Source organism: Kitasatospora sp. SolWspMP-SS2h (genome assembly GCF_003259315.1).
Classification (GTDB): Bacteria; Actinomycetota; Actinomycetes; order Streptomycetales; family Streptomycetaceae; genus Kitasatospora; species Kitasatospora fiedleri.
Window position 1 is genome coordinate 1 of sequence record NZ_QLLT01000008.1, and the last position, 230,686, is coordinate 230,686.

188 protein-coding genes, 4 tRNA genes, 1 other RNA gene and 2 pseudogenes (1 of these 195 cut by a window edge) are annotated in these 230,686 nt (G+C 74.5%); 100 read left to right on the plus strand and 95 right to left on the minus strand.

All coding sequences use genetic code 11. The features are described from left to right. Positions 1 to 277: 277 nt before the first annotated feature. Together rpsT and K353_RS11360 are read right to left on the minus strand one after the other, a co-directional pair. Positions 278 to 541 (minus strand): 30S ribosomal protein S20, encoded by a 264-nt coding sequence (gene rpsT / locus K353_RS11355; protein ID WP_099899135.1) that lies wholly within the window; start codon positions 539 to 541, stop codon positions 278 to 280. 210 nt (positions 542 to 751) lie between these two features. Further along, the gene (locus K353_RS11360; protein ID WP_111553466.1) at positions 752 to 1,057 is read right to left on the minus strand and encodes an antibiotic biosynthesis monooxygenase; all 306 of its coding nucleotides are present in this window, start codon (positions 1,055 to 1,057) and stop codon (positions 752 to 754) included. A 104-nt stretch (positions 1,058 to 1,161) separates the two neighbouring features. On the opposite strand from K353_RS11360, the gene lepA reads away from it, so the two are divergent. After that, complete coding sequence (gene lepA, locus K353_RS11365) at positions 1,162 to 3,030, plus strand: translation elongation factor 4 (RefSeq protein ID WP_111553467.1); 1,869 nt, start codon at positions 1,162 to 1,164, stop codon at positions 3,028 to 3,030. A 162-nt stretch (positions 3,031 to 3,192) separates the two neighbouring features. Here the strand turns inward: lepA and K353_RS11370 are convergent, their stop codons facing one another. From K353_RS11370 to K353_RS11385, 4 genes are all read right to left on the minus strand, one after another. Next, complete coding sequence (locus K353_RS11370; protein ID WP_111553468.1) at positions 3,193 to 4,272, minus strand: NAD(P)/FAD-dependent oxidoreductase; 1,080 nt, start codon at positions 4,270 to 4,272, stop codon at positions 3,193 to 3,195. A gap of 217 nt (positions 4,273 to 4,489) precedes the next feature. Next, positions 4,490 to 5,428: an RNA polymerase sigma factor SigJ gene (sigJ, locus tag K353_RS11375; protein ID WP_233533512.1), complete on the minus strand. Its 939-nt coding sequence runs from the start codon at positions 5,426 to 5,428 to the stop codon at positions 4,490 to 4,492. Positions 5,429 to 5,558: 130 nt separating this feature from the next. Then, positions 5,559 to 7,712: an ABC transporter ATP-binding protein gene (locus K353_RS11380; protein WP_370447588.1), complete on the minus strand. Its 2,154-nt coding sequence runs from the start codon at positions 7,710 to 7,712 to the stop codon at positions 5,559 to 5,561. Continuing rightward, on the minus strand, positions 7,709 to 9,442 hold the full coding sequence (locus K353_RS11385; protein WP_158585390.1) for an ABC transporter ATP-binding protein: 1,734 nt from the start codon (positions 9,440 to 9,442) through the stop codon (positions 7,709 to 7,711). Before K353_RS11385 ends, K353_RS11380 begins: the two co-directional genes overlap by 4 nt. Positions 9,443 to 9,691: 249 nt before the next feature. Here K353_RS11385 and K353_RS11390 point away from each other — a divergent pair, with 249 nt between their 5' ends. Both K353_RS11390 and hemW read left to right on the plus strand, forming a co-directional pair. Continuing rightward, positions 9,692 to 11,593, plus strand: a complete 1,902-nt coding sequence (locus K353_RS11390; RefSeq protein WP_111553469.1) for a long-chain fatty acid--CoA ligase — start codon at positions 9,692 to 9,694, stop codon at positions 11,591 to 11,593. A gap of 70 nt (positions 11,594 to 11,663) precedes the next feature. Further along, positions 11,664 to 12,893 carry a radical SAM family heme chaperone HemW gene (gene hemW / locus K353_RS11395; protein WP_111553470.1) on the plus strand — a complete coding sequence of 410 codons (1,230 nt, stop codon included), beginning with the start codon at positions 11,664 to 11,666 and terminating at the stop codon, positions 12,891 to 12,893. Positions 12,894 to 12,960: 67 nt separating this feature from the next. Here hemW and K353_RS11400 read toward each other — a convergent pair whose 3' ends face one another. Then, entirely contained in the window at positions 12,961 to 13,809 is an 849-nt protein-coding gene (locus K353_RS11400; protein ID WP_111553471.1) for a DUF3097 domain-containing protein, read from the minus strand. 201 nt (positions 13,810 to 14,010) lie between these two features. Here K353_RS11400 and K353_RS11405 point away from each other — a divergent pair, with 201 nt between their 5' ends. Further along, positions 14,011 to 14,712 carry a hypothetical protein gene (locus tag K353_RS11405; RefSeq protein WP_111553472.1) on the plus strand — a complete coding sequence of 234 codons (702 nt, stop codon included), beginning with the start codon at positions 14,011 to 14,013 and terminating at the stop codon, positions 14,710 to 14,712. 6 nt (positions 14,713 to 14,718) lie between these two features. On the opposite strand, the gene K353_RS11410 is transcribed toward K353_RS11405, so the two are convergent. After that, the gene (locus K353_RS11410) at positions 14,719 to 15,306 is read right to left on the minus strand and encodes a hypothetical protein (protein WP_111553473.1); all 588 of its coding nucleotides are present in this window, start codon (positions 15,304 to 15,306) and stop codon (positions 14,719 to 14,721) included. Positions 15,307 to 15,411: 105 nt separating this feature from the next. Further along, positions 15,412 to 16,332, minus strand: coding sequence for a zinc metalloprotease HtpX (gene htpX / locus K353_RS11415; RefSeq protein ID WP_111553474.1), 921 nt, complete (start codon positions 16,330 to 16,332; stop codon positions 15,412 to 15,414). A 302-nt stretch (positions 16,333 to 16,634) separates the two neighbouring features. Here htpX and hrcA point away from each other — a divergent pair, with 302 nt between their 5' ends. The 16 genes from hrcA to K353_RS11490 all read left to right on the plus strand — a co-directional run bounded on the left by hrcA (position 16,635) and on the right by K353_RS11490 (position 31,999). Continuing rightward, positions 16,635 to 17,708 carry a heat-inducible transcriptional repressor HrcA gene (gene hrcA, locus K353_RS11420; protein WP_199528069.1) on the plus strand — a complete coding sequence of 358 codons (1,074 nt, stop codon included), beginning with the start codon at positions 16,635 to 16,637 and terminating at the stop codon, positions 17,706 to 17,708. An 81-nt stretch (positions 17,709 to 17,789) separates the two neighbouring features. Further along, positions 17,790 to 18,929 carry a molecular chaperone DnaJ gene (gene dnaJ / locus K353_RS11425; RefSeq protein ID WP_111553475.1) on the plus strand — a complete coding sequence of 380 codons (1,140 nt, stop codon included), beginning with the start codon at positions 17,790 to 17,792 and terminating at the stop codon, positions 18,927 to 18,929. 116 nt (positions 18,930 to 19,045) lie between these two features. Further along, complete coding sequence (locus tag K353_RS11430) at positions 19,046 to 19,789, plus strand: 16S rRNA (uracil(1498)-N(3))-methyltransferase (RefSeq protein WP_111553476.1); 744 nt, start codon at positions 19,046 to 19,048, stop codon at positions 19,787 to 19,789. A gap of 111 nt (positions 19,790 to 19,900) precedes the next feature. Then, a complete protein-coding gene (locus tag K353_RS11435; protein ID WP_111553477.1) occupies positions 19,901 to 23,098 on the plus strand; it encodes a S41 family peptidase in 3,198 nt (1,065 codons plus the stop codon). 220 nt (positions 23,099 to 23,318) lie between these two features. After that, positions 23,319 to 23,672, plus strand: coding sequence for an HIT domain-containing protein (locus K353_RS11440; protein WP_111553478.1), 354 nt, complete (start codon positions 23,319 to 23,321; stop codon positions 23,670 to 23,672). Positions 23,673 to 23,675: 3 nt separating this feature from the next. Next, positions 23,676 to 24,593, plus strand: a complete 918-nt coding sequence (locus K353_RS11445) for a ribonuclease Z (protein WP_111553479.1) — start codon at positions 23,676 to 23,678, stop codon at positions 24,591 to 24,593. Positions 24,594 to 24,857: 264 nt separating this feature from the next. Next, positions 24,858 to 25,961 (plus strand): PhoH family protein, encoded by a 1,104-nt coding sequence (locus K353_RS11450; RefSeq protein ID WP_111553480.1) that lies wholly within the window; start codon positions 24,858 to 24,860, stop codon positions 25,959 to 25,961. 14 nt (positions 25,962 to 25,975) lie between these two features. Continuing rightward, complete coding sequence (ybeY, locus tag K353_RS11455) at positions 25,976 to 26,470, plus strand: rRNA maturation RNase YbeY (RefSeq protein WP_100836093.1); 495 nt, start codon at positions 25,976 to 25,978, stop codon at positions 26,468 to 26,470. Positions 26,471 to 26,483: 13 nt separating this feature from the next. Further along, on the plus strand, positions 26,484 to 27,812 hold the full coding sequence (locus K353_RS11460; protein ID WP_199528070.1) for a hemolysin family protein: 1,329 nt from the start codon (positions 26,484 to 26,486) through the stop codon (positions 27,810 to 27,812). 141 nt (positions 27,813 to 27,953) lie between these two features. Beyond that, on the plus strand, positions 27,954 to 28,205 hold the full coding sequence (locus K353_RS11465) for a hypothetical protein (RefSeq protein ID WP_111553481.1): 252 nt from the start codon (positions 27,954 to 27,956) through the stop codon (positions 28,203 to 28,205). Further along, positions 28,202 to 28,741, plus strand: a complete 540-nt coding sequence (locus K353_RS11470; protein ID WP_111553482.1) for a DUF4383 domain-containing protein — start codon at positions 28,202 to 28,204, stop codon at positions 28,739 to 28,741. Before K353_RS11465 ends, K353_RS11470 begins: the two co-directional genes overlap by 4 nt. Positions 28,742 to 28,867: 126 nt before the next feature. Beyond that, complete coding sequence (locus K353_RS35505; protein WP_233533513.1) at positions 28,868 to 29,221, plus strand: aldo/keto reductase; 354 nt, start codon at positions 28,868 to 28,870, stop codon at positions 29,219 to 29,221. A 423-nt stretch (positions 29,222 to 29,644) separates the two neighbouring features. Continuing rightward, complete coding sequence (locus K353_RS11480; RefSeq protein ID WP_100836089.1) at positions 29,645 to 29,998, plus strand: cytidine deaminase; 354 nt, start codon at positions 29,645 to 29,647, stop codon at positions 29,996 to 29,998. A gap of 120 nt (positions 29,999 to 30,118) precedes the next feature. Then, the gene (locus K353_RS34300; RefSeq protein WP_158585391.1) at positions 30,119 to 30,277 is read left to right on the plus strand and encodes a hypothetical protein; all 159 of its coding nucleotides are present in this window, start codon (positions 30,119 to 30,121) and stop codon (positions 30,275 to 30,277) included. A 47-nt stretch (positions 30,278 to 30,324) separates the two neighbouring features. Further along, entirely contained in the window at positions 30,325 to 31,254 is a 930-nt protein-coding gene (gene era / locus K353_RS11485; RefSeq protein ID WP_111553483.1) for a GTPase Era, read from the plus strand. A 31-nt stretch (positions 31,255 to 31,285) separates the two neighbouring features. Then, the gene (locus K353_RS11490) at positions 31,286 to 31,999 is read left to right on the plus strand and encodes an alpha/beta fold hydrolase (RefSeq protein WP_111553484.1); all 714 of its coding nucleotides are present in this window, start codon (positions 31,286 to 31,288) and stop codon (positions 31,997 to 31,999) included. A gap of 33 nt (positions 32,000 to 32,032) precedes the next feature. On the opposite strand, the gene K353_RS11495 is transcribed toward K353_RS11490, so the two are convergent. After that, on the minus strand, positions 32,033 to 32,299 hold the full coding sequence (locus K353_RS11495; protein WP_030458622.1) for a protealysin inhibitor emfourin: 267 nt from the start codon (positions 32,297 to 32,299) through the stop codon (positions 32,033 to 32,035). A gap of 441 nt (positions 32,300 to 32,740) precedes the next feature. Between K353_RS11495 and leuA the strand changes: the two genes are divergently transcribed. The 4 genes from leuA (at position 32,741) to K353_RS11515 (ending at position 37,422) form a co-directional block, all read left to right on the plus strand. Further along, positions 32,741 to 34,525, plus strand: a complete 1,785-nt coding sequence (gene leuA / locus K353_RS11500; RefSeq protein ID WP_111553485.1) for a 2-isopropylmalate synthase — start codon at positions 32,741 to 32,743, stop codon at positions 34,523 to 34,525. A gap of 487 nt (positions 34,526 to 35,012) precedes the next feature. Further along, positions 35,013 to 35,558 carry a TerB family tellurite resistance protein gene (locus K353_RS11505; RefSeq protein ID WP_370447589.1) on the plus strand — a complete coding sequence of 182 codons (546 nt, stop codon included), beginning with the start codon at positions 35,013 to 35,015 and terminating at the stop codon, positions 35,556 to 35,558. Positions 35,559 to 35,845: 287 nt separating this feature from the next. Then, positions 35,846 to 36,592, plus strand: coding sequence for a DNA repair protein RecO (gene recO / locus K353_RS11510; RefSeq protein ID WP_033250275.1), 747 nt, complete (start codon positions 35,846 to 35,848; stop codon positions 36,590 to 36,592). Positions 36,593 to 36,594: 2 nt separating this feature from the next. Continuing rightward, positions 36,595 to 37,422: an isoprenyl transferase gene (locus K353_RS11515; protein ID WP_100836085.1), complete on the plus strand. Its 828-nt coding sequence runs from the start codon at positions 36,595 to 36,597 to the stop codon at positions 37,420 to 37,422. Between the two features lie 152 nt (positions 37,423 to 37,574). On the opposite strand, the gene K353_RS11520 is transcribed toward K353_RS11515, so the two are convergent. The 4 genes and pseudogenes from K353_RS11520 to K353_RS11535 form a co-directional block, all read right to left on the minus strand. Continuing rightward, positions 37,575 to 37,997, minus strand: coding sequence for a Fur family transcriptional regulator (locus K353_RS11520; protein WP_111553487.1), 423 nt, complete (start codon positions 37,995 to 37,997; stop codon positions 37,575 to 37,577). A gap of 188 nt (positions 37,998 to 38,185) precedes the next feature. Then, positions 38,186 to 39,079: pseudogene (locus K353_RS11525) on the minus strand (metal ABC transporter permease); the annotation flags it as partial. Next, on the minus strand, positions 39,079 to 39,969 hold the full coding sequence (locus K353_RS11530) for a metal ABC transporter ATP-binding protein (RefSeq protein ID WP_233533514.1): 891 nt from the start codon (positions 39,967 to 39,969) through the stop codon (positions 39,079 to 39,081). The gene K353_RS11530 and the pseudogene K353_RS11525, both read right to left, overlap by 1 nt. A gap of 41 nt (positions 39,970 to 40,010) precedes the next feature. Beyond that, a complete protein-coding gene (locus K353_RS11535) occupies positions 40,011 to 40,979 on the minus strand; it encodes a metal ABC transporter substrate-binding protein (RefSeq protein WP_111553489.1) in 969 nt (322 codons plus the stop codon). Between the two features lie 297 nt (positions 40,980 to 41,276). Here K353_RS11535 and K353_RS11540 point away from each other — a divergent pair, with 297 nt between their 5' ends. Next, positions 41,277 to 42,659 (plus strand): glycine--tRNA ligase, encoded by a 1,383-nt coding sequence (locus K353_RS11540; RefSeq protein ID WP_111553490.1) that lies wholly within the window; start codon positions 41,277 to 41,279, stop codon positions 42,657 to 42,659. Positions 42,660 to 42,859: 200 nt separating this feature from the next. On the opposite strand, the gene K353_RS11545 is transcribed toward K353_RS11540, so the two are convergent. From K353_RS11545 to K353_RS11560, 3 genes are all read right to left on the minus strand, one after another. After that, positions 42,860 to 44,470, minus strand: a complete 1,611-nt coding sequence (locus K353_RS11545) for a hypothetical protein (RefSeq protein ID WP_111553491.1) — start codon at positions 44,468 to 44,470, stop codon at positions 42,860 to 42,862. A 313-nt stretch (positions 44,471 to 44,783) separates the two neighbouring features. Continuing rightward, entirely contained in the window at positions 44,784 to 45,362 is a 579-nt protein-coding gene (locus K353_RS11550) for an NADAR family protein (protein WP_111553492.1), read from the minus strand. A gap of 1,452 nt (positions 45,363 to 46,814) precedes the next feature. After that, positions 46,815 to 47,210, minus strand: coding sequence for a hypothetical protein (locus K353_RS11560; RefSeq protein WP_146616446.1), 396 nt, complete (start codon positions 47,208 to 47,210; stop codon positions 46,815 to 46,817). A 246-nt stretch (positions 47,211 to 47,456) separates the two neighbouring features. Between K353_RS11560 and K353_RS36840 the strand changes: the two genes are divergently transcribed. The 8 genes from K353_RS36840 (at position 47,457) to K353_RS11600 (ending at position 56,734) form a co-directional block, all read left to right on the plus strand. Continuing rightward, positions 47,457 to 48,761, plus strand: a complete 1,305-nt coding sequence (locus K353_RS36840) for a sensor histidine kinase (RefSeq protein WP_111553495.1) — start codon at positions 47,457 to 47,459, stop codon at positions 48,759 to 48,761. Next, positions 48,749 to 49,396, plus strand: coding sequence for a response regulator transcription factor (locus K353_RS11570; protein ID WP_111553496.1), 648 nt, complete (start codon positions 48,749 to 48,751; stop codon positions 49,394 to 49,396). Before K353_RS36840 ends, K353_RS11570 begins: the two co-directional genes overlap by 13 nt. Before the next feature lie 77 nt (positions 49,397 to 49,473). Further along, positions 49,474 to 50,313 carry a DUF4097 family beta strand repeat-containing protein gene (locus tag K353_RS11575; protein WP_146616447.1) on the plus strand — a complete coding sequence of 280 codons (840 nt, stop codon included), beginning with the start codon at positions 49,474 to 49,476 and terminating at the stop codon, positions 50,311 to 50,313. Between the two features lie 305 nt (positions 50,314 to 50,618). Then, positions 50,619 to 51,725 carry a tRNA dihydrouridine synthase DusB gene (gene dusB, locus K353_RS11580; protein WP_111553661.1) on the plus strand — a complete coding sequence of 369 codons (1,107 nt, stop codon included), beginning with the start codon at positions 50,619 to 50,621 and terminating at the stop codon, positions 51,723 to 51,725. 566 nt (positions 51,726 to 52,291) lie between these two features. Then, positions 52,292 to 55,000 carry a pyruvate, phosphate dikinase gene (gene ppdK / locus K353_RS11585; RefSeq protein ID WP_111553498.1) on the plus strand — a complete coding sequence of 903 codons (2,709 nt, stop codon included), beginning with the start codon at positions 52,292 to 52,294 and terminating at the stop codon, positions 54,998 to 55,000. A 231-nt stretch (positions 55,001 to 55,231) separates the two neighbouring features. Further along, positions 55,232 to 55,771: a ribonuclease gene (locus K353_RS11590; RefSeq protein WP_111553499.1), complete on the plus strand. Its 540-nt coding sequence runs from the start codon at positions 55,232 to 55,234 to the stop codon at positions 55,769 to 55,771. A gap of 118 nt (positions 55,772 to 55,889) precedes the next feature. Continuing rightward, a complete protein-coding gene (locus K353_RS11595) occupies positions 55,890 to 56,387 on the plus strand; it encodes a hypothetical protein (protein WP_111553500.1) in 498 nt (165 codons plus the stop codon). Then, on the plus strand, positions 56,384 to 56,734 hold the full coding sequence (locus K353_RS11600) for a transcriptional regulator (protein ID WP_111553501.1): 351 nt from the start codon (positions 56,384 to 56,386) through the stop codon (positions 56,732 to 56,734). The genes K353_RS11595 and K353_RS11600 overlap by 4 nt, the downstream gene beginning before the upstream one ends. A 315-nt stretch (positions 56,735 to 57,049) precedes the next feature. Here K353_RS11600 and K353_RS11605 read toward each other — a convergent pair whose 3' ends face one another. Next, positions 57,050 to 57,775, minus strand: coding sequence for a GNAT family N-acetyltransferase (locus K353_RS11605; protein ID WP_111553502.1), 726 nt, complete (start codon positions 57,773 to 57,775; stop codon positions 57,050 to 57,052). 652 nt (positions 57,776 to 58,427) lie between these two features. On the opposite strand from K353_RS11605, the gene K353_RS11610 reads away from it, so the two are divergent. Further along, entirely contained in the window at positions 58,428 to 59,369 is a 942-nt protein-coding gene (locus K353_RS11610; RefSeq protein ID WP_111553503.1) for a PAC2 family protein, read from the plus strand. Next, positions 59,370 to 60,356, plus strand: a complete 987-nt coding sequence (locus K353_RS11615; protein ID WP_111553504.1) for an SGNH/GDSL hydrolase family protein — start codon at positions 59,370 to 59,372, stop codon at positions 60,354 to 60,356. 138 nt (positions 60,357 to 60,494) lie between these two features. Here K353_RS11615 and nirD read toward each other — a convergent pair whose 3' ends face one another. Together nirD and nirB are read right to left on the minus strand one after the other, a co-directional pair. Further along, positions 60,495 to 60,842, minus strand: coding sequence for a nitrite reductase small subunit NirD (gene nirD, locus K353_RS11620; RefSeq protein ID WP_111553505.1), 348 nt, complete (start codon positions 60,840 to 60,842; stop codon positions 60,495 to 60,497). Beyond that, positions 60,839 to 63,466: a nitrite reductase large subunit NirB gene (gene nirB / locus K353_RS11625; protein ID WP_111553506.1), complete on the minus strand. Its 2,628-nt coding sequence runs from the start codon at positions 63,464 to 63,466 to the stop codon at positions 60,839 to 60,841. Before nirB ends, nirD begins: the two co-directional genes overlap by 4 nt. A gap of 455 nt (positions 63,467 to 63,921) precedes the next feature. On the opposite strand from nirB, the gene K353_RS11630 reads away from it, so the two are divergent. Both K353_RS11630 and K353_RS11635 read left to right on the plus strand, forming a co-directional pair. After that, the gene (locus K353_RS11630; RefSeq protein WP_146616448.1) at positions 63,922 to 66,600 is read left to right on the plus strand and encodes an SEL1-like repeat protein; all 2,679 of its coding nucleotides are present in this window, start codon (positions 63,922 to 63,924) and stop codon (positions 66,598 to 66,600) included. A gap of 254 nt (positions 66,601 to 66,854) precedes the next feature. Then, positions 66,855 to 67,607, plus strand: coding sequence for a sirohydrochlorin chelatase (locus K353_RS11635; RefSeq protein ID WP_111553508.1), 753 nt, complete (start codon positions 66,855 to 66,857; stop codon positions 67,605 to 67,607). Between the two features lie 95 nt (positions 67,608 to 67,702). On the opposite strand, the gene K353_RS11640 is transcribed toward K353_RS11635, so the two are convergent. Both K353_RS11640 and K353_RS11645 read right to left on the minus strand, forming a co-directional pair. Then, positions 67,703 to 69,208, minus strand: coding sequence for an MFS transporter (locus K353_RS11640; protein ID WP_233533515.1), 1,506 nt, complete (start codon positions 69,206 to 69,208; stop codon positions 67,703 to 67,705). Further along, entirely contained in the window at positions 69,205 to 69,831 is a 627-nt protein-coding gene (locus K353_RS11645; RefSeq protein WP_111553509.1) for a helix-turn-helix domain-containing protein, read from the minus strand. The genes K353_RS11640 and K353_RS11645 overlap by 4 nt, the downstream gene beginning before the upstream one ends. Before the next feature lie 169 nt (positions 69,832 to 70,000). Between K353_RS11645 and K353_RS11650 the strand changes: the two genes are divergently transcribed. From K353_RS11650 to K353_RS11660, 3 genes are all read left to right on the plus strand, one after another. Beyond that, on the plus strand, positions 70,001 to 71,284 hold the full coding sequence (locus K353_RS11650) for a deoxyguanosinetriphosphate triphosphohydrolase (protein ID WP_111553510.1): 1,284 nt from the start codon (positions 70,001 to 70,003) through the stop codon (positions 71,282 to 71,284). A gap of 106 nt (positions 71,285 to 71,390) precedes the next feature. Then, positions 71,391 to 73,307 carry a DNA primase gene (dnaG, locus tag K353_RS11655; protein ID WP_111553511.1) on the plus strand — a complete coding sequence of 639 codons (1,917 nt, stop codon included), beginning with the start codon at positions 71,391 to 71,393 and terminating at the stop codon, positions 73,305 to 73,307. A 155-nt stretch (positions 73,308 to 73,462) separates the two neighbouring features. Beyond that, complete coding sequence (locus tag K353_RS11660; RefSeq protein ID WP_111553512.1) at positions 73,463 to 74,680, plus strand: RNA polymerase sigma factor; 1,218 nt, start codon at positions 73,463 to 73,465, stop codon at positions 74,678 to 74,680. A gap of 96 nt (positions 74,681 to 74,776) precedes the next feature. Here the strand turns inward: K353_RS11660 and K353_RS11665 are convergent, their stop codons facing one another. From K353_RS11665 to K353_RS11675, 3 genes are all read right to left on the minus strand, one after another. Then, the gene (locus K353_RS11665; RefSeq protein WP_111553662.1) at positions 74,777 to 76,183 is read right to left on the minus strand and encodes a glutamate decarboxylase; all 1,407 of its coding nucleotides are present in this window, start codon (positions 76,181 to 76,183) and stop codon (positions 74,777 to 74,779) included. A 112-nt stretch (positions 76,184 to 76,295) separates the two neighbouring features. Further along, the gene (locus K353_RS11670) at positions 76,296 to 77,735 is read right to left on the minus strand and encodes an FGGY family carbohydrate kinase (RefSeq protein ID WP_111553513.1); all 1,440 of its coding nucleotides are present in this window, start codon (positions 77,733 to 77,735) and stop codon (positions 76,296 to 76,298) included. A 120-nt stretch (positions 77,736 to 77,855) separates the two neighbouring features. Then, a complete protein-coding gene (locus tag K353_RS11675) occupies positions 77,856 to 78,128 on the minus strand; it encodes a hypothetical protein (RefSeq protein WP_111553514.1) in 273 nt (90 codons plus the stop codon). Positions 78,129 to 78,494: 366 nt separating this feature from the next. On the opposite strand from K353_RS11675, the gene K353_RS11680 reads away from it, so the two are divergent. Both K353_RS11680 and K353_RS11685 read left to right on the plus strand, forming a co-directional pair. Next, positions 78,495 to 78,567, plus strand: a tRNA-Asn gene (locus K353_RS11680). A 5-nt stretch (positions 78,568 to 78,572) separates the two neighbouring features. Continuing rightward, positions 78,573 to 78,645 (plus strand) — tRNA-Asn (locus tag K353_RS11685). A gap of 130 nt (positions 78,646 to 78,775) precedes the next feature. Here K353_RS11685 and K353_RS11690 read toward each other — a convergent pair. Further along, entirely contained in the window at positions 78,776 to 79,546 is a 771-nt protein-coding gene (locus tag K353_RS11690) for a serine protease (protein WP_111553515.1), read from the minus strand. Between the two features lie 374 nt (positions 79,547 to 79,920). Between K353_RS11690 and K353_RS11695 the strand changes: the two genes are divergently transcribed. The 6 genes from K353_RS11695 to K353_RS11720 all read left to right on the plus strand — a co-directional run bounded on the left by K353_RS11695 (position 79,921) and on the right by K353_RS11720 (position 89,368). Next, positions 79,921 to 79,994: transfer RNA gene (locus K353_RS11695), tRNA-Ile, on the plus strand. A gap of 450 nt (positions 79,995 to 80,444) precedes the next feature. Continuing rightward, positions 80,445 to 83,183, plus strand: coding sequence for a PKD domain-containing protein (locus K353_RS11700; RefSeq protein WP_158585392.1), 2,739 nt, complete (start codon positions 80,445 to 80,447; stop codon positions 83,181 to 83,183). Positions 83,184 to 83,418: 235 nt separating this feature from the next. Beyond that, entirely contained in the window at positions 83,419 to 86,139 is a 2,721-nt protein-coding gene (locus K353_RS11705; protein ID WP_111553517.1) for a PKD domain-containing protein, read from the plus strand. 280 nt (positions 86,140 to 86,419) lie between these two features. Next, positions 86,420 to 87,085: an ankyrin repeat domain-containing protein gene (locus tag K353_RS11710; protein ID WP_111553663.1), complete on the plus strand. Its 666-nt coding sequence runs from the start codon at positions 86,420 to 86,422 to the stop codon at positions 87,083 to 87,085. Then, positions 87,082 to 88,239 (plus strand): YncE family protein, encoded by a 1,158-nt coding sequence (locus K353_RS11715; RefSeq protein WP_111553518.1) that lies wholly within the window; start codon positions 87,082 to 87,084, stop codon positions 88,237 to 88,239. The genes K353_RS11710 and K353_RS11715 overlap by 4 nt, the downstream gene beginning before the upstream one ends. A gap of 235 nt (positions 88,240 to 88,474) precedes the next feature. After that, positions 88,475 to 89,368, plus strand: coding sequence for a 1-aminocyclopropane-1-carboxylate deaminase/D-cysteine desulfhydrase (locus K353_RS11720; protein ID WP_111553519.1), 894 nt, complete (start codon positions 88,475 to 88,477; stop codon positions 89,366 to 89,368). A gap of 133 nt (positions 89,369 to 89,501) precedes the next feature. Here the strand turns inward: K353_RS11720 and K353_RS11725 are convergent, their stop codons facing one another. Then, positions 89,502 to 91,178 (minus strand): LCP family protein, encoded by a 1,677-nt coding sequence (locus tag K353_RS11725; RefSeq protein ID WP_111553520.1) that lies wholly within the window; start codon positions 91,176 to 91,178, stop codon positions 89,502 to 89,504. 288 nt (positions 91,179 to 91,466) lie between these two features. Next, positions 91,467 to 91,994: a MarR family winged helix-turn-helix transcriptional regulator gene (locus K353_RS11730; RefSeq protein WP_111553521.1), complete on the minus strand. Its 528-nt coding sequence runs from the start codon at positions 91,992 to 91,994 to the stop codon at positions 91,467 to 91,469. Positions 91,995 to 92,085: 91 nt separating this feature from the next. Between K353_RS11730 and K353_RS11735 the strand changes: the two genes are divergently transcribed. Continuing rightward, positions 92,086 to 93,114 (plus strand): NADP-dependent oxidoreductase, encoded by a 1,029-nt coding sequence (locus K353_RS11735; protein WP_111553522.1) that lies wholly within the window; start codon positions 92,086 to 92,088, stop codon positions 93,112 to 93,114. Between the two features lie 276 nt (positions 93,115 to 93,390). Continuing rightward, positions 93,391 to 93,885: a DUF3145 domain-containing protein gene (locus K353_RS11740; protein ID WP_111553523.1), complete on the plus strand. Its 495-nt coding sequence runs from the start codon at positions 93,391 to 93,393 to the stop codon at positions 93,883 to 93,885. Positions 93,886 to 93,952: 67 nt separating this feature from the next. Here K353_RS11740 and fabF read toward each other — a convergent pair whose 3' ends face one another. From fabF to K353_RS11765, 5 genes are all read right to left on the minus strand, one after another. Next, positions 93,953 to 95,221 (minus strand): beta-ketoacyl-ACP synthase II, encoded by a 1,269-nt coding sequence (gene fabF / locus K353_RS11745; RefSeq protein ID WP_111553524.1) that lies wholly within the window; start codon positions 95,219 to 95,221, stop codon positions 93,953 to 93,955. A 102-nt stretch (positions 95,222 to 95,323) separates the two neighbouring features. Next, positions 95,324 to 95,566 (minus strand): acyl carrier protein, encoded by a 243-nt coding sequence (locus K353_RS11750; protein WP_033222346.1) that lies wholly within the window; start codon positions 95,564 to 95,566, stop codon positions 95,324 to 95,326. 81 nt (positions 95,567 to 95,647) lie between these two features. Then, entirely contained in the window at positions 95,648 to 96,676 is a 1,029-nt protein-coding gene (locus tag K353_RS11755) for a beta-ketoacyl-ACP synthase III (RefSeq protein ID WP_111553525.1), read from the minus strand. Continuing rightward, entirely contained in the window at positions 96,673 to 97,611 is a 939-nt protein-coding gene (locus K353_RS11760; RefSeq protein ID WP_111553526.1) for an ACP S-malonyltransferase, read from the minus strand. The genes K353_RS11755 and K353_RS11760 overlap by 4 nt, the downstream gene beginning before the upstream one ends. Before the next feature lie 90 nt (positions 97,612 to 97,701). Then, positions 97,702 to 98,898 carry a CdaR family transcriptional regulator gene (locus K353_RS11765; RefSeq protein WP_051055798.1) on the minus strand — a complete coding sequence of 399 codons (1,197 nt, stop codon included), beginning with the start codon at positions 98,896 to 98,898 and terminating at the stop codon, positions 97,702 to 97,704. A 247-nt stretch (positions 98,899 to 99,145) separates the two neighbouring features. Here K353_RS11765 and K353_RS11770 point away from each other — a divergent pair, with 247 nt between their 5' ends. Further along, complete coding sequence (locus K353_RS11770) at positions 99,146 to 99,970, plus strand: pirin family protein (protein ID WP_233533516.1); 825 nt, start codon at positions 99,146 to 99,148, stop codon at positions 99,968 to 99,970. A gap of 277 nt (positions 99,971 to 100,247) precedes the next feature. Here the strand turns inward: K353_RS11770 and K353_RS11775 are convergent, their stop codons facing one another. Continuing rightward, a complete protein-coding gene (locus K353_RS11775) occupies positions 100,248 to 101,078 on the minus strand; it encodes a serine hydrolase (protein WP_111553527.1) in 831 nt (276 codons plus the stop codon). Positions 101,079 to 101,193: 115 nt separating this feature from the next. On the opposite strand from K353_RS11775, the gene K353_RS11780 reads away from it, so the two are divergent. Further along, on the plus strand, positions 101,194 to 101,694 hold the full coding sequence (locus K353_RS11780; RefSeq protein WP_111553528.1) for a MerR family transcriptional regulator: 501 nt from the start codon (positions 101,194 to 101,196) through the stop codon (positions 101,692 to 101,694). After that, positions 101,691 to 102,704 carry an aldo/keto reductase gene (locus tag K353_RS11785; protein WP_111553529.1) on the plus strand — a complete coding sequence of 338 codons (1,014 nt, stop codon included), beginning with the start codon at positions 101,691 to 101,693 and terminating at the stop codon, positions 102,702 to 102,704. Before K353_RS11780 ends, K353_RS11785 begins: the two co-directional genes overlap by 4 nt. Before the next feature lie 49 nt (positions 102,705 to 102,753). Here K353_RS11785 and K353_RS11790 read toward each other — a convergent pair whose 3' ends face one another. The 5 genes from K353_RS11790 to K353_RS11810 all read right to left on the minus strand — a co-directional run bounded on the left by K353_RS11790 (position 102,754) and on the right by K353_RS11810 (position 107,263). Next, positions 102,754 to 103,944 (minus strand): alpha/beta hydrolase, encoded by a 1,191-nt coding sequence (locus K353_RS11790; protein WP_111553530.1) that lies wholly within the window; start codon positions 103,942 to 103,944, stop codon positions 102,754 to 102,756. Positions 103,945 to 104,087: 143 nt separating this feature from the next. After that, positions 104,088 to 104,432, minus strand: coding sequence for an MmcQ/YjbR family DNA-binding protein (locus K353_RS11795; RefSeq protein ID WP_111553531.1), 345 nt, complete (start codon positions 104,430 to 104,432; stop codon positions 104,088 to 104,090). A gap of 143 nt (positions 104,433 to 104,575) precedes the next feature. Then, entirely contained in the window at positions 104,576 to 105,253 is a 678-nt protein-coding gene (locus tag K353_RS11800) for a response regulator transcription factor (RefSeq protein WP_111553532.1), read from the minus strand. After that, entirely contained in the window at positions 105,250 to 106,521 is a 1,272-nt protein-coding gene (locus K353_RS11805; RefSeq protein ID WP_233533517.1) for a sensor histidine kinase, read from the minus strand. Before K353_RS11805 ends, K353_RS11800 begins: the two co-directional genes overlap by 4 nt. Before the next feature lie 88 nt (positions 106,522 to 106,609). Next, the gene (locus tag K353_RS11810) at positions 106,610 to 107,263 is read right to left on the minus strand and encodes a TetR/AcrR family transcriptional regulator (RefSeq protein ID WP_100836043.1); all 654 of its coding nucleotides are present in this window, start codon (positions 107,261 to 107,263) and stop codon (positions 106,610 to 106,612) included. Between the two features lie 205 nt (positions 107,264 to 107,468). Here K353_RS11810 and K353_RS11815 point away from each other — a divergent pair, with 205 nt between their 5' ends. Further along, positions 107,469 to 109,037, plus strand: coding sequence for an MFS transporter (locus tag K353_RS11815; RefSeq protein WP_111553534.1), 1,569 nt, complete (start codon positions 107,469 to 107,471; stop codon positions 109,035 to 109,037). A 210-nt stretch (positions 109,038 to 109,247) separates the two neighbouring features. Here the strand turns inward: K353_RS11815 and aceE (K353_RS11820) are convergent, their stop codons facing one another. Further along, complete coding sequence (gene aceE, locus K353_RS11820) at positions 109,248 to 111,998, minus strand: pyruvate dehydrogenase (acetyl-transferring), homodimeric type (protein ID WP_111553535.1); 2,751 nt, start codon at positions 111,996 to 111,998, stop codon at positions 109,248 to 109,250. A 469-nt stretch (positions 111,999 to 112,467) separates the two neighbouring features. On the opposite strand from aceE (K353_RS11820), the gene K353_RS11825 reads away from it, so the two are divergent. The 3 genes from K353_RS11825 (at position 112,468) to K353_RS11835 (ending at position 114,302) form a co-directional block, all read left to right on the plus strand. Continuing rightward, positions 112,468 to 112,905, plus strand: coding sequence for a DUF3052 domain-containing protein (locus K353_RS11825; RefSeq protein ID WP_100836040.1), 438 nt, complete (start codon positions 112,468 to 112,470; stop codon positions 112,903 to 112,905). A 213-nt stretch (positions 112,906 to 113,118) separates the two neighbouring features. Continuing rightward, entirely contained in the window at positions 113,119 to 113,577 is a 459-nt protein-coding gene (locus tag K353_RS11830; RefSeq protein ID WP_111553536.1) for a peroxiredoxin, read from the plus strand. 149 nt (positions 113,578 to 113,726) lie between these two features. Then, positions 113,727 to 114,302, plus strand: coding sequence for a TerD family protein (locus K353_RS11835; RefSeq protein ID WP_111553665.1), 576 nt, complete (start codon positions 113,727 to 113,729; stop codon positions 114,300 to 114,302). 57 nt (positions 114,303 to 114,359) lie between these two features. Here the strand turns inward: K353_RS11835 and K353_RS11840 are convergent, their stop codons facing one another. Then, positions 114,360 to 116,729 (minus strand): serine/threonine-protein kinase, encoded by a 2,370-nt coding sequence (locus K353_RS11840; protein ID WP_111553537.1) that lies wholly within the window; start codon positions 116,727 to 116,729, stop codon positions 114,360 to 114,362. Between the two features lie 514 nt (positions 116,730 to 117,243). On the opposite strand from K353_RS11840, the gene K353_RS11845 reads away from it, so the two are divergent. Beyond that, positions 117,244 to 117,819 carry a TerD family protein gene (locus tag K353_RS11845; RefSeq protein WP_111553538.1) on the plus strand — a complete coding sequence of 192 codons (576 nt, stop codon included), beginning with the start codon at positions 117,244 to 117,246 and terminating at the stop codon, positions 117,817 to 117,819. Between the two features lie 67 nt (positions 117,820 to 117,886). Next, a complete protein-coding gene (locus K353_RS11850) occupies positions 117,887 to 119,002 on the plus strand; it encodes a DUF475 domain-containing protein (RefSeq protein ID WP_111553539.1) in 1,116 nt (371 codons plus the stop codon). Positions 119,003 to 119,148: 146 nt separating this feature from the next. Here K353_RS11850 and K353_RS11855 read toward each other — a convergent pair whose 3' ends face one another. Beyond that, positions 119,149 to 120,276 (minus strand): DUF2637 domain-containing protein, encoded by a 1,128-nt coding sequence (locus K353_RS11855; protein ID WP_111553540.1) that lies wholly within the window; start codon positions 120,274 to 120,276, stop codon positions 119,149 to 119,151. A gap of 216 nt (positions 120,277 to 120,492) precedes the next feature. On the opposite strand from K353_RS11855, the gene K353_RS11865 reads away from it, so the two are divergent. Beyond that, complete coding sequence (locus tag K353_RS11865) at positions 120,493 to 121,236, plus strand: Tellurium resistance (RefSeq protein WP_199528076.1); 744 nt, start codon at positions 120,493 to 120,495, stop codon at positions 121,234 to 121,236. 126 nt (positions 121,237 to 121,362) lie between these two features. Here the strand turns inward: K353_RS11865 and K353_RS36845 are convergent, their stop codons facing one another. Continuing rightward, the gene (locus K353_RS36845; protein WP_305000292.1) at positions 121,363 to 122,454 is read right to left on the minus strand and encodes a TerD family protein; all 1,092 of its coding nucleotides are present in this window, start codon (positions 122,452 to 122,454) and stop codon (positions 121,363 to 121,365) included. Positions 122,455 to 122,824: 370 nt separating this feature from the next. On the opposite strand from K353_RS36845, the gene K353_RS11875 reads away from it, so the two are divergent. From K353_RS11875 to K353_RS11885, 3 genes and pseudogenes are all read left to right on the plus strand, one after another. Then, positions 122,825 to 123,997, plus strand: coding sequence for an HpcH/HpaI aldolase/citrate lyase family protein (locus K353_RS11875; protein ID WP_111553542.1), 1,173 nt, complete (start codon positions 122,825 to 122,827; stop codon positions 123,995 to 123,997). A gap of 306 nt (positions 123,998 to 124,303) precedes the next feature. Beyond that, positions 124,304 to 126,831, plus strand: a pseudogene (locus K353_RS11880) (phosphoribosyltransferase). Positions 126,832 to 126,860: 29 nt separating this feature from the next. Beyond that, positions 126,861 to 127,679 carry an HAD family hydrolase gene (locus K353_RS11885; protein WP_111553543.1) on the plus strand — a complete coding sequence of 273 codons (819 nt, stop codon included), beginning with the start codon at positions 126,861 to 126,863 and terminating at the stop codon, positions 127,677 to 127,679. A gap of 38 nt (positions 127,680 to 127,717) precedes the next feature. Here the strand turns inward: K353_RS11885 and K353_RS11890 are convergent, their stop codons facing one another. Both K353_RS11890 and K353_RS11895 read right to left on the minus strand, forming a co-directional pair. Next, on the minus strand, positions 127,718 to 127,927 hold the full coding sequence (locus K353_RS11890) for a zinc ribbon domain-containing protein (protein ID WP_111553544.1): 210 nt from the start codon (positions 127,925 to 127,927) through the stop codon (positions 127,718 to 127,720). Positions 127,928 to 127,988: 61 nt separating this feature from the next. Beyond that, positions 127,989 to 129,242 (minus strand): hypothetical protein, encoded by a 1,254-nt coding sequence (locus K353_RS11895; RefSeq protein WP_111553545.1) that lies wholly within the window; start codon positions 129,240 to 129,242, stop codon positions 127,989 to 127,991. A 183-nt stretch (positions 129,243 to 129,425) separates the two neighbouring features. Between K353_RS11895 and K353_RS11900 the strand changes: the two genes are divergently transcribed. From K353_RS11900 to K353_RS11920, 4 genes are all read left to right on the plus strand, one after another. After that, positions 129,426 to 129,497 (plus strand) — tRNA-Val (locus K353_RS11900). Positions 129,498 to 130,497: 1,000 nt separating this feature from the next. Continuing rightward, complete coding sequence (locus tag K353_RS11910; RefSeq protein ID WP_111553547.1) at positions 130,498 to 131,760, plus strand: transcriptional regulator; 1,263 nt, start codon at positions 130,498 to 130,500, stop codon at positions 131,758 to 131,760. Between the two features lie 287 nt (positions 131,761 to 132,047). Continuing rightward, entirely contained in the window at positions 132,048 to 135,563 is a 3,516-nt protein-coding gene (locus K353_RS11915; protein ID WP_111553548.1) for a ricin-type beta-trefoil lectin domain protein, read from the plus strand. 171 nt (positions 135,564 to 135,734) lie between these two features. Next, complete coding sequence (locus K353_RS11920) at positions 135,735 to 138,569, plus strand: GH92 family glycosyl hydrolase (RefSeq protein WP_111553549.1); 2,835 nt, start codon at positions 135,735 to 135,737, stop codon at positions 138,567 to 138,569. A gap of 63 nt (positions 138,570 to 138,632) precedes the next feature. Here K353_RS11920 and K353_RS11925 read toward each other — a convergent pair whose 3' ends face one another. The 5 genes from K353_RS11925 to K353_RS11945 all read right to left on the minus strand — a co-directional run bounded on the left by K353_RS11925 (position 138,633) and on the right by K353_RS11945 (position 147,936). Then, positions 138,633 to 141,854 (minus strand): glycoside hydrolase family 3 C-terminal domain-containing protein, encoded by a 3,222-nt coding sequence (locus K353_RS11925; protein WP_111553550.1) that lies wholly within the window; start codon positions 141,852 to 141,854, stop codon positions 138,633 to 138,635. Positions 141,855 to 142,252: 398 nt separating this feature from the next. Continuing rightward, positions 142,253 to 144,934: a pyruvate dehydrogenase (acetyl-transferring), homodimeric type gene (gene aceE, locus K353_RS11930; protein WP_111553551.1), complete on the minus strand. Its 2,682-nt coding sequence runs from the start codon at positions 144,932 to 144,934 to the stop codon at positions 142,253 to 142,255. A 220-nt stretch (positions 144,935 to 145,154) separates the two neighbouring features. Continuing rightward, positions 145,155 to 145,799, minus strand: coding sequence for a GntR family transcriptional regulator (locus K353_RS11935; protein WP_111553552.1), 645 nt, complete (start codon positions 145,797 to 145,799; stop codon positions 145,155 to 145,157). Positions 145,800 to 146,093: 294 nt separating this feature from the next. Continuing rightward, positions 146,094 to 146,447, minus strand: coding sequence for a hypothetical protein (locus K353_RS11940; protein ID WP_111553553.1), 354 nt, complete (start codon positions 146,445 to 146,447; stop codon positions 146,094 to 146,096). Between the two features lie 142 nt (positions 146,448 to 146,589). Beyond that, entirely contained in the window at positions 146,590 to 147,936 is a 1,347-nt protein-coding gene (locus K353_RS11945; protein WP_158585393.1) for an acyltransferase, read from the minus strand. Positions 147,937 to 148,252: 316 nt separating this feature from the next. Between K353_RS11945 and K353_RS11950 the strand changes: the two genes are divergently transcribed. Next, positions 148,253 to 149,812 carry an APC family permease gene (locus K353_RS11950; RefSeq protein ID WP_111553555.1) on the plus strand — a complete coding sequence of 520 codons (1,560 nt, stop codon included), beginning with the start codon at positions 148,253 to 148,255 and terminating at the stop codon, positions 149,810 to 149,812. Between the two features lie 133 nt (positions 149,813 to 149,945). On the opposite strand, the gene K353_RS11955 is transcribed toward K353_RS11950, so the two are convergent. Further along, complete coding sequence (locus K353_RS11955) at positions 149,946 to 150,596, minus strand: NAD(P)-dependent oxidoreductase (RefSeq protein ID WP_111553556.1); 651 nt, start codon at positions 150,594 to 150,596, stop codon at positions 149,946 to 149,948. A 339-nt stretch (positions 150,597 to 150,935) separates the two neighbouring features. On the opposite strand from K353_RS11955, the gene gcl reads away from it, so the two are divergent. After that, complete coding sequence (gene gcl, locus K353_RS11960) at positions 150,936 to 152,717, plus strand: glyoxylate carboligase (protein WP_111553557.1); 1,782 nt, start codon at positions 150,936 to 150,938, stop codon at positions 152,715 to 152,717. Positions 152,718 to 152,774: 57 nt separating this feature from the next. Here the strand turns inward: gcl and K353_RS34305 are convergent, their stop codons facing one another. Next, a complete protein-coding gene (locus K353_RS34305) occupies positions 152,775 to 152,927 on the minus strand; it encodes a hypothetical protein (protein ID WP_158585394.1) in 153 nt (50 codons plus the stop codon). A gap of 99 nt (positions 152,928 to 153,026) precedes the next feature. Between K353_RS34305 and K353_RS11965 the strand changes: the two genes are divergently transcribed. From K353_RS11965 to K353_RS11980, 4 genes are all read left to right on the plus strand, one after another. Beyond that, complete coding sequence (locus K353_RS11965; RefSeq protein WP_111553558.1) at positions 153,027 to 153,653, plus strand: TetR family transcriptional regulator; 627 nt, start codon at positions 153,027 to 153,029, stop codon at positions 153,651 to 153,653. Between the two features lie 99 nt (positions 153,654 to 153,752). Continuing rightward, the gene (locus K353_RS11970; RefSeq protein ID WP_111553559.1) at positions 153,753 to 154,571 is read left to right on the plus strand and encodes a serine protease; all 819 of its coding nucleotides are present in this window, start codon (positions 153,753 to 153,755) and stop codon (positions 154,569 to 154,571) included. A gap of 135 nt (positions 154,572 to 154,706) precedes the next feature. Continuing rightward, positions 154,707 to 155,303 (plus strand): TetR/AcrR family transcriptional regulator, encoded by a 597-nt coding sequence (locus K353_RS11975; RefSeq protein ID WP_111553560.1) that lies wholly within the window; start codon positions 154,707 to 154,709, stop codon positions 155,301 to 155,303. Beyond that, positions 155,303 to 156,934, plus strand: a complete 1,632-nt coding sequence (locus K353_RS11980; RefSeq protein WP_111553561.1) for an acyl-CoA dehydrogenase family protein — start codon at positions 155,303 to 155,305, stop codon at positions 156,932 to 156,934. Before K353_RS11975 ends, K353_RS11980 begins: the two co-directional genes overlap by 1 nt. A gap of 28 nt (positions 156,935 to 156,962) precedes the next feature. Here the strand turns inward: K353_RS11980 and K353_RS11985 are convergent, their stop codons facing one another. The 5 genes from K353_RS11985 to K353_RS12005 all read right to left on the minus strand — a co-directional run bounded on the left by K353_RS11985 (position 156,963) and on the right by K353_RS12005 (position 160,927). Continuing rightward, positions 156,963 to 158,177 carry a HAMP domain-containing sensor histidine kinase gene (locus tag K353_RS11985; RefSeq protein ID WP_233533519.1) on the minus strand — a complete coding sequence of 405 codons (1,215 nt, stop codon included), beginning with the start codon at positions 158,175 to 158,177 and terminating at the stop codon, positions 156,963 to 156,965. Further along, positions 158,174 to 158,902 (minus strand): two-component system response regulator CseB, encoded by a 729-nt coding sequence (cseB, locus tag K353_RS11990; protein ID WP_111553562.1) that lies wholly within the window; start codon positions 158,900 to 158,902, stop codon positions 158,174 to 158,176. Before cseB ends, K353_RS11985 begins: the two co-directional genes overlap by 4 nt. Beyond that, positions 158,899 to 159,756 (minus strand): hypothetical protein, encoded by an 858-nt coding sequence (locus K353_RS11995; protein ID WP_111553563.1) that lies wholly within the window; start codon positions 159,754 to 159,756, stop codon positions 158,899 to 158,901. Before K353_RS11995 ends, cseB begins: the two co-directional genes overlap by 4 nt. Positions 159,757 to 159,879: 123 nt before the next feature. Beyond that, entirely contained in the window at positions 159,880 to 160,557 is a 678-nt protein-coding gene (locus tag K353_RS12000) for a class F sortase (RefSeq protein WP_146616449.1), read from the minus strand. Further along, positions 160,538 to 160,927, minus strand: a complete 390-nt coding sequence (locus K353_RS12005) for a hypothetical protein (protein WP_146616450.1) — start codon at positions 160,925 to 160,927, stop codon at positions 160,538 to 160,540. The genes K353_RS12000 and K353_RS12005 overlap by 20 nt, the downstream gene beginning before the upstream one ends. A 261-nt stretch (positions 160,928 to 161,188) precedes the next feature. Here K353_RS12005 and K353_RS12010 point away from each other — a divergent pair, with 261 nt between their 5' ends. Beyond that, complete coding sequence (locus tag K353_RS12010; RefSeq protein ID WP_111553566.1) at positions 161,189 to 161,674, plus strand: hypothetical protein; 486 nt, start codon at positions 161,189 to 161,191, stop codon at positions 161,672 to 161,674. Here the strand turns inward: K353_RS12010 and K353_RS12015 are convergent. Together K353_RS12015 and K353_RS12020 are read right to left on the minus strand one after the other, a co-directional pair. Further along, positions 161,643 to 161,879: a DUF2277 domain-containing protein gene (locus K353_RS12015; protein WP_100836016.1), complete on the minus strand. Its 237-nt coding sequence runs from the start codon at positions 161,877 to 161,879 to the stop codon at positions 161,643 to 161,645. The genes K353_RS12010 and K353_RS12015 overlap by 32 nt on opposite strands. Before the next feature lie 126 nt (positions 161,880 to 162,005). Continuing rightward, on the minus strand, positions 162,006 to 162,686 hold the full coding sequence (locus K353_RS12020; protein WP_199528072.1) for a 4'-phosphopantetheinyl transferase superfamily protein: 681 nt from the start codon (positions 162,684 to 162,686) through the stop codon (positions 162,006 to 162,008). 168 nt (positions 162,687 to 162,854) lie between these two features. On the opposite strand from K353_RS12020, the gene K353_RS12025 reads away from it, so the two are divergent. Further along, positions 162,855 to 164,279, plus strand: coding sequence for a choice-of-anchor A family protein (locus K353_RS12025; RefSeq protein ID WP_146616451.1), 1,425 nt, complete (start codon positions 162,855 to 162,857; stop codon positions 164,277 to 164,279). Positions 164,280 to 164,346: 67 nt separating this feature from the next. Here K353_RS12025 and kynU read toward each other — a convergent pair whose 3' ends face one another. Then, a complete protein-coding gene (kynU, locus tag K353_RS12030; RefSeq protein ID WP_111553568.1) occupies positions 164,347 to 165,576 on the minus strand; it encodes a kynureninase in 1,230 nt (409 codons plus the stop codon). A gap of 69 nt (positions 165,577 to 165,645) precedes the next feature. Beyond that, positions 165,646 to 166,473, minus strand: coding sequence for a tryptophan 2,3-dioxygenase (locus K353_RS12035; protein WP_111553569.1), 828 nt, complete (start codon positions 166,471 to 166,473; stop codon positions 165,646 to 165,648). Between the two features lie 165 nt (positions 166,474 to 166,638). Between K353_RS12035 and K353_RS12040 the strand changes: the two genes are divergently transcribed. Beyond that, the gene (locus tag K353_RS12040) at positions 166,639 to 167,076 is read left to right on the plus strand and encodes an Lrp/AsnC family transcriptional regulator (RefSeq protein ID WP_199528073.1); all 438 of its coding nucleotides are present in this window, start codon (positions 166,639 to 166,641) and stop codon (positions 167,074 to 167,076) included. Here the strand turns inward: K353_RS12040 and K353_RS12045 are convergent. After that, entirely contained in the window at positions 167,060 to 167,629 is a 570-nt protein-coding gene (locus tag K353_RS12045) for a TetR/AcrR family transcriptional regulator (protein WP_111553571.1), read from the minus strand. The two genes, K353_RS12040 and K353_RS12045, sit on opposite strands and share 17 nt — an antisense overlap. Before the next feature lie 136 nt (positions 167,630 to 167,765). On the opposite strand from K353_RS12045, the gene K353_RS12050 reads away from it, so the two are divergent. Continuing rightward, a complete protein-coding gene (locus tag K353_RS12050) occupies positions 167,766 to 169,166 on the plus strand; it encodes a DHA2 family efflux MFS transporter permease subunit (protein ID WP_370447590.1) in 1,401 nt (466 codons plus the stop codon). A gap of 163 nt (positions 169,167 to 169,329) precedes the next feature. Here K353_RS12050 and K353_RS12055 read toward each other — a convergent pair whose 3' ends face one another. Beyond that, positions 169,330 to 169,968: a MarC family protein gene (locus tag K353_RS12055; protein ID WP_111553572.1), complete on the minus strand. Its 639-nt coding sequence runs from the start codon at positions 169,966 to 169,968 to the stop codon at positions 169,330 to 169,332. 17 nt (positions 169,969 to 169,985) lie between these two features. Next, a complete protein-coding gene (locus tag K353_RS12060) occupies positions 169,986 to 170,303 on the minus strand; it encodes a barstar family protein (RefSeq protein ID WP_111553573.1) in 318 nt (105 codons plus the stop codon). Positions 170,304 to 170,416: 113 nt separating this feature from the next. On the opposite strand from K353_RS12060, the gene K353_RS12065 reads away from it, so the two are divergent. The 3 genes from K353_RS12065 (at position 170,417) to K353_RS12075 (ending at position 173,624) form a co-directional block, all read left to right on the plus strand. Beyond that, complete coding sequence (locus tag K353_RS12065) at positions 170,417 to 170,980, plus strand: DoxX family protein (protein ID WP_111553574.1); 564 nt, start codon at positions 170,417 to 170,419, stop codon at positions 170,978 to 170,980. A 38-nt stretch (positions 170,981 to 171,018) separates the two neighbouring features. After that, complete coding sequence (locus K353_RS12070; RefSeq protein ID WP_111553575.1) at positions 171,019 to 171,537, plus strand: hypothetical protein; 519 nt, start codon at positions 171,019 to 171,021, stop codon at positions 171,535 to 171,537. Positions 171,538 to 171,803: 266 nt separating this feature from the next. Then, entirely contained in the window at positions 171,804 to 173,624 is a 1,821-nt protein-coding gene (locus K353_RS12075; RefSeq protein ID WP_111553576.1) for a glycosyl hydrolase family 18 protein, read from the plus strand. A 153-nt stretch (positions 173,625 to 173,777) separates the two neighbouring features. Here K353_RS12075 and K353_RS12080 read toward each other — a convergent pair whose 3' ends face one another. After that, positions 173,778 to 174,341, minus strand: coding sequence for a MarR family winged helix-turn-helix transcriptional regulator (locus K353_RS12080; RefSeq protein ID WP_100836005.1), 564 nt, complete (start codon positions 174,339 to 174,341; stop codon positions 173,778 to 173,780). 139 nt (positions 174,342 to 174,480) lie between these two features. Here K353_RS12080 and K353_RS12085 point away from each other — a divergent pair, with 139 nt between their 5' ends. Next, positions 174,481 to 175,767, plus strand: coding sequence for an MFS transporter (locus tag K353_RS12085; protein WP_111553577.1), 1,287 nt, complete (start codon positions 174,481 to 174,483; stop codon positions 175,765 to 175,767). A gap of 115 nt (positions 175,768 to 175,882) precedes the next feature. On the opposite strand, the gene K353_RS12090 is transcribed toward K353_RS12085, so the two are convergent. Further along, the gene (locus K353_RS12090) at positions 175,883 to 176,902 is read right to left on the minus strand and encodes a MerR family transcriptional regulator (protein ID WP_233533520.1); all 1,020 of its coding nucleotides are present in this window, start codon (positions 176,900 to 176,902) and stop codon (positions 175,883 to 175,885) included. 121 nt (positions 176,903 to 177,023) lie between these two features. Here K353_RS12090 and K353_RS12095 point away from each other — a divergent pair, with 121 nt between their 5' ends. Continuing rightward, the gene (locus K353_RS12095; RefSeq protein WP_370447591.1) at positions 177,024 to 178,616 is read left to right on the plus strand and encodes a dolichyl-phosphate-mannose--protein mannosyltransferase; all 1,593 of its coding nucleotides are present in this window, start codon (positions 177,024 to 177,026) and stop codon (positions 178,614 to 178,616) included. An 86-nt stretch (positions 178,617 to 178,702) separates the two neighbouring features. Here K353_RS12095 and K353_RS12100 read toward each other — a convergent pair whose 3' ends face one another. Further along, positions 178,703 to 180,142 carry a peptidoglycan-binding protein gene (locus K353_RS12100; protein ID WP_111553580.1) on the minus strand — a complete coding sequence of 480 codons (1,440 nt, stop codon included), beginning with the start codon at positions 180,140 to 180,142 and terminating at the stop codon, positions 178,703 to 178,705. A 260-nt stretch (positions 180,143 to 180,402) separates the two neighbouring features. On the opposite strand from K353_RS12100, the gene K353_RS12105 reads away from it, so the two are divergent. After that, positions 180,403 to 180,720: an antibiotic biosynthesis monooxygenase gene (locus tag K353_RS12105; RefSeq protein WP_111553581.1), complete on the plus strand. Its 318-nt coding sequence runs from the start codon at positions 180,403 to 180,405 to the stop codon at positions 180,718 to 180,720. A 51-nt stretch (positions 180,721 to 180,771) separates the two neighbouring features. Here K353_RS12105 and K353_RS12110 read toward each other — a convergent pair whose 3' ends face one another. From K353_RS12110 to K353_RS12135, 6 genes are all read right to left on the minus strand, one after another. Continuing rightward, entirely contained in the window at positions 180,772 to 181,635 is an 864-nt protein-coding gene (locus K353_RS12110) for an ECF transporter S component (protein WP_111553582.1), read from the minus strand. Beyond that, complete coding sequence (locus tag K353_RS12115) at positions 181,632 to 183,248, minus strand: ABC transporter ATP-binding protein (RefSeq protein WP_111553583.1); 1,617 nt, start codon at positions 183,246 to 183,248, stop codon at positions 181,632 to 181,634. Before K353_RS12115 ends, K353_RS12110 begins: the two co-directional genes overlap by 4 nt. A 154-nt stretch (positions 183,249 to 183,402) precedes the next feature. Further along, positions 183,403 to 184,554 (minus strand): energy-coupling factor transporter transmembrane component T, encoded by a 1,152-nt coding sequence (locus K353_RS12120; RefSeq protein ID WP_233533521.1) that lies wholly within the window; start codon positions 184,552 to 184,554, stop codon positions 183,403 to 183,405. 2 nt (positions 184,555 to 184,556) lie between these two features. Further along, complete coding sequence (locus tag K353_RS12125) at positions 184,557 to 185,234, minus strand: SCO2322 family protein (protein ID WP_111553584.1); 678 nt, start codon at positions 185,232 to 185,234, stop codon at positions 184,557 to 184,559. Further along, positions 185,231 to 186,742, minus strand: coding sequence for a prenyltransferase/squalene oxidase repeat-containing protein (locus tag K353_RS12130; protein ID WP_111553585.1), 1,512 nt, complete (start codon positions 186,740 to 186,742; stop codon positions 185,231 to 185,233). Before K353_RS12130 ends, K353_RS12125 begins: the two co-directional genes overlap by 4 nt. A 243-nt stretch (positions 186,743 to 186,985) precedes the next feature. Continuing rightward, the gene (locus K353_RS12135; RefSeq protein WP_111553586.1) at positions 186,986 to 187,660 is read right to left on the minus strand and encodes a TetR family transcriptional regulator; all 675 of its coding nucleotides are present in this window, start codon (positions 187,658 to 187,660) and stop codon (positions 186,986 to 186,988) included. Positions 187,661 to 187,881: 221 nt separating this feature from the next. Between K353_RS12135 and K353_RS12140 the strand changes: the two genes are divergently transcribed. The 3 genes from K353_RS12140 to K353_RS12150 all read left to right on the plus strand — a co-directional run bounded on the left by K353_RS12140 (position 187,882) and on the right by K353_RS12150 (position 191,092). After that, entirely contained in the window at positions 187,882 to 189,201 is a 1,320-nt protein-coding gene (locus K353_RS12140) for a glycosyltransferase family 4 protein (RefSeq protein WP_111553587.1), read from the plus strand. 74 nt (positions 189,202 to 189,275) lie between these two features. After that, a complete protein-coding gene (locus tag K353_RS12145) occupies positions 189,276 to 190,016 on the plus strand; it encodes a class I SAM-dependent methyltransferase (RefSeq protein WP_233533522.1) in 741 nt (246 codons plus the stop codon). Further along, positions 190,013 to 191,092, plus strand: a complete 1,080-nt coding sequence (locus tag K353_RS12150) for a prenyltransferase/squalene oxidase repeat-containing protein (RefSeq protein ID WP_233533523.1) — start codon at positions 190,013 to 190,015, stop codon at positions 191,090 to 191,092. Before K353_RS12145 ends, K353_RS12150 begins: the two co-directional genes overlap by 4 nt. Before the next feature lie 279 nt (positions 191,093 to 191,371). On the opposite strand, the gene K353_RS12155 is transcribed toward K353_RS12150, so the two are convergent. From K353_RS12155 to K353_RS12175, 5 genes are all read right to left on the minus strand, one after another. Then, positions 191,372 to 192,346, minus strand: a complete 975-nt coding sequence (locus tag K353_RS12155) for a hypothetical protein (protein ID WP_111553589.1) — start codon at positions 192,344 to 192,346, stop codon at positions 191,372 to 191,374. Between the two features lie 204 nt (positions 192,347 to 192,550). Then, on the minus strand, positions 192,551 to 193,606 hold the full coding sequence (locus tag K353_RS12160) for an N-acetylmuramoyl-L-alanine amidase (RefSeq protein ID WP_111553590.1): 1,056 nt from the start codon (positions 193,604 to 193,606) through the stop codon (positions 192,551 to 192,553). Positions 193,607 to 193,613: 7 nt separating this feature from the next. Continuing rightward, positions 193,614 to 194,993 carry a hypothetical protein gene (locus K353_RS12165; protein ID WP_111553591.1) on the minus strand — a complete coding sequence of 460 codons (1,380 nt, stop codon included), beginning with the start codon at positions 194,991 to 194,993 and terminating at the stop codon, positions 193,614 to 193,616. Positions 194,994 to 195,273: 280 nt separating this feature from the next. Further along, entirely contained in the window at positions 195,274 to 195,933 is a 660-nt protein-coding gene (locus tag K353_RS12170; RefSeq protein WP_100835991.1) for a class I SAM-dependent methyltransferase, read from the minus strand. 84 nt (positions 195,934 to 196,017) lie between these two features. Continuing rightward, on the minus strand, positions 196,018 to 197,289 hold the full coding sequence (locus K353_RS12175; RefSeq protein WP_146616452.1) for a M48 family metallopeptidase: 1,272 nt from the start codon (positions 197,287 to 197,289) through the stop codon (positions 196,018 to 196,020). A 266-nt stretch (positions 197,290 to 197,555) separates the two neighbouring features. Here K353_RS12175 and K353_RS12180 point away from each other — a divergent pair, with 266 nt between their 5' ends. Continuing rightward, positions 197,556 to 198,635 carry an alcohol dehydrogenase catalytic domain-containing protein gene (locus tag K353_RS12180; protein WP_111553593.1) on the plus strand — a complete coding sequence of 360 codons (1,080 nt, stop codon included), beginning with the start codon at positions 197,556 to 197,558 and terminating at the stop codon, positions 198,633 to 198,635. Positions 198,636 to 198,752: 117 nt separating this feature from the next. On the opposite strand, the gene K353_RS34830 is transcribed toward K353_RS12180, so the two are convergent. After that, entirely contained in the window at positions 198,753 to 198,905 is a 153-nt protein-coding gene (locus tag K353_RS34830) for a hypothetical protein (RefSeq protein ID WP_199528074.1), read from the minus strand. A 272-nt stretch (positions 198,906 to 199,177) separates the two neighbouring features. Next, positions 199,178 to 201,202 carry an alpha/beta fold hydrolase gene (locus K353_RS12185; RefSeq protein WP_111553594.1) on the minus strand — a complete coding sequence of 675 codons (2,025 nt, stop codon included), beginning with the start codon at positions 201,200 to 201,202 and terminating at the stop codon, positions 199,178 to 199,180. A 1,918-nt stretch (positions 201,203 to 203,120) separates the two neighbouring features. Between K353_RS12185 and K353_RS12190 the strand changes: the two genes are divergently transcribed. Genes K353_RS12190 through K353_RS12200 form a run of 3 tightly spaced genes read left to right on the plus strand, consistent with a single transcriptional unit; the run spans position 203,121 to position 205,993 of the window. Next, on the plus strand, positions 203,121 to 203,957 hold the full coding sequence (locus K353_RS12190) for a Nif3-like dinuclear metal center hexameric protein (RefSeq protein ID WP_111553595.1): 837 nt from the start codon (positions 203,121 to 203,123) through the stop codon (positions 203,955 to 203,957). Between the two features lie 37 nt (positions 203,958 to 203,994). Then, positions 203,995 to 204,738: a zinc ribbon domain-containing protein gene (locus K353_RS12195; protein WP_111553596.1), complete on the plus strand. Its 744-nt coding sequence runs from the start codon at positions 203,995 to 203,997 to the stop codon at positions 204,736 to 204,738. A 4-nt stretch (positions 204,739 to 204,742) separates the two neighbouring features. Continuing rightward, entirely contained in the window at positions 204,743 to 205,993 is a 1,251-nt protein-coding gene (locus K353_RS12200; RefSeq protein WP_111553597.1) for a bifunctional RNase H/acid phosphatase, read from the plus strand. 121 nt (positions 205,994 to 206,114) lie between these two features. Here the strand turns inward: K353_RS12200 and yaaA are convergent, their stop codons facing one another. Next, entirely contained in the window at positions 206,115 to 206,912 is a 798-nt protein-coding gene (gene yaaA, locus K353_RS12205; RefSeq protein WP_111553598.1) for a peroxide stress protein YaaA, read from the minus strand. Positions 206,913 to 207,080: 168 nt separating this feature from the next. Between yaaA and K353_RS12210 the strand changes: the two genes are divergently transcribed. The 3 genes from K353_RS12210 to rnpB all read left to right on the plus strand — a co-directional run bounded on the left by K353_RS12210 (position 207,081) and on the right by rnpB (position 210,637). Then, positions 207,081 to 208,535: an RNB domain-containing ribonuclease gene (locus tag K353_RS12210; RefSeq protein WP_111553599.1), complete on the plus strand. Its 1,455-nt coding sequence runs from the start codon at positions 207,081 to 207,083 to the stop codon at positions 208,533 to 208,535. Between the two features lie 138 nt (positions 208,536 to 208,673). Further along, entirely contained in the window at positions 208,674 to 210,137 is a 1,464-nt protein-coding gene (locus tag K353_RS12215) for an MFS transporter (RefSeq protein ID WP_233533524.1), read from the plus strand. Positions 210,138 to 210,236: 99 nt separating this feature from the next. After that, an RNA gene (gene rnpB, locus K353_RS12220) (RNase P RNA component class A) lies at positions 210,237 to 210,637 on the plus strand. A gap of 68 nt (positions 210,638 to 210,705) precedes the next feature. On the opposite strand, the gene K353_RS12225 is transcribed toward rnpB, so the two are convergent. The 5 genes from K353_RS12225 to K353_RS12245 all read right to left on the minus strand — a co-directional run bounded on the left by K353_RS12225 (position 210,706) and on the right by K353_RS12245 (position 216,451). Then, positions 210,706 to 212,094: an ABC transporter substrate-binding protein gene (locus tag K353_RS12225; protein ID WP_111553601.1), complete on the minus strand. Its 1,389-nt coding sequence runs from the start codon at positions 212,092 to 212,094 to the stop codon at positions 210,706 to 210,708. A gap of 108 nt (positions 212,095 to 212,202) precedes the next feature. Beyond that, positions 212,203 to 213,105, minus strand: a complete 903-nt coding sequence (locus K353_RS12230) for a carbohydrate ABC transporter permease (RefSeq protein WP_111553602.1) — start codon at positions 213,103 to 213,105, stop codon at positions 212,203 to 212,205. Then, the gene (locus tag K353_RS12235) at positions 213,102 to 214,013 is read right to left on the minus strand and encodes a carbohydrate ABC transporter permease (RefSeq protein WP_111553603.1); all 912 of its coding nucleotides are present in this window, start codon (positions 214,011 to 214,013) and stop codon (positions 213,102 to 213,104) included. The genes K353_RS12230 and K353_RS12235 overlap by 4 nt, the downstream gene beginning before the upstream one ends. Before the next feature lie 271 nt (positions 214,014 to 214,284). Then, on the minus strand, positions 214,285 to 214,914 hold the full coding sequence (locus K353_RS12240) for a response regulator transcription factor (protein WP_111553604.1): 630 nt from the start codon (positions 214,912 to 214,914) through the stop codon (positions 214,285 to 214,287). 235 nt (positions 214,915 to 215,149) lie between these two features. Further along, complete coding sequence (locus tag K353_RS12245) at positions 215,150 to 216,451, minus strand: sensor histidine kinase (RefSeq protein WP_111553605.1); 1,302 nt, start codon at positions 216,449 to 216,451, stop codon at positions 215,150 to 215,152. Between the two features lie 367 nt (positions 216,452 to 216,818). Here K353_RS12245 and K353_RS12250 point away from each other — a divergent pair, with 367 nt between their 5' ends. Then, positions 216,819 to 217,376 carry a heme-binding protein gene (locus tag K353_RS12250; protein ID WP_111553606.1) on the plus strand — a complete coding sequence of 186 codons (558 nt, stop codon included), beginning with the start codon at positions 216,819 to 216,821 and terminating at the stop codon, positions 217,374 to 217,376. Between the two features lie 122 nt (positions 217,377 to 217,498). Here the strand turns inward: K353_RS12250 and K353_RS12255 are convergent, their stop codons facing one another. From K353_RS12255 to K353_RS12275, 4 genes are all read right to left on the minus strand, one after another. Beyond that, on the minus strand, positions 217,499 to 217,849 hold the full coding sequence (locus K353_RS12255; protein ID WP_111553607.1) for a hypothetical protein: 351 nt from the start codon (positions 217,847 to 217,849) through the stop codon (positions 217,499 to 217,501). A 356-nt stretch (positions 217,850 to 218,205) separates the two neighbouring features. Continuing rightward, entirely contained in the window at positions 218,206 to 219,249 is a 1,044-nt protein-coding gene (locus K353_RS12265) for a serine hydrolase (RefSeq protein WP_111553608.1), read from the minus strand. Between the two features lie 103 nt (positions 219,250 to 219,352). Beyond that, a complete protein-coding gene (locus K353_RS12270) occupies positions 219,353 to 219,751 on the minus strand; it encodes an ACT domain-containing protein (RefSeq protein WP_111553609.1) in 399 nt (132 codons plus the stop codon). A gap of 202 nt (positions 219,752 to 219,953) precedes the next feature. Further along, positions 219,954 to 220,265 (minus strand): hypothetical protein, encoded by a 312-nt coding sequence (locus K353_RS12275; RefSeq protein WP_111553610.1) that lies wholly within the window; start codon positions 220,263 to 220,265, stop codon positions 219,954 to 219,956. 478 nt (positions 220,266 to 220,743) lie between these two features. Between K353_RS12275 and K353_RS12280 the strand changes: the two genes are divergently transcribed. Next, positions 220,744 to 221,424, plus strand: coding sequence for a PadR family transcriptional regulator (locus K353_RS12280; RefSeq protein ID WP_111553672.1), 681 nt, complete (start codon positions 220,744 to 220,746; stop codon positions 221,422 to 221,424). 22 nt (positions 221,425 to 221,446) lie between these two features. Here K353_RS12280 and K353_RS12285 read toward each other — a convergent pair whose 3' ends face one another. Then, a complete protein-coding gene (locus K353_RS12285) occupies positions 221,447 to 221,662 on the minus strand; it encodes a hypothetical protein (protein ID WP_111553611.1) in 216 nt (71 codons plus the stop codon). A 416-nt stretch (positions 221,663 to 222,078) separates the two neighbouring features. Here K353_RS12285 and K353_RS12290 point away from each other — a divergent pair, with 416 nt between their 5' ends. Next, on the plus strand, positions 222,079 to 222,771 hold the full coding sequence (locus K353_RS12290) for a bifunctional DNA primase/polymerase (protein ID WP_111553612.1): 693 nt from the start codon (positions 222,079 to 222,081) through the stop codon (positions 222,769 to 222,771). A gap of 117 nt (positions 222,772 to 222,888) precedes the next feature. Here K353_RS12290 and map read toward each other — a convergent pair whose 3' ends face one another. After that, on the minus strand, positions 222,889 to 223,734 hold the full coding sequence (gene map / locus K353_RS12295; RefSeq protein ID WP_111553613.1) for a type I methionyl aminopeptidase: 846 nt from the start codon (positions 223,732 to 223,734) through the stop codon (positions 222,889 to 222,891). A gap of 128 nt (positions 223,735 to 223,862) precedes the next feature. Between map and K353_RS12300 the strand changes: the two genes are divergently transcribed. Further along, complete coding sequence (locus tag K353_RS12300; RefSeq protein ID WP_111553614.1) at positions 223,863 to 224,078, plus strand: hypothetical protein; 216 nt, start codon at positions 223,863 to 223,865, stop codon at positions 224,076 to 224,078. 7 nt (positions 224,079 to 224,085) lie between these two features. Here K353_RS12300 and K353_RS12305 read toward each other — a convergent pair whose 3' ends face one another. Together K353_RS12305 and K353_RS12310 are read right to left on the minus strand one after the other, a co-directional pair. Continuing rightward, positions 224,086 to 225,381 carry an MFS transporter gene (locus tag K353_RS12305; RefSeq protein ID WP_111553615.1) on the minus strand — a complete coding sequence of 432 codons (1,296 nt, stop codon included), beginning with the start codon at positions 225,379 to 225,381 and terminating at the stop codon, positions 224,086 to 224,088. Positions 225,382 to 225,523: 142 nt separating this feature from the next. Beyond that, entirely contained in the window at positions 225,524 to 226,102 is a 579-nt protein-coding gene (locus K353_RS12310; protein ID WP_111553673.1) for a hypothetical protein, read from the minus strand. 47 nt (positions 226,103 to 226,149) lie between these two features. Here K353_RS12310 and npdG point away from each other — a divergent pair, with 47 nt between their 5' ends. Beyond that, positions 226,150 to 226,926: an NADPH-dependent F420 reductase gene (gene npdG / locus K353_RS12315; protein WP_233533526.1), complete on the plus strand. Its 777-nt coding sequence runs from the start codon at positions 226,150 to 226,152 to the stop codon at positions 226,924 to 226,926. A gap of 127 nt (positions 226,927 to 227,053) precedes the next feature. Then, positions 227,054 to 227,251 (plus strand): hypothetical protein, encoded by a 198-nt coding sequence (locus tag K353_RS12320; protein ID WP_111553616.1) that lies wholly within the window; start codon positions 227,054 to 227,056, stop codon positions 227,249 to 227,251. A 56-nt stretch (positions 227,252 to 227,307) separates the two neighbouring features. Here K353_RS12320 and K353_RS12325 read toward each other — a convergent pair whose 3' ends face one another. Continuing rightward, entirely contained in the window at positions 227,308 to 228,120 is an 813-nt protein-coding gene (locus K353_RS12325; RefSeq protein WP_100835966.1) for a site-2 protease family protein, read from the minus strand. Positions 228,121 to 228,374: 254 nt separating this feature from the next. Here K353_RS12325 and K353_RS12330 point away from each other — a divergent pair, with 254 nt between their 5' ends. Further along, positions 228,375 to 230,686: the 5' portion of a BTAD domain-containing putative transcriptional regulator gene (locus K353_RS12330; RefSeq protein WP_111553617.1), read on the plus strand. 1,024 nt of this gene lie beyond the right edge of the window; only the first 2,312 of its 3,336 coding nucleotides appear in the window; it begins with the start codon at positions 228,375 to 228,377; its stop codon lies beyond the right edge, outside the window.

The following is a 230,686-nucleotide window of genomic DNA, read 5'->3' on the forward strand; positions in this document are numbered from 1 at the left end:
GGCCGGAAACGCCGACTGCCCGCCCGGGAGGCCCGGGCGGGCAGGGAGTGGAGGCCCGTGGACGGGCGCTCGCACTGTGAAGCTGTGTACCGCACCCGCGTGGCGAACGCAGGCCGCGTGCGGTACGGGACGTACGGCTCGTCGGAATCCGGGTAGAGGGCCGGGGTTTCCGGGAGCGGGTGGTCGGCGGTGGCGGGTAGAGGGCCGCGGGTTCACGCCGACCGGAGTGGCGCCTGGTGGCACCGGGTGTACGGCGGGGCCGTACGGAAGAACCGGATCAGGCGGCGACGTTGACGCGCTTGGTGATCGCCGACTTCTTGTTGGCGGCCTGGTTCTTGTGGATGACGCCCTTGCTCACGGCCTTGTCGAGGGCCTTGGAGGCGGCGCGGGCCAGCACGACGGCCTTCTCGGTCTCGCCGGCGGCAGCGGCCTCGCGGGCCTTGCGCAGGGCGGTCTTCAGCGAGGACTTGACGGCCTTGTTGCGCAGGCGCGCCTTCTCGTTGGTCTTGTTGCGCTTGATCTGGGACTTGATGTTCGCCACGAAAGAGCCTCAGTCTGTTGTGAATCGTTGCTACGACGGGTGGCACCCCTGGCGCCGCCCGGCAGCTGAGAGGACATGCCGAGGGCGGAGTGCAGCGCCCCACGCTACCAGGGCCGCCCCGGGCCGCCCAAACCGGACCGCCGCCCCCGGCCGTCCTCCCCGGCCGTCCCCGTGCAGTTCCCTCGCCCGTCCCTCGCCCGCGGTCGGCGGTCATGCGGTGAGCAGCGGCTCGCCGTAGTGCTCGACGGTCGGGAACGGGTCGTAGAAGCGGTGCAGCAGTTCGCGCCAGCGCGCGTACTCGGGGGAGCGGCGGAAGCCCTCGGTGTGGTCCTCCAGGGTGCCCCAGCCGACCTGGAGCAGGAAGCGCGAGGTGCGCCCCGCGTCCAGGCAGCGGCGCAGTTCCAGGGAACGGAAGCCGGGTTGGACGGAGATCAGCGGGCGGGCCTCGGCGAAGGCGGCGAGGAACTCCTCCTCCCGGCCGGGGAGGACGTCGAGCAGAGCGCTTTCCAAGATCATGAGGTCATCGTCCCGCACACCCGCCCGGCCGGGAAGGACCCGGGGGCCGTTCGGCATGGGAGGATGGACAGAACCATATTGATCGGATCAGAAATCGGACCAAGGTGCCCGCGACCCCCAGCAACGTGCCAGAGCCCAGCCGTACTGACCCGGCGGTGATCCGCAACTTCTGCATCATCGCCCACATCGACCACGGCAAGTCGACGCTCGCCGACCGGATGCTGCAGATCACCGGCGTGGTGGACCCCCGGCAGATGCGCGCCCAGTACCTCGACCGGATGGACATCGAGCGCGAGCGCGGCATCACCATCAAGTCCCAGGCCGTCCGCCTCCCGTGGGCGCCGAGGTCCGGTGAGCAGGCGGGCACGACGCACATCCTCAACATGATCGACACCCCCGGCCACGTGGACTTCACGTACGAGGTGTCCCGCTCCCTCGCGGCCTGCGAGGGAACCATCCTGGTGGTCGACGCCGCCCAGGGCATCGAGGCGCAGACCCTCGCCAACCTGTACCTGGCGCTGGAGAACGACCTCACGATCATCCCCGTGCTCAACAAGATCGACCTGCCGGCCGCCCAGCCGGAGAAGTACGCCGCCGAGATCGCGCACATCATCGGCTGCGACCCGAGCGACGTGCTGAAGGTCTCCGCGAAGACCGGCCTCGGCGTCGAGGACCTGCTCGACCACGTGGTCGAGAAGATCCCGGCCCCGGTCGGCGTCAAGAACGCCCCGGCCCGCGCGATGATCTTCGACTCGGTGTACGACGCCTACCGCGGCGTGGTCACCTACGTGCGAGTCGTGGACGGCCAGCTCACCAAGCGCGAGCGGATCGCCATGATGTCCACCGGCGCGACCCACGAGCTGCTGGAGATCGGCGTCATCTCGCCGGAGCCCAAGGTCGCCGACGGCCTCGGCGTCGGCGAGGTGGGCTACATCATCACCGGTGTGAAGGACGTCCGGCAGTCCAAGGTCGGCGACACCATCACCTCGCAGAACAAGGGCGCCACCGAGGCCCTCGGCGGCTACAAGGACCCGCGCCCGATGGTGTTCTCCGGCCTCTACCCGCTGGACGGCTCGGACTACCCGCTGCTCCGCGACGCCCTGGACAAGCTGCGCCTGAACGACGCCGCCCTGGCCTACGAGCCGGAGACCTCGGTGGCGCTCGGCTTCGGCTACCGCTGCGGCTTCCTCGGCCTGCTGCACCTGGAGATCATCCGGGAGCGGCTGGAGCGCGAGTTCAACCTCGACCTGATCTCCACCGCCCCGAACGTGGTCTACCGGGTGATCATGGAGGACGGCACCGAGCACACCGTCACCAACCCGAGCGAGTTCCCCACCGGCAAGATCGCCGAGGTGTACGAGCCGGTGGTGCGCGGCACCATCCTGGCGCCGAACGAGTTCGTCGGCGCGATCATGGAGCTCTGCCAGTCCCGCCGCGGCACCCTCCAGGGCATGGACTACCTCTCCGAGGACCGGGTCGAGCTGCGCTACACCCTGCCGCTGGCCGAGATCGTCTTCGACTTCTTCGACCAGCTGAAGTCCAAGACCCGCGGCTACGCCTCGCTCGACTACGAGCCCATCGGCGAGCAGTCCGCCAACCTGGTCAAGGTCGACATCCTGCTGCACGGCGACGCGGTGGACGCGTTCTCCGCGATCGTGCACAAGGACAAGGCCTACAACTACGGCGTGATGATGGCCGGCAAGCTGCAGAAGCTCATCCCGCGCCAGCAGTTCGAGGTGCCGATCCAGGCCGCGATCGGCTCCCGGGTGATCGCCCGCGAGACGGTCCGGGCGATCCGCAAGGACGTCCTCGCCAAGTGCTACGGCGGTGACATCTCGCGCAAGCGCAAGCTGCTGGAGAAGCAGAAGGAAGGCAAGAAGCGGATGAAGATGGTCGGCCGGGTGGAGGTCCCGCAGGAGGCCTTCATCGCCGCGCTGTCGACGGACGCGGAGGCCCCGAAGGAGAAGAAGTAGCTCCGGAGGCGGGCCGATGACGGCGGGCCGGTGCTCCCTCGTACGAGGGGGTGCCGGCCCGTCGCCGTCCCGGCCGCCAGCCGTGGGTCCGCCGCCGTTCCGGCGCACCGCCGCCGTCCCGGCCGCCCGCCGTGGGCCCATGGCCGTCCCGGCCGCCCGGGGTCAGCGCAGCGACAGCGGCAGGCCCTTGACGATGCCCGCCTTGACCAGTCGGCCGACCGGGCCGGTCAGTACCCGGGGCCGCATCGAGTCGTCGCCGTGGATCAGCTGCACCAGCGCCTCGCCGCGGCCCAGGCTCAGGCACTGGGTGACGTAGCGGTACGAGAACGGCTCGCCGGTGCGGCCGGTGAGCAGCTTGGCCAGGTAGCGGCCCTGCGGCATCGCGGTGGCGCAGGCCATCCGCAGTTCGCCGGTGCCGGGCAGGTCGACGGCGGCGGCGTCGCCGATCACGTGCACCTCGGGGTGCGAGAGCGAGCGCAGGTGGTCGTCCACCAGGGCACGGCCGCGGGCGTTGACGGCCAGGCCGGCGTCGGCGGCCAGCGGGTGCGGCTCCATCGAGGCGGCCCACACCACCACGTCCGCGGGGAAGTCGGGGAGGCCGTCGTCCCCGCAGCTCAGCCCGGCCGCGGTGACGGCGGTGACCCGGTGCTGCTCGTCGACCCGGACCCCGAGGCGGCCGAGCACCGCCAGGACGTGCGCCCGGCCGCGCTCCGACAGCCAGCCGCCGACCCGGTCGGCCGCGACCAGCCGGACCTGCCAGGCCGGGTACGCCTCGGCCAGCTCGGTGGCCAGTTCGATGCCGGTCGGGCCGCCGCCGACCACCGCGACGGTGCCGGGCGCGGCGGCTCCGGCGAGCCGGCGGCGCAGCTCCTCGGCGCGTTCCGCCGAGTACGCGTGCTCGGCGGCGCCCGGCACCCCGCCCCAGGCGGTGCGGCTGCCGAGCGCGTACACCAGGGTGTCGTAGGCCAGCCGCCCGCCGTCCTCGGTGCGCACCTCGCAAGCGGCCAGGTCGATCGCGACGGCCCGGGTGGCCCGGTGGGTGACCTTGCGGCCGCGCAGCACGTGGGCGATCTCGGGGCGGGCGACCCGGCGGCCCGCCGCGATCTCGTGCTGCCGGACGCGGTGGTGGAAGCGCTGCTCGGGGGCGACCAGGGTGACCCGGTCCGGTCCTCGGCCGATCCCGGCGGCGGCGGACAGCCCCGCGTAGCCCGCGCCGATCACCACGATGTGCTTGCCGGTCATCTCGTCCTCCTTCGGAACCCCGCCGGTGGCGGTGCTGGAAGGGGGACGGCGCGGCCGGGGAGGGTGTGACCGTGATCCCGGTCACTCCGTCGGCTCCGACGGCTCAGCCTGCCCGGCCCGCCCCGTCGGCCAAGCCCGCTCCACCCGGCCCGCTCCGCCGGCCAAGCCCGCCCGGCCCGCCCCGTCGGCCAAGCCCGCTCCACCCGGCCCGCTCGGCTCACTCCGCCGCGAGGTGGCCGAGCTTCTCCGGGTTGACCATCACGTACGCGGCCGTGATCAGGCCGTTCTCGACGGTGAACGCCATCACGCCGCCGACCGTGCCGGGCGCCGCGTACCAGACCGCGCCCGCCTCGCCGTTGACCACGGCCGGGACCAGCGGCTGCTCCGGGCCGATCCAGCGGGTGGTGAGCTTGCGCAGCAGCCGGGAGACGTGGAGCGCGCCGAGGACCGGGCGGCGCACCGCATGGACGACGCCGCCGCCGTCGGCGTGCCAGACGACCTCCGGGTCGAGCAGCGCCACCAGCGCGGCCAGGTCGCCGCCGGTGGCCGCGGCGGTGAACGCCGTCACCACCCGGTGGTGCTCGGCCGGGTCGACCGGGCCGCGCCGGCCGCCGTCCCGGACCCGGCGGCGGGCCCGGGAGGCGAGCTGCCGGGCGGCCTCGGGGGAGCGGTCCAGGGCCGGGGCGATCTCGTCGAAGCCGACCGCGAACACGTCGTGCAGGACGAACGCCGCCCGCTCGGCCGGGGACAGCTGCTCCATCACCGCGAGCATCGCCACCGACACCGCCTCGCCCAGCTCGGCCCGTTCGGCCGGGGAGTCCGCGGCGGTCAGCACCGGCTCCGGCAGCCACTCGCCGACGTACGCCTCCCGGCGGGCCCGGGCCGAGCCCAGCTGGTCGTAGCAGAGCCGGGTGACCACGGTGGTCAGGTACGCGCGCGGGTCCGCCACGTCGGACCGGTCGGCGGACCGCCAGCGCAGCCAGGCGTCCTGGAGCACGTCCTCGGCGTCGGTGACCGAGCCCAGCAGCCGGTAGGCCACCGCGCCCAGGTAGCGGCGCTCGGCCTGGAAGGCGTCCACCGGACCGGCCGGGGACGGCCCGCCGGCGGGGGCGGGGGAGGCGTCGGCGGTCGGGTGCGCGGCGGTCGGTTCGGACACCCGACCACGGTAGCGCGCCCGACGGCGGCCGCCGCGGGCCGGTGCTGACCTCCCGTCAGGGACGAGCGGACGCGCCGGGGGGAGGCCCGCGCGGTGCGGACCTCCCCCCGGCGCGGCGGGTGGTGCGGGGTCAGTCGACCTCGGCCACCGCCTGGGCGAACTGGGCCTGGTAGAGGCGCGCGTAGGCGCCGTCGGCGGCGATCAGCCCGTCGTGGGTGCCCTGTTCGACGATCGAGCCGTTCTCCATCACCAGGATCACGTCGGCGTCCCGGATGGTGGAGAGCCGGTGGGCGATCACGAAGCTGGTGCGGCCGGTGCGCAGTTCGGCCATGGCGCGCTGGATCAGCACCTCGGTGCGGGTGTCGACGGAGCTGGTGGCCTCGTCGAGGACCAGGATCGAGGGCTGGGCGAGGAAGGCCCGGGCGATGGTGATCAGCTGCTTCTCGCCCGCGCTGACGCCGGTGCCCTCGTCGTCCAGGACGGTGTCGTAGCCCTCGGGCAGGGTCCGCACGAAGCGGTCCACGTGCGCGGCCCTCGCGGCCGCGACCACCTGTTCGCGGGTGGCGCTCTCGGCGCCGTAGGCGATGTTCTCGGCGATGGTGCCGCCGAACAGCCAGGTGTCCTGGAGGACCATGCCGATGCCGGAGCGCAGCTCCTCGCGGGACATCGCGGCGATGTCCACCCCGTCCAGGGTGATCCGCCCGCCGCTGACCTCGTAGAACCGCATCAGCAGGTTGACCATGGTGGTCTTGCCCGCGCCGGTCGGGCCGACGATGGCCACCGTGTGGCCGGGCTCGACCTTCAGGGACAGGCCCTCGATGAGCGGCTTGTCGGGGTCGTAGCGGAAGGAGACGTCCTCGAACGCGACCCGGCCGTGCACCTCGGCGGGGCGCTCGGGGTGCTGCGGCTCGGGGGACTGCTCCTCGGCGTCCAGCAGTTCGAAGACCCGCTCGGCGGAGGCGACGCCGGACTGCACCAGGTTGGCCATCGAGGCGACCTGGCTGAGCGGCTGGCTGAACTGGCGGGAGTACTGGATGAACGCCTGCACGTCGCCGATGGACAGCGCGCCGCTCGCCACCCGCAGACCGCCGACCACCGCGACCAGCACGTAGTTGATGTTGCCGACCAGCATCATCGCGGGCTGGATGATGCCCGAGATGAACTGCGCCCGGAAGGACGCCTCGTAGAGCGCCCGGTTCTCCCGGTCGAAGAGCTCCGCGGCCTCCTTCTGGCGGCCGAAGACCTTCACCAGGCTGTGTCCGGTGAACATCTCCTCGATGTGCGCGTTGAGCTTGCCGGTGGAGCCCCACTGCTTGACGAACTGCGGCTGGGCGCGCTTGCCGACCTTGGTGGCGACGATCACCGAGACCGGCACCGAGACCAGCGCGATCACCGCCAGCAGTGGCGAGATCCAGAACATCATGGCCAGCACGCCGACGATGGTCAGCAGCGAGTTCACCACCTGGCCCATGGTCTGCTGCATGGACTGGTTGATGTTGTCGATGTCGTTGGTGACCCGGCTGAGCACCTCGCCGCGCGACTGCCGGTCGAAGTAGCTGAGCGGCAGCCGGGACAGCTTCGCCTCGACCTCCTCGCGCAGCCGGAACACCGTGCGGTTGATCGCCAGCGCGGCCAGCCGGCCCTGGAGCACGCCGAACAGGACGGCGGCCAGGTAGATGCCCAGCACCCAGAGCAGGACGGTGCCGATGCTGTCGAAGTCCATGCCCCGGCCGGGCGTGAAGTCGACGGTGGCGAGCAGGTCGGCGACGTTGCCCTCGCCCCGAGCCCGCAGCCCGTCCAGGACGGCCTGCTTGTCCGGCGCGCCGGCGAAGCGCGGCCCGGTGGCCCCGGCCACGATCAGGTCGGTCGCCTTGCCGAGCACCCGGGGGCCGACCACCTGGCAGCCGATGGAGAGCACGCCCAGGCCGAGCACGGTGAACAGCAGCTTGCGCTGGGGGCCGAGCAGGGCGAGCAGGCGCTTCGCGGAGCCGCCGAAGTCCTTCGACTTCTCGGTGCCCTGCGCGCCCATGAACCGGCCGGGCCCGCCGCTGCCGCGCCGGGCCGCCGCCTCCTGCGAACCGGAGGGCACCTCGGCGGGGGCCCCGGCCGCCCCCGACGCCCCCGACGTCCCGGAGGCCGCCGGGGCCCCGGCCGCCCCGGTCTTGGTCAGGTCCGGCCCGCCGGAAGCCCGCGCGGCCTCCGCGGCCCCCGGGGCCTCCGGGCTCCCCGCCGTCTCCGGGTTCCGGTCGTTCTCGGGGTTCCCGTGGTTCTCGGGGCTGGTCACGCCGCCTCCTGCTCGGTGAGCTGGGAGAGCACGATCTCCCGGTACGTCGGGTTGTCGGCCATCAGCTCCTGGTGGGTGCCGGTGCCGACGACGGCGCCCTCGTCGAGGACGACGATCCGGTCGGCGTCGCGGATGGTGGAGACCCGCTGGGCGACGATCACCACGGTGGCGTCCCCGGTCTCCCGGGCGAGCGCGGCGCGCAGCCGGGCGTCGGTGGCGTAGTCGAGGGCCGAGAAGGAGTCGTCGAACAGGTAGACCTCGGGCTTGCGGACCAGCGCGCGGGCGATCGCCAGGCGCTGGCGCTGGCCGCCGGAGACGTTGGTGCCGCCCTGGGCGATCGGGGCGTCCAGGCCCGCGGGGAGCTTCCGGACGAAGTCCGCGGCCTGCGCGGTCTCCAGCGCCTGCCAGAGCTCCTCGTCGGTGGCCTCGGGCTTGCCGTAGCGCAGGTTGGAGGCGACGGTGCCGGAGAACAGGTACGGCTTCTGCGGGACGAGGCCGATGATCTCGGACAGCTTCCGCGGGTCGAGCTCGCGCACGTCCACGCCGTCGATCAGGACGGTGCCGCCGGTGGCGTCGAACAGCCGGGGGACGAGTCCGAGCAGGGTGGTCTTGCCGGAGCCGGTGGAGCCGATGACGGCGGTGGTCTCGCCGGGCCGGGCGGTCAGGTCGATGCCGCGCAGCACCGGGACCTCGGCGCCCGGGTAGCGGAAGTCGACGCCGCGCAGCTCCAGGGTGCCGCGGGCGTGCAGCTCGGTGACCGGCCGCAACGGCGGGACGACGCTGGACTCGGTGTCCAGCACCTCCTGGATGCGCTCGGCGCAGACCTCGGCGCGCGGCACCATCATGAACATGAAGGTGGCCATCATGACGCTCATCAGGATCTGCATCAGGTAGGAGAGGAACGCGGTGAGCGCGCCGATCTGCATGCCGCCGCTCTGGATGCGGTGCGCGCCGAACCAGAAGACGGCGACGCTGGAGACGTTCACCACGCCCATCACGATCGGGAACATCAGCGACATCAGCCGGCCGACCCGCAGCGAGTAGTCGGCGAGTTCGCCGTTGGCGCCGCTGAAGCGGGCCCGCTCGTGGTCGTCCTTGACGAAGGCCCGGATGACCCGGATGCCGGTGATCTGCTCGCGCATGATCCGGTTGACCGCGTCGATCCGGGTCTGCATGCCGCGGAACTGCGGCCGCATCTTGCCGACCAGCACCGTGACCACCGCGCCGAGCAGCGGGACCACGGCGAGCAGCAGGCCGGACAGCGGCACGTCCTGGTTCAGCGCCATGACCACGCCGCCGACGCACATGATCGGCGCGGCGACCATCAGGGTGAAGGTCATCAGCGCCAGCATCTGCACCTGCTGGACGTCGTTGGTGGTGCGGGTGATCAGCGAGGGCGCGCCGAACTGGTTGAGCTCGCGGGCGGAGAAGTCCTGCACCCGGGAGAACACCGCGGCGCGGACGTCCCGGCCGACGGACATGGCGGTGCGCGCGCCGTAGTAGACCGCGCCGATCGAGCAGGCGGCCTGGGCCAGCGACACGCCGACCATGACCGCGCCGACCCGCAGGATGTAGCCGGTGTCGCCCTTGAGCACGCCGCTGTCGATGATGTCCGCGTTCAGCGTCGGCAGGTAGAGCATGCCGATGGTGGACACCAGCTGGAGCAGCACCAGCAGGGTGATGTCCCGGGAGTAGGGGCCCAGATGGGCGCGTAGGAGTCTGAAAAGCACCGTGACACTCTCGTCTGCGGAGGGGATGGGCGCATCCCGATTTCGGGTACTGGGGGGAAAGCTTCACGTTCGGGCAGCTGCTGCACTGCCGACCTGGGAGTGTGCCAGCTCACGTCACCCCCTTACGGATCGGCTTTCCACCCCCTAGGCTGCTGGTGCCCTTTGTTACTCGCCGGTTAAGTCGGTGTCGGGCGGCCCCCGCGGCCGGCGCCCGCCCGCTCTCGGTCCACCCGCCCCCGGAGGTCCTCGTTGAGTTCCGCGCAGTCCATGATCGAGCGGCGCCCGCCCTCCGTGGCGCACCTGTTGCTCAGCAGGGTAAAGGCCACTCCGAACGGTGAGGCCTACCGGTACCCGGTTCCGGTGGACGAGCAGGCCGCGGACAGCGCTCCGGGCGCCGAGCAGTGGCGCTCGCTGACCTGGGCGCAGGCGCACCGGCGGATCACCGCGGTCGCGGCCGGCCTGATGGCGCTGGGCATCCGCGCCGAGGACCGGGTGGCGATCGCCTCCGCGACCAGGATCGAGTGGATCCTCGCCGACCTCGGCAACATGTGCGCCGGCGCGGCCACCACCACCGTCTACCCGAGCACCAACTCCGACGAGACCGCGTTCATCCTGGCCGACTCCGGCAGCCGCGCGCTGTTCGCCGAGGACGAGGGCCAGCTGCGCAAGGCCGCCGAGCAGAAGGACGCGCTGCCCGAGCTGGAGTGGGTGGTCCTGTTCGAGGCCCCCGCCGGCGGCGTCCCGCAGGCCGAGGGCCTGACCGTGCTCACCCTCGCCGAGCTGGAGGAGCGCGGCACCGCCTACCTGGCCGAGCACCCCGACGCGGTGGAGAAGGCCGTCGACTCGCTCGACAAGGAGCAGCTCGCCACCCTGATCTACACCTCCGGCACCACCGGCCGCCCCAAGGGCGTGCGCCTGGTGCATGACTGCTGGGCCTACGAGGGCGTGGCGCAGGAGGAGAGCGGGCTGCTGCGCGCGGACGACGTGCAGTTCATGTGGCTGCCGCTGTCGCACGTGTTCGGCAAGACGCTGATCTCCGGCCAGATCGCCACCGGCCACGTGATGGCGGTGGACGGCCGGGTGGACCGGATCATCCACAACCTGCCGGTGATCCGCCCGACCCTGATGGCCTCCGCGCCGCGGATCTTCGAGAAGGTCTACAACGGCATCGCGGGCCGGGCCCGGGCCGAGGGCGGCGCCAAGTACAAGATCTTCCTGTGGGCGGCCGCGACGGCCCGCGCGTACGCGCAGACCGTCCAGGCCGCCCAGGTCGCCACCGGGCGGGAGAGCGCCCCGCTGGGCCTGCGGCTGCGGCACTCGCTGGCCGACCGGCTGGTGTACACCAAGATCCGGGCCGCGTTCGGCGGCCGGCTGCGCGGCGCGGTGTCGGGCAGCGCGGCCCTGGCGCCGGAGATCGGCTACTTCTTCAAGGGCGCGGGCGTCCCGGTGCTGGAGGGCTACGGCCTGACCGAGACCTCGGCCGGCTCCACGGTCAACCGGGCCGAGGACTTCCGGGTCGGCACCGTCGGCCTGCCGCTGCCCGGCACCGAGGTGCGGATCGCCGAGGACGGCGAGATCCTGCTGCGCGGCCCGGGCGTCATGCGCGGCTACCACCGGATGCCCGAGCAGACCGCCGAGGTGCTGGAGCCGGACGGCTGGTTCCACACCGGCGACATCGGCGAGCTCGGCGAGGGCGGCTACCTGCGGATCACCGACCGCAAGAAGGACATGTTCAAGACCTCCGGCGGCAAGTACGTCGCGCCCAGCGAGGTCGAGGGCAAGTTCAAGGCGATCTGCCCGTTCGTCAGCAACATCCTGGTGATCGGCAACGGCCGCAACTACTGCACCGCGCTGATCGGCCTGGACGAGACGGTGATCATGCCGTGGGCCGCCGAGCACGGCCTGGCCGGCCGGCCGTACGCGGAGGTGGTCGCCGACCCGGCCACCGTCGAGCTGATCGACGGCTTCGTCAAGCGCCTCAACGGCGAGCTCCAGCGCTGGCAGACGATCAAGAAGTTCGCGCTGCTCCCGCGCGACCTGGACATCGAGCACGGCGAGCTCACCCCGAGCCTGAAGATCAAGCGCCCGGTGGTCGAGCGGACGTACGCCGACGAGGTCAGCGCGATGTACGCGGGCGCCAACGAGGCCTGAGCCCCGTCCGTCCGGTAGCGGCCGGAGGACCCCTTTCGGGTTTCGCCGGCCGCTACCGGACAATGGGCGCATGCCCTCCGCACTCCCCGACGGCGAACCGGTGCCGTCCGACGGCTCGCTGCCCGCCCACGCCCTGCACGGACTCGGCGAGCGGCCGTTCGGCTTCTACCTGCACGTGCCGTACTGCGCCAGCCGCTGCGGCTACTGCGACTTCAACACCTACACCGCCACCGAACTGCGCTCCTCCGGCGCGGTCGCCTCGCAGGAGACCTACGCGGACAACGTGATCGCCGAGATCCGGCAGGCCCGCCGGGTCCTCGGCGACACCGAGCTGCCGGTCGAGACGGTCTTCCTCGGCGGCGGCACCCCGACCCTGCTGCCCGCCCGCGACCTGGTGCGGATGCTGGCCGCGCTGCGCGAGGAGTTCGGCCTCGCCCCCGGCGCGGAGGTCACCACCGAGGCCAACCCGGAGTCCGTCGACCCGGCCTACCTGGCCGAACTGCGCGCGGGCGGCTACAACCGGATCTCCTTCGGCATGCAGAGCGCCCGCCCGCACGTGCTCGCCCTGCTCGACCGCCACCACACCCCCGGCCGCCCCGAGGCCTGCGTCGCCGAGGCCCGTGCGGCCGGCTTCGACCACGTCAACCTGGACCTGATCTACGGCGCCCCCGGCGAGTCCGACCGGGACTGGCAGGCCTCGCTGGACGCGGCGATCGGCGCCGGCCCCGACCACGTCTCCGCGTACTCGCTGATCGTCGAGGACGGCACCCGCCTCGCCGCCCGGGTCAAGCGCGGCGAACTGCCGATGATCGACGACGACGTGCACGCCGACCGCTACCTGATGGCCGACCGGGCGCTGACCGCCGCCGGGTACGCCTGGTACGAGGTCTCCAACTGGGCCACCACCCCCGAGGGCCGCTGTCGCCACAACGAGCTGTACTGGACCGGCGCCGACTGGTGGGGCGCCGGCCCCGGCGCGCACAGCCACGTCGGCGGCGTCCGCTGGTGGAACGCCAAGCACCCCGCCGCGTACGCCCGGGCGCTCGCCGAGGGGCGCACCCCCGCGCTCGGCCGCGAGGTGCTGGCCGACGAGGACCGCCGGGTCGAGCGCATCCTGCTCGAACTACGCCTCGCCGAGGGCTGCCCGCTCGACCTGCTCACCCCCGACGGCCGGGCCGCCGCCGACCGGGCCCTCGCCGACGGCCTGCTGGAGCCCGCCCCGTACGCGGCGGGCCGGGCCGCGCTGACCCTGCGCGGACGGCTGCTGGCGGACGGGGTGGTCCGCGACCTGGTCGACTGACCCGGTCCGGGAACCCGGGCCCCGGCACCCGGTCCGGGGGATCAGGCCCGGCACCCGGTCCGGGGGCTCAGGCCCCGCCGCCGCCGCCCGGCAGCGTGACGAAGTCGATCAACTCCTCGACCCGGCCGAGCAGTTCCGGCTCCAGGTCCTTCCAGCCGTCGACCGAGGCGAGGATCCGCTTCCAGGCGGCGGGGGTGTCCACCGGCCAGCCCAGCCGGCGGCAGACGCCCTCCTTCCACACCTCGCCGCGCGGCACCTCCGGCCAGGCCGCGAAGCCCAGCCCGGCGGGTTTCACGGCCTGCCAGACGTCGACGTAGGGGTGGCCGACCACCAGGACGTGCTCGCCGGTCACCCGGGCGGCGATCCGGTGCTCCTTGGTGCCGGGCAGCAGGTGGTCGACCAGCACGCCCAGCCGGCGGCCCGGGCCGGGCGCGAACGCCTCGACGATGGCGGGCAGGTCGTCCACGCCCTCCAGGTACTCCACCACCACGCCCTCGATCCGCAGGTCGTCGCCCCAGACCCGTTCGACCAGCTCGGCGTCGTGCCGGCCCTCGACGTAGATCCGCGACTCGCGGGCCACCCGGGCCCGCGCCCCCGGCACCGCGACCGAACCGGACGCGGTGCGCCCCGGGCCGCGCGGCGCGGCCGGCGCCGCCGCGGCGGGCCGCACCAGCGTCACCACCCGCCCCTCCAGCAGGAACCCGCGCGGCACCAGCGGGAACACCCGGTGCTTGCCGAACCGGTCCTCCAGCGTGACGGTGAACCCCTCGGCCGTCCGCTCGCAGCGCACCACCGCCCCGCAGAACCCGGTCGCCGCCTCCTCCACCACCAGGTCCCGCTCCGCCGCCACCTCGGGCGCGGGCTGCTGCCGCTTCCACGGCGGGGTCAGATCCGGCCCGTACTCCCTGCTCCGCATGGACCGCAGTCTACGAAACACCGACCGGCCCGACGTCGCGTCAGCCCGGGTGCGGGGGGTGCGGACGTCGCCGAGGCGGATCCGGCGCGGTCCGGCCGGTCACGGGTGCCGCCCCGGGAGCGAGAGGCCGCCACCGCTGTGGGACATTGCCCGACGATCACACCCCGACGATCACGCGGGGGCGGAGACGGGGGCGGAACGATGAACGGGCGCGGGCAGGTGGCGGCGGCGGTCGCCGCGGTGCTGCTGCTGGGCGCGACGGCCTGTACGGCCGACGGCCCGGCGAAGGCCGGTCCGGCGCCGCCGCCGCTGCGCGCGGGCCTGCTGACGGCGGACCTGCTGCCGGAGGGCTTCACCCTGAACACCTCGGAGGTGGAGTCGACCACCACCCGCGCGCCGGGCGCCGCCTCCACCTACGTGCCGAACACCGGGCCGCTGGAGTCGATGCCCTGCTCCGAGCTGGGCATCGACTCCTTCCTGACCACGCACGCCAAGCCGCTGGAGGACGTCGCGGTGGGCCTGGAGCGCCGACCCGTCGGCGACGACGACTTCGGCTGGGGCGGGCAGGAGGTGCTCGACCGCTACCCGTTCGGGCGGGCGGCCGCCGTCCTGGACGCGGTCCGTGCGGCGGTCGGACGCTGCGCGGACTTCAGCACGGTGCTGGAGGACGGCGCGGTGCTGCAGGAGAGCGCGACCGCGACCCAGGTCGGCGACAGCCTGCGGGTGCGGATCACCTCGATGCCGCCGCCCGAAGGCGTCCACCCGTGGGTCGACGAGACCGCGTTCGTCCGGTTCGGCGACGTGGTCCTGACGGTGCAGCAGATCGGCACCGACCGGCCGACCGACGACCTGCGGACCGCTCTGGACGCCGCCGTGCGGGCCTACCGGGCCCGGGCGCACTGACGGGGGTCAGCCCTCGATGCCCGGCGCGCCCCAGACCGGGAACCAGCGGGAGAGGTCCGGCTCGATCCGCAGGTCGTCGCGGAGCAGGTGGGAGACCTCGATCTCCAGCGGGTTGTCCCGCTTCTCCTGCCCGGCGACCTTGCACATCGGGTAGAAGGTGCCGCGCTTGTACAGGTACACCAGGGCCAGCGAGCGGCCCTCGGCGTCCCGGAAGGCGACCAGCGAGCAGAGCAGCTGCGGCCCGAAGCCGTTGGCCTCCAGCTCGCTGTTGACCGCGTGCAGGTCGTTGACCAGGTCGGGCAGCTCCTCGGGGGTGTGCCGGGCCAGCAGCCAGGAGTACCCGTACCCGTCCCGGGACGCCTCGACGGGGACGCCGCCGCGCCCGGTGTCCGCGTCCAGCAGCGCCCGCACCTGCTGCTGCACCTCGGTGAAGGCCGCGCCCTCGACCGCGGCGAAGCAGACCGAGCCCAGGCCGGTCGGCAGGAACCCCTTGGCGGCCTGCAGGGTCAGCGCCGCCGACGGGATGCCGAACAGCTGGTCGAGGTCGGGCTTCACCGGCTTGGTCCGGCCGAACAGGGCGTCCAGGAATCCCACGCCGCGAGCTCCTTCTTCGGTGACTTCGGGTGACTTGGGGTGACTTCGGTGATTCCCGTGGCCGCGGTGACCGCGGTGACCGCGGGGGCTCCGGCGGGGGCGGGCTCAGTGCCCGAGTTCGTCGGAGACCTTCCGCAGCTGGGCGAGGCGCTGCTCCAGCGAGGGGTGGGTGGAGAGCAGCTGGGAGGCGGTCTCCCTGGCGCTCAGCGCCGGGGCGAAGTAGAAGGCGTTGTACGGCTGGGCCTGGCGCAGGTCCTTGGTCGGGATGGCGGCGATCTGCCCGGTCACCTTGGTCAGCGCCGAGGCCAGCGCGGCGGGCCGGCCGGTCAGCTGGGCGGCGGCCCGGTCGGCGGCCAGCTCGCGGTAGCGGGACAGCAGCCTGGTGAGCAGGAAGCTGATCGCGTACACCACCATCGAGGCCAGCGGGATCAGCACCATGGCGATCGCCGCGTTCTGGTCGTTGCTGTTCCGGTTGCCGCCGCCCATCATGCCGCCGTACAGGGCGATCCTGGTCATCGCGCCGGCCAGCACGCCGAGGAACCCGGCCACCGTCATCACCGCGACGTCCCGGTGCGCGACGTGCGACAGCTCGTGGGCCAGCACGCCCTCCAGCTCCTCCGGCTCCAGCCGGCGCAGCAGGCCGGTGGTCACGCAGATCACCGCGTTCTGCGGGTTGCGGCCGGTGGCGAAGGCGTTGGGCATGTCGTTGTCGGCGACCGCGACCCGCGGCTTGGGCATGTCGGCCAGCGCGCACAGCCGGTCGACCGCGCCGTGCAGCTGCGGGTACTGCTCGGGGGTGACCCGGTGGGCGCCCATCGCCCGTTCGGTGATCTTGTCGGAGAACCAGAACTGCGCGACGAACAGGCCGCCGGAGATCAGCACCACCAGCGGCCAGGCGCCGCGCAGCAGCACGATCAGCAGGCCGGTGAAGCCCACGTAGACCAGCCCGATCAGGAACATGGTGGTGACCATCCGGCCGGTCAGCCCGCGGTCGGGGGTGAACCTGGAGTGCTGTGGCACCGACATCGCTGCTCCTCCTCGTGCCTCGCGCGGTGCCGGACCGCGCTGCCGCGCCGTCCGCCCCGCTCGCCTTCGATGCTGCCACCGGCCGGCCCCGGGGGCACCATCCGAAACGATGGGAATTCGGTGGGAAAGCGACACGTCCCGGGCGCGTCGCCGGTCCTCCGGTCCAGGATCACGGGGGCGGACCGTTCCTGCCGTCAGGCCCGGGCCGTACACTGGCAGGTACGGTCCTGGCACTCTGACCAGTGGAGTGCCAAGCCGGGTCAGACACCGGGTCAACGGACGACGACGGAGGTGCGTGCCCCATGCCGGACGACGGCAAGCCCGACGGCCGACTGATCGACACGCGCCCGGCCGCCCGTCCGCTCGACGAGCGGCGCCTCGCGGTGCTCCGGGCGATCGTCCAGGACTACGTGGGCACCGAGGAGCCGGTCGGCTCCAAGGCCCTGGTGGAGCGGCACAACCTCGGCGTCTCCCCGGCCACGGTCCGCAACGACATGTCCGCGCTGGAGGACGACGGGTACATCCACCAGCCGCACACCAGCGCGGGCCGGATCCCCACCGACAAGGGCTACCGGCTCTTCGTCGACCGGCTCGCCGAGGTCAAGCCGATGACCGCCCCCGAGCGCCGGGCGATCCGGCACTTCCTGGAGGGCGCGGTCGACCTGGACGACGTGGTGGCCCGGACGGTGCGGCTGCTCGCCCAGCTCACCCGGCAGGTCGCGGTGGTCCAGTACCCGTCGCTGACCCGCTCCACCGTCCGGCACATCGAACTGGTGTCGCTCACCCCGACCAAGCTGATGCTGGTGCTGATCACCAACACCGGCCGGGTCGAACAGCGGATGGTCGACTGCCCGGCCCCGGTCGGCGAGGCCCTGCTCGGCGACCTGCGGGCCAGGCTCAACGGCATGGCGGGCGGCTGCCGGCTGCCCGAGGTGCCGACCGTCCTGGAGGATCTGCCGGCGGGCTTCGAGCCCGCCGACCGGCCCGCCGTCAGCACCGTGCTGACGGTCCTGTTCGAGGCGCTGGCCGAACAGAACGAGGAACGGATCATGCTGGCGGGCACCGCCAACCTGACGCGCTTCGGCCACGACTTCCCGCTCACCATCCGGCCGGTCCTGGAGGCGCTGGAGGAGCAGGTGGTGCTGTTGCGCCTGCTGGGCGAGACGGCGGACTCGGCGATGACCGTCCGGATCGGCCACGAGATCGCGCACGAGGGGCTCAATTCCACGTCGGTGGTCTCGGTCGGTTACGGTTCGGGCGACCAGAGCGTGGCAAAGCTGGGAGTGATCGGTCCGACCCGGATGGATTACCCGGGCACAATGGGGGCGGTGCGCGCGGTGGCACGGTACGTCGGCCAGATCCTGGCGGAGTCGTGACGGCGCGGCCGCAGCGGAACGGCGCAACAAGCAGCGTGCTGTCGCAGGCACTTCTAGAGGCGGAACAAACCGGAGCATTTGGTGGCCACGGACTACTACGCGGTACTCGGCGTCCGACGCGACGCGGGGCAGGACGAGATCAAGAAGGCGTTCCGGCGCCTCGCCCGTGAACTGCACCCGGACGTCAACCCGGACCCGAAGACGCAGGAGCGGTTCAAGGAGATCAACGCCGCCTACGAGGTGCTCTCCGACCCGCAGAAGCGTCAGGTCTACGACCTCGGCGGCGACCCGCTGTCGCCGAACGGCGGCGGCGCGGGCGGCTTCGGCGCCGGTGCGGCCGGGTTCGGCTTCTCCGACATCATGGACGCCTTCTTCGGCGCCGCGACCGGCCAGCGCGGCCCGCGCTCGCGCACCCGCCGCGGCCAGGACGCCATGATCCGGCTGGAGATCACCCTGGAGGAGGCCGCGTTCGGCACCACCAAGGAACTCCAGGTCGACACCGCCGTCACCTGCACCACCTGCAACGGCGAGGGCGCCGCGCCCGGCACCTCCGCGCAGACCTGCGACATGTGCCGCGGCAAGGGCGAGGTCTCCCAGGTCACCCGGTCCTTCCTGGGCCAGGTCATGACCTCCCGCCCCTGCCCGCAGTGCCAGGGCTTCGGCACCGTCGTCCCCACCCCGTGCCCCGAGTGCGCCGGCGACGGCCGGGTCCGCGCCCGCCGCACCCTCACGGTCAAGATCCCGGCCGGTGTCGACAACGGCACCCGGATCCAGCTGGCCGGCGAGGGCGAGGTCGGCCCCGGCGGCGGCCCCGCCGGCGACCTGTACGTGGAGATCGCCGAGACCAGCCACCCGACCTTCCAGCGGCGCGGCGACGACCTGCACTGCACCGTCACCATCCCGATGACCGCCGCGTCGCTCGGCACCCAGGTGCCGCTGCAGACCCTGGACGGCCTGGAGGAGGTCGACATCCGGCCCGGCACCCAGTCCGGCCAGTCGATCCCGCTGCACGGCCGGGGCATCACCCACCTGCGCGGCGGCGGCCGGGGCGACCTGATAGTGCACGTCGAGGTGCAGACGCCCACCAAGCTCGACCCGGAGCAGGAGGAGCTGCTGCGGCGGCTCGCCCTGCTGCGCGGCGAGGAGCGTCCGTCCGGGCAGTTCGCGCCCGGCCAGCAGGGCCTGTTCTCCCGGTTGAAGGACGCCTTCAACGGCCGGTGAGACCCGCCCCTCCCGCGCCGGAGGGGCCTCCCGGGCCGGGAGCGGCGAGGTCGGGGACCTCGCCGCTCCCGGCCCGTTCCGCCGGACGACCCACTGCTGAGAGGGCTGCTGTACCGATGACCGCACCGGTGTTCGTCGTCGACGACCTGACCGGGGCCGCCCCCGGCGCCACCGTCCGGCTGGACGGCCCCGAGGGCCGGCACGCCGTCGCCGTCAAGCGCCTGGAGCCCGGCGAGGCGCTCACCCTCGCCGACGGGCGCGGCCGCGGCGCGGACGGCACCGTCGCCGCGCTGCACGGCAAGGACGCCCTCGACGTCCTGGTCACCGCCGTCCGCGACGCGCCCGCCCCCGCTCCCCGGATCACCGTCGTCCAGGCGCTGCCCAAGGGCGACCGCGGCGAACTCGCCGTCGAGACCATGACCGAGGCCGGCGTCGACGCGGTCGTGCCCTGGGCCGCCGCCCGCTGCATCACCCAGTGGAAGGGCGAGCGCGGCGCCAAGGCGCTCGCCAAGTGGCGGGCCACCGCCCGCGAGGCCGGCAAGCAGTCGCGCCGGCTGCGCTTCCCGGAGGTCGGCGACCCGGTGACCACCCGGCAGCTGCTGCCGCTGCTCGCCGCTGCGGACTTCGCGGCCGTCCTGCACGAGGAGGGCGCGCTGCCGCTCGCCACCGCGCAGCTCCCGGCCGGGGGCGAGATCGTCCTGGTGGTCGGGCCCGAGGGGGGCGTCTCCCCGGACGAGCTCGCCGCCTTCGCCGGGGCCGGCGCCGCGCCGTACCGGCTGGGCCCCTCCGTGCTGCGCACCTCCACGGCGGGCGTCGCCGCCGGCTCCCTGCTGCTCGGCCGCACCGGCCGCTGGGGGTAGGCCCGCTCCTCCGGACCCGGCGCCGGGGGCGGGGACGCGCCGCCCCGGCCGCGGGTCGCGGGCTCCCGCAACCTCTGACGATCCGTGAGCCGCGCCGCCTAGGGTGGCAGGATGACGGAATCGACGCGCGGCTACCTGCGCCACCCCCACCTGCACGGCGACGCCGTGGCTTTCGTCGCCGAGGACGACGTCTGGCTGGCGCCCGTCGACGGCGGGCGGGCCTGGCGGTTGACGGCGGACCAGGCGCCCTCGGGGGCGGTGCGGTTCGCCCCGGACGGGCGGTCACTGGCCTGGACCTCGACCCGGGACGGCGCGCCGGAGGTGCACGTGGCACCGGTGGAGGGCGGCGCGGCCCGGCGGTTGACGTACTGGGGGAGCCCGACCACCGCGCTAGCGGGGTGGAGCGCGGACGGGCGGCCGATCGCGATCACCACCGCGGGGCAGGCGACCGTCCGGCGGACCTGGGCGTTCGCGGTGCCGCTGGACGGCGGGGAGCCGACCCGGCTGCCGTACGGGCCGATCGGCTCGCTGGCGTTCGAACCGGTGCCGGAGGGCGCCGCCGGCGGACGGGTGCTGCTGGGCACGCACAACCGGGAGGCCGCGCACTGGAAGCGCTACCGGGGCGGCCGGGCCGGGAAGCTGTGGATCGGCGGCGCGCGGTTCGAGCGCCTGCACGCCGGGCTGGACGGGCAGCTGGAGTGCCCGATGTGGGTCGGCGACCGGGTCGCGTTCCTCTCCGACCACGAGGGCGTCGGACGGCTGTACTCCAGCCTCCCGGACGGCTCCGACCTGCGGGCGCACGGCCCGGCGGACCACGGGTTCTACGCCCGGCAGGCCTCCACCGACGGCACCCGGGTGATCTGGCAGAGCGCCGGCGAGCTGTGGCTGCTGGACGACCTGGAGGGCGCCGGGGCGCGCCGGCTGGACGTCCGGACGGCCGGGCCGCGCACCCGGCGGCAGCCGCACCCGACGCCCGCCGCCGGGCAGGTGGAGAGCGCCGCCCCGGACCGCACCGGCCGGGCCGCGGCCGTGGTGGTGCGCGGCACCGTGCACTGGGTGACCCACCGGGAGGGCCCGGCCCGGGTGCTGGACGAGACGCCGGGGGCGCGGGCCCGGCTGGCCCGGTCCGTCCCCGGCGAGGAGGGCGCGCAGGGCGCGGTGTGGGTCACCGACGCGGAGGGCGAGGACGCGCTGGAGTACGCCCCGGCGGTGCTGGGCGCGGAGCGCCGGCGGCTGGCGGCCGGGCGGCTCGGCCGGGTCCGCGGCCTGGCGGTCTCGCCGGACGGCCGGCAGCTCGCGGTGGCCTCGCACGACGGCCGGGTGCTGCTGGTGGCGCTCAGCGACGGCGCGGTCAACGAGCTGGCGCGCAGCGGCGACGGCGAGGTCTCCGGGCTGGTGTTCAGCCCCGACTCGGGGTGGCTGGCCTGGTCGCAGCCGGTGCTCGGCCCGTGGTCGCTGCGGCAGGTCATGCTGGCCGACCTGACCTCGCGCACCGTCAGCGAGGCCACCCCGCAGCGCTTCCACGACTACTCGCCGGCCTTCACCGCGGACGGCAAGCACCTGGCGTTCCTCTCGGTGCGCGCCTTCGACCCGGTCTACGACCAGCACGCCTTCGACCTGTCCTTCCCCGGCGGCACCCGCCCGTACCTGCTCACGCTGGCCGCCGACACCCCGTCGCCGTTCGGCCCGCGGCGCGGCGGGCGGCCGGCCGGCGGCGAGGAGGAGGATGCCAAGGACGGGGAGAAGGAGGCCGCGCCGAGCACCCGGGTCGACCTGGAGGGCCTGGCCGACCGGATCGTGCCGTTCCCGGTGGAGGCGGGCCGGTTCGGGGTGCTGCGCGCCGCGAAGGACGCGGTGCTCTGGACCAGGTACCCGTTCGGCGGCGAACTCGGCGACAGCGCCGCCTCCCTGGACGAGGAGCCGGCCCGGACCGCGCTGGAGCGGTTCGACCTGCGCAGGCGCCGGGCGGAGGAACTGCTCAGCGGCGTCGACACCTTCGGCGTCAGCGGCGACGGCACCCGGCTGGCCGTGCTGGAGGACGGCGCGCTGCGGATCGTGCCCGCCGACCAGAAGGCCGCGGAGGACGAGGAGACCGAGGTCGACCTCGACCGGGTCCGGGTCACCGTCGACCCGGCCGCCGAGTGGCGGCAGATGTTCGACGAGAACGGCCGCCTGATGCGCGACAACTTCTGGCGCGCCGACCTCTCCGGCGTCGACTGGGCGGGCGTTCTGGACCGCTACCGGCCGCTGGTCGAACGGGTCGGCAGCCGCTCCGACCTGGTCGACCTGCTGTGGGAGACGGTCGGCGAGCTCGGCACCTCGCACGCGTACGTGCTGCCGCCCGGCCGCAGCACCGAGTCGGCCCGGCAGCAGGGCCGGCTCGGCGCGGACCTGGTGCGCGACGGCGAGGTGTGGCGGGTCGCCCGGGTGCTGCCCGGCGAGTCCTCCGACCCGCGGGCCCGCTCCCCGCTGGCCGCCCCCGGCGCGGCGGTCCGCCCCGGCGACGCGGTCCTGGCCGTCAACGGCCGCCCGGTCGACCCGGTCACCGGCCCCGCCCCGCTGCTGGCCGGCACCGCCGACCACCCCGTCGAGCTCACCGTCAGCGGCCGGGACGGCGGCGAGCGCCACCCCGTCGTGGTGCCGCTCGCCGACGAGGAGGCGCTGCGCTACCACGACTGGGTGGCCGGGCGGCGGGCCGCCGTCCGCGACCTGTCCGGCGGCCGGCTCGGCTACCTGCACGTCCCCGACATGCAGAGCGCGGGCTGGGCGCAGCTCCACCGCGACCTGCGCTTCGAGATGTCCCTGGACGGCGTGGTGCTGGACCTGCGGGAGAACCGCGGCGGCCACACCTCCCAGCTGATCGTGGAGAAGCTGGCCCGCCGGATCGTCGGCTGGAACCACGGCCGCGACCTGGCCCGCCCCGACCCCTACCCCGGCGACGCCCCGCGCGGCCCGGTGGTGGCGCTGGCCGACGAGTTCTCCGGCTCCGACGGCGACATCGTCAACGCGGCGATCCAGGCGCTCGGCATCGGCCCGGTGGTCGGCACCCGCACCTGGGGCGGCGTGATCGGCATCGACAGCCGGTACGCGCTGGTCGACGGGACGCTGGTCACCCAGCCCAAGTACGCCTTCTGGCTGGAGGGTTACGGCTGGCAGCTGGAGAACCGCGGGGTCACCCCCGACGTCGAGGTGCCGATCGCCCCGCACGACTGGGCGGCCGGCCGCGACCCCCAGCTGGAGACCGCCGTCCGGCTCGCCCTGGAGGCGCTGGCCCGCACCCCCGCCAAGACCGCGCCCGGCCTGGACTGACCGGCGCGGGAGGCGTTCCGCCGGCGAACGACCGGCCGCCCGCCCGGCGGCCGGTCCCCCGGGGCGCCCCTCCGGCACCGGGCCGCCGGTCGACGACCGCCGCGGCTCCCGCGGGGACTTCGGCGGGGACCGCCGCGAACACCGGACCTACCGGATCGCGGTGCGCCGACCGCTGTAAGGTCGTGGCACCAGTGACGGATCCAGGTGAGGAGCGCGGGAGATGGCCGGCGAACCGCAGGCGGACTGTGTGTTCTGCAAGATCGCGTCGGGGGACGTCCCGGCGACCGTGGTGCGCAGGACCGAACGGACGCTGACGTTCCGGGACATCAGCCCGCAGGCGCCCACGCACCTGCTGGTGATCCCGCGGGTGCACCACCCGAGCGCGGCCGAACTGGCCGCCGCCGAGCCGCTGATCGCGGCCGAGCTGCTCACCGAGGCGGGCGAGGCGGCGCGCGGCGAGGGCCTGGAGTCGTACCGGCTGATCTTCAACACCGGCGCGGAGGCCGGGCAGACGGTCTTCCACGCGCACGTGCACGTGCTGGGCGGGAAGCCGCTCACCGAGGGACTGGTCTGAGCGTTGTCGCAGCGTGAGCTCGTCGTCCTGGGCACCGCCAGCCAGGTGCCGACCCGGCACCGCAACCACAACGGGTACCTGCTGCGGTGGGACGGCGAGGGGCTGCTGTTCGACCCGGGGGAGGGCACCCAGCGGCAGATGCTGCTGGCCGGGGTGAGCGCCACCGGGATCACCCGGATCGCGGTCTCGCACTTCCACGGCGACCACTGCCTGGGCCTGCCCGGCGTGGTGCAGCGGATCAACCTGGACCGGGTGCCGCACCCGGTGGACGCGTACTACCCGGCGTCCGGGCAGGTGTTCTTCGAGCGGCTGCGGCACGCCAGCGCCTACCACCCGACGGCCGAGATCCGCGAGCACCCGATCGCCGGCTCCGGCCCGCTCCCCGCGCCGGACGCGCCGTTCGCGCTGGAGGCGGTGCGGCTCTCGCACCCCGTGGAGTCGTTCGGCTACCGGCTGACCGAGCCGGACGGCTTCCGGCTGCGGCCCGAGCGGCTGCGCGAACTCGGCCTGCGGGGCCCCGCGGTGGGCGTGCTCCAGCGCGAGGGCCGGGTCGAGGTGGACGGGCGGACGGTGACCGCGGAGCAGGTCGGCGAGGTCCGGCCCGGGCAGCGGTTCGCGTTCGTGATGGACACCCGGCTCTGCGACGGCGTGGCCGAACTCGCCGAGGGCGCCGACCTGCTGGTGATCGAGTCGACCTTCCTCGACCAGGACGCCGCGCTCGCCGAGGAGCACGGCCACCTGACCGCCGCCCAGGCCGCCCGGGTGGCCGCCGCGGCCGGGGTGCGCCGACTGGTGCTGACCCACTTCTCGCAGCGCTACCCCGACCTGGCCGGGCACCTCGCCGAGGCCGCCCGGCACTTCGACGGCGAGATCGTGGTCGCCGAGGACCTGGCCCGGGTCCCCGTCCCGCCGCGCCGTTGACCGCCGTGCCGTCGACCGCCGTGCCGATGACCACCGCGCCGTCGAGCACCGCGCCGTCGACCGCCGCCCGGTCGCGGCCGGGCGCCACCGGCGGCCCCCGGCCCCCGAGGTACGGAAAACCGTTCGCACATCGGGGCGGAAGACCCCACCATCGAAGCCGCCGCGCCGCTCCGGCGAACACCCGCGCGGCGTACCCTGGTGACCCGGAGAGCCCGAGCCACACGACACGACGGATTGGGATGAGGCAGGCCGCAGCGCCGACCCATGACTGACACACCGCAGACCCGAACCGACGGACAGCGGCGCCCCGACGAGGCGTCCACCAGCACCCGGATCGTCATTCCGGAGAAGCACCCGATGGTCACCCTGCTGGGTGCCGCCGACTCGCTCCTGCGGGTGATCGAGCAGGGCTTCCCGGGTGCCGACATCCACGTCCGCGGAAACGAGGTGACGGCCACCGGCGCGCCCGCCGAGGTCGCGCTCGTCAAGCAGCTCTTCACCGAGATGATGCTGGTGCTGCGCACCGGCCAACCCCTGACGGAGGACGCCGTGGAGCGCTCCATCAGCATGCTCAGGAGTGCCGCCGAGGACCCGGCCAGCCCGGCCCCGTCCGAGGTGTTCACGGCGAACATCCTGTCCAACCGGGGCCGCACCATCCGCCCCAAGACGGTCAACCAGCAGCGCTACGTCGAGGCGATCGACAAGCACACCATCGTCTTCGGCCTCGGCCCGGCAGGCACCGGCAAGACCTACCTGGCGATGGCCAAGGCCGTCCAGGCCCTGCAGGCCAAGGAGGTCAACCGGATCATCCTGACCCGGCCGGCCGTCGAGGCGGGGGAGCGGCTGGGCTTCCTGCCCGGCACCCTCTACGAGAAGATCGACCCGTACCTGCGCCCGCTGTACGACGCGCTGCACGACATGATGGACCCGGACTCGATCCCCCGGCTGATGGCGGCCGGCACCATCGAGGTCGCCCCGCTGGCGTACATGCGCGGACGCACCCTGAACGACGCCTTCATCATCCTCGACGAGGCGCAGAACACCTCGCCCGAGCAGATGAAGATGTTCCTGACCCGCCTGGGCTTCAACTCCCGGGTGGTCGTGACCGGCGACACCAGCCAGATCGACCTGCCGGGCGGCACCCGCTCCGGCCTCAAGGTCGTCCAGGAGATCCTCGTCGACGTGCCCGACATCCACTTCTCGGTGCTGACCAGCACCGACGTGGTGCGGCACAAGCTGGTCGGCCGCATCGTGGATGCGTACGAACGCTGGGACGCCCGGCAGGAGGCCGAGGAGTCCGGCGACCGTAAACCCGCCCAACGACGGGGCGCCCGGGCGCCCCGCCAGTCCCATCGCACCGAAAGCTGAGTACTGAGCCCTCCATGTCGATCGACATCGCCAACGAGTCCGGGTGGGACGTCGACGAGGAGTCCATCCTCGACGTCGCCCGCTACGCCCTCGACCAGATGCGGATCCATCCGCAGTCCGAGCTCTCCGTGATCCTCTACGACAGCGAGTCGATGGCGGAGCTGCACGTCCAGTGGATGGACCTGCCAGGACCGACCGACGTGATGTCCTTCCCGATGGACGAGCTGCGTCCGGGCAAGGAGGGCGAGGACCTGCCGGAGGGCCTGCTCGGCGACATCGTGCTCTGCCCCGAGGTGGCGAAGGAGCAGGGCCTGGCCGCCCCCACCAAGCACTCGATGGACGAGGAGCTGCAGCTGCTCACCGTCCACGGGGTGCTGCACGTGCTCGGCTACGACCACGAGGAGCCCGACGAGGAGCGCGAGATGTTCGCGCTGCAGAAGCGGATCCTGGACGACTGGCGGGCCGGCCGCGGCCTGTCCGGCCTGTCGCCCGCGCCGACCGTCCACTGAGGGCCGGCCCGCTGTGAGTGGTGAGAGTACGAGTTTCCTGATCGGGGCCCTGCTGCTGGTGGTGCTCGGCTGGCTGGCCGCGTGCGCCGAGGCGGGGATCTCCCGGATCTCCCGGTTCCGCGCCGAGGAGGCGGTCCGCTCCGGGCGGCGCGGCTCCGGCCGGCTGCTGACGCTGGCCTCGGACAGCATCCGCTACCTGAACCTGGCGACGCTGATCCGGGTGGCCTGCGAGATGGCCGCCGCGGTGCTGGTCACCGTGGTCTGCGTGCGCGGCTTCCAGCAGACCTGGCAGGCCGTGCTGGTGGCGTTCGGCGTGATGGTGCTGGTGTCCTTCGTGGCGGTCGGGGTCTCCCCGCGCACGATCGGCCGCCAGCACCCGCTGAGCACCGTCACCGCGGCCTCCTGGGTGCTGCTGCCGCTGGCCCGGATCCTCGGGCCGATTCCGCGGCTGCTGATCCTGCTGGGCAACGCGCTGACGCCCGGCAAGGGCTACAAGGAGGGCCCGTTCGCCTCCGAGGCCGAGCTGCGGGCCCTGGTCGACCTGGCCGAGAAGGACGACCTGATCGAGGACGAGGAGCGCCGGATGGTGCACTCGGTCTTCGAGCTGGGCGACACCATCGTGCGCGAGGTGATGGTGCCGCGCACCGACCTGGTGATGATCGAGCGGCACAAGACCGTCCGACAGACCCTGACCCTGGCGCTGCGCTCCGGCTTCTCGCGCATCCCGGTGGTCGGCGACAACGAGGACGACGTGGTCGGCATCGTCTACCTCAAGGACCTGGTGCGCCGCACCCACATCAACCGGGACGCCGAGTCCGAGCAGGTCGACTCGGTGATGCGCCCGGCGGTCTTCGTCCCCGACTCCAAGCCGGCCGCCGACCTGCTGCGCGAGATGCAGCAGATGCGCTCGCACGTGGCGATCGTGATCGACGAGTACGGCGGCACCGCCGGGCTGGTCACCATCGAGGACATCCTGGAGGAGATCGTCGGCGAGATCACCGACGAGTACGACCGGGAGATCGCCCCGGTCGAGGACCTCGGCGACGGCTCGTACCGGATCACCGCCCGGCTGACCGTGGAGGACCTCGGCGAGCTGTTCGGCATCGAGCTGGACGACGAGGACGTGGAGACCGTCGGCGGGCTGCTGGCCAAGTGCCTGGGCCGGGTGCCGATCCCGGGCTCCTCGTGCGAGGTGCCGGTGCCGGAGGGCAGCGGGCTGGCCGCGATCGGCCTGACCGCGGAGAGTTCGGCCGGGCGCCGCAACCGGATCGGCACCGTGGTGGCCACCCCGGTGCGGATCGCCGAGGAGAGCGAGGAGCCGGCCGAGGAGGCCGCCTCCTAGGCTCCCGGACGCCCGTCGTCGTATACGGGCGACCCCTCGGACGGGCCCTTGGACGGGCCGTCCCATCGGTGCGACCGGTTGGGACGGTTCGTCCCGGGGCCCGTTTGCGGTGCCGCCCGGGGTGTGCGCACCGTGGAAGGCATGGCACATCTACTGCGCGCGGAGTACGGCCCGAGCGGGCCGGCCGGCGGGGTGGCCAGGTGGCACGTGGTCCGCGCCGCCGACCCCTCGCGCGGCATGTGCGGCGCCGAGATAGCCTCGGACGCCGAGAGCAGGCCGGAGGAGGCCTGGGGCACCGGGCTGCACTGCTGCCAGCAGTGCGGGTCGCTCTACCTCCACGAAGTGCCGTTCCTCCGCTCCGACCACTCCGACCACGCGGGGAGGACCCGATGAGACTGCAGGACGAACTTCCGGTCGACCACCGGCTCGGCAGGGTCTACCGCTACGGCGCGGGCTTCTGCGGACTGTTCCTGATCGTGTTCGGCATCCTCGGACTGACCGGGGCCCACCCGGGCTTCCTGGACACCTCGGGCAAGGAGGTGATCGGCCTGTCCAGCAACGGGGCGCTGAGCGTGCTGTCGCTGGTGGCCGGCGGCATCCTGATCCTGGGCGCGGTGATTGGCGGCAACACCGCCTCGAACATCAACATGATCGTGGGCGTGCTGTTCGTGCTGGCCGGCTTCGTCGGCCTGACGGTGCTGGACTCCAGCGCCAACCGGCTCGCCTTCCACATCTCCAACGTCATCTTCAGCTTCGTGTTCGGCTTCGTGGTCCTGACCTTCGGCATGTACGGCCGGGTCGGCAGCCACCTGCCGCAGGACAACCCGTACTGGAAGGAGCGCCACTCCGACGACGCCGACCTGCCGGACGGCCCGCCGGCGCTGGTGAAGGTGCTCCGCCCGGGCCCGCCGAAACCGACCGGGCACTGACCGCCCCGTCGCGGGGTGGGACCGCCGAGGCCCGACGGACCGCCAGGTCCGTCGGGCCTTCGGGCCTTCGGGCCGTGCGGGGCCGCCGGGGCGAGGTGCTGCCGGCCACCAAGTCCGGCTTCCGGGTTGTCGGCGGGCGCCGAGCCGCACCGCTTCCCGGTTCACTTCGCGTTCGGCGAGCCGGCGGTCGACTGCGAGCCCGTGCACGTGCGCGGCTACGCGGAGCAGTCGCTGCGCAACCTCGGCGCCGAGGTGGTCGACCTGTACCACCCGCACCTCCCGGACCCGCAGGTGCCGTTCGAGGACACCGTCGGCGCGGTCGCCGAACCGATCGCCGACGGGCCGGTGCGGCACCTGGGCGTCTCCCGCGTCGGCCGCGCGGCTGCGGGCCGCGCACGCGGTGCACCCCGTCGCGGCGGTGCGGGCCCAGTGGTCGGTGCGGCAGCCGATCGACTTGGAACCGCCGGCCGCCGCCCGTGAGCTGGGCGTCGGCGCGGTGGCCCGGAGCCCGCTCGGCGGCGGCTTCCCGACCGTCACCGTGCGGCGGGTCGCCGAGGACGACTTCCGGCGCGACCACGCCGGGTTCTCCGCCGGGAACCCGGCCGCGAACAACGACCGGTACGCCCCCGCTGCGCGCGGTCGCCGCGGAACTCGGCGTCACCCCCGGCCGGCCGGCACCGGCCCGGCTACTGCACCAGGACCGACCACGTGGTGCCGATCCCGGGGCAGCCGCACCCCCGCGCACATCCGGGAGAGCCGGGCCGGGGCGGAGCCGGCCCCGGACGCCGCGGTGCCGGGCCGGATCGAGGCGGCGCTCGCGGCGTTCGCGCCGGCGGGGAGGGGGCGCTGCTCAAGGGTTGAGCGGCGCCGGTCGGCCGGTCCGGCACGGCCTATGCTCGGGCCATGACCGAGATTTCCGAGCTGGACCCCGAGGACAAGAAGATCATCACGCTGGCCCGTTCGGCCCGTGCCCGCAACGGCGTGGCCGAGGGGGCGGCGGTCCGGGACGAGACCGGGCGGACGTACGTGGCCGGCACGGTGGCGCTGGAGTCACTGAAGCTGAGCGCGCTGCAGACCGCGGTGGCGATGGCGGTGGCCAGCGGGGCGAAGGGGCTGGAGGCGGCCGCGGTGGTGTCCGAGGCGGACGCGCCGGCCGCGGGCGACCTGGCCGCGGTGCGGGACCTGGGCGGGGCCGGGACGCCGGTGCTGCTGGCCGGGCCGGACGGGGCGCTGAAGGTGGCCGCGGCGGCCGAGTGAGCCCGCGGGCGGGTGCCCCGGGCCGGGGTGTCCGGGGCGCTGTCGGCCTCCCTGCACCCCCTGCTGGGTGCGATAATCGCACCGACTGGGATCTCGTCCCGGCGGGGGAGGGAACGGGGCATGGGCGTCGCGGCGTTCTTCTGCGGACTGCTGCTCTGCGTCATGGGTTTCGGGCGCTGGCACGAGACCGGGTCCCCGTGGTGGCTGGCCGGCACCCTGACCCTGCTGGCCTTCGTCCTGGTCGGCACGATCACCGGCGGCGGCAAGAAGGCCGACTGAACGCCCGATGACCGGGGCGGCTCCGGGGATCGGCGACAATGGGTGTCATGAATGCCCCTTCCTCCCCGTACCGCTCCGGGTTCGCGTGTTTCGTCGGCCGTCCCAACGCGGGCAAGTCGACCCTGACCAACGCCCTGGTCGGGACGAAGGTCGCGATCACCTCCGACCGTCCGCAGACCACCCGGCACACCGTGCGCGGCATCGTGCACCGCCCCGACTCCCAGCTCGTCCTGGTGGACACGCCCGGGCTGCACAAGCCCCGCACCCTGCTCGGCGAGCGGCTCAACGACCTGGTCCGCACCACCTGGGCGGAGGTCGACGTGATCGGCTTCTGCGTACCCGCCGACCAGAAGCTCGGCCCCGGCGACAAGTTCATCGCCAAGGAGCTCGCCGAGATCCGCAAGACGCCGAAGGTCGCGATCGTCACCAAGACCGACCTGGTCGACTCCAAGCGGCTCGCCGAGCAGCTGATCGCCGTCCACCAGCTGGGCGCCGAGCTCGGCATCGAATGGGCCGAGATCATCCCGGTCTCCGCCGTCGGCGACCAGCAGGTCGAGCTGGTGGGCGAGCTGCTGACCAAGCTGCTGCCCGAGGGCGTGCCGCTGTACCCGGACGGCGACCTCACCGACGAGCCCGAGCAGACCATGGTCGCCGAGCTGATCCGGGAGGCCGCGCTGGAGGGCGTCCGCGACGAGCTGCCGCACTCGCTGGCCGTGGTGGTCGAGGAGATGATCCCGCGCGAGGGCCGGCCCGCCGACCGCCCGCTGCTGGACATCCACGCCAACGTGTACATCGAGCGGCAGAGCCAGAAGGCCATCGTGATCGGCGCCAAGGGCTCCCGGCTCAAGCACGTCGGCACCACCGCCCGCAAGCAGATCGAGGCGCTCCTGGGCACCCCGGTCTACCTGGACCTGCACGTCAAGGTGGCCAAGGACTGGCAGCGCGACCCCAAGCAGCTGCGTAAGCTCGGCTTCTGACGGAGCGTCGCAAGGGGAGGGGCCGGTCGGGATGGAACTGCACACCCACGAGTGGGGCGGGGGAGAGCGCACCGCCCTGCTGGTCCACGGCATCCAGGCCGACCACCGGACCTGGCGGCTGATCGGCCCCGAACTCGCCGCGCGCGGCTACCGGGTGATCGCCGTCGACCTGCGCGGCCACGGCGTCTCCCCGCGCGGCACCGGGGAGAGCCCGCGCGAGCGGTACGGGCCCGAGCAGTTCGCCGAGGACCTGGTCGACACCCTGCCCGCCGGGGCGGACGTGGCGATCGGCCACTCGATGGGCGCGCCGGCGCTCTGGCGGGCCGTCGAGCGGCTGAAGCCCGCCCGGGCGGTCTACAGCGACCCCGCGTTCGTCTACGACCGCCCCGGGTTCGGGCCGGAGCCGTTCGTCGGCTTCAAGCGCTTCGGGACCAGGAAGTTCATCACCAGCATGCACCCCGGCTGGCCGGTCGAGGACGTGGACGCCGAACTGGCCGCCCTCGCGCTCTGGGACACCGACACCGCGCTCGGCCTGTGGGCGCACCCCGAGCTGTCCGCGCTGCCGGACGCCCCGGCCGTCCCCTCGCTCGTCCAACTCGCCGACCCCAGCGGGCTGGTGTCGGACGAGGAGGCCGCCGAGCTGCGCCGCCGCGGCTTCGAGGTGCGCACCGTGCCGGGCGCCGGGCACAGCATCCACCGCGACGACCCGGCGGGCTTCCTCGCCTCGTTGGACGGGTGGATCTGAACCACCCTTCTCCGGCTGTCGGTTGACGGTCCGTCAGGCTCCTTCGCGGAGCACCAGGCTCACCAGTTCGCGCTGGGAGTCGGTGAGCTTCGGGTCGGCGCAGTGGACGGTGCGGCCGTCGACGGTGATCTCGTAGTGGAAGCCGTCGGGCACGCCGTACGCGGGTGCGCGCAGCCCGCCGGCCACCGCCTCGCGGGCCAGGGCGTGCACGTGCGGGGCGTCCGGGCGCTCGGTGGTGTCCATCTCGGCATACCGGAGCAGACCGGCGAACCCGCCGGTGCGGGTGACCTGGATACGCATGGTTGTCAGTGTGCTACGTACCGGAGGAATCCGCCGAGGCTTTTCACCAACTCCTCGCGGGTCCCTCCCAGATCTCCGCAGGTCTGCGCGGCCGGGCTCCAGGGCGGGCTCCGGGCCGGGCCCGGCCCGGCTGCCAGGGGGTGGCGGGTGCCGCCGGGGCCGCCGGGGGGCGCTCCGGGGCCGTCTCAGTGGGTGGGATCGTGGCGGGGCTCACTGCGTCGGCCCGTCCGCTCTTGTTACAGTGGCGGCATCATGCGCATCCGGCTGCTCCTTCTTAGCTGCCGCGGCGAGGGCCTGTAGTCCAGTGAAGGCCGGCCCCCTCGCCGCGGGGAGTCGTGTTGCGTCCAGCGTGATCTTCGCGGCGCATTCAGTCGGCCGAGTCGGGTGTTCCTGCCCCCGACCGCAGACCGCCTTCGACAAGGGAAGCCGAGAGCCTCACCCATGACCGAACAGTCCTCCGTCGCCCGCGCGTTCGTCGACCGTCCGACCCCGATCACCGCCGCCACCGTGCAGCAGAAGCCCTCGGGCATGCCCTTCCAGCGGTACGTACCCTTCGGCACCGTCGACCTGCCGGACCGCACCTGGCCGTCCAAGGTCATCACCCGGGCCCCGCGCTGGCTCTCCACCGACCTGCGGGACGGCAACCAGGCGCTGATCGACCCGATGTCGCCGGTCCGCAAGCGCAAGATGTTCGACCTGCTGGTGAAGATGGGCTACAAGGAGATCGAGGTCGGCTTCCCGTCGTCCGGCGCCACCGACTTCAACTTCGTCCGCTCGCTGATCGACGAGGGCGCGATCCCGGAGGACGTCACCGTCTCGGTGCTGACCCAGGCCCGCGAGGACCTGATCGAGCGCACCGTCGAGTCGCTGAAGGGCGCCCCGCGGGCCACCGTCCACCTGTACAACGCGACCTCGCCGCTGTTCCGCCGGGTGGTGTTCCGGGCGGGCAAGGAAGAGATCAAGGCCATCGCGGTGGACGGCACCCGCCTGGTGATGGAGTACGCCGAGAAGATCCTGGGCGACGAGACCGTCTTCGGCTACGAGTACTCGCCGGAGATCTTCATCGACACCGAGCTGGACTACGCGCTGGAGGTCTGCGAGGCGGTGATGGACGTCTGGCAGCCCGGCGAGGGCCGCGAGATCATCCTGAACCTGCCGACCACCGTCGAGCGCTCCACCCCGAACGTCTACGCCGACAAGATCGAGTGGATGTCGCGGAACCTGAGCCGCCGCGAGTTCGTCTGCCTGTCCACCCACCCGCACAACGACCGCGGCACCGGCGTGGCCTCCGCCGAGCTGGCCGTGATGGCCGGCGCCGACCGCGTCGAGGGCTGCCTGTTCGGGCAGGGCGAGCGCACCGGCAACCTGGACCTGGTCAACGTCGGGATGAACCTGTTCTCCCAGGGCGTCGACCCGATGATCGACTTCTCCGACATCGACGAGATCCGCCGCACCGCCGAGTACTGCAACCAGATGCCGGTGGCCGAGCGCCACCCCTACGCGGGCGACCTGGTCTTCACCTCCTTCTCCGGCTCGCACCAGGACGCGATCAAGAAGGGCTTCGACGCCCTGGAGGCCGACGCGGCCGCCGCTGGCGTCCCGGTCTCCGAGCACACCTGGGGCGTGCCCTACCTGCCGATCGACCCGAAGGACGTCGGCCGCAGCTACGAGGCGGTCATCCGGGTCAACTCGCAGTCCGGCAAGGGCGGCATCGCCTACGTGCTGAAGAACGACCACAAGCTGGACCTGCCGCGCCGGATGCAGATCGAGTTCTCGAAGATCATCCAGACCAAGACCGACGCCGAGGGCGGCGAGGTCACCCCCGCCGACATCTGGGCGGTCTTCCAGGACGAGTACCTGCCGACCCCGGCCAACCCGTGGGGCCGGATCTCGCTGAGCGGCTCCCGCAGCCTGACCACCGAGGACGGCCGCGACGCGCTGAGCACCGAGGCCGTGGTCGACGGCACCCCGGTCACCCTGACCGGCAGCGGCAACGGCCCGGTCTCCGCGTTCGTCAACGCGCTGGCCTCGATCGGCGTGGACGTCCGCGTCCTGGACTACGCCGAGCACGCGCTGAGCGAGGGCGGCGACGCCCAGGCCGCCGCGTACGTCGAGTGCGCCGTCGGCGACAAGGTGCTGTGGGGCGTGGGCATCGACTCCAACACCGTGCTGGCCTCGCTGAAGGCCCTGATCAGCGCCGTCAACCGGTCGGCCCAGCGCGGCTGACGCCGTCCGGGCGCCCGCCGCTCCGGCACCCGCGCCCGCCCCGAGGGGCCCGCCACCGGCGGGCCCCTCGGAGGTTTCCGGCCCGCCCGTCCTCCTCCTGCCGCCCATCCGGCCCGTCCCACGCGGCAGTTGACGCATCGTCGGGGCGTGTCCGGCCCGCCCCGCGGGTGCTCGGGCCGTGTCGTCGATCACATGTGTCCCCGGTCACAAATTTTCCCCTCGGCACCCGTTCAGGGTGCTGACACGAGCCGGTAACCGTGGCAACATCGTCGGACCGGAACCGGGATCGGTGGGACGACTCCGGCGTCCGGTCGCGTGACCTGCCCACTGATGTGCAGGCCGCCTGCCATGTCTGGGGAGTGGCGCCGTGACAGGGTTGTGGGGTGTTCGCCCTCGGTGGCGGACGGATGTCCTCGGTGAATTCTTCTGCCCGGGCTGCGGCGGAGACCGCAACTACCGCCGACAACACGGCCGGCGGTGGCTGCGGTTGCTCGGGACGCCGGTGCTGCCGCTCGGCGGCGTGGCCCGCAGCGTCCAGTGCACCTCCTGCCGCGGCCGCTACGGGGTCGACGCCCTGGAGCAGTTGACCTCGGTCCGGCTCGGCGCGATGCTCCGCGACGCCCAGTACACCGTCGCGCTGGCCGCGCTCGCCGCCGGCGGCACCGCCGGGCGCGGTGGGCGGGAGGCCGCCTGCGCGGTGATCAAGGAAGCCGGGTTCGACGACTGCGGCGAGGCCCAGGTGCTGGCCGCGCTCGCCGCGCTCTCCGGCCACGGCGGCGGCGACCCGCTGGACGTGGACGTCGAGGGCGGCGGACTCGCCGTCGAACTGCACGCCGCGCTCGAACCGCTCGCCCCGCACCTGGCCCTCCAGGGCCGCGAGCGCCTGCTCACCCTCGGCGCCGTGATCGCCCTCGCCGACGGCCGCTACCTCCCGCAGGAGCGGGCCGCGCTCGCCGTGGTCGGCCGCTGCCTGCGCCTCACCGCCCCGCAGGTGGACCGGCTGCTGGAGGCGGCCACCCGCACCCCGCACTGACCCCCTCCCTCCACCGCTCCGCGTCCCCTCCCTCCGCCCCATCCATGAGCCGGGCCCGTACACCCCCCTCCCGGGCCCGCCGTGTCCCGCACCGCACGGGTGAAAGCCCCACAGCCCCGGTGCGGGTTCACGGCTGCGCCGCCGGCGGGCCCGTCCCCGTCAGGACCGTCTTCGGCGGGCCGTCGGGGCCCGGGCCAGCGGGGCCTGGGCCGTCGGGGCCTGGGCCGTCGGGGCCCGGGCCGTCGGGGCCCGGGCTGTCGGCGGGGTGCGGGACAATGGGTTCCACCATGAGTCTCTTCCGCGACGACGGCATCGTGCTGCGCACCCAGAAGCTCGGCGAGGCCGACCGGATCATCACCTTCCTGACCCGCCAGCACGGCCAGGTCCGGGCGGTGGCCCGGGGAGTGCGCCGGACCAAGTCGAAGTTCGGCGCCCGCCTCGAACCGTTCTCGCACGTCGACATCCAGTTCTTCAGCCGCGGCAGCGAACTGGTCGGCCGCACCCTGCCGTTGTGCACCCAGGTGGAGACCATCGCCCCCTACGGCGCCCGGATCGTCGACGACTACGCCCGCTACACCGCCGGCACCGCGATGCTGGAGACCGCCGAGCGCTTCGCCGAGAACGAGGGCCAGCCCGCCGTCCAGCAGTACCTGCTGCTGGTCGGCGCCCTCCGCACGCTGGCGGCCGGCACCCACCAGTCGCACCTGGTGCTGGACGCCTTCCTGCTGCGCTCGCTCGCCGTCAACGGCTACGGGGCGAGTTTCACCGACTGCGCCCGCTGCGGGCTGCCCGGCCCCAACCGCTTCTTCTCCCTCCAGGCCGGTGGCGTGCTGTGCGGCGACTGCCGGGTGCCCGGAAGTGCCGTACCCTCCCCTGAGACACTGGTACTGCTCGGCGCGCTGCTCTCCGGAGACTGGCAGACCGCCGACGGCTGCGAGCCGCGGTACTGGCGCGAGGGCAGCGGGCTGGTGGCCGCCTACCTGCAGTGGCACCTGGAGCGGGGCATCCGCTCGATGAGATACGTGGAGAAGTGAGCATGGTCGCGCGACGGCTGTTCGGCAGCAAGCGGACGTACGAGACTCCGGCCCCGCACCCGAGCGGCGCCAGGCCGCCGAAGATCCCCGGCGAGCTGGTTCCCGAACACGTCGCGGTGGTCATGGACGGCAACGGCCGCTGGGCCAAGGAGCGCGGCCTGCCCCGGACCGAGGGACACCGGGTCGGTGAGGGCGTCGTCCTCGACGTGCTGCGCGGCTGCCTGGAGATCGGCGTCAAGAACCTCTCGCTGTACGCGTTCTCCACCGAGAACTGGAAGCGCTCCCCGGAGGAGGTGAAGTTCCTGATGAACTTCAACCGGGACGTGATCCGCCGCCGCCGCGACGAGATGGACGCCATGGGCATCCGGATCCGCTGGGTCGGCCGGATGCCGAAGATGTGGAAGAGCGTGGTCCAGGAGCTCCAGGTCGCCCAGGAGCAGACCAAGAACAACGACGCCATGACGCTGTACTTCTGCGTCAACTACGGCGGCCGGGCCGAGATTGCCGACGCCGCGCTGGCCATCGCCCGCGACGTCGCCGCCGGGAAGCTCAACCCGGAGAAGGTCAACGAGAAGCTGTTCGCCAAGTACCTCTACTACCCGGACATGCCGGACGTCGACCTGTTCCTGCGCCCCAGCGGCGAGCAGCGCACCTCCAACTTCCTCGCCTGGCAGTCCGCCTACGCGGAGCTGGTCTTCCAGGACGTGCTCTGGCCGGACTTCGACCGCCGCGACCTGTGGCGCGCCTGCGAGCAGTACGCCCGCCGCGACCGCCGCTTCGGCGGCGCCCTCCCCAACGAGGTCGGCGCCGAGGTCCCGCCGCAGCGCTGACCGGCCGCGGGAGACGGGCTGGGAACCGCGGCAGGTGCGGGAAACGCGGGGACGCGAGGAGTACGGGCGAGGGCCCGGATCGGACTGTTCCGATCCGGGCCCTCGCCCGTTGCCCGGGCCGGGCGGCGTCCGCCGCCGGGTCGCGGTGGTGCCTACTCCTCCTGCTGCTGCTTGGCGGCGCACTCGCCGCAGGTGCCGAAGATCTCCAGGGTGTGCGCGATGTCGCTGAACCCGTGTTCGGCGGCGACCGCGTTGGCCCACCGTTCGACCGCGGGGCCCTCGACCTCGACGGTCGCCCCGCAGTGCCGGCACACCAGGTGGTGGTGGTGCCCGCTGCTGCACCGCCGGTAGACCGCTTCGCCCTCGGCGGTGCGCAGCACGTCCACCTCACCGGCCTCGGCCAGCGACTGCAGCGTGCGGTAGACGGTGGTCAGACCCACCGAGTCGCCCCGGTGCTTGAGCATGTCGTGCAGTTCCTGCGCGCTGCGGAAGTCCTCAATCTCGTCCAGGACCGCCGAGACGGCGGTGCGCTGCCGAGTCGATCGCGCGCGCGGCGACGGGCCTGCGGTGGTCACCGTGGGTCCTCCTGCTGATCGGGTGGTTTCGCACATCATTGTGCCAGCCCCCGACTTGACAGCGACTCCCCCGACGGCGGTGTATCGACCGACGCCCCTGCCGGTGCCCGGACCGGCTCCGTTCCCTCCAGGACGGCGACCCCGCCCCGCGTGGTTCCCGGACCGGCGGCGGAACTCCCCGCTGCGGGACCCCCCACGGCGGAACCCTCCGTGGCGGGGCCGGGCAGGGCCACGTCGCACACCGCCGGGCCGTGTTCGGCTGACGCCCGGTGCCGTCGCCTGGCCAGCGGCGCGGCGACCGCGCTGAACAGGGCGAAGGCGAGGATGGCCAGGAACACGATGGTCGGGCCGGACGGCAGGTCGGCCTGGTAGGAGGTGCCGACGCCGAACAGGGCGGTCAGCACGCCCACGCCGATCGCGGCGGCCTGGGTGGCCGCGAAGGAGCGGGTCAGCTGCTGGGCGGCCGCCACCGGGACCACCATCAGCGCACTCACCAGCAGCAGGCCGACCACCCGCATGGCGACGGTCACGGTGACCGCGGCCATCACCGCGAGCAGCAGGTTCAGCACCCGCACCGGCAGGCCGGTGACCCGGGCGAACTCCTCGTCCTGGCAGACCGCGAACAGCTGGCGACGCAGGCCCACGGTGACCGCGACGACCACCGCCGCGAGCACGGCGATCACCACCAGGTCGCCGGGGGAGACGAACAGGATGGAGCCCCACAGGTAGCTCTCCAGGCTGCCCGCGCCGGACTGGCTGCTCATCGAGACCAGCAGCTTGCCGCCGGCCATGCCGCCGTAGAAGAGCATCGCCAGCGCGATGTCGCCGCGCTGGTTGCCGCGGGCCCGGACCAGCTCCATCACGACGGCGCCGAGCACGCAGACCAGCACCGCCGTCCACATCGGGTTGGCCTGGAACAGGAAGCCCAGGCCGACGCCGGTGAGCGCGACGTGCCCGATGCCGTCGCCCATCAGCGCCTGCCGGCGCTGCACCAGGTAGATGCCGATCGAGGGTGCGGTGATGCCGACCAGCACGGCGGCGAGGAACGCCCGCTGCATGAAGTCGGGTTGGAACATCTCGATCATGCCAGTAGCCCCTGGGTGGTGCGGTGGTGGTCGTCGGCGTGCGGGTGGACGTGGTCGTGGCCGGGCAGCGCGTGCTGGCCGACGCCCCGGGGCGGCGGTCCGTCGTGCGCCACGCAGCCGTCGCGGAGCACCACGGCGCGGTCGATCAGCGGCTCCAGCGGCCCGAGCTCGTGCAGCACCAGCAGGACCGCGCAGCCGCGCTCCACCTCGCTGCGGAGGATGTCGGCGAGCACCTGCTGGCTGTCCACGTCGACCCCGGCCATCGGCTCGTCCATGATCAGCAGGTCGGGCCGGCCGACCAGGGCGCGGGCGATCAGCACCCGCTGGTGCTGGCCGCCGGACAGGTGGGCCACCCCGTCGGCGGCCCGGTCCAGCATGCCGACGGCGGTCAGCGCCCGGTCCACCGCGGTCCGGTCCTTGCGCCGGAACGGCAGCAGCCCGTGCTGCGGCAGCCGCCCGGTGGAGACCACCTCGCGGACCGTGGCCGGCACCCCGCCGGCCGCGGTGGTGCGCTGCGGGACGTACCCGATCCGGTGCCAGTCCCGGAACCTGCGGTACGGCCGGCCGAACAGCTCCAGGCTGCCCCGGTCCAGCGGCACCGAGCCGATCACGCTCTTCACGGTGGTGGACTTGCCGGACCCGTTGGCACCCAGCAGGGCGACCACCTCGCCCGGCCGGACGGTGAGGTCGACTCCGCGCAGCACCGGCCGCCCCCCGACGCTGGCGACCGCTCCCCGCAGCCCGACGACCGCCGGCCCGGCCTCGCCGCCGGCCTCCTCGCGGACCTCCCCGGCGGTGCGCCCGCTGATGCCCCGGTGGTCCGTGTCGTGGCCGGTGCTGCGGTCGGTGTCGTGGTCGGAGTCCGTCGTGGGGATGACAGCGCTCATGGTGGTTCCTCGCTCTGCTCTCGCCGCTCGCCCAGGTCCGCTCAGCTGGCGCCGAGCGCGGCCCGCAGGTTGGTCAGGTTCTGCCGCATGACGGAGAAGTAGTCGTTCCGGTCCGGCTCCTTGATCCCCTCCAGGGGGTCGAGCACGGCGGTCTTGAGTCCCAGGTCGGCGGCCACGGTCTCGGCCAGCTTGGGGCTGACCAGGGCCTCGAAGAAGACGGTGGTCGCGCCGTTCTCCTTGGCGGCGCGCTGGATCGCGGCCATCCGGGACGGAGTGGGCTCGGCCTCCGGGTCGACCCCGTTGATGGCGACCTGCTCCAGCCCGTAGTGGTCGGCGAGGTAGCCGAACGCGGCGTGGCTGGTGACGAAGGTCCGGGTGGCGGCGTTCGCCAGGCCGTCCTTGAACTCCTGGTCCAGGGAGGTCAGCCGGGCCACCAGGTCGTCGGTGTTGTGCCGGTAGTCGTCGGCGTTGGCGGGGTCGATCTCCGCGAGTTCGGCGCCCACGCTGCGGGCCACCGTCGCGTACCGGGCCGGGTCCAGCCAGATGTGCGGGTCGCCGGCCGTGCCGCTGTGCTCGTGCCCGCTCTCGCCGTCGTGCGCCTCGGCCTCGTCCTCGCCGCCCTCGTCGAGGTGGTGGTCCACCAGCGGGGAGGCGGCGGTCGCGTCCACCACGTGCTTGAGGTGGCCCTGCTCGACGGCCTTGTCCACGGTCGGCTGCAGGCCCTTCAGGTAGACCACGGCGTCGGCCCGCTGGACGGCCGCGACCTGCTTGGCCGTCAGCTCCAGGTCGTGCGGCTCCACGCCCGGGGCCGTCAGATCGGTGATCCTGACGTGCTCCCCGCCTATCTGCCGGGCCAGGAACTCCATCGGGTAGAAGGAGGCCACCACGTCCAGCTTCCCGCCGTCCTTCCCCGCCGCGCTGCTGACGCCGCCGCAGCCGGAGAGCAGCAGGGATCCGGTGAGGGCGGTGGCGGCCAGGGCTATCGAGGGAGAGGGGCGGCGAATCTTCATGACAACCATTCTCATCTTATCTGGAAATGATTGTCAACTTGCGGTGAGGCGGTCCTCCCGCACCGCGTGCTGCGGCCCCTCGTTGCGCCGTCCGTGTCGGCCGGGCACCGCGCCTTCACCCCGCGACCCCCAACACGCCGGAGAACGCACGGCTGTTCACTCCCGGTACAGCCACCCGGCGGGCCGCCCGTGCCACTATCGAGTTGAACCCCGCCCCCGCATCCCCGGTACCCTGAGTTATTCGGGCGCGCGCAACCAGCCGCGCCCTGACCGTGCCGTCGTACTGAAGAGAGCACTGTGGCCGCCGACAAGATCGACACGATCGTCAGCCTGAGCAAGCGCCGTGGCTTCGTCTACCCTTGCAGCGAGATCTACGGCGGTACGCGTGCCGCCTGGGACTACGGTCCGCTGGGAGTCGAGCTCAAGGAGAACATCAAGCGCCAGTGGTGGCGCGCGATGGTCACCGCTCGGGAGGACGTCGTCGGTATCGACTCCTCGGTGATCCTGGCCCGCGAGGTCTGGGAGGCGTCCGGCCACGTCGCGACCTTCAACGACCCGCTGACCGAGTGCCTCTCCTGTCACAAGCGCTTCCGCGCCGACCACCTGGAAGAGGCCTACGAGGCCAAGCACGGCAAGCTCCCGGCCAACGGCCTGGCCGACATCAACTGCCCGAACTGCGGCAACAAGGGCGCCTTCACGGAGCCCAAGGAGTTCTCGGGCATGCTGAAGACGCACCTCGGCGTCACCGAGGACGCCGCCGGTCTGGCCTACCTGCGCCCCGAGACCGCGCAGGGCATCTTCACCAACTTCCGCGCCGTCCAGACCACCACGCGCAAGAAGCCGCCGTTCGGCATCGCCCAGGTCGGCAAGAGCTTCCGCAACGAGATCACCCCCGGCAACTTCATCTTCCGCACCCGCGAGTTCGAGCAGATGGAGATGGAGTTCTTCGTCAAGCCGGGCGAGGACGAGACCTGGCACGAGTACTGGCTCGAGCAGCGCTGGAACTGGTACGTCGACCTCGGCCTGCGGACCGAGAACATGCGCTTCTTCGAGCACCCCAAGGAGAAGCTGTCCCACTACGCCAAGCGCACGGTGGACATCGAGTACCGCTTCAACTTCGGCGGCAGCGAGTTCTCCGAGCTGGAGGGCGTGGCCAACCGCACCGACTACGACCTGACGGTGCACAGCGAGCACTCCGGCCAGGACCTCAAGTACTTCGACCAGGACGCGAACGAGCGGTACTTCCCGTACGTCATCGAGCCCGCGGCCGGCCTCAACCGCGCCATGCTGGCCTTCCTGCTCGACGCCTACTTCGAGGACGAGGCGCCGAACGCCAAGGGCGTCATGGAGAAGCGCGTCGGCATGCGGCTCGACCCGCGGCTGGCCCCGGTCAAGATCGCGGTGCTCCCGCTGTCCCGCAACGCCGACCTCTCGCCGAAGGCCCGCGGCCTCGCCGCCGACCTGCGCTCGGCCTGGAACGTCGAGTTCGACGACGCCGGGGCGATCGGCAAGCGCTACCGCCGCCAGGACGAGATCGGCACCCCGTTCTGCGTCACCGTCGACTTCGACACCCTCGAGGACAACGCGGTGACCGTCCGCGATCGCGACACCATGGCGCAGGAGCGCGTGTCGCTCGACCAGGTGAAGTCCTACCTGGCCACCCGCCTGATCGGCTGCTGACACCGAGCACCGCGGCGGTCCGCAGTCCGCAGTCCGCGGTCCTTCGTGCGGCCGGTGGGCCGCCCCCTTCCCGGGGGCGTCCCGCCGGCCGTTCGGTGTTCGGGTGCCGGTGCGGGCGACTTCCGTACGGGGCAAGCCGGTCCGCAGGACGTGAGGCGGGGTGGAGCCATTGCGGTGACGGGCCTCTCGCGGGGCACCGCTCACCGGCGCTGGCGGGACTTCGGCCGCGAGCGGGGAGCAGGTTCGGTCGGCAGCCCCGCGGTGCGCAGCGCTGCGAACACGCTGCGGGCCCGGCTCTCCTCCAAGCCGTCGGCGGCGAACAGCAGCGTGTCGTACAGCTCCACCGCGCCCTGGATCCCGGCCGCGAAGTGCCCGACGTCGCTCGCCGACCGCAGCCGCACCAACTCGCCGATCAGCTCGACCGCGGATTCCTCGTCCAGTGCCGCGGCGATCGTCGCGACCTCCTTGATCGGCCGGCCTGCCGCCTGGCGCAGCAGGTGGCGGATGTCATCGGAGCGCCCCGCGACGCGCAACTCCTTCGACAGTTCGGCGAGTTCATCGGCCGGGGCGGAGGCCCGCTCCCACAGCAGGGTCTGCCCGTCGGCCGACTGGCCCGACCGCTCCAGGGCGGCGAGCAGCGCCGGGAAGGTCTGCGTGCTCACCGACCACAGGGCGTGGAACAGGTCGGCCGCCTCGTCCACCAGCCCGCCCTGACGCAGTTCCGCCAGGGTGGCTGCCGCGTGCGTCGGGGATCCGAGGGCCACCGATCGGGCCAGGTAGGTGGAGGAGCCGGCTGGCCCTTCGGCCCGCAGCAGCGCGGCCAGCCCGACCAGATCGCTCGGCATGGTCATCAGGGCCGCCTGGCCCACGAGGCCCGCGGATTCGTGCACCGCGCCCTGCCGGTGCAGGTCGGTGATCCGCTGGGTGAGGGCGACCAGTTCGGCACCCGTCCGGGCCCGCATGCCGCCCTCCGGCCCGGTGGCCTCCGCCCGGTTCCCGGTGCCCACGAGCCCGGTGCTGTTACTGCGGGTGCCGTTGCTGCCGGGGGCGGTGCCCGGCCCGGTGGGTCTGGTGCTGTTGCGCTCCGTGTCCGGGCGGACGGTGCTGTCGGCCCGGTGGGAGTCGGTTCCGTTGCCGTGGCCGCCTGTGCTGGCCCAGGAGGTGCCGACGGGCTCTTCCGGTTGGGCGTCCGTTCCGCCGCGCCGGGAAACCGCGCCGGGCGCGTCGGCGGCGGGTCGGGATGCGGCGGTGGTGGTGCGGTCGTCGTTCTTCCGGCCGGCGCGGCGGGGGCGGCTGGCTCCGAAGCGGGCGCCGCGCAGGGGCGGCCCTCCGGCGGGCAGGGCCGCGGCCAGGTCGGCGCTGCCGGTCAGGTCCGCCGGTCCGTCGGACGTGGCGGTCGGTTCGTGGGCGGGGCCCGATCTGCGGTCTCCGCCGAAGCGGGCTCCGGTCGGGAACGAGCGCGGTGGGGGCATCGGAGGGGCGGCCGGTTCGTCCGGTCGGTGCGCCCAGGGGTCTCGGGCGGGGGTGCCCGGGTCGATGTCGGGTACGGGTGCGGGACGGTCGGCCAACCGCCCCGCCAACTGTCGGTCCTCGGCCGCCAGGAGGCGGTCGCTCAGTTCGAGACAGCGGGCGCCGAGTCCTTCGCGGAGGTTCTGCACCTGGGCGAGCTGTCGCACCAGTTCGGGATCGGGCTGCCGGGGCGGGCGGCCGTAAGCGGGCGAGTGATCGGGTTCGTAGCCGGCCCGGACGGCCTCGACGAGCCTGCGCTCGCGCTGTGCGGCGAACTGCCGGGCCCTCAGGAGTTCGTCCAACTCCGCCCTGAGCGTCTGGACATCGGCCGAATCCGGCCCCGAATTGCGTACGGTCATCGCGCCCCGCCCCGACCTCTCCAGGAGACCGCCCGACCGGCCTCCGAACACAACAATCTGGTGGCCATCCTGGCGCTGTCATGCGGCGGCCACGTTACGGGAGCAAGTCTTAACCTTTTCGGGGCGACGATACGAGTGGCCGGTGCGACCCGGGAGGACAGCGGCGTTCAAGGGTCGCGACCGACTTCCGCCCGAATCAACCCACTTGTGCGAGATGGCGGACAACTGCCGTCCTGCATGGGGCAGTTGGTCGGGTTCAGCCCAAGAGACGCGCCCGTGCCTCCATCAGGGCGAAGCCGAGCAGGTTCAGTCCCCGCCATTGGGCGGGGGCCGCGGCCCGCTCGTCGTCGGCGGCGAGCCCGATCCCCCAGATCCGGTCGAGCGGGCTGGCCTCCACCAGAACGCGCTCGCCGGTGTGGAGCAGGTACGTGCGGAGCTGCTCGTCCTGTCCGAACTTCTCGGTGCTGCCGTTCACCACCAGTTCGAAACGCTGCGCGACCCAGCGCTCGTCGTCGAACCCCCGGACCTGGCGCCCCAACTTCTTCGCCTCCGCGGGCGTCCGCGCCCGGAGAATCCTCGGGACGATCTCCTCGTCCCCGAACAGCCGGGCCTTCCCGGCCATCATCCAGTGCTCGGCGGTGCGGTACTCGACCCCGTCGACGGTGAACGGGGAGGGCCACCACTGGCTGAGCGCGCCGGGCCCGATCCGCCCGTCCCGCTGCGGCTGGTGCCCCCAGAAATGCAGGTACTTCGGGCGCGCCCCGGATGCGACCGCGACCGTCAGCTGCTCGCGGGTGCGCACCTCGCTGGGGGAGGGGGTCGGGTTCGTCGTCATGGCGCCATCCTCGCACCGGCCCCGCCTGCCGGGCCCTCCATTTTCCTGCTGCCACCTGCGCCGATACCCGCCCCCTGGCCGAGGGCACGGCCGCCGATCCCGCCCTCGCCGTCCGCCCGTACGGTGACCCCGTTCTCGTCCGCTCGCCCGCGGCAGGGCCTGCCGACCACACCCCGCGCCGGCCGGCGCGACACCCGGGGCGGGGGTCGACGGCCGACGCGGGGTCGGTGGGCGGCAGGGTGTATCGCACTATGCAGTGGTCAAGGAACGGAAGACGCCGGTGTGGAGGAACGCGTTCAGGTCGGTGACAGCGCGGGCTGTCAGGTCGTAGGCAGGGTCGGGTGGCTCCTCTCAGCTTCGGACCGGTCAGCTGTTCGAGCACGCCCGGTACGTGGAGGGCGGTCAGCTCCTTCCAGCGCGGGGCTATTCGGGCGGGTGGTCAACCTCCCGTGAAGGAGGGACGGCGCGGGCCGGCCGCGTTCTGACGGAGCTTGCGGGAACGCAGCTCCCGGAAGCAGGTCGGCCGCTCCGTGGCGGGCCGCCGCGGCACGGGCCTGTGTCGTGACGAGGCGGCTGCCGCTCTGGCCACGGCGGACGCCGTGCGGGGCGTCCGGCCCGGGCCGGGACGGGACGTCCGGGGCTCGGCCCGGGCGTGGGCCCCGGCGGTGAGTGCCCGGCCGGTCGGGCCCGCCGGACGGTGGCCCCGGTGCACCTCCGAGGCCGCCGGGCCCCGGGGAGCGGCGGAACGCCCCGTCGCGGCGGCCGCCGGGCAGCCCCGCACGCTCTCGGCCGGGGTGACCCGCAACCGGCTCGACATCGCCGCGTACAACCGGCTCGTCGGAGCCCCGGACACGATCCCCGCAGTGGACCGCGCCGTCAGCTGGATGGTCTGCACTGACACTCCTTTCGTGAAGAACCCGGTGGGCGGGCCGCCCACCGGAACCGGGGCCACGGCACGCCCCCGGAACACCCCGGACACCTGGAACATCCAGAGTCGTGGCCGACGCCCGGCCGCCGGAGCCGGACCACCGCCCGCGCGGACGGTCCCCTTGCGGAACGCCACCGACCAGCACACGGCGGCCAGTGGCAACTCCGCGCACACCGCCATCAGCAGAGCGCCCAGCAGCCCGGGCTCGCCGGCGGCCGTCGCGAGGTCGCACCCGGCGTCCGTGACCAGCAGGACACCGGCCAGCCCGGCCGGCCAGAACGGGCTCCGGCCCCGCCGCAGGCCCGCGGCGGCAACCGACAGGGCCGCCGACTCGGCCAGATCGAGCACCGCCCAGGGGCGGCCACCGGGCAGCACGGCCAGCAGTGCCGACCAGGGCAGCAGGACCAGCCCGCACTCCGGGAACAGCACCTCCGGCCGCAACCACCCGACCCGTCGGAGCGCACCTGTCGGCCGTCCCGCCGGAACGACGCCGCCGACTCGGGAAAGCCTGGGAGCCAGCGTGCTCATGCCGCCCTCCCCGGCTCCGCGTGCTCGGCGCAGCAGGACGCCGCCGACATCTGCGCCCAGCGGAACCTCCCGGTCGCGGAGGCGAACCAGAACCGGCCCGCCGTCCGTACGGCCACGGCGTCCGCCGCCCGCCGCCGCAACCCGCCGGTGAGGAAGTGCACCGGTGGGGGAGCCCCGCAGGGCGGCAGTCGGCCCCAGGCGCACACGACCGCCCCCGCCCTCGCCCCCGGTCTTCCGGCCGGGCCGCGCCGCGCCCCGCGCAGTCCGGCCGCACCGAGCGAGGACTCGACCACGACATCGAGCAGTTCGCCGTACTCGTACACCTCCATGGCCGGCCGACGGCCCGCCCGCAGGCGCGCCGACCACGGGCCGATCGCGGTGAACGCACCCAACTCATCGACTGAGGAGGAGAGTTCGTTGTCAGGGTCGGCGAACTCCGAGGCTGCCGCCCGAGCAGGAGAGAGCGGACCACGGTCACAACGCATCAGGTTCGTATTCGTCATGCCGTCAAGAATCCTTCGGCGCAAGGACCTTGTCGGTAGCGTGCGGTTCCGTCTTTGGGGTGTAGCCAGCTTCACCCCAAAGACGGAAGCCTGCGCCATGGAAGCCGAGGTCAGGCGGCCCCTACGCTGATCCGCATGTTCCAGTCGAAGATCGACGCACCCCCGCGCCGGGCGGCCCCGGCCGCCGCGGCCCACGCGGTCCCGGCCCATGCCGTCACTGCCCGTGCCATCGCGGTCCGTGCCGTCGTAGCCGCGCGCACGCCCTGGTCCGCGGGCACTCGACGGGACTCGCTCTTCCTGGCCGCCGGTCTCCCGTTCGGCCTGCCCTGTCTGATGCTCCTCGTCCTCCCGCGCGGAGCCCTGCTGCCCGGGCTGGCCCTGCTCGTGGTCCTCTTCGACCTGCTGACCGTCGCCCAGCGCAGCCGGGTCCGCGCCCTGCGCGGGCTGGAGGTCCCGGGCCGGGTCCCACCAGGCGCGGCCTGGCTGGTCCGGCTCCGCGCGGGGCTGACGTGGCGGCAGGCCGCGCACCACCTGCTGGCTGCTCCGGTGCAGGCCCTGTGCGCCGCCTCGGTGCTCGGCCTCTGGGGCGCGTCGATCGTCCTGCTCGGCTTCTTCGGCTGGGTGTGGCTGCTACCGCCCGACAACCCCCTGAGGGCGGCGCAGGGCTGGACGATCGAGGGCGCCGCCGCGACCGTCGGCGGCCTGCTCCTGCTCGCCGTCACGCCCTGGCTGGTCGCCCTGCTCGCCGCCGTCGACCTGTGGTCGGTCCGGGCCCTGCTCGGCCCGAACCGGGCGGAACTGCTGGAGCGCCGCGTCGAGCACCTGGCCCGCAGCCGGGTGGACGTGGTGGACGCCGCCGACGCCGAACGGCGCCGCATCGAGCGGGACTTGCACGACGGCGCCCAGCAGCGCCTGGTCTCGCTGGCGATGAACCTGGGACTCGCCCGGCGCACCCTCAAGCACCTCCCGCCCGAAGCCCTGGAGGTCATCGCCGCCGCGCACGAGGAGGCCCAGGCCGCCATCAAGGAGCTGCACGACCTGGTGCGCGGCCTGCACCCGGCCGTGCTGGAGGACCGCGGGCTCGACGCGGCGCTCTCCGGCATCGCCGCCCGCAGTCCCGTCCCCGTGCACCTCACGGTCGACCTGCCGGGCCGGATAGCGCCCACCGTGGAGGCGGTCGCCTACTTCACGGTCTCCGAAGCGCTGGCCAACGCGGCCAAGCACTCCCGGGCCTCCCGAGTCGACCTCGCCCTGCACCGGGTGGCCGACCGGCTGCGCATCACCATCACCGACGACGGCATCGGCGGGGCGGACGCCGGCCGCGGCACCGGCCTCACCGGCCTGCGCAAACGCGCCGCCTCGGTCGACGGGTCCTTCACCATCACCAGCCCCCGCGGGGGCCCGACCACCATCACCATGGAGCTGCCGTGCGAGCTGTGATCGCCGAGGACTCGGTCCTCCTGAGGGTCGGCATCGTCAAGGTGTTGGAGAGCGAGGGCTACGAGGTCGCCGCCGCCGTGGGGGACGCCGAGACGCTGCTCGCCGCCGTCGAGGAGCACCGCCCGCAGATCGTCGTGGCGGACGTTCGGATGCCCCCTGGCTTCGCCGACGAAGGCGTCCGGGCCGCGCTGATGATCCGCCGGCAGTGGCCCGACACCGCCGTCCTGCTGCTCTCCCAGTACGTCGAGGAGCGCTACGCGGCGGACTTGCTGGCCAAGAACACCAGCGGTGTCGGCTACCTGCTCAAACAGCGGGTGGCGAACGTCGACGAGTTCGTGGAGGCGCTGCAGCGGGTGGCCGCCGGCGGCACCGCGCTCGACCCCGAAGTCGTCGCCCAGCTACTGCTGCGCCGCGACCGCGATCCGCTGCACCGGCTGACGCCCCGCGAGCGGGACGTGCTGGCGCTGATGGCCGAGGGGCGTTCGAACACCGCGATCGCCGACTCCCTGGTGGTCAGCGACAGCGCCGTCGCCAAGCACATCAACTCGATCCTCACCAAGCTCGACCTGCCACCCGCCGAGGACACCCACCGTCGGGTGCTCGCGGTGCTCCGCTTCCTGGAGGTCAGCCAATGACCCGGACCGTCCCACCGCAACCGCAACCGCAACCGCAACCGCAGCCGCAACCGCAGCCGCAGCCACGGCTCGTCCCCGTGGCAGGCCGACTCGCCCGCTGGCTGCCGGCCTCGGGTCCGACGGGCCCGCCCGCCGTGCCGGGCCCCGGTGAGCGCCGGGCCTGGCAGATCGTCGGCGTGCTGGCGCTCGCCTGCGCGCTCCTGACGGGCGCCGCCGTCACGGGGGCGGCCCTCGTCCAGCGGGAGACCACCCGGGAGCGGACGTACTTCGAGACGATCGGGCAGCTCGACATCGTCTCCGGCCCGGCCCAGGTCACTATCCGATCCGGTGGTACCGACCGGGTGGTGGCCGAACAGCTGGGCTGGGCCCTGCGCAGGCCGACGGTCGACACGCGGATCGACGCGGGCCGGATGACGGTCTCCGTCGACTGCCCGGAGGCCCGGCTCCTGCACGGCTGCCCGGTCGTCCTGGACATACAGGTGCCACCGTCGACCGAGGTCCACGCCCGCAACGGCTCCGGGCGCACGAAGATCGTGGACGTGACGGGCGCTGTCTCGGCGGAGACCGGGAGCGGCCAGGTCCAGCTGACCAGGGTCAGCGGCCCGATCTGGGCCAAGAGCGGCTCCGGTCAGATCGTCGGCACGGGGCTGGGCGCGTCCAGCACCCAGCTGTCCGCCTCCTCCGGGCAGGTCACCCTCCAGTACGACCGCCCGCCGGAATCGGTCACCACCCGCCTCGCCTCGGGAAACCTGGTCCTGGACCTGCCCGACGACCGCAGTCGGTACCGGATCGACCTCAGCGGTGACGGCGGCGGCCAGACGGTCGACCCGTCCCTCCAGGACGCCGACTCCTCGCGGCTGCTCGACATCACCTCCGCCTCCGGCGCCGTCACCATCGGCCGCACCGGGAAGCCCTGACCGCGCTGGGGGCCGCCACCGCCCAGCGCCCCACCCGGTCCACCACCTCGCCGCAACCCACCCGCCGCAGCCCACCCACCGCACGCACCGGCCGTCACCCACCCACCGCAGCCCCCCGGCGGAGCCCGCGCCCGGCCCCGGCCCGGGCGGTCCGGCGGGTGGGAGAGAATGGAGAGTCCGGAAGCCCGACACTGGGGCCCTACCCGTATGAGGATCCGCCGCGCATGACCACCACGTCCGACACCGCCCAGGCCACCCCGGCAGCATCCGGCGCGCCGGAGTTCGCCCCGTTGAACATCGGGCCGATGCAGGTCTGGCCGCCGGTGGTGCTGGCACCGATGGCCGGCATCACCAACGCCCCCTTCCGCACCCTGTGCCGGGAGCAGAGCGGCGGCCGGGGCCTGTACGTCTCCGAGATGATCACCACCCGCGCCCTGGTCGAGCGCAACGCCAAGACCATGCAGCTGATCAAGTTCGACCCGAGCGAGAAGCCGCGCTCGATCCAGCTGTACGGGGTGGACCCGGAGACGGTCGGCAAGGCGGCCCGGATGATCTCCACGGAGGGGCTCGCCGACCACATCGACCTCAACTTCGGCTGCCCCGTCCCCAAGGTGACCCGCAAGGGCGGCGGCTCCGCGCTGCCGTACAAGCGCAACCTGCTGCGCGACATCCTGCGCCAGGCGGTCGCCAACGCGGGCGACCTGCCCGTCACCATGAAGATGCGCAAGGGAATCGACGACGACCACCTCACCTACCTCGACGCCGGGCGGATCGGCGCGGAGGAAGGCGTCTCCGCGATCGCCCTGCACGGCCGCACCGCAGCCCAGCACTACGGCGGCACCGCGGACTGGTCGGCCATCGCCCGCCTGCGCGAGTCCGTCCCGGCCGACATCCCGGTGCTCGGCAACGGGGACATCTGGTCCGCCGACGACGCGGTGCGGATGATGCGCGAGACCGGCTGCGACGGCGTGGTCGTCGGTCGCGGTTGCCTGGGGCGGCCCTGGCTGTTCAAGGACCTGGTGTCGATCTTCGAGGGCGACGCCGACTACGCCCGCCCCACCTTCGGTTACGTGGCCCGCGCCATGGTGCGGCACGCCCAGCTGCTGGGGGAGTGGCTCGGCGACGAGGCCCGCGGCGTCATCGACTTCCGCAAGCACGTCGCCTGGTACACCAAGGGCTTCTCGGTCGGCTCCGAGCTGCGGGTGAAGCTCGCCGGTTCCAGCTCGCTGGCCGAGCTGACCGAGATGCTCGCCCTGATCGATCAGGAGCAGAGCTGGCCGATCGGTGCCGACGGCCCGCGCGGCCGGACCAGCGGCAACAACCGGGTGGTCCTGCCCGAAGGCTGGTTGGACGATCCGTACGAGTGTGCCCGGCTGGCCGAAGATGCCGAATCGGACACCTCTGGCGGATGATCTGTACTCTAAGGCAGGTTCAGCTCTGCCCCATGCCTGGCCGTGGCGTCCCGGCGGGACTGTCCATGATGGACAACAGGGCTCCTTAAAGGCGAATTCCAGCAACACAGAGCGACAGAGGAATCAACGGAAAGCGACGTCCGGCGTAGGAGTCGTCGGCCCGACAGCTGAGATGCGCTCGTGATGCTGGCCACATATCGTGGCGAGTGACGGTCAGTCAGCGGACTTCGCCAAGGTGTACAAGTCCGGATCCCTTCCCGAACGGATCATCCGGCGGATCGTTGCGGCTGACTCCAGGAAATCAAGCCGGGGAAACGTGGCGGAGCGAATGCCGTCACCGTGTGTCCGGTTCGAGTGAGCCCGATGTATCGGTGCGTTCAATTCTTGAACAAAGGCTAGCGTCACCCGGACGATTTCAACAACGCAGGCAAACGTCCATCCGAGCATTAGATCCGCTGGCCAACCTCCGACTTCGCGGCTCGTACGAGCTATCCACGCCCCTAGACCGCCTTCGAAATGGGTATGTTCTCCGGCGTCAGGGCAACCGTGTGCGAGGAGAGCGACCCGTGACGGCGCAGCAGAAGTTTGTTTACTCCTTCACCGAAGGAAACAAGGACCTCAAGGATCTTCTCGGGGGCAAGGGTGCGAACCTCGCCGAGATGACCAACCTGGGTCTCCCCGTCCCTCCGGGGTTCACCATCACCACCGACGCCTGCAAGGTCTTCCTGGAGACCGGCACCGAACCGGGCTCGCTGAACGAGGAGATCACCGGCCACCTGGCCGCCCTCGAACAGCGGATGGGCAAGCAGCTCGGCCAGGCCGACAACCCGCTGCTGGTCTCGGTGCGCTCCGGCGCGAAGTTCTCGATGCCCGGAATGATGGACACCGTCCTGAACATCGGCCTCTCCGACGCCTCGGTGACCGGGCTCGCCGCCCAGTCCGGCAACGAGCGCTTCGCCTGGGACTCGTACCGCCGCCTGGTGCAGATGTTCGGCAAGACCGTGCTGGGCGTCGACGGCGAGCTCTTCGAGGAGGCGCTGGAGGAGGCCAAGCACGCCAAGGGCACCGCCAACGACCTCGACCTCACCGCCGAGGACCTGCGGACGCTGGTCGCCACCTTCAAGGCGATCGTGCTCCGGGAGACCGGCCGGGAATTCCCGCAGGACCCGCGCGAGCAGCTGGACCTGGCGATCCACGCGGTCTTCCACTCCTGGAACGGCGACCGCGCCCGGCTGTACCGCCGGCAGGAGCGGATCCCGAACGACCTGGGCACCGCCGTCAACGTCTGCACCATGGTCTTCGGCAACCTCGGCGAGGACTCGGGCACCGGTGTCGCCTTCACCCGCGACCCCTCCACCGGCACCCAGGGCGTCTACGGCGACTACCTGCAGAACGCCCAGGGCGAGGACGTGGTGGCGGGCATCCGCAACACCCTCCAGCTGGCCGACCTTGAGCAGCTCGACAAGAAGTCGTACGACGAGCTGATGTCCATCATGCACACCCTGGAGAACCACTACCGGGACCTGTGCGACATCGAGTTCACCATCGAGCGCGGCAAGCTCTGGATGCTGCAGACCCGGGTCGGCAAGCGCACCGCCGCCGCCGCGTTCCGGATCGCCGTCCAACTGGTCGACCAGGGCCTGATCGACCTGGACGAGGCACTGCACCGGGTGACCGGCGGCCAGCTCGCCCAGCTGATGTTCCCGCGCTTCGCACCCACCTCCGAGACCAGGCCGGTCGCGTACGGCATCGCGGCCTCGCCCGGCGCGGCGGTCGGCAAGGTGGTCTTCGACTCGTACACCGCGGTGAAGTGGTCGCGCTCCGGCGAGCAGGTCATCCTGGTCCGCCGCGAGACCAACCCCGACGACCTGGAGGGCATGATCGCCGCCGAGGGCATCCTCACCTCGCGCGGCGGCAAGACCTCGCACGCGGCCGTGGTCGCCCGCGGCATGGGCAAGACCTGTGTCTGCGGCGCCGAGGAGCTGGAGGTCGACACCAAGAACCGCAAGTTCACCACCGCCGACGGCCAGGTCGTCCACGAGGGCGACGTGGTCTCCATCGACGGCGCCAACGGCAAGGTGTACCTGGGCGAGGTCCCGGTGCTGCCCTCCCCGGTGGTCGAGTACTTCGAGGGCACCCTGCACGCCGGTGCCGACGTCCAGGGCGGACTGGTCCAGGCCGTGCACCGGCTGATGTCGCACGCCGACGGCCGCCGCCGCCTCGCGGTGCGCGCCAACGCCGACAACGCCGAGGACGCGAACCGCGCCCGCCGGTACGGCGCCCAGGGCATCGGCCTGTGCCGCACCGAGCACATGTTCCTCGGCGAGGAGCGCCGCAAGGAGGTCGAGCACCTGATCCTGGCGGACAACGACAAGGACCGCGAGACCGCGCTGTCCAGCCTGCTGCCGCTGCAGAAGGGCGACTTCCTGGAGCTGTTCCAGTCGATGGACGGCCTCCCGGTCACGGTCCGGCTGCTCGACCCGCCGCTGCACGAGTTCCTGCCCGACATCACCGAGCTGTCGGTGCGCGTCGCCCTCGCGGAGGCCCGCAAGGACCCGAACGAGAACGACCTGCGCCTGCTCCAGGCCGTGCACCGGCTGCACGAGGCCAACCCGATGCTCGGCCTGCGCGGCGTCCGGCTCGGCCTGGTCATCCCCGGCCTGTTCGGCATGCAGGTCCGGGCGATCGCCGAGGCCGCGGCCGAGCGCAAGCTGGCCGGCGGCGACCCGCGCCCCGAGGTGATGATCCCGCTGGTCGGCACCGTCCAGGAGCTGGAGCTGGTCCGCGACGAGTGCGAGCGGGTGCTCGCCGAGGTCGCCGCCTCCACCGGCGTCACCCTGGACATCAAGCTCGGCACCATGATCGAACTGCCGCGCGCCGCCGTGACCGCCGGTCAGATCGCCGAGGCCGCCGACTTCTTCTCCTTCGGCACCAACGACCTGACCCAGACCGTATGGGGCTTCTCCCGCGACGACGTCGAGGCCTCCTTCTTCACCGCGTACCTGGAGAAGGGCATCTTCGGGGTCAGCCCGTTCGAGACCATCGACCGCGACGGCGTCGGCGCCCTGGTCAGGAACGCCGCCCAGGCCGGCCGGGCCACCCGCCCCGACCTCAAGCTCGGCGTCTGCGGCGAGCACGGCGGCGACCCCGATTCGGTGCACTTCTTCCACGAGGTGGGGCTGGACTACGTATCATGCTCTCCCTTCCGGATTCCGGTGGCGCGCCTGGAGGCAGGCCGCGCCGCCATCGAGACGGCGGGCAGCGACTCGCGCTGACACGAAGCAGCGCGGTTCACTGACCGCACCCCTCCGAAGGGGAGGGGCGTACGGCGGAGCTCGGCGCAGGAGAGCCGCCGTACGGGAAGCAGCCGGGGCGGGAACGGACAACGGCGTCCGTTCCCGCCCCGGCGGCGTTTCCCGGGTCCGGGTCCGGGTCCGGGCCTGGCCGGGTCGGACCGGGCGCGTGCCGTGCGCCGTCCGGGTGAGCCGGTGCGGCAGGCTGGGGCCATGAACAGCCGAAACCGCCTGATCAGCCTCCTCGCCGTGGTCCTCCTCGGGATCGCGGCCGGAGTCGCCGCCCTGCTGAACGGCGGGCACGACTCGGACGGCGCGGGCAGCGCGAAGTCCCCGGCCACCGCGTCCGTCGCCGCCAGCGCCAGCGCTGGCGCCACCGCCACCCGCAGCGGTGCCACGAGCGCGCCCAAGCCCTCGGCCCCGGCCAAGTCGCCCACCGCCCAGGGCGGCTGGGTGCCCACCGGTTCGGCGCTGGCCGACGTCTGCCGCAGCAAGCTGCCCGCGCAGGCCCTCGACACCCTCGGCCTGATCGCCCGGGGCGGCCCCTACCCGTACCGCTCGGACGGTGTCGTCTTCGAGAACCGGGAGAGCCGGCTGCCCCGTCAGGGCAGCGGGTACTACCACGAGTTCACCGTGGTCACGCCCGGGTCGGACGACCGCGGGACCAGGCGGATCGTCACCGGTGGCGTGGGCGAGCAGTACTGGACCGCCGACCACTACGCCACCTTCCAGGAGATCGACCCGCGCTGCTGAGAAGCCCATTGACGGTCCGTCGGAAAATTACTTTCCTCTCCGGAAAGCATGTGCCAGAGTGGTAGCACTTGATCCGGCAGCAGGCCGGATCCGACGGCATGTCCGCTCGGGGGATCCGATGGTTGACGACAAGCAGCACGCGCACGAGCAGTCCGAGAGGCTCACGCCCGCGGAGGCACTGGCGCTCGCCGAGCGCGCGCGGGCCGCCGCCCGGCGGCCCGTACCGATGCCCTGGTGGTACGGCCCCGGGGTGGGCGCCTCCCTCGCGGTCTACTGCGCGGCGATCGGGCAGAGCTTCCAGCGGCAGGCGCACTGGCTGATACCGCTGTGCGCGGCCGGCCTGGCGGCGGTGCTGGCGGCGATAGTGCGGGTGGCCATGCGCTCCAGCGGCGTCGCCGCGCGGCTGGAGAAGGTGAAGATCCCGCCGAACGTCCTGTGGGCGCTCGGCCTGACGATCCTGGCCGCGGTGTTGGCCTGGCTCGTCACCTGGGTGGCCACCGGCGACCAGGGCTGGGCCATGGCCGCCGCGGGCGTGGTCGGCGGCCTGGCCGTCTGGGGTGTCATCACGATGGCCAATCGAGAGGTCAAGGAGCAGAGCATGAGCAGCGAGCGGTGAACGGACTCGACCCGATACTCCACCAGCCCACCAGGCTCACCGTCCTGGCCTTCCTCAGCGGATGCCAGGAAGCCGAGTTCTCCGTCGTCCGGGACTACTGCCAGGTCTCGGACTCGGTGCTCAGCAAGACCGCGGCGAGCCTGGAGACGGTCGGCTACCTGCGGGCCCGCAAGGGCTACGTCGGCAAGCGGCCCCGCACCTGGCTCTCCGCGACCTCGCCGGGCCGCGCCGCGCTGGCGGCGCACCTGGCGGGGCTGCAGCGCATGGCCGCCGCCGCGGAGGCGGCCGGTTCCGCGGCCGGGCCAGGGCCCGAGCCCGGCTCCGGCCCGGGCGGGGCCGAGGGCTGAGCCGGGGCGGAGGGCGGGACGGGCCTGCGGAGTGTCAGCAGGATCAGACCCCAGGAACGGAGGTGGGCCGAAGCCCGTGCTGTCCCGCTCCTTGACAACTCGACAGAGTGCCGAGAAACCCCGCAGGGGAGACCCGGCGGCCGGGACGGCCGGATTGGCCGTGCGGCATCGCCGACACCGCGACGTCCGTCCCGCCCCGGATCTCTCCGCCCCGGACCCCCCAGCACCGGATCTCTCCGCCCCGGACCTCCCAGCACCGGACCTCCCAGCACCGGACCTCTCCGCCCCGGATCGCTCCGGGCCCGTCCGGTCGGCTCAGGCGGCCGGCATCAGAGAGCCGCCGTGTCTAAGGCACTCCTGGTTGAGCGGCGCCGGGTCCGGCGCGCTGGGCGAGGTCGCGGCGGCGATCCGCAGCTCGATGATGTCCCGGACGGCGGGCCACTCCTCGTCCAGGATCGAGTAGAAGGCGGTGGACCGGACCACCCCGTCCAGACCGCGCGAGTGCGCCCGGCGGACGCCCTCGGAGGTCGCGCCCAGCCGTTCGATGGCGATCCGGGAACGGGCGTTGCGGGCATCGGCCCGCAGCGAGATCCGCTGCACCCGCCACACCTCGAAGGCGTGTCGCAGCATCAGCAGCTTCGCCTCCGTGTTGATGCCGGTGCCCTGAGCCCGCGGGGACAGCCAGGTGTTCCCGATCTCCGCGGCGTCCGGCACCGCCTCCAGCGGGTCGCCGTGCGGGACGCCCGGGGCGGGCGGCCAGACCAGCGGGCCCTGCCAGTAGTCGAGTTCCAGGAACCGGGTCGAGCCCACGACCCGGTTGTCCGCGGTGCTCACCGTGGCGAATGGCATCGACCGGCCCGCTGCCCGATCGGCGAGGGCGCGCGCGATGTACTCCCGGGCGGCTTCCAGGCCGTGCGGGACGGGAGTGAAGGCGTAGGTCGTACGGTCCTCGGAGCCGGCCGCGGCGAGGGCCGCGGCGTGGTGCTCGGCGAGGGGCTCCAGCCGCACGGTGCGGCCGTAGAGGGTGACGGGTACGGGCACGGATCCTTCGGTCCTTCGGCGGTCGTCGGGGCCCGCGTGCCGGGTTCGCGGCGCGAGGGCTGTGGGCGTATCGCCCCGGCCCCGGAGAGCGGCCGCCCGGGGGCGCTACGCCAGAGGCTCGGGCGTGCGGCGGGACGGCAGCCCGGAGGCGGGCAGCGCGGTGCCGGTACGGACACGGGTCGACGGACCGATCCGGCGGGATGAGCGACGGGACAGTGTGCGTCCGCGAGATGGCCGAGAGAGAAACGAGATCACGAAGCGAAGCAGGCGGCCAAGTGAAGGCAAGGTGCGCATGGGAGGGCTGGCAGCGCAACGGACCGGGGCGTGGCCCACGACGTGACAGACGGCGTGGCGCGACGACGCGACGATGCGAGGCAGCGAGAGGACGATACCTGCCCGGAGGCGGTGCGTCACCTCGCGGCGCGCCCACAGGGGCGCACGGCTCCTCCCGGCACGCCGGGACGTCCCGCCGTGCCGCCGGACGGACCGCGTGCCACGCCCGCGACCAGGCGCTTTGCCGGGAGGTGAGAGGATTCGAGAGACGGCGTGAAGACTCGTGCGAGGGCGGGAATGCCGACGGGCCGTCGCACGCTGGACAGATCAGGTCCGAAAGCATTCCGAGACGACGAGACGGAACGGGGATGGATGCGCCGTGCGTGATCCCAAGGAGCTGTACGAGCTGGAGCCGCAGGGCGTGACGGCCCTGGCCGCGGCCCGCGCCGCCGCGGAGGCCGGTACCGGCCTGGTGCTGCTGTACCACTTCGAGGGCTTCATGGACGCCGGCGAGGCGGGCGGCCAGGTCGTGGCGCACCTGCTGGAGCAGGGATCCCCACAGGTGGTGGCCAGGTTCGACCACGACCGGCTGGTCGACTACCGGGCCCGCCGCCCCGCGATGACCTTCGACCGCGAGAGCTGGACGGACTACGACCCGCCGGAGATCCTGCTCCAGCTGGCGCGGGACTCGGTGGGCGCGCCCTTCCTGGTGCTCTCCGGCCCCGAGCCGGACACCGAGTGGGAGCTGTTCGCAGCCGCCGTCGGCGACCTGGTGGAGCGGTTCGAGATCCGGCTCGCCCTCTCCTTCCACGGCATCCCGATGGGCGTCCCGCACACCCGCCCGGTCGGCCTCACCCCGCACGGCAACCGGGTCGACCTGGCGGCCGGCCACCCCAAGTGGTTCGACCAGGCCCAGGTGCCCGGCAGCGCCCAGGCGCTGGTCGAGTACCGGCTCACCCAGGCCGGACACGACGTGCTGGGCCTCGCGGCCCACGTCCCGCACTACATCGCCCGCTCGACCTACCCGGCCGCTGCGGTGACGATCCTGGAGGCCGTCCAGTCCGCCACCGGCCTGGTCCTGCCCGGCAGCGAGCTGCGCGCCCGGGTCAACGAGGTCTACGCCGAGATCGAGGACCAGCTCTCCCAGGGCGACGGCGAACTGCGCTCGGCGATCCAGGGCATGGAGGGCCAGTACGACGCGGTCTCCGGCGCCGTCGGCCGGGATAGCCTGCTCGCCGAGGCCAGCGACCTCCCCTCGGCGGACGAACTCGGCCGGAGGTTCGAGGAGTTCCTGGCCGAGCACGAGCGCGGCGCCGAGTAGGTGCGCCGCCGGAGGACGGCCGCCACGGCGGCCCCGGTCCGCGCTGCCCTGATCGGTGCCGTCCTGCTCGGCACGGCCGGGTGCGGTGCCGGGGCGGCCCTCCCGGCCCCCGGGCCCGACCGGGCCTCGCCGACCCCCGCGGCCCTGGCCTCCTCGTCCCCCACCCCCTCCGCCACCCCGGTCACCGGGCCGTACGCGGCCCTCGGGGACTCCTACACCTCCGGCCTGCGGGTCCCGCCCCAGGGGGGATCCCCGCAGGGCTGCGGCCGCTCGGGCGCCAACTACCCCTCGCTGGTGGCCCGGCAGCTCGGCCTCGCGGACTTCACCGACGTCAGCTGCAGCGGAGCCCGCACCGGAGACCTGACGGCCGCCCAGCGGACCGACGACGGCACCAACCCGCCGCAACTGGACGCGCTCAGCACGGCCACCCGGCTGGTCACGCTCGGGATCGGCGGCAACGACGCCGGCTTCCTCGACGTCCTGGGCCGCTGCGCGGTCGAGAACGTCCGGCACGGCCTGACCGGGCAGGGCGACGCCGCGCCATGCCGGGCGTACTACACGACCGGCGCCGGGCGGGGCGAGGTCCAGCGGAAGATGACCGCCACCGGCGAGCGGCTCACCGCGGCCCTCGGCGAGATCAAGCAGCGGGCCCCGCAGGCCGAGGTGCTGCTCGTCGGGTACCCGGCCCTGCTGCCGCAGGACCCGGCCCGCTGCGCCGAGACCCTGGGCAGTGGCATCGCGGGCGCCGACCTCGGCTTCGTCACCGAGCAGGAGCAGCAGTTGAACGGCATGCTCCGGCAGCGGGCCGAGGCCGCCGGGGTGGGCTTCGTCGACACCTACGCCTCCTCCGCCGGCCACGACATGTGCGAGGCCGCGGGCAGCCGCTGGATCGAGCCCCTCGCCGCCGACCGGGGCCTGGCACCGATCCACCCGAACGCCCAGGGGCAGCAGGGCATGGCCGCCGCCGTCCTGGCGGCGCTCCGGTAGCAGCACTGACCCCGGCCCCCGTCGGCGGGACGGCTGGCGCCGGGGCCGGCCGGAAGGGGCCGGTCCGGTCCGGAAGAGGCCGGCCGGGCAGTGCGGCGGCGGCCGGGGCGGCCCGCCGGCCGGGTGCGCGCCGCCGGGTCAGGCGGAGCGGACGGCGTGGACGGCGATCCGGACGCCCTCGTCGTCCAGGCACTCCCCGGTCAGCAGGTCGAAGCGCTGCTTGAGCAGCGGCGAGGCCACGTAGACCCGGCCGTCCGCGGTGGAGCCCAGCAGGCCCCGGGAGAGGACGTACGCGCCGGTGAACGGGTCGCGGTTGTCGACGGCATATAGGCGGTCGCTGCCGTCGCGGAACACGGCGGCCTGGCGGCCGTCCGGCAGCAGGACGGCGACGCCGCGGCCGGGGACCAGCAGGTCCCGGTCGCAGACCGGCGACCAGCCCGCGGCGGAGCGCAGTTCGACCCGGGTGGCAGAGGCGGTGGCGGTCATCGGGCTTCCTCCAGGATGCGGGCGGACGGGAACGGGGCGCGGTCGCGGTCAAGGCCGGCGAGCAGCTGCTCCTCGGTGGCCAGCAGCGCCAGGTCGGGCTTGACCTGGTCGCGCTCGGGGACGAACCGGATGCTCGGGTCGGGCACCCCGGGGGCGTTGACGAAGGAGACGAACCGGCGCATCCGGTCGGGGTCGGCCAGGGTCGCCGCCCACTCGTCCTGGTAGTCGCCGATGTGCCGGGCCATCAGCGCCTCCAGCTCGTCGGCGATGCCCAGCGAGTCCTCGACCACCACCTCGCGGACGTGCTCCAGGCCGCCCTCGATCCGCTCCAGCCAGGTGGAGGTGCGCTCCAGCCGGTCGGCGGTGCGGATGTAGAACATCAGGAACCGGTCGATCAGGCGGACCAGCTGCTCGTCGTCCAGGTCCTGGGCGAGCAGGTCGGCGTGCCGGGGCGTGGCACCGCCGTTGCCGCCGACGTACAGGTTCCAGCCGTTGGTGGTGGCGATGACGCCGAAGTCCTTGCCGCGGGCCTCCGCGCACTCGCGGGCGCAGCCGGAGACCGCGGACTTGAGCTTGTGCGGCGAGCGCAGCCCCCGGTAGCGCAGCTCCAGCCGGATCGCCATGGCGACCGAGTCCTGCACGCCGTAGCGGCACCAGGTGGAGCCGACGCAGGACTTCACGGTGCGCAGCGACTTCCCGTACGCGTGGCCGGATTCGAAGCCCGCCGCGACCAGCCGGCTCCAGATCATCGGCAGCTGGTCCACGCTGGCGCCGAACAGGTCGATCCGCTGACCGCCGGTGATCTTCGTGTAGAGGCCGAACTCCTTGGCCACCTCGCCGATCACGATCAGCCTGTCGGGGGTGATCTCGCCGCCGGGGATGCGCGGCACCACCGAGTAGGAGCCGTTCTTCTGCAGGTTCGCCAGGAAGTGGTCGTTGGTGTCCTGCAGAGCGCCCTGCTCGCCGTCCAGGATGTGCCCGGAGGCCTCCAGCTCCGGTGCCAGCGAGGCGATGACCGAGGCCACCGTCGGCTTGCAGACCTCGCAGCCCTCCGCGCCCTCCGGCACCCGGCCGTGCTCGGCGAGCAGCCGGCGGTGCGTGGCGATCCGCTTGACCCGGACGATCTCGTAGAGCTCGGCACGGGTGTGGGCGAAGCACGGGCACAGGCCCCGGTCGACCTCGACGCCGCTCGCCGCCAGCTCGTCCGCGACGATCGTGCCGAGCAGCTTCACGCAGGAGCCGCAGTTGGTGCCCGCCCGGGTGCACTTCTTCACCTCGGGGACGGTGGCGCACCGGTGGTCCGTGACGGCCGCCCGGACCGTGCCCTTGGTGACGTTGTTGCAGCTGCAGACCACCGCGTCGTCGGGCAGCGCGGAGCCGCCCAGCGAGACCGCGGTGTCCGCGCCGGCCGGCAGCACCAGCGACTCGGCGGGGACGGGCAGCGGCCGCCCGGTACCCGCCAGCGGGCGGAGCGTGGCGTAGGCCGAGGCGTCACCGACCAGGATGCCGCCGAGCAGCGCCCCCTCACCGGTCACCACCAGCTTCTTGTAGACGCCGGAGCGGGAGTCGGAGTAGACCACGTCGAGCGAGCCGGGCGTGCGGCCGAAGGCGTCGCCGAAGCTGGCCACGTCGACGCCGAGCAGCTTGAGCTTGGTGGAGAGGTCCGCGCCGGTGAACGGCTGCGGGGCCTGCTCGGCGAGCTGCCGGGCCACCGCGACGGCCATCTCGTAGCCGGGGGCGACCAGGCCGTACACCCGGCCGTCCACCGCGAGGGCGCACTCGCCGATCGCGAAGACGTGCGGGTCGGAGGTGCGGCAGTGCTCGTCGATCGCGATGCCGCCGCGCTCACCGACCGTCAGCCCGGCCTCGCGGGCCAGCTGGTCGCGGGGGCGGACACCGGCGGAGAACACCACCAGGTCGGTCGCCAGCTCGGAGTCGTCGGTGAAGGACATGCCGACCGCGCGCCCCCCGGCGACGGTGATCGCCTTGGTGCCGATGCCGGTGTGCACCACCACGCCCATCGACTCGATGGTCCGGCGCAGCGCAGCGCCGCCCGCCTCGTCGACCTGGACGGGCATCAGGCGCGGCGCGAACTCCACCACGTGGGTCTCCAGGCTGAGGCCCCGCAGCGCACCGGCGGCCTCCAGCCCGAGCAGGCCGCCGCCGACCACCGCGCCGACCCGGGCCCCGGCCGCGTAGGACTCGATCGCCTGCAGGTCCTCGATGGTGCGGTAGACGAAGCACCCCTCGGCGTCCCGGCCGTCCACCGGGGGGACGAAGGGGTAGGAGCCGGTGGCCAGCACCAGGGTGTCGTACGGGAGGGTGCGCCCGGCGGCCGTGGTGACGGTCCGGGCCGCCGGGTCGAGTGAGACGGCGGGGGAGGAGAGGTGCACCTCGAACCCGTGCCGATCGGTGAAGCCCTCCTCGGCGAGCAGCAGGTCGTCCGCGCTCCGGCCGGAGAAGTACGAGGTCAGGCCGACCCGGTCGTAGGCGGGCCGGGGCTCCTCGGCGAGGACGACGACCCGGTAGCGGGCGGCCGCCCCGGTGTCGGCCAGGGCTTCCAGGAAGCGGTGGCCGACCATGCCGTAGCCGACCAGGAGCAGTGTGGGCTTGGTGGTGGTCATCGGGAAGTCCCTCCGAGGTCGCGCTCCGGACGGTGGGGGCCGGAGCTGGCGGGCCGACCGGGCGCCGACCGGACCGCCGTCGGTCCGGGGCGCGGCACGCCTCCGGTCCCGCCGGAGGCCCCGACCGGGCGGGCCGCCGGTGGCCCGGAGCCCGGTCGCTGTCGTGCCACCGAGCATGTGCGGAGGGTGTTTCCCGACCGGGGCCGCGCTGTTTCACGGCCGGAACTTCGGCCTCAGCGGCACCGGGCGCCGACTGTGAGAGCGCCCGGTCCCGGCCCGGCCCGGCACCAGGCCCGGCCGGTTGCCCTTTACCAGGCGGCGGGCCCGCGCGGGGCGGGACCGCCGATCCGGAACGTGATTCGGGGAGAAGTCGGCACGAGGGGGTGGGGGAGTGCGTACCCTGCACGCAGGGGAACGGGTTCGAAGATCCGGTCCGAGTCCGGCCGGGAGCTGGCATGACAACAGACGTGCAGGTGAGGGGCCGGGCGACCCGCTCCGCGGTGCTGCGCGAACTCCTGCCGCTCTGGGACGAGGCCCGCCGGACCGGCGGCCGGACGATCACCCAGGAACGGCTCGCCCGCATCGCCGGGATCAGCCCCTCCACCCTGCGCGGCTGGCTGTCCGGGCGTTCGGTGCCCCGCGAGGCGGATCGACTCGCCGCGGTGGCCGGGGAGTTGGCCCGTGCCGCGGGTCGGCCGGTGCGGTCGGTCCGCCACTGGTCCGCCCTACTGGAGGCCGACCGCCGCCACGCCCGGCTCCCCCGGCAGCGGAACGACCGCCAGCCGCCCGAGCCGGCCGTCGGCGCGTCGTGCCCGGCCGTCCGGCGGTCGGTGACCGTCCGGGGCGCCGAGGGCGCGGGCCGCCGCGTCCGGTCCACGGCGGCCGTCACGGTCGGCGGCGCCCGCCTGGCCGTGAGTAGCGGCCCCGTACCGGCCGGGGCGCGGTTGGTGAACCGCTACCGCTCGGCTCCGCCCGCCGCCCGGGCCGTCGTCGACGCGGCGCTGGACGCGGTGCGCCTCGGCCACCGTCCGGTCCTCCCGGCTGCGCTGCTGGCCGCGTCCGCCCCGCACTACCTGACGTCCCGAGAGCTCAGCGCCCTGCGCCCCGGCTGGGTGGCCGACGGGCTGGCCTACCTGCGCAAGGCGGTCCCCGGGGCGGGCGCGCTGCTGACCACCGGCCGGGCCGCGGGCAGCCGCACCGCGGGCAGCCGCACCGGGGACGGTCGACCCGCCGCCGGTCGGGCACCGTACGGCGCCGCGGCGGCCCGCGCGGCGGAGGCGCTCCGGACGGCGGGCGGCCACGAGGTGCGGATCGCCGAGGCCCTGGTGCGGCAGCTGCGGCCCGAACGGGAGGGGCGCACCGTTCCGGCCGGACTGTGGGAGGGCCTGGCCAGGTACGCACACCCCGCCGACCGGTCCGCCCTCGCGCGCTCGGCGGCGACCCGGGGCCTCACCCGGATCGCGGTCGGCCTCTGCGCCTCGGCCGCCGAATCGGGGGACCCGACCGCGCTCTCGATCGGCGCCGCCCTGCTCGCCGAGGCGGGCCGCACCGCCGAAGCGGCCGACTGGTACGGCGCCGCCGCCGACCGGGGAGTGCCGGAGGCCGCCGTCCGGGCGGCGGAACTGCTGGAGCGGGACGGCCGGTTCGCCCAGGCCGTCGACTGGTACGACCGGGCCGCCCAGCACGGGGACGTCGACGCCCACTGCCGCGGCGCCGAACTGCTCGGCCGGCACGGCGAGATCGCACCGGCGCTGCACCGGTTCGAGGCGGCCGCCCGGGCCGGCCACCCCACCGCCCGCCACCGGGCCGGCCGCCTGCTCGCCGAACTCGGCCGCACCGACGAGGCGTTGGAGTGGTTCGAACGGGCGGCGGCCGACGGGCACCCCGAGGCGGCCGCCGACGGCGCCAGGCTCTGCGCCGCCGCCGACCGGATCGACCAGGCGGTCGCCTGGTGGGAACGCGCCTGGGCCCTGGGAACGGCCGCCGGCGCGCACGAGGCGGCCCGCACGCTGGAGGCCGCCGGCCGGATCGACGAAGCCGCCGCCTGGTACGAGCGCGCGGCGGCGTCCGGCGACGAGACCGCCTGGCACGAGGCCGCGGCCCTGCTCGCCCGGCACGGCCAGTACGGCAACCTCCCCTGGTACGCGCACATCGGCGACCCGCAGGCGCTGCGCGAACGCGCCGAGCGGTGCGAACGGGCCGGCGACCCGGACGGCGCGCTCGACTGGTACCGGAAGGCGGCCGAGGCGGGCAGCGAGACCGCCCTCTTCCAGGGCGCCGACCTGCTGGAGCGGCACGGCGACCGCACCCGCGCCGTCCGCTGGTACGAACGCGCCGCCGCCCGCGGCGACGTCTACGCGATGCGCGAACTCGCCCGGCTGCTGGGCGAACTGGGCCGCCTCCGGGAGTCCGCCGACTGGTACCGGTCCGCGCTCGCGGCGGGCGGCCGCCCCGTCCTGCCCGTCCCCACCGCCGCGGCCCCGCTCGCGCCCGGCCTCGGACGGTTCGAGCTGCGGCAGCCGCAGGCACCCGTCGACCCGGCCCCGCCCCGGGCACCGGCCGCCCGCGCCGCGAGCCCGTCCGGACCGGGCACGCCCGGCGACGTCCCGGTGGACGTCCCCGCCGTCCGGCCCGGCCCGGCAACGCTGGACGAGGCGGTGGAACTGCTCAAGGAGGCCGGCCGGTTCTTCGAGGCGAGCCTGCTGCTGCGCTCCACCGACCGCCCGGAGCCGGAGCGGCTGCGCGAGGCGGCCCGGATGTTGTCCGGCGCGACCTGCGGCGACCGGGCCGTCGCCTGGGTGCAGCGGCTCGCCGACGGCGGCGACCGCCCGGCCGTCCGGGAGGCCGCCGAGATGCTGGAGAGCCGGGGCCGGGTCGACGACGCGCTCGCCTGGTACGGGCGGGCGGCGGACGGGGGCGACCGGGACGCCCTGCTCGCGGCGGCCCGGATGCTCGCCGAACGCCGCCGGCCGCAGCACGCCGCGGAGTGGTACCGCCGGGCCGCCGAGGCGGGCGACCCGCTGGCCCACCGGGAGGCGCTGATGCTCCTCCAGGAGTACGGCGAAGCGGCCCGCCCCTCCGTCGGGACCGGCGCACCTGCCGCAGCGGGTGAACCGGGCGACGACGGCCGGTGACCGGGCGCGGCCCCTGCCGCACCGTCGCCGCCTGCCGCCTGCCGACCGCCTGTTGCCGCCCTCCGGCGGCCCGGAGCGCCCGGGGCCCGGGCCGCCGAGTCCCGTTCGGGGCGCTGATCCGGGCGGGCCCACGGCCACCGGCGGACGGCGGCCGGGCCGCTCTCACCCGCGCGGAGCGGCCGGGTGAGAGCGGGGGAAAGCACCCGTGACAGGTGGGCAACCGGACCGAAACAGGGGTCCGGCAAGCTGGTGGTATGACCACCACTCCACTCTCCGGCCGCACCGCCCCGCTGCGGGTGCTGCACGCGGCCCGCCGCCCGGCCCTGGTGCTGGTGGCGCACGGCTCGCACGACCCGGCCGCGTCCGCCGAACTCGGCCGGCTGCACGCCCGGCTGCGACGGGCCCGCCCGGAGCTGGACATCCGGCTCGGCCACCTCGGCCTGAACGACCCGCTGCTGCCCGAGGTGCTGGACGAGCTGAGCGGCCGGGTGGTCCTGGTGCCACTGCTGCTCAGCCGCGGCTACCACAGCAAGACGGACATCCCCCGGGTGCTGTCCGCCGCACCGCACCTGGCGGGGGAGTGCGCCCCGCCGCTCGGACCGGACCCGCTGCTCACCGCGGCCCTGGCCGACCGCCTCGCGTCGGCCGGATGGCGCGGGGAGCCCGTGGTCCTCGCCGCCTCCGGCTCCCGCGACCAGGACGCCGCCCGGGACACCGAGACCCAGGCCGGGCTGCTCGCGGACCACCTGGGCGTCACCGTCCGGCCCGGGTACGTGGCGGCGGGCGGCCCCAGCGTGGCCGCCCGCGTCGCCGAACTCACCGCCGAGGGCCACCCGCGGGTCGCCGTCGCCTCCTACTTCACCGCACCGGGAGACTTCGCCCGCCTGGCCGCCGCGGCCAGCGGCGCCCTGACCTCAGCTCCGCTCGGCGACCACCCGGCCCTGGCCCGGCTGGTCCTGGAGCGCTACCAGTCCTGCGTCAGCCGCCCCCTCCTCCTGGTCGGCTGAGCCCCACCGCCACTGCCTCACCGCCACCACCTCACCGCCACCGGCCCACCGCCCGGGCCCGTCGCCCCCGGCCGGTCACCTGCGGCCCGTCACCCTCAGCCCGCGTCGAGCGCGCACGCCGCGCCGCCCGCGGCGCCACCCGGCGCAGGAACCTCCGCTGCGCCTGCGGCCCTCCGGTCCTTCCGCACCTGCCCGGCCCGCGGTGCCACCGGAGGCACCGGCGTCATCCCATTCCCACTCCCGCTCCCGCTCCCGCCGACCGGCGCGCGGCGCTCGGTGGGCAGGTCGCGGACGCGGCGCATCGGCGAGCACCAGAGGATCAGCGCGGCCAGCGGCACCCCGGCGGTCATCAGCCACATCGCGGGCCGCACGCCGAGCTGGGTGCCGAGCACGCCGGCCAGCAGCGAGCCCAGCGGGATGGAGCCGAAGTTGAGCACCGCGCTGCTGGCGGAGAGCCGGCCGAGCAGTTCCGGCGGGCAGTAGCGCTGCTGGAAGGTCGCCTTGATGACGTTCCCGGCGACGACGCCGCAGGTGGCGCCGAACCCGCCGATCAGGTACCAGGCCAGCCCGGCGCCGCGGCCGGTCAGCGGGATGAGGACGGTCAGCGCGGGCAGGGCGAACTCCAGCACCAGCATCGCCCGCGAGCTGCCGAGCCGGGCGACGAGCCGACGGGCGACGGCCGCGCCGACGATGCCGCCGGTGGAGGCGAGCGCGACCAGCAGGCCGACGGTGCCCTCGCTGACGCCGACCTCGCGGATCAGGAAGACCACCAGCAGCGCCTGGTAGCCCGACAGGACCAGGTTGGAGGCCGCGCCGAACAGCGCGAAGGTGCGGAACCAGACGTCGGAGGCGAGCAGGCGCAGGCCCTCGCCGATCTCCCGGCCCAGCGCCCGCCGGGGCCGATCGCCGCAGTCGGGTTCGCGGTGGCCGATCCGGGCGGTGCACCAGAGCGAGAGCAGGAACGTCGCGGTGTTGGCCAGCAGCCCGTTGACCGGTCCGGCCAGCTGCGCGATCAGGCCGCCGCTGCCCAGTCCGGCGATGCCCGCCGCCGAGGCGCTGCCGTGCAGTTTGGCGTTGCCCTCGGCCTGGTCGGCGGGTTCGAGCAGCTGCGGCAGGTACGCGGTGTAGGCGGTCTGGAAGAACACCCCGGCGGCCCCGGCGAGCAGCGCGACGGTCAGCAGGTGCCCCAGTGTCAGCGTCCCGGCGAGCGCGGCCAGCGGGACGGTGGCGTACAGCAGCAGCGAGACGACGGTCGAGACGAGCATGATCGGGCGGCAGCGCAGCCGGTCCACCCACACTCCGGCGGGCAGCCCGATCAGCAGCCAGGGCAGCCAGCCCGCGGCGCTGAGCAGCCCGACCTGGAGGGTGCTCGCGTGCAGGGTGCTGACCGCGACCAGCGGCAGGGCCAGCCCGGTGACCGCGGAGCCGTACTTGTTGGCGGTCTCGCCGATCCACAGCCTCCGGAAGTCGCGGTGCCGCCGCAGGAGTCCGGCGGGCGCGGGCGCGGGCACGGCCGAGGCGTCGAGCGCCGACCCGGCCGCGGCTCCGGCGTCGGGCCCGGGCGCGGCGGCGGGGCGGTCGCCGGTGGTGTTCGTGGTCATGGCCGGTCGGCCTCCTTTCGGGGCAGTGCCTGGATCTGGACGACGACCGGCCGTGCCGCCGGGTCGGGGGCGACGTCCGGGGCGGGGGTGTGCCGGGCGACCACGGCAGCCAACTCGTCGATGAGGGACTGGAGTTGGGCGGGGGTCAGCCGCAGGTCGTTCCAGTCGGTGACGGAGCCGGCGCCGTGCCACTCGCCCTCCCAGTCGGCGGCCAGTGAGTCGGCGACCCGCTGGTACTGCCGGCGCAGGTTCTCGGCCAGGTACACCGAGACCGCGGCCTGGGCGGAAGGGTCCTGGTCGAAGTCGGTGGCGGCCAGCACCAGGGCGCCGCGGGCGGCGCGCCACCAGCGTTCCCGCTTGGTGCCGCGGCCGGACTCCTCCTCGATGAAGCCGTGCGCGGCGAGGTGGCGCAGGTGCCAGCTGACGGTGCCGGTGGACTCGCCGGTGCGCTCGGACAGCCGGGCGGAGGTCGCGGGGCCGTTCAGCCGCAGCTCGTCCAGCAGTCGCATCCGCAACGGGTGGGCGAGCCCGCGCAGCGAACCCGCGTCCAGCCTGCGGCGCGGTGCGTCGGCGGGGCGGGGGGCGCGGTCGGCGGACGGGTCTTCGGGGCGGTGCTCGGTCATGGGTCCAGAGTAGGTTGCAGAGAAGTCTCTGCATAGACCTCTTTGCAGAGAAGTCTCTGCAATTTTTGATCGACCCCCCACACCGCCCCCGCCCGCCACCTCCCGTTCGTGCGCCCGTTCGCGCGGCGCGGGGCGGGATGTCCGTCGTTCGGCGTACGGTGACTGGCATATGAAGAACACCGCTCCGTACGATCCGCAGTCCGAGGCGCGCTGGGTGCCCGAGCCCGACAAGCGGCCCGGCCGCACCGCCTTCCAACGGGACCGCGCCCGGGTGCTGCACTCCGCCGCGCTGCGCCGGCTGGCCGGGACGACCCAGGTGGTCGCGCCGATGCGCAGCGACTTCCCGCGCACCCGGCTGACGCACTCGCTGGAGTGCGCGCAGGTCGGCCGCGAGCTGGGCGCGGCGCTCGGCTGCGACCCGGACCTGGTGGAGACCGCCTGCCTGGCCCACGACATTGGCCACCCGCCGTTCGGCCACACCGGCGAGGAGGCGCTCGACCAGGCCGCCCGGGCCTGCGGCGGCTTCGAGGGCAACGCGCAGTCGCTGCGCATCCTGACCAGGCTGGAGCCCAAGCGCTTCGCTCCGCTGGACGAGCCCGAGGTCCGGCTCTCCCCGTGGCCCGGCCGCAGCGTCGGCCTGAACCTGACCCGCGCCGCGCTGGACGCCGCGACCAAGTACCCGTGGCCGCGCGGCCAGCACCCGGCCGACCCCGGGTCCACCAAGTACGGCGTGTACGGGGACGACCTGCCGGTGTTCCGCTGGCTGCGCACCGGCGCGCCCGACGGCCGCAAGTGCTTCGAGGCCACCGTGATGGACTGGTCCGACGACGTCGCGTACTCCACCCACGACGTGGAGGACGGCCTGCAGGCCGGCCACATTGACCCGGCCGCGCTGCGCTCCCCGGAGGAGCGCGCCGAGCTGTTCAAGACCGCCGAGCGGTTCGTCCCCGGAGCCGGCCCGGAGGAGTTCGGCGAGGCGCTCGACCGCCTGCAGGCCGAGGACTGGTGGCCGGCCGGCTACGACGGCACCGCCCGCGCCCGGGCCGGCCTGAAGGACCTCACCAGCCAGCTGATCGGCCGCTTCTGCCTGGCCGCCGAGCAGGCCACCCGGGCCCGCTACGGCCCCGGCCCGCTCACCCGGTACGCCGCCGAGCTGGTCGTCCCGTACGGCGTCCGGCTGGAGTGCGCGGTGCTCAAGGCGGTCGCCGTCCGGTACGTGATGCAGCGCGCCGAGCAGGCCCAACTCCGCTCCCGCCAGCGGGTGGTGATCGCCGAGCTGGCCGACGCCCTGATGGTCGACGCCCCGCACCGCCTGGACCCGGTGTTCGCCGCCCAGTACGCGGAGGCCGAGGACGACCGGGCCGCGCTGCGCAGCGTGATCGACCAGATCGCCACCCTCACCGACGCCTCCGCGCTCGCCCTGCACGCGAAGCTGGTCACCCGGCAGCCCTGAGTCGCCCGCGAGCCCTCGGCCGATCGGCGGCCCCGCCGCCCGGCAGCCCCACTCGGCCCCGGGCCGGGGCCCCGGAGTGTCAGCCCCGCTCCCGTAGACTTCCCGGGTGGCCGGTCGGATCAGGGACGAGGATGTGCAGGCGGTGCGTGCCGCCCTGCCGATCGACGCCGTGGTCGGCGACTACGTGCAGCTGGCGGCCGGTGGTGGGGCGCAGCTGAAAGGCGTCTGCCCGTTCCACGACGAGAAGTCGGCGTCCTTCTACGTGCACCCGGGCAAGGGCGTCTTCCACTGCTTCGGCTGCGGCGAGTCCGGCGACACGATCACCTTCCTGATGAAGATCGAGCACTGCTCGTTCGCGGAGGCGGTCGAGCGGATGGCCGCCCAGGCGGGCATCACCCTGCGCTACGAGGAGGGCGGCTACAGCCCGCGCCACCAGCAGGGCGAGCGGACCAGGCTGGTCGAGGCGCACAAGGTGGCCGCCGCCTGGTTCCAGGAGCAACTGGCCACGCCCGAGGCCGAGATCGGCCGCCGCTTCCTGGCCGAGCGGGGCTTCGACGAGGCCGCCGCCAAGCACTTCGGGGTGGGCTACGCCCCGGCCGGCTGGGAGCACCTGGTGCGCTTCCTGCGCGGTCGCGGCTTCACCGACAAGGAGATCTCGGTCGGCGGCCTGGCCTCGCAGGGCCAGCGCGGCGGCCTGATCGACCGCTTCCGGGGCCGCCTGGTCTGGCCGATCCGGGACAGCTCGGGCGACGTGGTCGGCTTCGGCGCGCGCCGGCTGCGCGAGGACGACAACGGCCCGAAGTACCTGAACACCCCCGAGACGCCGCTCTACAAGAAGTCGAACGTCCTGTACGGAATCGACCTGGCCCGCAAGGAGATCGCCAAGTCCGGCCGGGCGGTGGTGGTCGAGGGCTACACCGACGTGATGGCCTGTCACCTGGCGGGCGTCACCACGGCGGTGGCCACCTGCGGCACCGCCTTCGGCGAGGACCACATCAAGATCATCCGCCGGCTGCTGATGGACACCACCTCCACCGCGGGCTACCGCGGCGAGACGGTCTTCACCTTCGACGGCGACGCGGCCGGTCAGAAGGCCGCCCTGCGCGCCTTCGAGGACGACCAGAAGTTCGCCGCCCGCACCTCCATCGCCATCACCCCGGGCGGCATGGACCCGTGCGAACTGCGCCTGGCCCAGGGCGACGAGGCGGTCCGCGCCCTGGTGGACCACCCCGTCCCGCTGTTCGAGTTCGCGCTCCGCTCCGCCGTCGCCCGGCACCGGGTGGACACCGCAGAGGGCCGGGCCGCCGCCCTGGAGGAGGCCGCCGGGATCATCGTCAAGATCAAGGACCGCTCGATCCAGCACGAGTACGCCGTCCAACTGGCCGGCATGGTCGGCATCCTGGACGAGCGCTTCGTGGTCAACCGGATCGCCCAGCTGGCCCGCTGGCAGCGCGAGAACCAGCAGAGCGGCCCGCAGCGCACGCTGCGCCGCCCCGACGCCGCCCCGCAGCCCGCCCGCCCGGAGCGGCCGGTCTTCCGGCTCAACCCGCGCGACCCGGCCCAGTTCGTCGAACGCGAACTGCTCAAGCTCGCCCTCCAGCACCCCGACCTGGTCAGCCCGGCCTTCGACCAGTACGGCGAGGACGAGTTCCCCACCCCGCCCTACCGGGCCGTCCGCCGCGCGATCGGCCAGGTCGGCGGCACCGCGTACGGCGCGAGCCTGCCCGACTTCACCGCCGCCGTCCGCGAGGCCAGCCCGGACGACCAGGTGCGCGGCCTGGTCACCGAGCTGACCGTCGAGCCGATCCGCTCCCGCCGCAAGGCCGACCAGCTGTACGCGGGGGAGTTCCTGGTCAAGCTGCGGCTGCAGGCCGTGGACCGCCGGATCGACGAGGTCCGCGCCCACCTGCGCCGGCTCGGCGACCGGGCCACCGCCGAGGAGCAGCACCCGGTGCAGAGCGAGCTGTGGGCCCTGCAGCAGTACGGCCAGCAGCTCCGGTCCCGCGGCGCCGCCGCGCTCTGACCCAGCCTGACCGGGCGTCAACTCGCGGCACCCGCAGGCCTGGAGGGTGCCGTTCGCCCACCTCGCGACCGCTCGCAGGTGCCCGGGCCCGCCGCGCTGGGTATCCCCTCGGGTGTGGCGCGGCAACCCCCATGCCGCGCGCGGCCCCTGGAGGGATGCCCGTGGAGCTTTCCGTTGCCCGCCCGGCCCAGACCGCCCCGGCCCGGGACGCCGCGATCCCGCCCCAGCCCGGCCCGCCCGTCCCCGAGCTCACCGTCGTGCCCGCCCCCGGCCCGGACACCGGCCCCACCGGCTCCGTTGCCGAGGAGGCCACCCCGACCGCCGACGGCCTTTTCCCCGGTGAGCCCGCCGCCGGTGAGCCCGCCGTCGAGGAGCCCGCCGCCGGTGAGCCCGCCGTCGAGGAGCCCGCCGTCGAGGAGCTCGCCGACGAGCCGCCGGAACCCGCGCTGGACGAGGGCACCGGCCCGGCCGCCGACCTGCTGCGCCAGTACCTGCGCGAGATCGGCCGGATCAGGCTGCTCACCGCCGTCGAGGAGGTGGAGCTGGCCCGCGCCATCGAGGCCGGCCTGTTCGCGGAGGAGGCGCTGAACCACGTCCCGGACGCCGACGAGCGCCTGCTCGGCGACCTGGACCGGCTGGTGGTGCTGGGCCGGATCGCCAAGCGCCGCCTGATCGAGGCCAACCTGCGGCTGGTCGTCTCGGTCGCCAAGCGCCACGTCGGGCGCGGCCTGACCCTGCTCGACCTGGTCCAGGAGGGGAACCTGGGCCTGATCCGGGCGGTGGAGAAGTTCGACTACGCGCGCGGCTACAAGTTCTCGACCTACGCCACCTGGTGGATCCGCCAGGCGATGAGCCGCGCCCTCGCCGACCAGGCCCGCACCATCCGGGTGCCGGTGCACGTCGTGGAGCTGATCAACCGGGTGCTGCGGGTGCAGCGCTCGATGCTGCAGGAGCGCGGCGTGGAGCCGACCGCCGCCGAGGTCGGGGCGGCGCTGCAACTGTCGCCGGAGCGGGTCCGGGAGATCCGTCGGCTGGCCCAGGAGCCGGTCTCCCTGCACACCCCGGTCGGCGCGGAGGACGACATCGCCCTCGGCGACCTGATCGAGGACGCCGACGCGGCCTCCCCGGCGGAGAGCGCCGCCTTCCTGCTGCTGCGCGAGCACCTGGAGGCGGTGCTGGCCACCCTCGGCGAGCGCGAGCGCCAGGTGGTCCAGCTCCGCTACGGTCTCGACGACGGCCGCCCCCGCACCCTGGAGGAGATCGGCCACCTGTTCGGGGTGACCCGGGAGCGGATCCGCCAGATCGAGGCGAAGACGCTCGGCAAGCTCCGCGACCACGCCTTCGCCGACCAGCTCCGCGGCTACCTCGACTGACGCCCGACGGCCCGGCCTCGCCAGAGCGCCGACGCGCCGTCGAGCGGACGCGCACCCGCACCCCGCTTCGAGCCGGGCCGGGCCGGGCCGGGGGTCTCAGTGGTGGAACCCGCTGCGCGGCGGCATCCCCAGCGCGCTGAGCGGCGCGGGCTGGCGCTCCAGCTCGGGCAGCAGCCGCCGCAGGTCGGCCAGCAGCAGGTCCGCCAGGTCCCGGGTGAACCCGTTGCGGCACACCACCCGCAGCACCGCCAGGTCGGTCCGCCCCTCCGGGAAGGTGTACGCGGGCACCTGCCAGCCGCGTTCGCGCAGCCGCCGCGAGACGTCGAACACGTCGAACGGGCAGTCGTCGACGGTGGTGAACGCGAACACCGGCAGCTGGTCGCCCCTGGTGATCATCCGGAACGGCCCGAGCCCGGCGATCTCCCCGGCCAGGTACCCGGCGACGTCCCGGCAGGCCTGCTGGATCGCGTGGTACCCGCCGAACCCGAGCCGGAGGAACGCGTAGTACTGGGCGACCACCTCGGCGCCCGGCCGGGAGAAGTTCAGCGCGAAGGTCGGCATCTCGCCGCCCAGGTAGTTGACCTTGAACACCAGTTCCTCGGGCAGCGCCGCCCCGTCCCGCCACAGCGCCCAGCCGACGCCCGGGTACACCAGCCCGTACTTGTGCCCGCTGGTGTTGATCGAGGCCACCCGGGGCAGCCGGAAGTCCCAGACCAGCTCCGGGTCCAGGAACGGCGCCACCATGCCGCCCGACGCCCCGTCCACGTGCACCGGCACGTCCAGCCCGGTGCGCTGCTGGAAGGCGTCCAGGGCGGCACAGATCTCGGCGACCGGCTCGTACGAGCCGTCGAAGGTGGAGCCGAGGATGCCGACCACGCCGATGGTGTTCTCGTCGCAGTGCGCCACCGCCTCCTCGGCGCTCAGGTGGAAGCGGTCGCCCGCCATCGGGACGAGCCGCGCCTCGACCTCCCAGAAGTTGCAGAACTTCTCCCAGCAGACCTGCACGTTGACGCCCATCACCAGGTTCGGCCGGGCCCCGGCGGCGTACCGGTCGGCGTTGCGGGTCGTCCAGCGCCGCTTGAGCGCCATCCCGGCGAGCATGCACGCCTCGCTGGAGCCGGTGGTCGAGCAGCCCACCGCGGCCGACGGGTCGGGCGCGTGCCACAGGTCGGCGAGGATCGCCACGCAGCGCCGCTCCAGTTCGGCGGTCTGCGGGTACTCGTCCTTGTCGATCATGTTCTTGTCGGAGCACTCGGCCATCAGCCGGTCCGCGTGCTCGTCCATCTGGGTGGTGACGAAGGTCGCCAGGTTGAGCTTGGCGTTGCCGTCCAGCATCAGCTCGTCGTGGATCAACTGATAGGCGACGTCCGGCGGGATCGGCACCCGGGGCAGTTGGTGCAGCGCCGGTGCCAGCTGCATCGCGCCCAGCGGATCGGTCAGCGCGTGCAGCGGGCTGACCGGCAGTGTGCGGTCCTCCTCGCCCTGTCCCTTGTGCAGCGCCATGGCGAACCGTCCCTCCACTCGTGGAACCTCCACGGTGGCACCGGCCCGCCGCCCCCGCACGTCCGCCCGCGCACGTCCGCCCGCGGCGGGACCGAAGCGCGGCCGGGGCGGGTCAGGCGGCGGCGGTCTCCGGGTGGTACTGCTCGCGCACCGCCGCGAATTGCTGGCGCACCGCGCCGCCGACCGCCAGGTCGTGCTCCCGGTCGGGGGCGAGCACGGTCAGGTCGGGCAGCTCCCAGTGCGGGGGCTCGGGCGTCCCGGCGAGCGCCCAAGCAGCCTGCCGGGCCGCGCCGCGCGCCGCGTGGTCGCCGCCCGGCGGGGGGACCGCCACGGGCAGGCCGAACAGCTGCGGCGCGATCTGCTGCACGGCGGGCAGCCGTCCGGCCGTCCCCAGCAGGAACACCCGGTTCACCGCCACCCCGTGCCCGCGCAGCACGTCCAGCGCCTCCGCCAGGTTGCACAGCATGCCCTCGACGGCGGCCCGCGCCACGTGCTGCGGCGCCATCGACTCGACCCGCAGCCCGGTCAGGGTGCCCGCCGCGTGCGGCAGCTTCGGGGTCCGCTCGCCGTCCAGGTAGGGCAGGAAGACCATCCCGTACGCGCCGGGCGAGGACTGCAGGGCCAGTTCGGACAGGCCCGCCAGGTCGGTGCCGAGCATCGCGGCGGTGGAGCGCAGCACCTGCGCGGCGTTCAGGGTGGCCACCATCGGCAGGTGCCGGCCGGTGGCGTCCGCGAACGAGGAGACCAGGCCGGACGGGTCGACCACCGCCCGGTCGTGCACCGCGAAGATCGTGCCGTTGCCGCCCAGCGACACCACCGCGTCGCCCGGGCCCAGCCCGAGGCCCAGCGAGGCCGCCATGTTCTCCCCGGTGCCGGCCGAGATCAGCAGCCCCTCGGGGGTGTGCCCGGCGGGCTCGGCCGGGCCGAGCACGTCCGGGAGGTTCAGCTCGTGGCCGAGCGCCAGCTTGACCAGGTCCTGCCGGTACTCGCCGGTGATCGGCGACCAGTAGCCGGTGCCGGAGGCGTCGCCGCGGTCCGTGGTGCGCCGCCGGGCCCCGCCCAGCAGCTGGGAGACCAGCCAGTCGTGCGGCAGCAGCACCTCGGCGATCCGCTGCGCCGACACCGGTTCGAACTCGGCCAGCCAGCGCAGCTTGGCGATGGTGTAGGTGGGGCCCGGCACTGCGCCGATCGCCTCCACCCAGGGCTGCGGGCCGCCCAGCGCGTCCAGCAGCGCGGCCGCCGAACCCGCCGAGCGGGGGTCGTTCCACAGCAGCGCGGGGCGCACCAGCACGCCGCCCGCGTCCAGCCCGATCAGCCCGTGCTGCTGGGCGGAGACCCCGATCGCCCGGACCCCCTCCAGCAGGCCCCCGGCGGCGGCGTCGCCCAGCGAGTGCAGCCAGTTCTGCGGGTCGACCTCGGTGCTTCTGGCGTCCTCGCCCTCCGGCAGCGGGTGCGGAGCCCGGCCCTGCCGCAGCACGGCGCCGGTGTCGGCGTCGCACGCGACGATCCGGGTGCGAGTGGTGGAGCTGTCGATGCCCGCGACGATGGCCATGCCGAGATCATGCCGCAGTCGACGGCCGGGGCGGGACCGACTGCCGCAAGTGTTGCCCAGTCGGTACCGGAACCACCCCGTCCGGCGACCGTCCGCCCCAGCTCAGCGGGGCTCCACGGCTCAGGGGCGCACGGTGCCCCAGCCGTCGTCCTCGCCGTGCTGCTTGGCGAAGTACGGGACGCGCTCGGTCAGCGCGTTCGGCAGCTTCTCGCCGACCTTGTCGGCGACCACCCCGGCGGCCTTCCCGGCCACCGCACCGGCCTGCTGCTTGGCCTTCTCCGCCGCGTCCTGCACCCGCGGGTTGTCCCGCACGTGCCGGGCCGCGCCGGCCAGCTGCTCGTAGCGTTCGCGCCCGGCCCGGGTGCCGAGGACGTACCCGATCCCGAGACCCACCAACAACGACACCTTCCACATGCCCTGGTTCCACCCTTCGTCGCCGCGCGTCTGTGTGCCGCGTCTACCCGTCCGGCCGGGCCGTGAACCACCCTTCCGGTGGCGGGTCCGGGGCGGCCGGAGCCGCCGTGCACCAGCATCCCCGTCCGCATCGCGGGGCGCGCGCGGGGCGCGCCGGACCGGGCGGGGCGAAGGCGGGGCGCAGGCGGCCCCGCGGTGGGGGAGCAGGTGGCCGCGGGGCGGGCGGGCGGGCCGGGCAAAGCGATTGGCGGAACACCCCCCTGAGTGCGCTAATGTATGTCCCGCAGCGAGCACCGTGGGCCCCGGAGCGATCCGGAGACCGGGGTGGGCGAGGCGGAAGCACGATCCTCCATAGCTCAATTGGCAGAGCAGCCGACTGTTAATCGGCAGGTTATTGGTTCGAGTCCAATTGGAGGAGCGCGGTCCCCCATAGCTCAATTGGCAGAGCAGCCGACTGTTAATCGGCAGGTTATTGGTTCGAGTCCAATTGGGGGAGCTTCACCGGAAGTCGCGGTGATCGGTACAGAGCGAGGGCCCTTCGGCAACGCCGAGGGGCCTTCGTGTTTCCCGGGCGGGCGTCACCCGGTCCAGGCGTCACCGGAGCGGGCTCCCGGAACCGGCCCGGCTCAGCCGGAGGCCCGTCGGTACAGGTCGGTGACGTGCGCGTCGAAGGCCACGCTGTACGAGGTGTCCGGGCTGATCCCGCCCTCCTGGTGGCCCCCTATCACCCCGACCACCCGGCCCGCGTCGGTGACCCACGGGCTGCCGCTGGTGCCGTCGGTGAACCCGGCGCAGTCGAAGCGCTGCTGGGTGGCGCTGTACGAGGAGGTGCGGGCCCGGCAGGTGATCGGGGCGTCGTCCTGGTTGGGATAGCCGGTGACAGTGACGTCCAGCCCGGAGCCGAGGCCGACGGCGAGTGCGTCGGCGCCCACCGCGTCCTCGACCTGCTCGCCGTCGAGCGCCCCGACGGCCAGGAAGGCGACGTCGTGGTCCTCGTCCTGCCTGGCCTCCCAGTCCGGGTCGACGGTCACCTCGGTGACCGGCCACGTCCCGTGCGGGGCCCGGCCGTCCCGGTAGCCGGGGACGAACACCAGGCCGTCGGTCCGGACGCCGCCGGGGGCCGCGCAGTGGGCGGCGGTGACCAGCAGGTTCCGGCCGGGGCTGTGCACCACCCCGGCGGTGCAGGCGCGGGCGCCGTCGGGGCCGCCGACGAACAGCGCGCCGACCCGGTCGGCGGCCGGACCGGCGGCGGCGGGACGGGCGACGGCCTGCCCCTGCTGCCCGTCGCCGGCCTGCTCGGCGGAGCCGCAACCGGCCGCGGTCGCGGCCAGCAGCAGCGCCAGCGCGCCGACGGCCGCGGCCGGGAACGCGCCGGGTCCGGGGGAGGTGCGCGACACCGTCGCTCCCTTCCGCTCGGCGGCCCGCCCGGGATGCCGGACGGGTGGTCCCAGCAAGATCTACCAGGGCCCGCACGGGCCGGGCAACCGAGGCCCGACGGCCGTCCCCGACACCCGGCCGCTCGCTCCCGCTCGCGCTCGGGCCAATCCGGAGACCGGGCGTCACCCGCCGTCGGACGGCCCGTCACCACCGGTCCGCCACCGCCGGTGCGCCGGGTCGGCAGTGCCGTTGCGCGGGGCCGCGGACCCGGCGTACCCGGATGCGCCCCCGGCGCGCACCACCGGTGATCGACCGGCTATGCTGCCGGGGACGGCCCTGAGGGGCCGTCTGCTGCTGCCAGGACCGCGTCGTCGGCCCCGGCGGGTCGAGTCGGGGGGCGGTAGCTCAGCCGGTTAGAGCAGGGGACTCATAATCCCTTGGTCGTGGGTTCGAGTCCCACCCGCCCTACCTCGGTCGCTGACGGCGCGTCAGCGGAACCGGCCCCCTGATCAGGCGAAACGCTGATCGCGTCACGCAAATCGTAGAGCATCGGACCGTCACTCGACCTCCTCGGGGCCGTAAATTCACCCTCCAGTGGTCGCCTCGTGGACGCGGGGCGGCTCCTTCGGCGAACGGTGCGAGCCGACCGCCGACCCCGTCCCCCTGCACCCGGGCCACCCCGTCCACACCCGCTTCGACCGGGTCCGCCCGGCGGGCTCGCAGCCGCGTCGTCGAGTCCAGTGGCGGCCCTTCGTCGCAGAGCCGCCGGTGGGCCGGGCCGTCGGTTCCGCCGAACGGTCCGTCGAGCCGTCATGTCCAAGTGCGGGCAAAGGAAGCGCATATAAAACCTCGACTGGACATTAGTTCGGGTGGGAAGCTGTGGCGCTCTCCGTCAACCACACTCCTGGAGCCCGTTCCGTGCGCCTGCGCCAATCAGCCGCCCTCGTCGTCGCCGCCGCGACCTCTGCCGTCGTCTTCCCCGCCTTCCACGCCGCGGCGGAGACAGCAGGCACCACGCTCTACGTGAACCGCCTCTCCGGTTCCTGCACCGACACCGGCAGCGGCGCCGAGGCCGCGCCGTTCTGCTCCGTGTCGGCGGCCGCGGCGGTGGTCGAGCCGGGTCAGACCGTCCAGGTCGTGCCGGGGACGGGCTTCTACCAGGAGAGCGTGACGCTCACTCGGTCCGGTACGCCGGAGAGGCCGATCACCTTCCAGGGCGTGTCGTTCCAGTCGCCGGGCGCGCGGCCGGTCCTGCGTCCGGCGTCGGGCTCCGCCAGCGCGTTCGTGCTGACGGGCGTGCACGACGTGGTGGTCCGCGGGTTCCAGGTCAGGGGCTACCCCGTCGACCAGAAGGCGTCCCCGCTGGTGGTCCGGGGCTCCTCCCGGATCAGTCTCGACCAGAACGAGTACGCCACCTCGCTGCTGTCGGGCGTGGACATCGCCGGGGACGGTTCGGAGGTCACGGTCAGCCGCAGCCGGTTCGCCTTCACCGGAGGGGTGTCCGTCGGCGCGGGCTCCCGCCGGACGCTGATCACCGCCAACGAGTTCAACCGGAGCAGGACGCGGGCGGTGGCCGTCACGGACGCGCCCGGCACCGTGGTCACCAACAACACCATCGCGTTCTCCTGCGGCGAGAGCGTGCGGATCGACGGAGCCTCCCCCGGCGCGGTGGTCGAGAACAACGTCATCTCCGCCGAGCACGGGGCGGACACCGACGTCACCCCGGCCGCGGCCTGCTCGGCGACCGACCGGGGCGAGGCGGAGATCGCGGTGTCCGCGGGGTCGGTCGGCGGCTCCAAGGTCGACTACAACCTCGTCCACCCGTGGGCGGACGGCTCGGCCTACGCCTGGGCCGGCACCGGGTACCCGACCGCCGCCGCGTTCGGCGCCGCCGTCCCCGGCCAGGCCGGGCACGACATCGACCTCGACGTCTCGTTCAACCCGAACGGCGACGGCCGCCTGCGCCTGCCGGACTCGGCCACCGCGGCGATCGACTCGACCGACCCGACCGCGCCGGGCGTCGACACCGACATCCTCGGCAGCGGTGCCGTCGACCACCCGGGCGTCCCCAACACCGGTGCCGGGGTCCGGGACCGGGGCGCCTTCGAGTCGGTCGGCCAGCGGTCGGTCAAGCTGACCGTGACCGCCGGCGTGCGGACCCTGCAGGGGCCGGCCCCGTTCGCCGTCTCGCTCACCGCCGCCGCGAACAACGCCTGGAACGTCCAGCAGGCCAACTACCGCTTCGTCTTCGGGGACGGCACGACGCTCGACTCGCCCGTGCCGACCGTCAGCCACACGTACACCATTCCCGGCGTCTACAACGCCTTCGTCACCGCGACCGACACCCTCGGAACACCCGTCAGCTCGGAGTCCACCCGGGTCGACGTCCGGCCGGCGGGGAACCTGACCGCCGAGCTGGCCGTCCGGACGGACGAGCAGCTCGGGGCCGGCGTGACGGTGACCGTCTCCTCGCCGTACGCCCCTTACAGCAACTACTTCGTCAGCTTCGGGGACCGCGACAACAACGGCGACGGCCAGGTGCCGCCCGGCCTCCCCGCCCAGCACCAGTACTCCGCGCCCGGCACCTACGAGATCACCGCCATCGTCAACGACGAGTCCCTGCGGCAGACCGTGGTCCACAAGACCGTGACGGTCTCCAGCGCCGGGTACACGGCCTCGCTCGCCGCGGGCGAGCGCGTGCAACTGTTCGGCTTCCGTGCGGACAACGGGCAGCCGGTCAACGCGGGCACCAACTACACGCAGGGCCGGTGGGCGCCGTTCCTGCCGGTGCGGAGCGACGGCCGGCCCAGCGGCCGGGCCGGGGCGACCGCCTCGGTCATCACGCAGGACCAGTACCTGCGGTCGTTCTGGCTGGGCTCCGACAGCCGGATCCACTTCGCCGACCGCAACCTCGGGCCGAACGACGGCACCCTCGCCACCGGCCAGTGGGGCCCCTGGTCGGAGCTGACGGCCGCCGACCGGGCCGGCGCGCTGCCGGGCGTCACGCAGCTGACGGCCACCACGATCGGCTCCCAGGTGCACCTGGTGGCGGTGGCCGGCGGCCGGGTCTACGAGACGCACGCGGAGCGCGGCCTCTGGCAGTGGACCCGGTGGGGTGACGTCACCGGCGCGCTCGGCTTCCCGGCGGACGTGACCGGCGTGGCGGCGGCCTCCACCGGAAACGTGGTGCACGTGGCGATGCTCAGCCGGAACGGCCGGATCCGGGTCGCCGACGGCGACTACAACCGCGGTCGCTGGGGCGGTGGCGACCTGACGGCCCAGATCGGAGGGCTCCCCGCGATCCCGCAGCAGTTGGTCGCGGCGGTCACCCCCGGTTCGAGGTTCCAGCTCGCCGCGCTGGTCGACGGCAAGATCCACCAGACGACCGGAGACTATGCATCCGGCGGTTGGAGCGGTTGGGGCAACGTCTCCAACGCGACCTCCATGCCCGATGCCACCCGCCTCGGGGCGGCCGCCACCGGCAACAGCCTCCACCTCTTCGCCCTCACCACCGACGGGGCGCTGGTGACCGCCGACGGCGACTACACCGCCGGCCGCTGGAGCCCGTACCGCCGGGTCGACAGCCCCTCCGGCACCGGCACGGTGGACCCGTTCGGCACCACCGGTCTCGACGTCTTCAGCGTGGCCGGCCGCTGATCCGCACCGCCGCAGCCGGCACCGGGTCCCGCCGATCCCGTCGGTGGGACCCGAACAATCGGACGTTGCCGGATGTTCCGGAAAACCGGCTCGACGGGGCCTCGGCCCGGGTGCCAAGCTGTGCCGGTTTCCCGCACCGCGCGGGGCGGCGGGGGACGGGCGACAGCTCCGACCACGCCTCCACGGCTGGTGCGGCCGGACGAATTTCCGATGGCATCCCCTGGGAGAAGCGCCTGTGCCTCTGAGCCTGCGTCAGTCGGCCGTCCTCGCGGTGGCCGCCGCGACCGGCATCGTCACCGTCCCCGCTGTCTCGACAGCGCAGGCGGCCCCGGCCGACATCTACGTCAACAACTGGGGCGGCACCTGCTCGGACACCGGCGGCGGCACGGCCGCGCAGCCGTTCTGCACCATCTCCGCCGCCGCGGCCGTCGTCCGGCCCGGGCAGACCGTCCGGGTCGTCGGCATCACCACCTACGACGAGGCCGTGCACCTCACCCGCTCCGGTACGCCGGAGCAGCCGATCGTCTTCCTCGGCACCCCGCTCACGGACAGCGGCGCGGCGGAACAGCCGACGCTCTACCCGAAGCCGGCACAGGGAAGCGCGCTCACGCTGGACGGCGTGCACGACGTGGTCTTCCGCGGCTTCGGCTTCTACAGCCAGGACAGCACCGCGGCCAACCCGTCCGTCGTGGTGAAGAACAGCAGCCGGGTCACCATCGACGGCAGCCTGTTCCCGGACGGCCGCCTCGCGGTCACCGGCGGCAGCGACGGCGTCACGATCAGCCGGAACACCTTCGTGGACCACGGCGGGATCGACCTCGGCGCCGGCACCCAGCACGCGCTGGTCACCGCGAACCTGCTCAGCGACACCACGTCCGCCGCCGTCAAGGCCGTCGACGCGCCGGGCACCGCGATCACCAACAACACCATCCTCCTCTCCTGCGAGGAGAGCGTCAGGCTCGATGGAGCCTCGCCCGACGCGGTGATCGAGAACAACGTGATCACCGCGGGGTACACCCAGCGGTCCGGCACCCCGGTCGGCTGCAGTACGGCGGGGTCGACCCGCGGCGAGACCGAGATCTCGGTGTCCGCGGCGTCCACGGCCGGGACCGTGGTGGACTACAACTCCGTCCACCCGTGGCCCGACGCGAACGCCTACACCTGGAGCGGGACGCCCTACCCGACCGTCGCAGCGTTCCAGGCCACCGGCCGGGGCGCGCACGACATCGACGTGGACGTCAGCTGCATCAACGGGAACTGCAACATCCCGTCCTCCCGGCTGCCGGTCCTCCTCCCGGTCCTGGCGGACTCCGCCGATCCGGACGCGCCCGGGGTCGGCACCGACCTGAGGGGCTACACCTACGCCGACCACCCGAACGCGGCCGACAACCCGGGCATCCGGGACCGGGGCGCGTACGAGGCCACCGGCCAGCGGGGCGTCACCCTGGCGGTGACCTCCGGGCAGAGCGGGACCAAGCTCACCGCCCCGCTCACCGTGACCGCCACCGCCACGGTGCAGAGCGACTGGCCGATCGAACAGGCCGACTACGCGTTCACCTTCGGTGACGGCACCACGGTGCACTCCACCTCGCCGACGGTCACCCACACCTACCTGACGGCCGGTACTTTCCAACCCTCCCTCACCATCGTCGACAAGCACGGCGCGAAGGCCTCAGCCAGCGGTTCGTCCTTCCAGGTCGCCACCACCCAGCTCGCGGCCGACCCCGCGATCGAGGTCGACCCGGGGCTGTACGCGACGATCCTGCCGCACGTCACCACGCCGTGGTACCTCAGCTCCGAGGAGATCGACTTCGGCGACGGCACCCCCAAGGAGTCCAGCACCTACGGGTCGAGCGCCTACTACCACCAGTACATGGTGGCCGGCGACTACCAACTGACCCTCACCGACAGCGACGACAGCGGGCGGACGCTGGTCACCAAGCGCACCGTACACGTGGCGAGCGCCCGGGACACGGCGGCACTGCAGCCCGGTCGGCGGGTGCAGCTGCTCATCCGCAACAGCAAGGACTGGCTCGGCGACGCCGGGGCGAACTACGACGCGGGCGTGTGGGGCGGGTTCATGCCGGTGCCCGGAGCCGGATTCCCCGCCAAGCAGGTCACCTCGCTGGCCTCGGTGACCACCGCCGACCAGTACCTGCGCGCCTTCGCGCTGGCGAACGGCAAGCTGTACAGCGCCGACCGCAACCTCGGCCCGGCGGCCGGCGGAGTGGCCCAGGGCCAGTGGCTCCCCTGGACCGAGGTGACCCGTGCGAACGGGGCGGGCGCACTGAGCGGCATCAGCCAGGTCTCGGCCGCCTCGACCGGCAACCGGATCCACGTCCTGGCGGTCGCCAACGGCCGGGTGTACGAGTCGTACGGCGACCGGGCGGCCGGCACCTGGACGAAGTGGGCCGACGTCACCGGCGCGCTCGGCTTCCCGGCCAACGCGACCAGCGCGTCCGCCGCGTTCATCGGCAACGTGCTGCACGTGGCGATGGTCTGCTCGGACGGGCACGTCCGGATCGGTGACGGCGACTACAACCGCGGCCGGTGGAGCGGCGGCGACCTGACCGGATCGATCGGCTACGCCTGGCCGTCGCAGTACACCAAGCCGGTCCAGGTCGGGGTGGCGGCCACGCCGGACGGCAAGCTGCACGTCTTCGCCGTGGTGTGGGACCGGCTCCTCGAAGCGACCGGCGACTACACGGCCGGGCGCTGGAGCAACTGGGGCGACGTCAGCGCCGCCACCGGGATGAACAAGGTCGGCCAGGTCACGGTCGCCGGGAACGGCAGCACCCTGCGGGTGTTCACCCTGGACTCGGACGGCCCGGGGAACATCATCGAGGTGGACGGTGACTACGTCGCCGGGCGCTGGACGCGGGCCGCGCCCGTGAACGGCATCGGGCCGGCCGGCGGCGACTCCAGTACCTCCCTGTTCGCGGCAGCCGGGCTCTGATCCGCGTCCGAAGGCCCCCGCGCACCGGCGCGGGGGCCTTCGGCGTTTCCGGGCCGCGCTGAGCTGCGGTGATGTGGACGGGCGCGGCTGCGCATCGACCGATCGGATGATGCGGGGGTCCACCGGAACGCTCGCTGGGTCGAGCCGGTTCGCCGACGAAGTGGGGCCGGGGGCAGGGCAAATATGGAGTCGGGACGTCGACTGACCCGCCCCCACCCGCCGCCCGCATCTGTCGAGGCATTCCGTGCCGTACCTGCCGCCCCTCAGGAGGAGGACCGTGATCACCGCCAACGACCGACGCCTGCTCACCGCCGCGCACACCGGCGACCTCGACGCCGCCCGGACCGCCCTGGCGGCGGGCGCCGACCCGGAGGCCCGCGATCCGCACGGGCGGACGCCCCTGCTGCTGGCGGCGCTCGCCGACCGGGTGCCCGTCGCCGAACTGCTGGTCGCCGCCGGGGCGGACCCGGACGCCCAGGACGAGCGGGAGGACAGCCCCTGGCTGGTCACCGGTGTCACCGGCAGCGTGCCGATGATGCGCGCCCTGCTGCCCGCCGGGCCGGACTTCGGGCTGACCAACCGGTTCGGCGGGGTGAGCCTGATACCCGCCGCCGAGCGCGGCCACGTCGCCTACGTGCGAGCCGTGCTGGCGGAGACCGACATCGACGTCGACCACGTCAACCGACTGGGCTGGACGGCCCTGCTGGAGGCCGTGATCCTCGGCGACGGCGGCAGCGCGCACGCCGAGGTCGTCCGGCTGCTGCTCGCCGCGGGCGCGGACCCGGGGCTCGCCGACACCGACGGCGTGACACCGCTGCGGCACGCCGAACGGCGCGGCTTCGGCACCCTCGCCGAACTGCTCCGGAAGGCCGAGGCCGGAGCCGGAACTCGGGCCGGGACCCGGGCCGGAGCCCGGAACGAACGGGAGAACGGAGGCGCCGGATGACGACCACCCGCCGCAGGCGCACCTGCCGCACCGGTCCACTGTTGCGGCTGCTGCTGGCGGCCGTGCCGGTGCTGGCCCTCCTGCTGGCCGGCTGCGCCGACCCGGACGGCGACGGTGCGGCCGGAGCCCCCGCCGTGCCCACCTCCGCCCCCGCCGCCGCGCGATCGGCCGACGCGGCACCGACCCCGGCCGGGACGCTGCTGGTGGCCGACTTCGGGTCTGACACCGCGACCTTCGTCGACCCGACGCACGGAGCGGTCGGTTCGGTGCGGGTCGGCACGGCGCCGTACGCGGTGGCGGTCGGGCCGGACGGGCGGGCCTGGGTGAGCACCGCGGAGGGCGTCGCCGAGATCGACACCCGGGCGCGCACGCTGCTCCGGAGCATCCCGTACCGCAGCTGGGCCGGGCCCGCGGGCACGGGCGAGTACCGGGGCGGCGGCATGGGGCTGGCCCTGTCGCCCGACGGCACCCGGCTGTACGTCGGCGTGAACATACCGGGAGGCGACGGCGTGCTGGAGGTCATCGACACCGCGAAGGGCGAGGTCACCGGCGCGGCCCCGATCGGTCGGCGCCCCTTCGACGTCGACGTCTCGCCGGACGGGCGGGAGGTCTACGCGACCGGCCACGACTCCTTCGACGTGACGGTGGTCGCGGCGGACGGCCTGGCCACCCGCCGGATCCAGGTCGCGCCCTACGGCACCGAGGGCGGGCTCGGCTCCTGGCTGAAACCGCACTACACGGCGGTCCGGCCGGGCGACGGCAGACTGCTGCTCCCCTTCGAGGGCGAGCGCCTCGCCGTGGTCGACCCGGCCACCGGCCAGGTCGCCATCGAGCCGATGACCGCCGACACCCATCAGCACGGCGTCACCATCGCCCCGGACGGACGCCTGCTGGTGGTCGGCTCCGGCCCGATCACCAAGGACAACCGGGGCCCCAGCCTGACGGTCCGCAACCCCGACGGCAGCGAACGGATCTACCCACTCGGCATCCCGCACGAGAACGTGGCGCTCTCGGCGGACGGACACACGGCCTACGTCACCGGCGGCTTCACCAGGGACGGCTCCTGGGACGGAATCACCCTGGTCGACCTCGACAGCGGTGCCACCCACCGGGTGGAGGCCGGCCACCGGCCACTGGGGGTGGCAGTGCTCTGACGGTCCGGCAGTCGGCGAGGGGGAGCAGCAGAGGGAGAGCGGGACAGGATCGAGCGGTCGAGCGGTCGAGCGATGCCCGGCGGGAGGGAGGTGGAGTGGTGGAGGGCGGATGAGGTTCGGCCGCCGGGCGGCGAGCCGTGCCGGACGGCGGGCGGTGCCGGGCGGTGCCCGGCGGTGTCGGACCGCCGGGCGGCGCTCGGGTGGGCTGCCGGGAGGCAGGCTCTAGGGTGGGCGGATGCTTCCCGCCGCTGTCCTGCCCACGCCGTTGATGCCGGTCGACGATCCGGAGTTCGCCGCCGCGGGGGCGGAGCTGTGGCTCAAGCGGGACGACCTGGCGCATCCCACGGTGCCCGGCAACAAGTGGCGCAAGCTCGCGCCCAACCTGGAGCGGGCGGTCGCGGAGGGGGCCCGGGGGCTGCTCACCTATGGCGGGGCGTACTCCACGCACGTGCGGGCGGTGGCGGCGGCTGCGGGCGGGCTCGGATTGGCCAGTGTCGGGGTGATCCGCGGGGCGGAACTCGCCGGGCAGCCGCGCAACTGGTCGCTGGCGCGGGCCGAACGGGACGGGATGGTGCTGGAGTTCGTCGAGCGTTCCGTCTACCGGGCGGTGGCGGGTGGCCGGGTTGAGCGGCGGGCGGGGTACTACGTGCTGCCCGAGGGCGGCTCCAACGGCCTGGCCGTGCGCGGTGCCGCGGTGATCGCCGGTGAACTCGCCGACCAGCTCACGGACTTCGGTTCGCGGGACGTGGTCTGCTGCGCGGTCGGCACCGGTGGCACGCTGGCCGGCATCGCGGCGGGGCTGCCGGCGGGGCCGCAGGCGCTCGGCGTGGCGGTGCTGCGCGGGGAGGGCTACCTGGAGGACGAGGTGACGGTGCTGCACCGGGCCGGTTGCGGGCGGGAGTTCGCCAACTGGCGGCTGGCCCACGGTTGGCACGGCGGCGGCTACGGGCGGGTGCCCCCGGAGCTGGAACGATTCGCCGGCTGGTTCGAGGCCGCGTACGGGGTGCCGGTGGAGCGCAGGTACGTGGCGAAGGCGCTGTGGGCGGTGTACGGGCTGCTGCGGGCGGGCGAGTTGCGGGACCGCCGGGTGACGGTGGTGGTGACGGGGGTCCCCGACCCGGCGCCGTGAAGCCGTGCGGCGGGGTGGCGCGGTGACGCGGTGGAGCGACCCGGTGGGGTAACGCGGTGGGGCCCGACCACCCGCCCGTTCCCGGAGCGGTCTCGGGAACGGGCGGACAGCGGACGGGCGAGCAGGCGAACGGTCAGCCGAAGTTGAGGTCGCTGCAGAGGTCGGTGTCGGCGGGGCGGGTGTTGTCGGTGATGCCGGACGGGATGGCGGTGGGCAGGGCGCTGGGCGAGGCGCTGCTACCGGTGCCGCCGATGCCACCGGTACCACCGATGCCGCCGGTGCCGTCCGGGTCGGCGGCGTCGGGCCCGCCGAGGGTGTCGGCGCGGTCCTGGCCCAGGGTGAGGACGATGCCGTCGAGGGGGCTGCTGCGCAGTTCGGCGCCGGGGTAGAGCCGGGCGAGCTGTTCGGCGGCGGACCGCAGCGAGGGGGCGTACTCGATCAGGGTGGTGCGGCGGGCCGGGGTGTTGGCGCCGATGGTGATGTCGGTGTAGCCGCTGCCGCGCAGCGAGAGCGCGGTGCGGCCGGCCAGCCCGGCCGTCTTGGCGGCGTTGTGCACGGTGACGGGCACGTTCAGCGCCGCGCCGTCGGTGACGCCCGCGCCGCCCGTGCCCGTACCCGCTCCGTCCGTGCCCGCGCCGCCCGTGCCGGCGCCGCCGCTCGCGCTGGCCGCCGCGGTGGCGGAGGGGGAGGCGCCGGGGCTCGGCTCGCCGCTCGCGCCGGGGCTCGCGCTCACCCCCACCCCCGTACCGGGGCTCGCGCTCGCGCCGGCCCCGCCGGTGGGGTGGCCGTCGAGGGTGCGGTCCTGGCGCAGCAGGCCCCACAGGATGCTCGCGTCGGGTTCGACCACGGCGACGCGGGCGCCCTGGAAGCGCCAGGGGAGGGTGACGAACTGGATGTCGGAGAGCTGGATGTCCTGGAGGGACTGGGCGAACTCGGCGAGCTTGTAGGGGGAGCCGAGTTCGCGGTCGACGGTCAGCGACTTGGTGGCGGCGTCGGCCAGGGGCAGCAGGGTGGTCAGGTCGAAGCCCTCGCCCTGCACCTTCTTGATCAGCGAGGACATGAAGGCCTGCTGGCGGAGCATCCGCCCGATGTCGGAGCTGTCGCCGAGGCCGTGCCGGGCCCGGACGTAGTCCACGGCCTGCTGCCCGGAGACGGTCTGCCGCCCCTTGGTGAGGTGGATGCCGTACGAGTCCACGTCGTTGGGGACGCAGACGTCCACGCCGCCGACGGCGCTGGTGATGGCGGCGAAGCCCTTGAAGTCGACGACCAGGGTGTGGTCGACCCGCAGGCCGGTCAGTGCTTCGACGGTGTTCTGCGTGCAGGCCGGGTTGCCGGCCTTGAACTCGCCGACGGTGAAGGCCGAGTTGAACATCTGGTTGGTCCGCTGCGGGCTCCACTTGCCGTCCGGCAGCAGGCAGGGCGGGACGGTGACCAGGGTGTCGCGCGGTATCGACACACCGACGGCGTGCTTGTGATCGGCGTACACGTGCAGCAGGATCGCGGTGTCGGAGTGGCCCACGCCCTCGTCGCCGCCGCCCAGCGAGCTGTTGCCGTCGTCGCGGGTGTCGGAACCGAGCAGCAGGATGTTGACCGGGCGCCCGCCGGTGGGCGCGGGCGTGGCGACCGGGGGGCGGCTGGAGGCGATGCCCTCGGGCGCGAAGGTCGTGATGTTGCGGTCCAGCCGCTGGTAGTACCAGGCACCGGCACCGGCCGCGGCGACGACGAGCGCGGCAGCGGTGGCGCCGAGCCCCCGGGCTATTCGGCGGCCACGGGAACGGGTCGGAGCGGCCTTCGGCGTGGCGTCGGTCATCGGTCGGCGGTCTCTCTGCGCGCAGCGGCAACTGGTACCCGAGGGAAGGCACTCGGCTGATCCGCCGCACTGCGGATCGGCACTCGTCACTACTTGGACGGTTCGGCGAACGGAATGGTTACACGCGAACCATCTTTTTCGACAATTTCTTCGATCCGCCGGAACCGGGCAGGTCAGCGCTGTCGTCCGGGCGCGAGGAGGGGAGCGAGGAGAGGAGGAACGGCAGCGGGAGCGGAAGGAGGAGCGGCGGCGGGAGGGCGCGGGCGGGCCCGGCGGCCCCCGGCGGGCTCAGCCCGCCCGGCCGCCGGGGGAGGCGGGGCCGGGCGCGGAGGCCGGGCCGGGAGCGGTGCCGGACGTGGAGTCGAGCATCCGCCGCAGCAGGTCGCGCAGTTGCGCGCGCTCGTCGCCGTCGAGGGCGGCCAGCGGCTCGCGGGCGAAGTTCAGCGACTCGCGCAGTTCGGTGGAGGCGGAGCGGCCGGCCTCGGTGGCGACCACCAGCTTGACCCGGCGGTCCTGCGGGTCGGACTCGCGGGTGACGAAGCCGCGGCCCTCCAGCCGGTCGACGATGCCGGTGATGTTGGACGGCTCGCAGGAGAGGGTCTGGGCGATGTGCCGCATCGGCATCGGGCCGCGCCGGAGCAGGGCCAGCACCTTGGCCTGGGCGCCGGTGAGCGAGCGGGCGGCCGCGGCCTCCTCGTACTCGCGGTGGAAGAGCCCGACCAGGCGCGCCATCAGGTCGACGACCTCCAGCGTGATCGGGTCGGCGACCGGGGTCCGCTCCGCCGTCATGGCCTGCTCCTCCTGCTGCTGATCCATGCTTTCGAGTCTAGCTGAACATTTGACAACGTGAACCTTTCATCCTAACGATTGCTTTAGCCAGTGAATATTTCACCCTGAGGAGTAAGTGATGACGGAGCAGGACGCCCTCCCCGCCACCGGCCGCGAGTGGCACCTGGCCGCCCGCCCGCAGGGCTGGCCCGTGCCCGACGACTTCGCCCTGGTCGAGGCCCCGGTCCGGCGGCCCGAACCCGGCCGGATCACGGTGCGCAACGCCTACCTCTCGGTCGACCCGTACATGCGCGGCCGGATGAACGACGTGAAGTCCTACGTCCCCCCGTACGCGCTCGGCGCGCCGATGGACGGCGGCGCGGTCGGGTACGTGGTCGCCTCCGAGGCCGAGGGCTTCGCGGTCGGCGACGCGGTGCTGCACGGGCTCGGCTGGCGCGAGTACGCGACGCTGGACGCCGCGCACGCCGTCAAGGTGGACCCGGAGCTCGCCCCGCTCTCTGCCTACCTGGGCGTCCTGGGCATGCCGGGCCTGACCGCGTACGCCGGGCTGCTGGAGGTCGCCTCGTTCCGGGAGGGCGACACCGTGTTCGTCTCCGGCGCGGCCGGCGCGGTCGGCTCGCTGGTCGGGCAGATCGCCCGGCTCAAGGGCGCCGAGCGGGTCGTCGGCTCGGCCGGCTCGCCCGCGAAGGTCGCCGCCCTGGTCGAGCGCTACGGCTTCGACGCCGCCTTCGACTACAAGGCCGGTCCGGTCGCCGAGCAGCTGGCCGCGGCCGCCCCCGAGGGCATCGACGTGTACTTCGACAACGTCGGCGGCGAGCACCTGGAGGCCGCGATCGGCGCGCTCAACTCGCACGGCCGGGTCACCCTGTGCGGCGCCATCGCCCAGTACAACGACACCGCCGCCCCGGCCGGCCCGCGCAACCTGGCGCTCGCCATCGGCAAGCGGCTGCGCCTGCAGGGCATGATCGTCGGCGACCACGCCGCGCTGCGCGGGCAGTTCCTCGCCGAGGTCGGCGGCTGGCTGCGGGAGGGCGCGCTGCGCTCCGACGAGACCGTGGTCGAGGGCGTGGAGAACGCCGTCGACGCCTTCCTCGGCATGCTGCGCGGCGCCAACACCGGAAAGATGGTGGTCGAGGTCGGCGCCTGACGCCGCGTCGGCTGCCGCACCGTCAGCACGCCCCCGCCGGAGCGCGATCCCCGGCGGGGGCGTACGCGTGCGGCCGTTCGGGGGAGCTGGGCGCTGCGGGGGTAGACCTCCCGGACCGACCGACTAGCATGGGGTGAAAGCTTGTCCGTTTTGCTCGATTTGATGACCTAATGTCGAATAAATTGAGCTCCCCGGGGTAGCCACTGATCAGGACCCGCCGGTGACGGAGCGAGGCAGCTGGGGAAGGCGACCCTCGTCCACAGCCAGGAGGTCCCGGTGACGACACGTGGTGTGCTCTACATCCACTCCGCCCCCCGCGCACTGTGCCCGCACGTCGAGTGGGCGGTCGCGGGCGTGCTCGGCGTGCGGGTCAACCTCGACTGGATCAGGCAGCCCGCCGCGGCCGGCCACTGGCGGTCCGAACTCTCCTGGCAGGGAGAGCCCGGCACCGCCTCCAAGCTCGCCTCCGCGCTGCGCGGCTGGCAGCTGATGCGCTACGAGGTGACCAGCGAGCCCTGCGCCACAGCGGAGGGCGAGCGGTACTCCTCCACGCCCGCGCTCGGCGTCTTCCACGCCGTCACGGGCCTCCACGGCGACATCCTGATCCCCGAGGACCGGCTGCGCGCCGTGCTGCTGCGCGCCCGCAGCGAGGGCGGCGACCTGGAGGCGGAGATCGCCAAGCTGCTCGGCAAACCCTGGGACGACGAACTGGAGCCGTTCCGGTACGCGGGCGAGGGCGCGCCCGTGCGCTGGCTGCACCAGGTGGTGTGACGCGTCGAGGGGGGGTGCGGGGGAGAACCCCCGCACCCCCCCTCGCGGGCAGTGCGGCGTACCGTCGTCAGACGGTGCGCAAGGCCAGCACCACGTTGTGGCCGCCGAAGCCGAAGGAGTTGTTGAGGGCGGCGATCCGGCCCTCGACCGGCAGCTTGCGGGCCTCGTCGCGGACGATGTCGGCGTCGATGTCGTCGTCCAGGTCGACCACGTTGACGGTCGGCGGCGCGATCCGGTGGTACAGGGCCAGCACGGTGGCGACGGTCTCGATGCCGCCGGCGCCGCCCAGCAGGTGGCCGGTCATCGACTTGGTGGCGGAGATCGCCACGTGGTCGAGGTGCTCGCCCAGGGTGCGGCGCAGCGCCTTGATCTCGGCGGTGTCGCCCTGCGGGGTCGAGGTGGCGTGCGCGTTGACGTGCACCACCTCGGACTTGTCCAGCTCGTTGCGGGCGAACAGGTCGTCGATGGCGCGGGCCACGCCGGCGCCGGTCGGTTCGGGCTGGGCGATGTGGTGGGCGTCCGAGGAGAGGCCCTGGCCGACGGCCTCGCAGTAGACCCGGGCGCCGCGGGCGGCGGCGTGCTCGGCGGACTCCAGCACGACCACGCCCGCGCCCTCGCCGAGCACGAAGCCGTCGCGGGCCTTGTCGTACGGGCGGGAGGCGTGCTGCGGGTCGTCGTTGTTCTTGGACATTGCCATCATGTTGGAGAAGGCGACGATCGGCAGCGGGTGCACCGCGGCCTCGGTGCCGCCGGCCACGACCACGTCGGCGCGGCCGGTGCGGATCATCTCGATCGCGTAGCCGATCGCCTCGGCGCCGGAGGCGCAGGCGGAGACGGGGGTGTGCACGCCCGCGCGGGCGCCGACCTCCAGGCCGACGTTGGCCGCCGGGGAGTTGGGCATCAGCATCGGGACGGTGTGCGGGGAGACCTTGCGGACGCCCTGCTCCTTGAGCACGTCGTACTGGTCGAGCAGGGTGGTGACGCCGCCGATGCCGGAGGCGATGACCGCGCCCAGGCGCTCGGGGGCCAGCGGGTTGGCGTCGTCGGTGGCCGGGGCCTGGTAGCCCGCGTCCTTCCACGCCTCGCGGGCGGCGATCAGCGCGAACTGGGCCGAGCGGTCCAGCTTGCGGGCCAGCGGACGGGGCAGGATCTCACCGGGTTCGACGGCCACCCGGGCGGCGATCCGCACCGGCAGCTCGGCCGCCCAGTCCTCGGTGAGGGCGCGGACCCCGGACTTGCCGGCCAGCAGCCCCTCCCAGAAAGTGGCGGCGTCGCCGCCCAGCGGCGTGAAGGCGCCGATACCCGTGACGACCACGGTGCGGTTTTCAGCAGTCACTGGTTTCTTCTTCTCTCACATCTGGGGAGGCCCGGGAGGCCGGTGGGAGGGGGACCGGCCGGGGCGCGACCGGCGCGCCCCGACCGGGAGCCTGACGGCAGGTCAGACGTTGGCGACGATGAAGTCCACCGCGTCGCCGACGGTCTTGAGGTTCTTGACCTCGTCGTCCGGGATCTTCGCGCCGAAGCGCTCCTCGGCGGCGACGACGACCTCGACCATGGACAGCGAGTCGACGTCCAGGTCGTCGGTGAAGGACTTGTCGAGCGCGACGTCCTCGACCGGGATGCCGGCGATCTCGTTCACGATCTCGGCGAGACCTTCGAGAACCTCTTCGCGGGTAGCCATATCGGCTGCTCCTTCTCGGTGTTGACAGCGTGCGGTCCGGCGGACCGACGCGGGTTTCCAGGGGGGGCGGGGGAAGAACGCCTAGGGGAGCGTAACGACTGCGGCGGCGTAGACCAGACCGGCCCCGAAGCCGATGATCAGCGCCAGGTCGCCGCTCTTGGCCTCGCCGCGCTCCAGCATCCGCTCCATGGCGAGCGGAATGGAGGCGGCGGAGGTGTTGCCGGTCTCCGCGATGTCGCGGGCCACCGGGACGTTCGGGGGCAGGTCCAGCTTCTTGACCATGGCGTCGATGATCCGCATGTTGGCCTGGTGCGGGATGAACGCGCCGAGCTGGTCGGCGGTGATCCCGGCGGCCTCCAGGGCCTGCTCGGCGACCTTCGCCATGTCGTACACGGCCCAGCGGAAGACGGTCTGGCCCTCCATCCGCAGGGCCGGCCACTTCGCCTCCTCGCCGGGCCCGTTGACCGCGTCCGGCTTGGCGAACGCGGTGTCCCAGGCCTGGGTCTGCGAGATCACGTCGGCCTGCGAGCCGTCCGAGCCCCAGATCACCCGGCCGATGCCGGGGGTGTCGGAGGGGCCGACGATCGCGGCGCCCGCGCCGTCGCCGAAGATGAACGCGGTCGACCGGTCGGTCACGTCGGTCAGGTCGGACAGCCGCTCCACGCCGATCACCAGCACGTACTCGGCGCTGCCGCCGCGCACCATGCCGTCGGCCAGGCTCAGGCCGTAGCCGAAGCCCGCGCAGGCGGCCGAGATGTCGAACGCCGGGGCGGTGCCGCAGCCGAGCCGCTGGGCGATCTCGGTGGCGATCGCCGGGGTCTGCTTCAGGTGCGAGACGGTGGCGACGATCACGCCGCCGATCTGCTCCGGGCGGATGCCGGCCATCGCGACGGCCTTGCCGGCCGCCTGCACCGACATCTCGGCGACGCTCTCCTCCGGCCCGGCCCAGCGGCGCTCGGCGATCCCGGAGCGGGTGCGGATCCACTCGTCCGAGGAGTCGATCCAGTTCAGCACCTCGGAGTTGGGGATCACCCGGGTCGGCCGGTAGCCGCCCACGCCGTGGATGCGGGAGTACTGGGCGCCGGTGGCCGGCTTGATGGTCGCGCTCACGCGCTCTCCTCCTGGCCGCCGTGCTCGGCCACGAGGGCGCGGGCCTTGTCGAGATCGGCGGGGGTCTTCAGGGCCAGCGTGGCGACACCCTTGACGTTGCGCTTGACCAGGTTGGTGAGCGTCCCGGCGGGGGACAGCTCGATCACGGCGGTCGCGCCGAGCTGCTGCAGGGTCTCCATGCACAGGTCCCAGCGGACCGGGTGGGAGACCTGCGCGACCAGGCGGGACAGCACCTCGGCGCCGGAGCCGACCACCTCGCCGTCCCGGTTCGAGACGTACGCGAGGGCCGGGTCCGCGGCGGTCAGGGTCGGCGCCAGCTTCTCCAGCCGCGCCACGCCCGGGGCCATGTGCGCGGTGTGGAAGGCGCCCGCGACCTTCAGCGGGATCAGCCGCGCGCCGGCCGGCGGGTCCGCCTTCAGCGCGGCCAACTGCTCCAGCGTGCCGGCCGCGACGATCTGGCCGCCGCCGTTGTTGTTCGCCGGGGTCACGCCGTGCTCGGCGAGCTTCGCGGCGACCTCCTCCGGGTCGCCGCCGAGCACCGCGGTCATGCCGGTCGCGGTCGCCGCGGCGGCCTCGGCCATGCCCAGGCTGCGCTCGCGGACGAAGCCCAGCGCGTCCTCCTCGGAGAGCACCCCGGCCAGCGCCGCGGCGGTGATCTCGCCGACGCTGTGGCCCGCCACCGCGCCGACCGTCCCGGCCGCGCCCGCGGGGAACAGCGCCGCGGCGGTCACCAGTCCGGCGGCCACCAGCAGCGGCTGGGCGACGGCGGTGTCCTTGATCTCCTCCTCGGAGGCCGCGGTTCCGGCGTGCACCAGGTCGAGCCCGGCCGTCGCCGACCACCGGCGCAGCCGGTCGGCGGCGCCGTCCAGTTCGAGCCAGGGGTTGAGGAAGCCGGGAGTCTGGGCACCCTGTCCAGGGGCGACGATAACGAGCACGGTTCAACCCTCTCTCGCCGGACGCCCGGGGGCGGGTAGGCGACGATGACGAAGAAAAGCACGTCGGCTTGTGGGTTCCCTACAGTCCGTTCAGCCCTGGTCCGATCCGGAACCGAGACGCCCCAGAGCAAGGGCGATGCGCAGGGTGAACGCCGAACGTACGTCTGACGGAGCATAGCCGGTGACGTCTGTCACACGACGCAGCCGGTAGCGCACGGTGTTCGGGTGGACGAAGAGCATCCGGGCCGCGCCCTCCAGGGAGGACGCCTGCTCCAGGTAGACACTCAGCGTCTCCAGGAGTGCCGAACCGGCCTCCTCCAGGGGTGTGTAGATCTCCTCCACCAACTGACGGCGCGCCACTTCGTCGCCCGCCAGCGCCCGTTCCGGCAGCAGGTCGTCGGCCAGCACCGGGCGCGGCGCGTCCGGCCAGGCCGCGCACGCCTTCAGGCCCTGCGCGGCGGCGTGCGCCGAGCGGGTCGCCGAGAGCAGGTCGCCGACCGTCGGGCCGACCACCACCGGGCCGGGCGCGAACTGGCCGATCAGCGCCCGGGCCGCGTGCACCGGCTCCTTGTCGCCGCCGACCACCACCACCAGGCGGCGGCCCAGCACGCCCGTCAGCACGTGCAGTTTGGCGTACCGGGCGGCCCGCCGGATCGCCTCCACCACCAGCTCGCTGTCCCCGTCCGGGGCGCTGCCCATCACCACCCGCACCTGGCTGGGCTGTCCCCAGCCGAGCGCCGCCGCCCGCGACAGCACGCCCTCGTCGGCGTCGCCGGACAGCAGCGAGTTCACCACCAGCGCCTCCAGCCGGGCGTCCCACGCGCCGCGCGCCTCGGCGGCCTGCGCGTACACCTGGGCGGTGGCGAACGCGATCTCCCGGGCGTAGACCAGCACCGACTCGCGCATCCCGGCCTCGTCGCCGGGCGCGGCCACCTCCTCGATGGCCTCCTCCATCACCTCGATGGTGGTGCGGATCAGCTCCACGGTCTGCCGCAGCGTGATCGCCCGGGTCAACTCCCGCGGCGCGGTGCCGAACACGTCCGTGGAGATCGCCTGCGGCGCCTCCGGGTGCCGGTACCACTCGGTGAACGCCGCGATGCCCGCCTGCGCGACCAGGCCGATCCACGAGCGGTGCTCCGGCGGCATCCGCCGGTACCAGGCCAGCTGGTCGTCCATCCGGGCGATCGCCGCGGACGCCAGCTTGCCCGCCGACTTCTCCAGCCGCTTCAGCGTCGCCGCCCGCAGCTCCGCCCGCTCGGCGGCCAGCCGGCGCTCCTCGGCCGTCATCCGCCCCCGGCCCGGTACGGCGGCGGGGCGCCCGGGCGCGGCGGCGCGCTTGGCGGGCTTCCTCTCCGGGGCCCGTTCGGCGGACCGCTCCGGGGAGGAGCGTTCGCCGGGCGACCGGTCGGAGGGCTTGTCGGGTTTCGCTGAAGCGGACGGCACGGCACTAGCCTGCCTCACCCTGACGGGTGCTCGTGCACGCCGGGCCCGATGTCGGCCGGTGGCACCCGTCACACCGGCTACCGTGGTGCCCGTGAGCGTGGATTCTTCGCCCTGGGGCGGGCAGGCATTCGAACCCGTCGAACCGGCGTCCGGGTCCGTCCGGAAGGAGCGCGGCCGGGCCGATCTGCGGCGCACCGCCGAGCGCTACCTGTCGGAACCCGCCGAAGGCGTCACCGCCCGGCACGCCTTCTCCTTCGCCGGCCACTACGACCCGAGGAACACCTCCTTCGGCGCGCTGCTCGCCTGCAACGAGGAGACGCTGGCCCCCGGCGCCGGGTACGCGGCCCACCGGCACAGCGAGACCGAGATCGTCACCTGGGTGGTCTCCGGCGCCCTCGCCCACCGCGACGACGCGGGCCACGCCAGCGTGGTGCGGCCCGGCACCGTCCAGGTGCAGTCCACCGGGACGGGCATCAGCCACACCGAACGCAACCCCGGCGGGGCCGTCGAACCGGTCACCTTCGTCCAGATGTGGCTCCAGCCCGACGCGTACGGCGCCCCGCCCGGCTTCGGGCTCGCCACCGTCCCCGACGGGGACGGGCTGACCCTGCTCGCCTCCGGGCGGGACGGCGACCGGGCGCTGCGGCTGCGGCGCGGCGACGCCGCGCTCTGGCTGGTCCGGGCCCCGGCCTGGACGCCGCTGCCCGAACTCCCCGCCGCGCCCTTCCGCTACGTCCACGTGGTCGCCGGCTCGGTCGGCTACCGCACCGTCCCGGGCCCGCAGGGCGGCGGCCGCTCGGCCGGGCCCGGCGACTCCGTCCGGATCACGGGCGACGCCTTCGCCGACCCGACGGCGGGGGAGGACGGCGTCGAACTGCTGCTCTGGGAGATGCACAGCCCGGTCAAGTACGGCTAGCGGGACGGCGGGGACAGCGGGACGGCGGGGCGGTGCGGACCGGCGCGCGGGGAACTGCGCGCGGCGGCAGGTGAGTGTCCGCGAGGTCGCGAGGAGGGCGGTGAGTCGATGTCTGCCCGCGATCTTGCGGCGGGTGCGGGGTTGCTCGCGCAGTTCCCCGCGCCCCTGGCTTCGCAACGTCTGGCACAGCAACGCCCGGCGCAGCGGCGTCTGGTGCGGCGGTGTCTGGTGCGGCGGTGTCTGGGGCGGTGGTTCGTTCCGCGTCGTCGGGGGGGCGTCAGCGCGCTTCGGTGAGGACCGCGTCGCTGAGTTGCGGCCAGACCTCCGCCGCCCAGGAGCCGAAGTCGCGGTCGGTGAGGGCGAGGCAGGCGAGGCCGGCGTCGGGGTCGACCCAGAGGAAGGTGCCGGACTGGCCGAAGTGGCCGAAGGTCGCGGGGGAGTTGGCGGTGCCCGTCCAGTGCGGGGCCTTGTGGTCGCGGATCTCGAAGCCGAGGCCCCAGTCGTTGGGGCGGCGGTGGCCGAAGCCGGGCAGGACGCCGCTGGTGCCGGGGAAGGCGACCTCGCGGGTGGCCGCGCGCACGGTGGCCGGGTCGAGCAGCTTGGGGGACTGCAGCTCGGCGGCGAAGCGGACCAGGTCCGCGGCGGTGGACAGGCCGCCCGCGCCGGCCGGGGCGCGGTGGGCGGTGTTGATCAGGGTGGCGTGCATGCCGAGCGGCTGGAAGACCGCCTCGGCCGCGTACCGGGCGAACGGGATGCCGGAGGCGCCCTCCAGGGTGGCGGCCAGCACGTCGAACCCGGCGTTGGAGTAGAGGCGGCGGTTGCCGGGCTCGGCCGTCACCCGGTGCTCGTCGAAGGCCAGGCCGGAGGTGTGCGCCAGCAGGTGGCGGACGGTGGAGCCGTCCGGCCCGGCCGGGTCGTCGAGCTCGAAGACGCCCTCCTCGACGGCGACCAGCACGGCGTACGCGCTGAGCAGCTTGGTCACCGAGGCGAGCGGGAACAGGTGCTCCTGCGGGCCGTGCGCGCCCAGCAGCGCGCCGTCGCTCCCGCGGACCACCGCCGCCGCGGCGTGGGGTACCGGCCAGTCCTCGATCATCCGCAAGCTCTGCATGGGCGGAACTCTAAACGACCGGTGGCGGGCCGCGGGCCGGTGTGTGTCAGGCTTGCTTGGAGTGCGCTCCAACTCAGTAGCGTCGGGGTCGTCGCCGAGGACGGGAGTCGTGGCAATGGCAGGGTCCGAGCAGTGGCCGGTGAGGGAGCCGGCGTGCGAGGAGGCGTTCCGCAGCCCGCGCTCCGCACCGGACCGGATGCCGCGCCACCCGATCAGCGAAGTGGCCGCGATCAGCGGCCTGACCGCGCACACGCTGCGCTGGTACGAGCGGATCGGCCTGCTGGAGCCGGTGGACCGCTCGTACGCCGGGCAGCGCCGGTACACCGACGCGGACCTGGCCCGGCTGGCGTTCCTGACCAAGCTCCGGCTGACCGGCATGCCGGTGGCCGACATGGTGCGGTACGTCGAGCTGATCCGGGCCGGGGACGGCACCCGGGACGAGCGCCGGGAGCTGCTGGTCGCGCACCGCGCGGAGGTGCGCCGGCGGCTGGCCGACCTGCACGCCACGCTCGCGGTGATCGACCGGAAGATCGACCACTACGGCGGTCCCGGCGTCCCGGTCGGCGGCGACGAGGAGACAGCGAACCACTCAGGACAGGACAGGAAGAGCGCATGAGCGGCATCGACACCACCCGCCTCGGCACCGGCGGCCCCATCGTGGGCGTGCAGGGACTGGGCTGCATGGGCATGAGCGAGTTCTACGGCCCGACCGACACCGACGAGGCGCTGGCCACCCTGGAGCGGGCGCTGGAACTGGGCGTGACCCTGTTCGACACCGCCGACGTCTACGGCTCGGGCGCCAACGAGGAGCTGATCGGCCCGTTCGTCCGGGCGCACCGCGAACAGGTCGTGCTGGCCACCAAGTTCGCCATCGAGCGGCGCGCCGACGACGCCAGGTTCCGCGGCGTCAACAACGACCCGGCGTACATCCGCCGGGCGGTGGACGGCTCGCTGCGCCGCCTCGGCGTGGACGTGATCGACCTCTACTACATGCACCGCCGCGACCCGCAGGTGCCGCTGGCCGAGTCGGTGGGCGCGATGGCCGAGCTGGTCGCGGCCGGGAAGGTCCGGTACCTGGGCCTGTCCGAGGTGACCGGCCCGGAGCTGCGGGAGGCGCACGCGGTGCACCCGATCGCGGCGCTGCAGTCCGAGTGGTCGATCTTCGCGCGGGGCCTGGAGCGCAGCGCCGTCCCGGCGGCGGCCGAGCTGGGCGTGGCGCTGGTGCCGTACTCGCCGCTCGGCCGGGGCTTCCTGACCGGGGCGCTCCCCGACGCCGGGCAGCTGGCCGCCGACGACTACCGGCGCCACCTGCCGCAGTTCACCGGCGAGAACGCGGCCGGGAACGCCGGGCTGATCGCCCCGATCCGGCGGATCGCCGAGCAGCGCGGGGCGACGGCCGCGCAGGTCGCGCTGGCCTGGGTGCAGCAGCGGGCCGAGGTGCACGGCCTGACCGCGGTGGTGCCGATCCCGGGCACCCGCAAGCGCAGCCGGCTGGAGGAGAACCTGGGCGCGACCCGGCTGGTGCTGAGCAAGGAGGAGCTGGCCGAGCTGGAGCCGATCGCCGGGCAGGTGGTCGGCGGCCGGTACGCCGACATGAGCGCCACGGCGGACGCCCGCGAGGTGTGACCGCGGCCCGGGCGGCGGTCCGTCGGCCGGCGGTTCCGGTGGCGGTCCGTCAGCCCTGGGTCTCGGACGGGCCGCTGACGTCCCCGTAGTGGCCGAGCGCGATGGCGGCGAAGTTGTGCCGGCTCGCGGTGCCCTCGGCCAGGTAGCCGGTGTGGCCGGTGGCGCCCAGCGAGGAGACCGACACCGCGCCGAAGGCGTGGGTGGTCGGGTCGGCGCCGTGGCCCAGGCCGCCGACCTCCAGGTAGGGGACGTTGCCGATCCAGTCGCCGGGGTTGCGGGCCGCCCACACCTGGACGCCGGCGCCCAGCTCGGCCGCCGAGTCGACGCCCATCCCGGGGCTGCCGAACGCCACCACGTCGGTGGGCTGCGCGGCGTGCAGGGTGGGCGCGGTGGTGCCGCACACCACCGAGCCGTACGAGTGGCACAGCAGCGCGGGCGGCGCCTCCGGGTGGGTGGTCTGCTCCAGGCCGCCGAGCAGCCGGTGCAGCCGGGGCGCGGCGGCCTCCGCCAGCCGGGAGGTGACCGCGTCCGGGCCCAGGCCCTGCGGGGTGACGTACCCGGTCCAGGCGATCACCGCGGTGCGGGTGCCGGGCGACTGGGCGTGCTCCTCGGCGTACAGCGCGCGGGCCATCCCGGCGGGGGAGCGCAGCGGGTCGGCGCTCTGGTCGAAGTGGCCGAGGTCGGCGTCCGAGCCGGGCACCAGGACGGCGATCCGCTGGGCGGTGGCGAGGTCGCCCCAGACCTCGGTGACCAGGCCGCGGCCGCGCGGGTCGAAGGCGAGGACCTGGCGGTCCGCGCCGAGCAGCCGCTCCGAGTCGTTGGCGCGGGAGAGGGCCAGCGCGCGGGTGGTGGGGTCCAGGCCGGTGTCCGCGGCGCGCTGCCGGGCGCGGTCCCGTTCGGCGGTGATCGCCACCCGGTTGGCGCGGTAGCGGACGGCCGGCGGGGCGCCGTCCAGGTTGCCGACCACCAGCGGGTACTCGGCGACCAGCCGGTCCAGCTCGGCGGGCTCCAGCGAGGCGAAGAACGCGGCGACGGCGGCCGGGGCGGCGGTGGCCGGGTCCGGCAGCTCGCGGCCGAGGGAGTGGTCGGCGACCCAGGCGGAGCTGCCCGCGGGCGGGGTGGTGATGGCCAGCTGCTCGTTGGAGGCGGCGGCCTGCGCGGCCGCCGCGCCGGCGTCCACCAGGGCGGCACAGCCCGCGAACACGCCGATCAGGATCCGCTTCACCCGCCTGCGGTGCATGGCGTCCACTCCCTCGGGCCGTACATCGCGGCGGGACGGGCCCGACGGTGCTGTGACTTCCGACTACTAGTCAGCCAGCGTAGAGGGCGACCGACCCCGGGGGCAGGGAGTAAACCGTGTTCCGCGTCACATTCGCCCGTACGCTACTCCCCGCGCTCCCCGTGCCCGGCCACCGCCCGTTTCGGTGCGACCGACCGCCAGGCGTCGGTGAGCAGTTCGCGCAGCTCCTCGGGGCCGGTCCCGGCCAGCCGGACCCGCACCCAGCCGAACCGGCCGGTGTACGGCGCCACCGAGTACACCCCGGGCGCGGCGGCGATCAGCTCGGCCTGCTCCGCCGGGGTGGCCTTCACCGTCGCCTCCCCGGACTCCGGGCGGCCCATCGCGAAGATCTTCCGCCCCACCCGCAGCGTCACCTGCTCCCAGGTCTCCTCCTGGTGGGCCCCCGGCAGGGACAGGGCCAGCTCGGTCAGCTCGTCGAAGGTCGCCATGGCCGCCAGCGTACGGGCCGCCGCCGACAGCTGACGCCCGCTCAGGCCGCGTCCGGCGCGTGCGCCGCGTCCGGCCCGCACGCCGCGAACAGCGCCGCGCCCGCCACCGCCACCGCCCGCCGGGCCCGGGACGGCCGCGGGGCCTACTGCGCGCCGGGCCGGACCAGGCCGCTCTCGTAGGCGAGCACGACGGCCTGGGCGCGGTCGCGCAGGTCGAGCTTGGCGAGGATCCGGCCGATGTGGGTCTTGACGGTCTGTTCGGCGAGGACGAGGTGGGCGGCGATCTCCCGGTTGGACAGGCCGCGGGCGATGAGCTCCAGGACCTCGGTCTCGCGCGGGGTGAGGCCGTTCAGCCGCAGCCGGGGGTCGCGGCGCGGCGCGGGCCGGTTCCTGGCGAAGTCGGCGATCAGGCGGCGGGTGACGGAGGGCGCGAGCAGCGCGTCGCCGGCCGCGACGACCCGGACGGCGGAGATCAGGTCGGCGGGCGGGGCGTCCTTGAGCAGGAAGCCGCTGGCGCCGGCCCGCAGCGCCTCGTACACGTAGTCGTCCACGTCGAAGGTGGTGAGCATCAGCACCCGCGGCCGGTGCGCCGGGCCGGGCGGCGGGTCGAGCAGCCGGCGGGCGGCCTCCAGGCCGTCCATCCCGGGCATCCGGACGTCCATCAGGACCACGTCGGGGCGGGTGCGCCCGCTGACCTCCAGGGCCTGCCGGCCGTCGGACGCGTCGCCGACCACGTCGATGTCGCTCTGGGCGTCGAGCAGGGCGGCGAATCCGGCGCGGACCATCGCCTGGTCGTCGACGACGAGGACGCGGATGGTCATGCGGTGATCTCCCCCGGCCCGGTGCCGTCCAACGGCAGGACGGCGGTGACCCGGTAGCCTCCCCCGGCGGTCGGGCCGGTGTCCAGGGTGCCGGCCAGCAGCCGGACGCGCTCGCGCATTCCGACCAGCCCCTGCCCGGTGCCGCCGGAGACCTCGACGGCGGCGCGGGCCCGGCCGGGCGGCGGGCCGTTGCGGACGGCCAGGGCGAGCGCGCCGTCCGCGGCGGTGACCGCGACCTCGGCGGCGGCGCCCGGGGCGTGCCGGACGACGTTGGCCAGCGCCTCCTGGACGATCCGGTACGCGGACAGGCCGACCGCCTCGGGCACCGGGCCGAGCGCCGACACCCCGTCCCCGACGGCCAGTTCGGCCCGCACCCCGGCCCGGCCGACGGTGGCCAGCAGCTTCGGCAGGTCGGCCAGGCCCGGCTGCGGGGCCCGGTCGGCGGCGCTGTCGGCGGTCCGCAGCACCCCCAGCAGGCGGCGCATCTCGCCGAGCGAGCCGCGCGCGGCGGCCGCGATCTGCCCGAACTCCTCGACCGCGGCCGGGGGCAGGCCCTCGATCCGGTACGGGGCGCTGTCCGCCTGGACGGTGATCACCGACATGTGGTGGGCCACCACGTCGTGCAGCTCGCGGGCGATCCGGGCCCGCTCCTCCAGCAGGGCGCGCCGGGCCCGCTCGGTCTCCGAGACCCGCTCCTGCGCGGCGAGCAGCCGCTTGGCCTCGCCGCGCCCGCGCAGGCTCCAGCCGAGCAGCAGGACCACGCCGGACAGCGCGGTGACGACCACCGAGGAGCCGTCGGAGTGCGCGCCGGAGACCGTCCGGCCCAGGCCGCAGCCGAGGAAGGTGACGACCCAGACCGCGAGCAGGGTGCGCCCGCGCTCCCGGACGGCCAGGAGGACCATCAGGAGCAGGTACCCGAGCAGCGTGGTGACCGGCCACGGCCAGGACCGCTCGGCGGTGGCGCCGTGCGTGGCGACCGCGCCGACCAGCACCGAGGGCACCACCAGCCGCCAGGCCGGCAGCGGCCGGGTCAGCGCCAGCGGCAGCGCCCCGGCCTGCACCGCGGCGAGCGCGGTGGCCAGCGCGGGGTCCACCCCGTGGAACCGGACCAGCGTCACGACGCCGGTGGGCAGCAGCGAGCCGGCCACGAGCAGCACCAGCACGTAGGGGGCCCGCCGGAGCCAGGGCCGGCGGGCCGTCGCCAGCGGCGGCCGGTGGTCGCCGAGGGGCTCGGTGAGGGCGCGGAGGAACTCTTTCCACAGGCTCACCGGGCCGAGGGTAGGGCGGGGGCGGGGCGCTGTCCTCACCCTCCGGTAGCCGGTCCGGGGCGGTACCCGGGTACGGGGTCGGCCGCCGTCAGCGCCAGGAGCCGGCCAGGGCCGGGCCCAGCTGGTCGAAGTGGCGCTCGATCAGCTCCAGCATGCCGTCCATCGAGTGGCTCCCGGCGTCCGGGGCGGCGGCGTAGGCGAGGTGCGAGATCCGCACCACGGTGCCGAACACGGCGGCCAGCAGGCGCGGGCGCAGGTCGACGGCCGGGTCGAGGCCCTCGCGGTCGGCGAGGATCCGGGCCACCTCGACCTCCTGCTGGATGGCGTGCCGCAGGTGGGCGGCGAGCAGCGTCGGGGTGGACTCGATCAGCTCGAACAGCTCCAGGGCGGCCGGACCGCTGTCCCGCCCCCGGTCGACGGCCTGCCAGACCTCGCGGACCGCGCCGCGCATCGCCTCCAGCGGGTTCTCCCCGGCCGGGCGGGCCCGCAGGAACTCCAGGAACGCCTCCTCGGCCTCGGCCAGCACCGCGAGGGCGACCTCCTCCTTGTTGGCAAAGTACCGGAAGAAGGTGCGCTGGGAGACCTCCACCTCGGACGCGATCTCGTCCACCGTGGTGCGTCCGTAGCCGTGGCAGAGGAAGAGCCGGTGCGCGGCGTCGACCAGGGCGTCCCGGGTGCGCCGCTTCTTGCGTTCCCGCAGGCCGACGGGCTGCGGGTCGGCGGCGGTGGTGGGGGTGGCCATGGCCACCACGATAGCGCCGCGATCAGGAGATGGCACCAAGTGACAGGAGTCACCGTTTGTCGAATGTCAGTGGCTGACATAATGTTCCCGGTGGCGGTGTCCGTCCATCGTGGAGCTCGTGGGGACGGGCGTGAGGGCCGGGCACCGCCCTTCTCGTGCCCAGCGCGGTCTCCTGCCCACCACACGAACGGGGAAGTCCCGAGACATGAGCCAGTCCGTAGTACTCGACAAGGAAGCGGCTCCGTCCGCCGGCGGCCGGCTGCGGGGACACCCCTGGCTGACGCTGCTCACCGTCGCCGTCGGCGTCATGATGGTCGCCCTCGACGGCACCGTCGTCGCCATCGCCAACCCGGCCATCCAGCACGACCTGAACGCCTCGCCCGCCGACATCCAGTGGGTCACCTCCGGCTACCTGCTGGCCCTCGCGGTCTTCTTGATCACCGCCGGCAAGATCGGCGACCGGTTCGGCCACAAGACCACCTTCCTGGTCGGCGCGGTCGGCTTCGCCGCCACCTCCGCCGCCATCGGCTTCGCCGGCTCGATCCAGCAGGTGATCCTGTTCCGGGTGCTCCAGGGCCTGTTCGGCGCCCTGCTCCAGCCCGCCGCGCTCGGCCTGCTGCGCGGGGCCTTCCCCGCCGAGAAGCTCAACATGGCGATCGGCATCTGGGGCGGCGTCATCGGCGCCTCCACCGCGGCCGGCCCGATCGTCGGCGGCCTGCTGGTCGAGCACGTCAACTGGGAGTCGGTGTTCTACATCAACATCCCGGTCGGCGTCATCGCGCTGGTCCTCGGCCTGCTGGTGCTCAAGGACGTCCGGGCCGAGAACGCCGCCAAGTCCTTCGACATCCCCGGCATCGTGCTGCTCTCCGGCGCGATGTTCATGCTGGTCTGGGGCATCATCAAGGCCCCGAGCTGGGGCTGGGGCGACCCGGCCACCCTGCTCTTCCTGGGCGGCGCGGTGCTCGCCCTGGCGGCCTTCGCGGTCTGGCAGAAGTACGCCAAGGAGCCGCTGGTCCCGCTCTCGCTGTTCCGCTCGGTGCCGCTCTCGGCCGGCACCCTGCTGATGGTGCTGATGGCCTTCGCCTTCTTCGGCGGCATCTTCTTCGTCACCTTCTACCTGCAGAACGTGCACGGGATGGCCCCGGTCGACGCCGGCGTCCACCTGCTCCCGATGACCGGCATGATGATCGTCGGCGCGCCGCTGGCCGGCTACCTGATCGGCAAGGTCGGACCGCGCATCCCGATCGTCGGCGGCATGCTCTTCACCACCGCCGCGATGCTCGGCATGTCCACCCTCGACATCCACTCCGGCAACGGCGCGATGGCCCTCTGGTTCGTCCTGATGGGCCTGGGCCTCAGCCCGGTCATGGTCGGCGCCACCGAGGTCATCGTCGGCAACGCCCCGATGGAGCTGTCCGGCGTGGCCGGCGGCCTCCAGCAGGCCGCGATGCAGGTCGGCGGCAGCCTCGGCACCGCCGTCCTCGGCGCCGTGATGGCCTCCAAGGTCACCAGCGCGCTGCCCGGCAAGTGGCAGGCCGCGACCGGCCAGCCGCTGCCCCCCGGCCCGGACGGCGAGCAGCTCAAGCAGGCCGCCCAGCTCGGCATCGCCCCGTCCGGTGTCCCGCAGGGCGTCGCCGACGCCGTCCACTCCTCCTTCGTCAGCGGCATGGGCGTGGCCTTCGTGGTCGCCGCGGTCGTCGCCCTGGCGGCGGCCGGGCTGGGCCTGCTCACCCGCCGCGGCGTGAACGAGACGGGGCCCGCGGTCCACATCTGAACCCGCGCGCGCCGGTGGTCCGCCCGGAGAGGGAACTTCCCTCCCCGGGCGGACCTGGCCGTTCTCCGGGGCTGCCCGCGCCCCGCCCCGCCGGGGCGCGGGGAACCGCGCGGAGCGGGAGGCGCAGACGGAGAGGTCCGCCCGAGGAAGGGGACTCCCCTTCCTCGGGCGGACCTCCGGTCAGCCGGTCGGCCGGTCAGCGGCCGGCGCTCACGCGTCGCCGCCGGCGGCACCCGGGTCCGCCGCCGCCACGTCGAGCAGCTGGTAGCGGTCGATCGCGGCCTTCAGCAGCGAGCGGTCGATCTTGCCCTGCTTGGCCAGCTCGGTGAGCGTGCCCAGGACGATCGACTGCGCGTCGATGTGGAAGAAGCGACGGGCCGCGCCGCGGGTGTCGGCGAAGCCGAAGCCGTCGGCGCCCAGGGACTGGTACTGGCCGGGGACCCAGCGGGAGATCTGGTCCGGGACGGCCCGCATCCAGTCGGAGACGGCCACGAACGGACCCTCGGCCCCGGAGAGCTTGGTGGTCACGTACGGGACGCGCTGCGGCTCCTCGGGGTGCAGCAGGTTGAACTCCTCCGCCTCGACCGCGTCGCGGCGCAGCTCGTTCCAGGAGGTCGCCGACCAGACGTCCGCCTTGACGTTCCACTCCTCGGCGAGGATGCGCTGGGCCTCCAGGGCCCACGGCACCGCCACGCCGGAGGCGAGGAGCTGCGCGGGGATCTGGCCGTCCTCGGCGTCCTTGAGCTTGTAGAGGCCCTTGAGGATGCCCTCGACGTCCACGCCCTCCGGCTCGGCCGGCATCTTGATGGGCTCGTTGTAGACGGTGATGTAGTAGAAGACGTCCTCGCCGTGCGGGTGCTCGGCGGAGGAGCCGTACATCCGGCGCAGGCCGTCCTGCATGATGTGGGCGATCTCGTACCCGTAGGCCGGGTCGTAGGCGACCACGCCGGGGTTGGTGGAGGCCAGCAGGTGCGAGTGGCCGTCGGCGTGCTGCAGGCCCTCGCCGGTGAGGGTGGTGCGGCCGGCGGTGGCGCCGATCACGAAGCCGCGGGCCAGCTGGTCGGACATCTGCCAGAACTGGTCGCCGGTGCGCTGGAACCCGAACATCGAGTAGAAGACGTACACCGGGATCAGCGGTTCGCCGTGCGTCGCGTACGAGGAGCCGGCCGCGATCAGCGAGGCGGTGCAGCCGGCCTCGGAGATGCCGTCGTGCAGCATCTGGCCGGACGGGGACTCCTTGTACGCCAGCAGCAGCTCGCGGTCGACCGACTCGTAGGTCTGGCCGAGCGGGTTGTAGATCTTGGCGGACGGGAACAGCGAGTCCATGCCGAAGGTGCGGTACTCGTCGGGCGCGATCGGCACGAAGCGGTTGCCGATGCCCTTGTCGCGCATCAGGTCCTTGAGCACCCGGACGAACGCCATGGTGGTGGCGATGGTCTGGTTGCCGGAGCCCTTCTTGACCGCCTTGTACGCGTCGTCGCCCGGCAGTTCGAGCTTGCGCGGGCGGACCTTGCGGGTGGGCACGTAGCCGCCGAGCTCCTCGCGGCGGTCGTGCATGTACTGGATCTCCTCCGAGCCGCGGCCCGGGTGGTAGTAGGGCGGGTAGCCCTCGTCGAGCTGCTTGTCGGTGATCGGCAGGTGCAGCCGGTCGCGGAAGCGCTTGAGGTCCTCGACCGTCAGCTTCTTCATCTGGTGGGTGGCGTTGCGGCCCTCGAAGTTGGGGCCCAGCGTCCAGCCCTTGACGGTCTGCGCCAGGATGACGGTCGGCTGGCCCTGGTGCTCGCGGGCGGCCTTGAACGCGGCGTAGACCTTGCGGTGGTCGTGGCCGCCGCGGCCCAGGTGCTGGATCTGCTGGTCGGACATGCTCTCGACCATGGCGCGCAGGCGCAGGTCGCCGCCGAAGAAGTGCTCGCGGATGTACGCGCCGGTCTCGGTGGCGTACGTCTGGAACTGGCCGTCGGGGGTGGTGTTCAGCTTGTTGACCAGGACGCCGTCGCGGTCCTGGGCCAGCAGCGGGTCCCAGGAGCGGTCCCAGACCAGCTTGATGACGTTCCAGCCGGCGCCGCGGAACTGCGACTCCAGCTCCTGGATGATCTTGCCGTTGCCGCGGACCGGGCCGTCCAGGCGCTGCAGGTTGCAGTTCACCACGAAGGTCAGGTTATCCAGGCCCTCGCGGGCGGCCAGCGAGAGCTGGCCGAGCGACTCGGGCTCGTCCATCTCGCCGTCGCCGAGGAAGGCGTACACCTGCGAGTCGGAGGTGTCCTTGATGCCGCGGTGCTCCAGGTAGCGGTTCATCCGGGCCTGGTAGATCGCGCCGAGCGGGCCGAGGCCCATCGAGACGGTCGGGAACTCCCAGAAGTCCGGCATCAGCCGCGGGTGCGGGTAGCTGGAGAGGCCGAACGGCGCCTTGGACTTCTCCTGCCGGAACGCGTCGAGCTGCTGCTCGGTGAGCCGGTCCAGCAGGAAGGCGCGGGCGTAGATGCCCGGCGAGGCGTGGCCCTGGAAGAAGACCTGGTCGCCGGACTCGCCGTCGGCGTCCTTGCCGCGGAAGAAGTAGTTGAAGCCCACGTCGTACAGCGACGCGGAGGAGGCGAAGGTGGCGATGTGGCCGCCGACGCCGATGCCGGGACGCTGGGCGCGGGAGACCATGACGGCCGCGTTCCAGCGCGTCGCGTTCAGGATCTTGCGCTCGATCTCCTCGTTGCCGGGGAAGAACGGCTCGTCCTTGGTCGCGATGGTGTTGACGTAGTCCGTGCTGCGCATCTCGGGCACGGCGACACGCTTTTCACGGGCGCGCTCGATCAGCCGCAGCATCAGGTAGCGGGCGCGCTCGCGCCCGCGCTCGTCGATGGCGGCGTCAAGCGACTCCAGCCATTCCGCGGTCTCCTCGGGATCGAAGTCCGGGACCTGGCTCGGGAGGCCGCCAATGATGATCGGGTTGCGATCGGATCCGGAAGCCACGCTGTTCCTTCACTGTCGGTCGAAGCTGAGTTGTCGCGCCGCCTCCATCGTGCTACCGCGTTCGGAGATCCGTCATCTCTACCGATCGGTAACCGTTCCGCCCGTCGGGGCGGTACGGTCAGGAGGTGGTCCGACCTGGGACCCCGGCCGGACGATGGCGGCCGGTCGGGATGAGGGCCAACAGGAGACTTTACGCCCGCACCCTGCTCCGCCCCGAATGCCGTTCGCATCTCGGGCAGGCGTGCGGGGGATGAACGGGCTGCGGGCGGGTACGAGACGAAGCATCCTTGTCGGTACGGACAGGGACATACGGGTGTGTTCACCACCACAGTGGGCGGCGTGTCGCCGGGCGACACGTCAACCTTTGGGTGGGATCGGGGGTCGGGTACTTGCGCGAACCGCCGCTCCCGTGTGGACTACGGCCACAGCCCCGGCATGGACGCCGGGCCGAATACTGGAGGTTATTCCCGTGAGCGCGACCGCGGACCCCGCGGACAAGTCCAACCCGGCGCTTCGTCTGGGCTTCGAACAGGGCCAGATCATCCAGGAGCTCGGGTACGACGAAGACAGTGACCAGGAGCTCCGCGAGGGGATCGAGGACATCACTGGCTCCGAACTCGTCGACGAGGACTACGACGACGTCGCCGACGGCGTCCTGCTGTGGCACCGCGACGAGGACGGGGATCTCACCGACGCCCTGGTCGACGCCCTGGAGTACCTGGCAGAGGGCGGCCTGATCTGGCTGCTCACCCCGAAGACCGGCCGCGACGGGCACGTCGAGGCGCACGAGATCGCCGACGCCGCGAAGACCGCCGGTCTCTCGCAGACCAGCTCGGTGGCGATCGCCAAGGACTGGGCGGGCACCCGCCTGGCCACCCCGAAGGCCACGAAGACCGGCAAGCGCTGACCTTCGGACCCGGACCCGCGACGGGCCCCGCCGGCGACCTCGCCGGTGGGGCCCGTCGGCGTCCGGCCGCGACCCGCCCGGCCCCGGCCTGTTCACCCGCAGCGAACGCCTCCCCCGGACGGGCCCGCCCGGCTCACCCGGACGGCCGAACCCGGCGCGCCGGGTGGGAGGATCGTCCTGCCCGCACCACCGTCCAGGCAGGAAGGTCCCCCCATGACCATCGAGATCGGCGCCCAGGCCCCGGACTTCGAGCTGAAGAACCAGCACGGCGAGTCGGTGAGGCTCTCCGACTTCCGCGGCGAGAAGAACGTCGTCCTGGTCTTCTACCCGTTCGCCTTCACCGGGGTCTGCACCGGCGAGGTCTGCGAGATCCAGAAGGAGCTGCCGCGCCTGCAGAACGACGGGGTGCAGGTGCTCGCGGTCTCCAACGACTCGCCGTTCTCGCTGCGGGTCTTCGGCGACCAGCAGGGCCTGGAGTACCCGCTGCTGTCGGACTTCTGGCCGCACGGCGAGGTCTCCCGGGCCTACGGCGTCTTCGACGAGGACAAGGGCTGCGCGGTGCGCGGCACCTTCGTCATCGACCGGGAGGGCGTGGTCCGCTGGAGCGTCGTCAACGGCCTGCCGGACGCCCGGGACACCCAGGAGTACCTGGCCGCCCTCGGCGCGCTCTGAGCCTGCCGCCTCCGCCGCCTCCGTCGCTCGGCCCGGGAACCCGGCGGAACTTCCGCCGGGCGCCGGGCCGAGTCGCCGCCGCGGCCCGGGAACCCGGCACTACGATCGGGCCGTTGACGGAACGGGAACCCGACTTCTTGGAGGACCACGTGGGTGTCAGCCTGAGCAAGGGCGGAAATGTCTCGCTCACCAAGGAGGCGCCCGGCCTGACCGCCGTGGTCGTCGGCCTCGGGTGGGACGTGCGCACCACCACCGGCACGGACTTCGACCTGGACGCCAGCGCGCTGCTCTGCACCGAGCAGGGCCGGGTCCGGTCCGACGCCGACTTCATCTTCTTCAACAACCTGAAGAGCGCCGACGGCTCGGTCGAGCACACCGGCGACAACCTCACCGGCGAGGGCGAGGGCGACGACGAGCAGATCAAGGTGGACCTGGCCGGCGTCCCGGCCGACATCGCCAAGATCGTCTTCCCGGTGTCGATCTACGACGCGGAGAACCGGCAGCAGAGCTTCGGCCAGGTCCGCAACGCCTTCATCCGGGTGCTGAACCAAGCCGGCGGCGCCGAGATCGCCCGCTACGACCTCTCCGAGGACGCCTCGACCGAGACCGCGATGGTCTTCGGCGAGCTGTACCGCAACGGCGCCGAGTGGAAGTTCCGCGCCATCGGCCAGGGCTACGCCTCCGGCCTGCGCGGCATCGCGCAGGACTTCGGCGTCAACGTCTGACCCGGCGGCAGGACCGGCGCGGGCCGGGGCCGTCCGCGGCCCCGGCCCGCCGCGCCGCTACTCCGGCGGCAGCGCCATCACCAGGTTGCCCTGGACGGCGATCAGCAGGTCCTCGCCGCCGGCCAGGTGCCAGGGCAGCTCGGCGCCCGCGTTGGTCTGGAAGACCCAGCGGACCTTGTGGTTGACCACGTCGACGGCGTAGATGCCGCGGTCCCCGGTGGACACGAACAGGGTGTTCCGGACCAGCACCGGACTGGTGTCCATCGACACCTCGGTGGGCAGCTCCAGGTGCCACAGCTCGGTGCCGTCGGCGGCGTCGAAGGCCACCACCCGGGTCGGGGCGGTCGGGGTGTAGGTGGTGCCCTGGTAGGTGAGCGTCATGCCGCCGAGCACCGAGTACACGACGTGCCCGCCCGCCGCGGGCGGCGAGTACCACATCCGGGTCGAGCGGTCCGAGGTCTTCGCCCAGACCCGCTTGCCGTCGGAGACCCGCACGCCCTGGATGCCGTTCGGGTCGACCGAGCAGAACACCAGGCCGTCCTGGAGCACCGGCCGGTACTCCGAGCGCGAGTTGGTGGCGGCGAACCAGGTCTGGGCGCCGTCGGCCAGCGACCGGGCGACCAGGTTCTCCTTGCTGTCGGTGTAGAGCAGGGTGTCGGCGGTCAGGTCGGAGCTGACCGTGTAGTCGGCGGTCTGCTGGCGGTGCTGGTTCCACAGCATCGAGCCGTCCTCGCGGGACAGCGCCATGATGCCCTTGCCGGTCCTGGCGCCCATGTCGGGCATGCCGTCGGCGTCCGTCTGCAGGTACGAGCACATCGCGTACACGGCGCGGTCGTCGGCGTTCAGCACCGTGTCCGAGGCGATCTGGGTGCCGTTCGGCTTCCCCCGCTCGGACTGGTACTTCCACAGCACGGTGCCGGTGGCGGCGTCCACCGTGATCAGGTCGGAGACGGTGCCGTAGCTGACCGTGCCGCCCGCGCAGGCCAGGTGGTAGGCCATCGCGTCCTTGGTGATCCACCTCTCCTTCCCGTCGGCCAGGCCCACCGCGATCAGGTCGGCGCTGCCGAGGTGCAGCAGGCCGGGGGAGAAGGCCATGCCGAGGCTGCCGACGTTGCTCGCTTCGGTCCGGTACGTCCACAGCGGGGCCGGCGGCATGCCGGGGGCCCGGGACGGGGCGGCACTCGACGCGGCGGCCGGGACGGCCGGGGAGCCGGTCGGCGGGGCCGGGTCCGGGCCCGGGCCGGGCCGCTGACCGCCGCCCAGCGTCCAGGCGGTCAGGCCGCCCGCGCCGGCCAGCACCGCCGCGCCGCCGCCGAACAGCAGCGCCCGGCGGGACGGGCGGCGGCCCCCGGCGGCCGGCTCGGTGGGGTGCCCGACCGGCGCGGCGGCGCCGGTGGCCGCGCCGGCCGGGGCCGGGACGCCGGGGCGCAGGCGGACGGTGCCCGGGTCGGCGGGGGCGGACCGCTCGGTCGGGGTGCGGACGGCCGGGCCCGACCGGGGGTCGCGGGAGCGGACCGGCGCCTCCAGGTCCATCATCTCGGCGGCGCGGGCGGCGAGGTCCGAGGCCAGCGCGGCCGGCAGCCAGCCGGAGCGGACCGGGACGACCGCCTCGCCCAGCAGCCCGCCGAGTTCGGCGGGCGTCGGGCGGCCCGCCGGGTCCTTGGCCAGGCAGGCGGCGACCGCCGGACGCAGCGCCCCGGGCAGCCCCGACAGCTCGGGCTCGTCGTGCACCACCCGGTACAGCAGCGAGGCCGCGGACGGCGCCGCGCCGTCCTCGGCGTGGTCGAACGGGCCGCGGCCGGTGGCGGCGAAGACCAGCACCGAGCCCAGCGAGAACACGTCGCCGGCCGGGCCCAGCCGGCGTCCGGCGGCCTGCTCGGGGCTCATGAACCCGGGCGAGCCCACCACCACGCCGGTGGACGTCATCCGGTCGCCGTCCAGCGCCCGGGCGATGCCGAAGTCGATCACCCGCGGCCCGTCGGCGGCCAGCAGCACGTTGGACGGCTTGAGGTCGCGGTGCACCAGCCCGGCGGCGTGGATCGCGGCCAGCGCCCGGGCCAGGCCCGCACCCAGGGTGCGCACCGTCTCCACCGGGAGCGGCCCGTGGGCGCGCACCGCCTCGTCCAGCGCCGGGCCGAGCACGTACGCGGTGGCCAGCCAGGGCGACGGGCCGTCCCGGTCGGCGTCCACCACCGGGGCGGTGAAGGTGCCGCCCACGGACTGCGCGGCGGACACCTCGCGCCGGAACCGCTCGCGGAAGTCGGCGTCCCCGGCCAGGTCGGCGCGGACCACCTTGACCGCGACCGTCCGGCCGCCGGCGGAACGGGCCAGGTACACCCGGCCCATGCCGCCGGCGCCGAGTCCGGCCAGCAGGCGGTAGGGGCCGACCGACTCGGGGTCGGTGCGGTCGAGCGGTTCGAACGGCATCGCTCCGGTGCTCCCTCTGCTCGTCCGCGGGTCTCTGTTCGTCCGCGGGTCCCTGTTCGGCCGGGTGCCGTGCCGCGTGGTGCCCGGCCCGGCGGTCCCGGCAGCGTACCGGCCGGGCCCGGAGCGGCCCCGGGCGGTCTCCGGCCGTCTCCCGCAGGGGACTTCGCCGAGGTCCTCCGGGGCGTCGAGCCGGGGCGTCGGGCGGGCGTCGGGCGGTGGGCGAGGCCGCCGGGCGGGACGGGGGAGCTTGATAGATTCGGCGGCGATCCGCACACCGACCGGTGCGCGCGCGGGGCGGTCCGAGGCCGCCGGGCGGGGCGACCGGGTCGGCGGCCGCGCGGAGTTCAGGAAGTTCAGTCGGGTGTGCAGCACTGCACGGCCGCTCGGGGGCGTAGACCTCTTGGGGTGCGTCCGCCGGACGCGCCCGCCGGACCGGCCCTCCCGGGCGGGACGGCGGCGGTCCACCGCGTGCACGCCCCGGGAGCCCCGGAGACGGGAGCTGGGAGGAAGTCCGATGTCCGTCACCCTCGCCAAGGGCGGGAACGTCTCGCTCACCAAGGCCGCGCCGAACCTGACGCAGGTGCAGATCGGCCTCGGCTGGGACGCCCGGTCCACCACCGGCGCGCCCTTCGACCTGGACGCCAGCGCGCTGCTGTGCTCCAACGGCCGCGTCCTCGGCGACGAGTACTTCGTGTTCTACAACAACCTGCGCAGCCCCGAGGGCTCGGTCGAGCACCAGGGCGACAACCTCACCGGTGACGGCGACGGCGACGACGAGGTGGTGCAGGTGCACCTCGACCTGGTGCCCGTGCAGATCGACAAGGTCGTGTTCGCCGTCTCCATCTACGACGCCGACGCCCGGCTGCAGAGCTTCGGCCAGGTCTCCAACGCCTACATCCGGGTGGTCAACCTGGCGGACGGCGCCGAGATCGCCCGCTACGACCTCTCCGAGGACGCGTCCAGCGAGACCGCGATGATCTTCGGCGAGCTCTACCGCTACCAGGGCGAGTGGAAGTTCCGGGCCGTCGGCCAGGGCTACGCCTCGGGGCTGCGCGGCATCGCGCTCGACTTCGGCGTCAACGTCCAGTAATCCGGCCCACCGCAGCAGTTCAGTCCGGAATCGGTCAATTCCGGCAGCCAGAAAGGTAACCGACCCCGTGTTCCTCCGTACGTTCGGATGGTCCTTCGCCATCACGATCGCCGGCCTGATCGCCGCCGGCCTGATCTGGGGGGCCGAAGGATTCGGCGTCGTCCTGATCCTCTCGATCCTCGAGATCTCCCTGTCCTTCGACAACGCCGTCGTCAACGCCACCGTCCTGAAGCGGATGAACGCCTTCTGGCAGAAGCTGTTCCTGACGGTCGGCGTGCTGATCGCGGTCTTCGGCATGCGGCTGGTCTTCCCGCTGCTGGTCGTCGGCCTCACCGCGCACCTCAGCCCCGGCACCGTCATCGAGCTGGCGCTCGACTCCGGCAAGACCCACGACGGCCACACCTACGCCGAGTACCTCGACCTGGCCAACCCGGCCATCGCGGCCTTCGGCGGCGTCTTCCTGCTGATGATCTTCCTCGACTTCGTCTTCGAGGAGAAGGACTTCAACTGGCTGCGCTGGCTGGAGAAGCCGCTGGAGAAGATCGGCCGGCTGGACGCGCTCTCCTCGGTCGTCGCCCTGGTGGTGCTCGCCCTGTCCTCCCGCTTCTTCGCCGGTGACCGCGCCGAGACGGTGCTGCTGGCCGGCCTCTGCGGCCTCGCCACCTACCTCGCCGTCAACGGCCTCTCCGAGGTCTTCGAATCCGGACTGGAGGAGCAGCAGGAGGCCGAGGAGCAGGCCGAGCGCAGCGGCAAGTCGATCGTCCAGGTCGGCGGCAAGGCCGCGTTCTTCCTCTTCATCTACCTGGAGGTCCTCGACGCGTCGTTCTCCTTCGACGGCGTGGTCGGCGCGTTCGCCATCTCCCAGGACATCTTCCAGATCACCCTGGGCCTGGGCATCGGCGCCATGTACATCCGGTCGCTGACCGTCTTCCTGGTCCGCAAGGGCACCCTGGACGACTACGTGTACCTGGAGCACGGCGCGCACTACGCGATCGGTGCGCTGTCGCTGATCCTGCTCGCCTCGATCAAGTACCACATCCCGGAGATCGTCACCGGCCTGATCGGCGTCGCCTTCATCGGCGCGGCGCTGGCCTCCTCGATGGTCCGCAACAAGCGCCAGCAGGCGCTGGAGGACGCGGGAACGGGCGCGGGAACGGGAACGGGCGCGGGCGCGGAGGGCTAGCGACCGCCCGCCGACGGCCGTCGGCCCGCCGACGACGAGAGCCGCGCCCACCGGGATAACGATCCCGGTGGGCGCGGCTCTTCGTGCGTGCGGTGCGTGCGGCGCGTGGGTACGTGCGGCGCGTGCGGCGCGTGTGGTGCGGCTGCTCAGCCGAGCTGCTGCTCGATCGCCCGGAGCTTGCGCTCCAGCGAGTCCAGCTTCGGCATCGACAGGGTGTCCTCGTCCATCGTCAGGTCGATGCTCGACGAGTACGAGGAGGAGGAGCTGCTGCTCGACGCGTAGGGGGACGACGACGAGCTGCTGCCGGTGGACTCGACGGCCGCGCGGGGGCGGCGACCGGCGTTCAGGGCGGCGGGCTCCAGGGCGGAGGCGCCGACCCGGTCGAGGGTGGTCTCCTCGGCGGCTAGGGCAGGCTCCGTTGCGGACGGGGTGTCGCCACCGGCCGCGGCCAGGGCCGGGACCTGGCGGGCGTGCCGGGCCCGGGCCAGCACGCCGCCCTGGCGGGCGATCGCCTTCAGCTCGGCCCGCTCGCGGCGGTCGGCGCTGCGGGCGCGGAGCTTGGCGTCCATCTTGGCCTGCCGCTCCTCGCGCACCTCCTCGACGGCCTCGTCCAGGCTGCGGACGTTCTCCAGCAGCATCAGCGACCAGGCCGCGTAGGTCTCGCGCGGGGCGCGCAGCCAGCGGACCACCCGGATCTGCGGCAGCGGGCGGGGCACCAGGCCCTGCTCGCGCAGCGCGGCCCGGCGGGTCTGCTTGAGCGCCCGGTCGAACAGCACGGCCGCCGAGATCGACATGCCGGCGAAGAACTGCGGGGCGCCGTCGTGCGCGCCGCCGCGCGGGGCGTGCACCCAGTTGAACCAGGCGGAGGCGACGGCGAACAGCCACACCAGCATCCGGGAGCCGAGCGCGGCGTCGCCGTGGCTGGCCTCGCGGACGGCGAGGACCGAGCAGAACATGGCCGCGCCGTCCAGGCCGAACGGGACCAGGTACTCCCAGCCGCCGGACAGGTTCAGGTTCTGCTGGCCGAAACCGACCAGGCCGTGGAACGACAGCGCGGCGGCCACACCGGCGCAGCAGAACAGCAGCACGTAGGAGGCGCCGCCGTAGATGGCCTCCTTGCGGCGCCGGCGCTCCTCGCTCCGCTCCCACGAGTCGCCGGAGGACTCGTCGGGCTTGTTGTTCTTGAAGCGCAGGAAGGCCACCAGGATGGCGGTGAACAGCAGGGCTGCACCGCCTACCACGGCCCAGACCAGCTGTATGGAGGAGAGGTTCATCGCGGGGAGGGCCTCGGCTTTCCGCAGGGCAGGGGGAAGAGAGGTGACGCACGGTACACCTGTGCGGAGAGACGATATCGCGTCCGGGGAGCGGGCATCGTACGGGAGTGACGAACCCTCTGCCAGCAGGGCTCGCCGGGGCGCTGACGTTGACTCAGGGCCCCCCGGGTGGGTATGGAGAGGGCGAGGAAGGTACCGGTGCTGGGGGAGGACGCGATGGTCTCGGTGTGGGAGTTCCTGAAAGGGGACCGCAGCAACACCTTCGACACCGGAGGGCAGTTCAAGGTCACACTGACCAAGTCCCGGCCGCACCACGCCATCACCGGCACCGCGGCCACCACCGGCTACCTGTACATCAACCTGCACTGGTCGACCCGCAGCGCCGAGGGCCCGGGCGGGAGCGGCGCCCTGCGCCGCTTCTTCGACCCGCGCATCCTGCGCCCGCTGGCACCCGCCACCGCCGGGGTCGCGCCGGTCGGCGTCGACCTCGACCTGGCCTGCATGTACGAACTCGCCGACGGCACCCGGGGCGTGGTGCAGCCGCTCGGCCGGCTGTTCGGCGACCTGAACCGGCCGCCGTACATCAAGCTCTCCGGCGACGACGTGTCGGGCGCGCCCTCCGGCGAGACCATGCACATCAACCTGGAGAAGAAGGACCAGTTCAAGCGGCTGCTGATCTTCGTCTACATCTACGACGACACCCCGGCCTTCGACCGCACCCAGGCCGTGCTCACCATCGTCCCGCAGAGCGGCCCGCGGATCGAGATCCAGCTCGACGAGCGCGCCCCGGCGGCCCGTTCGTGCGCGGTGGTGCTGATCGAGAACGACGGGGGCGGCGAGCTGACGATCCGGCGCGAGGTGCGGTACGTGCACGGGTTCCAGTCCGACCTGGACCGGCTGTACGGCTTCGGCATGCAGTGGGAGCGCGGCTACAAGACGCCGTCCGAGCCCGGGAACTGACGGCCACGCCGGGGCGGCGGCGCGAGGGCCCCGCCCCGGTCGCTCTCCGGCCGCGCAGGGGCGGCCCCGGCGCGGGTGCCGCCGGGGTGCGGCGGTCGGTCCGGCGGTCGGCTTGGCGCGGGGCGCTCAGCGCGGCTGGAACTGCGGGCCCTGCGGCGGCAGGGCGAACGGGGCGCCCGACTGCTGCTGCGGGGGCTGGGCTTGGAGCTGCTGCGACTGCGACTGTGGCTGCTGGGGCTGGTGCTGGGGCGGCTGGGGTTGCTGCTGGGGGTAGCCGTAGCCCTGCGGCTGCTGCTGAGGCTGCGGCGGGGGGTAGCCGTACCCCTGGGCGGCGGCCGGCTGCGGGTAGCCGTAGCCGTAGCCGCCGGGCTGGGCCTGGGGCTGCGGGGGCTGCGGCGGGGGGTAGCCGTACCCGGCGGGCTGCGGCTGCTGCGGCGGCTGCTGGACGTGGTGGACGGTCGGCGGCAGCGCGGGCGGCGGCGGGGCGGTGACCGGCGCGGCCGGGGCCGGCTCCGGGGACGGGTCCGAGACCGGCCGGGAGCCCTCGGCGGGCGTCGCCGGGGCGATCGTCCAGTCGTCCTCGTCGACCGGCAGCGGCGCGGGCCGCGGCTCGGCGTCCGGGCCGGGGACGCGGACGTCGCCGCTGTGGTCGGTCAGGACGACCGCGGAGCCGCCCGGGGCGGCGTCCTCGTCCTCGACGGCGATGCCGAAGTCGGTGGCCAGCGCGACCAGTCCGTCCAGGTAGCCCTGGCCGACCGCCCGGAACTTCCAGCCCCCGGCCCGGCGGTACAGCTCGGCGGCGACCAGCGCGGTCACCTGCTCGTGCTCGTCGATCGCGAACTCGGCCAGCGCGGGCGCCCCCTCGGGTGCCGCCGCGTCGAACAGCAGCACCCGCAGTCCGGGCACCGCGGGGAACGCGCCGCCCTCCGCCGAACCGGCCAGCACCACCCGGTCGATCTCGGGCGGCAGCTGGGCCAGGTCGATCTCCAGCCCGTCCCGCACCGTCCCGTCCGCGGTCTGCTTGGGCAGGTGCCGGACCAGGCCCGACGGGTGCCGCGGCTGGTTGTAGAACACGAAGTCGGTGTCGTCGCGGACCTTGCCCCGGTCGGTCACCAGCAGCGCCGAGGCGTCCACGTCCGGGACGCCCGGGGTGTCCGTCCACCGCAGGACGGCACGGACGGCGTCGGCCGTCAGCGGGATGTTTGCGCCCTTCGCCATCACGTGCGTCATAGCGCACCATCCTGCCGTCTTCCGGGGGCCCGGGACAATGCGGGGTTGCGGCATCGGCGAGCCCCGCCGGCGGGCCCCTTCCGGGCGCTCCGGGGGTGCTCCGGGGGTGCTCCGGGGGCGGGGCGGCGCCGGTGCCGATGACAGCGCGGACAAACTTGCGAGAATTCGATGTTTCGAACTCTTTCGCGGAGGTCATCCGCCCGTACGATGAACCGCCGACGGCCCCGGCGCTCCGCACCCCGCGACGGTGTCGGCGTTCCGGCGAACTTTCCGGCCGCGCCGACCGTCCCACGGGAGGGAGAGGCGTCAGCCGTTCCCGCCGTCGGCGGACCCCACCAGACCACAGCGGGAGAGCACTTTGCGCCACTTCGGGCATCTCGCGGACGACGTCCGCACCCGGCTCTTTCACGAGCAGCCCGCCGCTTTCGACCGCGACAGCGAGGCGTCCGTCCTCGCCACCGCGCTCGGCGCCACGCTCTACAGCCCCGCCACCCGGCCCACCCTGGCCCGCGACATCCGGAAGCAGGCCGCCCGCGGGGTGGTCTCGATGGTGCTCTGCCTGGAGGACGCGATCGCCGACCACGAGGTCGACGACGCCGAGCAGAACCTGGTCGCCCAGCTCACCGCGCTGGCCGGGCAGGGCGCCGACGCCGAACTGCCGCTGCTGTTCGTCCGGGTCCGGGCCGCCGAGCAGATCACCGACCTGGCCGGCCGCCTCGGCCCCGCGCTGCGCCTGCTCAGCGGCTTCGTGGTGCCCAAGTTCACCGAGGACAGCGGCCTGCCCTTCCTGGAGGCGCTGACCGACGCCGAGGAGCGCACCGGACAGCGGCTGTTCGTCATGCCGGTGCTCGAATCGCCCGAACTCGCCCACCTGGAGAGCCGCCGCGACCAGCTGCACGGCATCGCCCGGCTGCTCGACAAGCACCGCCCGCGGGTCCTCGCCGTCCGGCTCGGCGTCACCGACCTGTGCTCCGCGTACGGGCTGCGCCGCTCGCCCGACCTGACCGCCTACGACGTGGCCCTGGTGGCCGGCGTGATCGGCGACGTGGTCAACGTGCTCGGCCGGGCCGACGGCACCGGGTACACCGTCACCGGGCCGGTCTGGGAGTACTTCCCGCTGCACGAGCGGATGTTCAAGCCGCAGCTGCGCCGCACCCCGTTCACCGAGGCCACCCCGCCCGCCGACGGGGTCCGCCAGCGGCTGATCGAGCACGACCTGGACGGGCTGATCCGGGAGATCGAACTCGACCGGGCCAACGGCCTGCTCGGCAAGACCTGCATCCACCCCAGCCACGTCGCCGCCGTGCACGCGCTGTCCGTGGTCACCCACGAGGAGCTGTGCGACGCCCGGGACATCCTCCAGCAGCACCGCGGCGGCGGCGGGGTCAGCCGCTCCGCGTACACCAACAAGATGAACGAGGCCAAGCCGCACCGGGCCTGGGCGGAGCGGGTGCTGCTGCGGGCCGAGGTGTTCGGCGTGGCCCGGCCCGAGGTCACCTTCGCGGAGCTGCTGTCGGCCTGCGTGTGCTGACCGGCGGGGTCCTCGGCGGGCGGGTCCTCGGCGGGTGGGGTCCTTGACCGGCAAGTCTTTTGACGGAGTGTCAGCCGATCGGTCGATGGCCGGGTCGGCCGTTCGGCGCGCCGGGAGCGGCCGGTCGGTGCGCGGACGCTGGCCGGTCGGATGATCCGGGGACGCTGGCGCGCCCCGTAGGCTCGAACCCGAACCGCACAGCCGTGCGCCCGCGTCCGTCCCACTGGCACCACCCGTACCGCTTGACCCGCCCGCACCCGACCACCCGCACCGTCCGTACCTGCCTGCCCGTCGAGAGGAGCCCCGATGACCGCCGACACCGACACCGACACCACCGCCCCCGGGCCGGTCGGGGCCGATCCCTGGCCCGGCCAGTGGGTCACCGACCGGCTCGGCCTCCGCCTCACCGGCGGGCCCGAGCTGACCGGGCTGATCGGCCTCGCCCTGCGGGTCAACCCCCGGCGGGCCCACCTGCTGGTCTCCCGGGTGCTGGGCAAGCACGTCCCGCAGCGGCCCGCGGCGGTGCACGGCGCCGGGCTCGACCTCGGCCGCCGGGTCGCCGACCTGCTCGGTCCGGCGGACGCCGCGCGCGCCGTCGTGCTCGGCTACGCCGAGACCGCCACCGCCCTCGGCCACAGCGTCGCCGACGGGCTCGACGCGCCCTACCTGCACTCCACCCGGCGGCCCGTCCCCGGCGTCGCCCCGCTCGGCGGCTTCGAGGAGGAGCACTCGCACGCCACCAGCCACCTGCTGCTCCCCGAGGACCCGGAGCTGCTGGCCGGCGACGGCCCGCTGGTGCTGGTCGACGACGAGTTCTCCACCGGCACCACCGTCATCAACACCATCCGCGCCCTGCACGCCGCGCACCCGCGCGAGCGGTACGTCGCCGTCGCCCTGGTCGACCTGCGCACCCCCGCCGACCGGGCCCGGCTGCACGCAGCCGCGGCCGAGCTCGGCGCCCGCCTCGACCTGGTCGCCACCGCCGCCGGCGGTGTCGACCTGCCGGCGGACGTGCTGGACCGGGCCCGCGAGCTGATCGCCGCCGCCCCCGCGCCCCCGCCGCCCACCGGTCCGCTCGGCGAGCTGACCAGGGCCGACCTGCCCTGGCCCGCCGACCTGCCCGACGGCGGCCGGCACGGCTTCACCCCCGCCCACCGCCGCCGCCTCGACGCCGCCCTGCCCGCCCTCGGCGCCGCCCTCGCCGAGGCCGTCGGCCCCCGCCCCGGCCGGGTCCTGGTGCTCGGCTGCGAGGAGCTGATGTACGCCCCGCTGCGGCTCGCCGGGGCCCTCCAGCAGGCCCGGCCCGACGCCGAGGTGCGGTTCTCCACCACCACCCGCTCCCCGGTGTTCGCCCTCGACGACCCCGGCTACGCCATCCGCACCCGCCTCGCCTTCGCCGCGCACGACGACCCGGCCGACCGCTCCACCGAGCGCTACGCCTACAACGTCGCCCCCGGCGCCGACCCCGCCCGCCGCTTCGACACCGTCGTCCTGGTCGTCGACGACCCCGCCGACACCCCCGCCCTGCACCACGGCCCGGCCGCCCTGCTGCCCGCCCTGCGCACCGCCACCGACCGGGTGGTGCTCGCCGTTCTCCCGTCGTACCGCCCCGCGACACCCGCCTGACGCCCCGCTGCCCGAGCATGTCCGTTACTCGTCGAAGGCACAGCATGACCGCACACACCGTCCCGTCCCCGCCCACCGCCCGCCCGCTGCACGGCCCGGACTTCTCCAGCTACCCGGCCGCCGACGTCACCTGGCTGCTCAAGGACCTCTCCGACGTCCACCTCGAAGCGCCCACCGAGGAGCGCGAGGAGGCCGTGCAGTCCGGCGGCGCCCACTACGCCGAGTCGCTGCCCGTCGAGTACCAGCCCAGCCCCGAGTACCAGCAGCTCTTCCACACCGCGCTGGCCGCCTCCACCACCCGGCTGGCCACCGCCGTCGGCGCCGTCGCCGAGACGCTGCTGCGCGAGCGCGGCCCGCACCTGGTGCTCGCCTCGCTCGCCCGGGCCGGCACCCCCGTCGGCGTCCTGATCCGCCGCTGGCTGGCCCACGCGCACGGCCTCGACGTGCCGCACTACACCGTCTCCATCGTCCGCGGCCGCGGCATCGACCAGGTCGCCCTGCGCCACCTCGCCGCCCACCACCGCCCCGCCGACGTGGTCTTCGTCGACGGCTGGACGGGCAAGGGCGCCATCACCCGCGAGCTCGAACAGGCCCTGGCCGGCACCGGCTTCGACCCCGAGCTCGCCGTCCTCGCCGACCCCGGCGGCTGCGTGCGCACCTACGGCACCCGGGACGACTTCCTGATCCCCTCCGCCTGCCTCAACTCCACCGTCTCCGGCCTGGTCTCCCGCACCGTGCTGCGCGCCGACCTGATCGGGCCGGACGAGTTCCACGGCGCCAAGTTCTACCGCGAGCTGGCCGGGGCCGACGTCTCCCGCCAGTTCGTCGACACCGTCGCCGCCGCCTTCCCGGCCGTCGCCGACGCCGTCGCCGCCGAGGCCGCCCGGCTCGCCACCGCCGACCGCACCCCCACCTGGGAGGGCTGGGCCGCCGTCGAGCGGATCAGCGCCGAGTACGGCATCGACAGCGTCAACCTGGTCAAGCCCGGCGTCGGCGAGACCACCCGGGTGCTGCTGCGCCGCGTCCCCTGGCGCATCCTGGCCCGCCGCGGCGCCGGGGCCGACCTCGACCACGTCCGCCTGCTCGCCGCCCAGCGCGGCGTCCCCGTCGAGGAGGCCGACGACCTGCCGTACACCTGCGTCGGCCTCATCCACCCGCGCTACACCCGCGGCGCCACCGGCGCGGACGGCACCGCCGTCCGGACCTGACCCGCCCCCGAACGAAGGAGACCCCGCCCGTGCCGCAGTTCCTGGTCGCCAGCGACCTCGACCGCACCCTCGTCTACTCCAACCGCGCCCTCGCCCTGGACGTGCCCGACCGGCTCGCCCCACGGCTGCTGTCGGTGGAAGTGCACGACGGCAGGGCGCTCTCCTTCATGACCGAACAGGCCGCCGCGCTGCTCGCCGAGATCGCGGTCCTCGCCCCGGTCGTCCCCATCACCACCCGCACCCGCACCCAGTACGAGCGGATCAACCTCCCCGGCCCCACCGCCGACTGGACCCCGCCGTACGCGGTCTGCGCCAACGGCGGCCACCTGCTCGTCGACGGCGTCCCCGACCAGGACTGGCAGCGCGCGATCCGCGCCCGCCTCGACGCCGAGAGCGCGCCGCTGGCCCAGGTCGTCGAACACCTCGCCATCGCCGCCGACCCGGAGTGGACCCACAAGCGGCGGGTCGCCGACGAGCTCTTCGCCTACCTGGTCGTCGAACGGGCCGAGCTCCCGCCCGGCTGGATCGCCGAACTCAGCGCCTGGTGCGCCGAACGCGGCTGGAAGGTCTCCCTCCAGGGCCGCAAGGTCTACGCCGTCCCCGCCCCGCTCTCCAAGAGCGCGGCCCTCGCCGAGGTGCGCCGCCGCACCGGGGCCGAGACCGTCCTGGCGGCCGGCGACTCCCTGCTCGACGCCGAACTCCTGCTCGCCGCGGACCTCGCCTGGCGCCCCGGCCACGGCGAACTCGCCGAGACCGCGTGGACGGCGGAGGGCGTCACCGCCCTCACCGAGACCGGGGTGAGCGCGGGGGAGGAGATCCTCCGGCAGATGCTCAAGCACCTCGGCTGAGGGACCCCGCGCCCCGCGCTGCACGCACCCCGCGCGCGCTACCCGCAGCAGCCCCCGCCACAGCACCCGCCGCCGCCGGCGGGAGCCGGGGCGGCGGCCGCCGCACCGGTCACGGCGACGGTGGAGAGCAGCTTGACGGTGTCGGGGTGGCCCTCCGGGCAGGTGGCCGGGTCGTTCGCCCGGGCCATCGGACGGTTGAGCTCGAAAGTGGCGCCGCAGGAGCGGCAGCGGAAGTCGTAGCGAGGCATACCGAGCAGGGTACCCAGCGTCCGGGGCCCGACCGGGGTTCAGCGCCCGTTCAGTGCCCGTTCAGTGCCCGCGGATCATCGAGACCACCTCGGCCGCGGTCTCCCGGACGGCGGCCAGCTCCGTCAGGAAGCGCCAGTAGTCGGGGTGCCGCCCGGCCTCCTCCAGGGTGGCGACGGCCCGGTCGAGGCGGCCCACCGCGGCGTCCAGCGGACCCGCGTGGCGCGGGTCCGGGGCCTGGCGGCCGGCCATCGCGAGGCGCTGGGCGTCGCGCAGCGCGAACCGGGCCCGCTCGATCTCGCGGTGCGGGTCGTGCTGGACTTCGTTGAGCTGCTGCAACCGGTCGTTGACCGCGTCGACCGCGCCCCCGGCGGTGTCGAGCAGGGCGCGCACGGTGCCGATCGCGGCCGTCGCGTCCGCCCAGCGCTGCTCGTCGCGGGCCCGGCCCGCCTCGGTCAGCCTGGCGCGGGCGGTGCGGACGGCGTCGGCGGTCTGCGCGGGCACCTGCTGGAGGTCCTGCCAGCAGGCCGTCGAGAACCGGCGGCGCAGCTCGCTGAGCGCCGGGTCGACGGTGTGGGCCCGGTTCTCCAGCGCGTCGATCCGGGTCCGCAGCGAGGCCACCCGGCGGTCGATCTCGGCAGCCCGCTCCGGCAGGTGCGCCGCCTCGCTGCGGACGGCCTCGGCCCGCCGGGCCACGTCCTCGGCCCGCTGCAGGGTGGCGGGCACGCCGTGCTGCGAGACGCCCTGGTTGAGCCGGGTCAGCTCGGGCGCCAGCTCGGCCAGCCGGGCCGCCAGGTCGTCCGCGCGCAGGCCCGCGCCGCGGACCTGCTCCAGGGCGGTGGTCGCGGCGAGCAGCGCCTGCTTGGCCCGCTCGACCGCGGGCGTGACCCGGATCAGCTGGGCCTCGGCGTGGTCGAGGACCGGCTGCAGGCGGCTGACAAAGGTATCCAGCTCGGTCCGCTTGGCGTCCAGCTCGCGCTTGGCCTGCTCCAACTGCTGCTTGGCCCGGGAGACCGCGCCCGGGTCGGTCTCGGCGGACTCCAGGTCGACCGCGTCCAGCGCGCCCAGGTAGGCGACGGTGACCTGGTCGATCCGGGCGGTCAGGTCGGCGAAGTCCTGCTCCACCCGGCGCGCGGTGGCGGGCTCGCCCGCGGACTTCACGGTCTCCACCGCGAGCAGCGCGTCCCGCTGGGCCGAGTCCAGCTCGTAGAACGACTCCTGGGCGGCCTCCCGTGCCGCCCGGGCGTCCGCCCGCACGCCGTCCCGCCGGCCACCGCCCCACCAGCCGCCCCGACCCCCGCCACCGCCGCCGGCCACCCTCACCACGTGCTCCCTGCTCCGTATCCGTCCCGCCGCTTCCCCGCCATTCTTGCCGATCACCCGCCCCGTCCGGCACCCCCCGTCCGTCTCCCCCACCGGACAGGGGGCGGCGGAGCACCCTCCGGACCGGGTAGTCTGTCCACTCGTCGTGTGACCGGCCGCGCCGGTCCACTTCGGCGAGGGCGCATAGCTCAGCGGTAGAGCGCCGCCCTTACAAGGCGGATGTCGGCGGTTCGAAACCGTCTGCGCCCACCTCGCCAGCAGGGAAGACGCGGCAAAGGCCCAGCTCAGAGTGCAACTCCGGGCCGGGCCTTTCTCGTGGACCGCGCCTTCTCCGCGCTTACCCGCGCAAGGTCTACGGTCTGGCTACGCGGGCGGTCCTCCTGAATTCCCCTAAGCGATCATGGTGTTTCCGTAGGTGGCGCCCACCAGGAGCGCGAAGTGCCCCCAGTCGGCACCTGCGACCGGGGCTGGGGGCACTTCTGCGGCTCCCGGCGGAGGGGGGCGGTCTTCCTGCCCGGGAGCCGGCGCGGCAGTCTCCGCCCTGGACGGTCGCCGCGCTCGCCGGGCCAGTGCGATGCGGCGAACACACCTGGCATGCGCCCGGCATCGTCACCGGCCCGACTCCCGTCGTCCGGCGTCCGATCAGGGCGGGCGCTGAACGGCGGGTGATCAGGAGGCCCGGCCGAGTGGCTACGGCCGGGTCCCGGGCGGCGGAGACCCGGGGCAGTCGCGGTGGTTGCGGATCGCGTCGGAGTGCGAGTTGATCGTCGCGATGTACTCGCCGCGCCCGTAGCCGCCGCACCGGAGGCGGTACCCGAGTGTCAGGCCCTCCGGTTCGACGTGGTCCCCGTCGGCCGACTGCTGCCGGCCGTTCACGCCGACCGCCGGACGGTGGCATCGAGGTCGACGTCCCGGCAGTCGGAGGCGTCCGGGTTCTTGTCGCGACCGATGCCTGTCCGGCAGCGGTCGCACGCCCGGCACTTCCGGTACGCGTCGGGGTCCGGCGGCCACGGGATGGCGTGCGGCCGTCGCTTCGTCGTGCCCATAGGTAGTCCTCTGATCGCCGAAGAGCGGCACCAGGCGGTGCAGGACCAGAGTCGGCCATTCAGGGCGGCGCATGTATGCCTTAACAATGCCTCTTTGATGCCTCTTTGATGACTTTCAGCGCTATACATCCGAGTGACAGTCACTCAAACGACGGCCCACACAGTACCGTTGAGGCCCGAGACGAGCTCACCAGGAGGGTCGGGTGGCACGCACCACCGACGGCAACACCGCCCTGCGAGCGGCCATGCTGGCCGCCGGAATCGGCAGCAACCGCGCACTGAGAGAAGCGCTGGAACGCACCGGCCGCAGCCTCGGCATCCCGCAGTACAGCGTCAGCGTCCGCCAGATCGCCCGTTGGCTCGCCCCCAACCCCCCACGTCCCCGCGACGAGCACCAGCGCGTGATCGTGGAGCTGCTGAGGATGCCCCTCTCCCGGCTCGGCTTCGGCGGCGCCCAGCAGCACACCGGGCCCGGGCCGGCCCCCGTCATCCCGCCCGCCATCCACCCCGCCGTACCGCACCCGGCCCGGGCCGACGGCGTCCAGCCGGACACCATCGGGAGCGCCTACGCGGCCATCACCGCCGCGCACCGGCACATGTACTGGTCCGTCGCCCCCGCCGCCCTGCACCGATCCGTCGCCGAGCACGCCGCGCTGGGCGAAGCCCTGCTCGGCCAGACGTCCGGCGTCGCCCGCCGCGTGCTCGCCGCGGCCCTCGCCGAGTCGCTGCTGCTGCTAGGCCGGATCGAGTTCTTCGACCTGCGCCAGGTCGCCGCCGCCGACGGGACGTTCGTGCGCGGGCTGCAAGCCGCCGGCACCGCTGACGACGCACTGCTCGGTGCTGCGGTCCTCGGACACGCCGCGTTCGTCCCCGGCTGGGCCGGGCGGCGCGAGGAGATGGCCGACCGGATGCGCGGTGCCCGCGCGTATGCCCGCCGAGGGGGCGCGCCCGCCGAGGTGCACGCTTGGCTGGACGCCGTCGAGGCCGAGTGCCTCACCCGCTGCCAGGACGTCCGCGGTGCCCTGTCCATCCTCAACCGCGCCAGCGATCTCCTGGCCGGCGCCGAGCCCGCAGTGCTGCCGGAGTGGTTCACCTGGTTCAACCCCACCCGGCTGACTGCGTTCAGGGGGAACGCCGAGCTGACCGCCGGCCACCTGCCCCAGGCCCGCGAGAGTCTGGCCCGCGCGCTGGACGGGCTCGGCGACTCGGACGGCAAGCAGGCTGTCGTCGTGCTCGCTGATCTTGCCACCGTCGAAGCTCGGGCCCGGCGCCCCGAGGACGCGTGCCGCCACCTGGTGGCCGCGTTGGAGCAGCTGCGGATCACCTGGTACGAGACCGGCATGGAGCGGGTGCGCGAGGCGCGCGGGCTGCTGACGGAGTGGGAGGACACGGCGGCCGTCCGGGCCGTGGACGACCGCCTCTACTCCTGGCCCGCCACCCTCAGCTCGCTGCAGCGCTGGCGTTGAACTTGGCGAGCAGCCGCAATTGTCCGGCGGGCGCCCTGTGGTGAGCGGATACGGCCTTCGTCCGCACGTACCTTGAGCGTCCGTCCGATGGCCCGTCGGCCCGTCGGCCCGTCGGCCCGTCGGCTCGTGGACGGCAAGGGTCCACGGTATTGACGGAGACCCGCCAAGTGCCTACGTTCGGGAGAGCTCCGCACCCCCTTTCGCGCTCCTCGACCGACCGTTCATCGCGCGGGCGCTTTTCCTTGCACGGGCACTTTTGACAACGTTGTCATCACGGAGGGTTGTCCATGCGGCTCTTTCGGCTCCACCGGTCCGGGCGGGGACCGACCACCGTCGCCGTCCTCGCCCTGCTCGCCGCCCTGGTCGGCTCGGGTGCCGTCGCCGGGCCCGCGGCCGGTGCCACCACGTCCGCGGTCATCGAGGGCGGTGCCCGTTTCCAGGTGCTCACCCCGACCCTGGTGCGGCTGGAGTACGCCGACGACGGCGTGTTCCAGGACGGTACGACGTTCAACGCGGTCGGCCGGGACTTCCCCGCCGCCGCCTACACCACGAACGTGACGTCCGACGGGTACCGCGAGATCAGGACCAGCGCGCTGACACTGCGTTACAAGCAGGGCAGCGGGCCGTTCACCGCCGCCAACCTGTCCGTCACGCTGGCGGGCACCGGGGCGACCGCCAAGCCGGCCTTCCCCTCGTACTGCCCGCTGGGAACCGCCTGTGAGGCGGAGAACGCCCTGTTCACCGGCCGGGCCGCGGCCGCGTACGACCACGCCGGCCACACCGGCTCGGGCTTCGTCGCCGGCTTCGAGCAGGCCGGCGCCGCGCTCGGCCAGGACGTCTCGGGCGTCCCCGCCGCGGGCACCTACCGGCTCCAGGTGCGGTACTCCAACGCCACCGGCGGCACGGGGAGCCTGTCCACCACCGTCAACGGCGCCCCCGGCCCCAGGCTCAGCCTGCCGGCCACCCCCTCGTGGGACGCCTGGTCCACCGCGTCCGCGACGGTCACCCTCGGCGCGGGGACCGACGCGCTGTCCCTGGTGCAGAACGCCGGCGACACCGGCCGGGTCAACCTCGACTCGCTGGCCGTCACCCCGGCCGCCACCACGGCGTACCCGGCGGCGTCGACCGCGCTCACCACCACCGGCTACGGCGCCGGACCGACCAGCACCCTCGGCGGCTGGTACCGCTCGCTGGACAACCCGGCGTCGCTACCGGTGGCCGAGCACCCCGGCATCCTGAACCGCGGCGGCTGGTACCTGCTGGACGACACCCGCACCGCCCTGCTCGGCGCCGACCGCACCGTCACCGACCGGCCCTCGCACGGCAGTCGGCCCTACCAGGACGGCTACTTCTTCGGCTACGGCCAGGACTACAAGCGGGGGCTCGGCGACCTCAACGCGCTGACCGGGGGGACCGCCCTGCTGCCGCAGTCCGCCTACGGCGTGTGGTACTCCCGCTACTACGCCTACTCCGCCGCGGACTACGAGAACGCGCTGCTGCCGAAGTTCCGCAGCACGAACACGCCCGTCGACTGGCTGGTGGTGGACACCGACTGGAAGGCCCCGGGCGGCTGGAACGGCTGGAACTGGAACACCGGACTGTTCCCCGACCCGCAGGGCTTCCTCGACTGGACCAAGCAGCAGGGCCTGTCGGTGGCGATGAACATCCACCCGACGATCGACCGGGCGGACCCGAAGTTCGCCGCCACCGACAGCGCCGCCGGCGGGCTGGCCTCCGACGGCGGGAGCACGTACAAGTTCGACTGGTCCGACCCGAAGCAGCTCGCCGCCTACCTCGCCCTGCACCAGCCGTTCGAGCGGCAGGGCACCCGCACCTGGTGGCTCGACGCCTGCTGCGACTCCTCCGGCGCCTCCGACCCGCACGTCGCCGCCGACAACCTGATCAACCAGGCCTACGCCGACGACGCCACCGCCAAGGGTCTGCGCGGCTTCTCCTTCGCCCGGATCGGCGCCGCCACCCCCGACGGCTACGCCGGCAACCACCCCGTCGGCCCCTGGTCCGAGCGCCGCAACACCCTCCAGTTCACCGGCGACACCCCCGCCACCTGGGACATGCTCGCCTACGAGACCCGCTTCACCGCCGACGAGGCCGCCGCCGGCCTGAGCAACGTCAGCCACGACATCGGCAGCTTCCACGGCGGCCACCTCGCCGACGACCTGTACGCGCGGTGGATGCAGTTCGGGGTGTTCCAGCCGATCGACCGGATGCACTCCGACCACGGCGACCGGCTGCCCTGGAACTACACCGGCGCCGCGGCGGCCAGCGCCGAGGCGTCGCTGCGGCTGCGCGAGGCCCTGGTGCCGTACACCTACACGCTCGCCCAGCAGGCGAACGCCACCGGCGTGCCGATCGTCCGGCCGATGTACCTCGACTACCCGACCCAGGACGCCGCGTACGCCGCCACCGGCGAGTACCTGTACGGGCCCGACGTCCTGGTCGCGCCGATCACCACGCCGAACGACGCGAACGGCAACGGCTCGGCCCCGGTGTGGGTGCCGCCGGGCAGTTGGACCGACTACTTCACCGGCCGCACCTACACCGGCCCGGCCACGGTCACCGTCACCGCCCCGCTGTCGCAGCTGCCCGTGCTCGTCAAGGCCGGCGGCATCCTGCCCACCCGGACCGACTACGTCGACCACCAGGGCGCCCCGCTGACCGCCCTCACCGTCAACGTCGCGGCCGGCGCCGACGGCGCCTTCTCGCTCTACTCCGACGCCGGCGAGGGCAACGACCACAAGGCCGGCAAGTCCACCTCCGCACCGCTGTCCTGGAACGACGCCGCCCGCACCCTGACCGTCGGCGCGCAGAGCGGCGGCTACGCCGGCGCCCCGACCTCCCGCGCCTACACGCTGCGGCTGTCGAACTCCGCGGCCCCCACCGCCGTCCTGGTCGACGGCGTCCAGGTGCCGGAGACCGCCTGGTCGTGGAACGTCAACCGGCGCACCGTGACCGTCACCACCGACCCGCTGCCGCTCGGCGCGGCGCACACCGTCACGCTGAACGGCAGCGCGAACGCCAACCCGACCGCCGGCGAGGTCCTCGGGGCCGGCGGGCAGTGCCTGGACGTCAAGGGCGGCGGCTCCGCCGACGGCACGGGCCTGCAGCTGTGGGGCTGCAACCACACCGCGGCCCAGACCTTCGCGCACCCGGCCGACGGCACCCTGCGCGTCCTGGGCAGGTGCGTCACCGCCGCCGGCGGCGCCACCGGGAACGGCACGCCGGTCAGCCTGGCCGGATGCTCCGGCGGACCCTCCCAGACCTGGACGCACCGCACCGACGGCGCCCTGGTCAACACCGGCTCGGGCCGCTGCCTCGACGTGCCCGACGGAACGACCACGCCCGGCGCCGCGGCACTCCGGCTCTACGACTGCAACGCCTCGGCCGCGCAGGCGTGGAAGCTGCCGCCGGCCCCGCTGACCGGCCCCGGCGGACTGTGCGCCGACATCGCCAACGCCGACCCGGCCACCCCCACCCCCGCCCAGCTCTCCGGCTGCAACGGCACCGACGCCCAGCGCTTCTCCGCCCCCGGGGACCGCACCCTGCACGTCCTGGGCAAGTGCCTGGACGCGGCGGCCGGCGCCACCGCCAACGGCACCCCCGCCCAGCTGTGGGACTGCAACGGCACCGGCGCCCAGACCTGGGTCACCCGCGCCGACGGCACCCTGTTCAATCCGCAGTCCGGCCGGTGCCTGGACGACGCCGGGAACAAGCAGCAGTCCGGCGACGCGCTGCAGATCTGGGACTGCAACGGCACCACCGCCCAACGCTTCACCCTCGGCTGAGGCCAGCTCCTCGCGGGGTGGCGGCTCCGACCGCGGAGCCGCCACCCCGCGGGCCCGCTCACGGCCCGCCCCCGCCCGTCCCCGCTCGGAAGCCGCCGGCGCACCAGCGCCAGGCCATTCGATGACAACGATGTCATCGACGAGTTCCCCACCCCGAAACGGAGAGGCCCCATGACCCGTCCCCCCGTGCACAGACGCCTGCTGTCCGCGCTCTCCACGTTCGGACTGCTCGCCGGCCTGGGGCTGGCGCAGTTCGCCGCCCCACCGACCGCGGCCGCCGCCGTCAGCGACCCCGCCGCCACGGTCAACACCCTGATCGGCTCCAGCAACAGCGGCGAGACGTTCCCCGGCGCCGACACCCCCTTCGGCATGGTGCAGTGGAGCCCGGAGAACACCCGGGGCAACCAGACCCGCACCCCGCAGCCCGGCGGCTACGACTACGACGCCACCCGGATCCGCGGCTTCAGCCTCACCCACCTGTCGGGCACCGGCTGCGCGGGCGGCGCGGGTGACGTGCCCTTCCTGCCGTACGCGGGCGCGGTCACCTCCTCCCCGAGCGCCGACCGCACGGACGCCGCCTACGCCGCGAACTTCTCACACGCCAACGAGACCGGCACCGCCGGCTCCTACCGGGTCGGCCTGGACTCCGGCGTCAACGTCGAACTGTCCGCGACCACCCGCACCGGGGCCGGCCGCTTCACCTACCCGACGGGCAAGCCGCTGTCGCTCCTGGTGCGCACCTCCAACTCCGAGGTCGGCAGCAGCGCGGCGCAGACCACCATCGACACCGCCAACCGGGCGATCAGCGGATCGGTGACCAGCGGCAACTTCTGCGGCTACATCAACACCGTCGACCGGCGCAGCTACTACACGCTGTACTTCTACGCCGCCTTCGACCGGCCGTTCGCCGGCACCGGGACCTGGCAGGACGGCACCCTGTCCGCGGGCAGCACCAGCTCCAGCGGCGGGACGACCTACGGCACCGACGGCTGGCCGGCGGCCGGCAAGGGCTCCGGCGGCTACGTCACGTTCGACCCGGCCCAGGGCCAGTCGGTCGGGGTGCGGGTCGGCGTCTCCTACGTCAGCGCCGCCAACGCCAAGGCCAACCTCGACGCCGAGAACCCGGCCGGCACCGCCTTCGACACCGTCAAGCAGCGCGCCCACGACGCCTGGAACACCGAACTGAACCGGATCTCGATCACCGGCGGCACCACCGCCCAGCAGTCGACGTTCTACACCGCGCTGTACCACTCGCTGCTGCACCCCAACGTGTTCAGCGACACCAACGGCCAGTACGTCGGCATGGACCAGAAGACGCACGCCCTCTCGACCGGGCAGCACGCCCAGTACGCCAACTTCTCCGGCTGGGACGTCTACCGCGACCAGGTCCAACTGGTGACCCTGCTGCGGCCCGACATCGGCGCGGACATCGCCCAGTCGCTCTACAACCAGGCCAACCAGAACAACGGCGTGTGGGACCGCTGGACCCACAACCAGGGCGGCACCCACGTGATGACCGGCGACCCCGGACACGCCGCGGTGGCCAGCATCTACGCCTTCGGCGGCACCTCGTTCGACGCCGCCGGGGCGCTCGCCTCGATGGTGCACGCCGCCACCACCGTCACCGCCGAGGACCGCGGCCGCGACGGCTGGAACGTCATGGTGACCGGCGAGCGGCCCTCCCTGGACCGGTACCTGTCGATCGGGTACGTGCCCTCCGACGGGAACGCCTGGGGCGGGGCGGGCGAGACGCTCGAGGACGTCTCCGCCGACTTCGGCATCTCCCAGCTGGCCCAGCGCCTGAACGACACCGGCGACGGCAGCCGGTTCCTGGCCCGGGCGCAGAACTGGCGGAACGTCTTCAACCCGGCCACCGGCTACATCCAGCAGCGCGACTCCGCCGGGGCCTGGCAGTCCTTCGACCCGGCCAGTGACGACGGCTTCGCCGAGGGCAGCGCCGCCCAGTACACCTGGATGGTCCCCTTCAACGTCAAGGGCCTGTTCACCGCGATGGGCGGCGCGGCGACGGCCGCGGGCCGACTGGACCGGTTCTTCCACAACCCCGACAACAGCTGGGCGCTGTCCGGCTCCGACGGCACCCACTCCGACGTCAGCAACGAGCCCTCGATCGGCACCCCCTGGCTGTACGACTTCGCCGGGCAGCCCTACAAGACGCAGCAGACCGTCCGCCAGGCCGTCAACACGCTGTGGTCCGCCGGCCCGGGCGGGATTCCCGGCCAGGATGACCTCGGGGCGATGTCCTCCTGGTACGTCTTCGCGGCCGCGGGCATCTACCCCCTCGCGCCGGGCCGGGCCGAACTCCTGCTCGCCAGCCCGCTGTTCAGCCAGGTCGTGGTGCACCGCGGCAACGGCGCGACCCTCACCCTGAACGCCACCGGCGCCGGCACCAACGCCCCCTACGTCCAGAGCCTGCGGGTCAACGGCACGACCTCGACCCGCCCCTGGCTGCCGGAGTCGCTGGTCACCGACGGCGGCACCGTCGACCTCACCTTGAGCGGCACCGCCAACACCTCCTGGGGCACCGCCGCCGCCGACGCCCCGCCGTCCTTCGACGCCGGCCCGACCTCCGCCGACCTGGCCCTGAACAGGCCCGCCACCGCCGACTCCTCCTGCAACACCGACGAGGGCCCGGCCAAGGCGGTCAACGGCAGCGTCTCGGGCGGCAGCGGCGACAAGTGGTGCTCGCTCGGCGGCACCAAGTGGTGGCGGGTGGACCTGGGCGGCCCGACCCAGGTCCGCACCGTCACCGTCCGGCACGCGGGCGCGGGCGGGGAGAGCACCGCCTGGAACACCCGCGACTACGACATCCAGGCGTCCGACGACGGCACCGCCTGGACCACCCTGGTCCAGGCCCGGGGCAACACCGCCGACGTCACCACCCACGCGGTGAACGCCACGGCCCGCTACCTGAAGCTCAACGTCCTGACCCCCGAGCAGGGTGGCGGCGGCGCCGCCCGCATCTACGAGTTCGAGGTGTACGGCTGATCCCGCGGCCGTGACCCGGGCCGCCGCGCGGAGCAGTGTCCGCGCGGCGGCCCGGGCCGTCGGTCAGGGCAGGGTCCACTTCTGGGCGGCCGAGCCGTTGCAGGCGTAGATCTGCAGCTGCGTCCCGGGCGTGGTGGTCCCGGCCGGGACGTCCAGGCAGCGCCCGGAGCCGGGGTTCAGCAGAGAGCCGTCGGTCCGGGGCTGCCAGACCTGGGCCCCGGTGCCGTTGCAGGTCCACAGCTGCACGGGCGTCCTGTCCGCGGTCCCGGCGCTCGCGACGTCCAGGCACCTGCCGAGCGCCTGGAGGGTTCCGCCGGACGCCACCGTCCACTGCTGCGCCGCGGTGCCGTTGCAGCCGTAGACCGTGACCGGGTTGCCGTCCGCGGTGTCCGCCGCCCGGTCGTCCAGGCAGAGCGAGGACGACACGCCCGCGACGACCGGGCCGGTCCTGGTCGGTCCGCCGGCGGCGGTGGTGGTCCAGACGAAGGTGGTGCTCCCCTTCGCGCCGGTGCCGTCGGTGGCGGTGACGGTGACAGTGCTGGTGCCGGCCGAGGTGGCGGTGCCGGAGACCACCCCGGTGGAGGCGTCGACCGACAGCCCCGCGGGCAGCCCGGTGGCCGCGTACGCCAGGCTCTGGCCGGCGGCGCTGTCCGAGGCGTGCACGGTCAGGGCGGCCGGCACGCCGACCGGGCTGCTCATGCCCGCCGGGCCGTCGACGGTGACCGTGTTGCCGGTGGCCGTGGAGGTCACGTTCAGGCTGCCGGTGAGCTGCGGGCCGTCCGAGGTGTCGCCGACCAGGACGCCGTACGTGCCGGTGTCGGCGGTCCACCGGCCGGCGGCCGTGCTCCAGTACGACAGGTCGCGCAGGCCGAGCGGGAAGCTGACCTGCTTGCTGGCCCCGGGCTGGAGGTCGACGCGCACGAAACCCTTGAGCTGCCTGGACGGCTCGCCGGCCGACGCGGGTGCCTTGACGTAGAGCTGCGCGACGTCCGCCCCGGCGCGGGTGCCGGTGTTGGTGACCGTCGCGGTGACCGTGGAGTCGCCGTGGGCGTCGGGACCGGACACGCTCAGGCCGCTGAAGCCGAACGTGGTGTACGACAGGCCGTAGCCGAACGGGAAGAGCGGGGCGATGCCCTTGCTCTGGTACCAGCGGTAGCCCATGGCGAGGCCCTCGGAGTAGTGCACCTCGTTGTTCTGCCCCGGCCACTGGGCGGCGGTGCCGGCCGGCACGTCGGTCAGGTTCGCGGGGAAGCTGACCGGGAGCTTGCCGGACGGGTTGGCGTCCCCGAACAGCAGCCCGGCGATCGCGGTGCCCTCGCTCTGGCCCGCGTACCAGCCCTCCAGCACCGCGGACACGCTGCCGAGCCAGGGCATGGTCACGGCGGAGCCGGTGTTGAGCACGACGATCGTGCGCGGGTTGACCGCGGCGACGTCGGCGATCAACTGGTTCTGGTCGCCGGGGAGTTCGATGTCCGGCAGGTCCGATCCCTCCGCCTCGTCGGTCTTGGCGAAGACCACCGCGGTGGTGGAGTTCCGGGCCAGCGCGACGGCCGCGGCGAGGTCGCTGTCCGTGTAGTTCGCCGGGGTCCACGCCAGGCTGAGCCGGCTCCCGCCGCTCCGGTCGTAGTAGTCGACCTCGATCGGGACGCTCTGGCCGGCGGTCAGGGTGACGCTGGCGGACCGGGTGGCGGGGGCCTGGTCGGCCCACTGGTCGATCAGCTTCCGGCCGTTCAGGATGAGCCGGCTGCCGTCGTCGCTGGTGGTGGCGAAGGTGTAGACGCCGGTCGCCGGGGCCTTCAGGGTCCCGGTCCACCGGGCCGACCAGTTGGTGGCGTTGACGCCGGCGCCCGGTGACCCGCCGTTCCAGTCGGCTTCCAGGGTGGTGCTGTTGGCGGTGCGCACCGGGGTCCCGCTCAGGTCGGTGTTGTTGTAGAACTGTCCGGTCAGCCCGGTGCCGCCGCCCGCACTCGGCGTCAGCACGCCGGTCGGCACGACGGCCAGCGTCGATCCGGTCCTCGACCCCTGCGCGTACTGCACGGTGACCCCGGACCCGGCGCGCGAGGCGATGCCCTGCTGCGGGCTGACCACCGAGGAGGCGTTGACCGAGGCGCTGCCGCCGCCGGAGTTCTGCCAGTTGCCGAGCACCGCGATCGACGAGCCGCCGCCCGTGCCGAGCGGCAGGACGCCGCCGGCGTTCTTCAGCAGCACCGTGCCCTCCTGGGCGATCCGCGCCCCGGTCGCGACGTGGCCCGGGGTGCTCACCGCGGCCCCGGTCGAACCGGTGGGCGTCCGGTCGAACAGGCCGAAGGCGAACATCTCGGTGAAGATCCGGCCGACCATGGTGTTCAGGGTGGCCTGGCTCACCGATCCGTCGGCCAGCGCCGCGGCCAGCGCGGACCCGTAGTGGTCGGCGCCGGGCATCTCCATGTCCATCCCGGCGTCGGCCGACTCCGCCGTGGCGTGCGTCGCCCACCAGTCGGAGGTCACGAAGCCCTTGAAGCCGAACTGGTCGCGCAGGACGGTGGACAGCAGGTGCGCGTTCTGGCACGCGTAGGCGTCGTTGATCCGGCTGTAGGAGCACATCGCCGAGGACGCCGCCCCCTGCTGGGTGGCGGTCTGGAAGGCCGGCAGGTACAGCTCCTGCAGGGTCCGCTCGTCGACGATCGCGTTGTCGCTGTCGGTGTTGCGGTGGGTCTCCTGGTTGTACACCGCGATGTGCTTGACCTGGGCCATCACCCCCTGGCCCTGGACGCCCCGGATCTCGGCCGCGCCCAACTTCCCCGCCAGGTAGGGGTCCTCGCCCATCGTCTCGAAGGCCCGGCCGAAGCGCGGGTCGCGCACCAGGTTCACCGTGGGGCCCAGGTCGACCTCGGACCCCTTGCCGGCCTGCTCGGCGCCGACCACCGCGCCGTAGTCCTGCTCGGCGGCGGTGTCCCAGGTGGCGGCCGCGCTGACCGCGGCCGGCAGTTGCGTCACGCCGCCCAGGCCCTCGCCGACCCCGGAGGGGCCGTCCTCCAGGTCCAGTTCCGAGACGCACAGGGACGGGATCGCCGGGACCACCCCGGCGTAGGCACTGCTACCGGTCCCGGCGACCACGGACAGCTTCTGGGCCTGTGACATCGCGCCGACCAGCTGCGCGACCCGGTCGGCCACCGGGACGGTCGAGCCGACCCAGGGGCAGGCGCCGCCGACCGCCGCGGGGGGAGCGGCCGCCGCCGGTGCGACGCTCCCGGCTGCGGCCAGCACACCTCCGACCACCGCGCTCAACACTCTCGTCCGCTTCATCGCTTCTCTCCGTTCGGTCGTGCGGCCCACCCGGGATGACAACGTTGTCCGAGTGGGCGGGAGCGCCGCCAGGGTCCGACGAGCAGGGGGGTGGCGTCCGCGGTGGAGGCAGGTGCGGCAGCCGGCGGGGCGAACGGGCAGGTCGCGAGCGGGACGCGTGACCGCTCCGTCGACGCGGCTCCGGGCACGGGTGCCCCGGCTGCCGCCGGACTGCCGGGGGCTTGGACGCGCTCAGCAAAAGGCAGTTGGACGGAACCTGTCAACACCGGTGACCGAGGTGGCGGAAAACGTCCGCCGGACACCGCCGACCGGCCCCCGGGCCCGGCGCCCGCCACCCGACCCCCACCGCTCCGGGGCCGCGGACCGGGGGTGCCGCGAGGCGTGCGCGGGGCAGGTGTTCAGCGGCCGTACCTGCGGCGGGCCTCGGTGACGGTCCCGGCCTTGACGTCGCCGCGCCGGGCGAGGGCGGCCAGGGCGGCGACCACGACCGATTCGGGGTCGACGCCGAAGTGGCGGCGGACGTCCTCGCGGGTGCCGGAGAGGCCGAAGCCGTCGGTGCCGATGGAGTTCCAGTCCTGCGGGACCCACTGGGCGATCTGGTCGGGCACCGCGCGCATCCAGTCGCTGACCGCCAGCACCGGCCCGGGGGCGCCCGCGAGGGCGCGGGTGACGTACGGGGTGCGCTCCTCGCCGCGCAGCAGTGCGTCGTCGCAGGCCAGCGCGTCGCGCCGGAGCTCGTTCCAGGAGGTGGCGGACCAGACGTCGGCGGCCACGCCCCAGTCGTCGGCGAGCAGGCGCCGGGCGTCCAGGGCCCAGTGCACGGCGGTGCCGGAGGCCAGCAGTTGCAGGCGGGGCGGGGCGTCGTGCCCGGGGAGGGGCCCGGCCTCCCGGTAGCGGTACAGGCCCTTGACGATTCCCTCCTCGACGCCGGGACGCTGCGGCATCGGCGGCTGCGCCTTGGTCTCGTTGTAGACCGTCAGGTAGTAGAAGACGTCCTCGGGGTTCGGCCCGTACATCCGGCGCAGGCCGTCGCGGACGATCACGGCCAGCTCGTAGGCGAAGGCCGGGTCGTAGGAGCGGGCGGCGGGGTTGGTCGAGGCGATCAGGTGGGAGTGCCCGTCGGCGTGCTGCAGGCCCTCGCCGGTCATGGTGGTGCGGCCGGCGGTGGCGCCGATCAGGAAGCCGCGGCCGAGCTGGTCGGCGAGGGCCCACATCTGGTCAGCGGTGCGCTGCCAGCCGAACATCGAGTAGAAGATGTAGAAGGGGATCATCGGCTCGCCGTGCGTGGCGTAGGCGGTGGCGGCGGCGGTGAAGGCGGCCATCGAACCGGCCTCGGTGATGCCCTCGTTGAGGATCTGGCCGTCGCGGGCCTCGGTGTAGGCGAGCAGTTGGCCGCGGTCGACGGGCTCGTAGGTCTGGCCGAGCGGCGAGTAGATCCCGTGCTTGGGGAAGAGCGACTCCATGCCGAAGGTGCGGGCCTCGTCGGGGACGACCGGCACCCAGCGGGCGCCGGTGGCCGGGTCGCGCATCAGGTCCTTGACCAGGCGGACGAAGGCCATGGTGGTGGCGATCTCCTGGCTGCCGGAGCCCTTGGCGAGCGCGTCGAAGGGCGCGGCGGGCGGCTCGGGCAGGGCCGGGACGGGGTGCAGGCGGCGGGCGGGCGCGGGACCGCCGAGGGCGGCGCGGCGCTCGTGCAGGTAGCGGACCTCGGGCGAGTCGGCGCCGGGGTGGCCGTAGGGGACCGGGCCGTCGTCCAGGGCGCGGTCGGGGATCGGCAGCTCCAGCAGGTCGCGCATGGCGCGGAACTCGGCGGTGGAGAGCTTCTTCATCTGGTGGTTGGCGTTGCGCGAGGCGAAGCCGTCGCCCAGGGTGTGGCCCTTGACGGTCTGGGCGAGGACCACGGTCGGGGCGCCGCGGTGCGCCAGGGCCGCGCGGTAGGCGGCGTGTACCTTGCGGGGCTCGTGGCCGGCCCGGGAGGAGTGGAAGCAGTCGAGGATCGTCGCGTCGTCCAACCGGTCCGCGATGCGGGCCAGTTCGGGGTCGGCACCGAAGAAGTGGGCCCGGATGTAGGCGGCGTCGCGGACGGCGTAGGTCTGCACCTGGGCGTCGGGGACCTCGCGCAGGCGCTGGAGGAGGGCGCCGGTGGTGTCGAGGGCGAACAGGGCGTCCCAGGAGCGGCCCCACAGCGCCTTCACCACGTTCCAGCCGGCGGCGCGGAACTGCGCCTCCAGCTCCTGCACGATCTTGAAGTTGGCCCGGACCGGGCCGTCGAGGCGCTGCAGGTTGCAGTTGACGACGAAGGTCAGGTTGTCCAGGCCGTCCCGGCCGGCCAGGGCGAGGGCCGCGGTGGACTCGGGTTCGTCCATCTCGCCGTCGCCGAGGAAGGCCCACACGTGGGAGGCGGAGGTGTCCTTGATGCCGCGGTGGTGCAGGTAGCGGTTGAAGCGGGCCTGGTGGATGGCGGAGAGCGGGCCGAGGCCCATCGAGACGGTCGGGAACTCCCACAGCCAGGGCAGGCGGCGCGGGTGCGGGTACGAGGGCAGGCCGCCGGGTCCGGTCTCCTGGCGGAACCGGTCGAGGTCGGACTCGGTGAGCCGCCCGTCGAGGAACGCCCGCGCGTAGATGCCGGGCGAGGCGTGGCCCTGGACGTAGAGCTGGTCGCCGGAGCCGTCGGCCTTGCCTCGGAAGAAGTACTGGAAGCCGGTCTCGTAGAGCCAGGCGGCGGAGGCGTAGGTGGCGAGGTGGCCGCCGAGGCCGTGGCGGCTGCCCCGGGTGACCATGGCGGCCGCGTTCCAGCGGTTCCAGGCGGTGATGCGCGCGTCGAGCGCCTCGTCACCGGGCAGGGCGGGCTCGGCGGCGGTGGGGATGGTGTTGAGGTGGTCGGTCTCCAGCGGGCGCGGCGCGGGCAGGCCGGTGCGCTCGGCGTGCTCCAGGGTGCGGCGCAGCAGGTAGCCGGCGCGGCGCGGGCCGGCCGCGGCGGCCACGGCGTCGAGCGAGGCGGCCCACTCGGCGGTCTCCTCGGCGTCCCGGTCGGGCAACTGGTCCAGGGCGCTGGGGGCGGGGGTGGGGAGGTCGGACATGGCGGTTGCCTCTCGGGCGGGCTGTGCGGGCGGGTGCCCGGTCGGAGAAGCTCCATCGGCCCCGGTCGACGGCGGGAGCCTGCTTCCATCGGTGCGGCCGACGGGGAGCGAGGCGTTCCGGGGGAGCTTGCCGCCACTCTAGCTCTGATCGATGATCGATCAAATGGTGGCGACGAAGTCGGCACGCAGTGCCACTCCGACACCGCCCCGGCCGCGTCGATCAGGCACGGGGTGCACAGTCGAGCACGTGCTCCCTGACCAGTTCGCCCACCCGCGGATCGCGCTGCCGGAGCGCCTCCAGGACCGCCTCGTGCTCCTCGGCGTACGAGGGCTGGCGGGCGCCCAACCAGCGGATCGACAGCGCCGCCCACACCTCGATCCCCAGTGACTCCCAGGTGTGCAGCAGCACGCTGTTGCCCGAAGCCCGCACCAGTTCGCGGTGGAAGGCCACGGTGTGGCGCACCTGCGCCCGGATGTCGAGGCTGCGGTCGGCCGTGCGGAGCGCCGCCGTCTCGGACTCCAGAGCCGCCATCAGGGCGGCGCCCGCCGCGGGGTCCGCTGCCGCACGCCGGGCGGCCGTTTCGGCGGCCAACTGCTCCAGCCCCGCGCGCACCGGGTAGATCTCCTCCAGGTCCGCGGCGGTGAGTACCCGCACCCTGACGCCCTTGTTGGGGGAGGACTCGATCAGCCGCAGCATCTCCAACTCGCGCAGTGCCTCGCGCACCGGGGCCTGGCTGACCTCGAGCTCCGCGGCGATGCCGCGCTCCACGATCCGCTCGCCCGGCTTCCAGCGGCCACTGACGATGCCCTCGACGATGTGCCCGCGGATCTGCTCCCGCAGGGAGAGGACGACCGGAAGGGACATGTGCACTCCTGCTGCTCGCCTCGGCCGCCGCCACGCGGCGCCCGCCCGGGACGCGGACGGACTGCCACACGATACGGGCCCGCCCGGCCTCGCGCGTACTGCCCCGGGCCGCCCCGACCGGCCCGTACCCGCCCTCCTGCCCACACCGCCGGCCGGGCCGCGGCCCCGGGCCCGTCCTCTCCGATGGTAGGGCGGGGGTCCCCGGTACGCTCCCCCCGACCGCGGAGACGCGCGGGAGGGCGGGAGTGCGACGCCGGCGGGGTCACCGCTGAGGACGAGCGACTGCGCAGGCGGTTACCGGAACTCGTGCACCAGCTGGATGGCGCCGACGAGGTGGGTGTTGAACTCGTCCAGTTCCTCGGCGGGGACCCAGAGTTCGAGGATGGTCCGGCCGCCCGCCTGCCGGACGGGGTAGCGGCGCAGGAACTCCGACTCGACCTCGAAGCGGGTCACGAACCCGGCGCCGTCGTGCTTGACGTTCCAGTCCCGCGCGATCCGGATCGCGTAGTCCTCGTTGAGGACCGGGTAGAAGATCGGCTGCTCGGGCAGGCGGGGCGGCCAGGCGCGCCAGTTCAGCTCGCGGACCAGCTCCAGTTCCCCGGGGCCGGTGGGTCGCCACAGGGTCGTCGTCGGACGCTCGCTGGTCATGGGGGCTGCTCTCCGCGCTCGGCCGGGCCGCCGGTGCGGCTCGGGGGAGAGCGGACGCTACCGGTGCCACGGGCCCTCCGGCCACCGGGTTTCGGGCCGGGGCGGGTCCACCGGGTGGAGGGCGGCGGGCGGCGGGCGCGGGTCAGAGGAGTCGGCGCGGGGCGACGGCCGGGGCGGGGTCGTCGGGGTGGCGGTGCGGGTGGAGGAGGGCGGTGGCGGTGCGGAGCCTGGCGGCGGTGCGGGTGGGGAGGACGAGGGTGTAGAGGTGGCCTTCGCCACGGGGGCCCTCGACGAGCCAGGAGGTCCACGGGAGTTGGAGGGTCGCGGCGGGGCTGAAGGCGATCGGGCGGTGGCCGGCCAGGGGGAGGTCCTGGAGGCCGAGGCGGCACCAGCTGGAGATGGTGAGGGTGCGGCGGGCGGGGTCGAAGCCGGCCGGGACGCAGTCGGTGACGCGGTCGCGGCCGATCGTGTCGAGGAAGCGCAGGTTGCTCCGGACGCTGAGGTGCTTCTCGGTGAACTCCTCGACGGCGGTGCGCAGTTCGGCGGCGTACCGGGCGGGCTCGGTGCCGGGGCGGTAGGGCAGCCGGATCTCGCCGAGCAGGTTGCCGAGGGTGCCGTCGGGCAGGCCGAGGACGCGGCGGAGGTTGACCGGCATGGTGAGCGTCTGCTCCTCGTCGCCCGCGCCGTCGAGTTCGCGCAGGACGTGCAGCAGGTGGGCGCAGAGCGCGTCGTTGGCGGAGAGGCGGCGGCCGGCCCCGGTGCTGTACGCGGTGCGCAGGCGGTCGGTCTCGGCGGGGGAGAACCAGACCTGGACGGTGCGGTTGGCGAGCGAGGCGCCGGCGACGGCGCGGCGCAGTTCGGCGGCCTCGGCGGGATCGGGCAGCCGCAGCGCGGGGGTGCCGCAGTCCTCGGCGGGGAGGTGGGCGTCGAGTTGGAGGTCCCGGTCGGCGGCGCGGAGGACCTCGGGGAGGGCGGTGCCCTCGGTGCACGCGGACCAGGTGCGCATCAGCAGGGCGAAGGTCTGCATGTCGCCGACGGCGTGGTGCCAGGAGACGCCGAGGGCGGCGGCGCCGTCGGCGAGCCGGTTGAGGCGGACGGTGAGCAGCGGCAGCGGTTCGCGGCGGGCCCGGCCGGCCCGGACGTGGTCGACCAGGCCGTTGGCGGGCAGGGCCATCCGGTCGAGGGCCTCGGTGAGGGTGTAGGGGGCGTCGGCGACGGTGAAGGGGACGCCGGAGTCGTCGGGGTCGATCCAGAGGCCGCCGCCGCCGTCGGTGCGCAGCCGGCCGGCGAACTCGGGGAGGTGGCCGAGGGCGCGGGCGAGGCCGTCGGCGAGGGCGTCGGGGTCGAGCGGTCGGTCGTGGAAGAAGACCACGGAGACGGGCAGGTCGGCGAGGAGCAAGTCGCCGACGGAGCAGCGGACGGGCCCGGGGCCGGGGCCGCCGGCCCGGACGGTGCGGATCTCGGTGTCGGACGTCAGCGTGCCGGTCATGCCGGTCCCCTCCCTGGAGTGACGGGGGAACGATAGGGGCCCGCGGGCGGCGGAAACCAGAGGTGCCCGAACGGTCGGTTCCGCTTCGCACGGGTATGTGGCGTTTCTCATACTCGTGACCGAAAAGGCGGAAAAGGGGTGGGGTGCGGTTTTCGTCCCCGGTCGAGCACTGGCTCGGAGGGGCGAAACGAAGGCGATCTGCGGATAAAGATCATGTAATCAACGGAAGCAGACCCTATCATCGCGATGAAACCAAGGCGATCCCCTGGCTTCCGCCTCGGCCCGCTGCGGAAACAGTGGGGGTTACGGTTCCGGCATGGTTCAGCTCCACAACCGCCCGAGCCCTGGCGCCGACGCCGCCGCCAGTGCCCCCGGGGGCGTCCGCTCCAAGGGCCTCGACAGCAACTCGGTGGGCCTGCTCGGCAACGCGGTGATCGGCGTGTCCACCGTAGCCCCGGTGTACTGCCTGACCACCACCCTGGGCACCACCGTGGCCGCCGTCGGCCTCCAGATGCCGGCCCTCTTCCTGGCCGGCTTCCTGCCGATGATGCTGGTGGCCTTCGCCTACCGGGAGCTGAACAAGGCGATCCCGGACAGCGGCACCTCGTTCACCTGGACGGTCAAGGCGTTCGGCCCCAAGGTCGGCTGGATGTGCGGCTGGGGCCTGGTGATCGCCACCATCATCGTGCTGTCCAACCTGGCGGGCGTCGCCACCGAGTACCTGTACCTGCTGCTGGGCGAGATCACCCGCAGCGACTCGGTGGCCGCGCTCAACGACGACAAGCTGATCCACGTGGCCACCTGCCTGGCCCTGATCGCGGTCGCCACCCTGATCAGCTACCGCGGCATGACCGCCACCAAGGGCGTCCAGTACGCCCTGGTGGGACTGCAGTTGGCGGTGCTCGGACTGTTCGGGGTGATGGCGATCGCCAAGGCCACCGGCCACGGCGCGGCCGGCTCGCTGGACTTCTCCTGGAGCTGGCTCGACCCGTTCCAGGCCGGCTCGTTCACCTCCTTCGTGGCGGGCCTGTCGCTCTCGCTCTTCATGTACTGGGGCTGGGACGCCTGCCTGAGCGCCAACGAGGAGACCGGCGGCAGCGAGAAGACCCCCGGCCGGGCCGCGATGCTCGCCATGGCGGTGCTGGTCGGCTCCTACCTGTTCACCGCCGTCGCGGTGCAGATGTACGCGGGCACCGGCACCACCGGCACCGGCCTGGGCAACCCGGAGACCTCCTCCAACGTGCTCGCCGTGCTGGCCGGCCCGGTGATGGGCACCGGCCTGGGCGTGCTGCTGTTCGTCGCGGTGCTGGCCTCCGCCTCCGCGAGCCTGCAGACCACCTTCATCCCGGTCAGCCGCACCGTGCTGGCGATGAGCGTGTACGAGGCGCTGCCCGCCTCCTTCACCACCGTCAACGAGCGCTACAAGACCCCCGGCCGGGCGATCGTCACCGCGGGCGTCGGCACCGGCGTGTTCTACACCGTGATGACCCTGGTCAGCTCGCACGTGCTGGCCGACACCATCGCCGCGCTGACCCTGATGATCTGCTTCTACTACTCGCTGACCGCGTTCGCCTGCGCCTGGTACTTCCGCCGCGACCTGCGGGCCTCGGTCCGCGACGCGCTGCTCAAGTGCGTCCTCCCGCTGATCGGCGGGCTCACCCTGGCCGCGATCTTCGCCAAGTCGCTGGTCGACATGGCCGACCCCTCGTACGGCAGCGGCAGTTCGGTGTTCGGCGTCGGCTCGGTCTTCGTGGTCGGGGCCGGGCTGCTGGCCCTCGGGCTGGTGGTGATGGCCGTCATGATGCGCCGCAGCCCGGCGTTCTTCCGCGGCGAGGTGCTCACCCGGGACACCCCCGCCCTGGTCATCCCCGACTGAGCCGGGGAGAGCGCGCGGAGGGCCCCGGAACGTGTTCCGGGGCCCTCCGCCGTACCCGGATCCGGTGCGCCGCACCCGATCCGGTGCACGGTGCACGGCGCAGGGCGCCCGGCCCAGCGCGCGGTGCGCCCGGTCAGTACGCGACGGTGAAGCGCTCGCCGAGGTGCTTCGGGTGCTCGACCTCGTCCAGCAGCGCCACCGCGTAGTCCTCGGCGGAGATCCGGCTCTCGCCGTCGGCGCCGACCAGCAGGTCCTCCAGGCCCTCGCGGTAGCTGCCGGTGCGCTCGCCGGGGGCGATGGTGCCGGCCGGGGAGAGGTTGGTCCAGCGCAGGTCGGTGACGGTGCGCAGGTAGTCGAGCGCGTCGCCGTGGGCGTGCATGATCTGCAGCAGGAACTCCGGCAGGCCCTCGGCGTCCCAGACCCGCCTGCCGTCGGGGGTGCGCAGCGAGCCCGCGCCGCCCACCGTGACCAGCCGCGGGGCGTCGGCGCCCAGCGTGCGCAGCCCCGCCACCAGCGACTCGAAGGACGGCGCGATCAGCGCCTGGTGGCCCGGCCCGTCGCCGCCGCCGACCGCGCTGACCACCACGTCGGCGCCCTCGGCGTGCTCGGCCACCGAGGCCGGGTCGAGCACGTCGCCGACCGCCACGGTCAGCGCCGGGTGGGCGGCGGTCAGCTTGGCGGGGTCGCGGACCACGGCGGTCACGGTGTGGCCGCGGCGCAGCGCCTCGTCCAGCACGCGGGAGCCGATGGTGCCGGTGGCGCCGTACAGGGTGATGGTGCTCATCGCGGGGGTGTCTCCTCTGGTGGGTCCGCTGCGGGTCGCCGGGTCGCCGGGTCGCCGGGTCGGCGGGTCGGCCGGGGCGTGGTGGGCCCGCAGCTTGGCGTTTTCCGTCGACAGCACGACCGTACGGGCGTTCCGGGCAGGTGGGCGAGGTGCCGGGCCGACAGGGCCTGGTGAAAAACGGACAGCCGGTGGCGGCGGGGGAGCGGCCCCAGGGCGCGGCGCTGCAACGGTTTGTTGAAACGCACCTTGACGGCCCCGGCGCGGCCGCCTTAGCTTGCTTTCGCATCCCAAAACTATTCTTCCGCATCGCGGAAGAAGCGTCGACGGCAGGAGTAGCCGATGCCCCGCATGACAGCCGCCCGCGCGGCCGTGGAGATCCTCAAGCTCGAAGGCGTCGAGGTGGCGTTCGGCGTGCCCGGCGCCGCGATCAACCCCTTCTACGCCGCGCTCAAGGCGGCCGGCGGCATCCGGCACACCCTGGCCCGGCACGTCGAGGGCGCCTCCCACATGGCCGAGGGCTACACCCGGGCGAAGGCGGGCAACATCGGCGTCTGCGTCGGGACGTCCGGCCCGGCCGGCACCGACATGATCACCGGCCTGTACTCGGCCACCGCCGACTCGATCCCGATCCTGTGCATCACCGGCCAGGCGCCGGTCGCCCGGCTGCACAAGGAGGACTTCCAGGCCGTCGACATCGCCTCGATCGCCAGGCCGGTCACCAAGGCCGCCACCACCGTGCTGGAGGCCGCGCAGGTCCCCGGGGTGTTCCAGCAGGCGTTCCACCTGATGCGCTCCGGGCGGCCCGGGCCGGTCCTGGTCGACCTGCCGATCGACGTCCAGCTCACCGAGATCGAGTTCGACCCCGAGGCGTACCAGCCGCTGCCGGTCTACAAGCCCGCCGCCAACCGGACCCAGATCGAGAAGGCGATCGCGCTGCTCCAGGAGTCCGAGCGGCCGCTGATCGTGGCCGGCGGCGGCGTCGTCAACGCCGACGCCGCCGAACTGCTGCTGGAGTTCGCCGAGTTGACCGGCGTCCCGGTGGTGCCCACGCTGATGGGCTGGGGCGTCGTCCCGGACGACCACGCGCTCAACGCGGGCATGGTCGGCCTCCAGACCTCGCACCGCTACGGCAACGAGAACTTCCTCGCCTCCGACTTCGTGCTCGGCATCGGCAACCGCTGGGCCAACCGCCACACCGGCGGCCTGGACGTCTACACCGCGGGCCGGAAGTTCGTCCACATCGACGTCGAGCCCACCCAGCTCGGCCGGATCTTCCCGCCCGAGCTGGGCATCGCCTCCGACGCCCGGGCCGCGCTGGTGCTGCTGCTGGAGGTGGCCCGCGAACTGGCCGCCGCCGGGGAGCTGAAGGACCGCCGGGAGTGGGCCGCGAGCACCCAGCGGCGGCGGGCCGAACTCCAGCGCAGGACCCACTTCGACAACGTGCCGCTCAAGCCGCAGCGGGTCTACGAGGAGATGAACCGGGCCTTCGGCCCCGAGACCCGGTACGTCACCACCATCGGGCTCTCGCAGATCGCCGGCGCGCAGCTGCTGCACGTCTACCGGCCCCGGCACTGGATCAACTGCGGCCAGGCCGGACCGCTCGGCTGGACCGTCCCGGCCGCCCTCGGCGTCGCCACCGCCGACCCCGAGGGGCAGGTGGTCGCGCTCTCCGGCGACTACGACTTCCAGTTCATGATCGAGGAGTTGGCGGTCGGCGCGCAGCACCGCATCCCGTACGTCCACGTGCTGGTCAACAACGCCTACCTCGGGCTGATCCGGCAGGCGCAGCGCACCTTCGACATCGACTTCCAGGTCAAGCTGGAGTTCGAGAACATCAACGCCCCCGAGCTGGGCGTCTACGGCGTCGACCACGTCCGGGTGGTCGAGGGCCTGGGCTGCAAGGCGATCCGGGTCACCCGGCCCGAGGAGCTGCTGCCCGCGTTCGAGCGGGCGAAGAAGCTGGCCGCGGAGTTCCGCGTCCCGGTGGTGGTCGAGGCGATCCTGGAGCGGGTCACCAACATCTCGATGGCCGCCGCGGACATCGACAAGGTCATGGAGTGGGAGGAGGTGGCCACTGCGCCGGGCGACGCCCCGACCGCGATCAGGCCGCTGGCGGTGTGACCCCGGGCCGGGCCCGCCCCCTCACCGGCGGCCCCCCTCGTCGGCGGCCCGCCCCCCTCACCGGCGGGTCGGCCGCCCGGTGCCGCGGTGGTGCTTGCCGAACAGGGCCCACGCGGCGCCCGCGGCGAGGGCGGCCAGCAGGACCGGGACGGAGAGGTGGGTGATGGCCCAGGCGATCAGGGCCAGCGCGATCAGGGCGACGAGCAGCATGGCGGCACCTCCGCTTTCGGTGAACGAGTGTTCGCTGATTGCCGTTCCGTACTCTACGGGGACTGGCCAAATTCGGCAAACGACTGTTTACTGAACGCCGTGACGACGCACTCCGCCCCAGGTGTCCGCCAGGCCCGGAAGCAGGCCAGCCGCCGCGCCCTGCTGGACGCCGCCCTCGGCCTGCTGGCGGAGCAGAACCTGAGCGGCCTGGGGGTGCGCGAGGTGACCCGGGCCGCCGGCCTCTCGCCGGCCGGCTTCTACCGGCACTTCGCGGACCTCGCGGAGCTCGGCGTGGTGCTGGTGGAGGAGTCGCTGGCCAACCTGCACGGGATGATCCGGGCGGTGTTCGCGGGCCGCGGCGAGGCCGAGCTGCTGATCGACCGCTCGGTCGAGGTGATCGCCGCGCACGTGGCGGCGCACCCCGCGTACGTCCGGTTCCTGGCCCGCGAGCGGCACGGCGGTGTGAAGCCCGTGCGGGACGCCGTCGCGGCCGAACTGGACCGGTTCGCCGAGGAGTTGGCGGCCCTGCTGGCCGTCCAGCCGGACACCGCCGACTGGCCGGCGCGGGACCGCCGGATGCTGGCGGAGCTGTACGTGGACCGGATGGTCTCCACCGCGCTGGCCCTGGTCGAGGCGGGCCCGGCGGAGCGGGCGGCGATCGCGCGGACGGTGCGCACCCAGCTGCGGCTGATCAACCTGGGGAGCCGTCACTGGACGGCCGACTGACGGTCCGTCAGGGACGGGTGCACTCTTGACACGGTGTCATGGGCGCGCCAATTTAGGGGAACCCCAGTGGTACCCCCACACCCCCTGAGAGGCACCCTCATGAAGAAGCCGCTCACCGGCGCGCTCTGCGCGCTCGTGCTCGCCGGGGCCACCGCCCTGGTGAACGCCGCCCCCGCGTCCGCCGCCACCGTCAACTTCGCCGGGACGGTCGCGCTCAGCAACTGCTCCGGCTCGCTGGTGCGGATGCCCAACTCGGTGGACAGCGACCCCGGGCTGATCCTCACCAACGGGCACTGCCTGGAGAGCGGCATGCCCGCGGCCGGCCAGGTGATCACCAACCAGTCGTCCAGCCGCAGCTTCACCCTGCTCAGCTCCAGCGGCGGCAACCTCGGCACCGTCAAGGCCAACCGGGTCCTCTACTCGACGATGACCGACACCGACGTCACCCTCTACCGGCTGAGCAGCAGCTACGCCACGATCAGGAACACCTACGGGATATCCCCGCTGACCATGGCCACCGCCCACCCGGTGGCCGGCAGCGCGATCAAGGTGGTCTCCGGCTACTGGAAGAAGATCTACTCCTGCAACGTGGACGGCTTCGCGTACCGGCTCAAGGAGTCCAGCTGGACCTTCAAGGACTCGGTCCGCTACACCTCCGGCTGCAACATCATCGGCGGCACCTCCGGCTCGCCGGTGGTCGACGCCGGCAGCGGCCAGGTCGTCGCCGTGAACAACACGATCAACGAGGACGGCCAGCGCTGCACCCTGGACAACCCCTGCGAGGTCGACCAGAACGGCACCGTGACCATCCACCAGGGCATCGGCTATGCCCAGGAGACCTACACCATCCCCAACTGCTTCGCCCCGGGCAACGTGCTCGACCTGACCCGGTCCGGCTGCGTGCTGCCCCGCCCGTAGGCTCCGCAGCCGCACCCCGCCCGCAGCCACCCGCGCTCCCCTCCGCGGGTGGCTGCGCGCGTCCGGCGTGACAGCAGCGCAAAGCCCCGACCGGGTCCTTCCGTGAAGCAGTGAATCAGTGCTTCAATCCTTTCCATGGCCTACCGACGCACCGCCGCCGTCCAGGCCCGGCTGGACGACCGCCGCGAGACCGTCCTGCGGGCCGCCACCGCCCTGCTCGCCGAACGCGGCTACGCCGGCTGCTCGGTGTCCGCCGTCGCCGAACGCGCCGGCATCGCCACCGGCAGCGTCTACCGGCACTTCGACGGCAAGGCCGACCTCGCCGTCACCCTGTTCCGCACCGTCTGCGGACGCGAGATCACCGCCGTCACCGAGGCCGCCGAACGCGCCGCCGACCCGCTCGACGGCATCGCCGCCCTGGTCGCCACCTTCGCGGCCCGCGCCCTCCAGGCCCCCCGCCTCGCCTACGCGCTGCTCGCCGAACCCGCCGACCAGGACGTCGAGGCCGAACGCCTGGTCTTCCGCCGCGCCTTCCGCGACCTGATCGCCACCCGCATCGACCGGGCCGCCGCGCTCGGCCGGCTCCCCGCCCAGAACGCCGAACTGACCGCCGCCGCGATCGTCGGCGCGGTCGCCGAAGCCCTGGTCGGACCGCTCACCGACGGCCGCCCGCCCGGGACCGTCCTGCCCGAGCTCGTCACCTTCACCCTGCGCGCCCTCGGAGGCCACTGATGGCAACCACCCACGAGGTCACCAACCAGGTGCCCGCCCCGTACGGCCACGACGTCGCCGCCGACCCCACCCTGCTGGACGCCCTGCACCGGGCCGGCGCCGACTGGGCCGTCGAGGAACTGCACGCCCTCGGCCGCCTGGCCGGCACCGAACAGGCCGCCGACTGGGCCCGCCTGGCCAACGACAACCCGCCCGTCCTGCACACCCACGACCGCTACGGCCACCGCATCGACGAGGTCGAGTTCCACCCGTACTGGCACGAGCTGATGCGCACCGCGGTCGAACACGGCCTGCACGCCGCCCCCTGGCGCGACGACCGCCCCGGCGCGCACACCGCCCGCGCCGCCAAGTTCCACGTCTGGGGCCAGGTCGAGGCCGGACACACCTGCCCGGTCTCGATGACCTACGCCGCCGTCCCCGCCCTGCGCACCACCCCCGCGCTCGCCGACGTCTACGAACCGCTGCTCACCGCCCGCGAGTACGACTTCGGCCTGCGCGCACCGCACGGCAAGCGCGGACTGATCGCCGGCATGTCGATGACCGAGAAGCAGGGCGGCTCCGACGTCCGCACCAACACCACCCGCGCCGTCCCCGCGGGCGACGGCACCCACCGCCTCACCGGCCACAAGTGGTTCACCTCCGCCCCGATGTCGGACGTCTTCCTCACCCTCGCCCAGGCCCCCGGCGGCCTCTCCTGCTTCCTGCTGCCCCGCGTCCTGCCCGACGGCACCCGCAACGCGCTGCGCCTGCAACGCCTCAAGGACAAGCTCGGCAACAAGTCCAACGCCTCCGCGGAGGTCGAGTACGAGGACGCGGTGGGCTGGCTGGTCGGCGAGGAGGGCCGCGGCGTGCGCACCATCATCGAGATGGTCAATATGACCCGCCTCGACTGCACCACCGGCGCCGCCTCCGCGATGCGCCACGGCGCCCTGCGCGCCCTGCACCACGCCGGCCACCGGCGGGCCTTCGGCAAGGACCTGGTCGACCAGCCGCTGATGCGCAACGTCCTCGCCGACCTGGTCGTCGAGTCCGAGGCCGCCACGGCGATCGCCATGCGGCTGGCCGAGGCCACCGACCGGGCGCTGGCCGGGGACGAGCAGGAGGCGCGCTTCCGGCGGCTCGGCCTGGCCGTCGCCAAGTACTGGGTCTGCAAGCGCGGCCCCGGCCACGCCGCCGAAGCGCTCGAATGCCTGGGCGGCAACGGCTACGTCGAGGAGTCCGGCATGCCCCGGCTCTACCGGGAGGCCCCGCTGGTCTCCATCTGGGAGGGCTCCGGCAACGTCGCCGCGCTCGACGCGCTGCGCGCGATGGCCCGCCAACCGGAGAGCCTGGCCGCCGTGTTCGCCGAACTCGACACCGCGAGCGGGCTCGACGCCCACTACGACGGCGCCCTCGCCGCCCTGCGCAAGGACCTCGCCGACCCCGAGCACCTGGAGTACCGCACCCGCCACCTGGTCGAACGGCTCGCCCTCGCCCTCCAGGCGTCCCTCCTGCTGCGCCACGGCCACCCCGCCGTCGCCGAGGCCTTCACCGCCACCCGCCTCGGCGGGCGCTCCGGCCTCGCCTACGGCACCCTGCCGACCGGCCTGGACACCACCGCGATCCTCGGCCGCGTCCCCGACCTGCCCTGACCGGCCGACGGCCCGGTCGGACGGCCGGTCAGGAACCCGGCCCGGGCAGCACCAAGCGGGCCAGCGCGCCCCCGTCGGGGTGGTTGGCCAGCCGCAGCCGGGCACCGATCGCCTCGGCGTGGCCCTGGGCGATGGTGAGGCCCAGGCCGTGGCCGCCGCCGCGCTCGCGGGCCCCGGTGCGGAAGCGGCGCGGCCCCTCGCGCAGCACCTCCTCCGGGTAGCCGGGACCGTGGTCGCGGACGGTCACGACACCGCCCTCCACGGTGACCAGGACCGGGGCGCGGCCGTGCCGGTGGGCATTGGCCAGCAGGTTGGCGAGGACCCGGTCGAGGCGGCGCGGATCGGTGCTGACCACCGCGTCGCCGGCGATCCGCAGCTCGGCCCCGGTGCCGGCGGCGGCCACCACCCGGGCCAGCAGCGGCCCGAGCGGCAGGTCGGCCAGCTCCGGGGCGTCGGCCCCGGAGTCCAGCCGGGAGACCTCCAGCAGGTCCTCGGTCAGGTCGCGCAGCGCCCGCACCCGGTCGCGGACCAGCTCGGTCGGCCGGCCCGGCGGCAGCAGCTCGGACGCGGTCAGCAGGCCGGTCAGCGGGGTGCGCAGCTCGTGCGCCACGTCGGCGGTGAAGCGCTGCTCGCCGGCCAGCCGGCTGCGCAGCGCGGCGGACATCGAGTCGACCGCGGCGGCCAGGTCGGCCACCTCGTCGCGGGGCCGGCCGAGCGGCCCGATCCGGGCGTCCGGGTCGCCCCCGGCGATGGTGCGGGCGGTGCGGGCGGCGGTGCGCAGCCGGCTGCTGATCCGGTCGGCGGCCAGCACCCCGGCGAGCACGGTGACCAGCACGGACAGCGCGGCGCCGACCGCCACGGCGCGGTCCAGGTCGGCGATCGCCCGGGCGTCCCCGGCGTAGTCCATCCGCACCGACAGCACCCGCCCGTCGGCGCCGGCGGCGGCCCACATCGCCGGGCCGTTCGGGCCGGGGCCGAGCGCCGAGCCCCGCCGGCCGCGCTCGGCGAGCCGGCGCAGGTCCGCGGGCAGCGCCGGGTCGTCGGCGGCGGCGTGCCAGCCCGCGACCAGCTCGCCGGTCGCGTCGTAGCCGGTGAGCACCGAGTCGAGCGCGGTCAGCGCGGACGTGCGGGCCTGCTCGGTGTGCTGGCGCACCGACGCCTGGTGGACCAGGACCCCCACCGCGAGCGCGACCAGGCAGGAGACCAGCGCGATCACGGCGGCGATCTGCCGCCGCAGCGTCACGGCGTCCGCCGCAGCTTGTAGCCGAAGCCCCGGACGGTCTCGATCCGGGCGGCGCCGATCTTCGCCCGCAGCCGCTGGACGTGCACGTCGACCACCCGGCTGTCGGCGCCCCAGGAGTAGTCCCAGACCCGCTCCAGCAGGGTCTGGCGCTCCATCACCACGCCCGGCGCGGCGGTGAACTCCAGCAGCAGCCGCAGCTCGGTCGGGGTGAGCGGCACCGGGCGCCCGGCCACCTTGACCTCCATCGCGCCGGTGTCCACCTCCAGGTCGTCGATCACCCGCACCGGGTGCGCCGGTCCGGCGGCGGTGGCGGCGGGGGCGGCGCCGGGGGCGACCGGGTCGAAGGAGGTGCGCCGCAGCACGCTGCGGATCCGGGCGACCAGGACGGCGGTCTCGAACGGCTTGACCACGTAGTCGTCGGCGCCCGCCTCCAGGCCGGAGATCACGTCGATCGGCTCGGTGCGGGCCGACATCATCAGGATCGGCAGCCGGCTCTCCTCGCGGACCCGCCGGCACAGCCCGACCCCGTCCAGCAGCGGCAGCATCACGTCGAGCAGCAGCAGGTCCGGCGGGTCGGCCCGGAAGCGCTCCAGGCCCTCCAGGCCGTCGGCCGCGGTGACCACCGGGAAGCCGTAGCGCTCCAGGGCGAGTTGGGTGGTCTCGCGGATCACCTCGTCGTCCTCGACCAGCAGGATGCGCGGGGCGCCGGGCACGGGAGGGGTCATCGGGTCCTCGTCGGGGCGGGTCGGGCGGTGTCGCGGGCCGGGCCGTCCGGCACCGGGGTGGCCCGGGCCGGGCCGTCCTGCGGGGGGACGGCGGTCCGGCCGGCGGCCGGGGCGGGGCCCGCGGAGGGGACGGGCGTCGGCGCCGGGGTCGGGGCGAGCACCACCAGCGGCCCGCAGGCGTCCGCCAGCAGGCAGCCGGAGACGTCCGCGCCCGGCCCGAGGACCTTGATCCGCCGGTCGACGAGGACCATCCGGTCGGTGTTCCAGCGGTAGGTGCTGCTGGTCTCGGCGAACGGGCCGGTGGGCTCGTGCACCACCAGGTCCGCGCCGACCGTCTCGGCGGTGAAGTCCGGCGCGGCCGGCACGGCCAGCACCGGCAGCACCTCGCGGCCGCGCAGCGCGTAGACGTGGAGCACGGCCCGCGGGGAGTCGGGGCCCGCGTCGAACAGCACGGCGGTCAGCAGCTCGGGGCGGCCGTCTCCGTCGAGGTCGCGGTACTGGGCGGGGCGGACCGCGCAGTGCGCGCACCCGGCGGCCAGGGCGGTCCGCTCCGGCGGGCCGAGGGCCGGGTCCGCGGCGAGCGGGGTGCGGGCGTCGGTCCCGGTGAGCGCGTCGAGCGCCAGCCCGGGCAGCGGGGCGGGCTTCTGCTGCTCCACCGCGGCGGGCCGGGCGGGCGCCGGGCCCGCCGCGGCGTCCGGCCACAGCGGCTGCGGGCTCGGGTGGGCCCGGACCGGCCGGGCCGCCCCGGCGTCCTCCAGCGCGCCGGGCGCCCGGCAGCCGGTGGCCGCGACGACGGCCAGCAGGACGAGCAGCAGGCACCTGGACAGGCCGGTGCCGGGGGGCCGGGTCCTCACGTCGAACGGCGCCTTTCGGGGGTCGGGCGGGGAGCTGCCAGTCTGCACCACCGGAGCGGGCCGCCCCCCGGCCCGGGGGGCGGCCCGCTCCGGCGGGCGGTCACGGCGACACCACGGTCACGGTCACGGGGACGGCGGCAGCGGGTCGGCGAAGACCACGATGTTGTCGGAGTAGTGGCCGTTGCCGCCGAGCGTGCCGCCGCAGGTGACCAGCCGCAGCTGCGGGCCCGGGGCGTCGCCGTAGACCAGCGCGGTCGGGAACGCGTCCTTGGGGTACTGGTGCAGCTCGCGCACCCGGTAGGAGAGCGTGCTCCCGTCCGCCCGCCGGACGTCGACCCGGTCGCCCGGACGCAGCCCCGGCAGGCCGTGGAACACCGCCGGGCCCCTGTGGGTGTCGTAGTGCCCGAGCAGCACGGTCGGCTCGTCCGGTCCGGGCGCCGGGCCGCTGCGGTACCAGTCGACCTGTCCCGGCCGGTCCAGCGGCGGCACCTGCACGGCGCCGTCCGGATCGAGTCCGACCCCCTCCACCGGCGCGTCCACCCCGATCCGGGGCACCAGCACCCGCACCGGCGGCGAGAACGCGGCCCGGACCGGCGCGGCGGCCGTGGCCGCCGCGGACGGCGGCGCGGTGGCGGCGGCCGTCCCGGCCGGGCCGTCCACGGCGATCCGCACCGGCGCGGGGTCGGCCGCGCGGGCGGCCACCAGCGTCGCCCCGCCGCCGATCAGCAGCCCGACCGCCAGGGCCGGCGCCCACCAGTGGCGCCGGCCCCGGCGGTCCTCGTCAGACCCGGGCGCCGGCACGGCGCCGGACGACGAGCAGGCCGATCCCCGCCGCACCGGCCGCCGCCAGCCCGGCCCCGAGCACGAGCCCGGTCGCCGAGCCGCCGCCGTCCGCCCCCTCGCCGGTCTGCGCCCCGCCCTTGGGCAGGACGCGGCTCCCCCCGTCGGCGGGCGCGGCCGCGGCCCGGGTGGGCGCCGGGCTCGGCACGGGGGTGGCGGCGGCGTCCGGCCGGGCGGACGGCGCGGCCGAGACGGCGGGGGCCGGGGTGGCGGGAACCGGGCTGGCGGAGTCGGCGAACGCGACGGCGCCCGGCAGCGCGAGCACACCGACGGCGACGGCCGGAGCCAGCGCGAACCGCACCGTGCGGCGGATGGACGTGGTACCTGACATGCGGGAACCTCCCCTTGCGCGTCCCCCGCCGCCGGACGGCCGCGGGTCGACGACGCTCACGCTAGGAACCCCGCCCCTCGGTCGGCCGCCGACCGCGTAACGGCCACCGCCCGGCTCTGTAACAGTCCGCCGCCGTAGCGCCGACGCGCCGTGGTGGGGCCGCCCGCCCGGCGGGCTTTCCGCCGTCGGGCGGGCGGATAAGCGCTGCTAGCGTGACCGGGGTTCCGTCCCCCGTGTCGTGGTTGAAGGGTTGCGCCCGCGATGGCCAAGTTCCTGCTGAGTCTGCACCTGCTGGTCGTGGCGCTGTGCATCGGTCCGGTCGCGGTGGCGGTGAGCATGTTCCCGCGGAAGGCGAAGGCCGCGCTCGCGGCGGGCCCGGAGCAGCCGGGCGCGCAGGTCTCGGTGCGGCTGCTGCACCGGATCAGCAACGTGTACGCGCTGATCGGGCTCGGCATCCCGGTGCTGGGCATCGGCACCGCGCAGGTGATGGGGGTGCTGGGCAACGCCTGGCTGATCACGTCGATCGTGCTGACGGCCGCCGCGGCGGGCGTGCTGCTGCTGGTGGTGCTGCCCGGTCAGCAGGCGACCGTGGACGCGCTGGACGCCACCGAGGACCGGGACGCCGAAACGGCCCGCGCCGCCGGCAGGTTGCGGACGCTGCCGATGACGGCGGGCGTGTTCAACCTGCTCTGGGCGGCGGTCCTGGTGCTGATGGTCATCCGGCCGGGGTCGACGAACGGGGCGTGACCCCGCGGACCTCGATCGAGGCGAGCAACTGGGCGGTGGCCGCCGCGACGGCGGCCACCGCCGCGTCGAACGCCTCCCGGTTGTGCGCGGCCGGCGCCCGGAACCCGGAGACCTTGCGGACGTACTGGAGGGCCGCCGCGTGCACGTCCTCGGGGGTGGCGTCGGACGTCATCGGCGGGCGGAGCGTCTTGATGCTTCGGCACATGCCTCCAGTCTGCCGCGCCCGGCCGGCTCCCCGCCGGGGTTCGGGGAAGCTGCCGGGGTTCGGGGAAGCCGTCGGGACCGCGCCGACCGCCCCCGCCCCCGGCGGGATGCCGCCGGGCCGCCGCCGTCAGGGCGCGCCGACGGGCCCGGCCGGCTCCACCAGCTCGATCGGGAGGGTCGCGGCGGCGGTGAACAGGGCGTCGGGGGTGGTCAGTTCGAGGTAGTGGAGGTCCTGGTCCCGGTGCTGGAGCGGCGGGTCGAGGGGGAGGTGGGACAGGTCGAGGCTGCCGAGGGTGTCCAGGGAGGCGCGGCCGAGCTTGATCAGCGCCTCCTTGCGGACCCACAGGCGCAGGAAGGCCCCGGTCGGGTCCGGCCGGCTGTGGACCAGGGCGCTCTCGGCCGGGGTGAGGACGTGCCGGAGGGCGGCCGGGTCGGTGCCGCGGGCGCCGAGGTGCTCGACGTCGACGCCGATCGGGACGGGCCCGGCCGCGGCGGCGATGATGCCGCTGGTGTGGGAGAGGCTCAGGTGGGTGTCGGGGCGGTCGGTGAGGTAGGGGCGGCCGTGCTCGGTGCTGCCGCAGCCGGGGCACCGCTGGCCGAAGGCGATCGCGGCGGGTTCGGTGCCGAGCTGGGCGGCGGCGCAGTACCGGACGAGCAGGTGCGCGGCCAGGTAGTCGTCGCGGTCGGCGGGGCGCCGGAACCGCCCCAACCGCTCGCGTTCGAACGCGGTGAGCAGCCGCTCGTCGGCGTCCGGCCGGGCGAGGACCTCGGCGGTGGTGGCGAGCATGGCGAACGGCGGGTTCGGCACGGTTCTCCCTTTCCGGGCTGGCACCTTCACTGACGGAACATCAAAGTAGTCCGTTCGAATGACTGCCCGGCGCGTCCGGGCCGACCCGTCCGGGGGCGGTGTGCCGGTTCCTCTTTGCTGGCCGGTGTCTGCTGTCTGCTGACCCATCCGTCAACGAGAGGGGTGCCCGTGCGACACGGTGTCCGCGGCAAGAACCCGCTGCTCCGCTTCGCCGTGGTGGCGGCGCTCGCCGCCGCTCCGCTGCTCACCCTGGCCTCGGTCGGCCAGGCCGACCAGCTGGCCCCGCCGCTGGGGCCGTGTTCGGGCCCGGACTGCCCGAGCACCTGGGACCCGCCGCACACCGGGCCGTTCAACGGGGCGGACGCCTCGCTCAACATCTACGTGGGCGGCGACTACCTGGTGCGGCAGAACGCGGCCGAGGCCGAGGGCAAGATCGCGGTGGTCGGCAACCTCGACATCAACAAGGCGATGGGCGGCGCCTTCAACATGGGCGTGGTGGGCGTCGGCTCGATGGTCACCCCGCCGAACGCCACGGACCACGTGACGGTGGGCGGCTCGGTCGCCATGGACGCCTCGCAGGCGAACCCCAGCCGGCTGTTCATCGGCGGCACCGACTTCTTCGTCCAGCCGCCGAAGGCGCGGTGGGGCAACCTCAAGTACGGCACCACGCTGACCGGCGCCTACGACATCACCCCGGACGGCCAGGCGATCCGGGACCCGGCCGCGATCGACGAGTTCCGCGGCCTGACGCCGGTCATCGAGGACCACTCCGCCTGCATGGCCCGGCAGTCCGCCACCGGCACGGTGGTGGACGACGGGACCACCGTCACCTTCACCGGCGACGGCACCAGCGCCCGCCAGGTGTTCAACTACGGCCGGAACATCGGCACCGACGGCGGGCGCCGCTCCCTGGTGTTCGCGGGCGTCCCGGCCGGCGCGACGGTGATCGTCAACATGACCGGCGGCGACGTCACGGTCAACACCAACAGCGGCACCGGCGCGGCCGACGACCCGCTGACCGTCCTGCGGCCGAACCTGATGTGGAACTTCCCGACCGCCACCAGCGTGGCGGTCACCGGCGACGCCCAGTGGCAGGGCTCGATCATGGCGGGCAACCCGGCGGGCACCACCACGCTCTCCAACCCCGGCACCAACGGCCGGGTCTACCTGGCGGGCAACCTGCTCCAGCAGGGCAGCGCCGGCACCGAGATCCACAACTACCCGTTCAACGGCGACCTGCCGGTCTGCGGCGAGAGCCCCAGCCCGTCCCCGACGGACGACGATGACAACCCCAGCACCAGCCCGAGCCCGTCGCCGAGCGACTCGACCAGCCCGTCGCCGTCGCCGTCCCCGTCGGGCAGCGAGAGCCCGAGCCCCAGCCCGTCGCCGAGCACCAGCACCAGCCCGGCGCCGTCGCCGAGCGGGAGCACCCCGGTGCCGACCGGGTCGGCCTCCACCCCGGTGGGGCCGCCGCTGCCGGACACCGGCGGCGGTGACCTGGTCGCTCCGGCGGCGGGGGCCGCCGCGGTGCTGCTGGGCCTGGGCGGCGGCGTGATCGCGCTGGCCCGCCGCGCCCGGGGCCGCCACAGCTGACGCGGCCGCCGCACCAGGACGGCCGGGGCCCGCGGGCCCCGGCCGTCCGCCGTGCGGGCGTGGAGGGTCAGGTCACGTCGGCGCGGCGGGCGAAGCGCTCCGCGCGCCACTCGCCGCCGGCCAGCACCTCGCGCAGGGCCGTCGCGGCGTCGTGCACGTCGGTGCGGGAGAGGTAGAGCGGGGTGAAGCCGAAGCGCATCAGGTCGGGGGCGCGGAAGTCGCCGATCACGCCCCGGGCGATCAGCGCCTGGACGACCGCGTAGCCGTCGGGGTGCCGCAGCGCGACCTGGCTGCCGCGCCGGGCGGGCTCCCGCGGGGTGACCGGTTCGACGTCCAGGTCGGCGGTCAACTCCAGGAACAGGTCGGTCAGTTCGAGGCTCTTGGCGCGGACGGCGGCCGGGTCGGCCAGCTCCCAGACCTCCAGCGCCGCCTCCAGCGCGGCCAGGCCGAGGATCGGCGGGGTGCCGGTGAGGAAGCGGGTGACGCCCGCGGCGGGCCGGTAGCCGGGCTCGAAGTCGAACTGCCGGGCGTGCCCGAACCAGCCGGTCAGCGGCTGGCGGGCGGCCTCCTGGTGGCGGGCCGCGGCGTACAGGAAGGCGGGCGCGCCGGGGCCGCCGTTGAGGTACTTGTAGCCGCAGCCGACGGCGAAGTCGACGCCCGCCGAGTCGAGTTCGACCGGCAGCGCGCCCGCGGTGTGGCACAGGTCCCAGACGGCGAGCGCCCCGGCGGCGTGGATCCGCTCGGTGACGGCCGCCAGGTCCAGCAGTTCGCCGGTGCGGTAGTCGGCGTGCGAGAGCAGCACCACGGCGGCGTCCCGGTCGAGGGCGGCGTCCAGGTGGGCGGCGGAGTCCAGCAGCACCGGCCGGGTGCCGGGGTGCAGCGCGCCCAGGCCGTCGGCGATGTACAGGTCGGTGGGGAAGGCGTGCCGTTCGGCGAGCAGCGCCGGGCGGCCGGGGCGCAGCCGCAGGGCCGCGCCGAGCACCTTGAACAGGTTGACCGAGGTGGAGTCGCAGACCACCACCTGCCCGGGGGCGGCGCCGAGCAGGTGGGCGCCGAGCCGGTCGCCGAGCCGCCCGGGCTGGTGGAACCAGCCGGCGTCGTTCCAGGACCGGATCAGCCCGCCGCCCCACTCGCCCTCGACGACCTTCGCCAGGTGTCCGGGGGTGCGGCGGGGCAGCGCGCCGAGCGAGTTGCCGTCGAGGTAGAGCACCCCGTCGGGCAGCGCGAACTCGGCGCGCAGGGCGTGCAGCGGGTCGGCGGCGTCGCGGGCCGCGCACTGCTCACGGGTGGGGGTCACGGCGTTGCTCCCGGGGGTCGGGGGTGCTCGGAGGGCGCGTTCATCGGGGATCGCGTCCGCGGGTCGCGTTCAGAGATCGTTGCGGACGGCCCACAGTTCGGGGAAGACGTCCTGGTCGGCGGCGTGCTTGAGCCAGCTGAGGCCGCTGGAGCCGCCGCTGCCGGGCTTGCCGCCCATGGTGCGCTTGACGGCGGAGTAGTGGCGCTGGCGCCAGCGGGTGACGCGTTCGGCGGTGTCCAGCAGGGCCTCGCCGAGCCGGACCAGGTCGGCCAGCGCGGGGTCGGTGTAGACGGCCCGCCAGGCGGCCTCGACCGCCTCGTCGTGCCGGTGCCGGGCGGTGACCGGCCGGGCGGGCACCGCCAGGCCGCGCCGGGCCAGCACGGCCAGCGCCTCGTCGTACAGGCCGGGGGTGCGCAGCGCGGCGAACAGCGCGTCGTACTCGGCGGGGGAGTCCCGGTACATCTCCAGCAGGCCCTCGCTGCGGTTGCCGAGCAGGAACTCCAGCCGCAGGAAGGCCGAGGACTGGAAGCCGGACGCCTCGCCGAGGACCGGGCGGAAGGAGTTGAACTCGGCGGGCGTCATGGTGGCCAGCAGGTCCCAGGAGCCGGTCAGCACGTCCTGGGTGTGCTGCCCGCGGCGCAGCGCGGCCAGCGCGCCGTCCAGGTCGTCGGCGCGCAGGGCGGTGCGGGCGGCGGTCCAGTCGCGCTCCAGCAGGTCGAACAGCAGCTCCATCACCTGGGTGCTGACGATGAACGCGTACTCGGCGGGCTCGGCGCTGCGCGGCCGCTGGAGGGAGTGCAGCTCGGCCAGGCGCACGTACCGGGCGTAGGGGGTGGACGGGCCGGGCTCCTGGTCGGGGCCGAACCGCAGGTGGGGCTGGTGGGTCTGGCCGGTCATGGCCGCTACCTCCTCGGTGCCGCCCGCTCGGGTCGCGGCGGGCGCCCCCCATTGTGCGGCGCGGCGGCCTGCTCTTGAATGGGCGTCGTAGCCCGGATGGGGGCACCGGCCTGCCGTTCGCAAGGCGCTGCCCCCCGATCGCCTGACGAACGCAAAGGAGCCGCCGTGGACGCGGTGGACCGCCTGCTGCTGGCCGAGCTCCAGGCCGACGCGCGGCTGTCGTACAACGAGCTGTCGCGCCGGGTGAACCTCTCCCCGCCGGCCGTCGCGGAGCGGGTGCGCCGGCTGGAGGCGGACGGGGTGATCACCGGCTACCACGCGCACCTGGCCCCGGCGAAGGCCGGGGCGGCGGTGATGGCGCTGGTCACGGTGGAGTGCTACGGGGTGCGCTGCCTGCTGCGCGACCCGGAGGTGGCCGACTGGCCGGAGGTGTTCCAGCTGCACCGGGTGACCGGCGGGGCGTGCTGCGTGCTGCTGGTCGGGGTGCCGGACATGCCCTCCTTTGCGCGGCTGACCGACCGGCTCGGCGGCTACGGGCAGCCCACCAGCTCGATGATCCTGTCCAGCCCGGTGCCGTGGCGGCCGCTCACCCCCGGAGCGTGACGAGCGGGAGCAGGACGTCGTCGACGATCTCCTCCAGCACGTGGTCCGGCACCGGGGCGGAACTGGTCAGCATCTCCTGCCGGAGCAGGTCGAAGGGCAGCGCCCGGATCCGCGGGGTGAGCCGCGCCGGGTCGGCCTCGCCGCGGGCGACGGCGCGCTCGTACAGCGCCTCGGTGCCGTCCGGCCCGGTGGCGTCGAGGAGTTCGGCGGGCGGGGTGCCGGTCGCCCGGTGGTAGCCGGCCAGTTGGACGCTCATCAGCGCGACCAGGTCGGAGCGGGTGGCGTTGATGGCCCGCATCAGGGCGAGCACGTCCCCGCGCAGGCTGCCGGTGTCGGGCACCGCCAGCCGGGAGCGCTCCAGCACGTGCCCGATGGCGGCCCGGGCCAGCGCGTCCCGGTCCGGCCAGCGGCGGTAGAGGACGGGCGGGCTGGTGCCGGCCCGCTTGACCACGGCGTCCACGGTGAAGCCGGCGTAGCCGCTCTCGGTCAGCTCCGCCCAGGCCGCGTCCAGCAGGGCCGCCTCCAGGGCCGCGCCGCGGCGTCGTTCGGCCATCCGCTCCTCCTCGGTCTCGGTCTCGGTCGGTCTCGGCCCGTCTCGGTCCGACCTTTAGATAGATTTGCCTATCTTATCCACGGGCCCTACGGTGGGGACCGCAAGATAGGACTCTATATCTTAAGGGGGCCCTGCCGTGATCCGGCACGCCCGCGCGACGGCCACCGCCGCCGCCCCGCCCGAACCCGTCGACCCCGCCGTCCGGCGCCTGGCCGCCACCGTCGTGGTCGGCGCCCTCGCCGTGGTCTTCGACACCACCATCACCAGCGTCGCCCTGAACGACCTCGCCGCCGACCTGCACGCCCCGCTCGCCACCGTCCAGTGGATCGGCACCGGCTACCTGCTGGCCGTCTTCACCACCATCCCACTGGCCGGCTGGGCCCAGGTCCGGCTCGGCGGCAGACGCCTGTGGACCGGCGCCCTCGGCGTCTTCCTGCTCGGCTCGCTGCTCTGCGCCCTCGCCCCGAACGCCCCCGCGCTGATCGCCGGCCGCGTCGTCCAGGGCGTCGGCGGCGGCGTCATGATGCCGCTCATGGTCACCCTGGTCATCCAGGCCGCCCGCGGCCGGGGCCTCGGCCGGGTGATGGCCGCCGTCACCCTCCCCACCGCGCTCGGCCCGATCCTCGGCCCCGTCCTCGGCGGCCTGATCCTGCACCTCGGCAACTGGCGCTGGCTCTTCCTGGTCAACCTCCCGTTCTGCGCCGTCGGCGCCTGGCTCGCCCACCGCAACCTCCCCGACGACCGCCCCGCCCCCGGCGCCCCGCGCCCCCGCCTCGACACCGTCGGCCTGCTGCTCCTGCCGCCCGGCACCGCCGCCCTGCTCTACGGCCTGTCCCGGACCGGCACCGGCGGCGCGACCCTCCCGCTGCTCGCCGGAGCCGCCCTGCTCGCCGCGTTCACCGTCCGCGCCCTGCGGCACCCCGGCGCGCTGGTCGACCTGCGACTGCTGCGCCACCGCCCGCTGGCCTCGGCGTCCGCGCTGGGCTTCCTCGGCGGGGTCGTGCTGTACGGGGCGATGGTGCTGCTGCCGCTGTACTGGCAGCAGGTGCGCGGCCAGGACGCGCTGGGCGCCGGACTGGCGCTGATCCCGCAGGGCGTCGGCGTCCTGCTGGCCCGCGCCCGGGCCGGGGTGCTCACCGACCGGCTCGGCCCGCGCCCGGTTGCCCTCGGCGGATTCGCCCTGACCGCGGCGGCCACCGTGCCGTTCGCCCTCGGCGCGGACGGCGGACTCCTGCTCGGCGCGGCCCTCCTGCTGCGCGGCGTCGGCCTGGGCACGGCGATGGTCCCGCTCGGCAGCGCCGGCTACCTGGGCCTGGACCGCGGACAGGTCCCCGACGCCAGCGTCATCACCCGGGTCGCCCAGCAGATCGGCGGCTCGGCCGGCACCGCCCTGCTGATCGTCGTCCTCCAGCACGCCACCACCGCCACCGGCACCCCGGCCGACGGCTTCACCACCGCCTTCACCTGGTCCGCCGCGCTCACGGCCCTGGCCGTCCCGCTCTGCCTGCTGCTGCCCCGCCGGGGGAGGAGCGCCTGACGGCGGGCGGGTGGGGGTGCCTGGCGGTGGGCGAGGGGGATGGGGAGGAAGCGGCCCGGGGGGCGCTTGGCGGCGCGCGGGTGGGGGAGGGCGACGCGTCACGGGCTGGTGGCTGGTGTCCGGTGCCGGGGGTGGGCGAAGGGGGTCGTCCCGGGTCCGGGGGTCAGTGGCCGTTCTTCGGTTCGGCGAGGTGGACGCCCAGGCTCTCCAGGCCGTAGAGGACCATCTCCACGCCGACCGCCGCCAGCAGGAGGCCGAGCAGGCGGGACACCACCTCCAGGGAGGTGCGCCGGCTGGCGCGCAGCAGGGGGCCGAGCAGCAGGACGCAGGCGCAGTCCACCGCGATCACCGCCACGTACATGGCGGCGACCGTGGAGTGCCAGCCCAGGGTGTCCCGGGTCAGTGACTCGACCAGCAGGGCGGTGATCGCCAGCGGGCTGGCCACGTACGGCAGCAGCAGTTCGCGGATGCCGTCGGCGAGCGGGTTGGCGAGGTGCTCGCCGTCCTTGCCGCCGCCCAGGTGGACGCCCAGGACCAGGGCCACCGCGTAGATGAAGAAGATCACCCCGCCGGCGATCTGCAGCGACTGGTCGGAGATGTGGAACAGCGCGGCCGTGAAGTCCGCGCTGTACGCCAGCACCAGGCCGACCAGGGCCGCGACCAGCGAGGAGGCCAGGGTGAGCTTGCGCAGCTCGGCCGGGGTCCGGGTCTGGCTGAGCTGCGCGAACGCGAGCAGCACCTTGGGCGGGCCGACCACGGCGAAGAACGTGACGAAGACGGTGCTCAGGGAGATCGCCGACATGCGCCCATGATGGGCCGTCAGCGCAGCCGGACGGTGACGCCACCCTGGCGCAGCACGTCGAGGACCGCGTCGAAGTAGGAGCGCTCCTCCTCGTCGGGGCCGGTCACCCGGCGGGTCAGCGCCTGCGCGGAGGCCGTTGACCCCTCCCAGAGCAGGGTGAACGGCGGCCGGGGGCCGAAGCCGCCGCGCAGGCAGTCGGCCAGCGCGTCCAGGTTGCGGCCGTAGTAGCCGTCGGGGGCCTGCACGGCGCGGCCGAGCTCGGCCCAGAGCGAGGGCTCGTCGGTGATCCGCCCGCCGTGCAGGACGTACGCGGACGGCTTCGGTGCGGTGGGCATCGGGTGCTCCTGTCTGGCGGTGCGCGTCGCCCGGATGGGTTCGCCGGGTCGAACGGGGCCGGTGCGCGCGTTGGGATGGCCCCAAGTCTTCTCTTCCACCCCAGGGGCAACACATGACCTGTCTGCACCGCAAGGATCTCGGCCTGCTGGCGCTGCGCACCGCCGTCGGGGGCGTCCTGTTCGCGCACGGGGCGCAGAAGCTGTTCGGCTGGTTCGGCGGCCCCGGGCCGGAGGGCACCGCGCAGGCCATGGAGCACATGGGCTTCCTGCCGGGCGACCGCAACGCGCGGGCGGCCGGTCTGGGCGAGGCGGGCGGCGGCGCGCTGCTCGTGCTCGGCCTGGCCACCCCCGCGGCCGGCGCGGTCGTCGCCGGGACGATGGCGGGCGCGATCTCGGTGCACGCCCCGGCGGGCTTCTTCGCGCAGGGCGGCGGCTACGAGTACCCGGCCCTGCTGGGCGCCTGCGGCGCGGCGCTGGGCGTGGCCGGCGCGGGTCGCTACTCGGTGGACGCCGCGCTGGGGCACGCGCTGGCCCGCCCGTGGGTCGGCGCGCTGGCGTTCGCGGCGAGCGCGCTGGGGGCCGCCGTGGTGGTGGCCCGCCGGCAGGACGAGGTGCGCCGCCGGGAGGCGCGGGCCGCGGACGAGGCGGCCCGCCAGAACGGGACCGGGCTCTCCTGAACCGCGCCGGACGCTCACGACCGAAGGGATCCGCACTGATGAAGCGATCGACCCGGGCCGCCGCCGGCTGGACGGCCGCCGCCCTGCTGGGCGCCGCGGCGCTGTCCGGCTGCTCCTCGGACGGCTCGCCGTCCCCCGCGACGTCCTCGGCGCTGGAGGGCGCCAAGTCGGCGGTGGCCTCGGCGGCCTCCTCGGCGACGGCGGCGATCGGCTCGGCCGCCTCCTCGCTGGGCGCCTCCGCGCAGGCCGCCGCCTCCTCGGCGCTGGCGAGCGTGAAGGGCGGGCTGGACGCGAAGGACGACGTGGCGCTCGGCAAGGCCGCCACCGGCTCGGATGGGAAGCTCTCCGTCCCGCTGACGGTCACCAACCACGGTTCCCAGTCCGGCAAGTACACGATTCAGGTCAACTTCGACGACGGGTCGGGGAACCTGCTGGACGCGGTGGTGGTGAACGTGCCCGAGGTGGCGGCGGGGGCGTCCGCGCAGGCCACGGCGGAGAGCAACCGTTCGCTGGAGGGCAGCGTGACGCCCGTGGTGGCGAACGCGCTGCGGTACTGACCGGCCACCGAACCTTAAGCGCGGCGTAAGCGTCAGGTCCCGCTCTTGACGGTCGAGTTGGTCTAGTCCATTTTACTTGGCAGGTGCAGGGAGCCCCTGGACCGGCGTCGGTGGTTCAGACCACCGGCGCCGGTTCGGCCTATCCGCACCCGGTGTTCGTGCAGGCCACCGCTCGATTCCCCCGCCATGCCCAGGTCGTGCGACCCCACCTCGCGCGGTGCGTGCCTGGTCCTGACGGGACCCCCACAACCAGGAGTCACGCAGCCATGCTTCGTTCCGTTTCCCCCCAGTCGCCCTCGCGGCGGCGGCCGAAGAGCTGGGCCGCGCTCGCGGCCGGCACCGCGGCCTCCCTGCTGCTCGGCGGCACCCTGGCGCTGACCGGCGGCACCGCCCAGGCCGCGCCGACCAACTCGACCGGCGCCCCGGCCACCAGCGGCGGCATCAAGGTCGCGTACTTCGACCAGTGGTCGATCTACTCGAACGCGTACTACCTCAAGACGATGCAGGACACGGGCGCCGCCGGGAAGCTCGACTACATCATCTACGACTTCGCGAACATCAACCCGACCACCCTCTCCTGTTTCGAGGCGAACAAGGCCGCGTCGCAGAACGAGGACGACCCCAACGCGGGTGACGGCGCGGGCGACTCGTTCGCCGACTACCAGAAGAGCTTCGGCGCCGACATCTCGGTCGACGGCGTGGCCGACACCTGGAACCAGCCGATCGTCGGCAACTTCAACCAGATCAAGAAGCTGAAGGCGAAGAACCCGAACCTCAAGGTCCTGCTCTCGATCGGCGGCTGGACGTACTCCAAGTACTTCTCCGACGCCGCGGCGACCGACGCTTCCCGCAAGAAGCTGGTCTCCTCCTGCATCGACATGTTCATCAAGGGCAACCTGCCCTCCGAGGGCGGCTACGGCGGCCCGGGCACCGGCGCCGGCGTCTTCGACGGCTTCGACCTCGACTGGGAGTACCCGGGCGGCGGCGGCCACACCGGCAACCACGCCGCGCCGGCCGACAAGCAGAACTTCACCTCGCTGCTCGCCGAGTTCCGCAGCCAGCTCAACACCCAGGGCGCCGCGGACGGCAAGACCTACGGCCTGGCGGCCGCGGTCGGCGCCGGCCAGGACAAGATCAAGAACGTCGAGACCGACAAGATCGGCCAGTACCTGACGTTCCTCGACATCATGACGTACGACATGCACGGCGGCTGGGAGGCCCAGGGCCCGACCAACCACCAGGCCCCGATCTACACCAACCCGAACGACCCGATGACCCCCGTCCCGGGCGGCAACGGCAAGTACTCGGTGGACGCGGCGGTCAAGGCCTACACCGTGGGTGACCCGCAGTACGGCATCCCCGGCGGCTTCCCGGCGAAGAAGATCAACGTCGGCGTCCCGTTCTACTACCGCGGCTGGACCGGCGTCTCCGCCGGCACCACCCACGGCCTGTTCCAGAAGGCGTCCGCCCCGGCCCCCGGCGGCACCTACTCCGGCGGCGTCGCCGGCATCAAGATGTACAAGGAGCTGACCGGCTTCGTCGACAACCCGGCGTACACCTACTGGGACGACACCGCCAAGGCCGCGTACTTCTACGACGGCACCACCTTCTGGTCCGGCGAGAACGCCCAGTCGGTCCAGGCCAAGCTCGACTACGCGCACTGCAACGGCCTCGGCGGCTCGTTCATGTTCTCGATGTACGACCTGGGCACCCAGACCGCGCTGTTCGACAAGACCGTGAGCGCCACCAACGGCTCCGCCGCGTCCTGCCCGGCCGGCCCGACCCAGTCGGCCAGCCCGTCCGCCTCGGCCTCGCAGTCGGCCAGCCCGTCCGCGTCCGCCTCGCCCTCGAAGTCGGCCAGCCCGTCCGCCTCGGCCTCGCCGTCGCAGTCGGCCAGCCCGTCGGCCTCCGCCTCGACCGGCACCTGCTCCGGCGCCCCGAGCTGGAGCGCCTCGGCGGTCTACGCGACCGCCGGCACCAAGGTCTCCTGGAAGGGCCACTACTACACCAACAAGTGGTGGACCACCAACGAGGACCCGTCCCTGAGCGGCCAGTGGGGCGCCTGGGCCGACAACGGCGCCTGCTGACCACCGGTCGGCCGGCTGATCCGCTGAGCTGAACCCCGCGAGGGGCGCGAGGAGAGTGATCTCCCCGCGCCCCTCGTTCGCGTTCCCGCTCCGGTCGTCCCGGTCGTCCCGGTCGTTTCGGCCGCCGGGGCCGGGGCCGGGGCCGGAGCCGGGTCAGCAGGTCAGGTCGTCGGTGCGGCCGAGCGCGTCCGGCTGGGTCTCCTCGATCCGGCGCAGCATCCGGGTCAGGGTGGCGGCCAGCTCGGGGCGGGCCCCGCCGGGGACGTCCTGGAGCAGGTCGGCCTCGAAGACGGCGGCCATCCGCATCAGCTCCAGCCACTTGTCGCGGCCCTCGGCGGTCAGCTCGATGATCACCCGGACCCGGTTGGCCTCGTCGCGCGCCCGGGTGACCAGGCCTTCGGCGACCATCCGGTCGATCCGGTGGGTCATCGCGGCCGGGGTCAGGCCGAGCCGCTTGGCCAGCTCGCCCGGGCCGAGCTGGTAGGGGGCGCCGGTGAACACCAGGGCCTTGAGCACCTCCCACTCGGCGGAGGTGATGCCGAGGGTGGCCAGCTGGCGGCCGTAGGCCACGTTCATCCGGCGGGCGAGCCGGGAGACGGTGGAGACGATGGTCTCCACCTGCGGGTCCACCAGCGGGAACTCCCGCTGGTAGAGGGCCACCTGCTCGGCGATGCCGAGCTCGGCGGCGGTCTGGGGCTCCGCTCTGCGTGCGCTCATGCGGTCATTGTCCCACGCAGGGTGCAGCTGTTAAGCCTTTGCTGTCGTACGCTTTCTCTGGTAAGACTTTAGGTCTGAAATCTTACGGAGTAAAGCCGTGGCGGGGAGCCCGGCCCGACGTGTGGAAAAGGGGTGTCCAGTGAAGGAGTGGGGCGGCCGACTGCGCCGCGTCCAGATCGGCAACGCGCTCAGCGCTTTCGGCAGCGGCTTCACCTTGCCGTACATGTTCGTGTACGTGGACCAGGTGCGGGGCCTCGGGGCCGCGGCGGCGGGCGCGGTGTTCACCGTGTTCGCGCTCGCCGCGCTGGCCGTGCTGCCGTTCACCGGCCGCGGCATCGACCGGTACGGGCCGCGCCCGGTGCTGCTGGCCGGCACCGCGATGGCCGCCGTCGGCGCGTTCGCCTTCGGGCAGGCCGCGAGCACGTCCGGGCTGCTGCTCTCCTCCTTCCTGTTCGGCGCTGGCGTCACCACCTGCCAGCCCGCGCTGGCCACGATGATCGTCCGCTGCACCGGGCGCACCGAGCGCTCCCGGGCCTTCGCGCTCCAGTTCACCCTGGTCAACCTGGGCATGGGCATCGGCGCCCTGGTCGGCGGCCAGATCGTCGACACCGCCGACCCGGCCAGTCTGACCAGGCTGTTCACCATCGAGGCGCTGACCTTCCTCGGCCTGGCCGCCGTCACCGGCACCGCGAAGATGCCCCCGGTCGCGGTCGAGCCGGCCCCGGCCGGCGCGGCGGCGAAGCGCGGCGGCGGGCTGCGGGCGATGGTCGCCGACAAGGCGATGCTGCGGCTGTGCGTGCTCGCCGGGCTGATCTTCTTCACCTGCTACGGGCAGTTCGAGTCCGGCGTGGCCGCGTTCGCCACCGACACCGTCGGCACCCCGCCGTCCACCCTCGGCCTGGCCATCGGCGCCAACGCGCTGACCATCGTGCTGCTGCAGATGTTCGTCGTCCGGATCACCGAGCGCCGCCGCCGCACCACCGCGATGGCCGCCGCCGGCGCGGTCTGGCTGGCCGCCTGGGGCATGGCCGTGGTCGCCGGGCTGATCCGCACCGAGGCGATGGCCGCGACGGTGGCGATCGTCGCCGTCTACGCGCTGTTCGGCGTCGGCGAGTCGCTGCTCGCCCCCACCATGGGCCCGATCGTCGCGGACCTGGCGCCCGCCCGGCTGCTGGGCACCTACAACGCCGGGTACGCCCTGGTGAAGCAGATCGCCGTCGCGGTCGGCCCCGCCGTCGGCGTGCTGCTGGTCGGCTCCGGCACCTGGCCGCTGTACCTCGCCGCGATGGCGCTGTGCACGCTGCTGATCGTCGCCCTCGCCGTCCGGCTGCGCGAGCACCTCACGCCCGCGCAGGACAACGTCCGGGTGCTGTCCGTCCCGCGGCGCGAGCAGCGGGAGGCGCGGGAGCTCCAGACCGCGGCCTGAGCCGGGCCCGAGCGGGGCTTGAGCGGAGACGGCGCCGCCCGTCCGGGGAGGAGTTCCTCCCTCCGGACGGGCGGCGCCGTCGTTCCGTCGTTCCGTCGGGCGTCGGGCGCTGCGCTCAGCGGGCGACCGGCATCAGCAGCGAGAAGGTGTCGGCGCGGGCCGGGAAGCGGATGGCGAGCGGGGCGATCGGGCCGCCCAGTTCCAGGACCAGCTGCTCGGCGCCGCCCGCGGCCTCCAGCAGGAAGTCCCGGTTGACGTGGACCAGCAGGTCGGCGGGGGAGCCCCCGCCCGGGAGGGCGTCGGCGGCGGTGGCGGTCAGGGCGGCCACCGGGGCGCCGGTGTCCTCGGCGGTGGACTCGGGCAGGGCGCGCAGCTGGGCGGCGGTCAGGGTGACCCGGTGGGTGGGCTCCAGGCGCAGCAGGCGGCGGTAGTCCGGGAAGTCCGCCCCGCCCCGCTCGCCGGAGAGCGAACGGCCCGCCGCGCGGACGGTGAACTGCGCCCCGTCGAAGGTCAGTTCGGCCTCCTCGGCGTCGGCCAGCAGGGCCCGGGCCGCGTCCGCGAGGGCGGTCGGCAGCAGCGCCGAGGCCGGCGGGCCGTCCAGCGCGGCCGGGCAGTCGGCGACCGCCAGCCGGTAGCGGTCGGTGGCGACCAGGTGCAGGACGCCGTCCTCGGCGTCCAGGAAGATCCCGGCGACGGCGGGCAGCGCGGCGTCGGCCGGGGCGGCGAAGCGCACCGCGTCCAGGGCGGCGGCCAGGGCGGGGGCGGGAACGGTCAGGCGGGTCTGCGGCACGGGGAACTCCCGGGAGTCGAGGAGGGCGCGGACGGTGGAGAGCTCCCGGCGGGCGTCGGTCAGACCGTCCTCCAGGCGGCGCAGGTGCGCGTCCAGCTCGGCCCGGGCCTCGGCCGGGGAGCCGGTCAGCACCCGGGTGATCCCGGCCAGCGGCAGCCCGACCCGGCGCAGCCGGGCCAGCAGCCGGGCGTCCGGCAGCTGCTCGTCCGCGTACCAGCGGTACCCGGTGTGCGGGTCCACGGCGGCCGGGACGAAGACGCCCGCGCGGTCGTAGAACCGCAGGGTGCCGGGACTGAGGCCGCTGGCCCTGGCCAGCTCGCCGATGCTGTGCATGGTGCTCTCCACGGGACCGACCCTCGCCCCTCGACCTGGTAGAGGGTCAACCGTAACCGCGCGCGGGGCAGGGTGGAGAATGCTGCGAGCACCCCTGGGCAGCACCCGCGGACGTCCGCGGCCGCAGGCTAGGATGCGGACATTGCGGACAAGTCGTCAACTGCGGTCGAACGGGGAGGGCATGGCGCTGGCGGTGACGGAGCGGCGGCAGCAGGAGGCGGTGCACGCCGCGCCGACGGAGCAGGCGAAGGACAGGTACCGGTGGTGGGGCCCGCTGGCGGTGGCCGTGTTCGCCGGGGTGCTGCGGCTGTGGAACCTGAAGTCCCCGCACGCCTTCGTCTTCGACGAGACGTACTACCCCAAGGACGCCTGGTCGCTCTGGCACGACGGCTACGAGTCGGTCTGGCCGGACAACGCCAACCAGCAGATCCTCGGCGACCCGCAGATCGTCCCGCTCGGCCGGGCCGGCACCTTCATCGCGCACCCGCCGCTCGGCAAGTGGGTCATCGGCCTGGGCGAGTACGTCTGGGGCCTGAACCCCTTCGGCTGGCGGATCGCGGTCGCCCTGCTCGGCACGCTCAGCGTGCTGATGGTCGCCCGGATCGGCCGCCGGCTGTTCCGCTCCACCCTGATCGGCTGCGTCGCCGGACTGCTGCTGTCCGTCGACGGCCTCCAGTTCGTGCTCAGCCGGGTCGGCCTGCTCGACGGCGTCTCCGCGTTCTTCGTGCTCGCCGCGTTCGGCGCCCTGCTGATCGACCGCGACCGCACCCGCGACCTGCTGCGCGCCGCCCGCGCCGAGGGCGGGTCGGCCGCCGACGAGGTCCGGTTCGGCCTGCGCCCCTGGCGGCTCGCCGCCGGACTGCTGCTCGGCGCGGCCTGCTCCGTCAAGTGGACCGGCGCGCCCGTGCTCGCCGTCTTCACCCTGCTCGTCCTGCTCTGGGACCAGGCCGGCCGCCGCGCCGCCGGCGCCCACCGCCCCTGGCGCTCGATGCTCCGCCGCGACCTGTGGCCCGCCGCGCTCTCCCTGCCGGTCGGTGCCCTGGCGGTGTACGTGCTGTCCTGGACCGGCTGGTTCGCCACCGGCGGCGGCTACGACCGGCACTGGGCCGACGGCCGGGCCGGCAGCCGGGTGCCCGGCCCGCTGCGCAGCCTCTGGCACTACCACGCGCAGATGTGGGACTTCAACACCCACCTGACCTCCCCGCACACCTACCAGTCCAACCCGTGGAGCTGGCTGGTCCAGGGCCGCCCGGTGTCCATGTACTGGGAGCAGCTGAAGCCCGGCGAGCGCGGCTGCACCGCCCCCGACGGCTGCGCCAGCCAGATCCTCGCGCTCGGCACCCCGTTCCTGTGGTGGACGGCCTGCTTCGCGCTGGCCTACGCGCTCTACCGCTGGTTCTTCCGGCGGGACTGGCGCTCCGGCGCGATCCTGGCGGCCGTCGCCGCCGTCTACCTGCCCTGGTTCCAGTACCAGCAGCGCACCGTCTTCTCGTTCTACATGGTGGTGCTGGTGCCCTTCCTGTGCCTGGCCGTCGCGCAGATGCTCGGCGCGATGCTCGGACCGGAGGGCAGTACGCCGGTCCGCCGCCGGTGGGGCGCGGCCGGGGCCGGGCTGATCGTGGCGGCGGTCTTCGGGTGCTTCGCGTTCTTCTACCCGCTGTACACGGGGGAGCTGATCCCGATGTCCGAGTGGCACACCCGGATGTGGTTCGAGAGCTGGATCTGACGGCCCGCCCGGGACGGCCCGCCCGGGGACGGAACGGGCGGGCGAGGGGACGGGCGGGCGGCGGGACGGACGCGCGGCGCCGGGCGTCAGCAGTCGGGGTCCTGCGCCGCCTCCTGGAGCACCGACCGGGTCTGCGGGTCGTAGACGCCCAGGGCGACGCCCTTGAGCCTGCGCTCCCGGTGCTGGAAGCCCGCGAGCACGGTCTGCGTCCAGTAGCCGAAGCCGGGCTGGTTGCCGCTGGTCCGGTCGGAGTCCAGCTGGCCGATCCGGTTGCAGTTGACCGCCATCAGCAGGCGCTGCAGCTGCGTCACGTCCGGGCCGGTGTCGTTGAGCCGCAGGGTCGTCGCGGCGGACGGCGACTGCGAGGTGCGCTCCGGGGACGGGCTGCCCGACGCGCTCGGGGCCTCGGTGGTCGGGGCCGCCGCCGCGGCCTTGCTGCTCGCCGCCGTCTGGCTCGGGCGGGCCTTGGTGCGGGTCGGCGAAGGGCTCCCCGCGGACGGCTCCGGGGACGCGGTCGCGCTCGGCGCCGGGTCCGGGGCGGGGCCGGCCGAGGAGACCGCCGCCGGGGCCGTCGGCGCGGGCAGCGCGTCGTCGACCGGGGACGGCGACGAGGACAGCAGCATCGCCAGGCTCGCGGCCAGCGCGGTCACCCCGACCGCGCCGCCCGCGATCACCAGCCGGCGGCGGTCGGCGCTCCGCCGGCGCCGCTCGCGGTGGTCGGCCCGGCTGACCGGGCCGTCCGCGCCGTCCTCGCGGAAGGTGAACATGCCCAGGTCGGCACCGGCCGCGGCGGGCCGCGGCCCGTCGCCGGGTCTGCCGTTCGGGCCGTCCGCGCCGTTCGGGCCGCCGACCGGGGTCAGCCGGGTCGTCTCGTCCGGCCCGGCGCCCCGGCCCGGGGCGGGCCGCTGCGGGGGCGCCTTGACCGGGCCCAGGGTGAGCGGCATGGTCTGCTCGGCCGCGGGCACCTCGCCCTGGCCGGCCGCCGCTCCCGGGGGCGGGATCGGCACGAAGCGGCCCGGCGCGCCGGACGCCCGGGGCGGCTGCTCCTGCTGCGGCGGGACGGGCGGCAGCACCTGGGTCGCGTCGGCGTCCGGCCGGGGCCGGGGCTGCTGCGGCGGCTGGACGGGGGAGGGCGCGGGCTGCGGCGGGCCGAACGGGCTGGCGGCCTGCGGGACGTGCGGGGGACGGTGCGGGGGCGGCGGCGGTGCGGACCCCGGCGGCGGGCCGGTGATCGGCTGCACGGCGGGCGGCTGCGCCGCGCTGGGCGGCACCGCGACCGGGGGACCGGACGGCGGCGGGGCCGCGGTGATCGGCTGCACCGGGGGCGGCAGGGGCCGGGTGGCGAACGGGTCGCCCGCCGGGTCGCCGGGCTCCACCACGGCCGCTCCGGCCACGTACGGCCGCACCAGCGGCGGGCCCTCCAGGTGCGGGAGGACCGCGGTCTCCTCCGTCGGGGAGACGGCGTTGCACGCGCAACTGCCGGCCGTGCGTGCGGTACCGCAGCGGGGGCAGCGCTCTGCCGGCATGGGCCGGTCCTCCTCGGGTCGGAATCGAACGGGGGTGATTATGCAGGAGCATTCCACGGGGCGACAGGGAGGTCCGGGCCCGGACCGGCTTCCCGCCCGGATTGCCGGGTTTTGGGCGGATCGTCAGCGACTGTCGGGAGCCCCCCGGGGCGCGACCCCGGCCGTCCGCCCCGGCGCGGGCCCCGGATGGACGAGACTGTTCGTACGTGGTCGAGGTCCGGCCGTCGTTCGGGTCGGACGGACAATCTGAGGGGTGTCCTGTGGGTAGCGTCGTGAAGATCAACGTGCTGACCGTTCCCGCCGAGCAGCGGGAGGTGCTGGAGCGCCGGTTTGCCTCGCGGGCCGGGGCGGTGGAGGGGTCGGACGGGTTCGAGTGGTTCGAGCTGCTGCGGCCGGTGGAGGGGACGGACCAGTACCTGGTGTACACGCGGTGGCGGGACGAGGAGTCGTTCCGGGCGTGGATGGAGGGGCCGATGAAGGAGGCGCACCAGGGCGGGGGCGAGCGGCCGCGGCCGGCGGCGAGCGGGTCGCAGGTCTGGTCGTTCGAGGTCGTGCAGCAGGCGGGGCCCGAGGCGTAGCGGCGGGAGGGGCGGTGGGGCCGGTCCGGGGGAGACCGGCCCCGTCCTCCCTCAGCGGAAGGCGGCGCGGCGGGTGGCGCGGCGGAGGGTGCGCAGCAGGGGGCCGCCGACGGTGAGGCAGAGGACGGCGGTGAGGGCGGCGCGGGGCAGGTCCCAGCCCAGGGAGGTGGTGAGGCAGTAGAGGGCGAAGCGGGTGAGGTTGGCGGCGAGCGGGTCGCCGGGGACGAAGGAGATCGAGGTGCCCAGGCCGCCGATGTAGGGCCAGCCCTGGAGGTTCATGACGGTGCCGTAGCCGATCGCGGAGAGGGTGCCGTAGGCGGCGAGCAGCAGGAGTTCGGGGCGTCCGCGCAGGCGGGCGGCGCCCGGGAGGAGTCCGGCGCCGAGGCAGACCCAGCCCATGGCGAGCATCTGGAACGGCAGCCAGGGGCCGACGCCGCCGGTGAGCAGGGCCGAGGCGAACATGGTGAGGGCGCCCAGCACGAAGCCGAAGCCGGGGCCGAGGGCCCGGCCGGAGAGCACCATCAGGAAGAACATCGGCTCCAGCCCGGCGGTGCCCGCGCCGAGCGGCCGCAGCGCGGCACCGGCCGCGGCCAGCACGCCCAGCATGGCGACGGCCTTGGCGTCCAGGCCGGGCGCGCCGGTGGCGTCGCGGCTCTCGGAGAGCTGGGCGACCAGCACGGCCAGCAGCAGCGGCATCAGCAGCGCGAACAGCCAGGGCGCGTCGGCGGAGTGGCCGACCAGGTCGGACTCGCGGGAGGCGAGCAGCGGCCAGCCGAAGGCGGCCGCGCCGATCGCGGAGACCAGGGAGAGGAAGAGCACCGAGCGCCGCCCGAGCGGGACGGGACGCGAGAGCGGGGGGCCGGGGGCGGGGTTGCGGTCCGGGCCGGGGGCGGTGCGGGTGGCGGGTGGCTTCATCGCGGTGGTTCCGGGGCCAGGGCGGCGGCGACGTCGGGGACGGTGAGGTGGGGCGGGAGGATCTTCGCGGTCTGCGGGGCGAAGGTGGGGGAGGCGAGCACGACGTCGGGGGTGGGGCCGTCGGCGACGATCTCGCCCTCGGCCAGGACGGCGGTGCGGTGGGCGAGTTCGGCGGCGAGTTCGACGTCGTGGGTGGCGAGCAGGACGGCGTGGCCCCGGTCGGCGAGGGAGCGCAGGACGGTGACCAGGCGGGCCTTGGCGGCGTAGTCGAGGCCGCGGGTGGGTTCGTCGAGCAGGACGACCGGGGGGCGGGCGGTCAGCACGACGGCGAGGGCGAGCGTGAGGCGCTGGCCCTCGGAGAGGTCGCGGGGGTGGCGGTCGTCGGCGACGCCGGGCAGCAGGGTGGCCAGCAGGGCGCGGCAGGTGCCGGGTTCGGCGCCGGCGTCCTGGTCGGCGGCGGCGCACTCCTCGGCGACGGTCTCGGCGTACAGCAGGTCGCGCGGGTCCTGCGGGACGAGTCCGACGGAGCGGATCAGGTCCTTGGGGCGGGTCCGGTGCGGGGTGCGGCCGTCGACCCGGACGGTGCCGGAGGCGGGGGCGTGCAGGCCGACCAGGGTGCCGAGCAGGGTGGACTTGCCGGCGCCGTTGCGTCCCATCAGGGCGGTGATCTGCCCTGCGGCGAGGGTGAGTTCGACGCCGCGCAGGGCCGGGACGGCGCCCCGGGAGACCACCAGGCGGCTGACGGTGGCGACCGGTTCGGCGGGTGCGGGCGGTTCGGCGGCCGCCTTCGGCGGGGCGGCGGTGAGCCGTTCGCGCAGGGCGGTCGCCCGTCGGCGGGCGTCGCGGACGGTGAGCGGCAGCGGCGTCCAGCCCGCCAGCAGACCGAGTTCGACCACCGGCGGCCGGACCGGGGAGCGGGCCATCAGCGCGGCCGGGTCGCCGAGCACGGGCGGCTCGCCGGGGCCGGGCAGCAGCAGGACCTGGTCGGCGTACTGGACGACCCGCTCCAGCCGGTGCTCGGAGAGCAGCACGGTGGTGCCCAGGTCGTGCACCAGGCGCTGGAGGACGGCCAGCACCTCCTCGGCGGCGCCCGGGTCGAGCGCGGAGGTCGGCTCGTCCAGCACCAGCACCTTCGGGTGGACGGTCAGCACCGAGCCGATCGCCACCCGCTGGCGCTGCCCGCCGGAGAGCGAGGACAGCGCGCGCCCGCGCAGGTCGGCCAGGCCCAGCAGGTCGAGCGTCTCCTCGACCCGGCGGCGCATGACGGCCGGGGCCAGGCCCGTCGACTCCATGCCGTAGGCGAGTTCCTCCTCGACGGTGTCGGTGACGAAGTGCGCCGACGGGTCCTGCCCGACGGTGCCGACCACGTCGGCGAGGTCGCGCGGGCGGTGCGTCCGGGTGTCCCGCCCGGCCACCGTGACCCGGCCGGTCAGGGTGCCGCCGGTGAAGTGCGGCACCAGCCCGGAGACGGTGCCCAGCAGGGTCGACTTGCCGGACCCGGACGGCCCGGCCAGCAGGCACAACTCGCCCTCGGGAACGGTCAGTTCGACACCGCTCAGGGCCGGTGCGGCGGCGTCGGCGTACTGCACGCCGACCTGCTCGAAAGTGATCACCGGGTGCTCCGGGGCGGCTCGGGGGTGACGGGGACGGGCGACGGGGACGGCGGCCGCGCGGCGGCGGCGCGCGGGCCGGCGGACCGGCGGCCGGTGTGCCGCGCACCGCCGGGTCGTGGGCGGCCGGGTCGCGGGCCGGTCCGGCCGGGGGCGGTCACCGGGTGCTCCGGGGCGGCTCGGGGGTGACGAAGGCGGGCAGCAGGCCGACCAGCGCGGCCAGCGCGGGCAGCAGCGGTAGGGCGGGTGCGGTCGGCGGCACGACGCTCGGGGACAGCGCCAGCGGCCAGCGGCCCGCGTACCAGATCAGCACGGCCGCGACCAGCGCCCCCGAGACGGCCGTCAGCCACTCCGGGAGCGCCCACGGGTCGGGCCGGTAGCGGGTCCGGACCGAGCGCCGGCCGCCCAGCGCGAGGCCGCCGCCGGCCGCGGCGGCGCCCGCCAGCAGCACCGGCAGCGCCCACGGGTGACGGCCCGCGGCGAGCAGCCCGTACGTCGCCGAGCACACCGCCAGCAGCCCCGCGAGGGTCAGCGCCCCGGCGGCGCGCACCAGCCGCCGCGGGACGTCGGCCGTCCGGCCGAAGCCGCGGGTGTCCATCGCCGCCGCCAGCGCCACCGAACGCTCCAACGCGCCCTCCAGCACCGGCAGTCCGACCGAGAGCACCGCCCGCACCCCCCGGTCGGAGCGCCCGCGCAGCCGGCGCGCCGCGCGCAGCCGCCGGACGTCCGCGACCAGGTTCGGCGCGAAGGTCATCGCCACCACCGCCGCCACCCCCGCCTCGTACAGCGCGCCCGGCAGCGAGCGCAGCAGCCGCGACGGCGAGGCCAGCGCGTTCGCCGCGCCCACGCAGGCCAGCAGGACCGCCAGCCGCAGCCCCTCGTACAGCGCGAACAGCATCCCCTCCAGCGTCACCGCGCCGCCCAGCCGGACGCCCTGCGCCCAGGCGGGCAACGGGAGTTGCGGCAGCGTGAAGAGCACGTGGGTGCCGCCGACCGGGGAGCCCAGCAGCACCGCGAACACCACCCGGGCGGCCAGCACCAGCAGGCCCAGGCGCAGGAACGCCGCGTACGAGCGCGACCAGGGCGCGTCGCCCCGGCGGGCCGCCACCACGTAGCCCGCCACCGCCAGGAGCAGCAGCAGGAGCAGCGGGTTGGTGGTCCGGCTGGCCGCCGCGGCCAGGCCCAGCGACCACAGCCACCACGCGCCCGGGTGCAGCTGCCGGGGCAGCGCCCGGCTGTGCGCGGCGGCCGGACGGCCGCCCCCCGCGACCGGGTCGGCGGCCGGGCGGCGCAGACGGTGGACGGACATGCTCAGCGGGTGCGGCGGCGACGGGCCTGCCAGACCGCCCCGGCGCCCAGCAGCACCACCGCACCGGCGCCGGCGACCAGGCCCAGCGCCGGACCGCCGTCCCCGCCGCCCGAACCACCGCCGCCGGTCCCGGAGTTCGAGCCCGCCGCGACCGGCTCGCCGCAGCCCGCGCGCGGGTAGTCCGCGATCGCGCACAGCAGCGCGCCGGAGTCGTAGCGCAGCGGCGCGGCGACCGCGGCCAGCACCTCGGCGGAGTTCGCCGCCGTCGGCACCGAGGCGCACGACGCGCGGGCGGCGGGCGGCTGTTCGCCGCCGGGGGCGTCCTGCGCGGTGCCGAAGTCCAGCACCACGGCGACCCGCTTGTGGCCTTCGCCGGGCGCGGTGTCCCGGCAGATCGCCGCGAAGTCGGGGGCCGGGCCGGGCCGGGGCGTGTCCTGGCCGCCGTCCGGGCTCAGCACGAACCGCCAGCCGTCCACCGCCCCGTCCGCCGGCACGTTCCCGGCCGGTCCGACCTGCTGGTACGCCCAGCCGTCGGCGCCGCCCTTCCAGAACGACCAGTAGCGGTAGTCGGCGGCGGTGGAGGACCCGGCGGCCGGGCCGAGCAGCGTCGCGCCCGCGGTGAGGAGGGTGAGCAGGGTGAGGAGGACGGCGGAGCGGACGCGGGGGGCCCGGCCGGTCATCGGTCCCGCTCCGGGCGGCCCTGCTCCGGGTGGTCCTGCGCCGGGCGCTCCTCGGTGTCCGGGCCCTCGGCGGCGGCGTCCTCGGCGGCCCCGGCAGCCCCGGCGGGCTTGTGGCGGCGGCGGTTGAGGCTGAGCAGGAGGCCCGCGCCGACGCCGACCAGCAGGCCGACGCCGATCAGCCAGCCGGCCGAGAAGCCGCTGTTCTCGTCGGGCTCGGTGATCGCGGAGCCGGGGGCCCGGGTGGCCTGCGGGTCGCCGGCCGCGGGGGCGGACTTCGGCTTGGGGCCGGAGTCGGCCAGCAGCTGGACCAGGTTGGCGCCGCCGAAGTTGTACGGGTCGAGCTTGGCGGCGCGGGCGGTCAGCACCAGGGTGGCGGTGGCCGCCGGGTCGATGCCGTTCTTGCCCTGGGCGGCCCACGGGTAGGCGTTGCCGGCCAGCCAGTCGGCGGCGTCGGCGGCCTCGGCGGGGTGGCCGGCGGCGACCAGGCCGAGCACCGTCCAGGCGGTGGAGTTGTAGTCGGGGGTGGCGGTGTCCGCGCCGGGGGTGGTGGCCGTCAGGTGTCCGCCGCCGGCGGCGAGCCGGCCGGTCAGCCAGGCGGCGTCGGCCTCGGCGGAGTCGGCGTGCGCGACCGGGCCGGCGGCCTGGCCGCCGTCGCAGGCCAGGGCCTTGGGCGGGCCGTCCCGACGGTCGGTGGCGGTGACCGGGAGGTGGCCGCCCGCGGCGGCGAGCAGCGACTGCGCGGAGGCGATGGTGTCGGCGGCGGCCGGGACGCCCGCGGCGGGCTGGTACAGGAACGCGCCGCGCTGGTCGGCGGCGTCCGCGCAGCCGAGCTGGAAGGAGGCCAGGCCGTCCCAGCCCGAGCGGCCGCCGACGGCGACCCCGGCCGGGTCGAGGCCGGCCGCGAGCAGGCCGTTCAGCACCACGGCGGTGGAGTTGGCGTCGCCGGGCGAGCCCGGGTTGTACGCCCAGCTGCCGTCCGGGTTCTGGTGCGCGCGCAGCCAGTCGGTGGCGCGGGCGACGGGCTGCTGGTGGCCGCCGAGCGCGGTGAGCGCCTGGACGGCCAGCGAGGTGGCGTTGGTGTCCTCGGTGGCGGGGGTGCACGGGGCGCCGCCGGCCCGGTACGAGGGCCAGCCGCCGTCCTCGCACTGCTGGTCGAGCAGCCAGCGCACGGCGGCGTCGGCGGGTTCGACCTTCTCCTGCTGGAGCGCGATCAGCGCCAGCGACTGCCGCCACACCCCGTCGTACTGCGGGTCGCCCTTGCCGTACAGCCCGGCGGGCACGCCCGAGGACGCGGACGGCGAACCGGACGCGGTACCGGTACCGGACGCGGAGCCGGAGCCCGACGCGGAGCCCGAGGCGTCCGGGGCGGCGGCGTCCGACGCGGCGGAGGACGGCGCGGCGGAGGACGGCGCGGGCGAGGCGGTGTCGGCGAGCGCGGGCGCGGCGGCGGTGCCGGCGAGCAGGGCGCCGGTCAGCGCGGCGGCGCCCAGGCGGGCAGCGGTCAGCATGGGGGTGGAGCCTTTCTGAGCGGTCGCAGCGGGCCGGGTGGTGCCCCGGTTCCCGCCCGTGGACCCACGACGGAGGAGGGCCGCTCGCCCCCGGCCGGGCAGTCCGACTGCGCCGCGCCCCGGCGGCGGGGGCGGCTCACGGTTGCGGGTCAGTACCGGAATCGCACCGGCTTCCCCCGGCCTCGGAGGCGGATGATGAAGTTGTCGGGCGGTCCGGTCGGGCCGGTCCGCGCCTCCACGACTCTAGCCGCCGACCGGCGCCGCCCCGGCGGCAGGTGGTGGAACGGGTTGCAGTTCCGCCGGGGCGGGCGGAACGTCGGGGACCGGCCCGGCGGGGGTCAGCAGCCGGGCGGCGGTGTGCAGGTCGGCCCGCACCTCGGCCAGCGAGGCCCGCCCGGACAGCCACACCAGCAGGGTGGCGTGCCAGGTGTGGCCGACCACCCGCAGCGCCGCCTGCTGCTCGGCGGTGGGCGGCCCGGGCAGCCGGGCGGCCGCCAGCACGATCGCACCGGTCACCTGGGCGACCTCGTCCACCTCGCTGCCCACCGAGCGGTCCGCGAAGGACAGCGCCCGCACCATGGCCTCGGCCAGCCGGGGTTCGCGCTGCAGCGCCCGGAAGGCGGCGGTGAGCGCCTCGGCGACCCGGGAGGCCGGGTCCGGACCGGTCGGCGGGTGGCGGCGCACCTGCTCGCGCAGGAGTTCCAGCTGCTCGCGCATCACCGCGACCAGCAGGTGCACCTTGGACGGGAAGTACCGGTAGAGGGTGCCGAGCGCGACCCGCGCGCCCTCCGCGACCTCGCGCATCTGCACCGCCTCGTAGCCGCCCCGGGCGGCCAGCGCGGTGGCCGCCCGCAGGATGCCCCGGCGCCGCTCGGCCTGGCGCGGCGTCAGCGGCCCGTCGGCGGCGGTGGCGGTCACGTGGACTCCAGGAACGGCGGTCGTGGGGAGCGGTCGCGGCGTGGTGCGAATCACCCGCCGGGGCTCCTGACGACAAGCTACGGGCCGGTAATCTTCGAGGTCCCTCGTTGTTCACTTTCTCCAACGACGAGCCCGCACCGCTGTGAAACGTGATCTACTTTACCGGTCGGCGGCCTTCTCCGTCGCCGGTCCCGGTGAGTAGCGAGGAATGGGGACTGGGGATGACCGCTGTGTCGCCGCCGCCGCTGCGGATCGCCCTGCTGTCGTACCGCGGCGACCCGTTCTGCGGCGGCCAGGGCGTGTACGTGCGCCACCTGTCGCGGGAACTGGCTCGGCTCGGCCACCACGTCGACGTGGTCGGCGCCCAGCCCTACCCGGTGCTCGACCGGGTCGAGGGCCCCGGCACCGTCCGGCTGGTCGAACTGCCCAGCCTCGACCTGTACCGCGCCGACGACCCGTTCCGCACCCCCGCCGCCGGCGAGTTCCGCGGCCCGGTCGACCTGCTGGAGTACGCGGTGATGCGCACCGGCGGCTTCCCCGAGCCGCTGACCTTCTCGCTGCGCGCCCGCGCCTTCCTGGCCCGGCACCGGGGCCGCTACGACGTGGTGCACGACAACCAGACCCTCGGCTACGGCCTGCTCGGCCTGGCCCGGCACGGCTTCCCGCTGGTCACCACGGTGCACCACCCGGTCACCGTGGACCGGCGGTTGGAGATCGACGCGGCCCGCACCCGGCTGGAGCGGCTCGGCAAGCGCCGCTGGTACACCTTCACCCGGATGCAGCGCCGGGTCGCCGCCCGGCTGGCGCACGTCATCACCGTCTCGGAGAGCTCGAAGGCCGAGATCGCCGCCCAGCTCGGCACCGACCCGGACGCCCTCGCCGTCGTCCCGATCGGCGCCGACACCCGGCTCTGGTCGCCGTCCGCCGGGGTCGCCCGGGTGCCCGGCCGGATCGTCGCCACCTCCAGCGCCGACGTCCCGCTCAAGGGCCTGGTGCACCTGGTCGAGGCGCTCGCCAAGGTCCGCACCGAGCGGGACGCCCACCTGGTGGTGGTCGGCAAGCCGCAGAAGGAGGCCGGGCCGGTCACCGCGGCGGTGCGCCGGTTCGGGCTGGAGGGGCACATCGAGTTCCGCACCGGCCTGAGCGACGCCGAACTGGTCGACCTGTACCGCTCCGCCGAGGCCGCCTGCGTCCCCTCGCTCTACGAGGGCTTCTCGCTGCCCGCCGCCGAGGCGATGGCCACCGCCACCCCGCTGGTCGCCACCACCGGCGGCGCCATCCCCGAGGTGGCCGGACCCGACGGCGAGACCTGCCTGGCGGTGCCGCCCGGCGACGCGGGCGCGCTGGCTACCGCGCTCGGCCGGCTGCTGGACGACCCCGCCCTGCGCGAACGGCTCGGCGCCGCCGGGCGCGAGCGGGTGCTGGCCCGGTTCACCTGGGCCCGGGCCGCCGAACTCACCGTCGAGCGCTACCGGGCCGCGATCGCCACCGGCGCCGGCGCCACCGCCCGCTCCGGCCCCGGCTGGCGCTACGTCGGCTGACGCCACGTCGGCTGACGCGCCGTCAATCTCCTGGTACCACTGGTACCACCCCCTTCGTGAATGGGAGCCCCGCAGTGCTGACCGTCGACTTCTCCCGCTTCCCGCTCGCCCCAGGCGACCGGGTGCTCGACCTGGGCTGCGGCGGCGGCCGGCACGCGTTCGAGTGCTACCGGCGCGGCGCCAACGTGATCGCCCTGGACCGGAACGCCGAGGAGATCGCCGAGGTCCGCAGGTGGTTCGCCGCCATGGAGCAGGCCGGCGAGGCCCCCGCCGGGGCCAGCGCCACCGCCATGGAGGGCGACGCGCTGAACCTGCCGTTCGACGACGACACCTTCGACAAGATCATCATCTCCGAGGTGATGGAGCACATCCCCGACGACAAGGGCGTCCTCGCCGAGATGGTCCGGGTCCTCAAGCCCGGCGGCCTGCTCGCCGTCACCGTGCCCCGCTACCTGCCCGAGAAGATCTGCTGGGCGCTCTCCGACGAGTACCACGAGGTCGAGGGCGGCCACATCCGGATCTACAAGGGCGACGAACTGGTCGGGAAGGTCCGCGAGGCCGGCCTCACCCCGTACGGCAGCCACCACGCGCACGCCCTGCACGCCCCGTACTGGTGGATCAAGTGCGCGGTCGGCGTCGACAACGACAAGGCCCTGCCGGTGCGCGCCTACCACCGGCTGCTGGTCTGGGACATCGTCGGCACCCCCGTCATCTCCACCCTCACCAAGGCCGCCGAGAAGGCGCTCAACCCGGTGCTCGGCAAGTCCTTCGTCGTCTACGCCAGCAAGCCCCGCGAGGCCGGGGCCGACGCGTGACCGCCGCCGTCCCCGCCGCCCTGCTGCTGGACGGCGTGCTGGACGCCGCGCAGGCCGCCGACACCGTCCGCTCGATCCTCGCGCACCAGCAGCCCGACGGCGCCCTCCCCTGGTTCCACGGCGGCCACCTCGACCCCTGGGACCACACCGAGGCCGCGATGGCCCTCGACACCGCCGGCGAACACGCCGCCGCCGAAGCCGCCTACCAGTGGCTCGCCGACCGGCAGAACCCCGACGGCTCCTGGTACGCCGCCTACGCCTACGGACAGCCCGGCGTCCCCGACGGCACCGCCACCGACCTCGCCCGCGAGACCAACTTCTGCGCGTACGTCGCCGTCGGCGCCTGGCACCACCACCTGTCCACCGGCGACGACCGCTTCCTGGAACGGATCTGGCCCACCGTCAGCCGCGCCCTCGACCACACCGTCCGGCTCAGCCTCCCCGGCGGCGCCATCGCCTGGCGCCAGGACGAGGACGGCACCGCCGCGACCGAGGCACTGCTCACCGGCTCCTGCTCCATCCTGCACGCCCTGCGCTGCGGACTCGCCGTCGCCGACCACCTCGACCGGCCGCAGCCCGACTGGGAACTGGCCGCCGGACGGCTCCGGCACGCGATCGCCCGGCACCCCGAGCGGTTCCTCGACAAGAACCGCTACTCGATGGACTGGTACTACCCCGTCCTCGGCACCGCCCTGCGCGGCGAGGACGCCACCCGCCGGCTCGCCGCCGACTGGGACCGCTTCGTCGTCCCCGGCCTCGGCGTGCGCTGCGTCAGCGACCGGCCCTGGGTCACCGGCGGCGAGAGCGCCGAACTCGCGCTCGCGCTGTGGGCCGCCGGACAGTCCGACCAGGCCGTCGACATCCTCCGCTGGATCCAGCACCTGCGGCACGAGGACGGCTCCTACTGGACCGGCTACGTCTACGAGGACCGCGCGATCTGGCCCGAGGAACGCACCACCTGGACCGCCGGCGCCCTGCTGCTCGCCGTCGCCGCCCTCGGCGGGGACGACGCGACGGTCAGCGTCTTCGGCGGCGAGCGCCTGCCGGCGGGGCTGGCGGTCAACGACTGCTGCTAGGCGTTCCGGCGTCGGGCCGTTCGGCGGGTGCGCGTGCTGCGGGCGGTCCGTCCGGGGAGGGGGTTCTCTGGCGGGGCGGATCTTCGGCGCTGCTGTCTTCCGCTGCGCGCGGTTCCTCGCGCCCCTGGGGTGTTCCTCCGCACCCTCGGTGTGTTCCCCCGAGCCCCTGGGGTGTTCTTCGCGCCTCTGGCGTGTGGGGAGCGGGGGGCAATGGCGAAGGTCCGCCCGGGGAGGGGTTTCCTCCCGGGGCGGACCTTCGGTGGTGGGGGTGCTTCGTGGTCAGCCGCGCTGGATGCCGCTGGTGTCGTTCAGGACGCCGTGGGTGCCGTCCGGCAGTTGGGCGACCAGGGCGGCGCCGCGCTGGTCGACGGCCAGGTACCAGGTGCCGGGGACGAGTTCGCCGACCGGCGGGGCGGCCGGGTTGTCCTTGTTGCCGAGCTGGCGCACCGCCGGGACGGCGAACCAGAACGGGGCGAACGGGGCGGCGGCCTGCGCCGGGACGTGGTCCTGCACGGCCGGCTGCACCGCGGTGGGCAGCGGGGCGACGGCCTGCGCGGCGGCCGACGGGGCCGGGGCCTGCTGCTGGGCGGCGGCCTGCGGGTAGCCGTAGCCGCCCGGGGCCGGCTGCTGCTGGCCCTGGCCGAACGGCTGCTGCTGCTGGCCGGCGCCGCCCTGCTCGGACTGCGGCTGGCCGGGGAACGGCTGCTGCTGGGCGCCCGGGTACCCGTAGGCGCCGGGAGCGCCCTGCTGCTGGGCGCCGTAGGGCGGGAACTGCTGCTGCTGGGCGGCGCCCGGCGCGGCCGGGCCGGCCAGCGGGGCCTGCAGGGCGGGCAGCGCCGGGGCGGCGATCACGGCGCCGGCCATCACGAGCAGCGCGATCAGGGCGAGCCAGGAGCCCGCCCCGTTCTTCAGCCCGTCCGGGCCGCCGATCAGGGACCACAGGATGCCCCACAGGGCGATCACGATCGCCGCGGTGCCCCACTGGTCGAGGCGCAGTCCGATGATCTCCTTGTTGCCCAGCGTCGCCTTCTGGAAGCGGAAGAGCAGGATCAGCACGGCGCCGATGACGCCGAGCAGGAAGACCGACTGGAGCGCGGGGAAGAAGGACGCGTCCCAGGCGTTGAACTGGCTCTTCGCGCAGTAGATACCGCCGTCGCAGTCGACGCCTCGGTACTTCAGGAAGGACGAGATCAGGAGCAATACGGCCGCACCGGCGACGGCGGCGTCTCCCCTGGTGAGAGCGCGCAGATTCACTGACGTTCCCCTCATTGGTGTAGTCGTGGTCGGCGGCGGTTGACCGGGCCCCCGTGGTACCGGGACGGTACGACGGGGCAAAAGCCTAGAGCCAACGCGACGCCGCGTGCACAGCGCCCTCCGGATCCGCACCGAATCGGTACGGAACGGGGGCGCCGGAAAACGGGTTGGCGCGGGGGTCGGGCGGGGGGTGCGCGCGGTGGCTCACCCGGTGAGATAGCTGGTCAGGGCGTCGGCGAGGGCCTGCGCGGCGAGCTGGCGCCACTGCGGATCGGTCATCCGCCCGGCGTCGCCGGAGTTGCGCATGTTGCCGCACTCGATGAAGACCTTCGGTACCTTCGACAGGTTGAGTCCACCGAGGTCGGTACGGGTGTCCAGGCCCTGCTCGCCGAGGTAGTTCGAGTACGGCTCGCCGGTGCCCGCCCGGAAGGCGTCGCGCAGCAGCACGCCCAGCCGGTGCGAGGGCCCGACGATCGGGGAGGTGTCGGCCGCCCCGTCGACCACCCGGCCGGGCAGGATCACGTGGAAGCCGGTGCCGGAGGCCGGCGCGCCGTCCGCGTGCACCGAGACCGCCGCGTCCGCCTTCGCCGCGTTGCCGATCCCGGCGCGTTCGTCGACGCACGGGCCCCAGGGGCGCTCGCCGTCCTGGGTGAGCACCACCTTCGCGCCCCGGTCCTCCAGGATCTGCCGGGCCCGGTGCACCACGTCCAGGGTGAACTCCGCCTCCGGGTACCCGGCGTCGGTCGCGGTGCCGGTGGTGTCGCACTCCTTGCGGCTGTTGCCGATGTCCACCTTGCGGTTGATCTCGGTGGGGTGCTTGGCGTTGCCCGGGTTGTGCCCCGGGTCGAGCAGCACCGTCCGGCCGGTCAGTGGCCGGTCCGGGCCGCTCGCGGAGGCCGCCGGGGACGGGGAGGGGGCCGGGGAGGGGGCCGCCGGGACCGTCCGGTCCGCCGCCGCGGGCCGCTCGGACGCGCCGCCGTCCCCGTCGGTCGGTCCGGCGGCCGCCCGGTCGTTCGCCGCGCCGCCCACCCGGCCGTCCGGCGAGTGCGCGGCGGCGGACGCGGAGACGTCCCGGGAGCTGTTGGCCACGGCCTGCCAGCCCAGCCAGCCGATCAGGCAGACCGGCAGCACCACGGCCGCCGCCTTCGCGGCCGGCCGCCAGCGGGCGGCGCGGCCCGCCGGTGCGGAGGCCGCGCCGTACGGGTCGTACGGCTCCTGCTCGCCGGGGTCGTCGTGGTGCGGGGTGGTACGGCCAGTCACGTGTTCCTCAGATCCTGTCCCCGGTACGGGTGGTCAGCCCGTACGCCTGGGCGATCGGTTTCCACTTCGCGGCGAAGTCCTGCTTGGCCTGGGTGGCTTTCGGGTTGAGGTCGTTGGCGCGGGCCAGGTCCGCCGTGCTGGGCACCTGGTTGTTGGCGCAGCCCTTGTCGGAGACGGTGCGCGCCCAGGCCGCGTACGCCCGGTCGATGTCCGCCGAGGTCTGCCAGGCGGTCTTCAGCGAGGCCACCGCCGCGTCGCCCCCCGGCAGGCCGTCGGTCTTCAGGGCGGCCAGCTTGGTCAGCAGCGCGTCGCGCTGCTCGGCACCGGTGTCGAACACCTTCGCGGCGCTGTCGACCTCCGCCTTCGCCGGGCAGCTGCGCACCTTCGCCACCGCGTTGCCGATCGGGGCCTTCGCCTCCTCGCCCTCGCTCAGCAGCGCGTCCAGCGCCTGCGCCTGGGCCTGCGCCTGCGGGCCCGCCGACGGCGAACCGGAGGCCGACGCCGACGCGGACGCGGACGCCTCGGCGGACGCGGAGGGCGAGCCGCCCTGGCTGCCTCCCGTCCCCGTGCCGCCCGAACTCGGCTGCGCGGCGGGCGAGTTGCTGTCCGCTGCGGACGGGCCCCCGGACGAGTCGCTGTTCTGCACCGCCCACACCACGGCCGCGCCGATCAGCAGCACCAGCAGCGCGGCCGCGCCGACCAGCAGCGGGGTGCGGCGGCGGCGCGGGTCCTCCTCGTAGTCGAACTCCGGCTGCTGGTAGCCGCCGTAGCCGCCCGGGCCGGTGCCGAACTGCTGCGGGGGCTGACCGCCGAAGGGCTGGTTCCCGCCGTAGGACGGGCCGCCGGTGGGCGGCGGGGTGAAGCCGGGTTGTCCGCCGAAGCCCGGCTGCGGCGGGAACGGCTGCGGCTGCTGTTGCTGCTGCGGGGGCAGCTGCTGGGGGGGGTGGGCGCCGAAGTTCTGGCCGCCGAAGCTCTGGGCGCCCCCGTAGGACGGGCCGTCGGCGGGGGGCGGGGTGAAGCCGGGTTGTCCGCCGAAGCCCGGCTGCGGCGGGAACGGCTGTTGCTGGTGCGGGGGCTGCGGCGGGCCGGCCGGGAACGGCTGCGGTCGCTGCGGCGTGGCCGCGGGCGTCCGGGCCGGCGGGAACGACTGCTGGGACGGCTGCGACTGCTGGGCCGGAGGCTGCTGCGGCGGCTGCTGGGCGGCGGGCGGGGGGACGGGCGCGGCCGGGGCGACCGGGCCGTCCGGGACCGGCGGCAGTGGGATCGCGGTGGTGGGCGGGCCCGCCGCGGCCGGGGCGTCCGCCACCGGGCGGCGGACCCAGCCGCCCGCGCCGTTGTTCGCGGTCGGGTCCCAGACCGCCCTCGCGGTACCGCCCTGTTCCGTCATGCCCTGCCCTCGCCCCCCACTGAACCGGTCCGGCACCGGTGGCCGGTGCCGTGCTCCGAGACGGGCCGCTCCCCGAACGGGCCGTCCGTCGTCTGCCGCCGACACCGTACCGGCCGCCGGTGCGACTGGTCACGGCGGATCGGCAACGCGTCGCGGTGGGGACGACGCGGCAGCGGCGGCGATCGTTCCCGCCCCGGGCCGGGAACCCCGGGCCGGAGCCGGGCCGCGACGGCGTCGGAACCGAGCCGCGACGGGGCCGGGCCCGCCCGGCGGGGCGGTCTCAGCCGGCCGTCGCGGCCGGGCGGCGCAGCACCCGCAGCGAACCCGTCACCGACAGCTCCTCGAAGCCCTCCGCGAGTGCCCGCAGGTAGACCCGGTAGGGGGCCTGGCCGCCGTCCGCCGGGTCGGGGAACACGTCGTGCACCACCAGCAGGCCGTCCGCGGCGAGGTGCGGCACCCAGCCCTCGTAGTCGCCGGTGGCGTGCTCGTCGGTGTGGCCGCCGTCCACGAACACCAGGCCCAGCGGGCCCCGCCAGACCGCCGCCACCTGCGGCGACCGGCCGACCAGTGCGATCACGTGCTGTTCCAGCCCGGCCGCGTGCAGGGTGCGGCGGAAGCGCGGCAGGGTGTCCATCAGGCCGACCTCCGGGTCGACCAGCGACGGGTCGTGGTACTCCCAGCCCGGCTGCTGCTCCTCCGAGCCGCGGTGGTGGTCGACGGTCAGCGCGACCGTCCCGGCCCGGCGGGCGGCGTCCGCCAGCAGGATCGCCGAACGCCCGCAGTACGTGCCGATCTCCAGCAGCGGCAGCCCGGTGCGCCCGGCCGCGTCGAGCGCCGCCGCGTACAGCGCCAACCCCTCGTCCTCCGGCATGAAGCCGGTGGCGGCCCGGAACGCCGCCAGGACCTGCGCGGACGGGACGGCGGGGGTCGGGTCGGTCATCGCGGGGCTCCTGCCGGACGGGGGTGGCTGACCAGGACCCTACTGGATGGTAGGGACCGCCCCGGTGACGGTCGGGGACGACGGTCAGAGCAGTTCGGCGGCGACCCGGGCCCGGCTCGGGGCCAGCTCGGCCTCGATCGCGGCGGCCCGCCCGGCGTCCAGCACCAGCGGCGGCCGGTCGACCGCCGGGGCGGCGGTGGCCAGCATCCGCAGCCGCAGGTAGGTCGGCGGGTGCGAGGAGTCGGTCGCCGACACCTCCCGCTCGGACAGCCGGACCCGGCGCTCCACCTCGGTGGCCGGGACCGACCGAGTTGCCTCCGCCAGCGCCTCCCACAGGTCGGCCACCGGGGCGGCCGACCGCCCGGCCCGACCGCCCGCCCGGGGCAGGGCGCGCTGCCGGACCAGCACCGTCTCCAGCGTCTGCGCGTTGAACAGCGCCGTGAGCGCGCCCTGCGCGTCCCGGGCCGAGGCGAGCCGCGCCCCCATCAGGTCGGCCCGGTACTCCGCGGCCTGCCCGCTGCGCAGGTGCAGCCGGTGCATCAGCCCGGCCAGGGCCCGGACCCCCAGGTTGACCGCCCCCAGCAGCAGCTTGGCGGCGATCGAGGCGAGCGCCGTCAGCGCGTGGGAGTTCACCTCGTGGTCGCGCGACGGAACGGTGAGCCGGTACCACTCGACCAGCGCGTTGAGGGCGGAACCCGTCCACAGCCCGCGCCGGGTGTCCCCGTTGACGCCGTGCCCGATCTCGTGCCCGAGCATCGCGACCCGCTCCTGCCGCTCCAGCACCGTCCACAGCGGCAGCCCGATCCGCACCTGCCGGTGCCGGCGCAGGCCGTACGTGCCGAAGGCGGCGTTGAACTCGCCGGTCACCGCGATCGAGTCCACCCGCGGCGCGCCCAGCTCCGCCGAGACCCGGTCCACCAGCTCGTACAGCACCGGCGCGTCCGCGCGCGCCAGCACCCCGGCGCGCTCCGGCCGCCCCAGCCTGGGACGCAGCAGGACCGCCACCGCCAGCGCGACCGCGCCCAGCACCCGCAGCGGCCAACTCGCCACCGGCCACCCGGCCAGCAGCGCCACCCCCGTCAGCAGCACCGTCAGCGACACCAGGTGCACCGCCCCCGCGAGCAGGAACGCGCCCACCGACGCGCCGTGCCGCAGGCCGGAGCCGCCCGCCGCGACCAGCCGGAACACCTGCTCGGCCCGCTCCCTGACGTCCTGGCGGCGGCGCTCGGTACGGCGCGCCTCCCGGGCGGCGCGGCGCCGCGCCCGCCCCGTCCGGGCCTCGGTGGGCGGGACGGGCGGCAGCAGGTTCCACTCGCAGGCCGGGCACCAGGTGGGGAAGCGCTCGTGCACGGCCACCGGCGCCCCGCAGGCGGGACACCGCTCGGCGGCGGGCGCGGGCGCGGGTGCCGGCACAGGGACGGGTGCGGGCGCAGGGACGGGGACGGCGGGGGGTTCGATGACGGACACGGCGGCGGATCCTGCCACATCCGGCTGACCGGCGGGAAGTCGCTCTCCGCCCGCCCCGGACGGCGGCCGATGCGCTATACAGAGGACGGCCCGCGGCAGAACGCGTTCCACCCAAGCGCCGCCGACGCGCGGCGGCCGACCCCCGGGAGCAGCCCGTGCGCGCAGCGATCCTGCAGCAGACCGGACAGGACACCCTGGATGTCCGCGACGACGTCGAAGCGGTCGGCTTCGGCCCCGGCCGGGTCCGGGTCCGGATCCGGGCCGCCAGCCTCTGCCACTCCGACCTGTCCGCGATGGCCGGCGTCCTGCCGCAGCCCGCCCCGTTCGTGCCCGGCCACGAGGGCGCCGGGGAGGTGGTCGAGGTCGGCGAGGGCGTCAGCGGCCTCGCCCCCGGCGACCGGGTGGTGCTCTGCTGGATGCCCCCGTGCGGACGGTGCCCCGCCTGCCGGGGCGGCCGCAGCCACCTGTGCGTCGCCTCGCTCCGGCGGCTCTCCACCCCGGGCTTCCGGATCGGCGGCGGCACCGGCGCGTACGGCTTCTACAGCACCGGCGCCTTCGCCGAGGAACTGGTCGTCGCCGCCGACAGCCTGATCCCCGTCCCCGCCGACCTGCCGTACGAACTCGCCGCCCTGATCGGCTGCGGCGTCACCACCGGCCTCGGCGCGGTCGTCAACACCGCGCGGGTGGAGGCCGGTTCGACGGTCGCGGTGATCGGCGCGGGCGGTGTCGGCATCGCCGCCGTCCAGGCCGCCCGGATCAGCGGGGCCGCCCGGATCACCGTGGTCGACCCGGTCGCCTCCCGCCGCGAACGGGCCCTGGGCTTCGGCGCCACCGAGGCACTCGCCCCCGAGCAGCTCAAGGCCGCCGCCCGCGCGCTGCCCGCCGGCGGCTACGACCACGTCTTCGAGGCGGTCGGCCGCGCCGCCACCGTCCGGGCCGGGTACGACGCGGCCCGCCGCGGCGGCGCGGTCGTGGTGATCGGCGCCGGCGCCCAGGACGACAGGGTCTCGTTCAGCATGGGCGAGCTCTTCTTCAACGAGAAGCGCCTGCTGCCCTCGCTGTACGGCGGCGGCGACGTCCGCCGCACCGTCGACCTGGCCGTCACCCTCTGGCGGGCCGGACGGCTCGACCTGGCCGGCATGATCACCCACCGCCTCCCGCTGGCCCGGGTCAACGAGGCGATCGCCCAGATGCGGGCCGGCGAGGCCCTGCGCACCGTCCTGCTGACGGACTGACCGCCCGCGCGCCCGTCCGTCCGGCCGTCGAACGGCCGACGCCCCCGCTTCCCGTCAGGACGGTGACGGGGAGCGGGGGCGTCGACGGTGCGGTGTGGTCTCTCCTGCGGCCGACCGTCAGCGGCGGTGGCGGCCGTGCGGGGCCGCCTCCGGGGCGTCGTCGCCGGCGGTGCCGCCCCGGTGCCGGCCGTGCTCCCCGCCGTCGGCGGTCTGGTCGGCGCTCGGTGCGCGGTGGTCGTGCTCGGTGCTGTCGTCGAAGGACTCGGACATCAGGTCAGTCTTCTCCGTGCGGGGATCGCGGTCTGCGGGCTCGACGCTGCCGAGGAATCCGGGCAGCGGACAACCGGCCGCCCTCGGGCCCGTCCGGGGCCACGGCAACGGCCGAATCGGATAGGGAGCCTACCGAAACACCCCGCCGCCGTGCGGAGAACCTCCGACGGACCGCGAAATCGAAGCACCCGGGACGGAGGGCGACGAGAGCGGGATACGAGGGAAGCGGACGGGGGACGGGGACGGGGAGGACGAGGGTGGCGGGGGCGGCGTCAGGCCGGGCGGCCGGTGCGCAGGAAGACCGCCAGCAGCTCGTGCAGGACGGCCGAGCCCTCCTCGGCGAGCAGCTCGTGCCCGGCCCCGGCCGCCTCCACGTAGCGGAAGTCGGCGCCCTCCAGCCGCCCCAGCCGCAGCAGTTCGCGGCGCAGCAGCCGGGACTGCCCGACCGGCACCACCTCGTCCCGGTCGCCGTGCACCACCAGCAGCGGCGCGGGCAGCAGGTGGGCCACCCGCAGGACGTCGCGCGGGCCCCGGGCGTCCTCGACGTCGAGATCGCCGCCGAGCCGGACGGTCAGCGCCCGGACGGGCGGGCCGGCCTCGGCCAGCAGGTGGCGGCCGGAGAGGAACGGGGCCACCACCGCGCAGCGGGCCACCGACCCCGCCGGGGCGTGCGCCGCCGCCAGCAGCGCCAGGAACGCGCCGTAGCTCACCCCGAACAGGGCCGGCGGCTCCAGGCCCAGCGCCGCCCGCTGCCCGGCGACGCGCTCCAGCAGGGCCAGCACGTCCTCCAGGTCCGGTCCGCCCCACGCGCCGTGGACCGCCGCCGCGTACTGCGGGCCGTACCCCGTCGAGCCGCGCTGGTTCGGGGCCAGCACCGCCAGGCCGTCCGCCGCCATCCGTTGCAGCGCCGGGTCGAACTCCAGCCGCCAGGCGTCCGCCGGGCCGCCGTGCAGGGCCAGCACCAGGTGGGGCGCGGACAGCCAGGACTCGCCGCCGTACACCACCGCCTCGATCGGACCGGCCGGGCCCGTCAGCTCCAGGCACTGCGCCGACCGCCACCGGCCGCCGTCCCCGGGCGGGGCCGACCCGTCCAGCCGCCAGCCCGCCCCTGCCGCCGTCGGCACGGGCGCCGTGGGCACGGGCACGGGCGCCGTCGGTACGGGCACGGGCGCCGTCGGCACGAGCGCGGGCACGTGCGCTGTCGTCGGGCCCGGACTCGCCTGCGGCGCACCGCCGTTGAGCGGGGCCAGCGTCAGCGGCAGCGCCATCGGGGCGCTCCCCGCGCGCGGCTCGGCGGCCAGCAGCGCCGCCACGTCCAGGGTGGCCAGCGCCGCCGGGCGGTCCGGCGCCGAGTACGGCATCCGCAGGCCCGCCGCCGACCAGTGCCCGACCCCGCCCAGCCGCCCCGGCGGCACCGGCAGCGGACGCAGCCGCTTCTCGCCCGCCCGCCACAGCACCAGCGCGGACGCCGCGCCGTGGTCCACCTGGAGCACCACCTGCGGCTCCGGGTCCGGCTGCCCCGGCCGCCCCGGTGCCGTGGCCACCGGCCGCAGCAGCCGGTCCGGACGGTCCAGGCAGTCCGGGAAGCGCACCGGCTCCGCGCCGCCGACCAGCCCCCAGCCGAGCCGGTCCCGGCCCGGGGCGTCGCTGCGCAGCATCCCGAAACCCGTCGCCGGGTCGAACAGCACCAGCCGGTCGTTGCTGTCCTCACCCAGCTCCAACAGCGGGGTGGTGACGCCCCGTTCGAGATCCAGCACCACGGTCCGCAACCGGCCCCCGGCCAGCCGGTCCAGGGCCAGCAGCCGCCCCGCCGCGTCCAGCCACACCCCGCCGCCGTGCACCCCCGGCAACTCCGCGACCGCCCGCGGCGCGGACCCGTCCGCGGCCAGCAGCCACACCGAGGTCACGGGCCGGGCGTCCGTCCCCACCAGCACCGCGACCGGCCCCGCCCCGGACGCCGCCGCCCCCGGCAACGCGAGCATCCGCAGCGCCGGCACCCGGACGTCCGCCAGCGGCACTTCCGCCGCCTCCCCGGCCGCCAGCAGCACCACCACGTGCCCCTCCCCGGCAGGCTGACACACCACCACCCGGCCGTCCGACAGCGCCACCACCTGCGCACGCAGACCCTGGGCGAACGGCAGTCCGGTCGGCACGGCGGGCCCGTCGTCAGGCAGCCGCCAACTCTCCACGTACCAGCCGCCGTCGGCCCCGGCCGCGAGGCACGCGGCGTGCGAGCCGTCGGGGGCGAAGGCGAAGCCGAAGCGTCGCAGCGCGAGGTGCGTGGTCTGCGTGCTCATCGGTGGCCTTTCGGCAGGGGTCCGCCGTGGCCGGCGGGCCCGGGCGGAACTCTCGGCCCTCCGGGAGGGGGGTAGTAGGGGTGGACGGCGGTCAGGGGCGGGCTGCGGTGCGGGGCCGCCGGGGGTGAAGGCGAAGCCGGACGGTCGCAGCGCGAGACGCGCGATCTGCGTGCTCATCGGGAGCCTTTCGGCCAGGGTCCGTCCGGCGCGGTCGGTCGGCCCGGGCGGGACTCTCGGCCTTCCGGGAGGGAGCGGGGGTGGACGGCTGCGGCGTGCGAGCCGTCGGGGGTGAAGGCGAAGCCGAAGCGTCGCAGCGCGAGGTGCGTGGTCTGCGTGCTCATCGGTGGCCTTTCGGCAGCGGCCGACGGGGTCGGTCGCCCGGGTCGGTCGCCCGGGGCGAGGCTTGCGGCCCTCCGGGAAGGAGCAGCGGCGGGTGCCGGTCAGGGTGGGCTGCTGTCCGGAACGGCCCGGACGTGGCCGGGGGAGAGGTCACGCAGCGCGACGCCGGGCCGGTGGGCCCGTTCCAGCGGGGCGAGCAGGGCGGGCGGGAACGGCCCGGCCCCGGCCCGCGTCCACTCGGCCGGTTCGGGCCCCGGTCGGCCGGAGCCCGAACGGACGGCCGTTCCTGGACCGAGGCCGGTACGCCGGGTGGCCGCAGGCCGGGGGGTGAGCCCGGGAGACGAGGCCGCTGCCGGTGAGCCGGTCGAGCGGCGCGGCCCGTCGGCGCGGCCCGTCGACGCGGCTCGGTCGACCTCGACGTGTGCCTTCGACGTCCGGTCCCGGTGGCCCTCCGGCGGGCCACCGCCGCGCCGGGCGCAGGTGTCCGCCCGCCGTCACCCCCACCGCGTACGCCTCCGAAGCAGCCGCCGCGCCGGGTGCCGGGCCCGGGGGCGGGCGCGGTCCGGGCTGCCGCCGGTGGTCGATCCCGCCCCCTCGACGGGGTCGGCCACCCGGGGCGGTCGGCGGTCGGGCAGGTGCTCGCCCGGGCCGCCGTCGCCGAGCAGTGCGCCGCAGTGGCGCCCCACCCGACGGCCCGGCCGGTGGCGGCGGGCGGTGGAGACCGCCGGTCCGGGAATTCCGGCGGTGGCCGGGCGGATTCCCGCAGCGGTCCGCCGGAATTGCCCGCCGTCGCCATCACCGTCGCCGATCCAGGCGGCGACGAATTCCCCGGACGATTTCCGCGCGCCGTCGTGCGCATTGACGTCACGCGGAATTCCCCGGTCGGGGGCGGCCGAGGCGACCGCGCAGCGCACCTCGACCGCCCCCGGGGAGGCCGCGCCGACGTCCCACCCCCGACCCCGACCACAGTTCCGGGCCCGACCCCGGGGCTCGCGGCCGGGCGGCCGGACCGTCCAGCCGGGGCCCCCGGCCGCGACCGTCCGGTCGCCGCCTCCCCGGGCCCTGCTGCCGGTCGCGGTCGCCCGTGCCACCTCCACCGACGTGCCGTCCACATCCGGCTCGCCGTCGACCGGACCCGGCCCCCCTGTCCTGCGCGGCGGTGTGTCCGCCCCCATCTGCTCCACACCCCTTCGCGGTGGACTCGACCGAACGGCCTGCGGAAGTCACGGGAGGCTCGGCGGCGCCCGCCGAATTCCTGGTGGAATTCCGGCCGGTCGCCTTTTTCGACCCCCCTGGTCGAGCAACTCCCGTTCGCAGGACTAGAAGGTACTTTCGGGGCGGGTGTGACTCAACACCGGCCGGGTCACTTCACCCGTAAGGGTGATCGGGTGCGGTTTCCGCCCGCACCCGGCCGGTCCGGTGCGCCCGGGGAGCGGCGGGCGGCGAACGGTTCGGGGGCGACGGGCCGCCCGTCGCAGCGCCCCGGCGACCGGTTGACGCGCGGGTGTACGACGGCGGCGGCCGGTCCGCATCCGGGAGCGGGGCCGGGCCGGGCCGCGGCACGCGGTAGTCTCGACAGGTGCCGAAACTCTCCGACGTCATCGCCGTGCTCGAAGAGGTCTACCCGCCGCAGTGGGCGGAGTCCTGGGACGCGGTGGGCCTGGTCTGCGGCGATCCCGGGGCGGAGGTGCACCGGGTGCTGTTCGCCGTCGACCCCGCGCAGGCCGTGGTGGACGAGGCCGTCGAGTGGGGCGCCGACCTGCTGGTCACCCACCACCCCCTCTACCTGCGCGGCACCACCACGGTCGCCGCGACCGGTGCCAAGGGCCGGGCCGTGCACACCCTGATCAAGCACGACGTCGCCCTGCACGTCGCGCACACCAACGCCGACCACGCCGCCCCCGGCGTCTCCGACGCCCTCGCCGAGGCCGTCGGGCTGAAGGTCACCGGCCCGCTGGTGGCCGACCCGACCGACCCGGCGGGCCGCCGCGGCAGCGGCCGGATCGGCGAGCTCCCGCAGCCGATGACGCTGGCCGCGTTCGCCGCGCAGGTCGCCGCCGGCCTGCCCGCCACCGCCGCGGGCGTCCGCGCCGCCGGCGACCCGGAGCGGCTGGTCCACCGGGTCGCGGTCTGCGGCGGCGCCGGCGACTCCTTCCTGGCCGAGGCCCGCCGGGCCGGCGTGGACGCGTACGTCACCGCCGACCTGCGGCACCACCCGGCCTCCGAGGCCGTCGAGGCGGCCCCGGTCGCGCTGGTCGACGCCGCGCACTGGGCCACCGAGTGGCCCTGGCTCGCGCTGGCCGCCCGCGAGCTCACCGACCGCGCCGACCGGCGCGGCTGGCCGCTGGAGACCCGCGTCTCCACTCGGGTCACCGACCCGTGGACGGCGCACGCGCCGATGCCGTACGCCCCCTGACCTTCCCCGTCGAACCAACTCAACAGGAGCCCGCCGCGTGAACGCCGCGCCCGCCGACCAGATCCGCCTGCTCGACCTGCAGGCCATCGACTCCCGCCTCGACCAGCTGGCCCACCGGCGCCGCACCCTGCCCGAGCACGCCGAGATCGACAAGGCCGCCGCCGACCACACCGCCCTCAAGGACCTGGTGGTCGCCGCCCAGGCCCAGCTCGGCGACACCACCCGCGAGCAGACCAAGGCCGAGGCGGACGTCGAGCAGGTCCGCTCCCGGGCCGCCCGCAACCAGCAGCGGATGGACTCCGGCGCGGTCACCTCCCCCCGGGACCTGGAGAACCTCCAGCACGAGAACGTCTCGCTGGCCAAGCGCCAGGGCGACCTGGAGGACATCGTCCTGGAGGTGATGGAGCGCCTGGAGTCCGCGCAGACCCGGGTCACCGAGCTGACCGCCCGCCTGGAGCACTCCTCCGTGGTGGTCGCCGAGGCCGAGGGCCGCCGGGACGCCGAGTTCGCCGAGATCGACGCCGAGGCCGACAAGGTCCGCCGCGACCGCGAGGCCGTCGCCAACGTCGTCCCCGCCGACCTGATGAAGCTCTACCTGCGCCTGCGCGAGCAGCAGGGCGGCACCGGCGCGGCCCGCCTCTACCAGCGCCGCTGCGAGGGCTGCCGCACCGAGTTCTCGATCACCGAGTTCAACGCGATCAAGGCCGAGCCCGCCGACAAGGTGCTGCGCTGCGAGAACTGCGGCCGCATCCTGGTCCGCACCGGCGAGTCGGGCGTCTGACCCGGTGGCGGGCGCCAGGTACGTCGTCGAGGCCGACGGCGGCTCCCGGGGCAACCCGGGGCCGGCCGGCTACGGCGCGGTGGTCCGGGACGCCGACACCGGGCGCGTCCTGGTCGAGGTCGCCGAGTACATCGGCCGCGCCACCAACAACGTCGCCGAGTACCGGGGCCTGATCGCCGGGCTGCGGGCCGCCCGCGACCTCGACCCGGACGCCCGGGTCGCGGTCCGGATGGACTCCAAGCTGGTCGTCGAGCAGATGTCCGGGCGCTGGCAGGTCAAGCACCCCGACATGCGTCCGCTGGCCGCCGAGGCCCGCGCCGTCCTCCCGGCCGGGAACGTCACGTACGAGTGGATCCCGCGCGAGCGCAACAAGGACGCCGACCGGCTCGCCAACGAGGCGATGGACGCCGGGAAGCAGGGCCGCCGGTGGGAGCCCGCCCCCCGGGCCGCCGCGCCCGTGGCCGCACCCGCGCCCGCCGCACCCGCACCCGATGTGCCCGCACCCGACGTGCCCGCGTCCGCCGTCGCGCCCGTGCCCGCCGGAGTGGACGAGCCGGTGCCCCCCGCGTCCGCCCCCGGGCCCGCCGCCGCGTCCGCCCCCCGGGCCGGCTGGGCCGGGCCCGCCGACCTCGGCACCCCCACCACCCTGGTGCTGCTGCGGCACGGCGAGACCCCGCTCACCCCGCTCAAGCGCTTCTCCGGCAGCACCGGCAGCGACCCGGGCCTGTCCGAGAAGGGCCGCTGGCAGGCCGAGCGCGCCGCCGACTCGCTGGCCGCGCGCGGCACCGTGCAGGCCGTGGTGGCCTCCCCAATGCTGCGCACCCGGCAGACCGCCGAGGCCACCGCCCGCCGGCTCGGCCTGGAGGTGCGGATCGAGGAGGACCTGCGCGAACTCGACTTCGGCGACTGGGAGGGGCTCACCTTCGCCGAGGTGGGGGAACGCCACCCCGCCGACCTCACCACCTGGCTGGGCTCGCCCGAGGCCGCGCCCACCGGCAGCGCCGAATCGCTCACCGCGCTGGCCGACCGGGTCGCCCGGGCCCGCGACCGGATCACCGCCCGGTACCCCGGGCAGACCGTGCTGGTGGTCTCGCACGTCAGCCCGATCAAGACCCTGGTCCGGCTGGCCCTGGGCGCCCCGCCGGACGCCGTGCACCGGATGGAGCTGTCCCCGGCCTCGCTCTGCGCCGTCCAGTACTACCGCGACGGCAACGCCTCGCTGCGGCTGCTCAACGACACCTCACACCTGCGCTGACCGCCTGCGCTGACCGCCTGCGCTGACCGCCTGCGCTGACCGCCTGCGCGGACCGCCTGCGCTGACCGCCTGCGCCGACCGCCTGCGCGGCCCGGCGGTGCCCGGCCGCCGGGCCGGGACGTCAGTGCACGTCCGTCACCACCACGTCCAGCTGCCACGGCCTGCGCCCGGTGCCGCGCGCCGAGACCTCCACCCGGTAGCCCGACTGCTCCAGCGCGTCCACCAGTTCGCCGGGCGCGGCCGGTTCGTGGCCGGCCGCGAGCAGGTCGCGCACCAGCCGGCCCTTGGTGGCCTTGTTGAAGTGCGACACCACCGAGCGCCTCGGCACCCCGTCCACCTCGCGCTCCTGCAGCACCCGCACCGTCACCGTCCGGCCCGCCAGTTCCCCGGCGGGCTTCCACGCCGCCGCGTACGCCGCACTGCGCAGGTCCAGCACCAGCCCGTCCGCGACCTCCGGCAGCACCCCGTCCAGCACGCCCCGCCAGTACGGGCCGAGCGCGCCCAGCGGCGGCAGCTTGACGCCCATCGAGCAGCGGTAGGGCGGGATCCGGTCGCCGATCCGCACCGCCCCCCAGAGCCCGGAGAACACCAGCAGCGAACGCTCGGCCCGGGCGTACGCGGCCTCGTCCAGCTTGGCCAGCCCCAGGTTGTCGAACAGCACCCCCGTGTACACCTCGCCCGCCGGACGCGCCCCCGCCGTGAGCAGAGCCGCGTTCTTGCCGACCTCCCCGCGCAGCCCCCTGCTCAGCCCCAGCACCTCGGCGGCCCGCTCGCCGTCCCCCGCGCACAGCTCCACCAGCGCGCCGAGCACCCGCTGCCGGGCCCCGGTCAGCCCCGGCAGCGACAGTCCGCCCCACTCCACCGGCGCACCCGCCTCCGGCGCGGCCTTCCCCTCCGACGGCGGCAGCAGAACCAGCACGGCGATCCTCTTTCAACAAGCTGTGGCACCCGAACCCGACCACCCTAACGACCAGCCCACCCGCTCCCCGAATCCCGCCGCGCCCGCGAGGCCCCCGCCGCCAATCCCCGTGCGCCACAACCTGTTTCCGGTACGACTTTTGCGCCGTCACGCCGTACGCTGCTGAGCATGCCGCGCCGACACCTCAACGTCCGGGCCGCCCAGACCGCCAGGATCAACACCGAACTCGCCGACCTCAGGACCCGTCTGGAGATCCGCACCGACTGGCCCCCGGAGGTGCTCGCCGAAGCCGACCGGGCGGCCGCGCTGCCCCGGCTGCCGGAGTTCGACGCCACCGACCTCGACCTGTTCACCCTCGACCCGCCGGACTCCCGCGACCTCGACCAGGCCATGCGGCTCTCCCGCCGGGGCAGCGGCTACCGGGTGCACTACGCGATCGCCGACGTCGGCGCGTACGTCACCCCCGGCGGGGCGATCGACACCGAGGCCGCGCACCGGGTCCAGACGCTGTACTTCCCGGACGGCAACGTGCCGCTGCACCCCGCCCGGCTCTCCGAGGGCGCGGCCAGCCTGCTGCCCGGCGAACTGCGCCCCGCCCTGCTCTGGCAGCTCGACCTGGACGCCGACGGCGAGTTGGTCCTCGCCGACCTGCGCCGGGCCCGGGTCCGCTCCCGCCGCCGGCTCGACTACGCGACCGTCCAGGGCCGGATCGACGCCGGAACCGCCGACGAGCAACTCGCCCTGCTCGCCGAGGTCGGCACCCTGCGCGAGGCCCGGGAGCGGGACCGCGGCGGCGTCAGCCTGCCCATCCCCGAGCAGGAGGTGACGGCCGACGACGGCGGCTACCGGCTCGGCTACCGCGCCCCCCGCCCCGCCGACGGCTGGAACGCCCAGATCTCGCTGCTCACCGGCATGGCCGCCGCCGAGCTGATGCTGGACGCCGGGATCGGCCTGCTGCGCACCCTGCCCGCCGCCCCCGAACCCGCGTACGCCCGGCTGCGCCGCACCGCCGCCGCGCTCGGCGTCGACTGGCCGGAGGACCTCTCCTACCCGGCGCTGATCCGCTCCCTCGACCCGGCCCGCACCGCCGACGCCGCCTTCCTCAACGAGTGCACCGGCCTGCTGCGCGGCGCCGGCTACCGGGCCTTCGACACCGCCCGCGGCACCGCCCCGCCCGCCGACCCGGGCCACGCCGCGCTGGCCGCCCCGTACAGCCACTGCACCGCGCCGCTGCGGCGGCTCGGCGACCGGTACGCGCTGGAGGTCTGCCTGGCGGTGGCGGGCGGCACCGACGTGCCCGGCTGGGTGCGCGACACCCTGCCGCTGGTGCCGGGGCTGATGGAGAGCGGCGACCGGCGGGCCCACGAGGTGGAGCGGGCCTGCGTGGACCTGGTGGAGGCCGAACTGCTGCGCGGCCGGGAGGGCGAGGAGTTCGAGGCGGTGGTGGTCGACGTGGACGAGCGGCACCCCGCCGTGGGCACCGTGCAGCTGCGCGACCCGGCGGTGGTCGCCAAGTGCGACGCCGCCGACGGGCTGCCGCTGGGCCACCGGGTCACCGTCCGGCTCACCCTGGCCGACCCGGTCACCCGCACGGTGCGCTTCGCGCTGGCGGCCGACGGGTAGCCCCGGGCCGGGCGGCGGAGCCGGGCGGCTCCGGGCCCGGGCGGTGCGGCCGGGTGGCTCAGGGCGCGGTCCGTGGAGCCGGGCGGTGCCGCCGGGCGGTGTCGGCCTCACCTCATGAAATGGTGGGATGATCGGACGGTGAGTCGACCGAGTACCGCGCCGGACCGCCGCCGCAGGCTGCTGATCCTGGCCATCTGCTGCCTCAGCCTGTTCATCGTCGGCCTGGACAACACCGTCGTGAACATCGCGCTGCCCGCCATCCGCACCGACCTGGACGCCCCCGCCTCCGGCCTGCAGTGGGTGATCGACGCCTACACGCTGGTGCTGGCCTCGCTGCTGATGCTCTCCGGCTCGGTGGCCGACCGGATCGGCCGCAAGCGGGTGTTCATGACCGGGCTGGTGCTGTTCGTGCTCGGCTCGCTGCTGTGCAGCCTGGCGCCCGGACTCGGCTGGCTGGTCGGCTTCCGGGCGGTGCAGGCGGTCGGCGGGTCGATGATGAACCCGGTGGCGATGTCGATCATCACCAACACCTTCACCGACCGGGCGGAGCGGGCCCGGGCGATCGGCGTCTGGGGCGGCGTGGTCGGCATCAGCATGGCGCTGGGCCCGCTGATCGGCGGCTTCCTGGTGGACACCGCGGGCTGGCCGTCGATCTTCCTGATCAACGTCCCGGTCGGGCTGGCGGCCTGCCTGCTGACCTTCCGCTACGTGCCGGAGTCCCGGGCGCCCCGGCCCCGCCGGCTGGACCCGGTCGGCCAGCTGCTGATGCTGCTGCTGCTCGGCTGCGGCACCGCCGCGATCATCGAGGGCCCGGCGCACGGCTGGACCTCGCCCGGCATCCTGGCCCTGGCGGTGACCGCCGTCGCCGCGCTGGTCGCCTTCCCGCTCTGGGAGCTCCGGGTGGCCGAACCGCTGATCGACCCGCGGTTCTTCCGCAGCGCCCCGTTCACCGGCGCCACCGTCACCGCGGTGTGCGCGTTCGCCGCGCTCGGCGGCTTCCTGTTCCTCAACACCCTGTACCTCCAGGAGGTCCGCCACTACAGCCCGGTGGTGGCCGGCCTGTGGACCCTGCCGATGGCCGGGCTCACCCTGTTCGCCGCCCCGCTCTCCGGCCGGATCGTGGCCGGGCGCGGCCCGCGCCTGCCGCTGCTCGGCGCCGGCGCCGCGATCACCGCCAGCGGACTGCTGCTGACCCGGCTGGCCGCCGACTCCCCGGCGCTCCTGCTGCTGCCCGCGTACGCGCTGTTCGGCATCGGCTTCGGCCTGGTGAACGCCCCGATCACCAACTCGGCGGTCTCCGGCATGCCGCTCTCCCAGTCCGGGGTGGCCGCCGCGGTGGCCTCCACCAGCCGGCAGATCGGCCAGTCGCTGGGCGTCGCGGTGATCGGCACCGTGGTGACCAGCGCGGTCGCCTCAGCCGGCGGCTTCGCCCCCGCCACCCACGCCGGCTGGTGGATCGTGACCGGCCTGGGCCTGACCGTGCTGGTCCTCGGCCTGGTCACCACCACCCCCTGGGCGGCCGGCACCGCGGCTCGGGTCGCCGCCCGCTTCGACCGGCCGACGGCCCCCGTCCGGGAGGACGCCGCCGAGCGCACCCGCTGACCGGCACCCGGCCCGGGCGCGGTGGACGGGGCCGGACGGCGTGCGGGGGCACCGTGCGGGGGCACGCCGCGGAGCGGCTACGATGGCCAGTACGGCGGACGAGCCGGCCGGGCGGTCGCGTCGGGTCCCTTCGGGGCCCGCCGAGGAACGTCCGGGCTCCACAGAGCAGGGTGGTGGGTAACGCCCACCCGGGGTGACCCGCGGGACAGTGCCACAGAAAGCAGACCGCCCACCGCTCCGGCGGCGGGTAAGGGTGAAACGGTGGTGTAAGAGACCACCAGCGACCGAGGTGACTCGGCCGGCTCGGTAAACCCCACTCGGAGCAAGGTCAAGATCGGTGCCCCCGGGCACCGTGCGCGAGTGTTCGAGGGCTGCTCGCCCGAGCTCGCGGGTAGACCGCACGAGGCTGTCGGCAACGGCAGCCCTAGATGGATGGCCGCCTCCCCCGGCCGCGCGAGCGACCTGGGAGACAGAACCCGGCGTACAGGCCGACTCGTCCGCCGCCCTCCGCCTCCAGGGCCCGGCCGCGCACCCGCGGCCGGGCCCTCCGGCGTCCCCGGCCCGGGGGTCAGCCGACCGAGGAGTTGTAGCCGTCGATGGCGGGCTGGAGCTCCTTGGCGGCGTCGGCCAGTGCCTGCTGGGCGGTCTTGGAGCCGGAGACGGTCTGCTCGATCGCGGTCTCCACGCCCTTGCGGGCCTGCGGCATCACGCCGAGCAGGCAGCCCGCGGTGGCCGGGGTCGGCTTGGTGGCGGCGAGCTGGTCGATGGCGGTCTGGAACTGCGGGTACTGGGCCACCCACTGCTTGTCGGCGGCGACGTCCAGCGCCTTGGTGTTGACCGGGAAGTAGCCGGTGCCGACGTGCCAGGCGGCCTGCTGCTCGGGGGAGGCGAGGAACTTCTCGAACTCCCAGGACGCCCGCTGCTGCGCGTCCGAGTGGCCCGGGCCGGAGACCCAGAGCGAGGCGCCGCCGATGACCGGGCCGCCCTGGTCGCCGGTGGCGGTCTTCGGGAACGGCGCGGTGCCGACGGTGAACTTGGCGGCCTCGGTGTAGCCGCGCAGCACGCCGGTGGACTCCAGGTGCATGGCCACCGTGCCGGCCTTGAACGCGGCCTGCGCGTCGGTGGTCTGCCGGCCGGTGTTGGCCGCGTAGCCGCCCTTGATCAGGTCGGCCCACCACTGGACGACCTCGGCGCCCTTGGCGGTGTCGAAGCCGGCCTTGGCCGCCTTCCCGGTGCGGCCGTTGCCGTTGTCGCAGTACAGCGAGCCGGACTCGGCCAGCAGCTCCTCGACGAACCAGCCGTAGACCGCCGCGCCGAAGCCGTACCGGACGGTCTGCCCGCTGCCGTCCTTCTTGGTCAGCCGCTTGGCGAGGTCGCCCAGTTCGGCCAGGGTGGCGGGCGGCTTCGCCGGGTCGAGGCCGGCCTCCCTGAAGGCGTCGTCGTTCAGGTACAGCAGCGGCACCGAGGAGTTGAACGGCATCGAGGCGAGCTTGCCGTCCACCGAGTAGTAGTTGCGGATGTTGGGCTGGAGGTCGTCCAGCGGGTAGCCGTCCCGGTCGGCGAACGCCTGGGCCGGGACGGTCTGCCTGGAGTCGATCATGAAGCGGGTGCCGATGTCGTAGACCTGCACCAGCGCCGGGGTGGCCTTCTGCTGCACCGACGCCTTGTACTTGGCGATCAGGTCGTCGTAGCTGCCCTGGAAGACCGGCTTCACCTCGATCTTCCCCTGGTGCGCGGAGTTGAACGCGGACACCAGCGAGGTCAGCGTCTCGGCGTTCTTGCCCGTCATCGAGTGCCAGAACTCGACGGTGGTCACCCCGGACGCCTGGTCGAGCGCGGAGGCGGCGGGCGCGGCGGCGTCACCGGAGGCGCCGCCCCCGGAACCGCCGGAGCTACAGCCCGTCAGGGCCAGGCCGGACACCAGCAGGGCGGCGAGCGCGCGGGCACTCTTCTTCACGGGGCTTCTCTCTTCTACGAGGGTGGGTGCCGGGAGAGTCGAGCGGATGCGGGTACGGGTACGGGGGTGAGCCCGGGTGCGGGTGAGGGTGCGGTGGCCGGCGGGGCGTCAGCGGACGGCTCCGGCGGTCAGGCCGCGGACGATGAAGCGCTGGCCGAACACCACCAGCGCCAGCGTGGGCAGCAGCGACAGCACCACGCCGGCCAGGATCAGGCCCGGATCGGCCATCTCCGAGTCGCGCAGCGTGGACAGGCCGATCTGCAGGGTCTGCATCTCGGCGGTGCGGGTGATGATCAGCGGCCAGAAGTACTGGTTCCAGGCGGACAGGAAGACGTAGACGGCGAGCGCCGCCAGCACCGGCCGGTTCAGCGGCACCAGGATGCGCCACAGGAACCGCCAGTGGCCCGCCCCGTCGATCCGGGCGGCGTCTCGCAGCTCGGCCGGGAACTGCCGGAACGACTGCCGCAGCAGGAACGTCCCGAAGCCGGAGGCCAGGAACGGCAGCACCAGCCCGAAGTAGGTGTTGCCCAGGCCCCAGCCGGACAGCGTCAGGTAGTTGGGGATGACCACGGCCTCCCACGGGACCATCAGGGTGGCCAGGAACAGCCCGAACACCACCGCGCGGCCGCGCAGCGGCAGGAACACGAAGGCGTACGCGGCCAGGACCGAGGTGAACAGCTGCGCCGCGGTGATCACGCCCGCCACCAGCACCGAGTTGGCGTACTGGCGGACCAGCGGCACCGCGTGCACCGCGCCGGAGAAGTTCCGCCCGGTGACCGCGTGCGGCACCAGCGCGGGCGGGTACCCGGCGATCTCGTCCGGGCGCATCAGCGCCCCGGCGAACACGTAGTAGACCGGGAACAGCACCGTCAGCGCGGCGGCCAGCAGCACCAGGTGAACCGCGGCCCTGGCCGCCACCCCGCGCGGGTGCGCGCGGCGCCGGGCGGAACGGGCGGGACGGGCGGGGGCGGCCCCGGCGGGCGCCCCGGTCTCGGTGCGGGCGGTGGTCATGCGTAGTGCACCTTCCGTTCCAGGACGCCGAACTGGACGGCGGTGCAGGCCAGTACGACCAGCAACAGCACCACGGCCTGGGCGCTGGCGGTGCCGAAGTCGCTGGAGCCGTAGGCGAACGCCTTCTGGTAGACGGAGTAGACCAGCGTGCGGGTCGAGCCGTCCGGGCCGCCCCGGGTGAGGATGTGGATCTGGCCGAAGCTCTGCAGCGCGTTCACCGTGGAGACCACGACCAGGAAGAACAGGCTGGGCCCGAGCAGCGGCACCGTCACCGAACGGGCCAGCCGCAGCCCGGCGGCGCCGTCCAGCCGGGCGGCCTCGGTGATCTCGGCGGGGATCGAGCCGATGCCCGCCGAGAGCACCAGCACGTTGTAGCCCAGGTTCATCCAGACCGTGGACGCGGCGACCGAGAGCAGCGCGTACCGGGAGTCGGTCAGCCAGCCGACCGGGCCCAGGTGGAACTGCGACAGCAGCCCGTTGAGCACCCCGCTGGCCGGGTTGTAGAAGACCGAGAAGACCACCGAGGCGCTGGCCACCGAGAAGGCGAACGGCAGCGCGAAGGCCGAGCGCAGCAGCCGCACCCCGCGGATCCGGCTCTCCAGCAGCAGCACCAGCAGCAGCGCCCCGAGCACCCCGGGCACCACCGTCAGCAGCACGAACAGGGCGGTGGTGAGCAGGGTGTCGCGGAACTCGGCCGAGGCCAGCAGGTCGGTGTAGTGCCGCAGGCCGACGTAGCGCGAGGGCGCGCCGAACAGGTCGTTGGCGTGCGCGCTGAGGTAGAAGGTGCGCCCGAGCGGATAGCCGATGAACAGGGCGAAGACGGCGACCGAGGGGAGCAGGAACACCCAGGCGAGGCCGTGCTCCCCGAGGCGGCGCGGCGGCGCCTGCGGGGGTGGTGCGGTCGGCATGGGGCGCGTCCGCCTTTCGTGACGTCGGTTCCGGCCACACCGTGTCGCGCCCGAACGACCGGCCGGCGAGGGGAGGGTGAGCGGGGTGTGGCGCGTTCCTTACGCGTTCGCGTCACACCGGCGGGCCCCGTGTGGTTACCCCTCTCCCGACACTTCTGCACCTCCCGGCCGTCACCGGATCGTCAGATTCCTTGACCGGGGCGGCCGTTGGGGAGCAGCTGCTGCCTTGCCGACCTGTTCGGTTGTCAAGGAGCTGGCGGATGGCGGGAGTTCAGCGCAGCAGGCGGCGCTCCTTGGCGATGGCCACCGCGCCGGAACGGGTGTCCGCGCCGAGCTTGGCGTAGATCCGGCCGAGGTGGGTCTTGACCGTCGCCTCGCTGATGAACAGCGCCCGGGCGATCTCCCTGTTGCCCAGGCCCTGGCCGAGCTGGTCCAGGATGTCCTGCTCGCGGTCGGTGAGCTGGGGGAGCGGGGAGCGCATCTGGGCCATCACCCGGGAGGCGATCGGCGGGGAGAGCGCGGGCCGGCCCGCCGCCGCGGCGCGGATCGCGGCGAACAGCTCCTCCGGCTTCTCGGCCTTCAGCAGGTAGCCGGTGGCGCCCGCGCTGATCGCCCGGCTGATGTCGGTGTCGGTGTCGAAGGTGGTCAGCACCAGGACGTGGCTCTCCCCGGGCCCGGCGAGCACCCGCCGAGTGGCCTCCACGCCGTCGATCCCGCCGCCCAGCTGGAGGTCCATCAGGACCACGTCCGGCCGGAGGGCGGCGGCCAGTGAGACCGCCTCCTCGCCGGTGCTGGCCTCGCCGACCACCTCGATCGCCGGGTCGCTGGACAGCAGGGCCAGCAGCCCGGCCCGGACCATGGCGTGGTCGTCGCAGATGACCAGCCGGACGGTGTCGTTCATGAACCCGCTCCTTCCGTGTTGTCCGTTGTCCTCGCCGTGGGGCCCTGAGGCTCTGGGGTCGTGGGGCCGCCCTCGGCGGGTCGTTACGGCGACCGACGCTATCGGCCGGGGTGGCCGCCGGGAGGGTTGCCGACTCGCTGCCGGGCCGCTGCCCGGTTGACGCCGGGCCGCCGCCGGACTGCCTTCGCGGGCGCGGCCGAGCGCCGTCGCCGGATCGCTGCTCAGTGGCTCTCCATCAGCGGCCCTCCAGTGGGATGGCCGCGGAGACCACCGTGCCCTCGCCCGGGGCGGACTCGACGGTGAGCGTGCCGCCGAGCTGGCGCAGCCGGGCCCGCATCGCCGGAAGCCCGTGCCCCCGGCTCCCGTCGACCGGCCGCTCGCCGCGTCCGCCGCGTCCGCCGCGTCCGCCGCGTCCGCCGAGTGCGCCGTGGTCGTCGGACGCGCCGCGTTCGCCGGGCGTGCCGGGCTCGCCGGGCTCGGCCCGCCCGGGCCGTTCGCCCCGCCCGGACCGGCCCGGGGTGAAGCCGCAGCCGTCGTCCGCGACGTCCAGCACCGCCTGGTCGCCCAGGTAGGAGAGCGTGATCGAGGCGTGCTCGGCCCGGGCGTGCTCCCTGGTGTTGGCCAGTGCGCCCTGGGCGATCCGCAGCAGCGCGGACTGCGCGGCGGTCGGCATCGGCGCGGGGGCCCCGTCCAGGTGGAAGCGGACGGCCAGGCCGCTCTCGGCGGCCTCCCGGTCGGCCAGCGCGGCCAGCGCGCCCTCCAGGGTGCCCTGCTCCGCGAGGTCGGCCGGGGCCAGGTCGTGGACGAAGCGGCGGGCCTCCGCGAGGTTCCGCGCGGCGATCGCGGCGGCCGTCCGGACGTGGCCGCGGGCCGCCGCCGGATCCTGCTCCCACGTCCGCTCCGCGGCCTGGAGCAGCATCCGCTGGCTGGACAGGCCCTGGGCGAGGGTGTCGTGGATCTCGACGGACAGCCGCTCCCGCTCGGCCAGCGCGCCCTGCCGGCGCTCCACCGCGGCCAGCTCCCGCCGGGTGCGGATCAGGTCGATGATCAGTTTCCGCTGCCGGGCGCCCTGCCGCTGCATGTACAGGAAGACCGCGGTGGCCAGCGCGGCGACGGCCGGGGGCAGCAGCAGCATCGTCGGGTCGAAGCCGCCGGGCAGCCGCAGCTCGGAGACCACCACCAGCACCGTCAGCGCCGTCACCAGCGGGATCGCGGCCCGCGGCGGCAGCGCCCGGAGCACCGTGTACACCAGCGGGACGGCGCACCAGGCGAAGCTCGGCGCCATCAGCACCAGCACCGCCCAGCTGGCCAGCACCGCCGCCAGCCAGGGCTGCCGCCGCTCGGACAGCCCGGACAGGTGGCCCACGGCCAGCGCCAGGCTCAGCCCCACCACCCACGGCGTCAGCGGGCTGTACAGGTGGTGCGCCAGGTACCTCGCCAGCGAGGTGCCGAGCAGCAGCAGGAAGGCCAGCCGCATGACGACCGTGAGCCAGCCCGCGTCCGGGTCGACGGCCCGGGACAGGGGTTGACGCATCATGGCTGCCTCCTTCGTCCTCGTCGCTCCCGGCGGCGTGCCGCACGCGTGCTGCCGGCGTGCCGACGTGCCGTCGGCACGCCCCGGGCTTCCCGACGGGAGCACGGCGCGTCACCTCCGCTCGCGGAGCATCACGCTGCGTCACGCCCGTCATAGCGATGGTGGACCGGGACGGCCGCCCGCACATCCACCGATCGGTTGACACGGATGTCGTCCATCATGCGCCGCAGAGCGAGCCGGTTCGCCGATCCGGGGAGGGGGTGCCGGGGCGAAACATGGAGGACGAGGCCGGGGCGCACCGCGATCCGGCACCGAACGAACCCCCTCCCGATCCCCGATACGCCCGATGCACCCGATACAGGAGCCGAAAATGAAGAAGCTGAGCACCCGCACCCGCGTCGTCACCGGTGCCGTCACGGTCGTCGCGGTCGGTGCCGGCGTCGTCGGCGCCGTCTCCGCCAGCGCCGAGACCCCGCAGGCGGCCCCGGCCGGCGCCGTCCACGCCGACGTGCAGAGCAAGAACACCTTCCAGTCCACCCACCTGACGGTCGAGGCCGCCACCAAGGCCGCCCAGGCCAGCCTGGACGCCGCCGCCAAGGCCGGTCAGAAGGTCTCCGTCGCCGTCGTCGACCGCAACGGCAGCGTGATCGTCGAGCTGCGCGGCGACGGCTCGGGCCCGCAGTCCTTCGAGTCGGCCGAGCGCAAGGCGTACACCGCGGTGTCCTGGAACGCGCCGACCTCCGAGCTGGTCAAGCGCCTGGCCCAGGCCCCGAACCTGAAGGACATCCCCGGCACCCTGTTCCTGGGCGGCGGCACCCCGGTCCAGGTCAAGGGCGCCCCGATCGCGGCCGTCGGCGTGGCCGGCGCCCCGAGCGCCGACCAGGACGAGCAGTTCGCCCAGGCGGGTGCGGCCGTGCTCAACAGGTGACCCACCCCGCGCGGCGCCGCCGGCCACCCCCGCGCCCGGCGCACAACCCCGCGGGCCCGCCCCCGGAGGAGCGGGCCCGCGGGGTCCCCACGGCGTACCCGTGCGGCAGCCCGGGCGGCGGCTCAGTCCTCCCGGTAGGCGCACAGCGCCCAGATCACGAACACGTCCAGCGCGATGATCACCAGCGACCACAGCGGGTAGTACGGCAGCGCCAGGAAGCTGCCGATCAGGCTCAGCGCGGCCAGGAAGATACCGATGATCCTGGCCCAGGCCGCGCCCTGGATGACGAAGAAGCCGGCCAGCGCGACCAGCGCGCCGATCACCAGGTGGATCCAGCCCCAGGAGGTCAGATCGAACCGGAAGACGTACCGCGGCGTGCTGACGAAGACGTCGTCCTCGGCGATCGCCATGATCCCGCGGAACACCTCCAGGATGCCGTTGACCAGCATCACCACACCCGCGAACAGCACCATCCCGGAGACCCAGCCCCTGTTCCGGTGGCCCGGGGGACCACCGGCGGTACCACCGGTGCGGGAACCGGCGGGCGGTGTCGCGGTCGGACCGACAGACGAGCTCATGGAACCTCCTAGGCCGAAGCAGGTCTTGCCCCGACCCTCCGCCCCCGGCCGCCCCCGGGCATTCGGGCGACTCCGTCCGGGTGAACCCGCCCCCGCCCGGCTCCGGCCCGCCCCCCCCGCTCGTTCCTCACCCGGTCGCCGGTCGCCGGTCGCCGGTCGCCGGTCGCCGGTCGCCGGTCGCCGGTCGCCGGTCGCCGGTCGCCGGTCGCCGGTCGCCGGTCGCCGGTCGCCGGGTGCCGGGTGCCGCGCGGTCAGTCGCCGGGCAGCAGGGAGCGCAGCGCGCGGGCGCGCAGCTCGGCCAGCCGGGTGCGGTCCCAGCCGTGGTAGACGGCGTTGGTGCAGAGCACCACGAAGCGGCGGGTGCGCGGGGCCAGGTAGAGGCTGGTGCCGGTGAAGCCGTGGTGGTAGGCGACCGAGCCCTTCGCGGTGACGATCCAGGCCAGGCCCCGGGCCAGGTCCGGTTCGACGGGGACCAGCGGGCGGCGGCTCTGCGTGAACCACTCGGGCAGCGGGCCGGACGGGGCGAGCAGGTGTTCGGCGAAGGCGGCCAGGTCGGCGGCGGACGAGAACACCCCGGCGTGCCCGGCCACCCCGCCGAGCAGGGCCGCGCTCGGGTCGTGCGGGATGCCCCAGGTCCGGGGCGCGCCGCGCAGCCGCTGCTCGGTCGGCGCGAGCCGGGTGTCGCGCGGCAGCGGGCCGTAGGCGGTGGCGTCCAGGCCGAGTCCGCGCCACAGCGCGTCGGCGAGCACCGCCAGTGGTCGGCCCAGCAGTTCGGGCAGCAGCAGTCCGAGCAGGATGAAGCCCCGGTCGATGTACCGGTGGTGCGCGCCGGGCACCGAGACCAGCGGTTCGGCGCACAGGTGCTCGATCAGCGGTCGTCCGGTGTGCTGGTAGCGGGCCAGGCCGGTCTGCGGGAGCAGCCCCGAGGTGTGGTTCAGCAGTTGGCGAGCCGTCAACTCACCCCCTGGGGAAGGCAGCTGGGGCAGGGCGGCGCGCAGCGGGGCGTCCAGGTCGAGCAGCCCGGCGCGGACGGCGGTGCCGACCAGCGGCCAGGTGGCGAGCACCTTGGTCAGCGAGGCCAGGTCGTAGCGGGTGTGCTCGTCGGGGCTGGCGTCGCCGCACTCGGGAGCGACCACCCCCCGGCTGACCACCGTCCGGCCCGCCCCGGCCTGACCGGCCACCAGCACCCCGCCCGGGAACTGCCCGCCGTCCACCGCCGCCCCGAGCAGGGCGCCCAGCGCGGTGGCAGTGGCGGCGGTCCAGTCGGCGGCAGGCTGCTGCGGATCGGCTGACACGGCGTCCCTCTCGTCCGGACCGGCGGGGCCTTCCCCCGGATTGTCACCCGCCCCGGCCCTCGGAGCCAGGGTGCCGGGGCCGGGGCGGGGCCGGTCCGAGGGGTCAGGAGCGGGGCGCCGAGAGCGAGTTGAGCGCCTCCAGGGCCCGGTCGGCCTCGTGGACGGGCACGAACAGGTGGTCGTGGTGGAAGCCGGCCACCACGTTGCAGCTGATCCCGTGGTCGGCGAGCGCGGTGGCGACGGCGGCGGTCAGCCCGACGGCCTCCAGCGCGGAGTGCACCCGCAGGGTCAGCCAGGCGGCGACGTACGTGTACGGCAGGCCGAGCGCGTCGGCCTCCTCCTCGGCGACCACGAAGGTCACCCCCTCGGGTTCGGCCACCGTCACCACCGGCCGCAGCCCGGCGGGCACCCGCCCGGGGAGGGTGCAGTACACGTAGCGGCCCGGGTTGCGGACGGGGCGCAGGCCGGAGAGCAGGGCGTCGAGGTCGTGTTCGGCTGCCATGGCGTCACGGTAGTGGGTCCGAACGGGTCGGCGGGAGTGGCACGGGCCCGTGTCGGACGGCGGGTCGGCCCGGGACCCCCTCGACCGTCGACTGCCCGAGGCTGCCGGGGGGGAACCCGTCGAGCGGCGGACCCGGAGCGTGCGGGCGGGAGCCGGGAGAGCCCGCTCCCGGCCATCCGGCACCCGCCCTCCGGTGCCGGGTTCAGGGAGCAGGGTCCTCCCGGTCGCCGTTTCCGATCCACCACTCGATGCCATGGCCACCCGCGGCCCAGCTGTCCATGAGCTGCTCGATCACGGGCAGGCCGACCGAGCGGCTGACGGTGGCGACGACGAAGCGCAGGTCCGCCGGCGCCTCGGCCAGACCGCCGAGGGCGTCGACCGCCGTCCTGAGCTCCGCGAAGGACCCGGGGGTGAAACGGCCCTGCCGATGGGCCTGAACGCACAGGTTCCCGCCCCGCTCGACGACCTCGAACTCCCCCCTCCTCGCCGACCCGGAGCACGTCGCCGGCCGCACACCCGAGCACCAGGCCCGGGCTGCCGGCCAGTTCGAACGAGCCCGACTCCAGCGCCCGCGCGGGCAGCACCTCGAACACCGGGCGCCCGGAGGGCGCGTGACCGGCCAGCAGGCGTATGTGGACGGCAGCGGGTGACTGCGGTGCGGGCGTCATGCGCGTGATCGTCCCACGACGGCGGGCGGAACGGACGCGGCCGTCGCTCACCTCGGAAGGTTCCCCGGGCCTCGATCTGCCGACCGGGCGGGTCAACGGACCAGCTCGCCGTCCGCCACCTCGCCGGGGCCGAGCGGCCGTGTCACCTCGGCCGCGTCCCGGCATCGGCCCACCTCTGAGGGCACGCCGTCCGCCTCCACGGCCCCAGGTCGGAGGCAGAGGTGTCGAAACGGGTTGCCATCCGATAGTTAGCGATATATCGTCGAGGTATCGAGATGCTTCGGTAGTCGGAGCGTCCGGACTGTGGAAAGACAGGTGTTCGTCATGCGTTACGACAAGCGTTTTGGTGGAGAAGGCCGGCGTCGTTGGGCCGAGGGCCCGGGGCGGCCGGGGCGTGCGGGGGTGCCCGGTGAGGGGGCCGACGAGTTCGAGGGACGGGCCGCGTTCGGGCCGTTCGGGGCGCCGGGGCGGCCGATGCCGCCGTTCGGGCCCGGGTTCGGGCCGCGCGGGCGGGGGTTCGGCGGGCACGGGCCGCGCGGGCACGGAGGTGGCCGGCGCGGCGGGCGGGCCAGGCGCGGTGACGTGCGGGCCTCGCTGCTCGCGCTGCTGCGGGAGCGGCCGATGCACGGCTACGAGATGATCACCGAGATCGGTGAGCGCACCGGCGGGGTCTGGCGGCCCAGCCCGGGCTCGGTGTACCCGACGCTCCAGATGCTGGAGGAGGAGGGGCTGATCAAGGCCAACGAGGAGTCCGGCAAGAAGCTGTTCGAACTGACCGAGCAAGGCTTGGCCGAGGCCGAGCGGGCCGGTGAGTCCCCGTGGGACGAGGCCGGCCGGCAGGGCGACTGGGAGGCCGTGCAGGAGGTCGGCACCGCGCTCGCGGCGGTGGACCAGGCGGTGCGGCAGGTCATGGCGACCGGCACCGAGGAGCAGCGGGCCAAGGGCCTCGCGGTGCTGGCCGAGGCGAAGAAGAAGCTCTACCTGATCCTGGCCGAGGAGGACTGAGGCGACGGGGGCCGGGGCCCGGTCAGCCCTCCGGGTCGTACTCGTAGCGCCAGCGGTAGCGCCCCTTGGGGCCGTACTCCTTGGCGCGGCGGTAGACCAGGGTGGTCGCCGGGGTGTCCCCGTGCGCGGGGACGGGCACCCGGTAGACCTTGGGGACGCTGTGCGTCATGCCCAGCAGGACCGGCAGGACCCGGCCGTCCAGCGGGCCCCCGGTGAACTCGGTGTCGGCGCTCTTCACCCGACCAAGGGTAGGCGCGCCGCCGGGGAGGCGGACCGCCCGGGTATGTCCGTTCCGGGCCGGTGGTGTGGAGCGGGTGTGACGGGGGCGGCACCGCTCCCGGTCATCCGGAGGGTTCCGGGAGCCTTATCCTGCTACGTACGCCCCCGGGGATCACCCGGGTCCGCGGGCCCGTACGGGTCGGGCGCGGCGCGCCGAGGTGCGTCCGTCCGCCGGGCGCGACTCTCGCGCCCCGTACCCGACCCCGGACGTCGGCCGCCCGGAGACCCCGGCCCGGTCGGCGGCAGGACGCCCCCGCGCGCGGTGCCCCCTCCGGGAAGCAGCGAGCGGCTCCGTGCGTTGGCGTCGGTTGTTGCGTCGGTGGCCGTGCCGTACCTGGCACGGCGGCTCGGACAGGTGCGTGCGGAAGGGGCCAGATGGAAACCAGCAGCAGGTGGACGTCCTGGTGGCGGCGGGAGCGGGACCGCCCCGGTGCCGGAGGGGACGCGGCCGCGAGGCTGGATCTGCTGCTGGGGGCGGCCGGGGCGGGTTTCCCGGTGGCGCCCGCGGCGCACCCGGCCGGGCACCGGTGCTCGTGCGACCGGGTCGGCTGTCCGGCCCCGGCCCAGCACCCGCTCTCCTTCGCCTGGCAGTCCCAGGCCACCACCGACGCCGAGCAGGTGGCGCGCTGGCTCGACCGGGACCCGGAGGCGAACTTCGTCACCGCCACCGGCCGCGCGCACGACGTGCTGGACGTGCCGGCCGAGGCCGGCGTGCTCGCCCTGCGGCGGCTGGAGGCGCTCGGCGTGGGCGGCCCGGTCGCCGCGGTCGGCGCCGACCGCTACCTGTTCTTCACCGCGACCCGCGGCACTCCGCAGGACGAGGACGAGTGGTGGACCAGCGCGCTGGACGCCACCCCCGACACCGTCTCCGAGCACCCCGGCCTGCGCTGGCACTGCCGCGGCTCGTACACCCTCGTCCCGCCGGCCGCGCTGCCGGACGGCTCCGAGGTGCGCTGGCTGCGCGGCCCCGAGCAGCCCCTGCCGGACCCGCTGCGGGTGCTGGACGTGCTGACCGACGCGTGCACCGAGGTCGGCGCGGTCGCCCAGGAGCAGTGGCTGATCGGCTGAACCGGCCGCCCGGCCGAACCGCAGGAACGACGGCGCACGGCAGCGGCCCGCCACCCCGTACCGCACGGGGTGGCGGGCCGCTGTGACGCGCGGTCAGGGCGGTCGGCGGGACGGGCGTCAGGGCAGGGTGAGGATCTCCGCGCCGTCCGCGGTGACCAGCAGGGTGTGCTCGAACTGGGCGGTGCGCTTGCGGTCCTTGGTGACCACCGTCCAGCCGTCCGGCCAGATGTCGTAGTCGTAGCTGCCCAGGGTGAGCATCGGCTCGATGGTGAAGGTCATCCCGGGCTTGATCACCTGGGTGGCCCGGTCGCTGTCGTAGTGCGGGATGATCAGGCCGGAGTGGAACGAGGTGTTGATGCCGTGGCCGGTGAAGTCGCGCACCACCCCGTAGCCGAAGCGCTTGGCGTACGACTCGATCACCCGGCCGATCACGTTGACCTGCCGGCCCGGCTTGACCGCCTTGATCGCCCGGTTCAGCGACTCCTCGGTGCGCTCGACCAGCAGCCGGGACTCCTCGTCCACCTCGCCGCACAGGTAGGTGGCGTTCAGGTCGCCGTGCACGCCGTGGATGAACGCGGTGGCGTCGATGTTCACGATGTCGCCGTCCCGCAGCACCGTCGAGTCCGGGATGCCGTGGCAGATCACCTCGTTGACCGAGGTGCAGATCGACTTCGGGAAGCCCCGGTAGCCGAGGTCCGACGGGTACGCGCCGTGGTCGCACATGTAGGCGTGCGCGACGGCGTCCAGCTCGTCGGTGGTGACGCCGGGGGCGATCAGCTCCGCCGCCTCGGCCATCGCCCGCGCCGCGATCCGGCCGGCGATCCGCATCTTCTCGATCGTCTCCGCGTCCTGCACCTCGGGGCCGGTGTACGGCGTCGGCGCGGGCTTGCCGACGTACTCCGGACGCGCGATGTGCGCGGGGACCTTGCGGGTGGGGGACAGCGTGCCGGGTACCAGAGCCATGACGGCGAGTGTATCGGCCGCCGCCCGCCCGCCCCCGGCCACGTGTAGGGCCGCCGCGGCGGGAAAGGATCACCACCGACCGCCGCGGCCCGCCCGCCGCGGCGCCCACCAGGACGGGAGACCAGACGATGACGTTCGGCCGCAAGCCCACCGGGCAACCGGGGGAGTGGTTCTACTGCATCAAGCACGGCAAGGTCGAGGAGGGCCCGGACTGCCCGGCCAAGGACCGGCTCGGCCCGTACGCGAGCCGGGAGGAGGCCGCGCACGCCCTGGAGACCGCCGCCGAGCGGAACCAGGAGTGGCGGGACGACCCGCGCTGGAACGACGACGGCCCCAAGGGCTGACGACCCGTCAGGAGACGCCGGCGGCCTGGCGCTCGTGCTGGTCCCGCACCGCCAGCGCGTGCGGGTCGGTGCGCGAGTCCCAGGCCAGCAGCTTCGGGATCGCCGCGGTCAGCGCCAGCACGCCCAGCACGCACAGCGCGCCACCGGCCCAGATCGAGCCGCGCACCCCGGCCAGCGCCGCCATCCCGCCGGCCCGCACCTGGCCCAGCTGCGGGCCCACCGAGTAGGAGAGCACCTCCACCCCGGCGAGCCGCCCGCGCAGCCCGTCGGGGATGGACTGGTTCCAGATCGTCGACCGGGCCACCCCGCTGATCTGGTCGGCCCCGCCGGCCAGCGCCAGGAACAGCAGCACCAGCCAGATGTTCCCGACCAGCCCGGCCAGCGCCACCGCCCCGCCCCAGCCGAGCGCCGCGAACAGCAGCATCCGGCCGTGCCGGTGCACCCGGGCCGTCCAGCCGCCGGTGGCCGCCACCACCAGCGCCCCGGCCGCCGTCGCCCCGTACAGCAGACCGAGCGCCCACTCCGCGTCCAGCTCCGCGGCCAGGAACGGGTACAGCGCCACCGGGTAGGCGAACACCATCGCCACCAGGTCGATCGCGTACGTGCCCAGCAGGTCCTTGCGGCTCCAGGCGTACCCCAGGCCCTGGCCGATGGTGCGCAGCGAGGGGGCCTCGGCGCTCTCGGCGGGCGGCACCGGCCGCATCCGGACGATCAGCGCCAGCGAGAGCAGGAAGGTCAGCACGTCCAGCGCGTAGGCGCTGCGGGCGCCGGCCACCGCGACCACCACGCCCGCCAGCGGCGGACCGGCCACCGAGGCGACGTTGCGGTACAGCGAGTTGAGGGCGAACGCGGCGGGCAGCTGGTCGTGCGCCACCACCCGGGGGACCATCGAGTCCAGCGCCGGGCGCTGCAGACCGGCCAGCGCCGCCGTCAGCGCCGCGACCAGGTAGATCGGCCACAGCAGCGGGTGCGGCAGCAGCGCGTTGGCCAGCAGCAGCGCCGACAGCAGGGCCAGCCCGGCCTCGCTGAGCAGCACCAGGCGCCGCCGGTCCAGCGCGTCCGCCAGGGCGCCGCCCCACAGGCCGAACACCACCAGCGGCACCAGCTCGAACGCGCCGACCAGGCCCACCGCGAAGGTCGAGTCGGTCAGCTGCTTGAGCTGGATCGGCAGCGCCACGAACGACAGGAAGCTGCCGAAGCCGGTCACGCACCCTGACGCCCAGAGCAGCCGGAAGTCCCGGGAGGCGCGCCAGGGCGTGAGATCCGGGAGGAGCCTGCGGAAGAACGGGGCGGTACGTGTCACATGGCCAGATGGTGCGCGACCGGGACGGGCCGGGGCAACCGGTTTTCCGGAGCTGCGACGGCGAGGGGCGGCGGTGGCGGTGGCGGCGGCACGGCCGGGGTGGCACGACCGGGCGGCTCCGGTCGGGCCCGGACGGCCCCGGCTACCAGCGCAGCACCGGCGAGGCGGCCAGCCGCTCCGCCAGCCGGGACAGCCGGGAGCGCGACGGAGCGGTCGCGGCGGCCGAGCTGACCAGGTGCTGGACCAGCTCGAACGGCTCCGGCGCGGCCTCCGGCACGGTGAGCCGCTCGTGCGCCAGGTCGGTCAGCTCCGGGTCGCCGTCGTCCAGGGCCAGCAGCACCGCCCCGGCCCGGCGGGCGTCGTCCAGCCGCTCCAGCAGCGGCGCGTCGGCCGGGCCGGGCGCCACCAGCAGCACCGTCGCGCCGGCGCGCGCCTCCGCGAGCCGGGGCAGCCCGCAGGCCAGGTGCTCCGGCGCGCCGGGCGGGACGGCGTGCCGCAGCAGCGTCGGGGCCAGCTCCGGCAGGCCCCCGTAGGCGGCCTCGTCGCTCAGGTGCGCCGCCAGGTGCCACGGCTCGTAGCGGGGGGTGCCGACCAGCAGCAGGCCGGTCGCGCTGCGCCTGGTCACCGAGGTGCGCAGCGCGGAGGCGAAGGCGCCCGCCCGCTCGGGCCAGCCGGTGCCGGCCAGCGACTGCCGGAGTGCGGAAACTCTCACCGCGTCCATGCGCGACAGCATGCTGCCCCGACGCCCGGTTTGGCAGGATCTTGGCCATGACGCAACCCGATTCAGTGAACGCGACGGCAGCGCACGCGACGGCGGCTGACGAGACAGCCACGGACACGAAGGCCCCGAACGCGAAGGCCCCGGACGCGACGGCCGGACCCGGCCGGGACCTGCCCGACGTCTCCCGCCTCGTGGTGGGGGTCATCGGCGGCACCGGCGACCAGGGCCGCGGCCTCGCCCTGCGGCTGGCCAGGGCCGGACAGCGGGTGGTGGTCGGCTCCCGCAGCGCCGAGCGCGCCGCGGCCTGCGCCGCCGAACTGGGCCTGGGCATCCGCGGCGCCGACAACGCGGCCTGCGCCGCCGCCAGTGACGTGGTGATCGTCGCGGTGCCGTGGGAGGGCCACGCCGAGACGCTCACCTCGCTGCGCGCCGAACTCGCCGGGAAGATCGTGGTGGACTGCGTCAACCCGCTGGGCTTCGACAAGCAGGGCGCCTACCCGCTCCAGGTCCCCGAGGGCTCGGCCGCCCAGCAGGCCGCCGCGCTGCTGCCCGACTCCACCGTCACCGCCGCCTTCCACCACCTGTCGGCGGTGCTGCTCCAGGACGAGAGCGTGGAGCGGATCGACACCGACGTGATGGTGCTCGGCGAGGACCGGTCCGCCACCGACACCGTGCAGGCGCTGGCCTCCCGCATTCCCGGCATGCGCGGCGTCTTCGCCGGGCGGCTGCGCAACGCCCACCAGGTGGAGTCGCTGGTCGCCAACCTGATCTCGGTCAACCGCCGCTACAAGGCCCACGCGGGCCTGCGGATCACCGACGTGTGAGCCCGGCGCGCGCCGCGGCCCCGCCCGCGCCCCGGCGCGCGCCCCGCCGGGCCCCACCCCGCGGCCCGGCGGACCCGTTCGGTCGGCGAGAATGGCCGGGCACACCGCCACTCCGAGGAGCCCCGCCATGCCCCGCAACGCCCTGTACGCCTCGATCGTCCTCGTCCTGGCGGTGACCGCCGCGGTGGTCTCCTTCGTCAAGGGCAACTGGCTGGGCGTGGTGTGGATCCTGATGGCGGGCGTGGCCAGCAACATCGCCTGGTACCACGTCCGCAAGGACCGCGCCGAGCGCCGCGCCGCGACCACCGCCGCCGACCGGCGCTGAGCCGCCACCGGCCGGCGCTGAGCCGCCGCCGGGCCGCCGGCCCCGCCGGACGGGGCCTAGTTCTGCCAGAACCGGAACAGGTGGTCGCCGAGCGCCGGGTAGACCGGGTCGACGCCGAACAGGTCGAAGACGTGCAGCGTCCCCTCCTGGAGCCACTGCCCGACCTGGCTCTGCCACACCAGCGCGAACAGCAGCAGCATGCCGTACGGCGCGTACGGCGCGATCGCCCGGCGGGTCCGGTACGACAGCCAGGGCTCGACGATGCCGTAGCCGTCCAGGCCGGGCACCGGCAGCAGGTTCAGGATCGCGGCGGTGACCTGGAGGTAGGCGAGGAAGCCCAGCGCGGCCGGCAGCGGCGAGAGCGGGTACTCGATGCCGTCGGCGCTCGACGGCAGGTCCGGGTTGTCGAACCAGCCCTGGCTGATCAGCACCAGCGTCACCACGCCGAACGCCACGTTCACCAGCGGCCCGGCCGCCGAGATCAGGCTGTGCTTGAGCCGGCCGGAGATCCGGTCCCGCTCGATGTACACCGCGCCGCCGGGCAGGCCGATCCCGCCCATGATCACGAAGACCACCGGCAGCACGAAGCTCAGCACCACGTGCCCGTACTTCAGCGGGTTCAGGGTCAGGTAGCCCTTGGTGCCGACCGTGAGGTCGCCGCCGGCCAGCGCGGTGCGGGCGTGCGCGTACTCGTGCAGGCAGAGCGAGACCATCCAGCCCGCCACCACGAACAGGAACACGCCCATCCGGTCGTTGCCCCAGCCCGAGGCCAGCGCGATGCCGGAGGCGAGGAAGGTGCCGGCCAGCGCCAGGAAGATCGGGCTGACCCGGCTCTCCGCGCTGCGCTGGCCGGTGCTGGCGTAGGTCATGACGAGAGGGCTCCGGGGATGGGGGGCGGGACAGGCGTCCGATCATGCCGCCGACCGGGCGCGGCAGACAAGCGGCGGACAAGCGGCCCCGGGTGAACGCACGGAAGCGGACGGACGTTCCGCCCCGTACGGAACGCCCGGCCGAGGAGCCGGACTGCCGCCCGGGCCCCCGGACTGCCGCCCGGACCGTCCCCCCGGCCGGGCGTTCCGTACGGGTGTGCGTCCGGCCCCGGCGCGTCCCCCAGAATGGGCGGGTGCACTACGGCATCCTCGGCACCACCACCGCCCACCACGACGACGGCACCCCGGTCGCGCTCGGCGGCGCCCGGCTGCGCGCCCTGCTGGCCGCGCTCGCCCTGCGCCAGGGCCGCCCCGTGCCCGCCGAGCTGCTCGCCGACGAGGTGTGGGCCGACGAGCCGCCGCAGGACGCCGCCGCCGCGCTGCAGACCCTGGTCGGCCGGCTGCGCCGCACGGTGGGCCGGGCCGAGATCGGCTCCGGGCCCGCCGGGTACTGGCTGACCGACCCGCGCACCGACGTCGCCGAGTTCCAGCGCCGGGCCGCCGACGGCACCCGCGCCCTCCGGGACGGCGACCCGGCCGCCGCCGCCGAGCAGCTCACCGCCGCGCTCGCGCTCTGGCGCGGCCCGGCCCTGGCCGACCTGCCCGACCGGACCGCCCCCGCCGCCCGCCTGGAGGACCAGCGCGCGGAGGCCCGCCGGCACCGGCTGACCGCCGCGCTCGCCCTCGGCCGCACCGCCGAGGTCACCGCCGAACTCGCCGAACTCTGCCGCGACCACCCCTTCGACGAGCAGCTCCAGGCCCTCCAGCTGCGCGCCCTGCGGGCCGCCGGCCGCACCGCCGAGGCGCTCGACCGCTACGAGGAGGTCCGGCGCACCCTGGCCGACCGGCTCGGCACCGACCCCGGCCCCGAACTGCGCGCCCTGCACCAGGAGTTGCTGCGCGCCGAGGCGCCCCCCGCGCCGGCCCCCGCCGCCGCGCCGCCGACCGCCCCGGCGGCCGGCAACCTCCGCCCCGGCCGGACCAGCTTCGTCGGCCGGGACGGCGAACTCACCACCGTGGCCGACGCCCTGACGGCCGGCCGGCTCACCACCCTGACCGGCCCCGGCGGCTCCGGCAAGACCAGGCTGTCGGTCGAGGCCGGCCGCCGCGAGCAGGACGCCGCCCGCTGGCCCGGCGGCGTCTGGCAGGTCGAACTCGCCCCGCTGGAGGACCCGGCCGCCGTCCCCGACGCCGTCGCCTCCGCGCTCGGCCTGCGCGAGACCGTGCTGCACACCGGCGGCACCGTCGCCGAGGCCATCGAGGGCGGCCGCAAGGACCCGGTCTCCCGGCTGGTCGACCACCTCGGCCGCCGCCGCGTCCTGCTGCTGCTCGACAACTGCGAGCACGTCATCCAGGCCGCCGCCGACCTCGCCGACCGGCTGCTCGCCGACTGCCCCGGCGTCACCGTGCTCGCCACCAGCCGCGAACCGCTCGGCGTCCCCGGCGAGTCCGTGCTGCCGGTCGAGCCGCTGCCCGACCCGACCGCGCTGCGCCTGCTCGCCGAGCGCGGCGCCGCCGCCCGCCCCGGCTTCCGCACCGACCAGGACCCGGCCGCCTGCGCCGAGATCTGCCGCCGCCTGGACGGCCTGCCGCTGGCCATCGAACTGGCCGCCGCCCGGCTGCGCGGCATGACCCCGCGCCAGCTCGCCGACCGCCTCGACTCCCGGTTCGCCCTGCTCACGGCGGGCTCCCGGACCCTGCTGCCCCGCCAGCAGACCCTGCGCGCCGTCGTCGACTGGTCCTGGGACCTGCTCGGCGACCGCGAGCGCGCCGCGCTGCGCCGGCTGTCGGTGTTCGCCGGCGGCTGCACCCTGGAGGCCGCCGAGCAGGTCGTCGCCGACGGCGAGCTGGTGCGCCGCGAGGAGGTCGCCGACCTACTGCTCTCGCTGGTCGACAAGTCCCTGCTGGTGGCCGGGCTGGGCGAGCAGCCCCGCTACTGGATGCTGGAGACCATCCACGAGTACGCCGCCGAACGCCTCGCCGAGGCCGCCGAACCCGACACCGGCCACCGCCACACCGCCCACTACCGCGAACTCAGCCGCACCGCCTACCTGAACCTGCACGGCCCCGGTCAGCTCGACGAACTCGCCCGCCTCGACCGCGAGCAGGAGAACGTCCGGGCCGCGCTGCGCCGCGCCGTCGACACCGGCCGGGAGCAGGAGGGCCTCGTCCTGGTCCTGTCGATGGCCGGCTACTGGATGCTGCGCGACTACCGCGCCGAGTCCCGCGCCTGGTACGACGCGGTCGCCGCGCTCGGCCCCGACCCGTACGCGGACGACGCCCCGCCGGCCGTCCCGCTCACCGCCGGGCCGCTGGACGCGCCGCCGCCGATGCCGCCCGAACTGCTCGACGAGGCCCGCCGCCAGCTCGGCCTGCACCGGCTGATCAGCCTGTTCTCCGGCGACCTGGGCCTGCTCGACAGCTCGGGCGCGCTGGACACCGCCGAACGCATCCTGGCCACCTACACCCCCGACCTGCCGCAGTCCTACCGGCAGCCGGTGCTCGC

Excerpts from the sequence above, each read along its gene's own strand:
- gcl (WP_111553557.1), top strand. The coding sequence starts at position 150,936 with ATGCCCCGCATGACAGCCGCCCGCGCGGCCGTGGAGATCCTCAAGCTC.
- hemW (WP_111553470.1), top strand. The coding sequence starts at position 11,664 with ATGCCCTCCGCACTCCCCGACGGCGAACCGGTGCCGTCCGACGGCTCG.
- cseB (WP_111553562.1), bottom strand. The coding sequence starts at position 158,902 with ATGACCCCTCCCGTGCCCGGCGCCCCGCGCATCCTGCTGGTCGAGGAC.
- K353_RS12170 (WP_100835991.1), bottom strand. The coding sequence starts at position 195,933 with ATGACCGACCCGACCCCCGCCGTCCCGTCCGCGCAGGTCCTGGCGGCG.
- K353_RS34305 (WP_158585394.1), bottom strand. The coding sequence starts at position 152,927 with ATGCTGCTCGTCGCCCTGATCGCGCTGGCCCTGATCGCCTGGGCCATC.
- K353_RS11830 (WP_111553536.1), top strand. The coding sequence starts at position 113,119 with ATGACCATCGAGATCGGCGCCCAGGCCCCGGACTTCGAGCTGAAGAAC.
- K353_RS11720 (WP_111553519.1), top strand. The coding sequence starts at position 88,475 with ATGCTTCCCGCCGCTGTCCTGCCCACGCCGTTGATGCCGGTCGACGAT.
- K353_RS11635 (WP_111553508.1), top strand. The coding sequence starts at position 66,855 with ATGACCACCACTCCACTCTCCGGCCGCACCGCCCCGCTGCGGGTGCTG.
- K353_RS11535 (WP_111553489.1), bottom strand. The coding sequence starts at position 40,979 with ATGAAGATTCGCCGCCCCTCTCCCTCGATAGCCCTGGCCGCCACCGCC.
- K353_RS36840 (WP_111553495.1), top strand. The coding sequence starts at position 47,457 with ATGTTCCAGTCGAAGATCGACGCACCCCCGCGCCGGGCGGCCCCGGCC.
- K353_RS11530 (WP_233533514.1), bottom strand. The coding sequence starts at position 39,969 with ATGAGCGCTGTCATCCCCACGACGGACTCCGACCACGACACCGACCGC.
- K353_RS11780 (WP_111553528.1), top strand. The coding sequence starts at position 101,194 with ATGGCAGGGTCCGAGCAGTGGCCGGTGAGGGAGCCGGCGTGCGAGGAG.
- K353_RS11940 (WP_111553553.1), bottom strand. The coding sequence starts at position 146,447 with ATGACCAGCGAGCGTCCGACGACGACCCTGTGGCGACCCACCGGCCCC.
- era (WP_111553483.1), top strand. The coding sequence starts at position 30,325 with ATGAATGCCCCTTCCTCCCCGTACCGCTCCGGGTTCGCGTGTTTCGTC.
- K353_RS11855 (WP_111553540.1), bottom strand. The coding sequence starts at position 120,276 with ATGAACCTCTCCTCCATACAGCTGGTCTGGGCCGTGGTAGGCGGTGCA.
- K353_RS11715 (WP_111553518.1), top strand. The coding sequence starts at position 87,082 with ATGACGACCACCCGCCGCAGGCGCACCTGCCGCACCGGTCCACTGTTG.
- K353_RS12310 (WP_111553673.1), bottom strand. The coding sequence starts at position 226,102 with ATGGACGCGGTGAGAGTTTCCGCACTCCGGCAGTCGCTGGCCGGCACC.
- recO (WP_033250275.1), top strand. The coding sequence starts at position 35,846 with ATGAGTCTCTTCCGCGACGACGGCATCGTGCTGCGCACCCAGAAGCTC.
- K353_RS12055 (WP_111553572.1), bottom strand. The coding sequence starts at position 169,968 with ATGTCGGCGATCTCCCTGAGCACCGTCTTCGTCACGTTCTTCGCCGTG.
- K353_RS11400 (WP_111553471.1), bottom strand. The coding sequence starts at position 13,809 with ATGCGGAGCAGGGAGTACGGGCCGGATCTGACCCCGCCGTGGAAGCGG.
- K353_RS12210 (WP_111553599.1), top strand. The coding sequence starts at position 207,081 with ATGCCGCGCCGACACCTCAACGTCCGGGCCGCCCAGACCGCCAGGATC.
- K353_RS11490 (WP_111553484.1), top strand. The coding sequence starts at position 31,286 with ATGGAACTGCACACCCACGAGTGGGGCGGGGGAGAGCGCACCGCCCTG.
- K353_RS11765 (WP_051055798.1), bottom strand. The coding sequence starts at position 98,898 with ATGACGGCCGAGGAGCGCCGGCTGGCCGCCGAGCGGGCGGAGCTGCGG.
- K353_RS11815 (WP_111553534.1), top strand. The coding sequence starts at position 107,469 with ATGAGCCAGTCCGTAGTACTCGACAAGGAAGCGGCTCCGTCCGCCGGC.
- K353_RS11800 (WP_111553532.1), bottom strand. The coding sequence starts at position 105,253 with ATGACCATCCGCGTCCTCGTCGTCGACGACCAGGCGATGGTCCGCGCC.
- K353_RS12045 (WP_111553571.1), bottom strand. The coding sequence starts at position 167,629 with ATGGCCGAACGACGCCGCGGCGCGGCCCTGGAGGCGGCCCTGCTGGAC.
- K353_RS11955 (WP_111553556.1), bottom strand. The coding sequence starts at position 150,596 with ATGAGCACCATCACCCTGTACGGCGCCACCGGCACCATCGGCTCCCGC.
- K353_RS11450 (WP_111553480.1), top strand. The coding sequence starts at position 24,858 with ATGACTGACACACCGCAGACCCGAACCGACGGACAGCGGCGCCCCGAC.
- leuA (WP_111553485.1), top strand. The coding sequence starts at position 32,741 with ATGACCGAACAGTCCTCCGTCGCCCGCGCGTTCGTCGACCGTCCGACC.
- K353_RS12255 (WP_111553607.1), bottom strand. The coding sequence starts at position 217,849 with ATGGTGCTGTTCGCGGGTGTGGTGATGCTGGTCAACGGCATCCTGGAG.
- K353_RS11640 (WP_233533515.1), bottom strand. The coding sequence starts at position 69,208 with ATGACCACGAACACCACCGGCGACCGCCCCGCCGCCGCGCCCGGGCCC.
- K353_RS11980 (WP_111553561.1), top strand. The coding sequence starts at position 155,303 with ATGGCAACCACCCACGAGGTCACCAACCAGGTGCCCGCCCCGTACGGC.
- K353_RS12015 (WP_100836016.1), bottom strand. The coding sequence starts at position 161,879 with ATGTGCCGAAGCATCAAGACGCTCCGCCCGCCGATGACGTCCGACGCC.
- K353_RS11595 (WP_111553500.1), top strand. The coding sequence starts at position 55,890 with ATGGTTGACGACAAGCAGCACGCGCACGAGCAGTCCGAGAGGCTCACG.
- K353_RS11735 (WP_111553522.1), top strand. The coding sequence starts at position 92,086 with ATGACGGAGCAGGACGCCCTCCCCGCCACCGGCCGCGAGTGGCACCTG.
- hrcA (WP_199528069.1), top strand. The coding sequence starts at position 16,635 with ATGCCGGACGACGGCAAGCCCGACGGCCGACTGATCGACACGCGCCCG.
- K353_RS12130 (WP_111553585.1), bottom strand. The coding sequence starts at position 186,742 with ATGCTGACCGCTGCCCGCCTGGGCGCCGCCGCGCTGACCGGCGCCCTG.
- K353_RS12230 (WP_111553602.1), bottom strand. The coding sequence starts at position 213,105 with ATGACCACCGCCCGCACCGAGACCGGGGCGCCCGCCGGGGCCGCCCCC.
- K353_RS34830 (WP_199528074.1), bottom strand. The coding sequence starts at position 198,905 with ATGTCCGAGTCCTTCGACGACAGCACCGAGCACGACCACCGCGCACCG.
- K353_RS11550 (WP_111553492.1), bottom strand. The coding sequence starts at position 45,362 with ATGACGACGAACCCGACCCCCTCCCCCAGCGAGGTGCGCACCCGCGAG.
- K353_RS11725 (WP_111553520.1), bottom strand. The coding sequence starts at position 91,178 with ATGACCGACGCCACGCCGAAGGCCGCTCCGACCCGTTCCCGTGGCCGC.
- K353_RS12065 (WP_111553574.1), top strand. The coding sequence starts at position 170,417 with ATGACCTGTCTGCACCGCAAGGATCTCGGCCTGCTGGCGCTGCGCACC.
- K353_RS11970 (WP_111553559.1), top strand. The coding sequence starts at position 153,753 with ATGAAGAAGCCGCTCACCGGCGCGCTCTGCGCGCTCGTGCTCGCCGGG.
- K353_RS11840 (WP_111553537.1), bottom strand. The coding sequence starts at position 116,729 with ATGCCGTTCGAACCGCTCGACCGCACCGACCCCGAGTCGGTCGGCCCC.
- K353_RS12320 (WP_111553616.1), top strand. The coding sequence starts at position 227,054 with ATGCCCCGCAACGCCCTGTACGCCTCGATCGTCCTCGTCCTGGCGGTG.
- K353_RS11590 (WP_111553499.1), top strand. The coding sequence starts at position 55,232 with ATGAACAGCCGAAACCGCCTGATCAGCCTCCTCGCCGTGGTCCTCCTC.
- K353_RS11430 (WP_111553476.1), top strand. The coding sequence starts at position 19,046 with ATGACCGCACCGGTGTTCGTCGTCGACGACCTGACCGGGGCCGCCCCC.
- K353_RS36845 (WP_305000292.1), bottom strand. The coding sequence starts at position 122,454 with ATGGCGAAGGGCGCAAACATCCCGCTGACGGCCGACGCCGTCCGTGCC.
- K353_RS11370 (WP_111553468.1), bottom strand. The coding sequence starts at position 4,272 with ATGACCGGCAAGCACATCGTGGTGATCGGCGCGGGCTACGCGGGGCTG.
- nirB (WP_111553506.1), bottom strand. The coding sequence starts at position 63,466 with ATGACCACCACCAAGCCCACACTGCTCCTGGTCGGCTACGGCATGGTC.
- K353_RS11810 (WP_100836043.1), bottom strand. The coding sequence starts at position 107,263 with ATGGCCACCCCCACCACCGCCGCCGACCCGCAGCCCGTCGGCCTGCGG.
- K353_RS12125 (WP_111553584.1), bottom strand. The coding sequence starts at position 185,234 with ATGACCGGCCGGGCCCCCCGCGTCCGCTCCGCCGTCCTCCTCACCCTG.
- K353_RS12270 (WP_111553609.1), bottom strand. The coding sequence starts at position 219,751 with ATGGCAGCCGAACACGACCTCGACGCCCTGCTCTCCGGCCTGCGCCCC.
- K353_RS12185 (WP_111553594.1), bottom strand. The coding sequence starts at position 201,202 with ATGAGCACGCAGACCACGCACCTCGCGCTGCGACGCTTCGGCTTCGCC.
- K353_RS11890 (WP_111553544.1), bottom strand. The coding sequence starts at position 127,927 with ATGCCTCGCTACGACTTCCGCTGCCGCTCCTGCGGCGCCACTTTCGAG.
- aceE (WP_111553551.1), bottom strand. The coding sequence starts at position 144,934 with ATGTCCGACCTCCCCACCCCCGCCCCCAGCGCCCTGGACCAGTTGCCC.
- K353_RS11440 (WP_111553478.1), top strand. The coding sequence starts at position 23,319 with ATGGCCGGCGAACCGCAGGCGGACTGTGTGTTCTGCAAGATCGCGTCG.
- K353_RS12245 (WP_111553605.1), bottom strand. The coding sequence starts at position 216,451 with ATGATGCGTCAACCCCTGTCCCGGGCCGTCGACCCGGACGCGGGCTGG.
- K353_RS11470 (WP_111553482.1), top strand. The coding sequence starts at position 28,202 with ATGAGACTGCAGGACGAACTTCCGGTCGACCACCGGCTCGGCAGGGTC.
- K353_RS12005 (WP_146616450.1), bottom strand. The coding sequence starts at position 160,927 with ATGTCAGGTACCACGTCCATCCGCCGCACGGTGCGGTTCGCGCTGGCT.
- K353_RS12290 (WP_111553612.1), top strand. The coding sequence starts at position 222,079 with ATGGAAACCAGCAGCAGGTGGACGTCCTGGTGGCGGCGGGAGCGGGAC.
- K353_RS12280 (WP_111553672.1), top strand. The coding sequence starts at position 220,744 with ATGCGTTACGACAAGCGTTTTGGTGGAGAAGGCCGGCGTCGTTGGGCC.
- K353_RS12010 (WP_111553566.1), top strand. The coding sequence starts at position 161,189 with ATGGCCAAGTTCCTGCTGAGTCTGCACCTGCTGGTCGTGGCGCTGTGC.
- K353_RS11795 (WP_111553531.1), bottom strand. The coding sequence starts at position 104,432 with ATGGCGACCTTCGACGAGCTGACCGAGCTGGCCCTGTCCCTGCCGGGG.
- K353_RS11435 (WP_111553477.1), top strand. The coding sequence starts at position 19,901 with ATGACGGAATCGACGCGCGGCTACCTGCGCCACCCCCACCTGCACGGC.
- K353_RS12080 (WP_100836005.1), bottom strand. The coding sequence starts at position 174,341 with ATGAGCGCACGCAGAGCGGAGCCCCAGACCGCCGCCGAGCTCGGCATC.
- K353_RS11750 (WP_033222346.1), bottom strand. The coding sequence starts at position 95,566 with ATGGCTACCCGCGAAGAGGTTCTCGAAGGTCTCGCCGAGATCGTGAAC.
- K353_RS11480 (WP_100836089.1), top strand. The coding sequence starts at position 29,645 with ATGACCGAGATTTCCGAGCTGGACCCCGAGGACAAGAAGATCATCACG.
- K353_RS12165 (WP_111553591.1), bottom strand. The coding sequence starts at position 194,993 with ATGACGGAACAGGGCGGTACCGCGAGGGCGGTCTGGGACCCGACCGCG.
- ybeY (WP_100836093.1), top strand. The coding sequence starts at position 25,976 with ATGTCGATCGACATCGCCAACGAGTCCGGGTGGGACGTCGACGAGGAG.
- K353_RS11645 (WP_111553509.1), bottom strand. The coding sequence starts at position 69,831 with ATGACCGAGCACCGCCCCGAAGACCCGTCCGCCGACCGCGCCCCCCGC.
- nirD (WP_111553505.1), bottom strand. The coding sequence starts at position 60,842 with ATGACCGCCACCGCCTCTGCCACCCGGGTCGAACTGCGCTCCGCCGCG.
- K353_RS34300 (WP_158585391.1), top strand. The coding sequence starts at position 30,119 with ATGGGCGTCGCGGCGTTCTTCTGCGGACTGCTGCTCTGCGTCATGGGT.
- K353_RS12095 (WP_370447591.1), top strand. The coding sequence starts at position 177,024 with ATGCGGACATTGCGGACAAGTCGTCAACTGCGGTCGAACGGGGAGGGC.
- K353_RS12325 (WP_100835966.1), bottom strand. The coding sequence starts at position 228,120 with ATGACCTACGCCAGCACCGGCCAGCGCAGCGCGGAGAGCCGGGTCAGC.
- K353_RS12235 (WP_111553603.1), bottom strand. The coding sequence starts at position 214,013 with ATGCCGACCGCACCACCCCCGCAGGCGCCGCCGCGCCGCCTCGGGGAG.
- K353_RS11495 (WP_030458622.1), bottom strand. The coding sequence starts at position 32,299 with ATGCGTATCCAGGTCACCCGCACCGGCGGGTTCGCCGGTCTGCTCCGG.
- K353_RS11935 (WP_111553552.1), bottom strand. The coding sequence starts at position 145,799 with ATGTCCCTTCCGGTCGTCCTCTCCCTGCGGGAGCAGATCCGCGGGCAC.
- K353_RS11630 (WP_146616448.1), top strand. The coding sequence starts at position 63,922 with ATGACAACAGACGTGCAGGTGAGGGGCCGGGCGACCCGCTCCGCGGTG.
- K353_RS11790 (WP_111553530.1), bottom strand. The coding sequence starts at position 103,944 with ATGCACCGCAGGCGGGTGAAGCGGATCCTGATCGGCGTGTTCGCGGGC.
- K353_RS11950 (WP_111553555.1), top strand. The coding sequence starts at position 148,253 with ATGGTTCAGCTCCACAACCGCCCGAGCCCTGGCGCCGACGCCGCCGCC.
- K353_RS11775 (WP_111553527.1), bottom strand. The coding sequence starts at position 101,078 with ATGCAGAGCTTGCGGATGATCGAGGACTGGCCGGTACCCCACGCCGCG.
- K353_RS12240 (WP_111553604.1), bottom strand. The coding sequence starts at position 214,914 with ATGAACGACACCGTCCGGCTGGTCATCTGCGACGACCACGCCATGGTC.
- K353_RS11665 (WP_111553662.1), bottom strand. The coding sequence starts at position 76,183 with ATGGCGCTGCACAAGGGACAGGGCGAGGAGGACCGCACACTGCCGGTC.
- K353_RS12060 (WP_111553573.1), bottom strand. The coding sequence starts at position 170,303 with ATGCCCACCGCACCGAAGCCGTCCGCGTACGTCCTGCACGGCGGGCGG.
- K353_RS12120 (WP_233533521.1), bottom strand. The coding sequence starts at position 184,554 with ATGTCCGTCCACCGTCTGCGCCGCCCGGCCGCCGACCCGGTCGCGGGG.
- K353_RS12250 (WP_111553606.1), top strand. The coding sequence starts at position 216,819 with ATGAAGAAGCTGAGCACCCGCACCCGCGTCGTCACCGGTGCCGTCACG.
- K353_RS11915 (WP_111553548.1), top strand. The coding sequence starts at position 132,048 with ATGCGGCTCTTTCGGCTCCACCGGTCCGGGCGGGGACCGACCACCGTC.
- K353_RS11975 (WP_111553560.1), top strand. The coding sequence starts at position 154,707 with ATGGCCTACCGACGCACCGCCGCCGTCCAGGCCCGGCTGGACGACCGC.
- K353_RS12075 (WP_111553576.1), top strand. The coding sequence starts at position 171,804 with ATGCTTCGTTCCGTTTCCCCCCAGTCGCCCTCGCGGCGGCGGCCGAAG.
- npdG (WP_233533526.1), top strand. The coding sequence starts at position 226,150 with ATGACGCAACCCGATTCAGTGAACGCGACGGCAGCGCACGCGACGGCG.
- K353_RS11670 (WP_111553513.1), bottom strand. The coding sequence starts at position 77,735 with ATGGCCATCGTCGCGGGCATCGACAGCTCCACCACTCGCACCCGGATC.
- K353_RS12070 (WP_111553575.1), top strand. The coding sequence starts at position 171,019 with ATGAAGCGATCGACCCGGGCCGCCGCCGGCTGGACGGCCGCCGCCCTG.
- K353_RS11650 (WP_111553510.1), top strand. The coding sequence starts at position 70,001 with ATGAAGAACACCGCTCCGTACGATCCGCAGTCCGAGGCGCGCTGGGTG.
- K353_RS11925 (WP_111553550.1), bottom strand. The coding sequence starts at position 141,854 with ATGAAGCGGACGAGAGTGTTGAGCGCGGTGGTCGGAGGTGTGCTGGCC.
- K353_RS11660 (WP_111553512.1), top strand. The coding sequence starts at position 73,463 with ATGCCCGTGGAGCTTTCCGTTGCCCGCCCGGCCCAGACCGCCCCGGCC.
- K353_RS12300 (WP_111553614.1), top strand. The coding sequence starts at position 223,863 with ATGACGTTCGGCCGCAAGCCCACCGGGCAACCGGGGGAGTGGTTCTAC.
- K353_RS11920 (WP_111553549.1), top strand. The coding sequence starts at position 135,735 with ATGACCCGTCCCCCCGTGCACAGACGCCTGCTGTCCGCGCTCTCCACG.
- K353_RS11405 (WP_111553472.1), top strand. The coding sequence starts at position 14,011 with ATGAACGGGCGCGGGCAGGTGGCGGCGGCGGTCGCCGCGGTGCTGCTG.
- dusB (WP_111553661.1), top strand. The coding sequence starts at position 50,619 with ATGCAGGTCTGGCCGCCGGTGGTGCTGGCACCGATGGCCGGCATCACC.
- K353_RS11845 (WP_111553538.1), top strand. The coding sequence starts at position 117,244 with ATGTCCGTCACCCTCGCCAAGGGCGGGAACGTCTCGCTCACCAAGGCC.
- htpX (WP_111553474.1), bottom strand. The coding sequence starts at position 16,332 with ATGTCGGTGCCACAGCACTCCAGGTTCACCCCCGACCGCGGGCTGACC.
- K353_RS11785 (WP_111553529.1), top strand. The coding sequence starts at position 101,691 with ATGAGCGGCATCGACACCACCCGCCTCGGCACCGGCGGCCCCATCGTG.
- map (WP_111553613.1), bottom strand. The coding sequence starts at position 223,734 with ATGGCTCTGGTACCCGGCACGCTGTCCCCCACCCGCAAGGTCCCCGCG.
- K353_RS11865 (WP_199528076.1), top strand. The coding sequence starts at position 120,493 with ATGGTCTCGGTGTGGGAGTTCCTGAAAGGGGACCGCAGCAACACCTTC.
- K353_RS11515 (WP_100836085.1), top strand. The coding sequence starts at position 36,595 with ATGGTCGCGCGACGGCTGTTCGGCAGCAAGCGGACGTACGAGACTCCG.
- K353_RS11945 (WP_158585393.1), bottom strand. The coding sequence starts at position 147,936 with ATGACCGGCACGCTGACGTCCGACACCGAGATCCGCACCGTCCGGGCC.
- K353_RS11465 (WP_111553481.1), top strand. The coding sequence starts at position 27,954 with ATGGCACATCTACTGCGCGCGGAGTACGGCCCGAGCGGGCCGGCCGGC.
- K353_RS12110 (WP_111553582.1), bottom strand. The coding sequence starts at position 181,635 with ATGAAGCCACCCGCCACCCGCACCGCCCCCGGCCCGGACCGCAACCCC.
- K353_RS11730 (WP_111553521.1), bottom strand. The coding sequence starts at position 91,994 with ATGGATCAGCAGCAGGAGGAGCAGGCCATGACGGCGGAGCGGACCCCG.
- K353_RS12140 (WP_111553587.1), top strand. The coding sequence starts at position 187,882 with ATGACCGCTGTGTCGCCGCCGCCGCTGCGGATCGCCCTGCTGTCGTAC.
- K353_RS12035 (WP_111553569.1), bottom strand. The coding sequence starts at position 166,473 with ATGACCGGCCAGACCCACCAGCCCCACCTGCGGTTCGGCCCCGACCAG.
- K353_RS12100 (WP_111553580.1), bottom strand. The coding sequence starts at position 180,142 with ATGCCGGCAGAGCGCTGCCCCCGCTGCGGTACCGCACGCACGGCCGGC.
- K353_RS11360 (WP_111553466.1), bottom strand. The coding sequence starts at position 1,057 with ATGATCTTGGAAAGCGCTCTGCTCGACGTCCTCCCCGGCCGGGAGGAG.